Source organism: Halomonas koreensis (assembly GCF_031451675.1).
In the GTDB taxonomy this organism is placed as follows: domain Bacteria; phylum Pseudomonadota; class Gammaproteobacteria; order Pseudomonadales; family Halomonadaceae; genus Halomonas; species Halomonas koreensis.
Genome location: NZ_JARWAK010000001.1, coordinates 221776 through 447491, shown reverse-complemented (window position 1 = coordinate 447491; position 225716 = coordinate 221776). Strand labels below are relative to the sequence as shown.

Here is a 225716-nt window from a genome sequence, read left to right as displayed (position 1 = left end):
AGGCCCTCTCGGGGTCGCGCTGCAGCGCTTCCAGGTGGCGCCCCTGCTCGTCGCGGTCGATGTCCAGCCACAGCTTGACCAGGGCCACCCCCTCGGCGGCGAGCTCGGCCTCGAAGGCGCGGATCTCGGCCAGCCGGTCGCGAAAGGCCCCCTCGCCCATTCGCCGCTCGGCCCGGGCGAAGAGCGCATCGCCGTACCAGCCGTGGATGAAGACCCCGACCCGGCCCCTCGCCGGCAGGCGGCGCCAGTAGCGCCACCAGTAGGGACGAGCGCGCTCCTCGCTGCTCGGCGCCAGGGCATGGACCTCGGTGAGGCGGTTCTCGAGGCGATGGTTGAGCTCGTTGACCAGCGCCGACTTGCCGGTGGCGGCCTGGCCGGTGACCACCAGTACCACCGAGCGCGAGGCCTCCCGGGCCAGGGCCAGTTGGGCCTCGAGCAGGCGAAAGCGCAGCGATTCCTTCATGCGTCCTCTCCGATGCGGGTCCGTGATCGTGTTCGCGGGCTCAGGTCTCGCCCAGCAGCGCCAGGCTCTCCGCCGGCGCCCGGCGCCGCAGCCCCCGGGACAGCCACAGGCCGATGCCGCCCACCAGCACGGCCCCGGCCGCCGGCAGGCCCAGCCACAGCTCGGGGTGCCAGCGCGGCGTCAGCTCCAGCCAGCCGCCATAGAGGCCGGCCGCGGCGAGCTCCGCCAGCCCCGCGGCGAGCAGGCCGCTGGCCAGGCCCAGGAGGGCGTACTCGGCGCCCTGCACCCGGGCCAGCAGCCGGTTGCCGGCGCCGAAGACCCGCAGCAGCCCGGCCTCGTGGGCACGCACCGGCAGACTGGCGGTCAGCGCCGCGTGCAGCACGCTGACCCCGGCCAGCAGCACGAAGGCCAGCACCAGCTCCACGGCCCGGGTGACCCGGGCGAGCACCTCGCGGACCCGCTCGAGGATCGCCTCGACGTCGAGCAGGGTCACCCCCGGGAAGTCGCGCACCAGCCCCCGCAGGGCCTCGCGGTCGGCGCCGTCGAGGTGGAAGGCGGTGATATAGCTATGGCCGAAGCGCTCCAGCACCCCGGGCGGGAAGATCACGTAGAAGTTGGGCCGGAAGCTGTCCCAGTCCAGCTCGCGCAGGCTTTCGATCTCGCCGGTGATGGCGGCGCTGCCGATGGTGAAGGTCAGGGTGTCGCCGAGGGCCAGCCCCAGCCGCTCGGCCAGGCCGCTCTCCACCGAGATCGGCACCCGGGCGGCGCCCGGTCCGGCCTCGGCGGCCTCGACCCAGCCGCCGGCCGCGCCGCCCGCGCGGGGGGCGAACCACTCGCCGGCCACCAGGCGGTTGCCCTCGGGCAGGCTCGCCCGCCAGGTCAGGTTGAGCTCGCGGCGCAGGGCGTTGTCGCCGCGGGCCTCCTCGGGCACCGCCTGGCGGGGCGGCCGGCCGTCGATGGCGGTCAGCCGCCCGCGGACCATGGGATAGAGGGCGCTGCGCGAGGCGGCGGCCTCGCCCAGGGCCGCCTCGAAGGCGTCGCGCTCGCCGGGCTGGATGTTGATGGCGAAGTGGTTGGGGGTGTCCGCGGGCAACTGATCCCGCCAGGCGTCGACCAGGTCGCCGCGCACCAGGGCGATCATCGCCATGGCGAACAGCGCCACCGAGAAGGCCAGCAGCTGGCCCAGGCTGGTGGCGCGGCGCCGGGCCAGCTGGCGGCCGCCCAGGCGCAGGGCCTGCAGCGGGCCGGCGTCGTCGCGACGGGGCAGCCGCGCGCAGAGCGCCAGCAGGCCGGCGAGCAGTACTCCGCCCAGCCCCCACAGCAGCCCTCCCGCCAGGGCGCCACCGACCAGCAATACCAGCGACAGGCCGGGATCCCCGGAGTACAGCCACAGCAGGGCGCCGAACACCAGGCCGGCCACGCCCACCACCAGCCAGGCGGAGGCCGGCAGCGGGTCCAGCTCCCGGCGCAGCACCTTCAGGGCGCTGACCCGCCGCAGGCGCAGCAGGGTCGGGCCCGCGAAGCCGGCCAGCACGGCCAGGGCGGTGAGCACGCCCAGCACCAGCGGCGCCGGCCCCGGCGGCGGCAGCTCCACCGCCACCAGGGCGCCGAGCAGCGCCAGCAGCGCGGCCTGGCCGGCCAGCCCCAGCAGCGCGCCCAGCGCCGAGGCCGCCAGCGCCAGCCACAGCAGCTGCAGGGCGAACAGCCGCACCAGCTCCGCCTGGCGGGCGCCGAAGCAGCGCAGCAGGGCCGCGGTGTCCAGGTGGCGCTCCACGTAGCGCCGGGTGGCCATGGCCACCGCCACCCCGGCCAGCAGCACCGCGGCCAGCCCCGCCAGGCTCAGGTAGCGGTCGGCGCGCGCCAGGGCGCTGCCCAGTCGGGGGCGGTCGCGGCGCACGTCGCGGACCTCCACGCCCGCCGCGCGCAGCCGTTCGAGCCGGGGCATGACGCGCTCCACGGCCGCGGCGGGCCCGGCGGCGAGCAGCTCGTACTCGATGCGCGAGCCGGGCTGCACCAGGCCGGTGGCGGCGAGGTCGTCGAGGTGTATCATCAGCCGCGGATTGAAGCTGCCGAAGCCCGCCGAGGGGTCGGCCTCGCGCTCGATCACCCCGCCCACCTCGAGCTCCGCCCGGCCCAGGCGCAGGGTGTCGCCGGTCTCCAGGTTGAGCAGCAGCGCCAGCCGCGGGGCGATCCATGCCGTGCCCCGGGCGGGGCCGCTGGCCAGGGCCTCGCGGCCCGCGCCGCGATCGACCAGCGACTCGCCGTAGTGGGGATAGGCGTCGTCCACCGCCTTGACGCTGACCGGCTGGAAGGCCTCGCCGTGGCGGACCATGGAGACCATGTCCACCTGGTCGGAGAGCGCCAGCCCGGCCTCCTCCAGCGCGGCGCGCAGCTCGGCCTCGAAGGGCCGCGACTGCTCCAGGACGACGTCGCCGCCCAGCAGCTGCCCGGCCTGGCGAGTCAGGCCGCGCTCCAGGCGATCGAGGAAGAAGCCGATCATGGTGGCGGCGGCCACCGCCAGGGTCAGCGCCAGGAAGAGCGCGCGCACGTCCCCGGCCCTCAGGTCGCGCCGCAGGCCCCGCCAGGACAGCCGCAGCGCGTGCAGATGGCGGCCCCTCATGCCCCGAGCTCCTCGGGCTCGGCCTCCCGCATCCTCCCCTCGACGAGTTCCAGGCAGCGGTCGCAGCGGCGGGCCAGGGCCCGGTCGTGGGTGACCAGCACCAGGGTGGTGCCGGCCTCGCGGTTCAGCGCGAAGAGGGTATCGATGACCCGCTCGCCGGTGGCCGGATCCAGGTTGCCGGTGGGCTCGTCGGCGAACACCAGCTCGGCGCCGGTGACGAAGGCTCGGGCCAGGGCGACGCGCTGCTGCTCGCCGCCGGAGAGCTGCTTGGGCAGGTGGTCGAGGCGTTCGCCGAGCCCCACCCGGGCCAGCCAGTCGCGGGCCCGGGCCTCGGCATCGGCCCCCGGGGCGAGCTCGAGGGGCAGCAGGACGTTCTCCAGGGCGGTCAGGGTGGGCAGCAGCTGGAAGTTCTGGAACACGAAGCCGACGCGGCCGGCGCGCAGGGCGGCGCGGCCGTCCTCGTCCAGCGCGCCCAGCGGCTCGCCGAACAGCGCCAGCTCGCCGGAGGTCGGGGCGTCCAGGCCGGCCAGCAGGCCCAGCAGGGTCGACTTGCCCGCCCCGCTCTGGCCGAGGATGGCCAGGGATTCGCCGGGGAACACCTCGAGGTCGAGTGCGTTCAGAATGGTCAGCGAGCGGTCGCCGCTCTCCACCCGCTTGGTCAGGTGGGCGGCGCGCAGCAACGGTCTACGAGAGCTTGGCAAGGAGTCGGACATGAGAAAGCGCATCCCTGTTGGTCGCGGCGGCGTCGCCGTCATCCTCTGCTGGGCGCTGCTGTGGCTGCTGGCGGCGGCCCCGGCGGGGGCGGCCGAACGCCCGGTGGTGCTGGTGATGGGAGACAGCCTGAGCGCCGCCTACGGCATCGAGCGCGAGGCCGGCTGGGTGCACCTGCTGGCCGAGCGCCTGGACGGCGCGGCTCGGGTGGTCAATGCCAGCATCAGCGGCGAGACCAGCGGCGGCGGCGCGGCGCGACTCCCCGCGCTGCTCCGACAGCATGCCCCGGATATCGTTCTGTTGGAACTGGGCGGCAACGATGGCCTGCGCGGCCTGCCGCCGGGGCAGCTGCACGCCAACCTGGCGGCGATGATCGAGGCCAGCCGGGGCGCCGGTGCCGAGGTGCTGCTGCTGGGTATCGACATCCCCCCCAACTACGGCCCGGCCTATCGCGACGCCTTCACCGGCGTGTTCCGCGAGCTCGCCGAGCGCCATGCGGTGCCGCTGGTGCCCTTCCTGCTGGAGGGGGTGGCCCTGAACGACGCCCTGATGCAGGCCGACGGCATCCACCCCAAGGCCGCGGCCCAGCCGGCCCTGCTCGACAACGTCTGGCCGGCGCTGGCGCCCCTGCTGGAGGCGGAAGGCGTGGCGCTCGCCGCCCGTGGGGAATGACGCCAGCCCCGGGGAAACGCGCGCTCAGGCGTCGGCGGGGGCCGCCGGGGCCTTCTGCCACTGCTGCAGGCCCAGCCCGCCGAGGATCAGCACCAGCCCCACCAGGGTCGAGGGCAGGATCGGCTCGCCGACGACGAAGTGGAGCAGCAGCAGCGAGACCGGCGGCGACAGGAAGATCAGGTTGGAGACCTTGGCGGTGCGCGACACCGAGCTCACCGCCAGCTGCCAGAGCACGAAGGCGATGCCCATCTCGAACAGGCCCACGTAGACGCCCGCGGCCAGCCCGGTGGCGCCGTGCCACTGCAGGCCCGGGCCGGCCAGCAGCAGGACCGTGAGCACCGGGACCCCGACCGAGAAGTTCTGCCACTGGGCGACCAGCGGCGAGCGGCGATCGCGCACGTTGAGCAGCCAGTACAGCGCCCAGATCAGCGTCGAGACCAGCGCCAGGCCCACGCCCAGCGGATCGGCGAAGGCCACGTCGAACACCGCGCCGCGGGTGGCGATCACCCAGACGCCGGCATAGGCGACCAGGCCGGCCACCACGTCCATCGGCGTGAGCCGCTGACCGAGGATCGGCACCGCCAGGAAGGCCATGGCCAGCGCCCAGGTGTAGTTGAGCGCCATGGCCTCCTGGCCGGGCAGGCGGTCGTAGGCGGCGAACAGCACCAGGTAGTAGGCCACCGGGTTCATCAGCCCGGCCCAGGCGGCGGTGCGCCAGCCCCGGCCCAGCGCCTCCGCGACCTGCCCGCGCCGGACCACCAGCACACCGATCACCGCCCAGGACACCAGCGAGGCGATCCACATCAGCTCCAGCGGGGTCATATGGGCGAGCGCCACCTTGAAGGCGGTGGCTACCGTGGACCAGAGCCCGACGGCGCCCAGGCCGTAGAGCATGGCGCGACGATCCGCTGTCATGACAACTCCCTGTAGATTGTTGGCTTCGGGCTTCGGGCTTCGGGCTTCGGGCTTCGGGCTTCGGGCTTCGGCTTCGGGCTTCGGGCTGCGGGCTGCGGGCTGCGGGCCGCGAGCCTCACACCTCACACCTCACACCTCACACCTCACACCTCACACCTCACACCTCACACCTCGCCCCTCGCCCCTCGCCCCTCGAGCCTCGACCCTCGACCCTCGACCCTCGAGTCCGAATTATCGATCGATATGGCCGAGATCGCGGCCGGGATCCAGCCGGTCGCGCACCCGCTGCTTGAGCGCCTTGACGTCGGGGAAGCCGCCGTCGCGCTTGCGCTCCCAGAGGCTCTCGTCGTCGCAGAAGATCTCGAAGTAACCGCCGTGGGAGGGCACCAGGGCGACCTCCTCCAGGTCCTCGCCGAAGGTGGAGAGCAGCTCCTGGGCGTACCAGGCGCTGCGCAGCAGCCAGTGGCACTGGGTACAGTAGTGGATGCGAATACGTGACACGGCGTCCTTCCTGTCGCAACAATTAGGCCCTCATCCTACCAGCGAGGAGCGACCATGGCCGCCCCCGAGATCAGCCAGACCCGCCTCTACGAGTGGCTGACCGGCGACGAGGACAGCCGGATGTGCCGCGACATCCCCGACGCGGCCTGCCGGGAGCAGCCGCGCAACTTCTTCCTGCACCTGGCGGCGTCGCTGGGCAACAAGCTCGCCGACGAGCTGGCAAGCGCCCGCCTGGTGCTGCCCTGGCTGCTGGGGGCGATCGGCGCCCCGGTATGGATGGTCGGCCTGCTGGTGCCGATCCGCGAGGCCGGCGCCCTGCTGCCCCAGCTGTTCGTCGCCGGGCTGATCCGCCGGCGCCCCGAGCGCAAGGGCGTATGGGTGGTGGGCGGCGCGATCCAGGCCCTGGCCGCGGCGGCCCTGGCCCTGCTGGCGCTGTTCGGCGCCGGCGGGGTCGGCGGTGGCCTGGTGCTCGCCGCGCTGGTGGCGCTGTCGCTGGCCCGGGGGCTGTCGTCGATCGCCACCAAGGACGTGCTGGGCAAGACCATCGCCAAGCGGCGCCGCGGCACCCTGATGGGCTGGAGCGGCAGCCTGGCCGGCGCCGCGACCCTGGCCGCCGGGGTGGTGCTGGTGCTCGTCGACGACCGCCCGGGCGAGCTCGCCCTGGCCGCCCTGCTGGGGATCGCCGCCCTGGGCTGGGCGCTCAACGCCGCCTGCGCCGCACGCCTCGCCGAGGCGCCCGGCGCCGTGGAGGGCGGCGACAGCGTCCTGTCGGCCCTGCGCACCGGCCTGCGCCTGCTGCGCGACGACCGCGCCTTCCGCGACTTCAGCCTGACGCGGGCCCTGCTGCTGTCCAGCGCCCTGGCCCTGCCCTACCTGGCCCTGCTCGGCCAGCGCCAGGCCGGCGACCAGCTGGGCGGCCTGGGCGTGCTGGTGATCGTCTCCGGCGTCGCCGGCATGCTGGCCAGCCCCGCCTGGGGCAAGCGCGCCGATGCCTCCAGCCGCCGCGTGATGGGCCATGCCGCCCTGGGCACCGCGGCCTGCTGCCTGCTGGGCGCGCTGGTCGCCTGGTGGCCGGGGGACGCCGCGATGGGCGTCTGGCCCCATGCCCTGCTCTACGGCCTGCTGGTGATCGTGCATGCCGGGGCCCGCCTGGGCCGCAAGACCTATGTCGTCGACCTCGCCGGCGCCGAGGACCGGGCCCTCTACGTGGCCCTCTCCAACACCCTGACCGGGGTGCTGATGCTGCTGGTCGGGGGCCTGGCCGGCGCCCTGGCCCAGTGGTTCGGGCCCGGGGCGCTGCTGCTGGCGCTGGCCGGCACGGCGCTCGCCGCGGCGGCCAGCGCCCGACGCCTGCCCGAGGTCGAGTGAGACACCGGGCGTTGAAATCCTGCGCCCGGCTGGCCATGATATTTCGCAATGGGTACCGACGAGGGAGCGGCACCCGCAAAGCCTTCGCGACAGGAACGCCTCGATGAAACGTCCCCCCCTGATCAGTCCCGACCTCCTCGAACGCATGGTCGATGCCTCCGAGGACGGCATCGTCGTCGCCGAGCAGGAGGGCGACGAGAACATCCTGATCTACGTCAACCAGGGTTTCGAGCGCCTGACCGGCTACAGCGCCGACGAGATCCTGTATCGCGACTGTCGCTTCCTGCAGAACGAGGACCGCGACCAGCCGGGCCTGGCGACGATCCGCAAGGCGCTCGCCGAGGGCCGCCCCTGCCGCGAGGTGCTGCGCAACTACAAGAAGGACGGCACCCTCTTCTACAACGAGCTGTCGATCACCCCGGTCTACGACGAGCACGACAACCTCACCTACTACATCGGCGTGCAGAAGGATGTCACCGAGCGGGTCGAGGCCCAGCAGGAGCTGGCCCGCCTGAAGGCCGAGCACGGCCTGTCCTGAGCCTGGGCCGACGCTCCCGCGCCCTCGCCGCCCGGCACGGGCGGCGCCCGGTCGGACGGGGGCCGGCCCGCCCCTGGATGCCGCCCGGCCCTGGCCTTTCCCCCTCCCGGCCTCTATCATCGTGGCCCATCGATTCCTCCGATTCCGAACCTCCAACCTCTGGTGAGATTCCATGGCGCAATACGTCTACACCATGAATCGGGTGGGCAAGGTCGTGCCCCCCAAGAAACAGATTCTCAATGACATCTCGCTGTCGTTCTTCCCCGGCGCCAAGATCGGCGTGCTGGGCCTGAACGGCGCGGGCAAGTCGACGCTGCTGCGCATCATGGCCGGCGTCGACACCGAGTTCGAGGGCGAGGCCCGCCCGATGCCGGGCATCAACGTCGGCTACCTGCCCCAGGAGCCCGAGCTCGACGACGACAAGAACGTCCGCGAGACCGTCGAGGAGGCGCTGGGCGCCATCAAGGAGGCCCAGGAGAAGCTCGACGGCGTCTACGCCGCCTATGCCGAGCCGGACGCCGACTTCGACGCCCTGGCCGCCGAGCAGGCGCGGCTGGAGAACATCATCGAGGCCGCCGACGCCCACAACCTGGAGCGCAAGCTCGAGGTGGCCGCCGAGGCCCTGCGCCTGCCGCCCTGGGAGGCCCAGGTGGGCAACCTCTCCGGGGGCGAGCGCCGGCGCGTGGCGCTGTGCCGCCTGCTACTCTCCAGCCCCGACATGCTGCTGCTGGACGAGCCCACCAACCACCTGGACGCCGAGTCCGTGGCCTGGCTGGAGCGCTTCCTGCACGACTACAGCGGCACCGTGGTGGCGATCACCCACGACCGCTACTTCCTCGACAACGTGGCCGGCTGGATCCTCGAGCTGGACCGCGGCGAGGGCATCCCCTTCGAGGGCAACTACTCCCAGTGGCTCGAGGCCAAGGAGAAGCGCCTGGAGCAGGAGGCCAAGCAGGAGGCCTCGCGCCAGAAGGCCATCAAGCACGAGCTCGAGTGGGTGCGCTCCAACGCCAAGGGCCGCCAGGCCAAGAGCAAGGCGCGCCTCAACCGCTTCGAGGAGATGCAGTCCGGCGACTTCCAGAAGCGCAACGAGACCAACGAGATCTACATTCCGCCCGGCCCGCGCCTAGGCGACAAGGTCATCGAATTCCACGGCGTGTCCAAGGCCTTCGAGGGCAATCTGCTCTACGAGAACCTGGACTTCGCGATCCCGCCCGGGGCCATCGTCGGCATCGTCGGCGGCAACGGCGCCGGCAAGTCGACCCTGTTCAAGCTGATCGCCGGCCGCGAGCAGCCGGACAGCGGCGAGGTGGTGGTCGGCGAGACCGTGGACATCGCCTACGTCGAGCAGCTGCGCGACGCCCTGGACAACAAGCAGACGGTCTGGGAGGCGGTCTCCGACGGCCAGGACATCCTCAACATCAACGGCTACGAGGTGTCTTCGCGGGCCTATGTGGGCCGCTTCAACTTCAAGGGCAACGACCAGCAGAAGCGCCTGTCGGACCTGTCCGGCGGCGAGCGGGGCCGCCTGCAGCTGGCCCAGACCCTCAAGCAGGGCGCCAACGTGCTGCTGCTCGACGAGCCTTCCAACGACCTGGACATCGAGACCCTGCGCGCCCTGGAGGAAGCCCTGCTGGCCTTCCCCGGCTGCGCCCTGGTGATCTCCCACGACCGCTGGTTCCTGGACCGCATCGCCACGCACATCCTGGCCTTCGAGGGGGATTCCCACGTGGAGTTCTTCGAGGGCAACTACACCGAGTACGAGGCGGACCACAAGAAGCGCGTGGGCGACGATACCCCGCACCGCATGAAGTACAAGCGCATCGATGCCTGAGGCGCTGCGCACCAGCTGTAAGCCATAAGCTTTAAGCGGTAAGTGAAAACCCCACGAACCTCGCGGTCGTGGGGTTTTCTTATGGCTTACGGCTGACAGCTCCCGGCAACGCCGGGGTCTTCCAGGCGCGGAGCGCCGCTCTTCCAGCTTCGCACTCCCAAGCTCTACTTGACGCTTTGCTTCAGTAGAGCTTGGGCTCGCCCTCGGGCCGGGTCTTGAAGCGCCGGTGCAACCACAGGTACTGCTCCGGGTGGCGGCGGATGGCGGCCTCGATGACGGCGTTGACCCGGGTGGCGTCGGCCACCTCGTCGTCGGAGGGGAAATCCTCCAGGGGCGGCAGGTACTCCAGGGTGTAGGTGCGGTCGTCGGGGTTGCGATGGAAGATCAGCGGCACCACCGGCGCCCCTGTCATGCGCGCGATGCGTGCGGTCATGCGCACCGTCGCCGCCTCGACGCCGAAGAAGGGGGCGAAGACGCTGGCATCGCGACCGAAATCCTGGTCCGGCGAGTACCAGACCGCATGGCCGGCCTTGATCCGGCGCACCACGCCGCGCAGGTCGTGGCGGTCTAGGATCGCATCGAAATAGGGGGCCCGGGAGCGTGCCATGAAGCGGTCGAAGAGCGGGTTGTCGTGGGGGCGTTGCACGGCATCGGCGCGAAAGTAGAGCGCATGCAGGGCGGCGCCCAGGTCGAGGGTCGAGAAGTGCACCCCCAGGATCAGGGCGCCCCGGCCCTGCGCCTGCAGCCGCGCCATGTGCTGCTGCCCGCGGAAGACCACTCGGTGGCGCAGGTGCTCGTGATCCCGGCACCAGCCGGTGGCCGTCTCGACCAGGCCGATGCCGTTGGCGATGAAACTCTCCCGAACGAGGGCGGCCTGTTGCTCGGCATCGCGCTCCGGAAAGCACAGCCGGATATTGGTCTCGGTGATGTGCCGCCGGCGCCTGGCCAGGCGCCAGGCGGCGAGGCCGATGGCCTTGCCCACCCACAGTTTCGGTCGCCAGGGCAACCAGGCCACGGCGTACATGGCCCCGATACCCAGCCAGGTGGGCCAGTAGCGCGGATGAGCGAAGGAGGTCTTGGTTGTGTCGTCCGTGGACATGCGGCTTCCCGTGGTGCGGCGATCAGTCGGCCCCATGATACCGCCTGGGCACCCGGGGCAGCACCCCGGTCAGCAGGGTATAGCTGATGGTGTCGCAGTGGCGGGCCACCTCGTCCACCGAGAGCGCCTCGCCGTTGGCCGCCCGGCCCCACAGCACCACCTCGCTGCCGATGTCCGCGTCCGGGAGATCGGTGAGATCCACGGTGAGCATGTCCATGGAGACCTTGCCGGCGAGGCAGGCGCGCCGCCCCTCGACCAGCACCGGGGTGCCGTCCGCGGCGTGCCGGTCATAGCCGTCGCCATAGCCGCAGGCCACCACGCCGATGCGCGAGGGGCGCGCCGCGGTCCAGCGACCGCCGTAGCCCACCGGCTCGCCGACGGCCAGCTCGCGCACGGCGATGACCTCGGAGCGCAGGGTCATCACCGGGGCCAGCCGGCGGCTGACCGGGTTGGCCGCCTCCAGGGGGTCGCTGCCGTAGAGCATGACCCCGGGGCGGTTCCAGGCGCCGTGACTCTCCGGCCGGGCCAGGGTGGCCGGGGAGTTGGCCAGGCACAGCGGGGCGCCGAGGCGCTCGGCCAGCGCCTTCATGCGGGCCGTCTGGCGTGCGAAGTAGGCGTCGTCCTCGGCATCGGCGGTGGCGAAGTGGCTCATCAGGTGGAGGTCGCAGGCCTGGGCGGGCGCGGCGGCCAGGCGATGCCAGACCGCCTCGGCCCGCTCCGGCGCGAAGCCCAGGCGGTGCATCCCGGAGTCGACCTTGATCCACACCGGCACCGGGCGTGCCGGGCGGTAGGTCAGCAGGGCCTCGAGCTGCCAGTCGCTGTGCACCGCCATCCACAGCCCCAGGGCCTCCACCCGCTCGAGCTCGGCGGCCTCGAAGATGCCTTCCAGCAGCATGATGGGCGCGGCGATTCCCCCTTCGCGAAGGGTCTCGGCCTCTTCCAGGCAGGCCACGGCGAAGGCCGGTGCCAGGTCTTCCAGGGCCCGGGCGCAGGCCACCAGGCCATGACCGTAGGCATCGGCCTTGAGCACCGCCACCGCCCGGCTCTCCGGGGCTTGGTCGCGGGCGAGACAATAGTTGTGGCGCAGGGCGTCCAGGTCGATGTCGGCACGCAGGGGTCGGGCCATGGGTCGGATCTCCGCGAAAAAGCCCTATTATTTTTCAGGATGCCGGCTTTTTCATGGATTCAAAAACCAAATTCATGAAGAAATCCAGCAGCAAAAACTCAAAAACAAGATTCGGCCAGCATTTTCATCGACACATAACGCGAAGAGCCAGGACGGGCGTCCTGGCTCTTCGGCACGGCGGAGAGGCTCACTCGAAGATGGCGTCCAGGTCGAGTCCCTGCTTGTCGAGCATCCGCCTGAGCTTCTTGAGCGCCTCCACCTGGATCTGGCGGACCCGCTCCCGGGTCAGCCCGATCTCCTCGCCGACCTGCTCCAGGGTGGAGGCCTCGTGGCCGCGCAGCCCGAAGCGGCGCACCACCACCTCGCACTGCTTCTCGGTGAGCTCGGCCAGCCAGTCGTCGACGTGCTGCTTGACGTCGCCGTCCACCAGGGTCGACTCCGGCCCCAGGTCGTTGTCGTCGGCCAGCGTCTCGATCAGCGGCTTGTCGCTCTCGGTGCCCACCGGATAGTCCACCGAGGAGACCCGCTCGTTGAGCCCCATCATCTTCTTGACGGTCTCCACCGGCTTGTCGAGGTAGTCGGCGATCTCCTCGGCGGTGGCCTCGTGGTCGAGCTTCTGGGTCAGCTCGCGGGCCGCCCGAAGGTAGATGTTGAGCTCCTTGACCACGTGGATGGGCAGGCGGATGGTGCGGGTCTGGTTCATCAGCGCCCGCTCGATGGTCTGGCGGATCCACCAGGTGGCGTAGGTGGAGAAGCGGAAGCCGCGCTCGGGGTCGAACTTCTCCACGGCGCGGATCAGGCCCAGGTTGCCTTCCTCGATCAGGTCGAGCAGGGTCAGGCCGCGGTTGAGGTAACGCCGGGCGATCTTGACCACCAGGCGCAGGTTGGACTCGATCATCCGGGCCCGGCCGGCCGGGTCCCCCTGCCGCGCCAGGCGGCCGTAGTGGACCTCCTCCTCCGGCGTCAGCAGCGGCGAGAAGCCGATCTCGTTGAGGTAGATCTGGGTCGCGTCCAGGCTGTGATGGTAGTGACGATCCTCCCGGCTCAGGGCCTTCTCGAAGGCCTCGTCGCTGGACTCGGCGGCCTCGCCGCTGTCGAGCTCGACCTCGCGCTCGGCGTTGTCGGCCGTTTCCAGGTCCACATCCTGAAGATCCCGTTCAAGCATGCTCATCGATTGCTACCCCATGGTTGCGACTGGGCATCGTGTCATGCCCGGAACGATCGATGTCAGACGTTGTAATTGTATGACGTTGCCTGGCCGAAACGAGCGGCGCAGGGTCCCGATCCTTCAACGCTCGGGCAGGTAGGTCAGCGGATCCTGGGGCTGCCCGTCCTTGCGCACCTCGAAGTGCAGTCGCACGTCCTGGGCATCGCTGTCGCCCATGGTGGCGATCACCTCGCCGGCCTCGACCACGTCGTTCTCCTCCACGCTCAGGGCCTCGTTGTGGGCGTAGGCGCTCAGGAACTGGTCGTTGTGCTTGATCAGGATCAGGTTGCCGTAGCCGCGGACGCCGCTGCCCGCATACACCACGATGCCCGGGCCGGCCGCCTTGACAGATTGCCCCTTTCGACCGCCGATATCAATGCCGGCGGTGATGCTGCCGCCCTCGCCGAAGGCCCCGATGACCTCGCCGTCGACGGGCCACTGCCAGGGCACCTCATCCACCGGGGTGTAGCGGCGCGGCTCGTCCGCCTCGGCCTCGGGCTCGCCGGCGACCCGGGTGCCGGCATCGGCCTCGGGGGCGGCCCGGGACCCGGCCGGCTCGTCGTCGGCCGCATCGGTCTTCTGCGCCGTCGCCGCCGGCTCGGCGGCATCGTCCGCCTCACCATCGCCCTCGGCCGCCTCGCGCTGGCGACGCTCGGCCAGGTCGCGTTCGCCCAGCTCGCCGTCGGCACCGGGGCTGTCGTAGTCGTAGACCGGCCCCGGCGCCTCGTCCCCGTTCGTCGCCGCCCCCTCGTCGGCGGCCGTCCGCGACTCGGTGCTGCCGTCGGGCAGCAGCCAGTCCAGGGAGCCGTCATCCGTATCCGCGCTCCCCAGGCCCGTGGCCACCACGCCACCGCCGTCCGCAGTCCCCGCGGCGCCGGCGGCCGCGCGTCCGGCGTCGCCGCCGAGCGTCAGCTGCTGGCCCGGCTGGATGCGATAGGGGGGAGCGATGTCGTTGAGGCGCGCCAGGTCCCGGTAGTCCATGTCGTGTCGCCAGGCGATGCCGTAGAGGGTATCGCCCCCCTTGACGGTATAGCGGGCCGGCGTGTCCGCGGCCCGGCTGGCCGACAGGTCCTGGACCCGGATCGGCTGCGACGCCTCCTGGGTGGCGGCGCAGCCGGCCAGGGTCAGGGCCAGCCCCGAGATCAGCAATACCTTGTGCATCCTAACCTTCCTCCTTGTGTTCCTGTCGCGTCTCGCGCCGGTCCTCGACCGGGCCGCGATGGGCGCGCCCGACGCCCCAGACCAGGGCGGCGCCGATCAGCATCAGCGCCACCACGGAGGCCAGCTGGGCGGGCTCGCCGGTCACCTGGGTAAACGCCGATGGCGTCAAATAGCGGAAATCGAGCGGGATCATCTGCCCGTCCGGGCCGAGCTGGTAGCGAACCAGCTCGCGCCAGGGCCAGAGCACCGGCAGGGAGCCGAGGATGAAGCCCACCAGCAATTGCAGGGTGGCGGTGTGGAAGCGGTCCAGCAACCAGCACAGCAACCGTGAGAAGACGAAGAGCCCGACCAGGCAGCCGCCGCCGAACAGCGCCAGCACGTCCAGATCGAAGCCGCGAATGGCCTCCATGACGCGGCTGTAGAGCCCCATGGTCAGCAGCAGGAAGCTGCCCGAGACCCCCGGCAGCAGCAGGGCGCTGATGGCGATGGCGCCGCCCACGACCAGCACCAGCTCCGGGCTGCCCAGGGCCGTGACCCAGGGCATCAGCGCCGGCAGCGCCTGGGCCATCAGCAACCCGGCGGCCAGCGGCAGCAGGTGCCAGGCCCGCCAGTCGGCCGGATGCCGGCCGACCACCAGCGCCGAGGCGGCCACCAGGCCGAAGAAGAAGCCGTCGAGGCGCAGCGGGTGCGCCTCCATCAGCCACACCACCAGGTGCGCCACGCTGATCAGGCTGACGGCGATGCCGGCCAGCAGCGGCAGCAGGAAGGCGAGGTTCAGGTGGCCGGCCAGCCCCGCCAGGCCACCCCGTCGCCAGGCCCCCAGGGCCTCGGGGCCGAATCGCCGGATGCTGTGCAGCAGCTCCTCGTAGATGCCGGTGACGAAGGCGATGGTGCCGCCGGACACCCCGGGCACCGCATCGGCGGCGCCCATGCCGGCACCCCGCAGCACGAGGCCGATTTCACGTTTCAAGCACGACTCCTTTCAACGAATGACGCCTTCCAGCAGCGGCACGAAGCGCACCGGCTCGAGCCGCTGGATATCGAACGAGCCCCCCTCGCGGCGCACCCGCGTCAGCCATTGGGTGCCGTCGGACTGCGCCACCGGGGCGATCATCACGCCGCCGTCGGCGAGCTGGGCGAGCAGCGGCTCGGGCAGGGCCCCGGCGCAGGCGGTGAGCAGGATGACCTCGAAGGGGGCCGCCTCGGACCAGCCGTGGCCGCCGTCGGCCAGGCGCAGGCGCGCGTTGCGGGCCGCCAGCCGGCGCAGCCGCTCGCCGGCGCGGCGATGCAGGGCATTGATCCGCTCCACCGACCAGAGTTCCGTCACCAGCCGCGCCAGGATCAGGGTCTGGTAGCCGGAGCCGGTGCCCACCTCCAGCACGCGGCCGGGCGTCTCCTCCAGCACCAGCTCGGTCATGCGCGCCACGATCCAGGGCTGGGACAGCGTCTGGCCGTGGCCGATGGGCAGGGAGGTGTCCTCGTAGGCGCGATGGGCCAGGGCCTCGTCGAGGAAGAGATGACGCGGCTCGGCGGCCATCACCTCGAGCACGCGCCGGTCGCGGATCCCCTGGCGCGCCAGGCGATCCACCATGCGGTCGCGGGTCCGCTGGGAGGTCATGCCGACCCCGAGAAGGTCAGGTGAGCGCATCCAGCCAGTCCTGCACGTCGTCGCGGGCCGCATGCCGGGTCAGGTCGGTCTGCAGCGGCGTGATGGAGACGAAGCCGGCCTCCACGGCGGCGAAGTCGGTATCCGGGCCGTCGTCGGCGTTCTCGCCCACCGGGGCGATCCAGTAGCGCTTGCGGCCCCGGGGGTCGCGGACCTCCAGCGGCTCGGCCGCCGGCCCCCGGTAGCCCAGGCGGGTGACCCGGAAGCCCTGCAGCGCCTCCCAGGGCAGGTCCGGGACATTGACGTTGAGCAGGCTGCGCGGCGGCAGCGACAACCGATCGGCGGCGCCGACCAGGGTCGCCGCCACGCGGCCCGCGGTCTCGAAATGGTGGCGGCCCACCAGCGACATGGCGATGGCGGTCATGCCCAGGTTGCGCCCCTCCATGGCGGCGGCCACGGTGCCCGAATAGAGGACGTCGTCGCCCAGGTTGCCGCCGTGGTTGATCCCCGAGATCACCAGGTCCGGGCGCTCCTCCCAGACCCCGTTGACCCCCAGGTAGACGCAGTCCGCCGGCGTGCCGTCGACGCTGTAGAAGCCGTTGTCCAGGGTCGACAGCGCCAGCGGCCGGGTCAGGGTCAGGGAGTTGCTGGCCCCGCTCTTGTCGCGATCGGGAGCCACCACGCGCAGCCGCGCATGGGAAACCAGGGCGTCGTGCAGGGCGCGCAGGCCCGGGGCATGGACGCCATCGTCATTGGACAGCAGTAGTCGACGCATCCGCGCCTCCTCGCTCGGGCCCCGCCGGGGGCGTTTGGAAACTCAGGGTCGGATGATCCATCAGCTCGCGCAGCACCGCCGTGGCGAAGGCGCCCCGGGGCAGGGTGAAGGCCAGCCAGGCCTCCTGCTCGCCGCGCTCCAGGCGGGCGGCACCCAGCCGTACCCGCAGCGGACGACGCGCCGTGCGCACCCCGGCGCGCTCCAGGCCGGCGCACAGGGCCGGGTAGCGCTCGGCCAGCCGCGCCTCGTGCGCCCCGGCCTCGCCCCCGGCCAGCGAGGCGCCCTGCCCCCAGAGCACCCCGCTGGGGTGCAGGTCCAGGCGCTCGGCACGCTCGCGCAGGGAGGCGTCCACGCTCTCGGCCACGAACTGGCTCGCCGAGCCGTCGAGGATCACCGCCTCGCCCGGCAGCGGCGCCGCCCAGCAGCCCTCGGCGATGCGCGCGGCCAGCAGCTCGTTGAACAGGAAGCTGCGCGCCGCCGAGAGCAGCATGCCATCCCGGTCGTCCCGCTTGCGCCAGCCCCGGGCCAGCAGCGCGGCGGCGCGCTGCAGGTTGCGCCCCTCGGGGCCGAAGCGCTGGGGGCCGAAGAGGTTGGGCACCCCATGGTCGCAGAGCCAGGCCCAGCGCGCCTCGAGTTCCGGGTCGGCGGCGGCCTCGCCGGTGATCCGCAGGCGGAAGCGGTTGGCGGCATGCACGCCGCGCTTGAGCTTGCGCGGGTGGCGGGTGATCTCGAGGGGCGTCAGGGCGTCGTCGGCCAGGCGCGCGTCCAGGTCGTCCGGGGCCTCGCGCCCGGGCAGGTGCACCGAGAACCACTGGCGGGTCACCGCCAGGCGGTCCTTCATGCCCGCATAGCCCACGGCGCGGGGCGCCACCTCGCAGGCCCGGGCCAGGCGACGCGCCACCTGGGCGGTGGTCAGGGCGCGCTTCTCCAGCCACAGCCAGAGGTGCTCGCCCTGCCCTTCCGGCGCGAAGCCCAGGCACTCCTCGACCCGAAAGTCCTCGGGGGCGGCACGGTAGCCGCCGGGCTGGGGGGCGCCGAAGCGGGCATCGAGCACCCGCGGCCAGGTCGGTGGCCAGTCGATGGCGTCAAGCATCGGCGGCCTCCCGGACCAGCAGCGCCACCGCCTCGGCGGCGATACCCTCGCCGCGGCCGGTGAAGCCCAGCCGTTCGGTGGTGGTGGCCTTGACGTTGACCGCATCCCGGGCCACGCCGAGGTCGGCGGCGAGGTGCCCGGCCATCGCTTCCACATGGGGCGCGAGCTTCGGCGCCTGGGCCATCACCGTGGCGTCCAGGTTGCCGACCCGGTAGCCGGCCTCCCGCACCCGCTCCATCACCCCGCGCAGCAGCACGCGGCTGTCGGCGCCGGCCCAGGCCGGGTCGGTATCGGGGAAGTGGCGGCCGATATCGCCCAGGGCGCAGGCGCCAAGCAGGGCGTCACAGACGGCATGCAGCAGCACGTCGCCGTCGGAGTGGGCGACGAAGCCGTGGTCGAAGGGGATGGCGACGCCACCGATCATCAGGTGGTCGCCCTCGCCGAAGCGGTGGACATCGAAGCCGTGGCCGATTCGCATCATGCGCGATCCTTGCTGTGGGGCGGCACCCGCAGGCCCTGAGCGGCGAGGATCGCCTCGGCCAGCGCCAGGTCCTCCGGATGGGTGATCTTGAGATTGTCGCGGCGGCCCTCGACCAGGCGCGGCGCCAGGCCCAGCGCCTCGACCGCCGAGGCCTCGTCGGTGACGGCGGCGCCGCCGGCCTCCAGGGCCCGGCGCAGCAGGCCGAAGGCGAACCCCTGGGGCGTCAGCGCATGCCAGAGGCCCGCCCGGGGCTCGGTGCCGCGGACCCCGCCGGCGCCGTCGTCGCGCTTCATGGTGTCGGCCACCGGCGCCGCCAGCAGCCCACCCGCCGGGGCCTCGGCCACCGCGGCGGCCAGCCGGCGCAGGTCGTCGACGGTCACGCAGGGCCGCGCCACATCATGCACCAGCACCGGGTCGGCCGCCTCGGCCTCGTCGGCGATGGCCGCCAGGGCGTGGCGCACCGAGTCGGCGCGCTCGGCGCCGCCGGGCACCCGGCGCCAGTCGGCGAAGGGCACCTCGGCGGGATCGAAGCGGGCGTCCTCCGGGTCCAGGCACAGGCACAGCCGCGCCCCGGGGAAGGCCGCATGCAGCCGCGCCAGGGTCAGCGCCAGCACGGTGCGGCCCGCCAGGGGCAGGTACTGCTTGGGCCGGTCGGCGCCCATGCGCCGGCCGCGTCCCGCGGCGGGCACCACCAGCCAGAGTCGATCACTCACGGGGCCTTCCCTCCCGCGACCGGGCCGGCATCGGGAATCCAGTAGAACTGCTCGTCGCGGCGCACCATGCCGATGTCGCTGCGCGCCCGCTCCTCGATGGCATCCAGGCCGTTCTTGAGGTCGACCACCTCGGCGGCGAGCCGCGCGTTGCGGGCGCGCAGCGGCGCGTTCTCGGCCTCCAGCCGCGCCACCCGCTGGCGCACCTCGGCGAGTTCGCGCACGCCGCCCTCGCCGAACCACAGGCGATACTGCAGCAGCGCCTGGAGGGCGATGAGCACGATGGCCAGCCACTTGAGCATGGAGGGAGTTCCGTCACCAGAGCATTGGGGGCGTAGTATGCCATCTTCCCCGGAACGCCTCATCCATCGAAGGTCATGGCGTCCCGTCCGGCCGGCGAAACGGCAGGGCCTGCTCGGCGGCCTCGATATAGGCCTCGACGTGGGCCGCCTCCTCGGCGCAGAAGCGCGCCACCCCGGCGCGCAGGCGCGGATCGGCGATATGGTGCAGCGAGGTCAGCCGCCGCGGCGCGAAGCCGCGGGTGACCTTGTGCTCGCCCTGAGTGCCGGGATCGAAGCGGCTCAGGCCGCGAGCCAGGCAATGCTCGATGCCCTGGTAGTAGCAGGTCTCGAAGTGCAGGGCGTCGGCCTCGATCTCGCTGCCCCAGTAGCGCCCATAGAGGGTACGCCGCCCCTGCAGGCACAGCGCCGCCGCCACCGGGGTGCCCTCCAGGCGGGCCTGGACCAGCACCAGTGACTCCGGCAGGGCCCGGCGCAGCCGGGCGAAGAAGGCCTCGTCGAGATAGCCCTGGCGACCGCGCTCCAGGTAGGTGATCTGGTAGCAGCGATGGAAATGCGCCAGATCGGCCTCGCCGATCGCCGCGCCTTCCAGGCGATGCAGGGTCAGGCCCTGCTCGGCGACCCGGCGCCGCTCCCGGCGGATGGCCTTGCGCCGCTTGGAAGTCAGCGCGGCGAGGAAGCCGGCGAAGTCGCCGTAGCCGGCGTCGCGCCACTGGAATTGCACGCCCCGGCGCGGGATCAACTCGGGACAGGCCGCCCGCCAGGCCTCGACCTCGGCGTCCTCGGCGAACAGCAGGTGCCAGCTCGACAGCTCGCTCCCCTCCCAGGCCTCGGCCAGCCGGCGGCGGGCCGCGAGCGGGTCGACGTCGTCCGCCAGGGCCAGCCGCGGCCCCGGCGCCGGGGTGAAGGGGATGGCGCTGAGCCCCTTGGGGTAGTAGCGCCCGCCGGCCCGCTCCCAGGCCTCGGCCCAGGCCCAGTCGAAGACGTATTCGCCGAAGGAGTGTCGCTTGTGATAGAGCGGCAGCACGCCCACCAGGGCGTCGCCGCGCCAAAGCGTCTGGTGACGCGGCGTCCAGCCGCTGGCGTCGCTCACGGCGCCGCTGGCCTCCAGGGCGTTGAGGAACTCGTGGCGCAAAAAGGGATGATCGTCGCCCACCAGGGCGTTCCAGGCCGCGGCGGGAACCGCCGCCACGGCGGACTGCTCGGCGAGATGCAGGCGGCTCATGGCTTCTCCGGGGCGCCGGCTGACAGGGGGCCGGCAGGATGCCTACAGTGTGCAGGTCCCCCGACGTCCCGCCAAGCCGCTGGCTCGCCCGCAACCATGGTAAAATAATTACAACTATAGCCGCATGAGCCGACAAAACCCGAGCATCCGGATATTTTTTTGTTAAACTTACTAGATATACCATTTCTCCCTGTCGAGGTGTTCCATGGCTCAAGCTAGCACGCCCCTCAACGCCACCGTCCAGCAGGTCACCCAGCGCATCCGTGAGCGCAGCGCCGAACGCCGCGCGCTCTACGAGGCGCGCATGGCCGACCAGCACCGCCGCGGCGTGCACCGCGCCGAGCTGTCCTGCGGCAACCTGGCCCACGGCTTCGCCGCCTGCGGCGCCGGGGACAAGGACTCGCTGAAGCTGATGAACGCCGCCAACCTGGGGATCATCTCGGCCTACAACGACATGCTTTCGGCCCACCAGCCGCTGGAGACCTTCCCCGCCGTCATCAAGGAGGCGGCCCGCGCCATGGGCTCCACCGCCCAGTTCGCCGGCGGCGTTCCCGCCATGTGCGACGGCGTGACCCAGGGCCAACCGGGCATGGAGCTGTCGCTGTTCTCCCGGGACGTGATCGCCATGGCCACCGCCGTGGGCCTGTCCCACAACATGTTCGATGCCGCCCTCTATCTGGGCGTGTGCGACAAGATCGTGCCGGGGCTGTTCATCGCCGCGGCACGCTTCGGCCACCTGCCGGCGATGTTCGTGCCCGCCGGCCCCATGCCCAGCGGCCTGCCCAACAAGGAGAAGGCCCGCATCCGCCAGCTGTTCGCCGAGGGCAAGGCCAGCCGCGAGGACCTGCTGGAGGCGGAGTCCGAGTCCTACCACAGCCCGGGCACCTGCACCTTCTATGGCACCGCCAACTCCAACCAGCTGATGATGGAGATGATGGGCCTGCACCTGCCGGGCACCTCCTTCGTCAATCCGGGCACCGAGATGCGCGAGGCCCTGACCCGCTTCGCCACCGAGCAGGCGGTCCGCAACACCGAGCCCGGCGGCGACTACCGCCCCTTCTACCGGCAGATCGACGAGCGCGCCATCGTCAACGCCGTGGTCGGCCTGCTGGCCTCCGGCGGCTCCACCAACCACACCATGCATCTGGTGGCCATGGCCGCGGCGGCGGGGCTCACCCTGACCTGGGAGGACTTCACCGAGCTCTCCGCGGTGACGCCCAGCCTGATGAAGGTCTATCCCAACGGCCAGGCGGACATCAATCACTTTCAGGCCGCCGGCGGCATGGCCTACCTGTTCCGCGAGCTGCTCGGCGCCGGCCTGATCCACGGCGACATCCCCACGGTGTTCGGCACCGACATGAGCGCCTATACCCGGGAGCCCTTCCTCGAGGACGGCAAGCTGGTGTGGCGCGAGGGCCCCGAGGCCAGCCTCGACCCCGAGGTGCTGCGCGGCGTGGCGGATCCCTTCGCTCCCACCGGCGGGCTCAGCGTGCTCGACGGCAACCTGGGCCGCGGGGTGATCAAGGTCTCGGCGGTGGAGGAGGAGCACCGCGTGGTGGAGGCCCCGGCGCGGATCTTCGAGGACCAGAACGAGATGAAGGCGGCCTTCGACGCCGGCGAGCTGGACCGCGACGTGATCGCCGTGGTGCGCTTCCAGGGGCCCAAGGCCAACGGCATGCCCGAGCTGCACAAGCTGACCCCCTACCTGGGCGTGCTCCAGGACCGCGGCTACCAGGTGGCGCTGGTCACCGACGGGCGCATGTCCGGCGCCTCCGGCAAGGTCCCGGCGGCCATCCATATGAGCCCCGAGGCGCTGGACGGCGGGCCGCTGGCGAAGCTCCGCGACGGCGACGTCGTGCGCCTGGACGCCGACGCCGGCACCCTGGAGGCCAGGGTGGACGCCCGCGTCTGGGCCGACCGCGAGCAGCACGTGGCCGAGCTGGACCATTACCACGTCGGCCTGGGCCGCGAGCTGTTCGGCGGCTTCCGCCACCTGGCCATGCGCGGCGAGGAGGGCGCGGGCGTGTTCGGCGGCTTCGAGGCCGACGACCTGGCCCGCCAGGCCGGCCAGATCCATGACGAGGACGCCTGAGGCCACGCCGCCGTGACAGGTCCCGCCCTGATCGGTGGGAACATCGAGAGGGGTGGCACCATGGTGGTCATTCCGGCGCCCCTCAAGGGTAGCTCCCCTGAACCAACACTCGAGACGAAGCCATGACACGACCCGCCCTGATCGGTGGGAACATCGAGAGGGGTGGCACCATGGCGGTCATTCCGGCGCCCCTCAAGGGTAGCTCCCCTGAACCAACACTCGAGACGAAGCCATGACACAACCTGCCCTGATCGGTGGGAACATCGAGAGGGGTGGCACCATGGCGGTCATTCCGACGACCCTCAAGAGCCCCCTGGACGAACACTCGAGACGAAGCCATGACACGACCCGCCCTGATCGGTGATATCGGTGGCACCAATGCCCGCTTCGCGCTGGTGGCCCCCGGCGCCGTCGCGCCCCACGACATCCAGAGCCTGCCCTGCGCCGACTACGCCGGCCCGGTCGCCGCCGCCCGGGACTACCTGGCCCGGGTCGGTGCCGTGGGCGATGCCGCCCCGCGCGAGGCCTGCCTGGCCTTCGCCTGCCCGGTGCACGGCGAGCGGGTGACCATGACCAACAACCACTGGGACTTCACCAAGACCGAGGTGCACGAGGCGCTGGACCTCTCGCTGTTCAAGGTGATCAACGACTTCATGGCCCAGGCGCTGGGCGTGCCCCATGTCGCCGAGCAGGAACTGGTGACCCTGCAGGCCGGCGAGGCCGCGCCCCATACCGCCCGGCTGGTGATCGGCCCCGGCACCGGGCTCGGCATGGCCGGCGTCTTCCCCGGCCGCCATGCCTGGATCCCCCTGCCCACCGAGGGCGGCCACGTGACCTTCGCCCCCACCGACGAGCGCGAGCAGAACCTGCTGCGCCACTTCCGCAACCGCTACGGCCGCATCTCGGTGGAGCGGCTGCTGTGCGGCCAGGGGCTGCTCGACCTCTACGTCGCCCACTGCTCGCTGAAGGGCGCGCCGCCACGCTACGCGACCCCCGCCGAGGTGACCGCGGCGGCCGACAGCGGCGACGGGGTGGCTCGTGATACCCTGCTGCGTTTCCTGAAGATCCTCGGCGACGTCAGCGGCGATGCCGCGCTTACCCTGGGCGCCCGCGGCGGGGTCTACCTGTGCGGCGGCATCCTGCCGCGGCTGCTCGACTGGCTGCCGCAGAGCCGCTTCCGCGAGGCCTTCGCCGACAAGGGGCGCATGCGCGCCTACACCGCCGACATCCCGATCAAGGTGGTGACCGCCCCCTGGACGGGCCTGCTGGGCGCCGCCGAGGCCCTGCACAACGAGGAGGTCGAATGATTCCCGCATCCCTGCGCGCCCTGCTGGACGCCACCGACGGCCAGCGCCGCGCCGACTGGGCCGGCCGCGAGATCTGGCTGGCCCGCGAACCCTGGGGCGAGCTCGCCGTCTCGCTCCAGGGCGCCCAGGTCCTCCACTATCGTCCGGCCGGCGATCCGGCGGCCGGCGATCCGGCGGCCGGCGATCCGGCGGCCGGCGACCCGGCTGACGATCCGGCCGGCCATGACGCCCCGTCGGACATGTCACCCGGCGGCTGGCTATGGGTCACCCCAACGCCCCAGACGCTGCCCGGCGCCATCCGCGGCGGCATCCCGCTGTGCTGGCCCTGGTTCGCCGACGAGCGCACCGCCGACGAGTCCCCGGACCGCTCCGGCCCCATGCACGGCCCGGCCCGCAAGGCCGACTGGCGCCTGGACGCCGTGGACGAGCACGAGGAAGGCGTCGAGCTGCACCTCTCTCCCCTGGAGCGGCTGCATTCCCAGCTGGCGCCCCGGGCGGTGATCCAGGCCAACGCCAACCGCCTGCACGTGGAGCTGATCACCGAGCACGTCGGCGAGACGCCGGTGAAGATCACCGGCGCCCTGCACAGCTATCTCGCCGTGGCCGACGCCCGGGCCTGCCGCATCGAGGGCCTGGCCGGCGCCCGCTACCTGGACAAGCTCGCCGACTTCGCCGAGCGCGAGCAGCAGGGCGAGCTGGGCATTCGCCACGGCCTGGACCGCATCTATCACAGCAACGCCGAGCTGGTCCTCGATGACGGCCGCCGCCGGCTGCGCGTCGCCCGCCAGGGCAGCGACTCGGCGGTGGTCTGGCACCCCGGCGACGAGCTGCCGGCGGACACCCCTACCGAGGCGGGCCGCCACTTCCTGTGCATCGAATCCGCCAACACCCGGCTCGACCCGGTATGGCTGGTGCCCGGCGCCCAGCACCTGCTGGGCACCACCCTCTCACTGACGAGTACCCCATGACCGATTCCGCCTCCACCTTCGACGTCCCCTTCGCCCTGGGCATGATGGCCCTGCACGAGACGCCGCACCTGCACGCCCCCGACGCCCTGGCCGACTGGCTCGAGGCGCGCCTCGACCAGGGCCTGCACTGGTTCGACCACGCCGACATCTACGGCAACCGGGCCGCCGAGACGCTGTTCGGCGACGCCCTGCGCGCCCGCCCCGGCCTGGCGAAGCGGGTCCGGATCGTGACCAAGACCAGCATCGTCACCCCCGAGCGCGACGCCTCGCCCCATGCCGTCAAGCATTACGACAGCTCGGCGGCCTACGTGACCGCGGCCATCGATGCCTCCCTCGAGCGCCTGGGCGTGGAGCACCTGGATCACTTCCTGCTTCACCGCCCCGACCCGCTGATGGACGCCGAGGCCACCGCCCGCGCCCTGGACGACGCCATCGCCGCCGGCAAGGTCGGCGCCGCCGGCGTCTCGAACTTCCTGCCCGAGGCCTGGCGCCGGCTGCAGGCCGCCATGGACCACCGCCTGGTGGCCCACCAGCTCGAGCTCTCCCTGGCCCATCCGCAGCCGCTGTTCGACGGCCTCTTCGATGCCCTGGTCGGCGACGGCCAGGCTCCCATGGCCTGGTCGCCGCTGGGCGGCGGCCGGGTGCTGACCGGCCCGGCACGAGCCGAGCTGCTGGCCCAGGCCGAGGCGTTCGGCGTGAGCCCCGCCGGCCTGGCCCTGGCCTGGCTGCGCGCCCTGCCCGGGCGCCCACTGCCGGTGATCGGCAGCCTCAAGACGGAACGCATCCAGGCCCTGCAACAGGACGCCACCCTGACGCTGCCCCGGCCAACCTGGTTCGCGCTGCTGGAAGCCGCCCGGGGCCATGAGGTGGCCTGACCCATCCCTCTTCCACCCTGAAGATCCACGCCCATGCTGCCCATCATCACCTTCGGTGAAGCCCTCGTCGACATGCTCTCCAGCCGCCTGGGAGACGCCCCGGCCGGCACCACCGAGACCTTCACCCCCTATGCCGGCGGGGCGCCGGCCAACGTGGCCGTGGCCTGCGCCCGGCTCGGGATCCCCAGCCGCTTCCTCGGCATGCTCGGCGAGGATCACTTCGGCGACTTCCTCGCCGAGGAGCTGGCCGCCCAGGGCGTCGACCTCTCCGGGGTGGTACGGACCCGCGAGGCGCGCACGGCGCTGGCCTTCGTCTCGCGGGACGCCGACGGCGAGCGCACCTTCGACTTCTACCGCCCGCCCGCCGCCGACCTGCTCTACCGCCTGGAGCACCTGCCGGCCGGCGTCTTCGCCGAGCCCGCCCTCCTCCACCTGTGCAGCAACAGCCTGACCGAGCCGGCGATCGCCGAGACCACCCTGGCCATGGCCGAGATGGCCGCCCGGGCCGGCTGCCTGGTCAGCGTGGACGCCAACCTGCGCCACAACCTGTGGCCCGGCGACCGGGTGGACGCGGCCCTGGTGACCCGGCTGCTCGACACCGCCGACCTGCTGAAACTGTCCCGGGAGGAGGTCGAGGCCCTGCGCGGCGACCACCCCGAGGACGCCTGGCTGGCCGAGCGCCTGGCGGCCGGCGTCAGGCTCATCGTCATCACCGACGGCGGCGGGGCCGTGCGCGCCGAAGGCACGGGGCTCTCGCTCGCCGTCACCCCACCCCCGGTCGAGCCGGTGGACACCACGGCGGGGGGTGATGCCTTCATCGGCGGACTGCTGGCCCGGCTCGCCGAGGACGGTGTCGAGGAAGGCTGGCACCGCGACACCGAACGCCTCGAGGCGGCGCTGGCCTTCGCCTGCCGCTGCGGCGCCCACGCCGTCACCCGTCCCGGCGCCTACGTCGCCCTGCCCACCCGGGACGACCTGGACGGCCCCGCCTCCTGAGTGATCACATCTAGACGACCAGGCCGTGGTAGCGCCACTCGGTTCGGCGCTTCAGAGCCCCTCAAGGCCGGGCGGGCAACATAGCATCTCCCGCGAAGCGCCCTATCAGCGGGACAGAGCCATCGCGCAGGTCATCGTGGGAGCCCAATTCATTGGGCGATAGGCGCCCGGGGGAGATCCTACCGCGGTGCCGCTATCGCCGCCGCTGCGCGGCGGATCGCGATCTGAAGATCGCTCCCACGAAGAGCACACCCACCATGCCAAGCTGAGCCGTGCAGCGACTTCACGCTGATCTGCGAAGAACCGAAAAAAAGCCCCGGGCAGGGTTGCCGGGGCGAAAAAGGACAGCGACTGGCTGTCGAGAGAGAACACGGGAAATCAGTGGTGGAAGCGCTCGGCGGCTTCCCGGGCCAGCTGGCGAATGCCGTTCCAGTCCTCGGCCTCGACCAGGGACTTGGGCGTGAGCCAGGAGCCGCCCACGCACATGACGTTGGGCAGGGCCAGGTAGTCCGCGGCGTTGTCGAGATTGATGCCGCCGGTGGGACAGAAACGCGCCTCGCCGATCGGGCCGGCGAACGCCTTGAGCGCCTTGACCCCGCCACTGGCCTCGGCGGGGAAGAGCTTGAAGCGGCGATAGCCGAACTGCCATCCGATCATCACCTCGGAGACCGTGGCCACGCCGGGCAGCATCGGCACCGGGCTCTCCACGCCGTAGCGGTAGAGGGCCTCGGTGGTGCCGGGGGTGACGACGAAATCGGCGCCCACCTGCTCGGCCTGGCGATACTGGGCCGGGGTCAGCACGGTGCCGATGCCGACGCTGGCCTGGGGCAGCGCCGCCTTGATGCGGCGGGTGGCCTCGAGGGCGCAGTCGGTGCGCAGGGTCACCTCGAGCACGCTGAGCCCGCCCTCGACCAGGGCGCTGGCCAGGGGCACGGCGTCCTCGACGCGCTGGATGGCCAGCACCGGGATCACCTCGGCCTTGAGGCAGATGCTGTCGAGCTCGGTGGTGCGGGTGGACGGCAGCTGTTTGTCGATGGTCATGTCGTGACTCCTGAAAGGGGATCCATGGCGACTCAGGGCGCCCAGTAGATGCCGAGCGGGCTGGCCAGGAAGGCGCGGACGGGCAGCGCCCGGGTATCGTCGCCGGCCAGTGCCCGCCCCAGCACGACGCGCTTCTCCTCGCCGGTGATGTGCAGGAAATGGCGAGGGCATTGGTGCAGGCGGTCGGCGCTGAGGGTGATGCGCGGCTGGGGCTGACTCGGGGTACGCACCGCCACCACCGGCTCGGCGGTGGACAGCGCCAGGGCCAGCTCCGGGCTGTCGGGGAACAGGGAGGCGGTATGCCCGTCGCCGCCCATGCCGAGCGCCACCGCACTGGCCGGCCAGGGCAGCGCAGCGACACGCGCGGCGACCTCGGCCGCGCCCTCCTCGGGGGTTTGCGCGTCGCTGGTCAAGGGGGTGAAGCTCGCCTCGGCGGCCTTGCCCTGCAGCAGCTCGCGGCGCACCAGGCGGGCATTGCTGTCGGCGGCCGATTCGGCCACCCAGCGCTCGTCGGCCAGCGTCACGTCGATGCGCGACCAGGGCAGGTCCATGGCCGCCAGCGCCCGGAAGAAGGGCACCGGGGTCGAGCCGCCGGAGACCACCAGCAGCACCCGCTCACGCGCTTCCAGGTCGTGCCTCAGGGCCTCGGCCACCGCCTCGGCGAGCTGGCGGGCCAGGCATTCTCGAGCATTGGGGGTATCGTCGTGCATCTCAGTAGTCCTCGTACCAGCTGCGGCCGTCCTGGGTGGTCATGGCGGTATTGAGTGAGCCGCGACCGGCCCTGGGGCCAATCGTCATGTCTCAGTAGTCCTCATACCAGCTGCGGCCGTCCTGGGTAGTCATGGCGGTATTGAGTGAGCCGCGACCGGCCCTGGGGCCAAGCGACATGCCTCAGTAGTCCTCATACCAGCTGCGGCCGTCCTGGGTGATCATGGCGATGGAGGCAACCGGCCCCCAGGAGCCGGCGGGATAGCGTCGCGGCACCTCGTCGTCCTCCCAGGCGGCGATCAGGCTGTCGCACCAGTGCCAGGCATGCTCGACCTCGTCGCGCCGCACGAAGAGGTACTGCTGCCCCTTCATTACCTCCAGCAGCAGGCGCTCGTAGGCATCCGGGATCCGCGTCTTGGGAAAGGCGCTGCTGAAGTCCAGGTGCAGGGGCCCACGGCGCAGGCGCATGCCCTTGTCCAGGCCGCTGTCCTTGGTGAGCACCTCCAGGGCGATGCCCTCCTCCGGCTGCAGGCGGATCACCAGCTTGTTGGCGGCCAGCTCGCGCTGGTCGGGGTCGAAGATGTAGTGGGGCTGCTGACGGAAGTGGATGACGATCTGGGAGAGCTTCTCGGGCATCCGCTTGCCGGTGCGCAGGTAGAAGGGCACGCCCGCCCAGCGCCAGTTGGCCACCCCGGTCTTCATCGCCACGAAGGTCTCGGTGTGGCTGGCCTGGTTGGCGCCTTCCTCCTCGAGGTAGCCCGGCACGGAGCGGCCATCGATGGTGCCGGCGATGTACTGGCCGCGCACCACGTCGCGCCCCAGCATGTCGTCGGTGAAGGGCTGCAGTGCCTTGAGCACCTTGACCTTCTCGTCGCGGATGGCGTCGGCGTCGAGGTTGGCCGGCGGGTCCATGGCGATCAGGCAGACCAGCTGCAGCAGATGGTTCTGTACCATGTCGCGCAGCTGGCCGGCATCGTCGAAGTAGCCCCAGCGGCCCTCGATGCCGACCTTTTCGGCCACGGTGATCTCCACGTGGGAGATATGGTTCTGGTTCCACTGGGTACCGAACAGCGGGTTGGCGAAGCGCAGGGCGATCAGGTTCTGGACGGTTTCCTTGCCCAGGTAGTGATCGATGCGGTAGATGCGCGACTCGGGGAAGACCGCGCCGATGGCGTCGTTGATCTCGGCGGAGGAGGCGAGGTCGTAGCCGATCGGCTTCTCCACCACGACCCGCGACTCGTCGTCGAGGCTGCCGCTGGCCTCCAGGTGGCGACAGATGTCGCCGTAGATCTTCGCCGCCACGGACAGATAGACCACCATGGGGCGAGCGGCCTCCTGGCGCCATTCACGGATGGCGACGTACCCCTCGGGCTTGGTGAAGTCGAGGGGCAGGAAGTCGAGACGCGCCAGGAAGCGGGCCAGCGCCTCGCGATCCAGCTCTTCGGCCTTGACGTAGGTCTTCAGGGACTTCTCGATCCGGGACCTGAAGGCGTCGACGTCCAGTTCCTGGCGGGCCAGGCCGAGCAGCCGCGTGTCGGGGGCCAGCAGCCCCTCCCGTTCCAGGTGGAAGAGCGCGGGGAACAGCTTGCGCTGGGCCAGATCGCCGAGCGCCCCGAACAGGGCAAGATCGATTTCGGTGTCGATGTCACCTGAGGATCGGGCCTCACCGGGCCGCTTGAACTGGCTCATCTCCGCCCCCATCTGGTTAACTTAACAAAATCCTAGCGCAGCGGACGCCGTCAGACCAAATAATTTTGTAAATTTACTACTAATTATCGAGACCTCCAGCCCGGCCCTCTGGCTGACCGCCGCCGAATCGCGCTAGGATGCCCCCTATAATGTAGTTAAATCACCACATAGAGAGGCGGCGCGCCGCCGCCACCGTCATGGAGACTCCGTCGCGCATGGTCAGTCACGATCTGCTGGTCCGCATTCGCACCCGACTCGATGAGCTCAACCGCTCGGAGCGCAAGGTCGCCGACGTCATCCTCGCCGACCCGGCCGCCGCCACCAGCATGAGCATCGCCAGTCTGGCGCATGCGGCCTCGGTCAGCGAGCCCACGGTCAACCGTTTCTGCCGCAGCTTCGATGCCAAGGGCTATCCGGACTTCAAGATCAAGCTCGCCCAGAGCCTGGCCGGCGGCACCCCCTACGTCAGCCAGGCCGTGGAGCCCGAAGACACCGCCGGCGAGTACACCGGCAAGATCTTCGGCGCGACCATCGCCGCCCTCGACCTGGCGCGGCGCGAGGTGGATACCGCCCGGGTCGAGCGGGTCGTCGACTACCTGACCCAGGCCAAGCAGCTGCACTTCTTCGGGCTCGGCGCCTCGGGGGCGGTGGCTCAGGATGCCCTGCACAAGTTCTTCCGCTTCAACATGCCGGTCTCGGCCTACATCGACGTGCTGATGCAGCGCATGGTGGCCTCGGCCTGCCACACCGGCGACGTGGTGGTGATCCTCTCCTACACGGGGCGCACCCGGGAACTGGTCGACATCGCCCGCCTGGCTCGGGAGAACGGCGCCGTGGTGCTGGGCATCACCGCCCCGGACTCGCCGCTGGCCGACGAATGCACCGAGACCCTGGCGGTGACCGCGCCGGAGGACACCGACCATTACATGCCGATGACCTCGCGGATGATCCAGCTGGCGCTGATCGACGTGCTGGCCACCGGGGTCACCCTGCGCCGCGGCGAGGACTTCCTGCCGCATCTCAAGAAGATCAAGGACAGCCTGCGCGAGACGCGCTACCCCTCGGGCGAGTGCCGCTGAGGGCCCCGCCGGTCGACGACGCGGGCTTGCCAGGCGGAGGCCGAGCCACAACAATACCCCCCTTCACTTCTCCAGGAGACCATCCATGCGCTGGATCGCCGCATCCACCGTGGCCCTCGCCCTGTTCGCCCAGGGCGCGGCCGCCGACACCTTCCGCTTCACCGCCATCCCCGACGAGGACCAGTCGCGCCTGGTCGAGCGCTTCTCGAAGGTCGCGGACTATCTCGAGGCGCAGCTGGGCGTCGAGGTGGAATACGTGCCGGTGAAGTCCTATGGGGCGGCGGTCTCCGCCTTCCGCAACGACCAGGTCCAGCTGGCCTGGTTCGGCGGCCTGTCCGGCGTCCAGGCCCGCCGCCTGGTGCCCGGCTCCCGAGCCCTGGCCCAGGGCGCCGAGGACGCCGAGTTCCAGACCTACTTCATCGCCCACCAGTCGACGGGGCTCGAGCCGGCAGACGAACTGCCCGAGGCCGTCGCGGACCTGAGCTTCACCTTCGGCGCCAAGACCTCCACCTCGGGGCGGCTGATGCCGGAGCACTTCCTGCGCCAGCGCTTCGACGCCGCCCCGGAAGAGATCTTCTCGCGGGTCGGTTTCTCCGGCGACCACTCGCGGACCATCGCGCTGGTCGAGGCCGGCACCTACCAGCTCGGTGCGGTCAACTACTCGGTCTGGGAGGCCGCCGTCGAGGACGGCCGGGTCGAGACCGACCAGGTGGAGGTGATCTGGGCCACGCCCAGCTATCCCGACTACCAGTGGACCCTGCGCGGCGACGCCGACGAGCGCTTCGGCGACGGCTTCGGCGATGACGTACGCCGGGCGCTGCTCGACATGGACGACCCCGAGCTGCTGGCGAGCTTCCCCCGTTCGGCCTTCATCCCCGCCGACAACGCCATGTACGCCCCCATCGAGGACGTGGCGGAAGGCCTCGGCCTGCTGCGCTGATGAGCGAGCCGCGCGCGCCCCTGGTGGCCCTGGACGACGTCGACCTGGGCCACGGCGAGCAACGGGTGCTGACGGGCCTGCGCCTGCGCCTGTATCGCGGCGAGCGCGTCGCCCTGCTGGGCCCCAGCGGCGCCGGCAAGTCCACGCTGCTGGCGGCCCTGCGCGCCCGGCTCGGCGAGGCCGCCGCCTGGTGCCCCCAGCACCACGGCCTGGTGCCCGGGCTCGCCGTCTACCACAACGTCTACATGGGGCGGCTGGCCGAGCGCTCGGCGCTGGCCAACCTGTGGAACCTGGTGCGGCCGCTGAGGCGCCCCTGGGACGAGGTGGCCGAGCTCTGCGAGCGGCTCGGCCTGGCGGGCCTGATGCGCCGTCCGGTGGGCTCGCTCTCCGGCGGCCAGCGCCAGCGCACCGCCATCGCTCGAGCGCTCTACCAGGAGCGTGAGATCTTCCTCGGCGACGAGCCGGTGGCCAGCGTCGACCCCCACCAGGCGCTGCGCCTGCTGGCGCTGATCGAGGCACGCCATGCCACCGGCGTGGTCGCCCTGCACCAGCGCGAGCTGGCCCTGTCCCGCTTCGACCGGGTCTGGGGCCTGCGCGACGGCCGACTGGTGATCGACGCCCCGGCCGAGGCGCTGAGCCTGGCCGACCTGGATGCCCTCTATCCCGATGCCGAGACGGCGTCGCCGGACACCGCCCCTCGCGACGCCGAGCCGGCCGAGCCCTCCCCGGCGACCCTGCCCTGCTCCCGGGGGCGGGCATGAGCCAGGCCGCCCGGCCCCGCCGACCGGCCTGGCTGAGCGGCGCGACCCCGGGGCCACGACTGGCCCGGCACAGCCTGCTGCTGGTCGCCCTGGCGGTGCTGCTCGCGCCCCTGGCCGATCTCTCGGTGGTCACCCGGGATCCCTGGACGGAGCTGGGGCGCCTGCTCTCCGGCCTGGCCTGGCCGGACTTCGCCGGGGTGGAATCACCCTTCCATGCCCTGGGCCTCACCGTGGCGGTGGCCCTGTGGGGCACCCTGGCCGGGGTGGTGCTGGGCTTTCCCCTGGCCCTGGCGTTCACCCGCTCGCGGCTGGTGCGCGCCGGCTGCGCCTTCGTGCGCGCCATCCACGAGCTGTTCTGGGCGCTGCTGTTCCTGCAGGTCTTCGGGCTCTCGGCCTTCACCGCCCTGGCGGCGCTGGCCATCCCCTATGCCGGCATCTTCGCCAAGGTCTACGCCGAGATCCTCGAACAGACGCCCCGCGCCCCGGTGGAGGCCCTGCCCCCCGGGGTCGGCCGGCTGTCGCGTTTCGTCTATGCCGAGCTGCCGCTGGCCTGGGAGCGGCTCGCCGCCTACACCCGCTACCGCTTCGAGTGCGGCCTGCGCGCCAGCGTGCTGCTGGGCTTCGTCGGCCTGCCGACCCTGGGCTTCCAGCTGGAGAGCGCCTTCCGCGAGGGCCGCTACCCGGAGGCCGGCGCCCTGCTGTGGTGCTTCTACCTGCTGATCGCCACCCTGCCGTGGTGGGGCCACAAGCGGCTGGTGCCGCTGCTGCTGGTCGGCGGCGCCTTCCTGCTCGGCCCCTGGCCGGCGGTGGACGCCGGCCTGCTGTGGCGCTTCGTCGGCCAGGACCTGTGGCCGGCGCCGCTGCTGGCCGGCGACTGGGCGGGGCTGGTCGACTGGCTCGCCGGCATCCCGACCCTCGCCCCGGCCGTCGGCCACACCCTGCTGCTGGGCCTGCTCGGCACCGTGGGCGCGCTGCTGGTGGCGCTGCTGCTGTGGCCCCTGGCCAGCCGGCACTTCGGCACGCCGGCCACGCGCCTGGCCGGCCGCGGCCTGCTGATCTTCCTGCGCTCCACGCCGGAGCTGATGCTGGCCTTCGTCTTCCTGCTGTTGCTGGGCCCCTCGCTGCTGCCGGCCTGGCTGGCCCTGGCGCTGCACAACGGCGCCCTGATCGCCTTCCTCGCCGCCCGCCATGCCGACGGCCTGACCCCGGGCATGCCGGGCCTGCCGGCCTCGGGGCGGCTGGCCTACGAGCTGCTGCCGAGGGTCTACCCCGGCCTGCTGGCGCTGCTCTACTACCGCGCCGAGGTGATCCTGCGCGAGACGGCGATCCTCGGCATGCTGGGCATCGCCACCCTGGGCTACTACATCGACGAGCACTTCCAGTACCTGATGTTCGACGTGGCCTTCTTCCTGCTGCTGGTCACCGCCGGGCTCAACATCGCCGTGGACGCCCTGTCCCGACGCCTCCGCCCCCGGGAGGCCCCGCTCGAGGATCCCTGCCTGCGCTGAGCCCGCGCGCATGCAAAAGGCCGGCGCCCGGGCGCCGGCCTTTCGCGTCGACGGTGGGCCTCGCCGGCCTCAGGCGTCCTTGATCAGGGCGGTGACCGTGATCTCCACCTTGAGCTCGTCGGCGGGCATCGGCGCGCAGACGCAGGTTCGCGCCGGGGCATGCCCCTCGGGTACCCAGGCGTCCCAGACGGCGTTCATGGCCGCGAAATCGCCGCCGTCCTTCAGGTAGATCGTCGCGGTGAGCAGGTGCTCGCGATCGGAGCCGATCTCGGCGAGCAGGGCGTCGACCCGGGCCAGCATGCTCTCGGTCTGCTCGGTGATGTCGCCGTGACGCGCCTCGGGGCCGGCCACCTGGCCGCACAGGTAGGCCGTGCCGTTGTGGATCACGGCCCGGCTCATGCGGGCCTTGGTGTCATGGCGCTGGATGGTCATGGGGTTCGCTCCTGAGCAAGGGGATGAAATAGCGCGGGAAATACTACCCCAGGCGTCCGGCAAGGAAACCCCTGGAACCACCAAATTCACTCCATAAACCACAAAAACCAGCCATAAAGCTCACATAACATAGAAAAAAACACCACTCTATAACGACAACCCGACGGTTCTCGCTCCTCCGCCTGCCATCGCCCCTCGCCATCGCTGTAAGCCCCCGGCGCCGGCGACGACACAGCAGGGCGTATCGACGCCACGCGCCGATGCGTCCCCCCCCAACCGAAGGAGACCCGTCCATGAACCGATCCACCATGATGGCCGCCGTGCTCACCACCGCCATGGCCCAGGCCGGCGCCATGGCCACCGCCCAGGCCGACGACGGCGAGGCCATGGAGAAGTGCTACGGCGTGGCCCTGGCCGGCCAGAACGACTGCAAGGCGGGCCCCGGCACCACCTGCGCCGGCACCTCCACCGTGGACTATCAGGGCAATGCCTGGAAGCTGGTCCCGGAAGGCACCTGCACCAGCATCGAGACGCCCCACGGCAACGGCAGCCTGACCGAAGTCGACCGTCCCTGAGCCCGTCGCGGCCCGCCGCCTGGCGGGCCGCCTCTTCGAGGAGACCGCCATGCCCCTTTCCCTCGCCCCCGACGCGGTGGGCATCGGCCTCAAGCACCAGCACACCGAGGCCCTGCTCGCCGCCCCCCGGCCGGTGGACTTCCTGGAGCTGCACGCCGAGAACTACATGGGCGCCGGCGGCCCGGTGCGCGAGACGCTGGCCGCCCTCGCCGAACGCTACCCGCTCTCGGTCCATGGCGTGGGCATGTCGCTGGGCGGCGCCGAGCGCCCCGACCCCGACCACCTGGCCCGGCTGACGAGTCTGGTGGCGGGCCTGTCGCCGGCCCTGGTCTCGGAGCACCTGGCCTGGAGCCGGCTCGACGGCGACTGCTACAACGACCTGCTGCCGGTGCCGCTCACCGAGGAGAGCCTGGCGCTGGTCGCCCGCAACATCGACATCGCCCAGCAGGCCCTGGGCCGCCGCCTGCTGATCGAGAACCCCAGCCTCTACGTGCGCCTGGAGATGAACACCCTCGACGAGGCCGACTTCCTGGCCGAGCTGGTGGCCCGCACTGGCTGCGGGCTGCTGCTGGACCTCAACAACGCCGGCATCAGCGCCCACAACCTGGGCCGCGATCTCGACGCCTACCTGGCGGCCCTGCCCCTGGAGGCGGTGGGCGAATTCCACCTGGCCGGTTACAGCCTGGACACCGCCGTGGACCCGCCGCTGCGCATCGACGACCACGGCAGCCCGGTGGACGAGGCCCTGTGGACGCTCTACGCGCGGATGACCCGGGCGATGCCGGCGGTGCCCACCCTGATCGAGTGGGACACCCGGGTGCCGTCGCTGGCGCGCTGGCTCGAGGAGGTCGAGCGTGCCCGGGCCCGGCGGCCGGCGCCCGCTCGGAACCGGACGAGGAGCCCGGCATGAGTCCACTCGCCGACTGGCAGCGGCGCTTCATCGCCGCCATGCACGAACCGGGGATCGAGACGGACGCCGACCTGGGACAGCCCGCGGGACTCGATGTCTACCGCAACAATATCCGCCAGGGCCTGATCGAGGCCCTGGCCACGGCCTTTCCCCACACCCGGACGCTGCTCGGCCCGCGCTACTTCGCCGCCGCCGCCGGCGACTACGCCCGGGCGCATCCCCCCGCGGACCCGCGGCTGATGCACTACGGCCACGGCTTCGCCGACTTCCTCGACACCCTGCCGCCCCTCGAGGCCCACCGCTACGTGAGCGATGTCTGTCGCCTCGAGCGGGCGCGGCTGGACGTCAGCCACGCCGCCGAGGCGCCCGCCCTGACCGCCCCGCAGCTGGCCGGGCATCCGGCGCCGGAGGCGCTGGTGCCGGCGCCCCGGCCGGCGACCCGACTGGTGGCCTGCCGCCATGACGTGGCCGCGCTGTGGCGTCGCCTCGAGGCCGGCGGCGCCGCCCTGCCCCCCGGCGAGGCCGGCGACCGGCCCTGGCTGGCGGTGCGCCGTGACGGCCGGGCGCGGCTGACGCCGGTCGCACCGGGCGTCCGCCATCTCTACGGCCTGCTGGACGGGGCCACCACGCTCGGCGAGGCGCTGGCGATCGCCGCCGAGGCCGGCGACGAGGCGGCCGCCGGCGAGGCCCTGGGCACCCTGCTCGGCCTGGGCGCGCTGGGCGTCCCGGGCAAGCCCAGCACGGAGGACATCCCATGAAGGTTCTGCTACGCCCCCTGGAACTCTACTATCACCGCCTGGTGCCGGGCCTGGACCGGGTCCCCCTAGATCCGGTGGCCCTGCTGATGCGGGTCGTGCTGGGCAGCGTCTTCTTCGGCTCGGCGCTGACCAAGGTCGAGGGCCTGGCGATCAGCCAGAGCACCTTCTTCCTGTTCGAGCACGAGTACGCCCTGCCGCTGCTGCCGCCGGCGCTGGCGGCCTACCTGGCCACCGCCGCCGAGTTCAGCCTGTCGCTGCTGCTGTGGGCGGGGCTGGCCACGCGGCTCGCCGCCACCGGCCTGCTGATCATGACCCTGGTGATCCAGGTGTTCGTCTACCCGGACGCCTGGGTGACCCACGGCCTCTGGGCGGCCAGCCTGCTGACCCTGATGCTGCGCGGCCCCGGCGCCCTGTCGCTGGATCGCCTGCTGGCCGGCTGGCTCGGCCATCATGCCCCGGACGCCGGCTCGACCCGACCCCGTCCTAGGGGCTGACGCCCCGCGCCGCGGGGCTGGCCAGCACCCCCTGGGCCAGCCACCAGCCGCCGACCAGCAGCGCCAGCATGCCCCACAGCACCAGGGCGAAGGGCGCCCCCAGGTCCAGGGCCAGGCCCAGCGCCGCCGGGGCGATGCCGGTGGAGAAGACCATGGCCGCGCTGAGGGTGGCCCGCACCCGGCCCAGGTGCTCGACGCCCCAGAGGCGCACCAGCAGGCTGGTGGCGATGGACTCCTGGGCGCCCATGGCCAGCCCGCCGCCGACCATCAGCGCCCAGATCGCCAGGTGCCCACCCAGGGTGAGCGCCAGCACCAGCCCCAGGGCGAAGGGCAGCAGGTAGAGCCGGGCCAGGCGCACCGGGCCCAGCCGATCCACCCAATGCCCGCCGAGCAGGGCACCGGGCAACTTGGCCAGGCCCATGCCGGTCAGCGCCAGCGCATACACCGCCAGCGAGCTGTCCATGGCCGAAGTCAGCCGTGCCTGATAGATGAACAGCCCGGTCATGGCGACCGGCAGGGTCATCAGCAGCGGCAGCAGCCGCCAGAAACGCGCCTCGCGGAAGGGTCGGGGCCCGGCGCCCTGCCCGTCCCGCCGCCGGCGAGCCGGCGGTGCCGGCGGCCAGGGCGCGGCGACCAGCGACAGGCCCCAGAACACGGCCAGACCCGCGCCCAGCGCCCACCACAGCTCGCGCCAGCCCAGCCACACCAGCAGCGCCGCCACCGCCGGCGGCAGCAGGGTCTCGCCGAGCATCAACCCCATGCCGGCGAGGCTCAGGGCCCGGCCGCGCAGGGCGGTGAACTCGCGACCGGCCAGGGTATTACCGAGATGGCTCATCATGCCCTGGCCGCAGAAGCGCACCAGCCCCAGGCCCAGCACCCCCAGCGGCCACCAGGACGATCCGGTCAGCAGCGCCACGCCGGCGAAGAGCGCGAGCAGCACAATCAGCGCGAAGCGACGCGGCGCCACCCAGTCGAGGCTGGGCCCCAGCCGCAGCACGGCGAAGCCGGCGGCCAGGGTGACCAGCGAGTAGGCGCTGCCGAACTGGCCGGCGGTGAGCCCGAGGCGCTCGGCGATGGGCACCTGGAAGAGGCCGATGAAGAAGCTCTGGCCCAGGCTCGACGAGAACATCGCCAGGAAGGCGATGCCCAGCAGGCCCCGATGGTCCCTCAGCAGGATGCGATAGCTCATGTCGTGCTCCGGGAGATGAAACGCAAGGGGCCCCGCCGATGGCGGGGCCCCGAGTCGATCGGCCCGATGGCCGCGGTTCAGCGCAGCAGCAGGACCGGCACGCTGGCCCGGCGCAGCATGGCGGTGGTGGTGCTGCCCACCAGCAGGTGGCGGATCCGCGAGTGCCCGTAGGCGCCCATCACCACCAGGTCGATGTCGAATTCCTCCTTGTAGGCCCTCAGGGTCTCCTCCACCTCGCCGGCGCGGATGGCGCCCTCAGCCTCGTGGCCCGCCTCGCGCAGGGTGGCCAGCGCCCAGTCGAGCTGGGAGCGATGGTCGCCGGTCTCGGCGCCGACGATCACCACATGCACCGGGACGCCCCGGAACAGCGGGCTGCTGGCCAGCATCTCCACGCCCTTGCGCGTGGTGCGGCTGCCGTCGAAGGCGATCATGACGCGTTCCGGGCGCTTGAAGGCCTCCGGCACCATCAGGATGGGCCGATGCAGGCCGCGCACCACGCGCTCGAGATTGGAGCCCAGGTGCTCGCTGTCCTGGTGCGCGGTGGCGCCGCGCTTGCCCATCACCAGCAGCCGGGTCTCCTCCTCCAGGTCCTCCAGGGTCTCGACCAGGGTGCCATTGCGCTGGCGGCTGCCGGGATCGGCGACGCCATCCTCGACGGCACGCTCCTTGGCCGCCTTGAGCATCAGCCGTCCCTGCTCCTGGGCCACCTTGGCGCGCTGCTCGTCCAGGTGCGAGAGCTCCTCGAGCAGGTGCTCCCGGGAGCCCAGGCCGATGTTGCCGGAGAGGTCCGCCTCGGCGGTCTGGGGATGATTGTCGACCACGTGCAGGAAGGTCAGGGGCGCCTCCAGCGCCAGGCTGGCCCAGGCCGCGTAGTCGCAGACGCCCTCGGAGAAAGTCGAGCCGTCGATGGCGGCCATCACCTGTTCTGTCATCACTCTATCCTGAAGCTGGCGTGTGTTGTCTCGGTACCCGTTCTACACCATCGCGGCCGCCCCGTCACAGGGGCGGCCGACACGGCCTCAGTGGCCGCCCATCAGCTTCTCGACCGCCTCCGGGTCGTCGTGGATGGCATAGCGATCGACGATGGTAGCGCTGGCCTCGTTGAGCCCGATCAGCTCCACCTCGGTGCCCTCGCGGCGGAACTTGATCACCGCCCGGTCCAGGGCCTGGACGGCGGTGATGTCCCAGAAGTGGGCCCGGGACAGGTCGATGGTGACCTTCTCCACGGCTTCCTTGAAGTCGAAGGCGGCGGCGAAGCGCTCCGAGGAGGCGAAGAACACCTGGCCCACCACCCGGTAGATCCGATGGCCCTCCTCGGGCTCCTCGGCGCCGACATAGAGGATATTGCCCACCTTGTTGGCGAAGAACAGCGCCGCCAGCAGCACGCCGACGAAGACGCCGATGGCCAGGTTATGGGTGCCGACCGTGACCACCACGGTGGCCAGCATCACCAGGTTGGTGGACATCGGGTGCTTCTTGAGATCCCGGATCGAGGTCCAGCTGAAGGTGCCGATGGAGACCATGATCATCACCGCCACCAGCGCCGCCATGGGGATCCGCGACACCCAGTCGGCCAGGAAGACCACCATCAGCAGCAGCATCACGCCGGCGATCAGGGTCGACAGGCGGCTGCGGCCCCCGGACTTGATGTTGATCACCGACTGCCCGATCATCGCGCAGCCCGCCATGCCGCCGAGCAGCCCGGTGCCCAGGTTGGCCAGGCCCTGACCCTTGCACTCGCGATTCTTGTCGCTGCCGGTATCGGTGAGGTCGTCGACGATGGTGGCGGTCATCATCGACTCCAGCAGGCCCACCACGGTGAGCATCACCGCGTAGGGGAAGATGATCGCCAGGGTCTCGAGATTCAGCGGCACGTCCGGCCACAGGAACACCGGCAGGGTGTCCGGCAGCTCGCCCATGTCGCCCACGGTGCGGATATCGATGCCGGAAGCCAGGTAGACGCCGGTGAGCACCAGGATGCACACCAGCGGCGAGGGCAGGGCCTTGCCGATCACCGGCACCAGCGGGAAGAGGTAGATGATGCCGAGCCCCGCCGCGGTCATGGCATACACATGCCAGGTGACGCCCGTCAGCTCGGGCAGCTGGGCCATGAAGATCAGGATCGCCAGGGCGTTGACGAAGCCCGTCACCACCGAGCGCGAGACGAAGCGCATCAGGTCGGCCAGGCGCAGGTAGCCGGCGACGATCTGCAGCACCCCGGTGAGCAGGGTCGCGGCCAGCAGGTACTCCAGGCCGTGCTCCTTGACCAGCGTCACCATCAGCAGCGCCATGGCGCCGGTGGCCGCCGAGATCATCCCCGGCCGGCCACCGGCGAAGGCGATGATCACCGCCATGGAGAAGGAGGCGTAGAGGCCGACCTTGGGGTCGACCCCGGCGATGATGGAGAAGGCGATGGCCTCGGGGATCAGGGCCAGGGCCACGACGATGCCCGCCAGGGTGTCGCCTTTCAGGTTCGAGAACCAGTCGTGCTTGATGGATCGGATCATGCTGCGGTCCAGTCGAGGGTGATTGTCATGCCCCAGGGGCGCCAGGGTCGCGCACCGGACGCCCGCAGGGGCATCGGTGCTGATCGAGCGTCTTGGCATTCAGGGAGAGGTGCCGCGGGGGCACCGGGCATCACGATGATGCCGGGCGATGACGCGCCGGTGACGGCGCTCGCCGGGTCGCTTGGGCGGGAAGGCGTCTAGGGCGGCGTGGCCGGCCCGGCAGATGACGGTACCATGGTCGAATCCCTGTGCTCGCGACGCGTCCCGGACAGGGGCCGGGACGACGAAGGGGCGGGATTCTAGCAGGAATGGCGGCGACCTGCATATCGCGCCGCCGGCGAGGCGGACGGCGGCGCCGTCCGCGGCTGGGCGGCCGTCAGTCGCCGCCGCGCCTGGCCATGTGGCGGAAGGCTTCCATCAGGTCGATGGGCAGCGGCACCACGATGGTCGCGGCGTTCTTGTTGCTCATGTCGTTCATGGTCTGCAGGTAGCGCAGCTGCAGGGCCGCGGGGTTCTCCGACATGACGTTGGCGGCCTCGACGAGCTTCTTCGAGGCCTGCAGCTCGCCCTCGGCGTGGATCACCTTGGCGCGACGCTCGCGCTCGGCCTCGGCCTGGCGGGCGATGGCGCGGATCATGCTCTCGTCCAGGTCGACGTGCTTGATCTCCACGTTGGCCACCTTGATGCCCCAGCCCTCCGCCGAGGCATCGATGATCTCCTGGATGTCGTCGTTGAGCTTGTCGCGCTCGGAGAGCATCTCGTCCAGGTCGTGCTTGCCGAGCACCGAGCGCAGGGTGGTCTGGGCCAGCTGGCTGGTGGCGCTGACGAAGTGCTCGACCTGGATGATCGCCTTCTCGGGGTCCACCACCCGGAAGTAGAGCACGGCATTGACCTTGACCGTGACGTTGTCCTGGGAGATGACGTCCTGCTCCGGTACGTCCATGGTGATCACCCGCAGGTCCACCACCTGCATCTTCTGGATCCCCGGGATGATGATGATCAGGCCGGGCCCCTTCACCGACTGGAAGCGCCCCAGGAAGAACACCACGCCGCGCTTGTACTCCGGCAGGATGCGGATCGAGGCCGCCAGCAGCATCAGCAGCAGGACGATCGGCACGAGATAGGAAATCATCATGGTTGGCTCTCCTCGAGATGGGCGGCCGGCCCGGGGCCGGCCGGCTTCAGGTCCCGGCGTCCAGCGGCTCGACCTCGACGGTGAGGCCGTCGATGCCGACCACCCGCACCGCCTGGCCGCGGCGCAGCGCCGCGGCACTGCGGGCGTTCCAGCGCTCGCCGTGGAGTCGCACATGGCCCTCGCCCTGGAAGTCCTCCAGGGCCCGGGCCTCGTTGCCCAGCAGCTCCTCCTGGCCGGTGCGCGCCGGCCGGCGACGCAGCCCCAGGAAGCGGGTCATGGCCCACAGCATCAGGCCCGCCGCCACCAGGGCGATGCCGCCGATCAGGGGCAGCGAAATGTTCAGGGTGTCCGCGTCCATCAGCATCACCGATCCGATCACGAAGGCCACGATGCCGCCGATCCCGAGGATCCCGAAGCTGGGCATCAGGGCCTCGCCCACGATCAGCCCCAGGCCCACCAGGATCAGCGCCAGGCCGGCATAGTTAACGGGTAGCACCTGGAAGGCGAACAACGCCAGCAGCAGGCAGATCACGCCGATGGTGCCCGGCACCAGGCTGCCGGGGTTGGAGAGCTCGAAGATCAGCCCGTAGAAGCCGATGATCATCAGGAAGTAGGCCACGTTGGGGTCGGTGATCACCTCCAGCAGCCGGGTGCGCCAGTCCGGGTCGAAACGCTCGAGGGCCAGGTCCGCGGTGGCCAGGGTCAGGGTGCCGTCGGCCATCATCACCTCGCGGCCGTCGATCTGGGTCAGCAGGTCGTCGAGATCGCCGGCGACGACGTCGATGACGCCCCGCTCCAGCGCCTCCCGGGCGGTGAGGTTGACCGCCTCGCGCACCGCCGCCTCGGCCCAGTCGGCGTTGCGGCCATGGCGCTCCGCCAGGGAACGGATGTAGGCCACGGCGTCCTCCAGCACCTTGCGCTCCATGGCGGTCTCGCCGCGACGCTTGTCGGGCTCGGCGGCCGACGACTCCGCCTCCGCCGCGTCGTCGGCGGGGGCCCGCTCGGCCTCGGGGGCCTTGCGCTTGTCCGCGTCCTCGCCCTCCCCGGAGGGAGCCTCGGGCTCCCCGAGGCCGGGCAGCCCCCCACCGCCGCCGATCTGCACCGGGGTCGCCGAGCCCAGGTGGGTGGCCGGGGCCATGGCGGCCACGTGACTGGCGTAGAGCAGGTAGGTGCCCGCGCTGGCCGCCCGGGCCCCGCCCGGCGAGACGTAGAAGGTCACCGGCACCGGGGAGGCCAGCATGGCGGTGATCATGTCGCGCATGGCGGCGTCGAGGCCCCCGGGGGTGTCCATCTCCACCACCACCAGCCGCGCCTGGCGCTCGGCGGCGAGCTCCAGGCCGCGCTGAAAGTAATCGCTGGTGGCCGGGCCGATGGCGCCGTCGAGGGTCATCACCAGGGCGGTGTCGCGGGCGGCAGGCGACTGGGCCGGGGCCTGCCAGGCGGCCAGGGCGCCCGCCAACAGGCAGGCCAGGCTCAGCCAGAGGAGGATGGGACGCGACGGGGACGATCGGGGAATCATGGGCGCCTCGCCTCGGCATGCGGATGTTGGCTGAGATGCCGGGCGAGGCGATTGGTTCAGGCGCCGGGCCGTGTCTGGGGGTTGGTCGCCAGGACGTCGGCGCGAATCACCTGCTGCTCGGCGATCAGCTCGTTGACCACGGCCCGGCTGGCCTTGTAGTGCGGCGTTTCCTTGTGGGCTGCCAGGGCCTGCTGATCAGTGTAGATCTCGTAGAGATGGAAGAGGTCCGGGGTGTCGCGATCCTCGATGACGTCGAAGGCGTGGCAGCCCGGCTCGTCGCGCACCGAGGCCTCGGCGTTGGGCAGCATGGCCTCCAGGAAGCGCTCGCGGGTGCCGGGCTTGAGGCGGGTCTGGACGATGATGCAGTACATGATGGCTCTCCATGGGTTGTGAACGGGAGCTTTTTATGGAAACATTTTCCAATAATTAACTGAAGTCCCACCGCGTCGAGGAGGTCCCATGCAACGCCCCGCCCCGTTCAACGGCATGCGTCATATCGCCCTGCAGGTCCAGGACCTGGAGGCCTGCGAGCGTTTCTACGTCGACGTGCTGGGCATGTCGGTGCTGCGCCGCGCCCACCAGGACCTGGTCTACCTGACGCTGGGCAACGACAACTTCTCGCTGGCCCGGGCCAAGGCCGACACCGGCGGCGATCCCCAGCGCCTCGACCACTTCGGGTTCGTGGTCGACGAGCGCGACGACGTGGACGCCTGGAACGACTACCTGGTCGCCCAGGGGGTCGAGGTGGTGCGCGGGCCCCACGACCACGCCGACGGCGGCCGCAGCCTCTACTGCAAGGACCCGGACGGCAACACCGTCCAGCCGCTCTACCACCCCAGCGTGTCCGGCCAGCGCCTGCGCTGACCCGGCCCGCCCCGCTTCTCTCTCGTGGCGGCTACGGCCGCCTCATCCCGACGGCATGTCCGACATGCTGACTCGTTTGGCGCCATCCCACACGATGGCGCCCTTTTTCTTTCTGTGCCGGCGGTTATCATCGAGGCGGGCGCCGTGGAAAGGCGTCCGCATCGAGCGACTACGCTGGAAACGAGGCGCCGTAAGGAACGCCGACGCCTCGCGACACAGCCCTGCAAGCCGTCATCGAGGAACTCCGATGCCCGACACGACGCCTCCGGCCGACATGGAGAGCCACGCCCCGGCGACGCTGGTCGAGCGCCTCGCTCGCGCCCTGGCGAGGGCCGGCGAGCCCGCCGACGGAGACGCGCTCGAGCCGATGGCCGACACCGGCCTGGCCCATCGCCACATCTGGATCCGCCACGCCGGCGGCGACCGGGTGGCGCGCATCCCCAAGCAGAGCCAGATGCGCCTCGCCCCGCGGGACAACCTGGCCTACCAGGCGGCCTGCTTCGATCGGGCCGCGGCGGGGGGGCACACGCCACGGCTGCACGGCGTGCTGCCGCCGGACGAGGACCTGCCCCGGGGCGCCCTGCTGGTCGAGGCCATCGTCGGCCGCCCGGCCCGGCTGCCCGACGACCTGCCGGCCATCGCCCGGACCCTGGCCAGCCTGCATCGGCTGCCGACGCCGGGGCGCGCCGAGCGCGCCCCGCTGCTCGCCCCCGCCGACCCCTGGCGGGCCATGCGCGAGGAGATCCTCGACCAGGCCCGCGCCCTGCCCGAGGCGGGGCTGTCGCCGGAGGCCCGGTGGCTGATCGAGGCCCAGCTCCGTGCCCTGCCCGAGCGCCTGCCGGACGTCGCGGCCATGACCACGCTGATCAGCTTCGACGCCCATCCCGGCAACTTCCTGATCGACGCCTCGGGTCGCGCCGTGCTGGTCGACCTGGAGAAGTGCCGCTACGGCCTGCCGGGCTTCGACCTGGCCCACGCCAGCCTCTACACCTCCACCACCTGGGATCCCGCCAGCCGGGCGGTGCTGGACATCGAGCGGGTCGCCGCCTTCCAGGCCGAGTGGCGCCGCGCCCTGGGGCCGGCCGCGGCCGCGCACCCCGATGCCGCCCTGCTCGCCTGCCGCCGCGCCATGTGGCTATGGTCGCTGACCTGGTGCGCCAAGTGGCGCGGCGCCCACCGGCACGACACGGATCCCGGGCGTCGCGGCGAGGACTGGTCCGCCGAGCTCAGCGACTCGGCGCTGATCGAGCACGTCCGCGACCGGGTGGATCACTACCTCTCGCCGCCCACCCTGCGACGGGTGATGGCGGAGCTCGACGCCATTCCGACCCACTGCACAGGATGATCGCCATGCCCCGTCCCCCGCTCGCCCGCCGCCTCGGCGCCGCCCTGCTGGTCCCGCTGCTCGCCCTGGCGGCCCTGCCCTCCCTCGCCGACGAGGCGCCGCTGCCGGAAGACTGGTCCGAGATTCGGGCCGAGGCCCGCGGCCAGACCGTCTACTGGAACGCCTGGGGCGGCGACGCCACCACCAACCGCTATATCGGCTGGGTCGCCGAGCGGATGGCCCAGCGCCACGGGGTGGAGGTGATCCACGTCAAGCTCGACGACACCGCCGCGGCGGTGTCCCGGGTGATCGCCGAGAAGTCGGCCGGCAACGTCGACGAGGGCGCCATCGACCTGGTGTGGATCAACGGCGAGAACTTCGCCGCCATGAAGCGTCACGGGCTGCTGTTCGGCCCCTTCGCCTGGCGCCTGCCGAACTTCTCGCTGACCGCGCCCGAGGACAACCCCGAGGTGCTCACCGACTTCACCCTGCCCACCGAGGGCTACGAGTCCCCCTGGGGCAAGGCGCAGCTGACCTTCTACTACGACGCCGCGCGGGTCGACACCCCGCCCGGCGACATCCGCGCCCTGCTGGACTGGGCCCGGGCGCACCCGGGCCGCTTCACCTACCCGCTGGTGCCGGACTTCCTGGGCAGCACCTTCCTCAAGCAGGCACTGATCGAGCTGGTCGAGGATCCCGCGGTGCTCGCCGAGCCGGCGGACGCCCATGACGTGGCGGCGATCACGGCGCCGCTGTGGGACTACCTGGACGCCCTGCACCCGCACCTGTGGCGCCAGGGCCGGCACTTCCCGGCCAGCGGCCCCGAGCTCAAGCAGCTGATGGGCGACGGCGAGCTGGACCTGGCCTTCACCTTCAACCCCGCCGAGCCCGCCGCCGCCGTGGCCGATCACCGGCTGCCTCCCAGCACCCGAAGCTACGTCCTGGACGACGGCACCCTGGGCAACGTCCACTTCGTGGCGATTCCCTTCAACGCCCGCCACAAGGCCGGCGCCATGGTGCTGGCCAACTTCCTGCTGTCGCCCGAGGCCCAGGCCCGCAAGCAGGACATCGCCGTCTGGGGGGATCCCACCGTGCTCGACATGGACCGGCTGTCGGCCGAGCAGCGCGCGGCCTTCTCCACCGACGACGGCCATCCGGCTCGCCTGCCGCCCCGCGCCCTGGAGCGGCTGCGGCCCGAGCCCCATCCCAGCTGGATGGAGGCCCTGGAGGAAGCCTGGCGGGCGCGCTATGCCCGCGGCTGATCCGGCGACATGAGGCCCGCTCGCCCCTCGTGGCTAGGCCTGATCCCCCGCCTCACCGTCCTGCTGCTGGTGCTGCCGGTGGCGGCCGGGCTGGTCGGCGTGCTGGCGCCGTCCTTCGGCTGGCTGCCGGCGCTGGGCGGCGACGCCTGGAGCCTGACCCCCTGGCGGGCCCTGTGGCAGGCGCCGGGCCTCGCCGACATGCTGCGCCTGAGCCTGGTCACCGGGCTCGCCAGCACCCTGGCGGCCTTCGCCGTGGTCATGCTGTTCCTCGGCGCCTTCCTCGAGACGTCGCTGTTCCGGGTCGTGCGGCGGCTGCTGTCGCCGCTGCTGGCGGTGCCCCATGCCGCCGCCGCCATCGGCCTGGCCTTCCTGCTGGCGCCGTCGGGGCTGGCCAGCCGGCTGGGCTCGCCCTGGCTGACCGGCTGGGAGCGCCCCCCGGACTACCTCTTCCCCGGCGATCCCGGGGGCCTGGCGCTGATCGCCGGCCTGGTGCTCAAGGAGATCCCCTTCCTGCTGCTGATGAGCCTGGCGGCCCTGCCCCAGTGCCGCGCCCACGAGCGCCTGATGGTGGCCCGCTCCCTGGGCTACGGGCGCCTGCATGCCTTCGCCAAGGCGGTGCTGCCCGGCCTCTACCCGCTGGTTCGCCTGCCGATCTTCGCGGTCATCGCCTTCGCCACCTCCACCGTGGAGGTGGCGATCATCCTCGGCCCCTCGACGCCGCCGACGCTGGCCGTGGCGGTGGTGCGCTGGCTGAACGATCCCGACCTGTCGCTGCGCTTCCTGGCCTCCGCCGGAGCCCTGCTGCAGCTCGGCGTGACCGTCCTGGCGCTGCTGGCCTGGTGGCTCGCCGAGCGCCTGGTGCGCCGGCTGGCCGCCGGCTGGCTGGTGGGCGGCGGCCGCCGGCGCGGCGAGGCCATGGGGCGCGGCCTGGGGGCCGGGCTCACCGGGCTGTCGATCCTGCTGCTCGGCGCCAGCCTGGCGGGACTGGCGCTCTGGTCGCTGGCCGCCTGGTGGCCCTTCCCCGCCGCCTGGCCCGCGCCGATGACGCTGGCCACCTGGCGGGAGGCCGCCGACACGGCCGCGACCCCGCTGCGCCACACCGCCAGCATCGGCCTGGCGGCGACGGCGCTGTCGGTGGTGCTGGTGGTCGGCTGCCTGGAGGCCGAGACCCGGCGGCGTCGCCCGCTGCGCCCCGGCGCCCAGCTGATCCTCTACCTGCCGCTGCTGGTGCCGCCGGTGGCCTTCCTCTATGGCCTGGTGCAGCTCCAGGCGCAGCTCGGCCTGGCCGCTGGCTGGCTGGCGGTGACCCTGGGCCATGCGCTGTTCGTGCTGCCCTATGTCTTCCTGTCCCTGGCCGAGAGCTACCGCCGCCTGGACCCGCGCTGGAGCCAGGTGGCCGCCGCCCTGGGCGCCTCGCGGGCGCGGACCTTCTGGCGGGTGCGGCTGCCCATGCTGACGACGCCCATCGCCGTGGCCGCCGCCGTGGGCTTCGCGGTGAGCGTCGGCCAGTACCTGCCGACCCTGCTGCTCGGCGCCGGCCGGCTGGCCACCCTGACCACCGAGGCGGTGAGCCTGGCCAGCGGCGGCGACCGACGGCTGACCGCGGTCTACGCCCTGGGCCAGCTGGCCCTGCCGGCGCTGGGCTTCGTGCTGGCCACCGGCCTGCCGCGCCTGCTGTTCCGCCACCGACGCCACCTGCTGACATGAGGCCGACGATGCCCGAGACATCCCCGCTATGGCTGGACGAGGTCGCCATCTACCAGGGCGACCGCCCGCTGGTACGGGTGGACGCCCGCATCGCCCCGGGCGAGGTGCTGACCCTGATGGGGCCCTCCGGGGTCGGCAAGTCGACCCTGCTGGCCCAGGTCGCCGGCTTCCTGGCGCCCGCCTTCACCGCCACCGGGCGCGTCCGGCTGGGCGACGAGGACCTGACGACGCGCCCGCCGGAGCGACGCCGGCTGGGCCTGCTGTTCCAGGACCCGCTGCTCTTCCCCCACCTCAGCGTGGGCGGCAACCTGGCCTTCGGCCTGCCGCCGGGAGGCGGGCGCCGGGCCCGGCGCCGCCGTGTCGAGGCGGCGCTGGCCGACATCGGCCTGGCCGGCTTCGCCGACCGCGACCCGGCGACCCTGTCCGGCGGCCAGCAGGCCCGGGTGGCGCTGATGCGGGTGCTGCTGGCCGAGCCGCGCGCCATGCTCCTCGACGAGCCCTTCTCCAAGCTCGACGCCGCGCTGCGCGACGAGATGCGCCGGCTGGTCTTCGCGCGGGTCCACGACCGGGGGCTGCCGACCCTGATGGTGACCCACGATCGCCAGGACGCCGAGGCCGCCGGCGGCCGGATCATCGAGCTGGCGCCGTGACGCCGGCGGCCGCGTCCAGCGCCGGCCCCTCCTCCCAGCGCAGGGCGCGATGGCGGAAGTCGCGCAGCTGGGGCTTGACGATGCGGAAGAAGGGCGAGAGGTCGAAGTCCCGCGGGGTGAAGAGGCTGGCGTGACGGCGGCGGAACCGCCCCGGCCGGCCGGAGACCGGGATCGGCAGGATCGGATAGCGTACCGACTGGAAGGCCTCGGCGATCAGCGTCGAGCAGATCGCCCGGGTCGGATCCCCGCTGCAGACCCCCAGCAGGCTACGACGCCAGCGGGCCGGCACGGGCGGCAGGGGCAGCAGGTAGCGCGCCAGGTCGAGCAGGTTGTGCAGATCGTAGCGATGGCCGAGCCGGGCATGGGCATAGTCGATGAGCCGTTCGATCTCCGCAGTCGTCAGGCCCACCGGCCGACAGATCCGCAGCGCATGCCCCCGGTAGGCCTCGAACCCGGTCATGCGCACGCCCTCCACCAGGTCGGCCTCGATGAACCACTGGCCGGGATGGGCCCCGAGGCGTCGCCCCTGGACCTCCCCCACGAAGAGCGCCGCATGGGACCAGGACGACTGGGTCAGGTACTGGATCACCGTGCTGATACGCGAGGAACCCTCGACCAGCAGGACATCCCCCGGCCGCAGGCAGCCGCGCACGTCCTCGTCGTAGGCCGGCGTCGACCGATGCCCGGGACGAGGACAGGATAGCCATCCCCCCAGGGCCTGGCCGCCGATATCGAGCCAGGCGGTCATTCGGCACCGCCTTCGCCGCGCCCCGGCGCTTGCCGGACGGCCAGCCGCCACAGCCCCAGCGCCAGGGCCGCGTAGGCGAGGGGCACCAGCCAGGGCGCCAGCACGGCGAGGCCGCCGGCGAGAGGCAGCCCCAGCCATATCGCCAGCAGGGGCGCACAGCAGGCGCCGCCGGCCAGCAGGGCGGAAAGCCCGGCCAGCAGCCCGCCGGTCGGCGCCGTGACCGGGCACTGTCGTGCCACCCGGCGCAGCCGCCGGGCCGCGGCCAGGTCGAGGCCCAGCAGCGTGCCGAGCCCCAGGGCGATCAGCGTGTTCAGGGGGCTGAAGGTCCAGATCCAGGGACCCAGCTCGAGGATCCCCACCGGCTCGAAGCGCCACGCGCCGCGAAGCTCGAAGGCCCGCTCCCAGGCCGGAAAGGCCAGCCGGAAGCCACTCCCGCCGCCGGCGATATCGCCGACCAGCCACAGGTAGAGCAGGCCGTAGCCCAGGCCGACGCCCAGGATCAGCGCCAGGCTGGCGGGCCGGGACAACAGCGCCCCCAGCAGGCGAGCCACGGCGTTCACGGTCGCCGTCCCTCCCGGACCAGCCGGGTATCAGGATGGAAGGCGACCCAGGCGAACCACATCACCTGGAAGGCCGGGACGGGCTCGAGGGCGTCGACGCCCGGGCCGCTCACTCCGCCGGGGCCGAAACGCAGCGAGGCGGGGTCGATGCGCGTCCCCTCGGGGGCCAGGAAGACCCAGCCGGTATCCAGTCCGGGGTCGTGGATGATCCGGTAGTCGCGCTCCCCCAGGGACAGGCGCATCACCCCCGCCTCGCGCAACGCCGGCAGGCCGACCGCGGCGGCCCTGCGGGCGTCGCGGAAGGCCAGCACCATGGCCTTGGGCGGCAGGCGGACGTCCTCGGCCATCACCGGGAAGAGGCGACGACTCTCGGGACGGTAGTAGCCGCGTAGCGGGGTATAGTCGCCGTAGGGATCGCGCCGGTAGTTGCGCACATAGCCGGTCTCGCGGCTCAGGACCCGAGTCTGCGGATGGCGGGCCTTCCACGCCTCCCAGGTGGTCCACACCAGCCGGCGCGGCTGCAGGCCGCGTCCCGTCAGGGGGCCCTGGATGGCCAGGCCCAGCAGCTGGGGCCACCGACTGTCGGTGGCGCGGTCGTACATCACCAGGTTGCTGTTGAGCAGCCGCCCGGAGACGCCAAACTCGCTGTCGCCGCGACGAAACCCCAGGGCCGAGCCGGTCAGCGGACAGTAGGTGATGCTCAGCGCCTCGCCGGCCACCTCGTCGTTGACGATCTCGTGCCAGACCAGGATCCGCTGGGGATAGGCCCGTGCCTCGCCGTCCCGGTAGTAGCCGATGACGCGGTCGTCCGGCGCCAGCCAGGCGTCCGCCTCGGCGGCCGGGACGAAACGCGGCCGGTCGATGGCGGGAATGCCATCCTTGCCGGGGCCGCCGGAGCGCACCGCCGCCCGCAGGGCCTCGAGGGAGTGCGCCAGGGGCACGGCGGGGTCGCTCATCGTGGGGGGCGCCGCCGGCAGCCGCGCGACCAGGCAACACAGCAGGAAGAGCCCGAGGGCCCATGCTCGCATCTTCATCGCCTCCGCCTCCATCATACGCTCGGGGGGATCCGCCGGCCTCGGGGTTTGGTCGGCGCCGCCCCGGGAGGGCTTACAGGGCGTCGGGATCGCGCTAAGGTAACGGGGAAGAGGCCGGTCGCCCCGGCGGCACCGGGCGATACCGGAGGACGCCCCGCCCGCGGACGATGACGACTCGACCGGAGGCGCGCTTGAGCCCCGCACACGACGCCACCCGACCGTCCCTGGCCATCATCGTGCCGGCCCTGAACGAGGCCGCCGGGATTGCCGCCTGCCTGGAGGCCCTGCAGCCGCTGCGCCGGCGGGGGGTGGAGCTGATCGTGGTCGACGGCGGCAGCCGCGACGCCACGCCTCGCCTCGCGGCGCCGCTGGCCAGCCGGGTGATCTCCTCGCCGGCCGGGCGGGCCCGACAGATGAACGCCGGCGCCGAGCGCGCCACCGCCGCCCGGCTGGTGTTCCTGCATGCCGATACCCGCCTGCCCGACGACGCCGACCGCCGCATCGCCGCCGCGCTCGACGGCGGTCGCGCCTGGGGACGCTTCGATATCCGCCTGAGCGGACGCCACCCCATGCTGGCGATCATCGCCGCGGCCATGAACCGGCGCTCCCGGCTCACCGGCATCGCCACCGGCGACCAGGCGCTGTTCATGACCCGCGGCGCCTTCGACGCCGTGGGCGGCTTTCCCGATCAGCCGCTGATGGAGGACATCGAGATGAGTCGCCGCCTGAAGCGACGCTCGCCGCCCGCCTGCCTCCGGGCATCGGTCACGAGCTCGGGGCGCCGCTGGGTGCGCCACGGCGTGTGGCGCACCATCCTGCTGATGTGGCGCCTGCGCTGGCACTACTGGCGCGGCGCGTCACCGGCGCGGCTGGCGGAGGCCTACCGCGATGTCCGCTGAGGCCCGCCCCCGGATCGCCGTGCTGGCCAAGGCACCGCTGCCCGGCCGGGTCAAGACGCGGCTGATCCCGGCCCTGGGTGCGGAGGCCGCCGCCCGGCTGCACGCTCGCCTGCTGCGTCGCACCCTGGCGGTCGCGGCCGCCGCCACCGACCCGGGGCGCATCACCCTGTGGACCGCCCTGGCCCACGACCACCCGCTGTTCGGCGAACTGGCCGAGCGCCACGGCATTCGCCTGGCCGCCCAGCCCTCGGGCGACCTGGGGCGACGCATGCATCGCGCCCTGGCGGCCGAGCCCGGCCCCGGCCTGGTGATCGGCAGCGACTGCCCGGTGCTCGTCCCGGCGCTGCTCCTCGACTGCTGGGCGGCGCTGGCCTCGGCCGAGGCCGTCTGCCTGCCGGCCGAGGATGGCGGCTACGCCCTGATCGGCGCCCGACACGGCGACCCGCGGCTGTTCGCCGGGATCGACTGGGGCAGCGAGCGGGTCATGGCCCAGACCCGCCGGCGCGTCGCAGCGTTGGGATGGCGGCTGGCGAGCCCGGCCGAGGTATGGGATCTTGATCGTCCGGAAGACCTGCGACGACTCGACGCCATGGAGGAAGCACGCATGCAAGGGAGGCCACGTGACCGAGACCGATGATCGCCGACGGCGCCTCGAGGCCGTCCGCCCGCGGCTGGTGTCCTTCGCCCTGCTGCACCTTCGCGACCGCAGCCAGGCGGAGGATGCCGTCCAGGAGACCCTGGTGTCCGCCATCGAGAAGGACGACAGCTTCGCCGGTCGCTCCGGCTACGAGACCTGGGTCTTCGGCATCCTCAAGTACAAGATCCTCGACACCATGCGGGTCCAGAAGCGGCAGGGCAAGTGGGAACCGCTGGACGAGACGCTCGACGACGACGCCATCGACCGCCAGTTCCAGCAGAGCGGCCGCTGGCAGCCCAACGCCCGCCCCTCCCACTGGGGCGAGCCGGAGGCGACCTTCGAGAACGAGCATTTCTGGCAGGTGTTCGACGCCTGCATGATCGGCCTGCCGGACAACCTCGCCCGGGTCTTCTCGCTGCGCGAGCTGATGGGCCTGTCCACCGGCGACATCTGCCAGGAGGTCGGCATCAAGGAGAACAACTGCTGGGTGATGCTGCACCGGGCGCGCCTGCGGCTGCGCGCCTGCATCGAACGCGGCTGGCTGACGGAGGAATCGCCATGATGATGTGCAAGCAGGCGACCCGCCTGATGTCGCTGAAACGGGACCGCCCGTTGACCTTCCGGGAGCGCCTGTCGCTGCGCCTGCATCTGGCGATGTGCGATGGCTGCCGCGAGTGCGACCGCCAGTTCGGGTTGCTGCACCGGGCGGGCGAGCGCTATGCCCCACCCGAGGAGGGCGAGCCCCGCCACTGACCCCGCCTCCCGGGAGACGCTCATGAGTCGCGCCCCGCGTTATCGTCACTGGTTCGCCACCTGCCTGCTGGCCATCGCCGCCGGTCCGTCGGCGGCGGACACGACCTTCCCGCCGCGGGCCATCCTCGACTGGCCGGTCCGGGAATTCGCCGGCCGCACCGACTATCGGCTGGTCTCGCGAGACGGCGAGACCGTGCTCCAGGCCCGGGCCCGAGGCCGCGCCTCGGCGCGCTACCTGGAGCGCCGCTTCGACCTCTCGACCACGCCCTACCTGAAGTGGTGCTGGCGGGTCTCGACGATCTATCCGGGGCTCGACGAGCGCACCCGGGGCGGCGACGACTACCCGGCCCGGGTCTATGTGGCGCGCAGGACCGGCCCGCTCCCCTGGCAGGTCCAGTCGGTGAACTATGTCTGGTCCTCGACCCAGCCGGCCGGCGCCGCCTGGCCCAACGCCTTCACCGATCGCGCCCGCCTGCTGGCCCTGCAGGGCGGAGAGGCGAGGGTCGGCGAATGGGTCGCCGAGGTACGCGACCTGCGCGCCGACTATCGCCGCCTGTTCGGCGAGACGCCGGGCCACATCGACGGCCTGGCGCTGATGAGCGACGGCGACAACGCCGGCGGCGATGCCACCGCCTGGTTCGGCGGCCTGATCCTGTCCGGCGATGCCGCCCCGCCGCGCTGCCCGGAGTGAGGTCACGCCAGGGCGTCGACCAGCGCCTCCAGGTCGGCCACGGTGAGGTCGGGGTCGAGGCCCCAGGGGTCGAAGGGCGCCTCGGGGCTGCGCCGTACCCAGGCCGCGTGCAGGCCGGCATGTCGCGCCCCGAGCACGTCGAAGGGGTTGCTGGAGATCAACCAGGTGTCGGCGGGCTCGACGTCCAGGCGCCGCCGGAGGTGGAAGTAGACCGCCGGATCGGGCTTGAAGCGCTTGATCTCGTCGACGCTGACGATGTCCTCGAAGCGATCGCGGATCGCCGCCCCGGCCAGCAGGCGGGTGACGGCCTCCTGGCTGCCGTTGGAGAAGGCCACGCAGCTGTGCCCGGCATCGGCCAGGCGTGACACGGCCGATGCCACCTCGGGGAAGGCCGGCAGCCGGGCATAGGCGCCCATCAGCTGGTCCTTGGCCACCTCGGAGAGGCCGGCCTGAAGGGCTCGATCGGTGTACTCCAGGGCCTCCCGGGTGCAGCGGGCGAAATCCACGTAGTCCCCCATCAACCCGCGACGGAAGCTGTACTCCAGCTGCTTGTCCCGCCAGCGCCGCGAGAACTCCGCGGCCTCCAGCGGCGGCGCCAGGTGTTCATCGAGCGCCGCCACCACGCCGTGGGTGTCGATCAGGGTGCCGTAGACATCGAAGGCCAGCAGCATCGCCATGAGATCCCCTCCTCGGAATGGTCGACAGGCCAAGCGTGGGCCAGCCGGCCCGGCGGCACAAGCCCGTTCAGCCGCCGGCCAGTCGCGACAGGGCGAAGCCGGCGATGGCAGTGTCCTGCACCCCGGTGCCGGTCAGGTCGCAGACCGTGAGGGTGGCGTCCGACAGCCGCAGCCTGTCACCCTCGGCGATCACCCGCCCCAGCTCGTGGACCTTGAAGGGGGCCTCGCCGCCGGCGAAGGCCTTGAGTTCGCCGTTGGCTTCGCTCTGGGCCCGGGTGTCGACCACCACGGCATCGGCCCGGGTCAGCACCGAGGCCTCCAGCTCGCGCTTGTCGGGACCGTCCGACCCCATGGCGGTGACATGCACGCCCTCGGGCAGGTCGCGAGCCCGCAGCAGCGGCTCGCGGGACGGGGTGGCGGTGACGATGATATCGGCCCGGGCGCAGGCCGCGTGGACCGAGTCATGCACCTCGACGTCCAGCCCGCGGGCGCGCATGCGCGCCGCACAGGCCTCGGCGGCCTCGGGCCGGCGCGCCCAGACATCGACCGCGCGAATGTCGCGCACCAGGCCCAGCGCCTCGACCTGGCGCTCGGCCTGCTCGCCGGCCCCCAGCACGGTCACCCGCCGGCTGTCCTCCCGGGCCAGGTGCCTGGCGGCGATGGCCCCGGCCAGGGCGGTGCGCACCATGGTCAGGTAACCCTCGTCGAAGAGCACCGCCTCGACCCGGCCGGTGCGCGCCGAGAACACCATCATCAGGCCGTTGAGGCTCGGCAGGCCGAGCCGGGGATTGTCGAAGAAGCCCGGGCTGACCTTGATGGCGAAACGCTCGGCGCCGCGGATATGGGCGGTCTTGACGTCCACCTCGCCGTTGGCCTCCTCGATGGCCATGGACAGGATCGGCGGCTGCACCACCTCGCCGCGGCCCAGGGCGGCGAAGCCCGCCTCCACCGCCGCCAGGGCCTCGCGGTCGAGGCCGACGGCACGCTCGATGGCGTCGCGATCGTAGAGTTGCATAGGGACCTCCTGAAGAATGGGGTAAGGGGTAAGGGGTAAGGGGTAAGGGGTAAGGGGTAAGGGGTAAGGGGATGGCAGTCTCTCGCTCCTCACTCCTCACACCTCACTCTTAACTCCTCACACCTCACCGCCCCTCAGCGTCCGATCAGCGCCCGGGCCCGGTCGAGGGTCTCGAGCGAGACCGCGTTGCCGGAGAGGATCAGCGCCACCCTCCGGCCGCGCACCTCGAGGCCGTGCTCGGCCAGGGCGGCCAGGCCCACCGCGGCGGCGCCCTCCACCAGGCATTTCTCGTGCGCGAGGAGGTCGACCATGGCCGCGGCGATGGCCGCCTCCGAGACCCGATGGTGATCGTCCATGACCTGACGCACCAGGGCGAAGGTGCAGCGGTTGTCCAGGCCGATGCCGCCGCCCAGGGAGTCGGCCAGGCTTTCCACCTCCTCCACGGCCACCGGGCGCCCCGCGGCCAGGCTCTCGGCCATGGCCGCGCCCCGGGACAGGCTGACGCCGGTGACGGCGACCGCGGGGCGGATCGCCTTCACCGCGGCGCCGATGCCGCCCAGCAGGCCGCCGCCGGACAGCCCGACGATCACCCGATCCAGGTCCGGGGCGTCCTCCATCAGTTCCAGGCCGATGGTGCCCTGTCCGGCCACGATCAGCGGATCGTCGAAGGGCGGGATCGGCGTCATGCCCCGCTCGGCCACCCGCCGCTCGACCTCGGCGAAGGCCTCGTCCTGGCTGTCGCCCACGCGCACCACCTCGGCGCCCCGCTCGGCGATGGCCGCGGCCTTGTGCTCGGGCACCAGCCGCGACAGGCAGACCACGGCGGGAATCCCCAGCGCGGCGGCGGCGTGGGCCACGGCCCGGCCGTGGTTGCCGGTGGAGGCGGTCACCACCCCGGCCGCCAGGGCCTCGCGCCCCTGGCGCTCGAGCAACGCCGAGAGCATGTTGGTGGCGCCGCGCAGCTTGAAGGCGCCGGTGGGCTGACGGGTCTCCCACTTGAGCAGGATCTCGGCGTCGAAGCGCCGCGACAGGGCCGCGGAGCGCGTCAAGGGCGTGCGCGTCACCCGGCCGGCGAGGCGCCGTCGGGCGGCGTAGAGCTCGGCCAGGGTGACGCCATGGGCGGTGTCGTGCATGGTCCTCTCCTCGCTGGCGGCGGGCCGCCATGGCCCACCCACGCGAACGCCGCGGGGCATGCCCGCGGCGATGTCGTGACCCAAAGGCCGATCAGGCGGTCTGCAGGACGCCCTCGCGGGCCAGCTCGTCGGTGACCTTGTTCACCGCGCGCTCGGTGCGGGCGACGATCTCGTCGACCTCGGCGCGGGTGGCGGTCAGCGGCGGCGCGAAGCCGAGGATGTCCCCCTGCGGCATGGCCCGGGCGATCAGGCTCTCCTCCAGGGCGGCGGCGGCGATGCGCGGCCCGACCTTGAGGCTCGGGTCGAAGTGGGCGCGACGGGCCGGGTCGGCGGCGAACTCCAGCGCCGCCAGCATGCCCACGCCGCGGGTCTGGCCGACGATGGGGTGGTCGCCGAAGGTGGCGGCCATGCGCTCCTGCAGGTAGGCGCCGGTCTCGGTGGCATTAGCGGTCAGGCCCTCGCGCTCGATGATCGCCAGGTTGGCCAGGCCGGCGGCGCAGCCCAGGGCGTGGCCGGAATAGGTCCAGCCGTGGCCGATGGGGCCGTACTCGCCGGTGCCCTGCTCCAGCACCCGCCAGACGCGGTCGCCGACGATCACCGCGGATAGCGGCTGATAGGCGCTGGTCAGGCCCTTGGCGGTGGTCATCAGGTCGGGCTTGATGCCGTAGTGATGGCTGCCGAAGTCGGCGCCGATGCGCCCGAAGCCGCACACCACCTCGTCGGCGATCAGCAGCACGTCATACTTGGCGAGCACCGCCTGGATCGCCTCCCAGTAGCCTTCCGGCGGCGGCACGATGCCGCCGGTGCCGAGCACCGGCTCGCCGATGAAGGCCGCCACGGTGTCCGGGCCCTCGGCCAGGATCATCGCCTCGAGCCGCTCCGCGCAGTGGCGGGAGAACTCGCGCTCGGTCATGCCCTCCTGCTCCGCGGCGCGGTGATAGTAGTACGGCGCCTCGGTGTGGCGAATGGTGTCGATGGGCAGGTCGAAGTGGTCGTGGAAGGCCTTGAGCCCGGTCAGCGAGCCCGAGGCGATGCCGGAGCCATGGTAGCCGCGCCTCCGCGAGATGACCTTCTTCTTCTGCGGGCGGCCCAGCACGTTGTTGTAGTAGCGCACGATCTTGAGCTGGGTCTCGTTGGCGTCGGAGCCGGACATGCCGTAGTAGACCTTGGACATGCCGGGGCCGGCCAGCTCGAGGATCTTCTCGGACAGGGCGATCTGCGGCTCGTTGGAGTGCCCCACATAGGTGTGGTAGTAGGCCATCTCCAGGGCCTGCTGGTAGATGGCCTCGGCCACCTCGGTGCGGCCGTAGCCGATGTTGACGCAGTACAGGCCGGCGAAGCCGTCGATGAACTCGCGGCCGTCCTTGTCGATGATATGGATGCCCTTGCCGCCGGTGATCACGCGCCCCGGCGCGTCGCCCTGGGCGAAGTCGCGCAGGTGGGTGGAGGCGTGGAAGGTCACCTTGCGGTCGCGGTCGATCAGATCCTTGTGGGTGGTCATGCGCTTCTCCCGTCGTGCTCCCCGGCTCCGCCGGGGAGGATGTTCGTCGTTCGTTCTTGAACCGGCGCGGTGGCCGATCATCAGCTTGCCTGTCGGATTCGCTCGCGAGCGTCGAGCCTCGGGCGACGAGCGGCCGGGGGCGTGGCCCGAAGCCCGCAGCCCGCAGCCCGCAGCCCGCAGCCCGCAGCCCGCAGCCCGCAGCCAGGATCCTAACTCCCGGATACGGAGCCCAGCGCCCCCAGGCAGTAGTACTTGGTCTCCAGATACTCGTCGATGCCGGTCACGCCGCCCTCGCGGCCCAGGCCCGACTGCTTGACGCCGCCGAAGGGCACCGGCGGGCCGGTCATCTTCACCGAGTTGACCGCGACCATGCCGTACTCCAGCGCCCGCAGCAGCTTCCAGATGCGGCGGATATCGTGGGTGTAGACATAGGCCGCCAGCCCGTACTCGGTGTCGTTGGCCATCTCGATGACCTGGTCGTCGTCGGCGTAGGCGGTGATGCCGGCCACCGGGGCGAAGTTCTCCTCCCGCCACACCTGCATCTCCGGGGTCACGCCGGTCAGCAGGGTGGGCATGAAGAAGTTCTCGCCCGGGGCCTGGCCCTGGTCACCGGCCACCAGGGTGGCGCCCCGGGACACCGCGTCGTCGACGATGGCCGCCGCCTTCTCCACCGCCTGGCGGTGGATCAGCGGGCCGAGGTCGACCTCGCTGTCCAGGCCGTTGCCCACGGTCAGCGCCGCCATGCGCTCGGCGAAGTGCTCGACGAAGGCGTCGTGGATCGACTCGTGGACCAGGATGCGGTTGGCCGCCAGGCAGTCCTGGCCGGCGGTCTGGAACTTGGCCGCCACCGCCGCGAAGGCCGCCTCCCGGGGATCCATGTCCGGGCCGACGATGAAGGGCGCATTGCCCCCCAGCTCGAGCGAGAGACGCTTCACGGTGTGCGCGCTCTGCTCGATCAGCAGCCGGCCGACCCGGGTCGAGCCGGTGAACGACAGCGCCTTGATGCGGGGCTCGTCGCACAGCAGCTTCGAGACCTGGGCGGCCTCGCCGAGTACCACGTTGAAGATGCCCGCCGGGATGCCGGCGCGCTCGGCCAGCTCGGCCAGGGCCAGCGCCGAGAAGGGCGTCTCGTGGGCCGGCTTGACGATCACCGGGCAGCCGGCGGCCATGGCCGCGGCGGCCTTGCGGGTGATCATCGCCAGCGGGAAGTTCCAGGGCGTGATCAGCGCGGCGATGCCCACCGGCTCCTTGAGGGTGCCGAGCGCCGCGTTGGGGATGTGGCTGGGGATGGTCTCGCCGTAGGCGCGCTTGCCTTCCTCGGCGAACCAGCGCACGAAGCTGGCGCCGTACTCCACCTCGCCCCGGGCGTCCGGCAGCGGCTTGCCCTGCTCGCGGGTCATCAGGGTCGCCAGGTCCTCGCGATGGGCCTGCAGCAGGTCGTACCAGGCCAGCAGACGCTCGCAGCGCTCGTCGGCGCGCAGCGCCCGCCAGTGCACGAAGGCGGCCTCGGCGGCATCCACCGCCGCGGCGATCTGGGCCGGCTCCAGCAGCGGGATATGCCCCAGGACCTCGCCGGTGGCGGGATCGACGACGGCCTCCTCGCGGCCCTCGTCGCCGTGGGTCCACTTGCCGTCGATATAGGCGTACTGACGAAACAGCCGCGGATCGTCGAGCATGTTGGACAGCGTCATAAGCACCTCCCCTGTCACGCCGGCGCGGGACGGCGCCGGCGATGAAATGGCATCCGCGGCGGGGCCGCGCGATGGTGTCAGGGTAAGGCAGGCCGGCGGGGAGGAGTTTTCGAAGCGCGGCCCGCGAGCGGCGAGGATTTTTGTTCCGCCGCCCGGGACTTGCGATTTTTTCTGCGGCCTCAGCCGAGCAGGTCGTCGACGCCGACCCCGGCCTCGGGACGCTTGACCGTCTTGGTGACGATATAGGTGAAGTAGCGCTCGATGCCGGCGTCGGACATCAGCCAGGCATCGATCAGCCGCTGATAGGCGTCGATGGAGACGGCCTCGAACTTGACCAGGTAGTCCACGCCGCCGCCCACGGCCACGCACTCGGTGACCTCGGGCGTATCGCGCACCAGCGCCTCGAAGCGGGCGAAGCTCTCGGCGTTGTGGGTCTTGAGCTCGATCTGCACCCACACCGGGGTACGCGGCCGGAGCACGGCCGGGTTGAGCCGCGCCCCGTAGCCCTCGATGATGCCGGCCTTCTCCAGGCGGCGGACGCGCTCCCAGCAGGGGCTGACCGAGAGGTTGATGGCCTCGGCCAGCTTCGACTTGGTGATGCGTCCGTCCCGGGACAGGATCTCGAGGATCTTGAGGTCGTAACGATCGAGCTTCATGTCAGACCACCATCCCCGCTGATTGCGCTCGGCCATGCCGCGTTGAACAGCTTCTCAAGATGCTCATTTACCCCTCGCAAACTCCGCGCTTTCGGCGCTGTTCGCCTTGCCTGGCCGTCGCTCATTGGCGCTGGGGCTGGGTCTGATCGGCGTCGAGCGAGTCGACGACCTCGGCGATGACCGCGATGGTATCGCCCATGTTGACGTTGGCCGGGAAGCGGCGCGCCGCCAGCACCCCGTCGCGGCCGGCCCGGTACTCGACGGGCGCGGCCCCGCTGCGGGTCATGTCGTAGACCCGGGCGATCACCTGCCCCTTCTCCACCTCGCCGCCCAGCGACACGGTCAGCTCCAGCAGGCCGGTGTGTTCGCTCTGCACGTAGCAGCTGGCATCGGGCATGTCGAGATAGACCTGGGGCGCCTCGGGGGCCTCGAGCTCGCCGGCGATCAGGCCCTCGTGAACCAGGAAGTTGCGGACGCCGCGCTCGGTGATCGCCAGGCTCTCCGGCGTCGAGGTGCCGCCGCCGCCCAGCTCGGTGGCCACGAAGACCTTGCCCTGGCGCTCCACGGCGGTGTCGAACAGCGCCTCGGCGTCGAGCTCGAACATCATCATGGCATAGGGCGCGCCGAAGGCCTTGGCGGCGGCCAGGGCCCGGCGCTGCTGGTCGGCGTCATCGAGCACGTGGGAGGCGGCGAAGGGCAGGATGTCCAGGGTCCGGCCGCCGGAGTGCAGATCCAGCACGCTGTCGCACATCGGCACCAGCACCCGGCTGAAGTAGTCGGCGATCTTCTCGGTGACGCTGCCGTCCGGATCGCCGGGGAAGCTGCGGTTGAGGTTGCCGCCATCCATGGGCGAGGTGCGCCGGCCGGCCTGGGCCGCCGGGGTGTTCATCATCGGCACGATGATCACCCGGCCCGAGACGTCCTCGGCGGACAGCGAGCTCGACAGCTTCTGCAGGGCGGTGATGCCCTCGTACTCGTCGCCGTGGTTGCCGCCGGTCAGCAGGGCGGTGGGGCCCTCGCCGTGCTTGATCACGGTGATCGGAATCATCACCGCCCCCCAGGCCGACTCGTCGTCGGAGATCGGCAGCTTGAGGAAGCCGTGCTGCACGCCGTCGGCCTCGAAATCGACGGTGGCGGAGAGGGGGCTGGGTCGCTTGCTCATGGGCGTCTCCTTACTTGACGAACAGCTGGCGGGGGAAGTCGGCCAGCGTCTCGCAGCCGGTCTCGGTGATCAGGATGCTCTCGGTGATCTCCAGGCCCCAGTCGTCCACCCACAGGCCCGGCATGAAGTGGAAGGTCATGCCCGGCTCGAGGATGGTCTCGTCCGAGGGGCGCAGGCTCATGGTGCGCTCGCCCCAGTCCGGCGGATAGCTGATGCCGATGGGGTAGCCGCAGCGGGCGCCGCCGCGGTCGAAGCCGTACTTGTCCATGGCCGCGCCCAGGGCCATGGCGATATCGGCGGTGCGATTGCCGGGCCGGGCCACCTCCAGGCCGTGCTCGATGCCCTCGAGCAGCGCCGACTCGGCGCGGATGAACTCCGCCGGTGGGCGCCCCAGGTAGACGGTGCGCGACATCGGCGCGTGATAGCGCTTGTAGACCCCGGCGATCTCGAAGAAGGTGCCCTCGCCCTCGCGGAAGGGGGAGTCGTCCCAGGTCAGGTGCGGGGCGGCGGCGTCCTTGCCGGTGGGCAGCATGGGCACGATGGCCGGATAGTCGCCGCCGAAGACCCGGCCGGCCTCGTCCTTCCAGCCCTCGATGCCGACCCGGTAGATCTCCGAGACCAGCTTGCTCTTGGGCAGCCCCGGCTCGATCACCTCGAGGATCCGCGAGTGCATGCCCTCGACGATCCTGGCCGCGATGCGCATGTACTCGACCTCCTGAGCCGACTTGATGGCGCGGCACCAGTTGACCAGGGCGTTGGCGTCCATGAAGCGGGCGTGGGGCAGCTCGCGCAGCAGCGACTGGTAGGCCTTGGCGGAGAAGTAGTAGTTGTCCATCTCCATGCCCACCACGCCCCGGTGCCAGCCGCGATCGGGCATGATCGACTGGGCCAGGTAGTCCATGGGGTGCATGTCCGGATTCTGCACGTAGTAATCCGGGTAGTAGGTGATGTTGTCCGGATCCATCCAGCAGGTGCGCAGCGCCCCATTGGCGTCCATGCGCCGCCCGTACCACACCGGCTCGCCCTCGAGGCCGAGCAGCACGCACTGGTGCACGTAGAAGGACCAGCCGTCGTAGCCGGTCAGCCAGGCCATGTTGGAGGGGTCGCTGATGATCAGCACGTCGATGCCCCGGCTCGCCATCTCGGCGCGGACCTTCCAGAGCCGGCCGACGTATTCCTCGCGAGTGAAAGGCAGAGAAACCTGAATCATGAAATCGCTCGTCCCACGATCACATCACCGAGTCCGGCCGCGCTCTGTCCAGGAGGCGGCCGGGGCGCTAGGGCGGACTTGGCGGCCACTTCGGGAGGGCCGTTTGAATTGTCATGAGACCTGCTGACATAATTCATGACAATTTCAATCAATGTCTCATCGCCGATACTAGCACCCCCGCTCGGCCGACGGTCAAAGGCTTTATTGCATCATGACAATTGATCTGACGCCCTTCATGCCGGACACCGGTCCCAAGTACCTGGCCATCGCCCGCGCCCTGTCCGAGGCCATTCGCCAGGGCGCGCTCGTGCCCGGATCCCGGCTGCCGCCCCACCGGCGGCTGGCCGAGGCCCTGGGCGTCAGCGTGCAGACCGTGTCGCGAGCCTATGCCCAGGCCGAGAAGATGGGCCTGGTGCAGTCCCGGGTAGGCAGCGGCACCTGGATCAACGCCCTGGACGACGCCCGGGAGTCCGCCTACCTGCGCGGCCAGGAGCCGCGCCATGAGAGCGCGCTGATCGACCTGTCCATCGCCCACCCGGTGTGCCCGCCGAGCCATCACCTGGCCTTCCGCGAGGCCCTGGCCGGCCTCGCCGAACAGGCCCGCCCGGAGGTGATCAACGCCAACCGGCCGATCGCCGGCCTGGCCCACCAGCGCGAACAGGCCAGCGAGTGGCTGGCCGGCCGGCTCGGCGTGCCCGGCGGCCCCGAGGACCGGGTGCTGTGCAACGGCGCCGCCCACGGCCTGATGCTGGCGATCTCCACGGTGGTCCAGCACGGCGACCTGGTGCTCACCGAGGCCCTCACCGATCACGGCCTGATCGCCCTGTCGCGGACCCTGGGCTTCCAGCTCCGAGGGGTGGCCATCGACGACCGGGGCGTCATTCCCGAGGCCCTGGACCTGGCCTGCCGGCGCCTGCGCCCCCGGGCGGTGTGCCTGACCCCGACCCAGCTCAACCCCACCGGGGCCACCATGGACAAGGCGCGCCGGGACGCCGTGGCCGAGGTGCTCGACCATCACGGCGTCTGGCTGATCGAGGACGACGTCCACGCCCTGCTGGAGCCGCCGGGGCTGACGCCGCTCACCGCCCGCCTGCCGCACCAGAGCTTTCACGTCACCAGCCTGACCAAGGCCGTCCTGCCGGGCCTGCGCGCCGGCTACCTCAGCGTGCCCCGGGGCCAGCTGCACCACACCCTGCCGCGCATGCGCGCCACCACCTGGATGGCCACGCCGCTGGTCTTCGAGATCGCCGACGCCTGGCTCGCCGACGGCACCCTGGAGGCCCTGGCCGCCGAGCAACGCGAGCTGCTGGCCAGCCGCCAGCGGCTGGCCGCGCGACGGCTGGCCGGCCACCAGATGGCTTCGCGGCCCACCGGCCTGCACCTGTGGCTGTCGCTGCCCGCCGCCTGGCGCGCCGAGGAGCTCCAGCAGCAGGCCGAACAGGAAGGGGTGGCGATCACCACCGCGGTGCCCTTCATGGTGGAGCAGACCCCGGCGCCGCCGCGCATCCGGCTCAGCCTCGGCGCCGAGCCCGACATCGCCCGCCTGGAGAGCGGCCTGGACCGGCTGGCCAGCCTGCTCGACGAGGCGCCGCCGCCGATGATGCAGCTGGCCTACTGACGGGACGATCACGATTCAAGGCGGCGGTCCGTCATGCCGATAAGGAAGGCCCCATCCCCCATCCAAGGTCCCCGCCCCATGCTGCAACGCTTCTCCATCGGCGCCCGACTCGCCATGGCCTTCACCCTCATCGTCCTGCTGCTGCTGGCCGCCGTCGGCGTCGGCACCCGGGGCCTGTCGCAGGTCCGGCACACCGCCGTCGACACCCTCTCGGTCGATGCCGCCGTCGCCCTCAATGCCGCCCGGGTCCAGCAGCTGGCCCTGCAGCTGCGGCGCTACGAGAAGGACGCCTTCATCAACCTGCGCGAGGCCGACCGGGTCGCCGCGTATCGCGACAAGTGGCGCGGGGCGCGCGAACGCCTCGCCGAGACCCTCGATACCGGCGCCGGCCTGGCCCCCTCCGCCGCGCTCCGCGAGCACTATCGGGAGGCCGGCGACGCACTGGACGACTATGCCGCGGGCTTCGACGCGACCTACCGCCGGCTGCGCGACGGCGACTTCACCACCACCGCCGGTGCCAACCGCGCCTTCTCGGCCCACAAGGCCGCGGTCTACCGCCTGGCGGACGCCGCCGATGCCATCGGCGAGCGGGCCGAGGCGCGGATGGACACCGCCGCGGCCGGCATCGAGGCTCGCCATGCCGGCGCCCTCACCGGCCTGCTGACCTTCGCCGGCCTGGCCCTGGCGGTGGCCGCCGGCCTGTCGTGGCTGATCACCCGCAGCATCGTCGGCCCGCTGGGTCAGGCGCTGGCGATCACCGAGCGCGTGGCCGAGGGCGACCTGCGCCAGGCCATCGAGGTCCGCGGTCGCGACGAGACCGCACGCCTGCTCGGCGCCCTGCGCCAGATGACCGACTCACTCTCGAGCCTGGTCGCCTCGATCCGCCACACCGGCGTCGCGGTCCATCGCGGCGCCGAGGCGATCGCCCAGGGCGGCCACGACCTGGCCTCGCGCACCGAGCAGCAGGCCAGCGCCCTGCAGCAGAGCGCCGCCAGCATGGAGGAGATCACCAGCTCGGTGTCGCAGAACGCGGAGAGCACGCGCCAGGCGGACGGCCTGGCGGAGGACGCCACCGTCCAGGCACGGGTCAGCCATGACAGCGTGACCCGCAGCGTGTCGCTGATCCAGGCCGTGGTCGCCGACGCCGCGCGCATGGACTCGATCATCGAGACCATCGACACCATCGCCTTCCAGACCAACATCCTGGCCCTCAACGCCTCGGTGGAGGCCGCCCGGGCCGGCGAGAGGGGCCGCGGCTTCGCGGTGGTGGCCACCGAGGTCCGGGCGCTGGCCGGGCGAAGCGCCGAGGCCGCCGACGAGATCCGCCAGCTGCTGGAAGGCACCCGCCGCCAGCTCGGCGAATGCGCCCGCCAGGTGGAGCAGAGCGGCGTCAGCATGACCGAGACCACCCACAGCATCGAGCGCCTCGGCGAGGAGGTGCTGCGCATCGGGGCCGCCACCCGCGAGCAGTCCGACGGCCTGGCGCAGATCGGCACCGCGGTGGCCGAGCTGGACGCGGCGACCCAGCAGAACGCCGGGCTGGTGCAGGCCACCAATGCCTCGGCGGCGACCCTCGAGACCCAGGCCGCGGAGCTGCGTGAGCGGGTCAGCCGTTTCCGCATCGCCGCCCAGGACGCGCCCCGTCCGCCGCGCTCCCTCGCCGCGCCCCCGGCCCCCGAGCCCAGCGCGACCCCGGCCTGAGCGGGGCTTTTCCCGGGCCGCCGAAACCGGGAAGATGGGCGTCGACGCCCATCTTTCCCGGAGGCCCGATGCGAGTCCTGGTCCATATCGAGGAGGCCGACGCCTGGCGCGACGCCCTGGCCGAACGCCTGCCCGGCGCCGAGGTGATCACCAGCGCGGCGCCCGCCGAGGCGCGGCGTCGCGCCGACTACCTGGCGGCCTGGAAGCCGCCCGCCGCGCTGCTGGGCGAGCTCGAACGCCTGAAGGGGATCGTCAACCTGGGCGCCGGCGTGGACGCCCTGCTGAACAACCCGGCGCTGCCCCGCGGGATCCCCATCGTCAAGCTCCGCGATGCCGGCATGGCCGGGCCCATCGCCGACTATGTGCGCTACGGGGTGCTGCACTTCCAGCGCGACTTCGACCGCTACGCCCGCCAGCAGGGGCGGGCCGAGTGGCGCGAGCACCGCCCGGTGGACAAGGCCGACTGGCCGGTGGGGGTGCTGGGCCTGGGGGCCATCGGCGCCCGGGTGGCCGGGGCCCTGGCCGAGGACGGCTTCCCGGTGCATGGCTGGAGCCGCTCGGCCAAGGCGCTGCCCGGCGTGACCTGCCACCACGGCGACGCCGGCCTCCCGGCGCTGCTCGGCCGGGTCATGTCGCTGGTGCTGCTGCTGCCGGACACCCCCGCCACCCGCCATGTCATCGACACCGACGCCCTGGCGGCATTGCCCGAAGGCGCCACCCTGATCAACCCGGGTCGCGGCAGCCTGATCGACGAGGCCGCCCTGCTCGAGGCCCTGGGCGACGGCGAGGCCGAGGGCCGGCTGCGCGGCGCCCTGCTCGACGCCTTCCCTCGCGAGCCGCTGCCCGCCGACAGCCCGCTGTGGCACCACCCGCGGGTGCGCGTCACGCCGCACATGGCCGGCCCCACGCCGCTCGGCGAGGCGGTCGAGCAAACCGCCACGGCGCTGCGCGCCATGGCGGCCGGCGAGCCGGTGGAGGCCATCGATCCCGAGGCCGGCTACTAGCCGGCTCGCCTACACGAACGCGGCCTCAGGGCGTAGGCTGGGGGATGACATCCCCGACCTCGAAGGAGGTGCGCGATGCAAGACGCTCCGCTGGACTATGGCCCCGCCGACGCGCTGCTGGTGGTGGACATGCAGAACGACTTCTGCGAGGGCGGCGCCCTGGCCGTGGAGGGCGGCAAGGCCCTGGTGCCAGGCATCAACGCCGAGATCGCCGCCGCCCGGGCGGCCGGCGCCCTGGTCGTCGCCTCACGGGACTGGCATCCGCTCGACCACGTCAGCTTCGCCCACCGCGGCGGCCCCTGGCCGGTGCACTGCGTCCAGGACACCGAGGGGGCCGCCTACCATCCCGACCTCGCCCTCGACGCCTCGACCCTGCGTCTCAGCAAGGCCACCGCCCTGGACGCCGACGCCTACTCCGCCTTCGACGGCACCGGCCTGGCCGGCTACCTGGAGGAGCGCGGCGTCGCCCGGGTGATCGTCTGCGGACTGGCCCTCGACGTCTGCGTCAGGGCCACAGTGCTCGACGCCAGGAAGCACGGCTTCACGACCCTGCTGCTGGCCTCGCTCAGCGCGGCGGTGGACCCCGCCGCCGAGGCCGACTGCCGGGCGGCCTTCGCCGCGGCCGGCGCCGAGGTGCGGCCATGACCCCGCTGGCCGTGCGCGACGACGAACTGGCCCTGCTCACCGACCTCTACCAGCTGACCATGACCCAGGCCTACTGGAAGGAGGCGATGCGGGAGACGGCCACCTTCAGCCTGTTCTTCCGCCGGCTGCCGCCCGGGCGGCGCTTCATGCTCGCCTGCGGCCAGCAGCATGCCGCCGAGCGGGTCAGCCGGCTGCGCTTCACCGACGAGGCCCTGGCCCGGCTCGCCGGGGCGGGCGGCTTCGAGACCGGCTTCCTCGACTGGCTGGCCGACTGGCGTTTCGAGGGCGATATCTGGACCCTGCCGGAGGGCACGCCGGTGTTCGCCGACGAGCCGCTGCTGGAGGTCGACGCCCCCATCGCCCAGGCTCAGCTGCTGGAGAGCCTGCTGATGAACCTGATCCAGCTGGAGACGGTGCTGGCCTCCAAGGCGGTGCGCATCGTCATGGCCGCCCGGGGCCGGCCGGTGGTGGACTTCGGCATGCGCCGCATGCACGGCGTGGACGCCGCGGTGCGCGGGGTCCGCGCCTACCGCACGGCGGGGCTGGCGGGCACCAGCAATGTGCTGGGCGGGCTGCGCCACGACCTGGCCCTCAACGGCACCATGGCCCACAGCTACGTGCTGGCCCACGACAGCGAGCGCGAGGCCTTCCGCGCCTTCGCCCGCCACTATCCGGGCACCACCCTGCTGGTGGATACCCAGGACACCCTCGAGGGCGTGACGAAAGTGATCGAGTTGATGCGCGACGAGCCCGAGATCCGGGTCGGCGCCATCCGCCTGGACTCCGGCGACCTCGGGACCCTGGCCCGGGAGGCCCGCGCGCGGCTCGACGCGGCCGGCCACGACGCGGTGAAGATCGTCGCCAGCAGCGGCCTCGACGAGCACGCCATCGAGGCCCTGCTGGACGCCGGGGCGCCGATCGACACCTTCGGGGTGGGGACGCACATGGGGGTGGCCGACGACGCCCCGGTCATCGACCTGTCCTACAAGCTGGTGGCCTATGCCGGCACGCCGCGGATCAAGCATTCCGCGGGCAAGGTCAACCTGCCCGGGCCCAAGCAGGTGTTCCGGCGCCTCGACGCCGACGGGCGCCCGGCCGGCGACGTGATCGCCGGCCGCGACGAAACGCTGGAGGCCGGCCGGCCCCTGCTGGTGCCCAGCGTGGTGCAGGGCCTGCCGGTGCCCGAGGCCATGGCCCGGGCCGGGGCCGCCCGGGAGCGGGTCGCCGAGACCCTGGCGCGGCTGCCGGCCGGGCTGCGCCGCCTGGCCCCCGGGGAGAGCGGTTATCCGGTCGACCTGTCGCCCGGGCTCGCCCGCGCGGTGGCGGCCGACGCCCGGCGCTCATAGCAGCTCATGGAAGCGCGCCAGCCAGGCCGGGTGGGCCGGCCAGGCCGGCGCGGTGACCAGCCGGCCGCTGACGATGGCCTGGTCGAGGTCGAGCTCGGCGTAGTCGCCGCCGGCCAGGAAGACCTCCGGGGCGCAGGCCGGGTAGGCGGAGACCCGGTGGCCCTCCAGGGACACCGCCGCGGCCAGCAGCTGGGCGCCGTGGCAGATCGCCGCCACCGGCTTGTCGTGGTCGAAGAAATGGCGCACCAGCTCGAGCACGCGCTCGTCCAGGCGCAGGTACTCCGGGGCCCGCCCCCCCGGCACCACCAGGCCGTCGTAGTCGCCGGGCGCGACCTCGGCGAAGGTGGCGTTGAGGGTGAAGTCGTGGCCCGGCTTCTCGGTGTAGGTCTGGTCGCCCTCGAAGTCGTGGATGGCGGTCCGCACCCGGTCGCCCTCGCGCCGGTCCGGGCACACCGCCTCCACCTCGTGTCCCATGGCCTGGAGGGCCTGGAAGGGCACCATGATCTCGTAGTCCTCGACGAAGTCGCCGGCGATCAGCAGCAGTCTGGCCATGGGGTCACCTCGCGAACGGGAAATGGTAAAGCGGCTTCCTGCCAGGGCAGCCTAGACGGCCGACCGGCGGTCGGCCATGTCGGGAACCCCGGGGCCCGCCCGAGCTCTCAATCACTGTCGCCGTCTCGAGGTCCGTCCGATGCCCCGCCGACTCGCCCGCCTCGCCTGGCTGGCACTGCTGCCCTGGCTGGCCGCGCCCGCCCCGGCCGACACGCCGCCTCGCCCCTTCGAGGCCCGCTACCACCTGGAGGTGGCCGGCTGGCCGGACGCCGAGATCCGCCATCGGCTGAGCGAGCGCGCCGGCCACTGGCAGAGCGAGATGCGCGCCTCGCTGCCCGGCGCCAGTGGCCACGAGTGGGGCCGCTTCCGCCTCGAGGACGACCGCCTGCGGGCCCTGCACTACGCCGCCGGCTACTCGCTGCTGGGCATCCGCCGCGCCTATGCCCTGGACCGGGAGGCGCTGGCGCCGCTGCCCGACCGCCAGAGCGCCCTGGTCGCCCTGGCCCGGCGGGCCATCGACGGCGCCTGCCGCCGGGACTGCCGGTTGCGCTATCGGGATCACCGCGGCCGGGAGGAGACCCTGAGCTATCGCCTGCTGGCCCGGGAACCGCTGCGCCTGCCGGTCGGCCGCTTCGAGGCGGTGCGGGTGGCGCTGTCCGAGCCCGGCGAGGACGACCGGCGCCTGGAGCTGGCCTTCGATGCCGGGCATCCGGGGCTGCTGCTGGGCCTGGAGTACCACCGCGACGGCGAGCGCCGCAGCCGGCTGACCCTGACCGGCCTGTCCACGCCCCCTCCCCTTCCGCCGCGCCGCCAAACGCCCTAGAGTATCCGGTTTTTGGCCGCCCACCGGGCGGCCCCGAACGGGAAGGGACTCTCGCATGCTGAGCGGACTGCTGATCGTCCTGCTGCCGCTGATCCTGGGCTACCTGATCCGGGTCCGTCACGACGGCCTGATGGCGCTGATCAATCGCGGCGTGAACGCCTCCATCTACGTCATCCTGCTGCTGATGGGGATCGGCCTGGCCGGCCTCGAGGACCTCGGCGGCCAGCTCACGCGTCTGGGCGCCCAGGCGCTGACGCTGCTCGCCGTGACCTCGGCCTGCAACCTGGCGGCCCTGGGCTGGCTGTCGCGGCGCCTGCGCCTGGCCGTGGACCCGACCCGGGCCGTGGCCGACGCGCCCACCAGCAAGCTGGCCGCCATGGCCGGCTCCCTGGCCCTGGTGGGCGTGGTGCTGGCCGGCGTGGCGCTCGGCCTGCTCGGTCGCGACGCGCTCGGAGAGGGGCTGTTCGCCGGGGCCGAGCGACTCTCCGAGTGGGTGCTCTACGTGCTGCTCGCGCTGATCGGCTGCCAGCTGCGCAACTCCGGCATGCCGCTCAGGCAGATCCTGCTCAACCGCTTCGGCCTGGCCATCGCCGCCGCCCTGGCGGCCAGCTCGCTGGTCGGCGGGCTGCTCGCCGCGCCGCTGCTTGACCTGCGCTGGAACGAGGGCCTGGCCATGGCCGCCGGCTTCGGCTGGTACTCGCTGTCCGGGATCCTGATCGGCGACGCCCTCGGCCCGCTGCTCGGCGGGGTCGCCTTCTTCAACGACCTGGGCCGCGAGCTGCTGGCCTTCGTGCTGATCCCGCTGGTGATCCACCGCCGGGCGGCCCTGGCCATCGGCTACGGCGGCGCCACCTCCATGGACTTCACCCTGCCGGTGATCCAACAACACGGCGGGGTGAGTTGCGTGCCGGTGGCGGTGGTCAGCGGGTTCATCCTCTCGTTGCTCTCGCCGCCGCTGATCCTGTTCCTGGTGTCGCTGTGACCCGACTTCACCCTGCCGCCTCACCAGGGCCCAGCCAGCAACACGGCGGGGTGAGTTGCGTGCCGGTGGCGGTGATCAGCGGGTTCATCCTCTCGTTGCTCTCGCCGCCGCTGATCCTGTTCCTGGTGTCGCTGTGACCCGACTTCACCCTGCCGCCTCTCCATGGTCCACCCAACAACACGGCGGGGTGAGTTGCGTGCCGGTGGCGGTGGTCAGCGGGTTCATCCTCTCGTTGCTCTCGCCGCCGCCGATCCTGTTCCTGGTGTCGCTGTGACCCGACTTCACCCTGCCGCCTCACCAGAGCCCAGCCAGCAGCACGGTGGCGTGGCCTGCGTGCCAGGAGTAGTAAAAACACTCCCTTCCTCGACCAAATCCGACAGGCTCGAAGAAACATCGTTAAAAAAACAACAACACGCCCTTCTCCTCGAAGCGTCTTCCGGCAGGCGATGCGACGAAAGTCGCGGTTGATGCGCCTGCGAGCCAGGACTAACTTCACACCAGGTTAATCTTAATCGATTAAGATCAGCCATCCTGTAACACGCCACCTCTGCCCTCTTCGAGTGGGTCGGCTCCTACAACAACAAGCCATACGAGGACTCCCATGAAAACGCAATGGATCCCCGCCATCGTCCTGGCCGGTGCCGCCGTCCAGCAGGCCTCTGCCGCCGAGTTGACCATCTCCTGCGGCGCCGTGGGCGCCGAGCTCACCCTCTGCGAGCAGGGTGTCGCCGAGTGGGAAGAGCAAACCGGCCACGAGGTCGAGATCGTCTCCACCCCCAACTCCTCCACCGAGCGCCTGTCCCTCTACCAGCAGATCCTCTCGGCCCGCTCCAGCGACATCGACGTCATGCAGATCGACGTGGTCTGGCCTGGCCTGCTGGCCAACCACCTGCTCGACCTCAATGAGGCGCTGGGCGAAGCGGCCACCGCCGATCACTTCGAGGCCATCGTGGCCAACAACACCGTCGACGGCCGCCTGGTGGCGATGCCCTGGTTCACCGATGCCGGCGTGCTCTACTACCGCAAGGACCTGCTCGAGGAGCACGGCCATGCCCCGCCCCAGACCTGGGAGCAGCTGACCGCCATCGCCCGGGAGATCCAGGCGGCCGAGCGCGAGGCGGGCAACGACAAGATGTGGGGCTATGTCTTCCAGGGACGCGCCTACGAGGGCCTGACCTGCAACGCCCTGGAGTGGGTGGCGAGCCACGGCGGCGGCACCCTCGTCGACGCCGAGGGCGAGATCACCATCGACAACCCCCAGGCCGCCTCGGCCCTCGACCTGGCGGCCACCTGGCCCGGCGAGATCTCTCCGAACGGGGTGCTCAACTACACCGAGGAGGAGGCCCGGGGGATCTTCCAGTCCGGCAATGCGGTCTTCATGCGCAACTGGCCCTACGCCTGGTCCCTGGCCCAGAGCGAGGACAGCCAGGTACGCGACAAGGTCGGCGTGATCAAGCTGCCCCACGGGGCCGAGGGCGAGAGCGCCGCGACCCTGGGCGGCTGGAATCTGGCCGTCTCCCAGTACAGCGAGAATCCCGAGCTCGCCGCCGACCTGGTGGCCTTCCTGACCTCGGAGCAGGAGCAGAAGCGCCGCGCCATCGCGGGCGCCTACAACCCGACCATCACCTCACTCTATGCAGACGAGGAGGTGCTCGAGGCCGTGCCCTTCTTCGGCACCCTGCTCCCGACCTTCACCAACGCCGTGGCCCGCCCCTCGGCCCCCACCGGCGACAAGTACGGCCGGGTCAGCAACGCCTTCTTCAACGCCGTGCACAACGTGCTGTCCGGCAATCAGAGCGGCGCCGATGCCGTAGCCCAACTTGACAGCGAGCTGTCGCGCCTCAAGCGCCGTCGCTGGTAACCGAAGGAGGTCGTCATGACGACACAGGCAACCGACAGCGCGCCCCAGGTGGCGCGCACCACTCCCGCCGGGTACCGCGGCACCAAGGTCCGCCGCCAACGGGTCCGCGCAGCCTGGTTCTTCCTGACGCCGATGCTGGTGGCCCTGACCATGGTGGCCGGCTGGCCCCTGCTGCGCACCGTCTACTTCAGCCTCACCGACGCCTCGCTGTCGGACACCGCCGGCGCGGCCTTCATCGGCCTGGAGAACTACCTGGTCTATGACGACGGCGCCTGGTACGGCCTGCTCACCGATCCCGTGTGGTGGACCTCGGTGTGGAACACGATCTTCTTCAGCGTGGTATCGGTATCGCTGGAGGTGGTGTTCGGCATCGTCGTCGCCCTGCTGCTCAACGCCGAGTTCAAGGGACGCATGCTGGTGCGCGCCGCCGTGCTGATCCCCTGGGCCATCCCCACCATCGTCTCGGCCAAGATGTGGGCCTGGATGCTCAATGACCAGTTCGGGATCATCAATCACCTGCTGATGGCGCTGGGCATCATCGATGCGCCCCTGGCCTGGACCGCCAACGCCTCGCTCTCCATGTGGGCGGTGATCATGGTCGATGTCTGGAAGACCATCCCCTTCGTCGCCCTGCTGGTGCTGGCCGCCCTGCAGATGCTGCCCAAGGACTGCTACGAGGCCGCCGAGGTCGACGGCATCCACCCGATCAAGGTCTTCTTCCGCGTCACCCTGCCGCTGATCACTCCGGCCCTGATGGTGGCGGTGATCTTCCGCCTGCTCGATGCGTTGCGCGTGTTCGACGTCATCTACGTGCTGACCTCCAACTCCACCAGCACCATGACCATGTCGATCTACGCCCGCCAGCAACTGGTGGAGTTCCAGGACGTGGGCTACGGCAGCGCCGCCTCGACCCTGCTGTTCCTGATCATCGCCCTGGCCACCGTGATCTACCTCTACCTTGGCCGCCGCCAACTGGGAGTCGACCAATGAACCAGTATCAGCTGATCAAGCTCGCCAAGCGCGTCGGACTCTACGCCCTGATCACCGTGGTGATGGTCTATGCCATCTTCCCCTTCTACTACGCCGTGATCACCTCGCTGAAACCCTCCAGCGAGCTGTTCCGCGTCGACTTCTGGCTGTCGTCGCTGGACTTCACCAACTACGTGCAGATCTTCACCCAGAAGAGCTTCGTGCGGGCCATCTTCAACTCCGTCATCGTCTCGCTCTCGGTGGTGTTCATCGCCCTGCTGCTGGGCATCACCGCCTCCTATGCCCTGGGCCGGGTGCGCTTCCGCGGCCGCACCACGGTGATGCTGACGATCCTGGGCGTGTCGATGTTCCCCCAGGTGGCGGTGCTCTCCGGGCTCTTCGAGGTGATCCGCGCGCTCAACCTCTACAACAACCCCGGCGGGCTGATACTGAGCTACACCATCTTCACCCTGCCCTTCACCGTCTGGGTGCTGACCACCTTCATGCGCCAGCTGCCCATGGAACTCGAAGAGGCGGCGATCATGGACGGTGCCACCCCTTGGGTGACCATCACCAAGGTGTTCCTGCCGCTGATGTGGCCGGCCATGGCGACCACCGGCCTGCTGGCCTTCATCGCCGCCTGGAACGAGTTCCTCTTCGCCCTGACCTTCACCCTCACCGACGACCAGCGCACGGTGCCGGTGGCCATCGCCCTGATCTCCGGCGGCAGCCAGCACGAGCTGCCCTGGGGGCCGATCATGGCGGCCTCGGTCACCGTCACCGTGCCCCTGGTCGTCCTGGTGATGATCTTCCAGCGGCGCATCGTGTCGGGGCTGACCGCCGGCGCCGTCAAGGGCTGATCCGCATGACTTCAAGGACTCTCTCGATGCAAGACAACCTGAACTGGTGGCGTGGCGGCGTCATCTACCAGATCTATCCACGCAGCTTCATGGATCGCAACGGCGATGGCATCGGCGACCTGCCGGGCATCACCGAGAAACTGGACTATGTGGCCAGCCTCGGCGTGGACGGCATCTGGGTGTCGCCCTTCTTCACCTCGCCGATGAAGGACTTCGGCTACGACGTCAGCGACTACCGGGACGTCGACCCCATGTTCGGCACCCTGGACGACTTCAAGGCGCTGCTCGCCCGAGCCCACGCGCTGGGGCTCAGGGTCATCATCGACCAGGTGATCAGCCATACCTCGGATGCGCACCCCTGGTTCGAGGAAAGCCGCCAGAGTCGCGACAACCCCAAGGCCGACTGGTTCGTCTGGGCCGATCCCCGGCCCGACGGCACCCCACCCAACAACTGGCTGTCGATCTTCGGCGGCTCCGCCTGGACCTTCGACTCCCGGCGCCGGCAGTACTACCTGCACAACTTCCTGACCAGCCAACCGGACCTCAACTTCCACCACCCGGAGGTGAGGGCCGCCCAGCTGGACAATCTGCGCTTCTGGCTGGACCTGGGCGTCGACGGCTTCCGCCTGGACACGGTGAACTTCTACTTCCATGACCGCGAGCTGCGCGACAACCCGCCGGTCCCGGCGGATGCGGCCAAGACCCTGGGGGCCCCGGACAGCAACCCCTACACCTGGCAGCGGCACCTCTACGACATCAGCCGCCCGGAGAACCTCGACTTCCTGCGCGAGCTGCGCGCGCTGATGGACGAGTATCCCGGCACCACCACCGTGGGGGAGATCGGCGACGACAACCCGCTGGAGCGCATGGCCGAGTACACCGCCGGCGGCGACAAGCTGCACATGGCCTACACCTTCGACCTGCTCAACCAGCCCCGCTCCCCCGCCTACCTGCGCGAGGTGATCGGGCGCTTCCAGCGACTGGCCGCGGACGCCTGGCCCTGCTGGGCGCTGTCCAACCACGACGTGGTGCGCAGCGCGACCCGCTGGGGCGAGGACGAGGCCTCCCTCGACTACCCCAAGGTGGCGCTGGCCATGCTGTTCTCGCTGCGCGGCAGCGTCTGCCTCTACCAGGGCGAGGAGCTGGGGCTGCCCGAGGCCGAGGTGCCCTACGAGCGTATCCAGGATCCCTACGGCAAGGTGCTGTGGCCCGAGTTCAAGGGCCGCGACGGCTGCCGCACGCCCATGCCCTGGACCGACGGCCCCGACGCCGGCTTCTCCCGCGTGGAACCCTGGCTGCCGGTGTCGGAACAGCATGTGCCCCTGGCGGTGAGCCGTCAGCAGGACGACGGCACTTCCCTGCTCAACGCCACCCGCCGCCTGCTGGCCTTCCGCCGGGCCCATCCGGCGCTGGTCGACGGCGACATCGACCTGGTCGACGTGGGCGAGGGCCTGCTCGGCTTCGTCCGCCGCCACCGGGACGAGGCCCTGCTGTGCGTCTTCAACCTCGGTGGCGAGGCCCGCAGCACCCGGCTCACGATGCCCGCCATCCCCCTGGGGGGCCATGGCTTCGTGGCCTCGCTCGAGGGCAACCACCTGCAGCTACCGCCCTACCAGGCCGCCTATCTCCAGCTCGACCGCTAACACCACACAATAACGCCGGCCCCGGGGCCGGCGAGGAGTCGCAAGATGGCAAGCGTGACCCTGAACAAGCTCAACAAGATCTTCGGCAGCACCCATATCATCAAGGACGTCGATCTGCAGATCGGCGACGGCGAGTTCGTGGTCTTCGTCGGGCCCTCGGGCTGCGGCAAGTCGACCCTGCTGCGCCTGATCGCCGGCCTGGAATCGATCACCGATGGCGAACTGAGTATCGCCGATGGCGTGGTCAACGACCTGCCGCCCCGGGAGCGCGGCGTGGGCATGGTGTTCCAGTCCTACGCCCTCTACCCGCACATGACGGTCTACGAGAACATGGCCTTCGGCCTCAAGCTGGCCAAGACCGCCCGGGAGACCATCGAGCAGCGAGTGATGGCCACCGCGCAGATCCTGCAGCTCGAGGAACTGCTGCACCGCAAGCCCAAGGAGCTCTCCGGCGGCCAGCGCCAGCGCGTCGCCATGGGGCGGGCCATGGCCCGTGAGCCGCGCATCCTGCTCTTCGACGAGCCGCTCTCCAACCTGGACGCCTCGCTGCGCGTGCAGATGCGCAACGAGATCGCTCGCCTGCACCATCGCCTGGGCTCGACCATGGTCTACGTCACCCACGACCAGGTCGAGGCCATGACGCTGGCCGACAAGATCGTGGTGTTGCGCGCCGGCCGGGTCGAGCAGGTGGGCAGCCCCCAGACTCTCTACCAGCAGCCGGCGACCAAGTTCGTGGCGGGGTTCATCGGCTCGCCGACCATGAACTTCATGCCCGCCGAGCTGGTGCGCAGCACCGCCGACGGCTGCCGGGTCGCGGCACCGGGGCTCGGCGAGCTCTCCCTGCCCCAGGACGCCGGCGGCCGGCCGAACGGCAGCGGCCTGACCCTGGGGGTGCGCCCTGAGCACCTACGCCTGGCCGAGGCCGAGGGCGACAACGCCTTCGAGATCGTCAACGTCGAGTACCTGGGCAACGAGGTCTACGTCTACCTCGAGCCCAAGGCCGGCGAGACCCTGCTGATCCACCGCAGCGAGGCGCCCAGCCGCTGGGATATCGGTCAGCGGGTGGCACTGGTCCCCGAGCTCGAGCACGTCCACCTGTTCGATGAGCACGACCGGGCCCTCGAGGTCGGCGCCGCCCGGCGGGTCGCCTGAACCGGCGCCCTGCAAGAACCACAACAAGGGAGTCCCCCATGCCTGACAAGAACGCCTTCCGACATCAGCCTCTGCTCAAGGGCGCCACCGGCGCCCTGCTGCTGGCCGGCACCGCCCTGGGCGCCCCTGCCGTGCTGGCCGAGGAGATCGCCATCGCCTGCGGCACCGGCGACGCCGCCGACTACTGCCCCACCGCCGCCCGGGAGTGGGCCGAGCAGACCGGCCACAGCGTCAAGGTCGTCTCCACGCCCAACAGCGCCACCGAGCGCCTGTCGCTCTACCAGCAACTGCTGGGCAGCGAGTCCAGCGACATCGACGTGATGATGGTGGACGTCGTCTGGCCCGGCCTGCTCGGCAATCACCTGGTCGATCTCAACGATTACCTGCCGGAGGAGACCACCGACGGCTTCTTCCCGGCGCTGATCGACAACAACACCGTCGACGGCCGGCTGGTGGCCCTGCCCTGGTTCACCGATGCCGGCCTGCTGTACTACCGCAAGGACCTGCTCGAGAAGCACGGCCACTCGGTGCCCGAGACCTGGCAGGAGCTGACCGAGACCGCCGAGGCGATCCAGGCCGCCGAGCGCGAGGCCGGCAACGACGACTTCTGGGGCTACAGCTTCCAGGGCCGCGCCTACGAGGGCCTGACCTGCAACGCCCTGGAGTGGGTGGCGAGCCATGGCGGCGGCACCCTGGTCGACGCCGAGGGCGAGGTCACCATCGACAACCCCCGGGCCGCCGCCGCCCTCGACCTGGCCGCCTCCTGGATCGGCAACATCACCCCCGAGGGCGCGCTCAACCATACCGAGGAGGAGACCCGCGGGATCTTCCAGTCCGGCAATGCGCTCTTCCTGCGCAACTGGCCCTACGTCTGGTCCCTGGCCAACGGTGAGGGCAGCGAGGTGGCCGGCAAGGTCGGCATGGCGCCGCTGCCCCACGGCCCCGAGGGCGAGTCCCGGGCCACCCTGGGCGGCTGGAACTTCGCCGTGCCACGCTACTCCGAGCATCCCGAACTGGCCGCCGAGCTGGCCGCCTTCATCACCTCCCGGGAGCAGCAGAAGGCGCATGCCATCCAGATGGGCATGAACCCGACCATCGAGTCGCTCTACCGGGACGAGGAGGTGCTGGCCGGCAACCCCTCCATGAGCGATCTCTACGAGACCCTGGTAGGCGGCGTACCGCGCCCCGCCACGGTCACCGGCGAGGCCTATGCCCGGGTCTCCAATGCCTTCTTCAACCGTACCCATCAGGTGCTCTCCGGCGACCTCGATGGGGCCAGTGCGGTCCAGCAGCTGGGCCGGGAGCTCGAGCGCCTCGGCCGTCGCGGCTGGTAATCCGCCCCATCCCGTGAAGGGCCCGCCCGGGCCCTTCTCCCTGCCACTCACAGGAAGCCTCGGATGACGCTTTCTCAATTGCGACGAGACGCCCGCCACGACTGGTGGCGCGGCGCCACTCTCTATCAGATCTACCCGCGCAGCTTCATGGATGCCAACGGCGACGGCATCGGCGACCTGCCCGGCATCACCTCCCGGCTCGATCACGTCGCGAGCCTCGGCGTCGATGCCATCTGGGTGTCGCCCTTCTTCACCTCGCCGATGGACGACTTCGGCTACGACGTCAGCGACTATCGCGGCGTCGACCCCATGTTCGGCAACCTCGAGGATTTCAAGGCGCTGGTGGCCCGAGCCCACGAACTGGGCCTGAGGGTGATCATCGATCAGGTGCTCTCGCACACCTCCGACCGTCACGCCTGGTTCCAGGAAAGCCGCCGGGATCGCACCAATCCCAAGGCCGACTGGTACGTCTGGGCCGATCCTCGACCCGACGGCACGCCGCCCAACAACTGGATGGCGTCCTTCGGCGGTCGCGCCTGGACCTTCGATGCCCGGCGCCGGCAGTACTACCTGCACAACTTCCTGTCCAGTCAGCCGGACCTCAACTTCCACCATCCCGAGGTCCAGCAGGCCCAGCTGGACAACCTGCGCTTCTGGCTGGACCTGGGGGTCGATGGCTTCCGCCTCGACGTGGTCAACTTCTACTTCCACGAGGCGGCGTTGACCGACAACCCTCCCACGCCCCCCGACCAGGTCCGCCCCGGCCATCCCCAGAGCTACCAGCGCCAGCGCTACAACATCTCGCAGCCGGAGAACCTGGCGTTCCTCGAACGCATTCGCGCCCTGCTGGACGAGTACCCGGGCGCCACCAGCGTGGGCGAGATCGCCGGCCCGGACCAGTTGCCGACCATGGTCGCCTACACCGAGGGCGAGTCCCGGCTGCACATGGCCTATACCTTCGACCTGCTGGAGACGGGCGGCGACGCGCGCCAGCTGCGGGCCATCCTCGAACGCTTCGCCGAACTCGACCAGGGCGCCTGGCCCTGCTGGGCGCTGTCCAATCACGACGTGATGCGCAGCGCCACCCGCTGGGGCGAGGAGCGCGCCGTGCTGGCGCTGAACCTGCTCTGTTCGCTGCGCGGCAGCCTCTGTCTCTATCAGGGGGAGGAGCTGGGCCTGCCCGAGGCCGAGCTGGCCTTCGAGGACCTCCAGGATCCCTTCGGCATCAACCTCTGGCCCGACGTCAAGGGACGCGATGGCTGCCGCACCCCCATGCCCTGGCGAGCGGGGGCGTCCCATGCCGGCTTCTCCACCGCGACGCCCTGGCTGCCGGTCCCCCCGGCCCACCTGGGCCTGACGGTGGAGGAACAGGAAGGCGACCCGAACTCGGTGCTGCATGCCCTGCGCCGCCTGATCGCCTTCCGCCGTCGCCATGCGGTGCTGCGTGACGGCCACCTCACCCTGCTGGAGGTGGGCGAAGGCCTGCTCGGTTTCATCCGCGAGAACGCCAGCGAGCGGCTGCTGTGCGTGTTCAACCCCACCGACGAGACTCGCAGCGTCACGCCGCCGGGTCCCGGTACCCTGCTCGGAGGCTACGGCTCCACCGCCTCGATGCAGGAGGACCGCCTGATCCTGCCGCCCTACCAGGCCGCCTATCTGCGGCTCGCCACGGCGCCCCGACATGCCGGCGAGCATCCCCGGAACGGCGGTGTCGCCTGATGGATGCCATGGCGCGACGCCTGCCCCCTGCCCCGACGCCGGTCGGGGCTCCTATTCGCCACCACGCCAGGCCGCCGCGGCGGCCTGGCCCCGAACATCGGAGACGCCCATGGGACGCCTGACACTCGAAGGCATCGGCAAGGACTATGACGGCACCGAGATCTCCCGGGACATCGACCTGACCATCGAGGACGGCGAGTTCGTGGTCTTCGTCGGCCCGTCCGGCTGCGGCAAGTCCACCCTGCTGCGCATGATCGCCGGGCTCGAGGACATCACCCGCGGCCAGATGTGCCTGGACGGCGAGCGGATCAACGAGATCCCGCCCCAGGAACGCGACATCGGCATGGTCTTCCAGTCCTATGCCCTCTATCCCCACATGACGGTGGCGGAGAACATGGCCTTCGGCCTCAAGCTGGCCCGTACCGACAAGGCCGAGATCCGCCGCCGGGTCCACCATGCCGCCGGGATCCTGCAGCTAACCGAGCTGCTCGAGCGCCGGCCCAAGGACCTCTCCGGCGGCCAGCGCCAGCGGGTGGCCATCGGCCGGACCCTGGTCAAGCAGCCGCGGGTCTTCCTGTTCGACGAGCCGCTCTCCAACCTCGACGCCTCGCTGCGGGTGGAGATGCGGGTGCAGATCGCCGAGCTGCACAGGCGCCTGGGCGCCACCATGGTCTATGTCACCCACGACCAGGTCGAGGCCATGACGCTGGCCGACCGCATCGTGCTGCTCTCCGCCGGACGCATCGCCCAGGTGGGCCCGCCGCTGTCGCTCTACCACTTCCCCGAGAGCCTGGAGGTGGCCGAGTTCATCGGCTCGCCGCGCATCAACACCCTGCCGGTGAGCGTCGTCGACCCGGGCCGGCAGCGCACCGCGGTGCGCCTGCCCAATGGCGAGACCCTGGCGGTGGCGGTGGACGGCTCGGGGCTCGCCGCCGGCGACGCGGCCACCCTGGGCGTGCGCGCCGAGGACTTCGTCGCCCCGGAGACGGCCGATACGGTGCTCGCCGCCCGGCTCACCGTCGCCGAGCAGCTCGGCTACGAGACGCTCGCCCACCTGGAGGTCGCCGGCGTCGACGGGGGCATCACCCAGCGCCTCGACCGCCTGGCCCGTCTCGAGACCCAGCAGGCGCTGACCCTGGGCCTGTCCGGCGAGCACTGCCACCTCTTCGCCGCCGACGGCCGGGCCTGCCCGCGCCGGGTGAGCCTGCCCGGCATCGCCGCCTGACCCCCGCCCCTCACCACGAGGCCCCGGGGCATCCCCGGGGCCTCGCCCCCGCACCGTCACTCTAGAAGCCAGTCGGATTCGACCGATCTTCGCGAGGCTCACGGATTTCGAGTGGGACTAATCGAGCGTGGGAAACACCGATTTATTGCTGCGCTCGACGACCCACAGGGACGTGGGAAGTGCGTGGGTTCGTCGGGAACGAACCTAGCGATCCTGGGCGCCGGCGATACTGGTGCGCCAGCCCGGTCAACATCCTCATTTATTGTCTTGTAAACTCCGGCGTTGACTCGAAACCTAAGGTTTCTCGCCCCTTCGGGGCCGTCATTCGGACGTTCTCTCCACTTCGCTGAGAATGCCGCTCCGGCGGCGATCAGTCTCTTATCGCTCGCGACATAAATCAGCGCCTCCCTAGTGAAGCGATGATCGTGAAATGCAACGAAATCGATCGGGGAGTTTCGCCGAAACCCGGGGGCTCACAGTAGATGAGCTGTTCCTTACCAGCCAGTCCATCAAGGGAGAACAGTCGACCCGATCCAGGACTTCCAATCACGCTGTCATGACGTGGATCATCAGCGCACATATCTCCCCATCCTTTCACCCAGAAACTCCATAAAGCACCGAGTCTTGGCCGGCAACAGGCGCGTCTCCGTAATGGCATACACAGGAACGGAATCGCCTTTCCAGGAGGGAAGTATTCGCTGTAGCCGTCCAGCCGACACATCCTCAGCCACTAGCTGATCGGGCATCATGATGACCCCCATATCCAGGGTCGCCAGTTGTCGAATCATGCCCATGCTATTGATCGAGAACCGACCGCCCCCTAGCGGAACGACCCTGGTGTCCTCCTGATTGTGCAAGGTCCAGGTGGCCGCTCTCAGGATCCCCAAGCATGCATGGTGCTCAAGGTCGGAAGGAGTCGATGGTTTACCGGAGCGCTCCAGGTAGCGAGGCGATGCATAGAGATGGGTTGGAAGCTTTGCGATACGACGCGCAATTAATTGAGAATCCTTTGGCGGTCCGATTCGTATCGCGATATCGAAAGGATCGCTCACCAGATCAACGGGCCTGGGGCTAAGGTCGAAGTCAAAGGTAATGCCGGGATAGAGGCTCGCGAATTCGACTACCAGTGGGGCAAGGTAGGAAATTGCGAAGTCGACAGGAAACGATGCCCGCAATACTCCGCTAGGCTGCTCGAGCATCTCCTCTAGTTGCTCATGTGCCAGGCGAGCCTCATCGATAATTCTCCTGCAGCGCTCAAAGTAGATCTTTCCTGCTTCGGTGAGTTCTACTTTACGGGTGGTTCTGTGCAGCAGACGCAAGCCGATGGCTTCTTCCAGCTGGCTGACCCGACGAGAGATGGTTGGATTAGACACCCCCGTTTCTTCAGATGCGCGACGAAAACTCTTGGCCTTGGCCACTTCCACGAACAACGCCATGTCATTGAGGTTCGGGCCCATTGATTCACCTGTGAAACAGTGATATCCAATAATCGATATTTATTTCATACACGGAGTAATTCAGGATTGCAACTGGCACTGGTTGGGAGGCCGTGTCGAACGCCATACGCCTATGCGATCGAGCTCGCCTCACGGTGGGCTCGGTAAACTCGGCGCGAGATGTTGGCGGTAGCTCAAACGAGAAGGTTCCCTGGTTATGCAGAAAGATCATGGCCGATGAGAGTTACGCCCACCTACAAGCAACTGCTCCACCTGGGGAGCCGGCAATCAATCCGGCATGCATGCATGCCGGGTTAATCGCGGCACAAGGAAGTGCCGCCGCCGGCCGTCAGGCCGGCGCGAGCCCACGCCACACCAGCGGATTCACGCATGTGCGCCAGGGTGGCGCGGGCGACAATCGAAGAAATCAGGATGATCGCTTTGATTGCCAGGTTAATAGAATGTACGCATCGCGCACGGGGCCTGCATCGATGCGACTCGCCGGGTGTCAGCGACTATGTGATTTTCTTCCCGGGCCGCATGGAAAGCGCAGGTCGGAAGTACAAAGTACACTGCACATCAACCGCGACTGCGACGAGCGCTTTAGCCAAATATCAACAGGAGTAAAATCATGTCGAAGACCATACTAATCATTGGCGCCACAAGTGATATTTCTTCAGCCATCATTGAGCATCTAAAGGATACTGAACATCGCGTATTGGCGCTGGTACGTAATCCCGATAAAGCTCAAGACCTGAAGCGTAGGGACGTGGAGCTCCGTACTGGCGACCTGGAAAAGCCATGGACCCTTGGGGCTGCCTTTGAAGGCGCCGATACCGTCTGGATTCTGACGCCGCCCGGCCCGCGTGCGCCCGAGCAATCTTCGAATGCACTCTGGGCAGCAAGGAATGCAGGCGTCAGTCACGTGGTTCGCTTGTCGGCTTTCGGTGCCGCACACACCGCGCCCACCATTAACGGCCGGTTGCATGCATTGTCCGATGCCGAGCTGATTGCATCGGGTATTCCATACACGATTGTGAAACCACACTTCTTCATGCAGAACCTGCTGATGGCCGCGCGAGAGATAGCCGAGCAGGGACAGATACATCTACCGCTTGCAAACGGCCGGATGGGACTCATTGATTCCCGCGACATCGCGGAGTTCGCCGCCCAGGTGTTGACGACCTCTGGTCATGAGGGAAAGACCTATACGCTAACCGGGCCAGCATCCCTCACGATGCACCAGATTTCGCAGGCGATTGGTGCCGCCATCGAAAAGGACGTGCAGTATGAGCCTGTCACACTGGAAGACGCATGGCAGTCAATGCTGGACGCCGGCATGGATGAGTGGAGCATCAATCTACTCTGCGATTACTTCGCCGCGTACAGCACGGACTGGGGCAACAGGATCACCGAAGACTTCTCGCGCGTGACAGGAAAGGCTCCAAGATCCATTGCCGACTTCGCTGGCGATTTCGCCAACTATTTCACGAAATGATGAGCTTGGCGAGGCCCAAGGCAATGGAAGACGATCTGCACTTCCCCTGGCAGCCCCCTGATCCTGTCACCAGTGAAGTCGAGGATGAATTCATACGGCTTGGCAGACGTGATGTGTCTTATGATGATCTTCCCCTCCTCATTGGGGGAACCATCGGGAGACGCTGAGGCCGCCTCCGATCCGGCGAAGGCGACCTCGCCTCCTCAGCGCGCCTCCAGCTGCTCCGCCAGCCAGCGCCGGGTCCCCGTCTCGCCGGCGCGCTCGGCGTGCTCGGCCAGCGACATCGCCAGCTCCAGGTCGCCGGCCGCCAGGGCGGCGCGGATGGTGCGTCGCCAGTCCAGCGGCGCCGTGGGGGAGGCCTCGGCCGGCGCGGCATCCGTCGCCTCCGGCATCGTGCCGTCCACGGGGGACGCTACCGGCATCGGCTCGCCGGTCCCGCCGTCCACCAGCGGGGCCAGCAGGCCGGCCGTCTCGCCGAGGGGGCGGACCCGCAGCGTCACCTCGCCCTCGGGCCGGTGCCTCGCCACCGGGTCGCTCACCGCCGGTTCGGCCAGGTGGCGGGCCCGGGCCAGGGCTCGTGCCGGATGCAGCAAGCGGGTCTCGGCGGCCAGCGCCGCCTCGCTGGTCAGCACCACCAGGCGATCGGCCTCGGCGGAGGGCGTCACCCCGAGACTCAGGGTCAGGCGGTCGCCGGCCAGCCCCTGGGCGGGGCGATAGGCGAAGTCCTGCCAGTCGAGGCGACGCCGGATGCGTCCCCCTTCATCGAGGATCAGCAGGCTGGGAGCGAACAGCGAGCGGTGCCCTGCGTCGTCACGCTGCACGGGACTGGTCAGCTCGAGGCGCAGTGGCCCGGCCTCCCGGGGCAGGCGCAGGGCCCGGAAGGGGCTCGCGCCGCTGTCGAAGCGGTGCACCGGGGCCTCGGGGCCGAAGCTCAGGGTACGGGTCTCCCGCGGCGACAGCGGGGTCACGGGCAGGCCGGCGAGCCCCGCACAGCAGTCCTCGGCCCGCTCGAGCCAGGCGGTCTCGGGGACATCGGCCGGCGGGGTCGGCGCGGTGGCGCAACCGCTCAGCCAGAGGACGGCCAGGGGCACCAGGGTGCTGAGACGTTTCATGGGAACCTCCTCCATCAGGGGGGCCGACGAAAAAGGCCGGCACCGCGAGGCGGGGCCGGCCAAGGGATCGTCAAGCCGTCATGTCAAGGATTTCGCGTCGCTTACCACCAGGCTTCGGCCTGCAGGCCGAAGGTGAGGCCGTCGTCCTCGCCCGTTTCGATGGACTCGCTGGCGGCATTGTAGTCCTGGCCGTCCCAGTCGGCGTAGGTGACGAAGGCACGCAGCACCGGCCGGGCGAAGGCCCCGCGACCCGCCGACCACTGCTGGGCCAGGGTCAGCTTGGCCAGGTCGGAGGTCTCCTTGCCGCTCCGCTGGGGGTCGACGCGGTCATAGCCCAGCTCCAGCGCCGTGCTCTGGGTATCGGACCAGTAGTAGGTGGGGCGGATGCCGGCGGACATCCAGGTCTGGCCCTCGCCGTTGTCCAGGTCGCGTTCCTCGTAGATGGCGGCGTAGAGCATGTCGATGTTGGGCGAGAGATTGACCAGGCCGTGGTCGAGGACACGCAGCATGTCCCCCTCGGGCGTGGATGAGGCGGTGCTGGGGCGTCCGGAGCTACCGATGAGGCCGTCGGTGGCGTACTGCACGGCGAACTTGTTGAAGCCGCCGAACCAGTCGCCCTGGGTATGCTCCAGGGTCACCATATGGCCTTCCTGAGGGTCGACGTCGGCGCGCTCCTGGGCCTCGGTGAGGGTCGCGCTACCGTAATCGTAGCCGATCTCCAGGCTGCCCCCGGGATTGGTGGCAAGCCCGGCCAGGCGCACGTCGAAGGTGTCGTTGGCCAGGTTCTGGCCGCCCTCGGGAAAGGCGTCGTCCTCGCTGGTGTTGCGCATCCAGGCCAGGCTCAGCTTGCCGAAGCCCAGATCGATGTTCTCGATGCCCCCACCGGGGCCGGAGAGGTCCCAGTAGAAGAAATCGTTCATGTGGATATCGTGGCGCTGGTAGAAGCGCTTGCCGGCCCAGACGGTGGCCTCGGGGAAGGCCTCGACGACGCCCTTGGCCTGGACGTTGAGCTGGCGCAGGGCGATGGTGTTGCCGTCGTCGTCGGCGGCGTCGAGGGCCTCGAAGTCGGTACCCTGCTCGTTGACGTAGGCCACCAGGCTGTCGAAGTAGAAGGACTTGTCGCCCTCTTCGTAGAGGGTCGCGCCCAGGCCGATCTCGGCGTAGGTCTCGCACTCGTTGCCGAGGCGATACTTGGCCGGGGCGCCTTCGGCCTTGAAGCAGGCCTGGTCGCCGCCGCCTTCGGTGGAGCCGATGCCGGAGCGGCCATAGCCATGGAAGTCGGCGTCGACCGCCTGGGCGGTGCCGGACAGGCCGAGGGCCACGGCCGCGGCCAGGGTCGAGAGAGCAAAGCGAGGGGTCGTGGAATCGATCATCAGGACCTCGTTGTTGTTGTGCAGGGTGCGCGGGTGGGGATGTCGGCCTTGCCGGCGGGCGTTGCCGCCCGGGCCGAGACCGTACTCTGGCGAATTCCGGGCCCCTTGTAGTCCTCCCCCGGGGCAAGGCCCGGGGGAGGGGGCGGGGGGCGTAGCTCGGTGCGGGAGGAGGAGAGGCGTCAGCCCTTGACCCCGCCGGCAGTGAGGCCGCCGACGATCCAGCGCTGGCAGAGCAGGAAGACCAGGGTGATGGGCAGGCCGGAGAGCACGGCGGCGGCGGCGAAGTCGCCCCAGCGCTGGTTGTGGTCGGCCAGGTACTGCTGGGCGCCCACCGCCAGGGTCAGCTTGTCCTCGTCCAGCAGCAGCACCGAGGCCATGGGGTACTCCATGATCGACATGATGAAGGCCAGGATGAACACCACCATCAGGATGGGCACCGACAGCGGCAGCAGGATGTGCCGGAAGGCCTGCCAGGTGCTGGCGCCGTCGACCATGGCCGCCTCCTCCAGGGAGCCGTCGATGGACTCGAAGTAGCCCTTGATGGTCCAGATGTGCAGCGCCACCCCGCCCAGGGAGGCCAGGATCAGGGCTCCGTGGGTGTTGATGCCCAGCCCGTCGACGAAGTCGCCGAGCCGGTCGAAGAGTGCATAGAGCGCCACCAGCGACAGCACCGGCGGGAACATCTGGAAGATCAGCATGCCCTTGAGGATGGGGCCCTTGCCCTGGAAGCGCATGCGGGCGAAGGCGTAGGCGCTGGTGGTGGAGAGCAGCAGGATCAGCAGCGAGGACGCCACCGCCACCTTGACCGAGTTCCACAGCCACAGCATCACCGGGAAGGGCGGCTGGACCACGCTACCATCGACGCGCTCCCAGGGGATCCCCAGGGCCAGCGACCAGTGCTCCAGGGAGAAGCGCTCGGGGATCAGGCTGCCGCTGGCGAAATTGCCCTCTCGGAAGGAGATCGAGATCACCAGCAGCAGCGGAAAGACCACCAGGGCGACGAAACCGAGCAGCGCCAGGTGAGCGCCCAGCTGACGGGCGCGGATCGAACGGGGTTGGACCATGGCCATGGGGTGATTCCTCCTAGACCTCGACCTTGGACAGGCGCAGGTTGAGCCAGGACAGCGCCGCCACCAGCAGGAAGATCAGGGTGGCGATGGCCGCCGCCAGGCCGAAGTTCTGGCCGGCGTCCTGGAAGGCGATGCGATAGGTGTAGCTGACCAGCAGGTCGGTGGTGCCCGCCGGGGTGCTGGCGCCGATGATGTCGGGGCTGCCGCCGGTGAGCAGGGTGATCAGCACGAAGTTGTTGAAGTTGAAGGCGAAGGCCGCGATCAACAGGGGCGTCAGGGGCCTGAGGATCAGCGGCAGGGTGATCTTCGCCATGTTGGTCAGCGGGCCGCCGCCATCCACCGCCGAGGCCTCGAAGAGGTCCCGGGGGATCGACTGGATCAGGCCCATGCACAGCAGCAGCATGTAGGGGTAGCCCAGCCAGGTGTTGACGATCAGCAGCATGGTCCGGGCCAGCCAGGGGTCGGTGAACCACTCGGGACGGATGCCGAACAGGCCCTCCAGGATCAGGTTGATCTCGCCATAGTGCTGGTTGAACATCCCCTTGAAGATCAGGATCGAGATGAAGGCCGGCACCGCATAGGGCAGGATCAGCAGGGTGCGGTAGAGCCCCTTGCCGCGCAGCTGGTCCCACTGCAGCAGCACCGCCAGGACGAAGCCCACCGCCAGGGTGAAGACCACCGTCAGGCCGGCGAAGGCGAAGGTCCAGACGAAGATCTGCAGGAAGGGACCGCGCACGTCCTCGTCGAACAGCACCCGCGCGTAGTTGTCGCTGCCCACCGCCACCGGCCAGCCCGGGGTGAGGCGCTCGCCGGCCTCGGTGACGAAGAAGCCGGTGTCCCGGTCCGGGATCAGGGAATGGCCGTCGCGCAGGTCGGTCAGGCTGCCGTCGGGGTTCTCCCGATAACGGGGCACGAGGGGCGCGAAGCTGCGCAACCCGGCCATGCGCAGCTCGACGCCGTCCGGGGTGGTGAGCACCAGGTCCTGGAGCCGGTCGCGCCTGGCGATCACCTCGCGCATGCCCAGGGGCTCGCCGGCCGGTGGCGCGGCGGCGGGGTCGAGGGCGAGCGGCTCGCCGGCCTCGGCCGTGGCGAGCGGCGCCGAGATCAGGGCGCGCCCGTCCTCGGCCTCCAGGAAGAGCCGCACCGTCTCGCCGCGACGGAAGGGGCGGAAGTCGAAGGCCTGCCCCTCGGCCTGGTAGGTGCGCGCCAGGAACTGGGCGCGTACCCGCTCCTCGCCGAGCAGGTTGGTGGAGCTGTAGTTGCTGAAGCTGATGCCCACCGTGTAGAGCAGCGGGAAGATGACGAAGACGCCCATGCCGGCCAGGGCGGGGAAGACGTAGCGGTGACTCATCAGCCGGCGCCGGGTGAAGGTCACCGCCAGTCCGGCGGCCAGCACCAGGAACAGCAGGGCGAACATCCACTGGCCGCGCAGGTGGAAGGCCACCACCAGCCACAGCAGCGCCACCACCAGACCGCCCACCAGGCCACGCATGGCCCAGCGGGTATAGCGCTCGGCGGGATACCGGGAACGATGGCGCGGCAGGCCGCGCGAGGCATTGGTTGCGAACATCGTGACTACCTGAGGTGGGCCGCCGGCCCCGTGATGTCACGACGGCCGGCGGCGAGGGGCAAGGGAAGCAGGCTTACTGGATGGAGGTGCGCATGCGCTCGGCGGCGTCCTCCAGGGCCTCCTCGGGGGACTGGCGGCCGCTGCCGATGTTCTGCAGCGCCGGCTCCATGGCGGACCAGAACGCGCCCATCTCGGGGATGTTGGGCATCGGCTCGCCGATGGCGGCGTTCTGCAGGGTGGCGGCGATCCTCGGATCCTGCTCCAGCTCCGCCTGGTAGCGCTCGTGGGCGACGGCGCCCAGGGAGCCGTCGCCGTTGAAGGTGCGCAGCCCCTCCTCGCTGAGCAGGTAGTTCTCGATGAACTCGGTGGCCAGGAAGTCGTTGGGCGAGGCGGCGTTGATCATGGCCGCGGTCACCCCGAACAGCGGCTTGGCCCGCTCGTGGCCGACCCGCGGCAGGGGCGCCACGCCGAAGTCGATGCCGCTGCGCTCCAGGTTGCCCCAGGCCCAGGGGCCGCTGATCATGGCGGCCACCTCGCCCTGGTTGAAGCGGGTGTCCATGGCGCTGTAGTCGGTGCCCTCGGGGATGACGCCGCTCTCGATCAGCTCGCGCAGGACCCGAGCCCCCTCCACCGCGCCGGGGTTGGCGACGCCGATGTCGGCGACGTCGTAGCCGTCCTGGGTGCGTTTGAAGGGATAGCCGCCGTTGGCCGCCAGCAGGGTCCAGCCGTAGTAGGGCTCGCCGTAGTCGAAGAGGATCGCCTTCTTGCCCTCGGTGGCCAGCTCGGCGTCGAGCTCGGCCAGCTCGGCGAAGCTGTCCGGCGGCGTCTCCACCAGGGCCTTGTTGTAGATCAGTCCCAGCGACTCCACGGAGATGGGATAGCCGTAGTCCTGACCGTTCCAGGTCACGGCCTCCCAGGTGAAGTCGAAGTAGCGATCCCGATAGGCCGCGGAGGGGGCGACCGGATCGAGCAGGCCGCTCTTGGCCCATTCGCCGATGCGGTCATGGGCCCAGATGACGATGTCCGGCCCCTGGCCGCTGCCGGCCGCCTGCTGGAAGCGATCGGTCAGGTTGTCGGGGTTGACGATCTCCACCGCGATGCCGGTGTCCTCGGTGAAGCGTTCGGCCACCGCGCGGACGCCCTCCGGCCCCTTGTTGTCCCCCATCCACAGCGTCAGGGTGTCGTCCTCGAAGGCGACCGCCTGGGTGGCGGCGAGCCCCAGCGAGGCCAGCAGCAGGCAGGAGAACGGCGTGAAGCGTCGAATCATGGCAGGAACCCTCGATTGTTGTTGTGGCTCGGCGGCGGCCCGGGGCCGACCGCCCCATCGCCGCCAGACACGGCAGGCTGCCGCTCAGGGTCGGCCACCCCCTCCTCGTCGTGCTCCTCCCGCCCCGGGAGTGCCACGGCGTAGCCGGGGGGCGTACCCCCCGGCCGATGCCCTGGCATGGGATCCTCCGAGTTCATGGGCTACAACCTTGGTCGCATGAGGCTCCCGAAATGCCGAATCGGGTCCATAATGTGCCAGACTTAAACGATTAAGCTGGCGCCTCGGGTGACACCATGACGTTGATCCAGGACAAGCTACTCCCCCCGCCCCTGCCCCCCATCACGGTGGCTCGTGAGCGACTCAATGCCCACTTCACGCTCGACGACCATGTCCGGCTGACGTTGGTGCAGGCCCCGTCCGGTTACGGCAAGAGCACGCTCCTCGCCGAACGCCTGCCGGCGCTGGAGCAGCCCGCCATCTGGCTGCGCCTCGAGCCCCAGGACGACGCCCCGGAACGCTTCGCCCGCTACTTCGCGGCGGCCCTGGGACGCCTGTGCCGCGAGCATCTGGGCTTCTCGCTGGTGCCCGACGACCCGTCGGCCTCCTTCGTCTCGCGGCTGGAGGGCTGGCTGACCACCCTGCCCGAGCAGGCCCCTCCCTGCCGCCTGGTGCTCGACGAATTCGAGCATCTGCGCGACCCGGCCCTGATCGAGGGCCTACGCTACTGGCTGCGCCACCAGCCCCGCTGGCTGACTCTCACGGTGATCTCCCGCAGCCATCCCGACCTGGGCCTGGCCGGCCTGCGCCTGCGGGGCGAACTGGAGGAGATCGGTGTCGATGCCCTGGCCTTCGATCTCGAGGAGTCGCGGACCCTGTGCGCCGAGCAGCTCAGCTTTCCGCCCTCCCGGGTCAGTCTGGAACGAGCCCTGCGACGGACCGGGGGGTGGGCCATGGCCCTCAATTGGCTCGTCGAACGCACCACGACTACCGCGAGCTTCGATGCCCTCATGGAGCGTCTCGAGGGAAGCCACCCCGACTTCGTGGCCTGGTTCGACGAGCTGATGCACGAGGCCCTGGACGACGCGGGCCGTCACCTGATCCGCCAACTGGGCGTCCTGGAGCGCTTTTCGCCGCACCTGGCGGCTCGCCTGCTCGAGGGGGAAGGCGCCAGACGATGCTTGGAAGCGCTGGAACACGCCGGCCTGTTCATTCAACGCGACGATGCCCACTCACCGTGGCGCCACTTCCATCCGCTGTTCGCCCAATACCTGCGTTACTGCCGGAACGAGCTGCCCCGAGCCGAGCAGTACCGGCTTCATCGGCGAGCCAGCCAGGCCTGGCTGGCGCTGGGTGACCCGGCCATGGCGGTCGCCCAGATGATCGAGGGAGGCGATCCCGAAGCCCTGGCCGGACTGGTCGAGCAGGAGGGGCCGGCTCTACTCGGCGGGGGGCAGTACACCCTGCTGGCCAGCGCGCTGGAGGCGCTGGGCGATGCCCGTCTCGCCGCCACGCCCCGGCTGACCCTGTTGTATGGCTGGGTCAGTCACGCTCAATACCAATTCGCCCGGACCGAGCGGGCGATCGGCTGGATCGAGGAGCAGCTGACGCGGCCGGATTGGCAGCCCCTGGCCCCCGAGTTCGCCGCCCTCAGGGCCCAGCTCGCCATCAACCAGGGACATGCCGATCTCGCCGCCCCCCTGGCCGAGCAGGCCCTGACTCAAGCGGCTCAGTATCTCGACGCGACCCCTCTCACCGCCGCAGCCATCCTGTGTGAGTCCCGCTTCGTCCAGGGACAACTGGACGACTCCCTGCACCGGGTGCGGGAGGTCGCCCGGGAAGCCCGGGAGGCCGGCGACGACCAGCGCCTGCTGTGGGCCCATTGCCACGAGTCGGAGACCCTGGTCGCCCAGGGACACCTGCAGGCCGCCCATGACGTCCAGGAGCGCGCCTTCGAGCTCATGCGTGAGCGAAACCTCCAGGCACTGCCGATCGCCGAGTTCGCCTACCGGATCCGCAGTCAACTGCTCTGGGAATGGCAACGCCTGGACGAGGCCGAGCAGGCCGCGCTCGACGGCATCGCCGTCCTCGATCGTCAGGGGGAGCACTGGACCCTGCAGTGCCATGTCTGCCTGGCCAAGGTGGCCTTGTCGCGAGGCGATCGAGCCCAGTGCGCCGATCATGTTCGGCGTATCCGCAAGATCCTGGCCCAGGGCGATTACCATATCGACTGGCGGGCCAACGCCCACGCCACCCTGCTGACCTGGTGGATTGGCCAGGGCGACCGGGACGCCATCGCTCAGTGGCTCCGGGAGGCGCCGCCCGCCGCCCCGGACTCGGCCAGCAACCATTTCGCCCAGTGCAACGTACGCAACCATGTCCGGGCGTTGATGGCCCTGGACGACACCGAGGCCGCCCGCGACCTGCTGAAGCGACTGGAGCGCCAGACCCGACGCCTCGGCCTGGTCACCGACGCCAACCGCAACCGGCTGTGCCTCGCTCGACTGGCCTGGCAGGAAGGAGACGGGGCCGAGGCCCGCCAGCACCTGCACCAGGCCCTGTCACTGGCCGCGCACACCACCCTGGTCGGCAGCTTCCTGAGGCTCGGCGAGCCCCTCGAAGCCCTGCTCGACGAGTTGCTGGCCGGCGAGGCGGCGCTGTCATCCCTGGCCCGGCAACGTGCTTGCCACCTGCTCGAGCTCGCGCGTCGGCACCATGACCGCGGGCGAGCCCTGCGGATCCTGGTCGACGACGAGGCCATCGCCGAGATCGTCTCCCGGCCGGACGTGCCGGAACTGATCCGCACCTCGCCGCTGACCCGACGGGAATGGCAGATCCTCGCCCTGATCCACGCCGGTCTCTCCAACGAGCAGATCGCCGAGCGACTGGACGTGGCGCCCACCACCATCAAGACCCATATCCGCAGCCTCTATCAGAAGCAGCATATCCGCCGCCGCGACGAGGCGGTCGCCCTGGCCGATCGGCTCCTGGCCCACATCCACGGGGAGATCGCCGCACCTCCTCCCCCCGCCTACGCCTGAGGGAGGCGGCCTGGGAGGATGTCCCACTGTGCCGAAAGCGCCAGCCTGTCCTTCCCGTGGGAGCGAGTGCAAGGCGCCCCGACAACCGGAGGGAGGACACAGGACATGCGCGACAGGATGCCGATGACGAGACAAGGACAGGACTGGTGGCGGGGCGCGGTGATCTACCAGATCTATCCGCGCAGCTTCATGGATGCCAATGGCGACGGCATCGGCGATCTTCAGGGCGTCATCGAGCGGCTCGATCACGTCGCCTCGCTGAACGTCGATGCCATCTGGGTCTCGCCCTTCTTCACCTCGCCCATGAAGGACTTCGGCTATGACGTCAGCGACTACCGCGACGTCGACCCCATGTTCGGCACCCTCGAGGACTTCGACCGGCTGGTGGAGGCGGCCCATGCCCGGGGCCTGAAGGTCACCATCGACCAGGTGCTGTCTCACACCTCGGACCAGCACCCCTGGTTCGAGGAGAGCCGTCAGAGCCGCGACAACCCCAAGGCCGACTGGTACGTCTGGGCCGACCCAAAGCCCGACGGCTCGCCGCCCACCAACTGGCAATCGATCTTCGGCGGCAGCGCCTGGCAGTGGGACACCCGGCGCTGCCAGTACTACCTGCACAACTTCCTGGTCGAGCAGCCCGACCTCAACTTCCGCAACCCCGCGGTGGTCGAGGCCATCCTCGGCGAGGTGCGCTTCTGGCTGGATCGAGGCGTCGATGGCTTCCGCCTGGACGCCGTGAACTTCTGCACCCATGGCGAGCTCAAGGATAATCCTCCCAGAGAAGAGGTCGTGGAGGGCTTTATCGGCGTGCGTCCGGACAACCCCTACGGCTTCCAGCAGCACCTCCACGACAAGACCCAGCCGGAGAACCTGGCCTTCCTGGAGAAGCTGCGGGCCCTGCTCGACGAATACCCCGGCGCCACCGCGGTGGGCGAGGTCGGCGACGACGACGCCCTGGGGGTGATGGCCGAGTACACCCAGGGCGGCAAGCGGCTGCACATGTGCTACTCGTTCAACCTGCTCACCGACCGCTCGGACCCGGCCTACCTGCAGGACACCCTGGTTGAGATGGAGGAGCGCCTCGGCGACGGCTGGGCCTGCTGGGCCCTGGGCAACCATGACGTGACGCGCCTGGCCACCCGCTGGGGAGCGGAGGACGCCCCGGCCGCGCTGCGCCTCTACATGGCCTTCCTGCTGACCCAGCGCGGCAGCATCTGCCTCTACCAGGGCGAGGAGCTGGGCCTGACCGAGGCCTCCCTGACCTTCGACCAGTTGGTGGATCCGGCCGGGATCACCTTCTGGCCGGCCTACAAGGGGCGCGACGGTTGTCGCACGCCGCTGCCCTGGCAGGCCGAGGCGCCCCAGGGCGGCTTCTCCACCGCCGAGCCCTGGCTGCCGGTGCCGGACCACCATCTGGCCCTGGCGGTGGATCGCCAGGATGCCGACCCGGACTCGCTGCTCAACGCCTACCGCGCCTTCCTGGCCTTCCGCCGCGCCCATCCGGCTCTGGTCAAGGGCGACGTCCGCTACCGGCCGGTGCGCGACGAGGTGATGCGCTTCGAGCGCCGGCAGGGGGGCGAGCGCCTGCTGGTGGCCCTGAACTTCGCCGCCGAGGTGCGCCGTCTCGCCGCCCCGGCGGGGGCCGAGCCCCTGAACGACGCTCCCGGCTGCATCAACGGCCACTGGGAGGGCGAAGTCCTGAGACTACCCGCCCATGGCATCGCCGTCGCGCGCCTGGCCGCCGACGCCCCCGGCTGGCCGGATGACTGAGGACCACTGCCCGCCCGGGGGACTGTGAAGCCACGGGGTGAGACAGTATCCTTGGGCACACCTCCTTGAGCAGGAAGAAAGCCTTGGCATCTCCTCCGCGCCGCATGACCCTGAAGGACCTGGCTCAACACCTTGGCGTCTCGACGGCCAGCGTCTCCAACGCCTTCAATCGGCCGGACCAGCTCTCGCCGAAGCTTCGCGAGCATATCCTCAGCGAGGCGCAACGGCTGGGTTACCAGGGACCCGATGCCAAGGCGCGCAGCCTGCGCACCGGCCGCTCGCGGATCGTCGCGGTGATCCTGGCCGAGAGCCTCACCTACAGCCTCAACGACGCCGTGGCCAGCGAGCTGTTGTCCGGCATCGCCGAGGTGCTGGACGCCCAGGGCCATACCCTGCTGCTGCTGTCGGGCCGACAGACGCCCGCCGGGGTGCCGGGCTCGGCGAGCATCGCCGACGGCTTCATCGTCTACGGCCTGATGCCGAGCCTGAGGCTGATCGCCGACCTGCCGCCCCAGCGCCCCCTGGTGGCGGTGGACTTCGACATCGAGGAGCACGCCAGCGTCCACGTGGACAACGAGCCGGCGGCCTACGCCATCGCCCGACACGCCATGGGCACGCGCCCCAGGCGGCCCGCGGTGATCACCCTACGCCTCACCGAGCAGCCCTGTAACGGCCGCATCAGCCCGGAGCACACCCTCTTGCCGGCGCGCCGAACCATCACCCGCGCCCGCCTCGACGGTTACCTCCGGGCCCTGGCCGAGCATGGCTTCACCCGGGAGGACGTGCCGATGTGGAACATCGAGGAGAACACCTTTGATGTCTGCGCCCCGGTGATCGCCGAGATCCTCGACCTGCCCGACGAGGAGCGCCCCGACCTGCTGCTGTGCCTGTCCGACCGCATCGCCCTGACCGCCCTGACCCTGGCCGAGGCCCGCGGCCTGCGGGTGCCCGAGGACCTGCGCCTGACCGGCTTCGACGGCATCGCCGAGGGCCAGTACCGGGCGCCGCGTCTGACCACGGTCCGCCAGGACAGCGTCGAGAAGGGCCGCGTGGCGGCGCGCATGATCCTCGGCCTGGCACCGCCCTCGTCCTGCCTGCTGAACACCGAGCTGCTGATCGGCGAGACCTGTCCCTGAAGCCGGCGCGGCTTGCACCGGAATTGCAACCTCCCCGGGGGCAACTGCGCTACGCTGACCCTTTCGCCGACCGTCGAGAGTGCCGCATGTCCCTCCGTCGCGCCCTGCCCCCGGCCGTGTCCCGGCTCGGCATCAAGCTCTTCGGGATCATCCTGGTGGTCAACGTGGCCATCTCGGGGCTGGTGTTCGTCGCCGTGTCGCGCAGCCTCGACCAGGGCTTCATCGAGTACCTGGACCGCACCCAGACCCGCCGCGCCGAGACCCTGGCCACCGGGCTCGCCGACGAGTGGGCCCGGCGCGGCGACTGGCAGTGGCTGCGCCAGTCGCCGCGGGCCTGGCGCCACCTGGTGCGCCGCCAGCTGTGGCCCGGCGACGCCCCGCCGCCGGAGGGCATCGAGCGCCGGCTGGGCGATCCGCGGGACTTCGTGCTCCACGATGCCGAGGGGCTGCCGGTCATCGGCCTGCCCCCGGACAACGACCTGGAGGCCGCGGAGCTGCGCTGGCTTCCGATCGTCAGCGAGGGACGCCGCGTCGGCACCCTGGGTTACCGGCCACCCCAGCAGCTGATGGCGCGCATGGATCGCATCTTCCTGGCCCAGCAGCGGCGCAACCTGGCGATCATCGTCGGCGCCCTGGTGCTGGCCTCGCTGCTGCTCGCCGGCGGCCTCTCCTGGTGGCTGGGGCGCCGGGCCCGGGGCATGACCCTGGCCACCCGCCGGCTCACCGAGGGCGACTACAGCACCCGGCTGCCGGAGCGTGGCCGCGACGAGCTCTCCCGCCTGGCGCAGGACTTCAATGTCCTGGCCGCCACCCTGGAGGCCAGCCGCGAGGCCCGCAGTCGCTGGGTCTCGGACATCGCCCACGAGCTGCGCACCCCGCTGGCGGTGCTGCGCGGCGAGATCGAGGCCATGCAGGACGGCGTGCGCCGCCTGGATCAGGACAGCCTGGGCTCCCTGGCCCAGGAGGTCGGCCAGCTGGAGCGCCTGGTGGCCGACCTGCGACTGCTCTCCCAGAGCGATGCCGGCGCCCTGGAGGTCCAGCTGGCGCCGCTGGACCTGGCCGCCAGCCTCACCGCCCGCCTGGAGGAGGCCGGCCCCTGGCTCGCCGACCAGGGTCTCGCGCTCGAGGTCGAGGCTCCCGGCCCGGCGTGGATTCGCGGCGACGCCCAGCGGCTGCGCCAGCTATGGACCAACCTGCTGGACAACACCCATGCCTACACCCGGCCGCCGGGACGCCTGCGGGTCGGCCTGACCCCGGCCGGGGACCGCTATCGACTGCGCTGGGAGGACAGCGCCCCGGGCGTGCCCGAGGCCGAGCTGCCGCGGCTCACCGAGCGCCTCTATCGGGTCGAGGGCTCGCGCAGCCGGGCCAGCGGCGGCAGCGGCCTGGGGCTGTCCATCGCCATGGCCCTGGCCCGGGCTCACGGCGCCGAGATGACCGCCAGCTCCTCGCCGCTCGGCGGGCTATGCTGGACCCTGACCTTTCCCGCCATCGCCGAGCACTCGCTCAGGGAGGAAGACGCATGAGCACACCGGCCCTCGCCACGGACAGCGTCCTGATCGTCGAGGATGAACCCAAGATCGCCCGCCTGATCGCCGACTATCTGGAAGGCAGCGGCTTCGCCCCGCACCACCTGGATCACGGCGATGCCGTGCTGCCGTGGCTGGACGCCTGCGAGGCGCGTCCCGAGCTGATCCTGCTGGACCTGATGCTGCCCGGCACCGACGGCCTGACCCTGTGCCGGGAGATCCGCCAGCGCTGGCCGAGCATCGCCATCATCATGCTCACCGCCCGGGTCGAGGAGGTCGATCGCCTGCTGGGCCTGGAGCTGGGCGCCGACGACTACATCTGCAAGCCCTTCAGCCCCCGGGAGGTGGTGGCCCGGGCCCGGGCCGTGCTGCGTCGCAGCCGGGCCGCGGAGGCCACCGAGGCCCCCGTCCCGGACACCCTCAGCCTCGACGAAGAGGGCTGGCGGGCCCTGGCCGACGGCCAGGACCTGGGGCTGACCGCGGTGGAGTTCCAGCTGCTGCGGGTGATGATGCACTCCCCCGGACGGATCTTCTCCCGGGAGCAGCTGATGGATCACATGTACCGGGACCATCGCATCGTCTCCGAGCGCACCGTGGACAGCCACATCAAGAAGCTGCGCAAGAAGATCGCCGAGGTCTGGCCCGAGCGCGAGGTGATCCGCTCGGTCTACGGCGTGGGCTACAAGTACCAGCCCGAGGAGTGAGGTGACAGCCCACCCGAAGCGGGCTAGGCTGACCGCCAGGCCCGCCATGGAGGCAGGACATGTCCCCCCGACGCTCTGCTCAGCGGTTCTGGCGCGATCCGGCGCTGCCCTTCCTCGAGGCACGCCGGGTCACGGACGGCCGCCGCGTCTGCTACGCCAGGCACAGCCACGAGACCTTCTCGATCGGCGCCATCACCGGAGGCGTCAGCACCTACTGGAACCAGGGCCATGAGGAGACGGTCGCCCCGGGAAGCGTGGTCGTCATGAACCCCGGGGAGGTGCATGCCTGCAACCCCATCGACGACCGCCCCTGGTCGTACGACATGCTCTACCTCGACGCCGCCTGGCTCGCCGCCCTCCAGCACGAGCTCGGCACCCCCGCCCACCTCGACTTCGCGATGTTCGCCACCCGCTCGTGTGGCCTACCGGCGCTTTACCGTGGGCTGACGGCCCTGTGCGACACCCTCCTCGACCCCGACGCCACCCGCCTGGCCCGGGAGACCGAGGCCACCGCCTTCGGCGTCGAGATGCAGCGCCGGCTGTCTCCCCGGACACGGCTGGCCGGCGACGATCCCCGCGGGCTGCGCCGGGCCGCGGACTTCATCGACGCCCACTGCACCGAGGCCATCGGCCTGGACGACATCTGCCGGGCCGCCGACCTGTCGCGCTCCTACCTGGTGCGGCGCTTCAAGGCCCACTATGGCCTGACACCGCATGCCTTCCTCACCGACCGGCGCATCCGGCTCGGCCGCGACGCGCTGCGCCGCGGCCAGCCCATCGCCGAGGTCGCCATGGACTGCGGCTTCGCCGACCAGGCCCACTTCCAGCGCACCTTCAAGCGACTGCTGGCCGCCACGCCGGGCCAGTACGCTCAGAGCCTCGCGACCACCAGATAACCCGCGCTGGCCACCAGCAGCGCCGCCAGGCTCCGGTTGATGGCGCGGACTTGGCCCGGATGCCGGAGGAAACGCCGCAGGAAGGCCCCGGCATAGGCCCAGCAGCCGATCGACAGGTAGCAGATCACGAAGTACAGCGCCGCGAACCACCCGACCAGGTCGAGATCGCCACTGGCGGCGTAGGCCCCCATGCCCGCCAGCGAGGCCAGCCAGGCCTTGGGGTTGAGCCATTGCATGGTGGCGCCGACCAGCATCGAGGGCCCCCCGCCCTTGCCCACACCCTCCAGCCGCCCGTCATCGGCGGCCAGCTTGAAGGCCATGTACAGCAGGAAGGCGACCCCGGCCCAGCGCACCGCGCCGAGGATCGCCGGCCAGCGGGCGAGCATCTCGTGCAGGCCCAGGCCGATCACCACCAGCAGCAGGGTGAAGCCCAGGGTCGCGCCGGTGACGTGGCGCAGGCTCGCCCGGAAGCCGTGACGCGTCCCGGAGGCCAGGGCCACTAGGTTCACCGGGCCGGGCGAGATCGATGCCGCCAGGGCGAAGGCCGCCATGGAGAGCGACAAGGTCAAAGTCATGAGGTGCCTCCTGTCTCGGGTTGGATCTCCCCAGGCTAGGCGGCCGCGGAGGCGGCGTATTGAACGAGATTGCCCTGATGCCGCCTTACATACGGATGCTCGGCATCGACCGCCGACGGGGCCAGCGGCCGGGAAGCTGGCCGACCCGTCTGCCGGGGATTGCGCCGTCTTTGCACCCTGGGTCCACGGCTCCTGCACGACGCCGGGCGAGACTACGGCCCTCCTCCCAAGGCGCAAGGAGCATGACCATGATCCCGATCCTCGCACGCAAGCGGTTCGTGACCCTCCTGCTGGCCGGCCTGGCCACTCCACTGTCGCTGGTCGCCGGCGCCTCCCCGTCCGACGGCCCTGATCGAGGCCCGCAGGCTGGCCCGCGCCTCCAGGCGCTCTACGACCGGGCCGGCCTGGATGCCGAGACCCGCGAGGCGCTACACGAGGCCAGGACCGAGCACCGCCGGACGCTGCGCGAGCTCCAGGCCGAGCATCGCCAGCGGCTCGCCGAGCTCCTCGACGACGACCAGCGAGCGGCCCTGGAGCGGGCCCGCCGCGAGTGGCAAGCGGAGCGGCGGGCCGAACTTAGCGCGGCCCGGCAGGCACGCCTGGACGCACTGTACGACGAATGGGACCTCGATACGTCGACTCGCGAAGCGCTCGGCGACGCCCAGGCCGACTTCCACGAGCGGGCCCGCGCCCTCCGCGAGCGACGGTTCGACGACAGAGGGGCGCGCCGCGACGCCTGGCGTACGCTTCGCGATGACTTTCGCGACACCCTCGCCACGCGTCTGGACGAGCGCCAGCTCGACCAGCTTCACGCGGCCCTGCGTCCCCCCCGGCACACGCCTGGCCCACAGCATCGGGGCGCACCGCCCCCGGCGCCCGACGCCGGCTGACCGCCTCCCCTTCCCGCCTCGAGACGCCCGGCCCTGGCCGGGCGTCGTCGCGTCCGATGTCTCACTTTACTTCGTGATATCCCCCGCAGGCGGGTCTCCGGGTTGCAGGCTCCCGAGGATGTGCGTATTTTATTTGAACGTTCATTCAAAAAAAGAGTCGCCACGGCGACAGGAGACTTGCGAATGTCGGATCATCCCCCCCTTCCCGAACGACGAGATCGAATCAACCGGACGGTCTTCCACGGCAGCGTGGCAGGCATCCTGGTATTCCTGGTGCTGACCATGACGTTCACCGAGGAGGCCGGCGCCTTCTTCGACGCCGGCCTGGCCTGGGTGAACGATACCTTCGGCTGGTACTACATGCTGGCCGCCGTCATCTACCTGGTCTTCGTGGTCGTCATCGGCTGCTCCCGGGTCGGCAGCATCCGCCTCGGCCCGGATCATGCCCGGCCGGAGTTCTCGCTGGTGTCCTGGGCGTCGATGCTGTTCGCCGCCGGCATCGGCATCGACCTGCTGTTCTTCTGCGTGGCCGAGCCGCTGTCGCACTTCCTGACGCCCCCCGACCTGGCCCCGGAAAGCGCCGCGGCCATGCGCGCCGCCGTGCCCCAGACCTTCCTCCACTGGGGGCTGTCCGGTTGGGGCATGTACGTGCTGATGGGCATGGCCCTGGCCTACTTCAGCTATCGCCACCGCCTGCCGCTGGCCATCCGCAGCGCCCTCTACCCGCTGCTCGGCAAGCGCATCCACGGCCCCATCGGCAACGCCGTGGACATCACCGCGGTGATCTCCACCGTGTTCGGCATCGCCACCAGCCTGGGCATCGGCGTGATGCAGCTGAACTACGGCCTGACCTTCATGTTCGGCGTGCCCGAGAGCCTCGCCACCCAGGTGGTGCTGATCGTGCTGGTGGTGATCCTGGCCACCATCTCGGTGGTGACCGGCGTGGAGAAGGGCATCCGCCGGCTGTCCGAGTTCAACATGGGGCTGGCCGCGGCGCTGCTGCTGTTCGTGCTCTTCCAGGGCGACACCCTGCACCTGCTCGACGCCCTGGTGCTCAACGCCGGCGACTACCTGAGCAACTTCGTCGGCTCGAGCTTCGACACCTACGCCTTCGCCGGCGAGGACGCCCAGCAGTGGAAGGGCTGGTGGACCATCTTCTTCTGGGGCTGGTGGATCGCCTGGACGCCCTTCGTGGGCCTGTTCCTGGCGCGCATCTCCCGCGGCCGGACCATCCGCGAGTTCGTCATCGGCGCGCTGCTGATCCCGCTCGGCTTCATGATGGCCTGGATGTCGATCTTCGGTAACAGCGGCATCGAACTGGTCGCCGACCAGGGCCTGGCGGCGCTGGGCGAGCAGGCCCTGAACACGCCCCAGACCACCATCTACACCTTCCTGGAGCAGTATCCCTACATCGGCATCACCGCCTCGGTGGTGACCATCCTGGGCATCGTCTTCTTCATCACCTCCGCCGACTCCGGCGCCCTGGTGCTGGCCAACTTCACCTCCATCCTCTCGGACGTGAACCATGACGCCCCGATCCGCCTGCGGATCTTCTGGTCGGTGACCATCGGCCTGGTGACCGTGGCCCTGCTGATGGCCGGGGGCCTGTCGGCCCTGCAGAGCGCGGTGGTGATCACCGCCCTGCCGTTCTCGCTGGTGATCTTCGCCATCATGGCGGGCATGAGTCGGGCCCTGAAGATGGAGCGTCAGAAGGCCGACGCCCGGCGCCTGGTCAGCGGCACCGCCCCGGGCGGCGACTGGCGCGAGCGCCTGGACCGCGCTCTGGACACCTCCACCCGCGCCGGTGCCGCCGCCACCATCGAGCACGCCATCCGGCCGGCCATGCGCCAGTTCGCCCAGGAGCTGGAGAGCCGCGGCCAGGAGGCCAACGTGGCCGAGGAGCACCTGGACGGCGAGCCTCTGCCGCAGCTGACTCTGCAGGTGGACTTCGAGGAGGCCGCCAGCTTCGTCTACCAGGTGCGGGCGCACCGTCTGAGCACCCCGAGCTTCCTGCCCGTGGACGACGACTACTATGTGCGCCTCGACGTCTACCTGACCGAGGGTGGCGCGGACAAGGACCTCAACGGCTACACCCGCGGCCAGGTGATCGGTGATCTGGTCTCCGAGTACGAGCGTCACCTGCACTTCCTGGCGCTGTCCCACCAGGGCAGCACCGGCGTCCAGGCCATGCCCGGCTCGGTGGGCGAGCCCCCCGAGGACCTGACCCCGGCCTGATCGCGGCCCGGCGGCACGACACGACGGCGACCCTCGGGTCGCCGTCTTCGTGTACGCGACCCTGCCCTGGCGGGCAGGCCCGCCCCCTGGGGTATGATGGGCCGGTCCCCGACACAGGAGCTCCCGATGGCCACGCCCCACGCCTTCCGCCACGACCCGGCGATCATCCGCTACTACCACGCCCACCTGTACTACGAGGACGCGGCCGGCCTGGCCGAGGCCCGCCGGGTCGCCGCGGCGGCGGCCGAGCGCTTCGCGCTCCGGGTCGGGCGCTTCCACGAGCGGCCGGTCGGCCCCCATCCGCTGTGGAGCTGCCAACTGTCGTTCGCCGCCGAACAGTTCGGCGAGGTGGTGCCCTGGCTGGCCCTCAACCGCGGCGACCTGGATGTCTTCGTCCACGTCGGCACCGACGACGACCGCTTCGACCATACCCAGGGCGTGATCTGGCTGGGCCGCAGCCATGCGCTGGACCTGAGCCTCTTCGACGACGCCCGCTGACAGGATGCCCGCCATGCGCTTCCCCTTCCGTACCGGCGCCCGGCGCCGGCTGTTCCCGCTCCTGTTCCTGGCGGGGCTCGCCGGCTGCGGCGACGGCAACGAGGTCGGCGATGTCTCCCTGGGCCTGTTCACCACCAAGGACATCAAGATCGAGGCCCTGGTCGATCCCAAGATCCCGGGAGTGACCTGCCACCTGAGCAATATCGACGCCGACCTGGACCTGGCCGACCCGTCCGACACCAGCCTGGCCTGTCGCCAGACCGGGCCGATCACGCCGGACATGCTCGCCGACATCGACACCTCGCCGGACGGCGAACTGCTCTACCGGCGCTCCCAGAGCGTGCTGTTCAAGAGCCTCAAGCTGCGACGCATCTACGATGCCGAGCGCCAGACCCTGCTCTACCTGGCCTACAGCACCAAGGAGACCAGCGGCAGCTTCAAGCACGCCCTGAGCAGCGTGCCGCTGTGGGGCAGCGAGGCCTGGCGGACGCCCGCCTCGCCCTGACACGCCCACCAAAAAGGGGCGCGACCGAGGTCGCGCCCCGTCCGGGCCCGGGCCTACTGCATGTCGAGCACGACCCGGCCCTCGATCCTGCCGTCGATCATCCGCTGGAAGACGTCGTTGATGTTCTCCAGCCGGTCGCCGTGGACGGTGGCCTTGACCTTGCCCTCGCCGGCGAAGTCCAGGGCCTCCTGGAGGTCCTGGCGGGTGCCGACGATGGAGCCGCGCACGGTGATGCCGTTGAGCACGGTGTCGAAGATCGGCAGCGGGAAGTCGCCGGGCGGCAGGCCGTTGAGCGAGATGGTGCCGCCGCGGCGCACCATGCCCTGGGCCTGCTCGAAGGCCTTGGGCGACACCGCGGTGACCAGCACGCCATGGGCGCCGCCGATCTCGCGCCTGAGGTAGGCGACCGGGTCGGTGGTCAGGGCGTTGACGGTGACGCTGGCGCCGAGGCGCCGCGCCAGCGCCAGCTTGGCGTCGTCGATGTCCACCGCGGCGACGTTGAGGCCCATGGCCTTCGCGTACTGGACCGCCATGTGGCCGAGCCCGCCGATCCCGGAGATCACCACCCACTGGCCGGGACGGGTGTCGGTCATCTTGAGGCCCTTGTAGACGGTCACCCCGGCGCACAGCACCGGCGCGATCTCCAGGAAGTCCACGTCGTCCGGCAGGCGCCCGACGTAGCCGGCATCGGCCAGGGTATAGTCGGCGAAGCCGCCGTTCACCGAGTAGCCGGTGTTCTGCTGGGACTCGCACAGGGTCTCCCAGCCGCCCAGGCAGTGCTCGCAGTGGCCGCAGGCGGAGTACAGCCAGGGCACCCCGACCCGGTCGCCCTCCTTGAGGTGGGTCACCCCCTCGCCCACGGCGGCCACCTGCCCCACGCCCTCGTGGCCGGGGATGAAGGGCGGCTCGGGCTTGACCGGCCAGTCGCCGTGCGCCGCGTGCAGGTCGGTATGGCAGACGCCGGAGGCGGCGACCCTCACCAGGATCTCGCCGCGTCCGGGGCGCGGCACCTCGACCTCTTCCAGGCTCAGCGGCTCGCCGAAGGACCGCACCACGGCGGCTTGCATCGTCTTGTCCATCTCTCTGCTCCTGATCTTGCGTTCGCGGATCCCGGTGCCGCCCTGCCGGCGGCACCGGTCGTCGATTCGTCAGGGGAGGCGCCCCGGGATGGCCCCGAGGCGGTGGCGCTTCAGAAGAAGCCGAGGGGATTGGTGTCGTAGCTGACCAGCAGGTTCTTGGTCTGCTGGTAGTGCTCGAGGGCCACCCTGTGGGTCTCGCGGCCGACCCCGGACTTCTTGTAGCCGCCGAAGGCGGCGTGAGCCGGGTACTGGTGGTAGCAGTTGGTCCACACCCGGCCGGCCTGGATGCCGCGGCCCATGCGGAAGGCCACGTTGATGTCGCGGCTCCACACCCCCGCGCCCAGGCCGAACTCGGTGTCGTTGGCGATGGCCAGCGCCTCGGCCTCGTCCTTGAAGGTGGTCACCGCCACCACCGGGCCGAAGATCTCCTCCTGGAAGACCCGCATCCGGTTGTGGCCCTTGAGCAGGGTCGGCTGGATGTAGAAGCCGTTGTCGTAGGCCGGGGCGACGCTTTCCCGGTCGCCGCCGGTGAGGAACTCGGCGCCCTCGGCCCGGGCCACCTCCATGTAGGACATGATCTTGTCGAACTGCTCCTGGCTGGCCTGGGCGCCGACCTGGACCTCGGTATCCAGCGGGTTGCCGCGGGTGATGCTCGCGACCTTCTCCATCACCTTGGCCATGAAGGGCTCATAGATGTCCTCCTGGATCAGCGCCCGGCTCGGGCAGGTGCACACCTCGCCCTGGTTGAAGAAGGCCAGCACCATCCCCTCGGCGGCCTTGTCGATGAACTCGGGCTCGGCGTCCATGATGTCGGCGAAGTAGATGTTCGGCGACTTGCCGCCGAGTTCCACGGTGGAGGGGATGATGTTGTCGGCGGCGCACTTGAGGATGTGCGCGCCCACCGGGGTCGAGCCGGTGAAGGCGATCTTGGCGATCCGGGTGCTCTCGGCCAGCGCCTGGCCGGCCTCGGCGCCGTAGCCGTTGACCACGTTGACCACCCCCGGCGGCAGCAGGTCGCCGATCAGCTCCATCAGCTTGAGGATCGAGGCCGGGGTCTGCTCGGCCGGCTTGAGCACCACGCAGTTGCCGGCGGCCAGGGCCGGCGCCAGCTTCCAGGTGGCCATCAGCAGCGGGAAGTTCCAGGGGATGATCTGGCCGACCACCCCCAGCGGCTCGTGGAAGTGATAGGCCACGGTGTGGGCGTCGATGTCCGCGGCGGTGCCCTCCTGGGCGCGGATGCAGCCGGCGAAGTAGCGGAAGTGATCCACCGCCAGGGGCAGGTCGGCGTTGAGGGTCTCGCGCACCGCCTTGCCGTTGTCCCAGGTCTCGGCCACGGCCAGCATCTCCAGGTTGGCCTCGATGCGCTCGGCGATCTTCAGCAGCAGGTTGCCGCGCTCGGCGGCCGAGGTCCGTCCCCAGGCCGGCGCGGCGGCGTGGGCGGCGTCCAGGGCCTTGTCGATGTCCTCGGCGGTGGAGCGGGGGATCTCGCAGAACGCCTCGCCATTGACCGGGCTGACGTTGTCGAAGTAGCGGCCCTGTACCGGCGGCACGAACTCGCCGCCGATGTAGTTGCCGTAGCGGGGCGCGAAGCGCACCACGGCCTCGGGACGGCCGGGATTGGCGTAGATCATGGCGTGGCTCCTGAAGGTTGTCATTATGGATGGAACACGCCTCAGTCTTGGCCAGGCGGCGCGGCTGGGACATACTGCGGAGGCAGGAGAGCGCCTCCTCCTTCGGTAGGAGGGCGAGGCGCCGCGAGCTAAGGAGTCCAGCATGCACACCCTGATGGTGGCCGACGACCATCCGCTGTTTCGCGAGGCCATCGCCGCGGCGATCCGCGCCGGGCTGCCCGGCTGCCGCCTGCTGGAGGCCGCCAGCCTGGGCGATGCCCTGGCCCGGGCCGACGACGAGGAGGCCCTCGACCTGGTGCTGCTCGACCTGGGCCTGCCCGACGCCGAGGGCCTGGCGGGGCTGTCCCGGCTGCGCGAGGCCTGTCCGACGCTGCCGGTGGTGGTGGTGTCCGCCGAGCAGGAGCGCACCACCATCCTGGACGCCATCGCCCTGGGCGCGGTGGGCTACATCCCCAAGTCCACGCCACGCCCCGACCTGATCGCGGCCCTGGACCAGGTGCTGGGCGGCCAGGTCTACCTGCCGCCGTCGATCATGCGCCGCGCCCCCGGCCCCCATGCCGCCGAGCCGCCGAACGGCCGCGCTTCCGTCGACTCGCGGCTGGAGACCCTCACCGACAAGCAGCTGCAGGTGCTGGCCCGGATGGTGCGCGGCGATGCCAACAAGGTGATCGCCCGGGAGCTGGACATCGCCGAGACCACCGTCAAGACCCACGTCTCGGCGATCCTGCGCAAGCTCGAGGTGAGCAGCCGGGTCCAGGCCATCCTCGCCGCCGACCAGGCCGACCTGGCCGCCCAGCTGTCCCGGCGTCAGCTGCGCGCCTGAGCGTCGCGCCGATTGGCCAGCAGCATCCGCAGTCGCAGCGGCTTCACCGGCTTGAGCAGGCAGTCGTAGCCCCGCTCCCGGGCCCGGCGCTTGAGCTCGGCCTGGTGGTTGGCGGTGATCATCACCACCCCCAGACCGGGCTGGCGACGCCGCAGGCGCTCCGCCACCGCCAGGCCGTCGGGATCCTCCGGCGCCAGGTGGTAGTCCACCAGCAGCACGTCGGCGCGCTCCTGGCGACTGGCCGCCTCCAGGGCCGCCGGCGTGGCCGCGCAGCGCACCCGACACCCCCAGCCCTCCAGCAGGGCCGCCGTGCCCTCGAGGATCGCCGGGTCGTCGTCGAGCACCCAGACCCGCAGGCCGGCCAGGCCCTCCGCCGCCGGCAGCGGCTCCGCGGCAGCGGCCTCGCCCGGGCTGCCGTAGGGCACCCGGATCGCGAACAGCGAGCCGTGGCCCGGCCGCGACGCCAGGCGCAGCGGGTGCTCGAGCATGCCGGCGATGCGATCGACGATCGCCAGCCCCAGGCCCAGGCCGCGATCCGCGCCGGCCGCCCCGGCGCGCCGGAACTCCTGGAAAATGGCCGCGCGCTGGGCCTCGTCGATGCCCGGCCCGGTGTCGCCCACCAGGATCTCCAGCCCCTCGGGCCGACGCCGGCAGCCCAGCAGCAGCCGGCCATGCTCGGTATAGCGCACGGCATTGGTCAGGAAGTTGCGCACCACCCGGGCGAGCAGCGACAGGTCGGTGCGCACCAGCGCCGAGGACGGCACGTAGCGGAATTCCAGCCCCCGGGCGCCGGCCTGCTGCCGATACTCCTCGGCGAGCACGTCGAGCAGCTCGGCCACCGGGAAGCTGGCCACGTCCGGGGTCAGCACCCCGGCATCCAGGCGCGAGATGTCCACCAGGGTGCCGAGCAGCGCCTCGACGTCCTTGAGCGAGCGCCCGATGTGGCCGACCAGGCGCCCCGAGGCCTCGGGCAGGGCCTGGTCCTCCAGGGCGCTGGCGAACAGCCGCGCGGCGTTGAGGGGTTGCAGCAGGTCGTGGCTGACCGCGGCCAGGAAGCGGGTCTTGGAGCGGTTGGCCGCCTCGGCCTCGGCCCGGGCCTCTTCCAGGCGGGCATTGGCCTCGCCCAGGGCCTCCAGGGTGCGGTGCAGGCTGTCGGTGCGCTCGCGGACCTGCTCGGCGAGCAACACGGCGTGCTCGAAGGCGCCGTAGGGCGCCCCGGCCATGCCCGCGGATTCCACCCGCTCGATCAGCGCCGCGCAGATGCGGTGCAGCCGCGCGTTCTCCTCGGCCAGGGCCCGCTCCCGCTCGGTGGCGGGCGCCACGGGCGCCGGCTCAGTCCCCGGTTGCAATGGCCACTCCGGTGAAGGTCTGGTTGATGTGCATGCCCTGATGCTGCTCGCCGTAGGTGTTGAAGCCGACCACCCGGGCCCTGGCCAGCAGCCGCGAGGCGTCCGCCAGCCGGCCGTCGGCCTCCAGCTCGAGGCGGCGCAGGAAGCAGTCGCAGCCGAGCACCAGCGAGGCCGGCCCCAGGCGTCGCGCCAGGTCTGCCAGGACGTCGTCGAGTTCCTCGAGCATCGGGGCCGGTCGCATGGCGGTGAGCACGATGCCCTTCTCCACCGCGCAGTAGAAGCGCAGGCCGCCGTCGTCGTCGACGCCCTGGATGGAGCGCACGTAATGGCCCTCACCGATGCGCACCGCCAGGGGGTGGCGGGCGAAGACGCCGGCATCCAGGGCCGTCACCGGCCGGCCCACCAGGCGGGCATACTCCTCGGCGGCGGGGGCGGCGTTGAGCTCCAGCACCCGACGGCGCGCCCGGTCGACCGCGGTGACCACCAGCTTCTCCCGCCGGGGCCGCAGGTGATGGGTGGTGAAGACCTCGAAGGGACGGCGGCTGGTGACCATCACCACCACCGCCGAGGCGCTGTGGAAGGCGCCGTCGGCATAGACGTGGGTGTGGTGCAGGCGATTGTCGTCGCCGGCGGAGCCGCCGAAGCTGGCGATGCCGCCCAGCGCCGCCTCCAGGGTGGCCAGCACCTGCTCCTCGCTGCTCGACAGGCCATCCAGCAGGGTCAACACGAAGGGACGGGCGCCCTCGGGGGGCGCCTGGCGGCGGCAGTCGGCGAGCAGGCCGTCGACCAGCCGCTGGGCCCGGGGCAACGCGAACCCCTCGAGGTCCTCGACCCGGGCGCAGGCGATGGCGAAGTCGGGCCGGTCGAAGCCGATGGCCACGATGCAGCCGCGGCCATAGCCCTCGGGGGTGATCTCGCCGGCGGTGGTGCAACCGGCCAGCGGCACGGGGGCGAAGGCCGCCTCCAGGGCCTCGCCCAGGGCGGCCAGGGGGTAGTCGGCGCTGCAGAAGAACAGCACGAAGCCCAGGGCCGGGCTCTCCAGGGCCTCGGCCAGCTCGCGGGCGGCCCGCGCCGGATCGGCGCTGGCGCTGAAGGCGGTGCGGATCGCCTCGGCGGGGGCGTCTGGCATGGCGGGCCTCGCATCACGGGATGGCCCCAGTGTAGGCGGCGCGGCGGGCCGCGGACAACGGCCGCGTCAGGGGGGCGCCGTCTCTCCCGACAGCGCGACCAGGGTCGCCTCGAGGGCCCGATGCAGCCGTTCCGGGGTGACCGCCTCGGCGTCCAGGCGGCCATCCCGCGCCGCGCGCTCCAGCCGAGCCGCCAGCGCCGCCACCTCGACCGCCCCCAGGGTGGACGACTCGCCCTTGAGCTGGTGGGCCAGGCGCTGGACGCTGACGGCCTCACCGGCCCGGAAGGCCTCGGTCAGGGCCGCCAGCCGCTGACGGGCCTCCTGGCGGTAGCGCTCGACCAGGGCCGCCACGCCCTCGGCCCCCAGGCTGTCGTGCAGCCCCGCCAGGATCTCGGCATCGACCCGTCGTCCGCTGCCGGCCGCCGGTCCGGCGCGGCGCGGCGGGTCGGCCGGCGCGGCGCGACGGGCGACCCGCGGCAGGTGGCGCTGCAACACCTTGAGCAGCGAGGCCTGCAGCAGCGGCTTGCCCAGGTAGCCGGTCATCCCCGCGGCCAGGCAGCGCGCCTGGTCGCCGGAGGGGCCGCCGGCGGTCATCGCCACGATCGGCACCTCGGCCAGCCAGCCGCCGCGGGCCCGGATCCGGCGGGTCACCTCCAGGCCGTCCAGGTCCGGCATCTGCACGTCCATGAAGATCAGGTCGAAGCGCTCCCGGGCCACGCTGGCCAGCGCCTCGCTCCCGGACCCGGCCAGGCTGACACGACAACCCAGCCGGGTCAGCATCGCCAGGGCCACCTGCTGGTTGACCGCGTTGTCCTCGACCACCAGCAGGTGGGCATCGCTCAACGCCGGGAGCCGGTCGGCCGCGTCCCCGGCCGCCTCTGCCTCTTCCTCGGCACCGGCCGGCACCAGCGGCAGCCGCAGCCAGCAGCGGCTGCCCAGCCCGGGCTCGCTGACGATGCCGATCTCGCCGCCCAGGGCCTCGATCAGCCGCTTGCTGATCGCCAGGCCCAGGCCGGTGCCGCCGTAGCGGCGCGCCGTGGCCGCGTCGCCCTGGTGGAAGGGCTCGAACAGGCGCGCCTGCTGGTCCGAGGGGATCCCGCAGCCGGTGTCGATCACCCGCAGGATCAGGCCGCGCTCGCCGTCCCGCCGCGCCTCGATGCGCACCTCACCGGTCTCGGTGAACTTGATGGCGTTGGAGACCAGGTTCAGCAGCACCTGGCGCAGCCGCCCCGGATCGCTGATCACCCGCTCGGGCAACGCCGGGTCCAGGTCGGTCACCAGCCGCAGCTCCCGGGCCTCGGCCTGGGGGCGGAACAGCGACACCGCGCCCTCGAGCAGCTCGTGCAGCGACAGCGCGCGGTGCTCCAGCTCCAGGCGCCCGGCCTCGATCTTGGAGAAGTCGAGGATGTCGTTGATCAGCTCCATCAGGCGCCGCGCGCTGTCGTGGATGGTGTCGGCGTAGTGGCGGGCGCGGTCGGGCAGCGACTGCTCCACCAGCAGGTCGCTCATGCCGATCACCCCGTTGAGCGGGGTACGGATCTCGTGGCTGACGGTGGCCAGGAACTCCGACTTGGCCCGGCTGGCCGATTCGGCGCGCCGCGCGGTGGCCTCCAGCTCGCCGCTCAGGGACTCCAGGGCCCGCCGCGCCGCGGCATTGTCCCGCGCCTCGCGCACCAGGAAGGCCACCACCAGCAGTGCCGCCAGGCTCATGCCCAGGATCAGCGCCATCAGCAAGCCGTAGAGCCACTGCAGGCGCTCGCGCTCCCGGGTGGCGGATTCGGCGAGGTGGCCGTTGACGGTGATGATCAGCCGCTCGGCGGGGCCGGCGAGCTCGCCGAGGCGCTGGATGAGCGCCTTGCGCGCGCCCTCTTCCAGGGACTCCAGGCGGCTCAGCCGGCCATCCAGGGCCTGGAGGTGACGCTCGATCTGGTCCACCAGGCGGTCGGTGCCGGGGATGGTGCCGATCAACTCGGCGACCTCGCCGCCGCGCAGCAGGGTCAGACGGCTGTAGAGCAGCTCGAAGCGCAGCCTCGCCTCCTCCAGGGCCTCGGGACCCAGCTCGCTGAGGGCCAGGTAGCTGCGCAGCTCGACGGCATCGCGATCGAGCTTGTAGGCATGCCAGACGGTGTCCTCGCCGACCCGCCAGACCAGGCTGTCCTGGCGCCAGGCGACGAGCCCCACCACCAGCAGCGCCGCGGCGAACAGCAGCAGGGCGGCGACGGCGCCGAACTTCAGCCGCAGGGGATAGTGCCGCACGGGGGTCTCCTCGGAACTCACTGGACCCGGATGCGGGTCACCTGCCAGACCGAGCGGAAGCGGATCGCCTCGGTGAGCAGTTCGGGATGGGCGTCGAAGGGGTAGAGCACGAACAGCGGCCCGAAGCGTCGGATCGGCATGAACTCGCCGTTGCGGCGCATCGCCAGGATGACGTCGTAGCGGGCGAAGTCGCGGCGCGGAATCTCCGCCTCGAAGCCGTTCAGGGCGACCACCCGCACCCGGTCGCCCCGAGCCTCGACCGCCCGCATCAGGGCTTCGGCCAGCGGCCCCTCGAAGCGGCCGACCCCCTGGTGCCAGGGCGTGCGGGTCTCGATGACCCGCGACGGCAGGGCCTCGAGCATGGCCCGGTCGAAGCGCGCCACCCCCTCACCGTTGGTGCGCCCGATGTCGCCGCTGATGGTCAGCAGCACCGGCCCCTCGGGCTCGGGCAGTGCCGCCGCCGCGACGGTGCCGGTCAGCAGGCAGGACAGCAGCAGGCCGCAGGCCATGGGCAGGAAGCGTCGGACGCGCATGCTCGAGCTCCGGGTGATCGTTCTCGCCGGACAAGGGTACCGGAATCCCGTGTCCCGGTCAGCGGGCCCGACGGCGACAGGGGGCGACGCGCGCCCCCTGTCGCCAGCCCCGCCGCCGCCGTTCAGCCCTGCTCGCCCTCGACGGTGTCGATGCGCACCAGGTCCTCGTAGGCATGCCAGCTGGCGTGGCCGAGGACCGGCAGGATCAGGGCCAGGCCGATGTAGAAGGTCGCCACGCCGACCAGCACGCAGCCGGTGAGGATCACCGCCCACAGCAGCATCGGCCGGAAGTTCTTGGCCACCGAGCGCACGCTGGCCTCGATGCCCTCCATGAAGGTCAGGTCCTGATCCATCAGGGTGGGAATCGCCACCACGCTGATGGCGAAGGCGCCGAACGCCAGCACCGCGCCGATGCCGGTGCCCACCGCCAGCATGCCGAGGCCCTCCACGGTGGTCAGCAGGGCCACGTAGACCGTGGCGGGATCCGGGGCGCCGAGGCCGAAGAACAGCGCGAACAGCAGGGTGGCGATGCGGATCCAGGCGAGGAAGAAGATCATCATCATCACGCCCATCATCGCCAGCGAGCCGACATGGCCGGTCCAGGCGCCGAAGGCATCGCCCAGGGTCGGGTTGCGCCCGGCCTCCAGGGCGCGGCTGATGCCGTAGGAGCCCACCGCCACCAGGGGGCCGAGGAACATGAAACCGGCGATCAGCGGCAGCAGCCAGTGCCAGAGCCCCAGGGTGAAGGCGCCGGCGGTGATCGCGATGCTCAGGCCCACCCAGAACAGGCCGTAGGCCAGGCTGATCGCCGTGGCGCGGCGGAAGTCCTCGAAGCCCGCCGCCAGCCAGGCGCGAGGCTTGTCCATGCCGATCGGCCGGATGCTGATGCGCACGTGGGACGCCGGCTTGTCGTGGCTCTTGGTGGCTGCTGCGCTCATGGTGTCACCCCCTTGCCGCCGATGGAGTCCCGGCATGCCGGGCCGGGTCAGTGAGCGCCCCGGCGGGGCCGGCGCGCGTTCGTCCTTAACACCTGGTCAATGTAGTCCCTCGCCGTCCATCCCGCCGGGACGCGCTTCACGCTCGCCTCAACGCTGGCCGGCACCGAACCGACAGCGCCCCCGACGGGCGGGGGCGCGAGGGAAGGAATGCGGAACGCGGCCGCGTCAGCGCACGATCATCACCGACATCTTGCTGTGGTGGACCACGTGCTCGGCATTGGGACCCAGCACGTAGTCGGCGAACTTGCGCTTGTTGTGGGACGCCATGACGATCAGGTCGACCTCGAGCTTCTTGGCCGCCTTGATGATCGCCTCCCAGGGGGAGCCGTCGACGATCACGCTCTGCACCTGGACGTCGTCCGGCACGTGCTGCTGGATGAACTCGTGCTGCGCCCGGGTCACCGCCTCGTGGGCCTTGGCGGCGAAGTCCTCGGGGAAGTAGCCGCCCACCAGCGGCATGCGGTAGTCGGGCAGCACCGTCACCACATGCAGCGAGGCGTCGAAGCTCTTGCACAGGGCCAGCGCCGTGGGCAGCGCCTTGGCCCACGAGGCCTCCTCGTTGAGGTCCACCGGCAACAGGATCTTGCTATACATGAGTCACCTCCTTCAGGCCGAAACGGCGTCGCCGCCCTGCTCGCGGCGCCGGCGCTGCAGCAACACCACCAGGCCGAACACCAGGAAGGCCGGAATCCACATCCACTCCTTGGTCCAGCGATCCACCGGCGCCTGCACCTGGATGATCTCCTGGTCGAAGTCGAAGCCGAGCTCCGCGGCCTGACTGCCGTAGGTCACCATATCGACCACGGCCCTGCCCTCTTCGACGAACAGCTCCAGCCCCAGGTTCGCCAGGCGCTCCTCGCCGGTCTCGCCCTCCGGCACCGGCAGCGTCATGTAGGTGGTCATCGGATCGCCGTAGGCGTCCAGGCCGCTGATCTGGATGCGCAGGGTGGTCTCCTCGTCCACACTGCCCAGCGCCTCGACGAACTGCGCCGGCGGCACCTCCCGGTAGGGGTCGTGGATCATGTCCATCCAGAAGCCGGGCCGGAACAGGGTGAAGGCCACCAGCAGCAGCAACAGGGACTCGTACCAGCGGCTGCGGGTGATCAAAAAGCCCTGGGTCGCCGCGGCGAAGATCAGCATCGCCACCGTGGCCACCACGAAGATCAGCACGCCCTGGAACAGCGAGACGTCGATCAGCAGCAGGTCGGTGTTGAAGATGAACAGGAAGGGCAGCGCCGCGGTGCGCAGGCTGTAGTAGAAGGCCTGGAAGCCGGTGCGGATCGGATCGCCCCCGGACACCGCCGCGGCGGCGAAGGAGGCCAGGCCCACCGGCGGCGTGACGTCGGCCATGATGCCGAAGTAGAACACGAACAGGTGCACCGCGATCAGCGGCACCAGCAGGCCGTTCTGCTCGCCCAGCTGGACGATCACCGGTGCCAGCAACGCCGAGACCACGATGTAGTTGGCCGTGGTGGGCAGGCCCATGCCGAGGATCAGGCTGAGCACCGCGGTGAACAGCAGGATCAGCAGCAGGTTGCCCATGGAGAGGATCTCCACCACGTCGGCCAGCACCAGGCCCACCCCGGTCTGGGAGACGGCGCCGACGATGATGCCCGCGGTGGCGGTGGCGATGCCGATGCCGATCATGTTGCGAGCACCGGTGACCAGACCCTCCCAGAGGTCGTGCAGGCCCTCGCGGATGTCCGCGCCGAGATCGCTGCGGTGGCGGAAGATCGCGGTGATCGGCCGCTGAGTGATCATGATGAAGATCATGAAGACGGTGGCCCAGAAGGCCGACAGCCCCGGCGAGAGGCGCTCGACCATCAGGCACCAGATCAGCACGATCACCGGCAGCAGGTACTGCAGGCCGACCATCACCGTGGGCTTGGTCCGGGGGAGCTTGTAGACCGGCTCGTCGGGGTCGTCGAGCTCGAGCTCCGGGTAGCCGGCGGCCACCTTGAGCAGGCCGACATAGACCGCGGCCAGCACCACGGCCACCACCCAGGGGGTGGCGTCGCCGAGCAGCGGCTTGAGCCAGCCCAGGCCGTAGTAGACGGCGAGCGCGGTGATCATCATCAGCAGCAGCCCGGCCAGGAAGCCGACCACCTTGCGCACCAGGGGCTTGGCCGGATTGCTGCTCTCCAGGCCCTGCATGTTCGCCTTGAGGGCCTCCAGGTGCACGATGTAGACCAGCGCGATATAGGAGATCAGCGCCGGCAGGAAGGCGTGCTTGATCACCTCCACGTAGGAGATGCCGACGTACTCGACCATCAGGAAGGCCGCCGCGCCCATCACCGGGGGCATGATCTGACCGTTCACCGAGGAGGCCACCTCCACGGCGCCGGCTTTCTCGGCGGGGAAGCCGACGCGCTTCATCATCGGCACGGTGAAGGTGCCGGTGGTCACCACGTTGGCGATGGAGGAGCCGGAGATCAGGCCGGTCATGCCGGAGGCCACCACGGCGGCCTTGGCCGGCCCGCCGCGATAGTGGCCGAGCAGCGAGAAGGCGACCTTGATGAAGTAGTTGCCGGCGCCGGCCTTGTCGAGCAGGGCGCCGAACAGCACGAACAGGAACACGAAGCTGGTCGACACGCCCAGGGCGATGCCGAACACCCCCTGGGTGGTCAGCCACTGGTGGTTGATCAGCCCCTGCAGGCTGACCCCGCCATGGGCCAGGATGCCGGGCATCCAGGGGCCGGCCAGGCTGTAGACCAGGAACACCAGGGCCACGATCATCAGCGGTGGCCCCAGCGCCCGGCGCGTCGCCTCGAGCAGCAGCAGGATGCCCACCACGCCGACGATCACGTCCTGGAGGATGGGTGCGCCGGGGCGCTCGGCCAGCTGCTCGTAGAAGATGAACATGTAGGCGCCGCAGAAGGCCGCCAGGGCGGCGAGCCCCCAGTCCTGCAGCGGAATGCGGTCGCGCGGGGAACGCTTGAGCGCCGGATAGGCCATGTAGGCCAGGAAGAGCGCGAAGGCCAGGTGAATGGAGCGGGCCTCGGTGGCGTTGAACACCCCGAAGCCCAGGGTGAAGGGAATCGGCGAGGAGATCCACAGCTGGAAGAGCGACCAGGCCGCGGCGATGCCGACCAGCAGCCTGCCCGGCGTCCCGGCCGGCTTGCGGGCGCCGGAATCGCTGGACGCGACCATGTCCTCCAGGTCGACCTCGGCGCCCGGCGCCCTCTGTTTGTCCTCAGTCATAAGCGAGCCCTGCTGTCCATGGGTGATACGAAGCGAGCGCGAAGATACCATCCGGTGCCGCAAACGCAATGCGCGGCCCTCGGCGAGGGCCGCGCATCAGGCTGCGGGTGGGCGGGACCTCAGATCACTCGATCCAGCCCTGCTCGCGGTAGTAGCGCGCGGCGCCCTCGTGCAGCGGGGCGGACAGGCCCTGGGTGACCATTTCCTGCGGATCCAGGTTGGCGAAGGCCGGGTGCAGCCGCTTGAAGCGATCGAAGTTGTCGAAGATCGCCTTGACGGTATGGTAGACCACCTCCTCGCTAGTGTCGGAGTCGGTCACGAAGGTGGCCGCCACGCCGAAGGTCTGGACGTCGTCCGGGTTGCCCTTGTAGAGGCCGCCGGCGATGGTCGACATGGAGTAGTAGGGATACTCCTCGACGATGCCCTGGATCGCCTCGTCGTTGAGGGGGATCAGCCGGGCGTCGACGGTGGTGGTGGCCTCCTGGATGGAGCCGTTGGGGTGGCCCACCACGTAGACCATGGCGTCGATGTTGTTGTCGGCCAGGGCGGAGGCCTGCTCGGCGGCGTCCAGCTGGGAGGCCAGCGAGAAGGTGTCCTCGGTCCAGCCCTTGGCGTCCATCACCACTTCCATGGTGTTGCGCTGGCCGGAGCCCGGGTTGCCGATGTTCACCCGCTTGCCTTCCAGGTCGTCGAGGGTCTCGATGCCGGCATCGGCACGCGCCAGCAGGGTCAGCGGCTCGCCGTGGACGCGGAAGACGGCGCGCAGGTCATCGTAGGCCTCATCCTCGAAGTTGCCGGTGCCGTTGTAGGCCTGGTACTGGACGTCGGACTGCACCACGCCCATGTCCAGCTCGCCGGACTTGATGCCGTTGATGTTGGCCACGGAGCCGCCGGTGGAAGGCGCGTTGCACTTGATGTTCGCGTCATCGAGCCGGTTGACCAGGCGGCACACCGACTGACCGACCACGTAGTAGACGCCGGTCTGGCCGCCGGTGCCGATGGTGATGAACTGCTCGTCTTCCTGGGCCATGGCCGGCGAGGCGAACATGGCGGCTCCCAGCAGCGCGCCGGAGACGGCGGCGGTGGAGAAAGCATGACGTTTCATTGACGCACCTCTTTGACGTTGTAGGCAAAGCTTGGAGTCGGCGGCCTCTCGACCGGGCCGCCCGCGGCCTAGCCGCGCCCCACTACTTTAGCGAAAAAACGACCGTTCTATGAGGATTTTTTCCTTCCGTGTCAGTGTAGTGCCGATTGTCGTTTGGGTGGCGTTGATTGCCGCCCGGCGAACGCGAGCGGGCCCGGCACATCGGCCGGGCCCGCGGCCCGAGAGACGGCGCGGCCGTCACGACGCCCTGGCGATCATCGCCTGCTTGGCGTCCTTCATGGCGGCGAAGTCGGCCTCGAAGAAGAATTCGCGCTCACCCAGCGCCGGTTCCAGGTGGTTGAGCCAGGTGGCGGCCTCGTCGTACTTGGCGAAGAAGGGCCGCTGCACCCAGTCGGCCTCGCGGCCCTGGATAAAGCGCAATACGAACACGCGCTCTCCCTTGATTTCCGTCACGCCCTGAATTTCCACCTTGCCCGGGTCGGCGGACATGGAGGGCCCCCGGGCGGTGCGGGCCAGGCCCGGCACGGCCTTCATGGCCTCGCGGTAGATCTCCCAGGCGCGCACCAGGGGCACCTCGAAGTAGTGGCGGGCGCCGGTGTCGCGTTCCACGAACATGTAGTAGGGGATCATCCCCAGGCGCACCTGGTCGGTCCACATGCGCGCCCATTGCTCGGCGTCGTCGTTGATGTGCGCCAGCAGCGGCGCCTGGGTGCGGATCTCGGCACCGGTGGCGCGGATGCGGCGGATCGCCTCGCGACAGATCGGCGTGTCCATCTCGCGCCAGTGGTTGAAGTGCGCCATGAAGGCCACGTGCTTGCCCGCGGCCGTCAGCTCGCGGAACAGCGCCAGGATGTCCTCGGCGTCCGGGTCGGTGACGAAGCGATAGGGCCAGAAGGTCAGGCTCTTCGAGCCGATGCGGATGTCCTGGACGTGATCCAGCTCGGGGGCCGTCAGGCCTTCCAGGTACATGCGCAGGTGCTTGGCCTTCATCACCATGGGATCGCCGCCGGTCATCAGCAGGTCCCGCACCTCGGTGTGCTCGGCCAGGTAGCGATGCAGGGACTCGGCCTCGCTGGAGGCGAACTTGAGGTCCTTGTCGCCGACGAACTGCGCCCAGCGGAAGCAGAAGGTGCAGTAGCTGTGGCAGACCTGGCCCTGGCTGGGGAAGAACAGCACCGTCTCCCGGTACTTGTGCTGCATGCCGGGCAACGGCTCGCCGTCGAGCAGCGGCAGGTTGAGATCCATCTGCCCCGCCGGGTGGGGGTTGAGCTCGCCGCGGATGCGCTCGATCACCGGCTTCATCTCGGCGGCGGAGGCCTCGCGCCGCATCAGCTCGGCGACCTCGTCGAAGTGCTCGGGGCGCAGCATGCCGCGCTGGGGGAAGGTGAGCTGGAAGACGGGATCGTCGGGCACCCGGCTCCAGTCGATCAGCTCGTCGATGACGTACTCGTTGACCCGGAACGGCAGCACCTGGCTGACCACCCGCATGTCGAAGCGCAGGTCCTCGGGCAGTTGCTCGAGCGCCTCGATCTTGTCGAGCTGGCGATGGGTATAGACCTTGAACTGGCGGGCCTCGAAGGCCTCGGTGCCGGGCTCCAGCGTCACGCGCTGATTCATGCCGTCTCCTCCTTTCCATTGTTATGGGTGGCCGGGCCGCGGGCGGAGCCCGCCGGCAATCGGCACGCAGGCGCGTGCCGCGGCCTGGGCAAAAGGGACGGCCATAGGTACGCCTGAAGGAGGTGACTTGCAAGTTTTCGCGAATATTCGCAACAAATGTCTCGAAAAGACGGCAATTTCGCTGCCGATCGTTCTCATGGCGACGCCGATGGCTGGACCGAGGCGGGACGCGAGGCCCCAGGCCCTTGCCGGCCCGTCACCCCGGCCACCAGACTGATAGGGGATATCCCAGCATGCCGCGAGGAGGCCCGCCATGAACATCGCCGCGTCCCGCATCGAGTGCCGCCAGGGCGACATCGCCCGCCAGGACGACCTCCAGGCCGTGGTCAACGCCGCCAACGCCCAGCTGCGCAGCGGCGGCGGCGTGGCCGGCGCCCTGCACCGGGCCGCCGGCCCCGAGCTGGCCGAGGCCTGCCGCCCGCTGGCCCCGATCCAACCCGGCCAGGCCGTGATCACCCCGGCCTTCGGCCTGCCCAACCGCCACGTCATCCACTGCCTGGGGCCGGTCTACGGCATCGACGAGCCCTCCGACGAACTGCTCGCCGACTGCTACCGTCATGCCCTGCAGCTGGCGGAACGCCACGGCCTCGAGAGCCTCGGCTTCCCCGCCCTGTCCACCGGCGCCTTCGGCTACCCGGCCACCGAGGCGGCGCGCATCGCGCTGTCCACCGTGCTGGCCACCCTCCCCGGCTGCCCCACCGTGCGCCGGGTACGCTTCGTGCTGTTCGATGCCGCCGCCGCCGAGCTGCACCGGCGCACCCTGGCCGCCTTGCGCGACGCCTGACGCCGGGCGTCGACGGGCCGCCTACGGCCCGACACCTCGCCATCGCCCGGGGCCGTCCCGGCGCTCCCGACACTGCGCACGGCCCACCCCGGGGCTCTCCCCGACCCGCCTTCCTTCCCGGGTCAGCGTCCCGAGCGCACGGCCCGAGACGCCCTCGCAGCACGCCGATCACGCCCACCGCCGCCCCGCGGCCGGCGCAGGCGAGGGGTCGATCCGGCAAATTCGTATACAAAAGCCATTGAACAAGTAGACATTGGAAATTATAACTGTATCCAAGCACTGTCGATCAAAGCTCCCCATCTCGCACCACAAGCAAGGGATACAACAACAAGCGCCGATGTCGTCCCTCCCACCGGGACCGTCCCGCCTCGACAGTGCCGGGAGCCGCCACGCGGCCGGACGCTCGCGCACAGGCCCACTCCAACGACAACAGCCAACAACGGAGCACCAGGATGCACACCAAGACCAAGCTTACGCTCGCCACCGCCGCCGCCTCGCTGCTCGTCGCCCAGGGCGCCAGCGCCGCCCTGTACAGCACCACCCAGGTCGAGGCCCTCTACGGCTGGGGCTACGAGGACACCGCCGGCGCCGGCTTCAACATCGACAACGAGGACCACGCCATCCTCACCGTCGTCAACGCCACCGGCTGGACCTACGGCGACAGCTTCTTCTTCGCCGACTTCACCAACCTGGACCAGGGCACCCAGGACGAGCAGGACCACGGCAGCACCCATGCCGAGTGGGGCCTGCGCGGCAACATCGGCAAGACCACCGGCCTGGACCTGTCCGCCGGCCCCCTCGAGAACCTCTACGTGATCGGCCAGCTGGACCTGGACCGCAATTCCTCCACCCGCAAGACCACCCACCTCGCGGGGCTGTCCGCCGACTTCGACGTGCCCGGCTTCGCCTTCGTCAAGCTGCACGCCATGTACCGCAACGACGACAGCGACGCGGCCGAGGGCAGCTCCGAGCAGTACACCCTGGTCTGGAACGCGCCCTTCACCATCGGCGGCGCCGACTTCACCTTCGAGGGCTTTCTGGATTACATCACCGAGGAAGGCGACCTCGAGCAGCAGCTGCTGACCCAGCCCCAGCTGGTCTGGCATGCCACCGAGCATCTGGGCATCGGCATCGAGTACCAGCACTGGGAGAACAAGTTCGGCCTCGAGGACACCGACGAGTCGCTGCCCCAGGCCATGGTGCGCTGGACCTTCTGATATCCCCTCCCGGGGCGGCGCCTGCCGCCCCGGCCCGCCCCCTCCGACCGGGTCTTCTGCTAAGCTGCGGCTGCATTCCGTGACCGATCAAGGATGAGCCGTGCCACTCAAGGACCTGGCCCTGGGCCTGGGCGTCGTCGCCATCTGGGCCCTCAACATCATCGTCATCAAGCTGGGCGTGGCCGCGCTGCCGCCGCTGCTGCTGACCACCCTGCGCTTCGCCCTGGTGGCCGCCCTGCTGGTGCCCTTCCACCCCGTGGCCCGCCACCAGCTGCCCTTCCTGGCGCTGCTCTCGGTGACCTTCGGGACCCTGCACTTCGCCATGCTGTTCATCGGCCTGGGACAGGCCGAGGCGGGCACCGGGGCGATCCTGGTGCAGATGGGGACCCCCTTCGCCACCCTGCTGGCGGTGCTGTTCCTCAAGGAGAAGCTGGGGCCGCGGCGCCTGGCCGGGCTGCTGCTGTCGTTCGCCGGCGTGGTGGTGCTGGCCGGCGGCCCGACGCTGCCCGCCCCGCTGCCCACCGCCCTGCTGTTGCTCAGCGCCCTGGGCTGGGCGGTCTCCCAGTTGCTGATCAAGCAGGGGCCGAACGTCTCGCCCATGGCGCTGGCCGGCTGGGTGGCGCTGTTCGCCACGCCCCAGGTCGCCCTGGGCTCATGGTGGTTCGAGCGGGGTCAATGGGCCGCCCTGGCCAGCGCCGGCTGGCAGGCCTGGGGAGCGGTCTTCTACACGGCGGTGATGTCGTCGATCCTCGCCTACGGGATCTGGTACGGCCTGCTGCGGCGCCATCCGGTCAACCGGGTGGTGCCGATGGTGCTGCTGGTGCCGGTGCTGGCGGTGGGGCTGGGCATGCTGCTGCTCGGCGACCCCCTGGGGCCGCACAAGCTGGTGGGCGGCAGCCTGGTGGTGGCGGGCATCGCGCTGATCGTGCTGCGCCTGGGCGCCCGGAAGCCGCGGGCGGGGCGAACCTGAGGCTCAGCGAGCGCCGCACTCGGCGCCGTCGCCGGGCCAGCTGACGCAGTCGCCGATGGCGATGTCGTGCGCGGCGAAGTAGCCGGCGTTGACCTCCAGCGCCGCTCGATAGGGCGCATCGGGCCGGGTCACCGGGCAATCGGCGGCGCGCTCGGCGCGGCAGGGCGTCATCCGCCGGATGTCGACGATGCGTCCCTCGGCGTCGATGAAGGCGATGTCCAGCGGTATCCGGGTGCGATACATCCAGAAGCCATTGCGGGCCGGCTGGCGTGCGGGATAGAGGAACAGCATACCGGCGCCCTCGGCCAGCCGGTCGCGCCCCATCAGCCCGCGGCCGCGCTCGGCCCGGCTGCGGGCCACCTCGGCGTCGAGCCGCCGGGGGCCGGCCGCGCCGTGCAGGGTCACGGCCAGCCGCGGTGGCGAGGCCGGCGCGGGCAAGGGCCTGCCCAGCCAGGCGACGGCCGGCAGCAGCGACAGGGCCCGGAGCAGCCGCCGGCGCCCCGGGGAGGCCGGCGCCTCGGAGCACGCGCGCACGGGCCCGCTCCTCAGGCCCGTTCGGGGGCGCGGCCCAGGATCGACATCAGGTCGATACGGGCCTCCCGGGGGCTCAGGTCCAGCATCGCCTCGAGCCCGTTGAGGTGGTCGTGCACGGCGCCGCGGGCGGCCTCGGCGTCGCCCGCCGCCAGGTGCTCGAGCAAGCGGTCGTGCTGGCCTTCCTGGTAGCAGGAGGCCAGGCCGGCGCGCTTGTAGAGCGCCACCACGATGGAGGTGCGCAGCACCAGGTCGGTGAGCATGCCGCCCAGCACGCGATTGGGCGCGTATTCGGCCAGCCGGTGGTGCAGGGTCAGGGAGCGCTCGATGCGCGCCGGCTCGTCGCCCCGCCGGTAGTCCTCGACCTCGGCCCGGGCCTGCTCGGTCAGCGCCTCCAGCGCCTCCGGCGAGAGCCGCCCGGCCAGCTGGGCCGCCACCTCACCCTCCACCAGGCGACGCGCCTCGAAGGTCTCGCGGGTCTCCTCGATGCTCGGCGCCCGCACCCGGGCCACCTGGTTGGGCCGCTGGTCGATGACATGCTCGGAGGCCAGCCGCGTCAGGGCCTTGCGCACCACCGAACGGCTCACGCCGAAGACCTCGCCCAGGGTGATCTCGGGCAGCTTGGTGCCCGGCGGCAGCCGCTGCATCAGCACCGCGTGGCGCACCTTGTCGGCGATGTCGCGGTCGCTGACGCGGGCGCCGGCCTTGATTTCGGCCTGCATTTCCTCGTGCCAGGCATGGCTCATGAGATGGGTCTCCACGGTTTTCTCCCTGAACTGTCGCATGTTTGGGGTCGGCTGGCCACATCGCCCCGACAACATTGTATACAACAATACCAAAAGAAAGACCCGGCCGTCGGGAACGGCCGGGTCAGGCGAGCAAGGAACTTGGATCGGGGCTAGTCGGTGCGATGACGGGCGTTGACGTCGAGGATCTTGAGGGTGTTGGTGCCGCCGTGGGCGTTCATGTGATCGCCGCGGGTGAGGATGACGTGATCCCCGGGCTCGGCGAGGCCCTGAGCCACCACCCGCTCCAGGGCCCGGTCGTTGAGCTCGGTGGCGGCCATCTCGCTGGTGTCGAAGGGCAGCGAGATCACCCCGCGATACAGCGCCATGCGCCGCTGGGCGATCGGGTTGTGGGCCAGCCCGACGATCGGCAGCCCCGAGCGGATCCGCGAGGCGATCAGCGGCGTGTAGCCGGTGGCGGTCATGCAGGCGATGGCCGCCACTCCGGTGAGGTGGTTGGCGGCGTACATCGCCGACAGGGCGATGGTCTCGTCGATCCGCGAGAAGCCCTCGTGGATGCGGTGGCCGGATTCCTGGGCGATGCGCTCGCGCTCGGCGCCCAGGCAGACCCGCGCCATGGCCTCCACCGTCTCCACAGGGAAGCCGCCGGCGGCGGTCTCGGCGGACAGCATCACCGCGTCGGTGGCGTCGAGCACGGCGTTGGCCACGTCGAACACCTCGGCCCGGGTGGGCAGCGGCGCCTCGATCATCGACTCCATCATCTGGGTGGCGGTGATCACCGCCCGGTTGAGCTGGCGGGCGCGCTTGATGATGCGCTTCTGGGTGCCGATCAGCTTCTCGTCGCCGATCTCCACGCCCAGGTCGCCGCGGGCCACCATCACCGCCTCGCTGGCCTCGATGATGGCGTCCAGGGTGGCGTCACTGGCCACCGCCTCGGCACGCTCGAGCTTGGCCACCAGGCCGATTTCCTGGCCGGCTTCTCCCAGGAGCTCGCGGGCCTCGGCCATGTCGGCGGCGCTGCGCGGGAAGGACACCGCCAGGTAGTCGACGCCGATGTCGATGGCGGTGGCCAGGTCGGCGCGGTCCTTGTCGGTCAGCGCCGGGGCCGAGAGGCCGCCGCCCTGCTTGTTGATGCCCTTGTTGTTGGACAGCTCGCCGCCCACCGCCACGGTGGTGTGGATGGCGCTGCCGTCGACCCGCTCGACGTCGAGCACCAGCCGGCCGTCGTCGAGCAGCAGGCGATCGCCGGCGGCCACGTCGTCGGCCAGGGCGGCGTAGTCGCAGCCCACCCGCTCGGCATCGCCGGCCTCGCCGTCCAGCGCCACGTCGATGACGAAGGGCGCGCCCTCGGCGAGGGTGACCCTGCCGTCGCGGAAGCGGGCGATGCGGATCTTGGGGCCCTGGAGGTCGCCCAGGGCGGCGACGCTGCGGCCCTGGCGGGCGGCGATCTCGCGCACCGCGGCCAGCCGGCGGCGGTGGTCGTCGGCCGAGCCGTGGGAGAAGTTGAGGCGCACCACGTCGACGCCGGCGGCGATCATCCTCTCCAGTACGCCCTCGCGGTCGCTGGCGGGGCCCAGGGTGGCGACGATCTTGGTGCGACGGATCGGCTCGTGGATCGGGGCATGGGGCGGCAGTGTCGTCATGAGCTCCTCGGCAGTACCAGGATGGCACGAAAGTCGTTGACGTTGGTGCGCGTCGGCCCGGTCATGATCAGGTCGTCCAGCGCCTCGAAGAAAGTATAAGCGTCATTGCGTGACAGATAATCGTCGGGCTCGAGACCCAGCGAGCGCATGCGCGTCCAGCAGTCGGGGCCGAAGATGGCGCCGGCGTTGTCCTCGGAGCCGTCGATGCCGTCGGTATCGATGGCCAGGGCATGGATGCCCTCGGCGCCCTCGAGGGTGGCGAACAGCCCCAGCAGGTACTCGACGTTGCGCCCGCCGCGGCCGTCGCCGGTGACCGTCACGCTGGTCTCGCCGCCGGACAGGATCACCAGCGGCCTATCCAGGCCGTCCTGGGCCGACAGCGCCATGCGCCCCTGGGCCCGGCCCAGCTCCCGGGCCTCGCCTTCCAGGTCGTCGCCCAGCAGGCGCACCTCGATACCCTCGTCCTCGGCGGCCAGGCGGGCCGCGGCCAGGGCATCCCGGGCGCGGGCCAGGATCTCGCTGTCGTCCCGGGCGAAGCCCGGATCCTCGGGACGCGGGGCCTCGGTGTTGCCCGCCAGCTGCTCGCGCACCGCCGCGGAGATCTCGATGCCGTGACGCTCGAGGATCGCCAGGGCCTCGGCCGGGGTGCTGGCGTCGGGCAGGGTCGGCCCGGAGGCGATCAGCGAGGCCTCGTCGCCGGGCACGTCGGAGATCAACCAGGTCAGCACCCGGGCCGGATGGGCGGCGGCGGCCAGGCGGCCGCCCTTGATCGCCGACAGGTGGCGACGCACGGTGTTGATCTCGCGAATCGGCGCGCCGCTGCGCAGCAGCGCCTTGTTGATCGCCTGCTTCTCGGACAGCGCGATGCCCGGGGCCGGCAGCGTCATCAGCGCCGAGCCGCCACCGGAGATCAGGGCGATGACCAGGTCGTCCTCGCCCAGGTCCTCGACGGCCTCGAGCATGCGGCGGGCGGCCCGCTCGCTGAGGTCGTCGGGCATGGGATGGGAGGCCTCGAGGACCTCGATGTGGCGACACTCGGCGCCATGGCCGTAGCGGGTCACCACCAGGCCGGACAGCGGCGCCTCGGGATGGCGCGCCTGCCAGGCACGTTCCAGGGCGGCCGCCATGGCGGCCGCCGCCTTGCCGGCCCCTACCACCAGGGTGCGGCCGGCCGGGGGGTCGGGCAGCCGGTCGGGCAGCAACGTATCGGGATGCACGGCCGAGACGGCGGTCTCGCCGAGCCGCCTCAGCCAGGCACGCGCCGCCTCGGGCCGCTCGCGGGAAAGCAGGGGGGAAAGGGCATTCATTCGGGGGTCTCCTTCGAAAAAAGGGCCCGGTGACGAGCCTGGGGTCTAAAGGGGAAGACTCGACACCGGGCAAAAGGCCGTCAAGCGACGGCCCAGGCAGACGACGACCCGACGCCTGCCATCAGGGAGCAGTCACCTCCCCTGTCCTCCGCCGGCCGTCGCCCGACGACCGGCGGCACGGACTCAGCGGTTGCCGATCTCGTGATCGGCGAGCTGCTCCAGGGCGCGGGCGATGCCGGCGTGGTCCCAGTCGCCGCCGCCGTGGGCGACGCAGGCCTGGAACAGCTGCTGGGCATTGGCGGTGCCGGGCAGCGCGAGGTTGAGGCTGCGCGCGCCTTCCAATGCCAGGTTGAGGTCCTTCTGGTGGAGCTTGATCTTGAAGCCCGGATCGAAGGTGCGGTTGATCATGCGCTCGCCGTGGACGTCGAGGATCTTCGACTGGGCCAGGCCGCCGAGCAGGGACTCGCGGACCTTGGCCACGTCGGCGCCCGCCTTGGAGGCGAACAGCAGGCCCTCGGAGACGGCCTCGATGGTCAGGGCGACGACGATCTGGTTGGCCACCTTGCAGGTCTGGCCGGCACCCTGCTCACCGATGTGGGTGATGGTCTTGCCCATGACCTCGAGCAGCGGATTGGCGCGCTCGAAGCCTTCCTGGGACGCGCCGACCATGATGGTCAGGGCGGCGTTGATAGCACCGCCCTCGCCGCCGGAGACCGGGGCGTCGACGTATTCGCCGCCGGCGTCCTGGATGCGCTTGGCGAACTCCTGGGTGGCCAGCGGGGCGATCGAGCTCATGTCGATCACCAGGGTGCCGGGCTTGAGGCCCTCGATCACGCCGCCCTCGCCGAACAGCACCTCTTCGACGTCGGGGGTGTCCGGCACCATGGTGATGACGACCTCGGAGGCCTCGGCGACCGCCTTGGGATTATCGAGCTCCTTCATGCCCTTGGAGGCCAGGGTCTCGTCCAGGGTGCCGCGCTTGACGGTGGTCAGCTCGTGGCCGGCGTCCAGCAGGTGGCCCGCCATGGGGCGGCCCATGATGCCCAGTCCGATGAAACCGATCTTGCTCATGATGATTCTCCTGTCACTTGCGTGAGTCGCGTCGTCTCTCGATCATTCCTGGGGTGAAACGCTTTCAGCGTGCGGCGTCCAGCCAGCCCAGCCCTTCCCTGGTGCCCGCCTGGGGCTTGTACTCGCAGCCGATCCAGCCCTGGTAGCCCAGGCGATCGAGGTGCGCGAACAGGAAGGGATAGTTGATCTCGCCGGTGCCCGGCTCGTGGCGCCCCGGGTTGTCGGCCAGCTGCACGTGGGCGATGCGATCGAAGTGCTTCTCGATGGTCGGGGCCAGGTCCCCTTCCATGATCTGCATGTGATAGATGTCGTACTGCAGCTTCAGGTTGCTCGAGCCCACCTCGTCGAAGAGCGCCAGGGCCTGCTCGGTGCGATTGAGGAAGAAGCCCGGGATGTCGCGGGTGTTGATCGGCTCGGCGATCAGCAGGATGCCGGCGGCCTCGAGCTTGTCGGCGGCGAAGCGCAGGTTGTCGACCAGGGTCTGGCGCGCCTGGTCGTCGCTGACGCCCTCCGGCTGGATGCCGGCCAGGCAGTTGACCTGGGTGTTGCCGAGCACCTTGGCATACTCGATGGCGCGGTCGACCCCGGCGCGGAACTCCTCGACGCGGTCCGGGTGGCAGGCGATGCCGCGCTCGCCGGCGCCCCAGTCACCGGCCGGCAGGTTGAACAGCACCTGGCTCAGGCCGTTGTCGTCGAGGCGCTGCTTGATCTCGGCGGCCTCGAAGTCGTAGGGGAAGAGGTACTCCACGCCCTTGAAGCCGGCCTCGGCGGCGGCCTGGAAGCGGTCGAGGAAGTCGACCTCGGTGAACAGCATGCTGAGATTGGCGGCGAACTTGGCCATGTGAATCTCCCTGTGTCTTCTCGTGTATGTCAGCGTACGTCTCGGGCCGCCCGACCGCCGGTCCCCACCGGCGGCCGGGCGACGGCCGTGCTCAGCGCAGGGCGGCGATGGAGCTCGGTGCGTCTGCTTCGTTCTCGGCCAGCGCCTCGAACTCGTTGACAGTGCTCAAGTCCTTGCCGCTCATCGAGATGTTGGTCACCCGCTCGAGAATCACCTCCACCACGACCGGCACCTTGTGCTGATCCTTGAGCTGCTTGGCTTGCTCCAGCGCCGGAGCGATTTCCTCGGGGTCGGTCACGCGGATCGCCTTGCACCCCAGGCCCTCGACCACGGAGACATGGTCGACGCCGTAACCGTTGATGTCCGGGCAGTTGATGTTCTCGAAGGACAGCTGCACCTGATAGTCCATGTCGAAGCCGCGCTGCGCCTGACGGATCAGCCCCAGGTAGGAGTTGTTCACCAGCACGTGGATGTAGGGCAGGTTGAACTGCGCGCCCACCGCCAGCTCTTCGATCATGAACTGGAAGTCATAGTCGCCGGACAGCGCCACGATGTCCGCCTCCGGATCGGCGCGGCGCACGCCGAGCGCGGCCGGAATGGTCCAGCCCAGCGGGCCCGCCTGGCCGCAGTTGATCCAGTGGCGCGGCTTGTAGACGTGCAGGAACTGGGCGCCGGCGATCTGCGACAGGCCGATGGCCGTCACGTAGCGGGTGTTCTTGCCGAACGCCTTGTTCATTTCCTGATAGACGCGCTGGGGCTTGACCGGCGTTTCCTTGAAATCGGTCTTGCGCAGCATGGTGCGCTTGCGCTCCTGGCACTCCTCGGCCCACTGGCTGCGATCCTTCAGCTTGCCCGCGGCCTTCCATTCCTTGGCCACTTCGACGAACAGCTCCAGGGCCGCCTTGGCGTCGGAGACGATGCCGAGGTCCGGGCCGAAGATACGACCGATCTGGAACGGCTCGATGTCGACGTGAACGAACTTGCGACCCTCGGTGTAGGTGGCCAGATCGCCGGTGTGGCGGTTGGCCCAGCGGTTGCCGATGCCCATCACGAAGTCGGCTTCGAGCATGGTGGCGTTACCGTAGCGGTGCGAGGTCTGCAGCCCCACCATGCCGGCCATCAGCTGGTGATCGTCCGGGATGGTGCCCCAGCCCATCAGGGTCGGGATGACCGGCACCCCGGTGATCTCGGCGAACTCGGTGAGCAGGTCGCTGGCATCGGCATTGATGATGCCGCCCCCGGCCACCAGCAGCGGCTTGTCGGCCTCGTCGAGCATGCCCAGCGCCTTCTCGATCTGGGCACGGGTCGCGGCGGGCTTGTAGCCCTGCAGCGGCTCGTAGGTGTCCGGATCGAACTCGATCTCGGTCATCTGCACGTCGATCGGCAGGTCGAGCAGCACCGGGCCCGGGCGCGAGCTGCGCATGATCTGGAAGGCCTGCTGGAAGGCACGCGGCACCTGGGCCGGCTCGCGCACCGTGATGGCCCACTTGGTGACCGGGCCGGCGATGGCCTGGATGTCGACCGCCTGGAAGTCCTCCTTGTGCAGCTTGCTGGCCGGCGCCTGGCCGGTGATGCACAGGATCGGGATGGAATCGGCGGAGGCCGAATACAGGCCGGTGATCATGTCGGTGCCGGCCGGGCCCGAGGTGCCGATGCACACGCCGATGTTGCCCGGCTGGGTGCGGGTGTAGCCCTCGGCCATGTGCGAGGCCCCCTCGACGTGGCGCGCCAGGACGTGATCCACGCCGCCGACCTTGCGCATGGCGGCGTAGAAGGGGTTGATGGCGGCGCCGGGTAGGCCGAAGGCGACATCGACGCCTTCCTTCCGGAGCACGTGAACGGCAGCTTCCGCGGCAGTCATGCGAGCCATGACGATTCCTCCAGTGGCGGGTTCTGATTATTGGAAAATATTTCTGTATACAGAGACTAGACCCGCCACGGGAGGGTCGTCAATATTTTTTGGAAAACCTTTCCAGACATATCGATGCCGACTAATCTCCCGCCATTTCATAAGCTTGCGCAAATGGAAAAAATTTCCGCCAATTCAACGAGAAAGCGCCGACTCCGGTACCGATCCAGACCGAAGCCGACGCCATGAAGGGAGTTGAATGTATGCAGGATCAGCGGTCGAGGTGCATCACCTCCTCCCCCCCGCGACCGAATGCCGCCCCTGCCCATGAACGACGACACCCGCCGAAGGGCGGGTGTCGTCATACCGTTGCGTGCCGTGGCCGATCGCGGCGATCAGCGACGCTTGCTGTAGGGCAGCGCCATGTGCCGGTTGACGTCCTTGTACAGCAGGTAGCGGAACGGGCCCGGGCCGCCCGCGTAGCAGGCCTGGGGGCAGAAGGCGCGCAGCCACATGTAGTCGCCGGCCTCGACTTCCACCCACTCCTGGTTGAGGTGGTAGACCGCCTTGCCCTCGAGCACGTAGAGGCCGTGCTCCATGACATGGGTCTCGTCGAAGGGAATCACCCCGCCGGGCTGGAAGGTGACGATGTTGACGTGCATGTCGTGACGCAGGTCGTCCTGGTCGACGAAGCGGGTGGTGGCCCAGACCTCGTTGCAGTCCGGCATCACCGACGGCTCGATGTCGTTCTCGTTGGTGACGAAGGGCTCGGGCACCTCGATGCCGTCGACGAACTCGTAGGCCTTGCGGATCCAGTGGAAACGCACCGGGGCGTCGGCCTCGTTGCGCAGCTGCCAGTCGGTGCCCGGCGGGATGAAGGCATAGCCGCCCGGCACCATCCGGTGCTGCTCGCCGGCCAGGGTCAGCGTCATCTCGCCCTCGACCACGAAGAGCACGCCCTCGGCGCCCGGATCGGTCTCGGGGCGCTCGCTGCCGCCGCCGGGCGAGACTTCCATGATGTACTGGGAGAAGGTCTCGGCGAAGCCGGACAGCGGCCGCGACAGCACCCACAGCCGGGTGTTCTCCCAGTGCGGCAGCTTGCTGGCGACGATGTCGCGATAGACGCCCTTGGGAATGACCGCGAAGGCCTCGGTGAACATGGCGCGGTCGGTGGTCATCACCTTCTGGCTCGGGTGACCGCCGTGGGGCGCATAGTACTGACGCTGGCTCATGGGGTTTCCTCTTGTTCGCGTTGGGGCGTGACGCCCTGGCCGTGCGGCAGGGTCACGCGGATATCGATGGGGTGCTCGTCGCAGTTGTTGCCCTCGCCGCCGCGGTCGACCACCAGGAACTCGCCCTCGCGCTCCAGCACCGACTGGATGGCATGCCAGGTGCCGGCGCGATAGTTGACGCCCTGACGGCCGTCGGTGACGAAGGCGCGCACCTCGGCGGGGTCGATGGCATCGCCGGGAGGCGCCACCACCACGATGAAGCGCTCCTCGTGCATGGGCACGAAGGCCTGGCTGCCCTGGGGATGACGCTCGAGGAAGCTCAGGTCCAGCGGCACCGTGACGGGCTGGCTGACGAAGATGCTGATCAACGCCCGGGCCTGCTCGCCCAGGGTCTCGACCCGGGCCAGGTCATGGTAGCGCCGGGTGCGGCCGGCGTTGATATGGAAGTAGTCGGACGTCCGGGTGTCGATCACGTCGCCGAAGGGGGCGAAGGCCTCCGGCGTCAGGGGATGGGCTTCGAGCTGGAGCATGTGGCCTCCTGGGGTAACGCATGACGGGGCGGGCGGCGCGCCGCCCGCCCCGGGCTGTCGGCATGGCGGCATCAGGATGCCGGGTGGTGCTCGGCCCAGTGACGGGCGATGTCCACGCGGCGGGTCACCCAGACGCGGTCATGGGCCTCGATGTGGTCGAGGAAGCGCTGCAGGGCGCGGAAGCGGCCCGGACGGCCCAGCAGCCGGCAGTGCATGCCCACGGACAGCATCTTCGGGGTGTCCTCGCCTTCCGCGTAGAGCACGTCGAAGGCGTCGCGCAGGTAGGTGAAGAAGTGATCCGCGGTGTTGAAGCCCTGGGGCGCGGCGAAGCGCATGTCGTTGGTGTCCAGGGTATAGGGCACCACCAGGTGGCTGTGCTCGCGGCCCTGGCTGTCCGCCTCGCGGGTCCAGAACGGCAGGTCGTCGCCGTAGTAGTCGCTGTCGTAGAGGAAGTTGCCCTCGTCGAGCACCAGGCGCCGGGTGTTGGGGCTGTCGCGGCCGGTGTACCAGCCGAGCGGCTTCTCGCCGTAGAGCGACTGGAAGATCTCAATGGCGCGGCGCATATGCTCGCGCTCGACGCTTTCCGGCACCTTCTGGTAGTGGATCCAGCGATAGCCGTGACAGGCGATCTCGTGGCCCAGCTCCTTGAACGCCTGGGCCACCTCGGGGTTGCGCTCCAGCGCCATGGCCACGCCGAACACCGTCAGCGGCAGGCCGCGACGCTCGAACTCGCGCAGGATGCGCCACACGCCGGCCCGGGAGCCGTACTCGTAGATCGACTCCATGCTCAGGTGGCGATCGGGGTAGGACTCGGCGCCGATGATCTCGGAGAGGAACTGCTCGGAGCCCTCGTCGCCGTGCAGCACGCAGTTCTCGCCGCCTTCCTCGTAGTTGAGCACGAACTGGACGGCGATGCGCGCCTTGCCGGGCCACTTGGCCTCGGGCGGGGTGCGGCCGTAGCCGATCAGATCGCGGGGATAGTCAGGGCCTGTCGTTGAGGTCATGGCGAAGCCTCCTTGTTGTTCTGCGGACGCTCGACGGCGAAGGCTCGCCATTCTGAGCGACAATAAATGTATACAATTACATAATAGGGTGTACCCACTTTGCTTTCAAGCGACGCCCCCGTGCCGCCGAGGGCGTCAGCCGGCGAGCCGCATCAGGGCCAGGCTCTGGGCCAGGGCGGCGTCCAGCGAATCCACCAGCCGCAGGCCCGTCGGCGCCGCCAGCTCTCGCGCCAGCCCGGCCAGGGCGGCACCGCCGACGATGATCACATCCGGCGCCAGGGACGCCGCCTGCTCGTCCACGGCCGCCTGGGCCCGTCGCCGGGCCGCATCGCGCTGCGCCGGCAGCGCCAGGTCCTCGATCGCCACCGAGGTGATGCCCAGGCAACGGCGACTCGCCCCCAGCTCGTGCAGGACGTCCTCGATCATCCTCGGCCAACGCCGGCCCGGCGTGACGATCGAGAAGCGCGCGCCCAGCTGCAGGGCGCACAGCACCGAGGCCTCCAGCATGCCGGTGACCGGCACCGGGCTGACCTCGCGGACCGCCGCCAGCCCGGGCTCGCCGAAGCAGGCCAGGAGGAGACCGTCATGGTCGTCCGCCGGCCGGGCCTCGAGGCGGGCCACCAGGGCGCCGCCGGCCAGCGCACAGTCGCGGCGTGAGGCGATGTAGGGCACGCCCCGGGGCGCGGTGTCCGCGCATACCTCGACCGCATCGCCATAGAAGGCCCGGGCTCGCGCGGCCATCCAGTCGGTCATGGCGGCATTGGTATTGCCGTTGAGCATCAGCAGGCGCATGGGCTCTCCCCCTCGAGACCTTCAGACTCGTACCTTGTATACAAAAAATCAATCCCCCGCTCCGGATCTCCCCGGCGTCGCCCGGGACATTCGCCCCATCGTACCGCCGCATCCCCCGAGTAACGGCGGTCCATGCGCCGGGAACCCCAAAAATGTATACACTTTAATCTAATCAATGTCTCCAATTAAGGCCGCGGAATAGCCAATAAATATTGTATACATAAAATGTCGCCAATAAATTTTCCTTAGTATTTTCTTAACACACTGATTTAAAAGGCAATACAATCATGACGCCGGGGAGGATCCGCCTTGATTTCCGGCGAGGATCGCGACTACTTTGTGTACAAAGAGGTTTTTCTTTGTTCACAAAAACAACCCCGCCGGGAGCGCCCCATGCAAATCCACGTCATCAACCCCAACACCACCCGCGGCATGACCGACACCATCGCCACGGCCGCCCAGGGCATCGCCGCCCCCGACACCCGCATCAGCGCGACCCAGCCGGCCCACGGCCCGGTCTCCATCGAGAGCCACTTCGACGAGGCGATCAGCGCCGTGGGCGTGCTCGAGGAGGTCATGGCCGGCGAGCGCCAGGGGGTGGATGCCTATATCATCGCCTGCTTCGGCGATCCCGGCCTGCTGGCCGCCCGGGAACTGACCCGGGCCCCGGTGATCGGCATCGCCGAGGCCGCCTTCCACATGGCGGCGCTGATCAGCACCCGCTTCTCGGTGGTCACCACCCTGGGCCGCACCGGCATCATCGCCGAGCACCTGCTGGACCAGTACGGCTTCCGCCACCATTGCCGCCGGGTGCGCGCCGCCGAGATCCCGGTGCTCGACCTGGAGGCCGACGGCGACGCCGCCCTCGACCGGATCATCGGCGAGGGCCGCCGGGCCCGGGACGAGGACGGCATCGGCGCCATCGTGCTGGGCTGCGGTGGCATGGCCGACCTCACCGACGAGATCGCCGAGGCCGTGGGCCTGCCGGTGGTGGAGGGCGTGACCGCCGCGGTCAAGCTGGCCGAGGCCCTGGCCGGCCTGGGGCTCGGCACCAGCAAGGTCGGCGACCTGGCCTTCCCGCGCCCCAAAGCCTTCACCGGCCGCTTCGAACACCTGTCCCACGGCGCCGGTCTGCGCTGATTCCCGTTTCCCGAGGCGCTCGTCGAGCAGAGCGCACCGCAAGCGTCCCCGTCGCCTGAAGGCGCCGGACTACAACCACAACCAATGCACCACCTTGCGAGGACGGCATCATGACCCTCTCGACTTCCCGCACCGCTCCCGGTGAAGATACCGGGGTGATCCACGACAGCCCCCACGACACCAAGGCCGCCGGCAACGAGTCGCTGGCGCCGCAGAAGACGCGCATCATGGGGCGCACCTCCTACCTGCTCGCCTGGTTCGGCGGCTGCGTCTCCATCGGCACCTTCACCATGGGCTCCAGCGTGGTGGGCACGCTGAACCTGGTCCAGGCCACCCTGGCCATCGCCATCGGCTGCTTCGTGATCGGCATCGCCCTGGCGCTGAACGGGGCTGCCGGCTACAAGTACGGCATTCCCTTCATGGTCCAGGCGCGCAGCGCCTTCGGCTTCTCCGGCACCCGCCTGCCGGGGCTGGTGCGGGCCGTGCCGGCGATCGTCTGGTACGGCTTCCAGAGCTGGATCGGCGCCGGCGCCCTGAACATGGTCTCGGCGACCCTGTTCGGCTTCGACAACCTGATCTTCTACTTCATCACCTTCCAGCTGCTGCAGATCGCCCTCTCGGTGCTGGGCTTCCAGGGCATCAAGTGGCTCGAGAACGTGGGCAGCGCCTTCATCCTGGGCTCGCTGGTCTACATGTTCTACAGCACCATCCAGCGCTACGGCGACGAGCTCTCCGCCAGCATGCTGACCATGGATGGCTCCTGGGGCCTGCCCTTCTGGGGCGCCACCATGCTGTTCCTGGGCATCTACAGCACCATGATGCTCAACGTCAGCGACTACGCCCGCGAGCACAAGGAGGGCACCGGCCCGGGCCTGCTGACCACCATCTACGCCATGTCCATCCTGCCCTGCACCCTGTTCATGGGCCTGATCGGTTACATGGTCTCCGAGGCCACCGGCGTGGCCGATCCCATCAAGGTGTTCTCCAACGCCGTGGACAACACCCCGCTGCTGATGACCACCCTGCTGTTCATCGCCTTCGCCCAGGTCACCACCAACGTGCTCAACAACGTGGTGCCGCCCACCTACGTGCTGATGGACGCCTTCAAGCTGAAGTTCCGCACCGCCACCGTGATCGTCGGCCTGCTGGCCTTCGCCACCTTCCCCTGGGAACTGGTCAAGGACGAGTCCGCCGCCGGCCTGCAGCTGTTCGTGCAGACCTACTCCGCCTTCCTGGGCCCGATCTTCGCCATCCTGGTGGTCGACTACTACCTGATCCGCCGCCGCACCCTGGACCTCGGCAAGCTCTACGACGAGAACGGCCCCTATCGCGGCGTGAACATGGCGGCGCTGATCGCCACCGCCGCCGGCGCCGTGGTCGCCCTGACCTTCTCCTCGGTGTCCTGGTACGCCAGCCTGATCCCGGCCGGCCTCACCTACTACCTGCTGATGAAGCACTGGGCCCCCTGCCAGCGGTTCCGCAGCTGAGACCCTAGACTGAGGGTGAATGCCCTCTCCCCGGCCCTGGGCCCTCCCTCGACGGGAGGGCCTTTCCCACAACGACAAGACGGGCAAACGCCATGATGGAAAACGAGCTGGAGATCCAGCACCGCGACCCGACCCTCTACAACGAGGACCTGGCCCCGATCAAGCATCGCGACCGCAACTGGGGCTGGTTCGAGATCTTCAACGTCTGGTCCAACGACATCCAGAGCCTGTTCGGCTACACCCTGGCGGCCTCGCTGTTCATCTCCTACGGCCTCAACGGCTGGGCGGTGATGGCGGCGATCATCCTCGCCGGCTTCGTGGTGATGTGGCTGGTCAACCTGACCGGCAAGCCGAGCGTCAAGTACGGCGTGCCCTTCCCGGTGATGATCCGCGCCAGCATGGGCGTGCGCGGCGCCAACTTCCCGGCCATGCTGCGCGCCATCATCGGCATCTTCTGGTACGGGGTGCAGACCTACTTCGCCTCCACGGCGGTGGCACTGCTGATCACCGCGCTCATCGGCGACCCCGGCGGATCCTGGCTGGGCATGTCCGCCGTAGGCTGGCTGTCCTTCGTGATCGTCTGGGTCTTCCAGATGGCGCTGTTCTGGCAGGGCATCGACCGCATCAAGCACTTCCTCAACTGGGCCGGTCCCATGGTCTACGTGGTGATGGTGGCGCTGATGGTCATCGTCTGGTTCCAGGCCGGCAGCGACCTGCTGCCCGCGGTGAGCACCATCTTCAGCGGCAGCAGCGAGTATGAAGGCAGCCCCCTGACCGCCTTCCTGGCGATCACCGGCACCATGATCGCCTACTTCGCCGCCGTGGTGATCAACTTCGGCGACTTCACCCGCTTCGTGAAGAGCGAGAAGCAGATGAAGCTCGGCAACCTGCTGGGCCTGCCGCTCAACGTGGCCTTCTTCTCCTTCATCGCCCTGATCATCACCGCCGGCACCCTGGCGCTGTTCGGTGAGACGCTGACCAACCCCTCGGACATCATCGAGCGGGTCGACGCCCTGCCGCTGACCATCATCGCCGCGATCACCTTCTTCGCCGCCACCGTGGGCATCAACCTGGTCGCCAACTTCATCCCGCCGGCCTACGACCTGGCCAACCTCTTCCCGGGCAAGATCAGCTTCCGCATCGGCGGGCTGATCACCGCCGTGGTGGCCTTCTTCGTCGGCGCGCTGTGGGTCTCGGTGATCAGCCAGATCGGCATCGCCGGCTTCGTCAATGCCCTGGGCGCCGTCGTGGCCCCCTTCTACGGCATCATCGTGGTCGACTACTACCTGGTGAAACGCCAGCACCTGAACATCCAGGACATGTTCTCCGCCGACCCCGACGGGGCCTACCACTACCTCAAGGGCTGGAACAAGCGGGCCATCGGCGCCTTCGCCCTGGCCGCCCTGTTCTCGATCTCCTCGGTGTGGGTGCCGGCGCTGGAGGCCCTGGGCGGCTACGCCTGGCTGATCGGCGCCGCCCTGGGCGGACTCTTCTACTACCTGCTGATGCGGGCCCGCCGCGAGCCGGTCGCCGCCCGGCCCTGACCCCCGCCCCGAACGACGCCGCCCCGGACCATGGTCCGGGGCGGCGTCGTTACGGCAGGTCCGAGGCGATCAGTCGGCGAAGATCTCGTAGAGGTCCGGCGTCTCCTCCTCTTCCTCATGGATCGACAGCGAGGCCTCGATGGCCTTGAGATGGCGGCTCATGAAGGCCCGCGCCCGCTCCCCGTCGCCGCCCTCCAGGAAGCCGAGCAGGTCGTCGTGATCGTGGGACTCGCAGCCCAGGTGGCCGGCATTGCCGTAGACGGCCAGGATCAGCGAGGAGCGCGAGCACAGCTGCTCGACGAAGGCCGCCAGGGTGGCATTGCCGGAGATGTGGGCCAGGCGCCCGTGGAAGGCCGCCGACAGCTTGATCGCCGCGCTCTGCTCGCCGGCCTTCAGGGCCTGGCGCTCGCGGCCGGCCATGTCACGCAGGGCCTCGAGATCGGCGGCGGTGATCCGCCGGGCGACCTCGGGCATCAGGCCGCACTCGACCATCTGGCGAGCGTCGAAGACATCCTTGGCCTCCTCGGCGGTAGGGCGGGTCACACTGGCGCCGCGCCGCGGGGTCAGGGTGACCAGCTGCTCCAGGGCCAGGCGCTGCAGGATCTTGCGGATTCCGGTGCGGCTGATGCCGAAGACCTCGGACAGGGCATCCTCGCGCAGGCGGGCGCCGGGCTTGAGGCGATGCTCGATGATGGCATCGCTGATCGAGCGATGAATCGCCTCATGGCGCTCGGCGCCGTCCCCGTTCTTGCCGGGGCGGCCCGAGCCCTTGCGCTCGGAAACGACCTGACGCTGGTTCATGGATTGCTCACCTCCTGAAAGCCCGTCGACGGAATTATTGTATACGCTTTTCCCCCGGAAACACGAACGCCGCCCGCCGGGGACGGCGGGCGGCGTTGGTCGCGGCGGGCGCGGCCGGGGTCAGGGATTCCAGCCGGCGACCGTCGCGCGCTCCTCGTCGGTCATCTGGGTGATGTTGCCCAGCGGCATGTAGCCGCTCGCGATCACCTGCTTGACCTGGTCGGCCTGGCGCAGCAGCTGGTCCTCGGTCTCGAGGATCACGCCCGCCGGCGCGGCCGCGAAGCCCTCGTGCTCGGGGTTCTGGGCATGGCAGGACACGCAGCGCTGCTCGATGATGGCATGCACCTCGCCGGCCGGGGAAGCCGCGGCCAGGGGCTGGTCGGCACTCTCCTCGACGCTCGCCGCGGACTCGGTGCTGGCGGTGGCCCCCCCGTTGTTGCCGGCGGGCGCGCCGATCCAGATCGCCACCAGGATCAGGGCGACGCCGGCGGCCGGATAGGCCGGCTTGGTCTGCCCGGCGTGCATCAGCACGAAGAACTGGCGGATCAGGGCGCCGGCGAAGATGAACAGCACCATGATCACCCAGGACAGCTCGTGGGTGTAGGTGAAGGAGTAGTGGTTGCTGAGCATCAGCAGCACCACCGGCAGCGTGAAGTAGGTGTTGTGCACCGAACGCTGCTTGCCGCGCTTGCCGTCGATGGGGTTCGGCGTCTCGCCGGCCTTCATGGCCTTCACCATGCGGCGCTGGCCGGGGATGATCCAGAAGAAGACGTTGGCGGACATGGCGGTGGCCATCACCGCGCCGGTGAGCAGGAAGGCCGCGCGGCCGGCGAAGATCTGGGTGCTCAGGTAGGCGACCACCACCATCATCACGGCCACGCCGAGACTCAGGATGCCGTCACGCTCCATGTTGGGGCTGATGCGCTTGCACATCTCGTTGTAGACGACCCAGCCCCCCAGCAGGAACACCAGGGCCACGACGTTGGCCTGCCAGCCGGTCAGGTTGGCGGCCCACTCCCAGCTGCTGCCCGGATTGACCAGGTAGAAACTCGGGTTGGCCATGTACAGCAGCACGAACAGGCCGAAGCCCGACAGCCAGGTGGTGTAGGCCTTCCAGAACGACCAGTGCAGGTCCTCGGGCAGCTTTTCGGGGGCGCTGGCGTACTTCTGGTTGTGGTAGAAGCCGCCGCCGTGCACGGCCCACATCTCGCCGAACACGCCCTTCTGCTTGTCCTCGGCCGCCTTGGGCGGACGCAGGCTGTTGTCGAGCATCACGAAGTAGATCGATTCGCCGATCCAGGCCACGGCGGCGATCACGTGCAACCACCTCAGCAGGAGGTTGGCGAAGTCCAGAAAATAGGCTTCCATCGGTCAGGCCTCGTTGGAATTATGCGGTTGTCATGTCGATTTGGGCGAGAAGGGAACGACTGATTTATGTCGCGAGCGATGAGAGGCTGGCCGCCGCCGGAACGGGCTCGAAGCGAAGCGGAGAGAACGTCCGAAGGACGGCCCCGCAGGGGCGAGAAACCGCAGGTTTCGAGTCAACACCGGAGTTTACAGGGCGGTACATGAGGATGTTGACCGGGCTCGCGTACGAGTACCGCCGGCGGCCAGGATATCGAGCGCAGCAATAAATCGGTGTTCCCTTCAGCTGCCGCGGTAGGTGGAATAGCTGTACGGCGACAGCAGCAGCGGCACGTGGTAGTGCTGGCCGGCATCGGCGACGCCGAAGCGCAGCGGGATCACGTCGAGGAAGCGCGGCTTGTCGCCGGCCACGTTGTGGCGATCGAGGTATTCGCCGGCATGGAAGACCAGCTCGTACTCGCCGACGGTGAAGGCCTCACCCTCCAGGATGGGGGCATCGCAGCGACCGTCATCGTTGGTGACCACCTCGGCGATCCGCTGGCGCTCGCCGCCCTCCAGGCGATAGACCTCGATGCGGATGCCCTCGCCCGGCAGGCCGAGGGCGGTATCCAGCACGTGAGTGGTGAGATAGCCCATCATCTTCTCCTCTTGTCATCGATGCCGGGCGCGTCGCCGGCGGGAGTGTCATGCTTCGAGTACGCTCGCGGGTCAGGGGACGAGCGCGTCCGTTAAAGAACAGTTGTAGCTCTAAAGAGAGTACATTTCAAAGACTTTATTGTATACAGTTTTATCGCTACCCTGACAACTCCGATGTCACTCGCTCATCCGCACCACAAGGAGATCCCCATGAGCCACAAGACGCTTTCCCCCCGGCCCAGCCAGCTGGACCAGGCCGCCTTCGTCGAACAGTTCGGCGACATCTACGAGCACTCGCCCTGGGTGGCCGAACTCGCCTGGCAGCGGGGCCTGGGCCCGGAGCAGGACACCCCGGATGGCCTGGCCACGGCCATGGGCCGCGTGCTGAGCGAGGCCGACCCCGAGCGCCAGCTTGAGGTGATCCGCGCCCACCCGGACCTGGCCGGCAAGGCCGCCGTGGCCGGCGAGCTGACCGACGACTCCACCCGCGAGCAGGCCGGCGCCGGGCTCGATCAGTGCACCCCCGAGGAGATGGCCCGCTTCGAGCGCCTCAACGCCGCCTACAAGGAGCGCTTCGGCTTCCCCTTCGTGATGGCGGTCAAGGGCAGCGATCGCCACGTCATCCTGGCGGCCTTCGAGGAGCGCCTGAAGAACGACCCGGCCGAGGAGCGCCGCACCGCCATCGCCCAGATCAACCGCATCGCCGCCTTCCGCCTGGAGGACCGCGCCGCCTGATCCCGGTCCCCCCACGCGAAAGCGCTGCCGGGCGAGCCCGGCAGCGCTTTTTTTCGGTTCGCGGGACGGGCCTTTCGCCCCGCCGACTTACTTCTCGGCCTTGAGGCCGGTGTCGCCGGCGGTTTCCTCGGCATCCGCCTCAGCGATCTCCTCGCGCTCGCGGGCCTCGTCCGCCAGGGACTTGCGCGGCAGCACCAGGTTGAGCACGAAGGCGGTAATGGCCGCGACCACGATCGGCGCCCCGCCGATCACGTTCTGCAGGGTCTCGGGGAACTGCGCGATGGCCGACGGCACCGCCGAGATCCCCAGGCTCAGCGCCAGGGCCAGGCCGACGATGGTCATGTTGCGCGCCGACATCTCGTCCTTGGTGAGCAGCTGGATGCCGGTCATGGTGATCATGCCGAACACCGTGATGGTCGCCCCGCCCAGCACCGGATAGGGAATGGTGGTCATGATGGCGCCGAACTTCGGACTCAGGCCGGCCAGCAGCATGAAGATCCCGGCGATCGCCAGCACGTAGCGGCTGATCACCTTGGTCATGGCCACGATGCCCACGTTCTGGCTGAAGGTGGAGGTCGGCAGGGCGCCGAAGAAGGAGCTCGCCGCGGTGGTCAGGCCGTTGCCGAGCAGCCCGCCGGTCAGCTCCTTGGTTTTCAGCTCGCGGTTCATGCCGGCCACGCTGGTCGCCGACAGGTCGCCGATGGTCTGCACCGAGTTGATCACGCAGATCACCACCATCGAGACGATGGCCGCGGAGTGGAACTCCATCTCGAACGGCATCACCCGGGGCACGGCGATCCACTGGGCGCTGGCCACGCTGCTGAAGTCGACCATGCCCAGCGGCAGCGCGATCAGGTAGCCGACCAGGATGCCGACGATGATCGCCGACAGCTTGACCACGCCGCGGCCGAACTGGGAGGCCAGCAGCACGGTGACCAGGGTCACCAGGCCCACGCCCCAGTTCTGCAGCTCGCCGAAGTTGGGCGCGTTGACGTTGCCGCTGCCGGCGATGTAGCGGATGGCGATGTCATACAGCGACAGGCCGATGACCAGCACCACGGTGCCGGCCACCACCGGCGGGAAGAGGTGGCGGATGTACTGGATGAAGTAGCCCACCACCATCATGGTGATGCCGCCGATCAGCTGGGCGCCGAGGATGCCCTCGATGCCGAACTGGCCGCCCACGGCGATCAGGGTCGGCACATAGGCGAAGCCCACGCCGAAGATCGCCGGCAACCGGGCGCCGAACTTCCAGACCCCGTAGAGGTGGAAGAGCGTGCAGATGCCCGAGGCGAGCACCGCGATCTGGATCAGCAGCAGCTTCTCCTGAGGCGTGGCGCCCACCACCCCGGCGATGATGATCGGCGGGGTGATGACCCCGGCGATCATCGCCAGCACGTGCTGCAGGGAGATGGGGAGCGCCTTGGCAAGGGGAGGCTTGCCATGGAAGTCGAATATCGAGGTGTTATTGACGTTGGTCTGCATGGTATCGGCCATTGGGTGTGGTGTTGTTGTGGCGTCATGCTGCCGGCGGGGCCGGGCAGCCGGGATCCGCCGAGGCACCCCTCTCGGGCGGCGGCCTGCTGCGGGCGGGCGGGGAATGAAGGGGCATGCCGTGTTGTCGTTGTCTTCCCTGTCCGCCAAATGGATACAGTTAGACCGGGATCCTTGTCGAACAATAATGGAGCTTACTGTATACAATCAAGGCGGCGACGGAATTCACGCCCCCCACCGCCTAGACTGGTAGTCAGAGCACGCGACCCGGGAGGCTTGCCATGTTTCGCGACCGGCTGGATGCCGCCGAGCGCCTGGCGCGGCGGCTGGAGGCACTGCACGGGCAGCACCCGCTGGTCCTGGCCATCCCACGGGGCGGGGTTCCCATGGGGCGGCTGCTCGCCGACGAGCTGGAGGGCGACCTGGACGTGGTGCTGGTGCGCAAGATCGGCGCGCCGGGCAACCCGGAGTACGCCATCGGCGCGGTCGGCGAGGAGGGCCAGGTGCAGCTCGAGGAGACGGCGCGACATGCAGGGGAGGCGGCGCTGTCCCGGGAGATCGAGACCCAGCGGGCGCTGATCGCCGAGCGCCGCCGGCGCTACACGCCGGTGCGGGCGCCCCTCGATCCCCGGGGCCGCGTGGTGGTGGTGGTGGACGACGGCAGCGCCACCGGCGCCACCATGGCCATGGCGCTGGCCTGCCTGCGGCCGCGGGGCCCTGCACGGCTGATCGCCGCCATCGGCGCGGCGCCGCCGGACACCCTGGCCCGGCTCGAGGCGCTGGCCGACGAGGTGGTGTGCCTGACCTGCTCGCCGACCTTCGCCGCGGTGGGCCAGTTCTTCGCCGACTTCGGCCAGGTCGACGACGACGAGGTCATGCGCCTGCTGGGCACCGAGCACGGTTGAGGCGACGAACGCCCGGCGCCCGCGGCGGCGCCGTCAGCGGTAGGCGCCGGCGATATCGGTGATCCTCGGCGCCTCGCGCCCCAGCCCGCCGTGCTGGTCGAGCATCCGCTCGCGCCAGGCATGGACGGGGTCGGCATTGGACACCAGGTCGGCGCTGGACACGCAGCGGGCCCACATGAAGAAGCCGAACACCAGGTAGTCGGCGCCCCCGGGGGCCGCGCCGTCCAGGAACTCCGCCTCGTCCAGGTGGCCGCGCAGCGGCGCCAGGGCCGCATCGAGCTGGGCGAGCCCCTTGGCCGGGGAGTGGAACTCCTCCAGGGTCCGGCCGAAGCGCCGCTCGCGGCTCTCACGGAAGTAGGGCCGGTCATCCGGATGGATGGCGTTGAACAGGTCCATGATGATGGTGCGCATCATCGCCGGCGCCAGGGCGCGCTCGGCATAGTGCTTGAAGAAGCGCGCCCGGGCCTCCGCCGCGCCTTCGCCGAGCAGCGGCGCCCGGGGATAGGTCGCGTCCAGGTAGCGCAGGATCGCATAGCTGTCGGTCACCACCTCGTCGCCGTCGACCAGCACCGGCACCCGGTCGTGATCGGCGAAGGCCAGCGCCGCCTTGTCGGTAAACCGCCAGGGCCGCGTCTCCACGTCGAGCCCCTTGTGGGCCAGGGCGAGGCGCACCCGCCAGCAATAGGGGGAAAAGCGCAGCCGCTCGTCGATGCCGCAGAGGTCGTAGAGAATCCGGGCCATGTCGCCTCCTGGGTCGTCGGGAAAGCCCCGATGGTGGCAGGCCGGCGCCGGCCCTGCCATGACCGAGCCGTCCCTCGCCCCTGTCCATTGGTCTAATTCGTTCCCCCCGACGGCCGGCGGGGCCCCTGCCCCGAGCTCCTGCAGCCCCTTGAATTACCGGGCCCTGCCGGTTCGCCGGCCGGGACGGGCGCCGCGCCGGCATTGGCCAGACCAATTTCCCAGTGATGACCGAACGGCGGGCCACGACCTAAGGTAAACGCAGCCCGAAGCCTCGGCCGGGACGTCGCGGCGTATTGTCGCAGCGTCGGGCGCCACAGGCCCGCCAGCCGGCCGATCCGGGCTGGCGCAGCAAGAAGGCCGCTGCGCCGCCGAAAAAACGGAAATTTTTTCCATAGATTTATGGAAAACACTTCCATAACATCGAACCAACGGATGCCTTCCCGTTCCCGGAGCCGCCATGAACATCCACTACGACGCGCGACTCGACGGCGAGCTGCCCCGCCAGGACAAGGCGGCGGTGCTCGACGACCTGCAGCAATCCGCGCCCGGGTTGACGCTGCTGCACCGCGAGGAAGACCTGCGCCCCTTCGAGTGCGACGGTCTCTCCGCCTATCGCATCCTGCCCATGCTGGTCGCCCTGCCCGACGACCTGGACCAGGTGAAGATCCTGCTCGAGCGCTGTCGGGCGCTCGGCGTGCCGGTGGTCACCCGGGGCGCCGGCACCGGCCTCTCCGGCGGCGCCCTGCCACTGGAGCAGGGCGTGCTGCTGGTCATGTCCCGCTTCGACCGCATCCTCGCGCTGGACCCCGAGGCCCGCACCGCCCGGGTCCAGCCCGGCGTGCGCAACCTGGCCATCTCCGAGGCCGCCGCGCCCTTCGGGCTCTACTATGCCCCGGACCCCTCCTCCCAGATCGCCTGCTCGATCGGCGGCAACGTGGCCGAGAACGCCGGCGGCGTGCACTGCCTCAAGTACGGCCTCACCGTGCACAACGTGCTCCGCGTCGAGCTGCTGACCCTGGAGGGCGAGCGCCTGGTCCTCGGCGGCGAGGCCCTGGACGCCCCGGGCTTCGACCTGCTGGCGCTGATCAACGGCTCCGAGGGCATGCTCGGGGTGGTCACCGAGATCACCGTCAAGCTGCTGCCCCAGCCGGAGACCGCCAAGGTGCTGATGGCGAGCTTCGACGACGTGGAGCAGGCCGGTCGCGCGGTGGGCGACATCATCGCCGCCGGCATCGTGCCCGGCGGGCTGGAGATGATGGACAACCTCGCCATCCGCGCCGCCGAGGACTTCATCCACGCCGGCTACCCGGTGGAGGCGGCGGCCATCCTGCTCTGCGAGCTGGACGGGGTGGAGGCCGACGTCGACGAGGACTGCGCACGCGCCCGGCGGGTGATGGAAGCCGCCGGCGCCACCGAGGTCCGCCAGGCCCGTGACGAGGCCGAGCGCGCGCTGTTCTGGGCCGGACGCAAGAACGCCTTCCCCGCGGTGGGCCGCATGTCGCCGGACTACTACTGCATGGACGGCACCATCCCGCGGCGGGCCCTGCCGGCCGTGCTGTCGACCATCGCCGCGCTCGCCGAGGAGTACGGCCTCCAGGTGGCCAACGTCTTCCACGCCGGGGACGGCAACATGCATCCGCTGATCCTCTTCGACGCCAACCGCGAGGGCGAGCTGGAGCGCGCCGAGGCCCTGGGGGGGCGCATCCTCGAGGCCTGCGTGGAGGCCGGCGGCTCGATCACCGGCGAGCACGGGGTCGGCCGCGAGAAGATCAACCAGATGTGCGTGCAGTTCCGGCCCGACGAGCTGGCGACCTTCCATGCGGTCAAGGCCGCCTTCGACCCCGAGGGCCTGCTCAACCCGGGCAAGAACATCCCCACCCTGGCGCGCTGCGCCGAGTTCGGCGCCATGCACGTGCATGGCGGCAAGCTGCCGCATCCCGACCTGCCCCGTTTCTGAGGAGTGATCATGGCCAAGCAGATCCAGACGCTCCCGGATCGGGACGTCACCCAGGCCCTCGGCGAACGCCTGCGCCAGGCCGACGCCGACGGCACGCCGCTGCGCATCGTCGGCGGCGACACCAAGGCCTTCTACGGCCGCCCCGTCGAGGGCGACACGCTCTCCACCCGCGAGCATCGCGGCATCACCCGCTACGACCCGGTGGAGCTGATCGTCTCGGCGCGCGCCGGCACCCCCCTGGCCGAGCTCGAGGCGACGCTGGCCGAACAGGGCCAGATGCTGCCCTTCGAGCCGCCGCACTTCGGCGAGGACGCCACGGTGGGCGGCATGGTCGCCGCCGGCCTGTCCGGGCCCCGGCGCCCCTGGGCCGGCGCGGTGCGCGACTTCGTGCTCGGCGTCCGCCTGATCGACCGCCACGGCGAATCCCTGCGCTTCGGCGGCGAGGTGATGAAGAACGTGGCCGGCTACGACCTGTCGCGGCTGATGGTCGGCGCCCAGGGCGCCCTGGGCCTGATCGCCGAGGTCTCGCTCAAGGTCCTGCCCCGGCCCGCCGCCCGCCAGAGCCTGCGCCTGGCCCTGCCCCTGGACGAGGCGCGCCGCCGGCTGGCCGAGTGGGGACGCCGTCCCTGGCCGATCACCGCCGCCGCCTGGCAGGACGGCGCCCTCCACCTGCGCCTGGAGGGCGGCCGCGGCTCGGTCGCCGACACCCGGGCGGCCCTGGGCGGCGAAGCCCTGGACGACGGCTACTGGGACGCCCTGCGCGAGCTGCGCCTGCCGCACCTCGACGCCGCGGACGCGCGCCCGCTGTGGCGCCTCTCCGTGCCGCCGCGGGCCACCCTGGCGCTGCCCGGGATCGACGAGGAGGCGATGCTCCACGACTGGGGCGGCGCCCAGCGCTGGCTGCGCTGCGACCTCGACGCCGCGACCCTGCGCGACGCCGTCGCCCGGGCCGACGGCCACGCCAGCTGCCTGACGCCCGGCGCCGCCGAGCCCTTCACGCCGCTGGCACCGGGGCTGGCCGAGGTCCATCGCCGCCTCAAGGCCCAGCTGGACCCGAACGGGATCTTCAACCCCGGACGACTCTACGGGGGGCTATAACATGCAGACGCACTTCACCGACGAGGACCTCCAGCAACCGCATCTCCGCGAGGCGGACCGGGTGCTGCGCACCTGCGTGCACTGCGGCTTCTGCAACGCCACCTGCCCCACCTACCGGCTGCTGGGCGACGAGCGGGACGGCCCCCGCGGGCGCATCTACCTGATGAAGGCGCTGCTCGAGGATCGCGAAGAGCGCGCCGACATCACCAGTGAGACCCGGCTGCACCTGGATCGCTGCCTGAGCTGCCGCAACTGCGAGACCACCTGCCCCTCCGGGGTCGAGTATCACAAGCTGCTCGACATCGGCCGCGCCGAGCTCGAGCGCCGCCTGCCGCGCAAGGCTCCCGAAAGGGCCTTCCGCTTCGCCCTGCGCAAGGCCCTGGTGGAGCCCGCGCGCTTCAAGGCGCTGCTCAAGATCGGCCTGACCTTCCGGCCGCTGGTGCCGGGTCCGCTCAAGGCCAAGATGCCGCCCGCCCCGGTGGATGCCGGCGCCCGCCCCGAGGGACGCCGGCATGCCCGGCAGATGCTGATCCTCGAGGGCTGCGTGCAGCCCGGGCTCTCGCCCAACACCAACGCCGCCACCGCCCGGGTGCTGGACCGGCTGGGCATCGGCCTGACCCCGGCCCCGGAGGCCGGCTGCTGCGGCGCCGTGGACTTCCACCTGGACGCCCAGGACGCCGGAAGGGCCCGGGCGCGGGCCAATATCGACGCCTGGTGGCCGCACATCGAGGCCGGCTGCGAGGCCATCGTCCAGACCGCCAGCGGCTGCGGCGCCTTCGTCAAGGAATACGCCGACATCCTGGCCGACGATCCGGCCTACGCCGACAAGGCCGCCCGGGTCAGCGAGCTGGCCCGCGACCTGGTGGAGGTGCTGCGCGACGAGGACCTCGGGGCACTGGACGCGCGGCCCGAGCGGCGCCTGGCGTTCCACTGTCCCTGCACCCTGCAGCACGCCCAGAAGCTCGGCGGCGCGGTGGAGGGCGTGCTCACCCGGCTCGGCTTCGCGCTGACGCCGGTCCAGAACCCGCATCTGTGCTGCGGCTCGGCGGGCACCTACTCGGTGACCCAGCCGGAGCTGGCGACCCGGCTGCGCGACGACAAGCTCGACGCCCTGGAAGCCGGCGAGCCGGAGGTGATCGCCACGGCCAACATCGGGTGCCAGACCCATCTGGGCAGCGCCGGGCGGACCGAGGTGCGCCACTGGATCGAGATCGTCGACGAGGCCCTGTCATGAGGCTCGCAAGCGATCGCCACCGCGCTCATGCATTCAGCTGCCAGCCCCATCCCGGGCAGCGCCGGGCGGACCGAGGTGCGCCACTGGATCGAGATCGTCGACGCGGCCCTGTCATGAGGCTCGCAAGCGATCGCCACCGCGCTCATGCATTCAGCTGCCAGCCCCATCCTGGGCGGCGCCGGGCGGACCGAGGTGCGCCACTGGATCGAGATCGTCGACGCGGCCCTGGAGTGATCGAGACACGATGATGCCATCGAGTTCGACGGGGGCCTGGTCGCCAAGGAATCGCTTCTCCCCCCGGGCTGCCGGCCCGGGGACTCCCTGCTCTATCCCAAATCCAAACCAAGGAGCATGCCATGCAGACCAAAGCCATCCTCGGACTCGCGGAAGTCAACGCCATCCTCGACGCCGCCCAGCGTGAGGCCGAAACCCACCACTGGAACGTCGCCATCTCGGTCACCGACGACAGCGGTGAGCTGCTGGGGCTGCGCCGCCTCGACGGCGCGGCGCCCATGACCGCCATGATCAGCGCCCAGAAGGCCCGCAGCGCCGCGCTGAGCCACAAGGAGACCCAGGTCTTCGAGGAGATGATCAACGGCGGGCGCAACGCCTTCCTCTCCGCGCCCCTGCAGGGGCTGATGGAAGGCGGCGTGCCGGTCGTCGTCGACGGTCGGGTGATCGGCGCCGTGGGGGTCTCCGGCGTCAAGGCCGACCAGGACGCCCAGGTGGCCCACGCCAGCATCGCCGCGGTGCTCTGACCCGAGAGCGCACGCGCCCCCTCCCGACCCCGGCTCCGGCCGGGGTCTCGCGTTTCGGGGTATGGCGTCCCGTGCCCCGATCTGCCAGGCTGAGCCGAGCGACACGCATCGGGGGCCCTTCCCATGGCCGGCGGCTGGTCGAAAGACGGCGACGTACAGCAGCAGATCGACGACAGCATCCGCGACGAGCTCGAGCGCGCCCGCCGCGCCCTGCCCCGCGGCGAGAGCGCCCATGAATGCGACGAATGCGGCGAGCCGATCCCCGAGGCGCGGCGACGGGCCGTGCCCGGCGTGCGGCTGTGCCTGGCCTGCCAGGCCGAGCGCGACCGGCGCCGGGGCCCGGCCGGCGGCGTCAACCGCCGGGGCAGCAAGGACAGCCAGCTTCGGTAGCACATCCGAACGCGAACTCGCGAGACGGGGACGGATCGCCGAGGGAGAAAGCCTGTCGGCGCCGAGGCGGCGGGCTGCTAGACTGCGGCTTTCGTGACCGGATGGAGAGCCGCGGCATGTCCCTCGACGATCTGCACCTCAACCTGCGCAACCTGACGCCGGACGACTACCCGCAGCTCAAGACGCTGATGGACGCCGTCTACCACGACATCGGCGGCGCCTGGCCCGAGCACACCATCGACACGCTGATCGAGGCGTTCCCCGACGGCCAGATCGCCATCGAGGACGACGGCCGCCTGGTGGGCGTGGCACTGACCGTGCAGGTGGATTACGACGAGTTCTCCAACCCCCACCAGTACGACGACCTGATCGGCAGCCGCGAGATCATCCTCAATGATCCGGACGGCGACGCCATGTACGGCCTCGACGTGCTGATCCACCCGGACTATCGCGGCTACCGCCTGGGACGGCGCCTCTACGAGGCCCGCAAGGAGCTGTGCCGCTCGAGGAACCTGCGGGCGATCCTGGCCGGCGGGCGCATCCCCCAATACCACCACTACGCCGAGGAGCTCTCGCCCACGGAGTACATCGACAAGGTGGCGCGCAAGGAGATCCACGACCCCATCCTCTCCTTCCAGCTGGCCAACGACTTCCAGGTCAAGCGCCTGCTGCGCAAGTACCTGCCCGAGGACGAGAAGTCCCAGGGCTACGCGACCCTGCTGGAGTGGAACAACATCCTCTTCGAGCCCGCCGAACGGGTGCTGGAGAGCCGCCGCACCCAGGTGCGGGTGGGCGCCGTGCAGTGGCAGATGCGCGAGTTCGACTCGGTGGAGGCGGTGCTGCAGCAGGTCGAGTACTTCGTCGACGCCCTGGCCGACTACCAGAGCGACTTCGCGGTCTTCCCGGAGCTGTTCAATGCGCCGCTGATGGGCCTGCAGGACCGCGCCGCCCAGCAGGACCAGCTGGCCGCCATCCGCTTCCTGGCCGGTTTCACCGAACGCTTCAAGACCGAGCTGTCGCGCATGGCGGTGGCTTACAACATCAACATCGTGGCCGGCTCGATGATCGAGGTCGGCGAGGAGGACCGGCTCTACAACGTCGCCTACCTGTGCCACCGGGACGGCTCCGTGGAGCGCCAGGCCAAGCTGCACATCACCCCCCAGGAGCGCCGCGACTGGGTGATCGAGGGCGGCGACGAGCTGCAGGTGTTCGAGACCGACGCCGGCCGGGTGGGCATCCAGATCTGCTACGACGTGGAGTTTCCCGAGCTGTCCCGGCTGCTCGCCGAACAGGACATGGACATCCTGTTCGTGCCCTTCTGGACCGACACCAAGAACGGCTACCTGCGGGTGCGCCACTGCGCCCAGGCCCGAGCCATCGAGAACGAGTGCTACGTGGTGCTGTGCGGCAGCGTCGGCAACGTGCCCTCCATCGAGAACCTGGATATCCAGTACGCCCAGTCCTCGGTATTCTCGCCCTCGGACTTCTCCTTCCCCCACGACGCCGTGCTCGCCGAGACCACGCCCAACACCGAGATGATCATGTTCTCGGACCTGGACCTGACCCGGCTCACCGTGGTGCGCAACGAGGGCTCGGTGACCAACCTCAAGGATCGCCGCCAGGACCTCTTCGACCTGCGCCTGCGCGACTGGTCCTGGAAGTCCGGGGGCCGGCCATCCGGGGGCCGCGACGTGGAGGAAGGCTGAGGCCGTGCTGGAGCGACTGCGCCGCTGGCGGGAGGCCCGCTTCGCCGCCCGCTATCCCTTCCCCGCGGAGGCCTGGGCCGAGGCCCGGGCACGCTTGCCGCTGCTCGCCGCGGTGCCCGAGGCCGACGCCGAGCGCCTCGGCCATCGGGCCTGGCGCTTCGCCCACGCCAAGCGGCTGAGCCGCCACCCCGACCTGGACCCCGCCATCGACTTCGACGTGCCGGCACGGCTGGCCATCGCCGCCCAGGCCTGCCTGCTGACCCTGGGCTGGGAGGCGCGCACCCACCGCGAGGCCCTGGCCGGGGTCCACGAGATCCTGATCGTGCCCGACGCCTTCCATCGCCGGGTCGAGGAACTCGACGAGTTCGGGGTGATGCACGAGTACGACGACGAACGCGCCGGCGAGACCTCCCACCAGGGGCCGGTGGTGGTGGCCTACCCGGACCTGATGGCAAGCGGCGACCGGGACGGCTTCAACGTGGTGATCCACGAGCTGGCCCACAAGCTCGACATGGCCAACTCCCTGGACGCCGACGGCTTCCCGCCGCTGCCCGGCGACCTGGACCCGCGGGACTGGCACCGGGTGTTCACGGCGGTGTGGGACGACCTCCAGGCGCACCTCGAGCGCGGCGAGGCCACGCCCATCGACGACTACGCCGCCAGCCACCCCGGCGAGTGCTTCGCGGTGGCCTGCGAGTATTTCTTCGCCGCCCCGCAGGCGCTGCACGACGCCTACCCCGAGCTCTACGCCCTGCTGACCCGCTACTTCCGCCAGGATCCGCGGCGCTGGCCCTCGACCTAGGCGCTTAGGCTAGTCCCCCGCCTCGCCCACCAGCCATCGCCAGACCCGCGCCGCCTCCTCCCGGGGCGCCCGTCGCGCGGGGCGCACCAGCCAGAAGCCCTCGGCGCTGGCCACCGGCAGGTCCAGCGGCGCCACCAGGTCGTCGCGGCCCTCGACCAGCCGCCGGTGGGTGAGCGCCACGCCCGCGCCCCGGGCCGCCAGCGCCAGGGTCATCACCTGGCTGTCGCAGGTCAGGCTCGCGCAGCGCGAGGCCAGGCCCGCCAGGCCGACGTCCTCCAGCCAGGTCGGCCAGCCCACGGCGAAGCCCACCGCATGCAGCAGGGTGTGATCCGCCAGGTCGTCCGGAGTCCGGATGCGCTCGGCCAGCGACGGGGCGCAGACCGGCAGCATCGCCTCCTCGCCCAGCGACACCGCCTCCAGCCCCGACCAGTCGCCCTGGCCGTAGCGGATCTCCAGGTCCGCTCCCTCGGGCCCGAAGTCGTCCGGCCAGATGGCGCTGACCAGGCGCAGCGCGATCCCGGGATGCGCCTGGCGGAAGGCCGCCAGCCGCGGCGCCAACCAGCTCTGCTGCACCACCGGGGTGGTGCGCAGGGTCACCGGCGACTCGCCTCCGCCGCCGAACACCTCCCGGGTGCCCTCGGCCAGGCGGGCGAAGGCGTCCTGCAGGCTCGGCAGCCAGGCCTGGCCGGCGGGGGTCAGGCTCAGGCTGCGCGGGTGGCGGATGAACAGCTTCTGGCCGAGGCGATCCTCGAGCAGGCGCACGCGTTGGCTGATCGCCGCCTGGGTCACGCCCAGCTCCTGGCCGGCGGCGGTGAAGCTCAGGGTGCGGGCAGCGGCCTCGAAGGCCTGCAACCAGGTCAGCGGGGGCAGGGCACTCATGCAAAAGCCTGTCATAAGTTATCTGGGGTCAATGAGGCCAGATTAATCGTTTGTCAGCCAAGCGGCCAGCCGCCACCCTCTCGGCATCCCGAACCGAGGAGGCGAGCATGACCGAGACCCCGACCGTCAACATCCGACCCCACCTGCCCATGGGGGAATTGGCCGACCACGCCCGGGGCCCCGCCCTGAGCCAGGCCACGGCCAGTCGCGCCCGCCTGACCCTGAGCTGGGAGGACGGCACCCTGGCCGACTTCCCGCTGGCCTGGCTGCGCGACCACTGTGCCTGCCCCGAGTGCCGCCACCCCCTGACCCGGGAGCGTCTCATCCTGCCCCTCGAAGCGCCTACCGAGGCCCCCGAGACCCGGGTGGTCGAGGGCAACCTGGCACTGGTCTGGGCCGATGGCCACGTCAGCCGCTTCGATGCCGTCTGGCTGCATCAGCGCCGCCCGGGCCAGGGACGGGAGGATGCCGTGCCGACTCGCCGCCCCTGGGCCCGGGACTACCGCCCGACACGCGTCGACCATGCCGACTTCGTGGCCGGCGCCGAGGGCGAGCGCACCTGGCTCACCGCCCTGCTGCGTGACGGCCTGGTGCTGCTCGAGAACGGCCCCCTGGCCGACGAGGAAGTGAGTCGCTTGGCGAGCCGCATCGGGCCGCTGCGCGCCACCAACTTCGGGGCTCGCTTCGACGTCAAGTCCAAGCCCAACCCCAACAACGCCGCCTACACCGCCATCGGCCTGGCCCTGCACACCGACCTGCCCAACTGGCGTCATCCGCCGGACATCCAGCTGCTCTACTGCCTGGAGAACGACGCCGAGGGGGGCGAGTCCACCTTCTTCGACGGCTTCGCCGCGGCCGAGGCGCTGCGCGTCGAGTCTCCCGAGGCCTTTCGGCGGCTCGCCGAGACGCCGATCGACTTCCGCTTCCAGGACGAGAACCACGACATCGTCTGGCGCGCCCCGGTGATCGACCTGGACGAGGCCGGCCGCGTCGTCGAGGTCCGGCTCAACAACTGGATCCGCGACACCCTGCGCCTGCCCCTCGAGGAGATCGATGCCTGGTACGACGCCTACCGCGCGTTCTGGACGCTGGCCCAGGATCCCGAGAACCGGCTCGAGTTCTCCCTGGCCCCGGGCGAGATGGTCGCCTTCGACAACCGCCGGGTGATGCACGGACGCAACGCCTTCGACCCCAGCACCGGCCGGCGCCACCTGCAGGGCACCTACCTCGACCTCGACATGTGCGAGTCCCGTCTGCGGGTGCTGGCCCGACGGGCCTGACCTTCCGGCCGCCGGGAGGGGCGGAGCTCGCGCTCCGGGAAGGATGTCGCTTTGGCCAGCGTCGCCGCTGCCTTATGCTGTGGCGGTCACTCGCCAGGAAGCCCGTCATGCCCCGCCGCCTCGGAGTCGTCGCCCTCATCCTGATCGCCCTGCTCGCCCTGGGCGGGCTCTGGCAGTGGCTGGCCATGCGGGACCTGCTCACCGTCGAGACCCTGTCGAGCCTGGCCCGGGGGTCGGTGGCCTGGCGCGACGCCCCCTGGGCGGTGCTGGTGATCATGGCGGTCTACGCCGGCGCCTCGCTGGTGATGTTTCCGTTGAGCCTGTTGGTGGCGCTGACCGGCCTGATGTTCGGCCCCTGGTGGGGCTTCGGCTATGCCCTGGCGGGCACCCTGGCCGCCTCGATGCTGACCTGGTGGGTGGGCCGCCGGCTGGGCCGCGACGCCCTGCTGCGCCACGGCGGCAAGCACCTCAAGGGCCTGTCGCGCTATCTCTCGGGGCGCGGCATCCGCACCATGACCCTGGTGAACCTGCTGCCGCTGGCGCCCTTCACCCTGACCAACATGATGGCGGGCGCCTTCCGGCTGCGCTTCCGCGACTACATGATCGGCTCGACGCTGGGCATCGTCCCGGGACTCGCCGGGGTGACCCTGCTGGGCAGCCAGCTCGGCGAGCTGGCCACCGCGGACAGCCGCCAGGAGGTGGTGATCTCGCTGCTGGGCCTGCTGGCGGGGGTGGGACTGCTCGTCGGCCTCAAGCGCTGGGCCGAGCGCCGGCGGCGGCGCTGAGGCGGACGAGGGTCACTTCGACGGCAACTCGGGCTCGTCGGAGCGCCCGCCGGGCCACCAGGACGGGCGCTCCTGCTCCCATTCCTCCTGGACCAGGTGGCGCAGCAGCCGGCCGCGATAGCGCAGCATCTGCCATTCCGCGCCCAGGCGGCCGCGTACCCGGTCCCAGCCGCCGTCGTCGGCGTGGGTGAAGGGACCGCCCCGGGCGATGGCGCGCCGGTAGACCGCCAGGCAGCGTTCGGCGCAGAGCCGCTCGTCGTAGTCCGCGGCGGTGACCCGGGCCCCGTGGTGCAGCGGCCGGCGACGCGCCTCGTCGCCGAGGGCGACCAGCGCCGCGGCCATGGCCGCGGCGTCGTCCTCGGCCAGCAGCCGGCCGTTCTCGCCGTCGACCACCACCTCGACCACGCCGGGCGCGCTGACCGCCACCACCGGCAGGCCGGCGGCCATGGCCTCGGCCACCACCATGCCCTGGGTCTCGCTATGGGAGGCGAAGGCGAAGACGTCCATGGCGTGATAGGCGTCGATCAGCGCCTGCCCCTGCAGCCGGCCGGCGAAGTGCACCCGCTCGTCGACGCCGGCGACCTCGGCGCAGGCCGCCATGGCCTCGGCGGCGTCGCCGTCGCCGACCACCAGGAAGTGCGCCGCGGGCCGCTCGGCCAGGGCCCGGCACACCGCCTCGGCCAGGAAGGCCAGGTTCTTCTCGCGGGCCAGCCGCCCCAGGTGGCCGATCACATAGGCGTCCCCGGGAATCCCCAGCCGCCGCCGGCAGGCCGCCCCGTCGCCCTCGGCGAAGCGCGCCGTGTCCACGCCGCTGGGCACCACCCGGATCTCGGGGTTGCCCTCGCGCTCGAGCAGCAGGTCGCGGATGCTCTCGCTGGGCGCGATCACGGCATCGCACAGCCAGGTGTACTGGGTGGCCAGGGCCACGGCGAAGCGCTGCATGCGCGGCGAGTCGCCGGGCACGTAGTGGGTGTAGTGCTCGTAGAGGGTGTGATGGGTGAACACCAGCGGCAGGCCGTAGGTCTCGGCGGCGCGGGCCGCGGTGTCGCCGAGCAGGAAGGGATGGTGGGCGTGCACCAGGTCGGGCTCGAAGGCCTCGATGGCGTCGAAGAGCTGGCCCGGGATCGGCACCGGCAGGGAGAAGTCGCTGCCGTTGAAGTGCTGGACCGCCGCCACCCGCACCACGTCCGCCTCGAAGTCGGGTTGCCCCTCCAGGCGCGGCGCCACCACCAGCACCTGGTGCCCGGCGGCCTGGAGCTGGCGCTTGAGGCGCTGCACCGATTCGCTGACCCCGCCGACGATGGGCAGATAGGTGTTGGTGAACATCAGCACATTCACGGTGACGACTCTCCTTGCCGGGCTTCCTGGGGCACGTCGCCTGCCGGCACGCGACCCGGCATCTCCTGCTCAAGATAGGCGATGAAGGCGCGAACCCGCAGCGGAACGTGGCGGCGCCGATCATACACGGCATGAAAGTCCGCGCGCACGCCCCGCCACGCCGGCAGCAGCTCCACCAGCCGCCCCGCCGCCAGGTCCTCGTGGACGTCCCACCAGGAGCGCAGGGCGATGCCGTGGCCGTCGCGTGCCAGCCCGCGGATCACCTCGCCGTCGTTGCTGGCCATCGGCCCGGCCACCTTCACCGCGCATTCCTCGCCCGGGGCGTCGCGGCGCTGGAAGCGCCACACCGCATAGTCGCTTTCGATCTCGCGCAGCACCAGGCAGGCGTGGCGCGCCAGGTCGGCCGGCTCGTCCAGCGGCGGCATGTCGGCCAGGTAACGCGGCGCCGCGCACAGCACGCGCCGGCTGGCCAGGATCCGCCGCGCCACCAGCCGCGAGTCCGGCGGCTCGCCGACCCGGATGCCGATATCGATGCCCCGGTCGGCCAGGCCGAGCGGGAAGTTGGTCAGCTCCAGGCTCGCCTCGAGGCGCGGGTGCCGGGCCAGGAAGGCCGACAGCAGCGGCGCCACGTGCCGGCGCCCGAAGCCGAAGGTGGCGTTGATGCGCAACGGGCCGGAGAGCTCGGCGCGATGATCGCCGAGGGTCTCCTCGAGCTCCGTCAGGTCGTCGAGGATCGCCGTGCCGCGCGCCAGGTAGCGCTCGCCCTCGTCGGTCAGCGTCAGCCGCCGGGTGGTGCGCGCCGCCAGCGAGACGCCCAGGCGCGCCTCGAGCCGCTGCAGGCGCTTGCTCACCGCCGACAGCGACAGGCCCAGCTCCCGGGCGGTGGCGGTCAGGCTGCCGGCCCGGGCGAGCCGCTGGAAGAAGGCCAGGTCGTCGAGGGGCGTCACCGCATTCTCCACTCGAATTCAACAATGACTTGAATATTACCCCGATTATCTTCGCCTTGTCCGCCGCTAGACTGGGCGGACTCTCGTGCCGCGACAGGAGCTCCCATGACCCAGCGCATCGCCGTGCTCGCCGGTGACGGCATCGGCAAGGAAGTCATGCCCGAGGGGCTGCGCGCCCTGGAAGCCGCCGCCCGCCGCTTCGGCCTCGACCTGGCCTTCGAGGCCTTCGACTTCGCCAGCTGCGACTACTACCTCGAACACGGCCGGATGCTGCCCGACGACTGGCACCCGACCCTGGCCGCCTTCGACGCCCTCTACTACGGCGCCATCGGCTGGCCGGACAAGGTCCCGGACCACGTCTCGCTGTGGGGCTCGCTGCTCAGGTTCCGCCGCGAATTCGACCAGTACGTCAACCTGCGCCCCTGCCGCCTGCTGCCGGGCATCGAGAGCCCGCTGGCCGGGCGCGCGCCGGGCGACATCGACTTCTACGTGGTGCGCGAGAACACCGAGGGCGAATACTCCAGCGTCGGCGGCACCATGTTCGAGGGCACCGAGCGGGAGGTGGTGATCCAGGAGACGGTGATGACCCGCACCGGCGTCGACCGGGTGCTGAAATACGCCTTCGACCTGGCGCAGAGCCGCCCGCGGAAGAAGCTCACCTCGGCGACCAAGTCCAACGGCATCGCCATCACCATGCCCTGGTGGGACACCCGCGTCGCCGCCATGGGCGAGCGCTACCCGGAGGTCGAGGTCGACCGGTTCCACATCGACATCCTCGCCGCCCACTTCGTGCTGCACCCGGACTGGTTCGACGTGGTGGTGGCCAGCAACCTGTTCGGCGATATCCTCTCCGACCTGGGCCCGGCCTGCACCGGCACCATCGGCGTGGCGCCCTCGGCCAACATCAACCCGGAGGGCCGCTTCCCGAGCCTGTTCGAGCCGGTTCACGGCAGCGCCCCGGACATCGCCGGGCGCGGCATCGCCAACCCCATCGGCCAGATCTGGTCCGGCGCCATGATGCTCGAGCACCTGGGCCACCCGGCGGCGGGCGCGGCCATCCTCGCCGCCATCGAGGCGGTGCTCGCCGAGGGCGACGCCGGAGTGCTGACCCCGGACCTCAAGGGCCGCGGCACCACCGAGGCCCTGGGCCGCGCCATCGCCGAGCGCATCGCCTCCCAGACCTGAAAAAGAGAGCCTGAACGACGACGCCCCGCACGGGGCGGGGCGCCGGGGCAAAGGGGCCAGGTCCGGCTAGCCGGCCAGCTTCGCCGCCACACCGGCCACGTGCTCGCCCTGGAAGCGCGCCAGGTCGAGCTCGGTGTCGCTGGGCCGGCGCGAACCGTCGCCGCCGGCGATGGTCGCCGCGCCATAGGGCGAGCCGCCCTTGACCTCGGAGATGTCGAACTGCGCCTCGAGGCCGTAGCCGATCGGCACGATCACCATGCCGTGGTGGGCCAGGGTGGTCCAGGCGGTGAGGATGGTGGACTCGTTGCCGCCGCCGGTGCCGGTGGAGGTGAAGACGCTGGCCACCTTGCCGCGCAGCGCGCCCTTGGCCCAGAGGCCGCCGGTCTGGTCGAGGAAGGTGCGCATCTGGCCGGACATGTTGCCGAAGCGGGTCGGGGTGCCGAGGATCACCGCGTCGTAGTCGGCCAGCGCCTGGGGGCTCGTCTCGGGGGTGTCGAAGGCCTGGCCGCCGGCCTTGGCGAAGGCCTCGGCGTCCATGGTCTCGGGGACCCGCCTGACATCGACCGCCACGCCCGGCACCCGGGCGGCGCCCTCGGCCACGGCGCCGGCGAGGGTGTGAATGTGGCCGTACATGGAATGGTAGAGCACCAGCACCTTGGTCATGAGCCTGCCTCCCGTCGATGAACGATGACGTCACGCCCGTTCAGTCTAGCCCGGCTCGGTGCGCGTGCCGCCGGCGGGGCTCAGCGGCGAACCCAGGCGCCCTCGAGGATCCGCACGCGGTCGTCCGCCAGGTTGTCGCCCAGGTTGCGCCCCATGACGGCGAAGTCGTCGCCGAAGATCAACGCCGGGCCGGGCAGCGGCGCCGCCGCGTTCGCGGTCTCCCGCGGGGCGGCCGCCCGCCGGCCCTGCTTGCGCCGCCAGGCCAGGGCGGCCTCGGTGACATCCGTCAGGCTCGAGACGGCGAAGCCCGCCGCATCAAGCAGCGCCTCCAGGGCCCGGCCGCTCACCAGGTGGCTGGTGGCCGCGCTGCGCGCCCAGGGCACCGGCAGGGCCAGCGGCGCCGGGTTGTCGCCGGCCACCACCTCGTGCAGCAGCAAGCGGCCGCCGGGCACCAGCAGGCGGTGCCACTCGGCGAGCGCCCGGGTCGGCTCGGGCATGTTCATCAGCGCGTGCTGGCACCAGATCACCTCGACGCTGGCCGACGGCAGGGGCAGCCGGGCGGCGTCGGCGCACAGGAAGCGGGTGCGATCCGCGAGCCCGGTGGCTCGGCTCAGCCACTCGGCCACGTCGACGAAGGCCGGGGTGATGTCGACGCCCAGCGCCTCGGCGCCGAACTCGTCGGCCAGCAGCCGACTGGCGCCGCCGGTGCCGCAGCCGACGTCCAGGACCCGCTGCCCGGCGGCGATCGCCCCCCGGCGCGCCAGGGCCCGGCTGGCCGCGCGCCCGCCCTGATGCAGCTGATCGATGCCGGCGGTGGCATCCGGATCGAGGCACTCCGGGTCGCGGCCGGCCGCCCGGAAGGCGTCCCGCAGCCGGCGCAGCAGGGGCTCGCCCCGGGCCCGGGCGAGGGCATCGTAGTGGGCGTCGAGCCGGCGGGCATGGTCGGTCATGGGGCCTCCTGGCGGGGGAAAGGCCACAGGCTAGCGCCTTCGCCGCCGGGTCCCTATCCTGCCATGGTCGCCCTCGACAAGGAGTTACCGGTGTTGCGCCCCCTGCGTCCCCTGATCCCGACCCTGCTGCTGCCGGCCCTGGCCGCCTGCACCGGCCTGCCCGACGGCACCCGGGCGGTCACCGGCTTCGAGCTCGACCGCTACCTGGGCCGCTGGTACGAGATCGCCCGCCTCGACCATGCCTTCGAGGAGGGGCTGGACTGCGTCACCGCCGACTACGCCCGCCGCGAGGACGGCGGGGTGCGCGTCATCAACCGCGGCGTCGACCTGGCGGCCGGCGAGGTCGATGTCGCCGAGGGCAAGGCCTATCCCGTCGGCGCCCCCGGCGAGGGCCGACTCAAGGTCAGCTTCTTCGGCCCCTTCTATGCCGGCTACAACGTCCTGGCGCTGGCCGACGACTACGCCTGGGCGCTGGTCGCCGGCCCCGACCGGGACTACCTGTGGCTGCTGTCCCGCACCCCCGAGCTCCCGGCCGCGACCTACCGCGACCTGGTCGAGCGCGCCGCGGCGCTGGACTTCCCGGTGGAGACGCTGATCGAGGTGGCACAGGGCGAGGCCTGCGCGCCATGGCGCTGAGCCGGCCCGCGGCGCCGCCGAGTTACAGCTTCGCACCCGCCGCTTTCATCCTGCCGACAGCCCCCCTTGAGCCCCGCCCGGGCAGGGCCGAAGGTAGGCCGCAGCCCGAGAAAAGCGACAAGACAAGGAGCGACATGATCCCTGCATTCCGTCACCACCGCCGCGAGGGGCCGAGGCATGCTGGCTGAGTGGCTCGATGCCAGCCTCGAGGGGCGCGCCCCCGAGCGAGGCGAGGGCCACCTGCCCGGGGGGCGCTTCCGGATCGCCGGCCCCGGCCTGCTCGAGCTGACGCCGACCTCGCCGTCCGCCGATGCCCCGGCACTGGTGCTGTCCGCCGGCGTGCACGGCAACGAGACCGCGCCCATCGAGCTGCTCGGCGAATGCCTGGCCCGGCTCGAGTCCGGCGGCCTGACCCTGGGCAGCCCGGTGCTGGTGATCCTCGGCAACCTGACGGCCATCCGCGCCGGCACCCGCTTCGTCGAGACCAACCTCAACCGGCTGTTCCGGCGCGGCCTGGACGCCGAGGGCGAGGAAGCCGACCGCGCCCGGGCGCTGATGGGCGCCGTGGATGCCTTCTTCGCGCGTCACCCGGGCCGGCGCCGGCTGCACTACGACCTGCACACGGCGATCCGCGACAGCCAGTACCCGCGCTTCGCCGTCGAGCCTCACGCCGAGGCCGTGACCCCGGCCGACCAGTGGTCCTGGCTGGCCGGCGCCGATATCCAGGCCGTGCTGCACCAGGAAGGCCACAGCTGGACCTTCTCCCACTATTCGAAGCACTACCACGGCGCGGCGGCCTTCACCCTGGAGCTGGGACGCGTCCGTCCGTTCGGCGAGAACGACCTGGCGCCGCTGGCGCCCATGGCCCGGTTGCTCGAGGCGCTGCTCGAGGATCGCCCGCCGGCCGCCCGGCCGCCCGAGGCCATGGCCTTCTTCCGGGTCGCGCACGAGCTGTTCCGCCGGGCCGAGGCCTTTCGGCTGTGCTTCGCCGACGACACCCCGAACTTCACCGAATTCGCGCCCGGCACCCGCCTGGCCGAGGACGCCGAGGCCGGCCCCTTCACCGTGGGCGACACCCCGCTGCGCGTGGTCTTCCCCAATGCCCGGGTGGAGATCGGCGCCCGCGCCGCCCTGCTGGTGACCGCGGCCCCGCCGCCGGCCGGCGCGCCCTGAGCGGGCGCCAGGCCCGCCATCCGATGCCCACAACAACAACACGGAAGCCACTCATGACAACGTCACCGCATCACCTCGACCAAGGTCGCATGAGCGAACCGGCGCCCCGGCCTGCCGACGCCCCGCAGGGCTGGTAGAATCGCCCCCTTTTTCGCGTCCGGTCTCACGGGTCCTGTCCGAAGCGCCGCCATCGGCCGGCTTCCGACAGGGCCCCGGTGATCCCCCTGAACTGGAGCCCTTTCCATGGCCGACACCCCGATCCCGCTGGAAGTGCGCAACATCAAGAAGCGCTTCGGCGACACCGAAGTCCTCAAGGGCCTGTCCCTGCAGGCCCACAAGGGTGACGTCATCACCCTGATCGGAGCCTCCGGCTCCGGCAAGAGCACCTTCCTGCGCTGCATGAACCTGCTCGAGCAGCCCAACGAGGGCGAGCTGATCGTCCACGGCGAGTCGATCCGCTTCAAGGAGACCAAGCACGGCCGCGAGCCGGCGGACTGGAAGCAGGTCGTCGGCATGCGCGCCAAGCTGTCCATGGTCTTCCAGAGCTTCAACCTCTGGGCGCACATGACCCTGCTCGAGAACGTCATCGAGGCGCCGGTCCACGTGCTCGGCAAGTCCAAGCAGGAGGCCACCGCCCATGCCCGCGAGCTGCTGGAGCGGGTCGGCCTGGCCGATCGCGCCGACTACTATCCGGCCCAGATGTCCGGCGGCCAGCAGCAGCGCGGCGCCATCGCCCGGGCACTGGCCATGGACCCGGAGGTGATGCTGTTCGACGAGCCCACCTCGGCGCTGGACCCGGAGCTGGTCGGCGACGTGCTCAAGGTGATGCGCGACCTGGCTGAGGAAGGCCGCACCATGATCGTGGTGACCCACGAGATGGCCTTCGCCCGGGACGTCTCCTCCCAGGTCATCTACCTGCATCAGGGCCAGGTGGAAGAGGCCGGCCCGCCCGAGGAGGTGCTGGGCAACCCGCGCTCCGAGCGCCTCAAGCAGTTCCTGGCCCCCAAGCACTGAGGCGTCCCGCACGAGGAGATCACCCATGATCGATCTGCACGGCTACGGCCCGCGCCTGCTGGAAGGCGCCCTGATCACCATCGAGCTGGCGGTGCTGTCGCTGATACTCGCCATCGTGCTGGGCCTGCTCACGGCCAGCGCCAAGATGTCGCGCAGCTGGCTGCTGCACCGCATCGGCACCCTCTACACCACCATCATCCGCGGCGTGCCGGACCTGGTGCTGATGATGCTGCTGTTCTTCGGCGGCCAGATCGGCATCAACATGGTCACCGACTGGCTCTACTACCAGTTCGACGTGGATATCTTCATCAACGTCAACGAGTTCGTCGCCGGGGTAATCACCATCGGCCTGATCTTCGGCGCCTACATGGGCGAGACCTTCCGCGGCGCCTTCATGGCGGTGGACAACGGCCAGATCGAGGCCGGCCGCGCCTACGGCATGAGCCACTGGCTGGTGTTCCGGCGCGTCCGCTTCCCGCAGATGATGCGCCATGCCCTGCCGGGGCTGTCCAACAACTGGATGGTGCTGCTCAAGACCACCGCCCTGGTCTCGGTGATCGGCCTGTCGGACATGGTCCGGGTGGCCGCCGAGGCCTCCAAGGCCACCCGCGAACCCTTCACCTTCATGATCATCGTCGCGATCATCTACCTGCTGATCGCCAGCGTCTCCGAGTGGGGCTTCGCCCGCCTGCAGAAGCGCTATGACATCGGCTTTGGGGAGACGAAATGATGGACGCCCTGATGACCTGGCTCGAGGCCCGGCTGGCCGACAACAGCATCTTCACCCTGCAGACCCTCTCCTACTATGGCGAGGGGCTGACCACCACCGTCCAGCTGGTGTTCCTGTCGCTGATCATCGGCCTGGTGCTGGCGGTGCCGCTGGCCATCGGCCGCGGCTCGAAGCACGCCTGGCTGCGCCTGCCGATCTTCTTCTACTGCTACGTGTTCCGCGGTACCCCGCTGCTGGTGCAGCTCTACCTGATCTACTACGGGGTGGTGTTCGTCGACGGCATCCAGGAGACCTGGCTGTGGGTGATCCTCGAGAAGCCCTTCGTGCCGGCGCTGATCGCCTTCACCCTGAACACCGCGGCCTACACCACCGAGATCTTCCGCGGCGCGATCAAGTCCACGCCCCGCGGCGAGATCGAGGCGGCCCGGGCCTACGGCATGTCCTGGGGCCTGATGATGCGGCGCATCGTGCTGCCCAGCGCCTTCCGCCGCGCCCTGCCGGCCTACGGCAACGAGGTGATCTTCATGCTCCACGCCAGCGCCATCGCCAGCGTGGTGACCATCATGGACCTCACCGGGGCGGCGCGCTTCGTCTATGCCCGCTTCTACGCGCCCTTCGACGCCTTCCTGTTCGTGGCGGCGATCTACCTGTGCCTGACCTTCGCCATCCTCTACCTGTTCCGCTACCTGGAGAAACGCCTGCTCGCCCACCTCAAGCCCGCCAGCGGCTGAGGCGAGCGTAAAACAAGCGTTGGGAACCGTCGTTCGATCCCGACCTTTCGACCCGTTCCGGCTTCGGCTATCGTGGACGGGTCATCACCCACAAGGTGACCACCAACAACAAGGGGAAGCACCCATGAAGTTCCAGAAGATCCTGAGCCTCGGCGTGCTGGGCGCCGCCATGATCGCCGGCAGCGCCAATGCCGAGGTCCGCGATATCCGCATCGGCGTCGACGTGCCCTACGAGCCGATGGAATTCCGCACGCCGGACGGCGAGCTGACCGGCTTCGACATCGAGCTGGGCGACGCCCTGTGCGCCGAGATCGGCATCCAGTGCGAGTGGGTGGTCCAGGGCTGGGACGGCATCATCCCCGGCCTGCAGGCGCGCAAGTACGACGCCATCATGTCGTCCATGACCATCAACGATCAGCGTCGCGAGCAGGTGCTGTTCTCCGATCCCTACTTCACCCCGCCGTCCGCCTGGTTCGCCCCGATGGACGCCGAGATCGGCACGCCCAGCGACGAGAGCCTGGACGGCACCACCATCGGCGTGCAGCGCGGCACCCTGCAGGACAACTACGTCACCGACATGTACGGCGACGTGGCGGACGTGAGCCGCTACGCCACCGCCGACGACATGGTCCTCGACATGGACGCCGGGCGCCTGGACATCGTCTTCCTCGATTTCCCGGTGGGCAAGTCCACCCTGCTCGACAGCCAGGCCGGCGAGTACAAGGTGGTGGGCGAGATGATCACCGAGCCGAAGGAGTACTTCGGCGACGGCTTCGGCATCGCCTTCCGCCAGCGCGACGAGGAACTGGCCGCCGCCTTCAACGAGGCGCTCGCCGCCCTCAAGGACAACGGCACCTACGACGAGATCTACGCCGAGTACTTCGGCGAGTGATCGCCGCCGCCCCGGGCTCGCCCGGGGCGGCCTGCCCCCGCAGGTCCCCCATGCATCGACCGCCGACCGACCTGACCGTCGTCCCCGTCCCCCGCCGGAGCGCCGCGCCGCGCTTCTACCTCAGCGAGTGGTTCGACGAGTAAGCCTTCCCGATGGCCGCCTTGGCCATCACGGCACGCCCGTGCCCGACTCCCAGGCGCCCTGCGCCGACCGCGGCGATCCCGCCGCCCTCGCCACCGCGGCGAGCCCCTGAATCCAGCACCTCATCCATGCCCTCACGGGAGGAGATCCCCATGCGTCACGCCAAGCTGCTGCTGGCCGCCACCCTCGGCGCCAGCCTGTTCGCCACGTCCGTCCAGGCCGAGGACCCCATTCGCCTGGCCGTGGACGTGCCCTACGAGCCCTTCGAGTACAAGCTGCCCGACGGCACCCTGACCGGCTTCGAGGTCGAGCTGGGCAACGCCGTCTGCGCGTACCTGGAGCGCGAATGCACCTGGGTCGAGCAGCCCTGGGACGGCATGATCCCGGCCCTGCAGGCACGCAAGTTCGATGCCATCATGTCCTCGATGGCCATCACCGAGGAGCGCGCCCGGCAGGTGCTGTTCTCCGAGCCCTACTACACCACGCCGAGCGCCTGGATCACCGCCAAGGGCGAGGACATCGACATCTCGGATCGCGAGAGCCTCGAGGGCCTGAGCGTGGGCGTCCAGCGCGCCACCCTGCAGGACAACTACGTCACCGACCTCTACGGCGATGTCCTGGACGTGCGCCGCTACGGCAGCGCCGACGACGTCATCGCCGACATGCGCACCGGGCGCCTGGACCTGACCTTCATGGACTACCCGATCGCCGAGGCGATGATCGATATCGACACCCCGGAGAGCGAGTTTCAGCGCATCAGCGACTTCATCAAGGAACCGGAGAAGTACTTCGGCCAGGGCGTCGGCGTGGCCTTCCGCCAGCGCGACCGCGAGCTCGCCGAGCAGTTCAACGAGGCCCTCCAGGCGCTGAAGACCAACGGCACCTACGACGAGATCATGGCCAGGTACTTCAGCTACGACGTCAAGCTGTAAGCGCCGAGCCCCAAGGCAACCACAGTCGGGCATGACGAGGTGCGCCGGAGACAGGTCGAAGAGGGGGGCCTACGCCAGGGGTGAGGAGCACGGCTCCGAACGGGCTGGCCAGGGATGGCCAGCACCGGTCCTGCAAGCGTAGCGGGACGCGAGAGCGCCGCAGGGCGTCGGTAGCGCCCATGGAGGGGGTCACAGCGCCCCCTCGTCGGTCCGGCGCCCCGGGACCTGTAGACGGATGAGCACCGAGAGACACCTGCTGTTGTGCCCACTTGCCACGACGCCGGCGCAAGCCGGCGTCTTCATTTCGAGAGGAGCGACGATGCTGACCCTGCTCAAGAACGCCCGCCTGCACGCCCCCGAGCCGCGGGGCCTGTGCCACCTGCTGATCAGCGACGGCCGCATCGCCGCCATCGCCGCGGCGGACGACGCCGGCGAGCCGCCTGCCCGGGGCCCGGCGGTCGCGGTCGTGGACCTCGAGGGCCGCCGTGTCATCCCCGGCCTGGTCGATCCCCTGGTGCACTTCATCGGCGGCGGCGGCGAAGGCGGCTTCGGCACCCGCACCCCCGAGCTCGGCCTGGACGAGGCTTTGGCCTCCGGGGTCACCACCCTGGTCGGCGCCCTGGGCACCGACGCCCTGACCCGCACTCCCGCCAACCTGCTGGGCAAGGCCCGGGAGCTGGCCGCCGGCGGGCTGACCACCTACTGCTACACCGGCTCCTACCAGCTGCCGCCGGTGACCCTGACCGGCTCGGTGGCCGGCGACATCACCTTCCTTCCCGAATGCATCGGCCTGGGCGAGGTGGCCATCAGCGACCACCGGGGCTCCCAGCCGAGCCGCGAGGAACTCACCCGGCTGGCCGCCGAGGCCCGCACCGCCGGCATGCTCGCCGGCAAGGCCGGCATCGTCTTCATCCACACCGGCGACGCCACCGGCGGCCTCGAGCCGCTGCGCGAGGTGGCACGGCACAGCGCCATCCCGCTGGCGCAGTTCCTGCCCACCCACGTCAACCGCACCGCCGCGCTGTTCGAGGACGGGCTGCGCTTCGGCCGCGAAGGCGGACGCATCGACTTCACCACCAGCACCACCCCCGAGCTGCTGGCCGACGGCGAGGTGCCCGCCGCCCGCGCCGTGGCCCGAGCCCTGGAGGCCCGGGTCGAGCCCTCGCGGATCACCCTGTCCTCGGACGCCAACGCCTCGCTGCCGCGCTTCGACGCCGAGGGCCGCTTCGCCGGCCTCCAGCCCGGCCGCCTGAGCAGCCTGTTCGAGACCCTGGGCGAATGCGTCGAGGATCACGGCGTGGCGCTCGACAAGGCCATCGGCACGGCCAGCACCCATGCCGCCGATGCCCTGGGCCTGCCCCGCAAGGGCCGGCTGTGCGTCGGCGCCGACGCCGACCTGCTGGTGCTGGCCGACGGCGCCTGGGCCATCGACGAGGTCTGGGCGCTGGGGCGGCGGGTGCATCGCCGTCGACACTAGTCATCACAACTGAAAACAAGCCGGCATCGCGGTATCATCGAAGGGTATAGCTGACAATTTCAGCATTTCTTACTGACCCACCCGATTTCGCGAGACTTCCCATGCGTCAATCCATCCGACTGCTGGCCGCGGTGCTGGGCGCCGGGCTGCTGGCCACCTCCGCCCAGGCCGAGGAGCCCCTGCGCCTGGCCGCCGACGTGCCCTACAAGCCCTTCGAGTACAGCCGTCCCGACGGCAGCCTGGCCGGCTTCGATATCGAGCTGGGCAACGCCATCTGCGACTACCTGGAGCGCGAGTGCGAATGGGTCGTGCAGAGCTGGGACGGGCTGATTCCCGGGCTGCGGGCGCGCAAGTTCGACGCCATCATGTCGGCCATGACCATCTCCGAGGTGCGGCGGCGCCAGGTGCTGTTCTCGGACAGCTATTTCCGGATGCCCAGCGTCTGGGTGGCCCGGGACGGCAGCGACATCGACGTCGCGGATCCGGCCAGCCTGGCGGGCAAGGTCGTCGGGGTCCAGACCGCGACCCTCCAGGACGAGTACGTCACCGACCTCCATGGCGACAGCGTCGAGGTCCGGCGCTACGCCAGCTGGGCCGACGTGGTGACCGACATGCGCGCCGGGCGACTCGACCTGGCCTTCATGGAATACCCCACCGCCCAGTCCTTCGTGCAGATCGATCAGGCCGACAGCGACTTCCAGCGCCTGGGCGAGCTGGTCCGCGAGCCGGATCGCTACTTCGCCCAGGGCGTGGGCGTGGCCTTCCGCCGGCGCGACCGCGACCTGGCCGAGCGCTTCAACGAGGCCCTGGCGGCCCTCAAGGCGGACGGCACCTACGACGCCCTGGTGGCGAAGCACTTCGACGCCCCCGACGCCTGAGCCTCCCCCTCAGACCCGGGGATGCACCCCGGGCACGTGGTCGTCGTCGGCCGCCGAGGGGGTGGCCCCCTCCGCCGGCGGCTGTGCCAGGGCATCCAGGATGCCGCACTCGGCGGCCGTGCGGGGCTCCCGGCAGCGGGCGCGCAGCGCCTCCAGGTCCCGCTTGAGGGACTCGAGCTGAGCGATGCGCGCCGCCACGTGCTCCAGGTGGGCGTCGATCAGGTCGTTGACGTCCCGGCAGGGACTCTCGGGATGGTCGTGAGCCTCCAGCAGGGCGCGGATCTCGTCCAGCGTCATGTCCAGCGCCCGGCAATGGCGGATGAAGGCCAGGCGCTCGACGTGCCGGTCGCCGTAGAGGCGGTAGTTGGCCGCACTGCGGGCGGGGGCCGGCAACAGCCCCTCGCGCTCGTAGTAGCGAATGGTAACCACGCGGCAGCCGGTGCGCCGCGCCAGTTCGCCGATCTGCATGGCAGGCTCCTTCTGGCGGCTTGACCCTATAGTGCCTATAGGTTGTGTCATCGGACACGTCATCCCCGACGGAGTTTCCCGATGGCCGATACCTCCCAGACCTGCAGCGGCGGTTGCGGCGACGCCTCGCCGGCGCGCGAGGCGGTCGCCGCCCCGCCCGGCACCGAGACCTTGCGGCGGCGCATCACCGAGATGGACTGCCCCACCGAGGAGGCTTTGCTGCGCAAGGCCCTGGACCGGGTGCCCGGGGTCGCCGCCCTGGACTTCGACCTGATGGGCCGGGTGCTCAGCGTCCATCACCGCGACGCCGATCCGGCGGCCGTGGACCGCGCCATTCGCGATGCCGGCATGACGCCCCGGCCGCTGGACGCCGACGCGCCTCGGGAGGCGCCCGCGCCCCGTCCCTGGGGCCGGCTGGCGGTGGCCGCCCTGCTGGCGCTGGGGGCCGAGCTGGTCGGCTGGACCGCCACGCCCGCCGCCGGCGTCATGGCGCCGCTGCTGGCGCTGGCCGCCATCGCCCTGGTGGGCCTGCCCACCTGGCGCAAGGGCTGGGTGGCGTTGCGCCATCGCAGCCTCAACATCAACGCCCTGATGAGCGTGGCGGTGACCGGCGCGCTGCTGATCGGCCACTGGGCCGAGGCGGCCATGGTCATGGTGCTGTTCACCCTGGCCGAGCACCTCGAGGCCCGCTCCCTGGAACGGGCCCGGGGCGCCATCCGCGCGCTGCTCGACAAGGCCCCGGCGCAGGCGCGTCGCCAGGGCCCGGACGGCGGCTGGGTCCGCGTGCCCGCCGGCGAGGTGGCGGTGGGCGAGACGGTGCGCGTGCTGCCCGGCGAGCGCCTGCCGCTGGACGGCGAGGTCGTCCGCGGCACCCCGACCCTGGACGAGTCGCCGATCACCGGCGAGAGCCGGCCCCGGGACAAGGCCCCCGGCGAGGCCGTCTTCGCCGGCACCGTCAACCGCCACGGCGACTTCGACCTGCGCGTCACCCGACCCGCGGACGATTCCACCCTGGCGCGCATCATCCAGGCGGTGGAGGCCGCCCAGGCCGCTCGCGCCCCCACCCAGCGCTTCATCGACCGCTTCTCGGCGGTCTACACGCCGGCGGTGCTGGGCCTGGCCCTGCTCACCGCCCTGGCCTGGCCGCTGCTGTTCCCCGGCGCCTGGCTGGACGGCGTCTACCGGGCGCTGGTGCTGCTGGTGATCGCCTGCCCCTGCGCGCTGGTGATCTCGACGCCGGTGAGCATCGTCAGCGGCCTCTCGGCCGCCGCCCGGGCCGGCATCCTGATCAAGGGCGGCCGCTTCCTGGAGCAGGGCCACCGGCTGACCTGGCTGGCCCTGGACAAGACCGGCACCCTGACCCGGGGCGAGCCGCGCCTGGCCGACTGGCAGCCACTCGGCGTCGCCGGGAGCGAGCCGGCGCGGATCGCCGCCGGCCTGGCGGCGCGCTCCACCCATCCGGTGTCCCGCGCCCTGCACGCGGCCCTGGGCGAGGACGGCGCGGCCGCCGAGGTGAGCGAGCTGCGCGAGCGGCCCGGCCTGGGCGTGGAGGGCGAGGTCGACGGCCGGCGCTGGTGGCTGGGCAACCGCCGCCTGATGGCGGCCCGGGGGCTCGTCGACCCGACGCTGGAGCCGCGCCTGGACGCGCTGGCCGAGCGCGGCGACAGCGTGGTCCTGCTCGGCGACGCCGAGGCGCCCCGGGCGCTGTTCGTGGTCCGCGACATGCTCAGGCCCGGCGCCCGCGAGGCGGTGACGGCGCTGCACGAGCTCGGCGTGCGGACCTGCATGCTGTCCGGAGACAGCCAGCGCAGCGTGGCCGCCATCGCCGCCGAGGCGGGCATCGACGAGGCCCGCGGGGAACTGCTGCCGGAAGACAAGCTGGCCGCCATCGAGCGCCTCGGCGGGCGCGGCGTGATCGGCATGGTCGGCGACGGCATCAACGACGCCCCGGCCCTGGCCCGCGCGGACATCGGCTTCGCCATGGGCGCGGCGGGCAGCGATGCGGCCATCGAGACCGCCGACGTGGCCCTGATGGACGACGACCCCGGCAAGCTGCCGACCTTCCTGCGCCTGTCCCGGGCCACCCGCCGGGTGCTGATCCAGAACATCGTCCTGGCCCTGGGCCTCAAGGCGGTGTTCCTGGCGCTGGCCTTCGCCGGCCAGGCGACCCTGTGGATGGCGGTGTTCGCCGACATGGGGGCAAGCCTGCTGGTGGTGGCCAACGGCCTGCGGCTGCTGGGCGCCCGGCGGCCCTGAGCGCTCAGCGCAGCACGCGGCGCACCAGCATGGGCCCGATGGTCTCGAACACCAGGGTCGAGGTCACCACCGCCGAGAGCAGCGCCGTCCCGTGGGCCGGGAAGTGTTCCGCGGCGAGCAGCGCCATGCCCATGGCGACCCCGGCCTGGGGCGTCAGCGCCAGGCCGATGTCCCGGGGCAGCTCCGCCTGGCGCACCCTGGCCAGGCGCACCCCCAGCAGGCCGCCCAGCAGGCGCCCCGCCAGCCGCAGCAGCACATAGGCCAGGATCAGGCCCAGCGACTCGTCGAGGTGCAGCAGGTCGACGCTGGCCCCGGAGAGCACGAAGAAGAACACCAGGAAGGGCCACTCGATGTGCTCGATCTCGTTGAACGAGCGGGTATGGTGGCGCGACAGGTTGGCCACCAGGGCGCCGGTGACCATCGCCGCCAGCAGCGACGAGACGCCCAGCCAGGACGATAGCCCGGCGAGCAGCAGGATCAGGGCGATGGCCTCGACCCGGGTGGGCTCCCCGGGGGCCAGGCGGCCGGTCAGCCAGGCCGCAGGCAGGCCGACGAGCGCCCCCAGCGCCAGGGCGCCGCCCAGTTCCCAGGCGGCCTCGAGCAGCGCCAGCTGGCCATCGCCGGACAGCGCCCACCCCAGCGCCGCCATGGCCAGGCCGAACACCAGGATGCCCCAGCCGTCGTCGATGGCCACGATGCCCAGCAGCACCCGCGCCCGCAGCCGGGTGTCGCCGCCGGCATGGATCGTCTCCTGGACCGCCGCCGGATCGGTGGCCACGGAGATGGCCGCCAGGGACACGGCGACCGCCAGCGGAAAGCCCAGCGCCAGCAGGCCGGCGCCCACCGCCAGCGCGCCCACGACGATCACCGACAGCGAGACGATCAGGATCAGGGGCCCGGTGGTGCGCAAGCGCTCGGCGGTCAGCTCGCCGCCCAGCAGGAAGGCCACCATGACCAGGGCCACCTGGATCAGCGGCTCGCCGAGGCCGTCCAGCGGGCGCGCGTCGGGCTGGGCGAGCCACCACTGCTGGACCACCGCCACGCCCAGGCCCACCAGCACCAGCAGCGAGATCCGCGGCAGCCGGGTGCGGCTGGCCACGGCGTCGGCGAGGATGCTGAGCGAGAGGATCGCGCCCAGCAGGATCAGGCTGGCTGACGCCGGCCCCGGCTCGGTCATCGACGGCACCACGCGTCGGCTCCTCCTTGATCGGCCGGCTCGCGACCCCGCGAACTGCCCTCGGCCATGGCCCTATGGTGAGCCGGCCCTGCGCCCTCGACAAGCCCTTCGCCGCCGGGGCTCGCCCGGATCAAGAACGGGCGCGTGCGTCCAGGGCCCGGCGCATGAAGGCGAGGATCCAGCGCACCATCAGCGCATCGTCCACCGGCGCATGCAGCGAGGCCAGGCCCTCGCGGACCCGCTGGGCGCCGACCTGGTCGCGGCGCAGCGCCATCAGGTCCGCCGAGTAGGGCTTGGCGAATTCCGGATGGCCCTGGACGCCGAGGAAGGTCTCGCCCACCTGCATCAGGTAGACGGGGCAGAAGTCGCTGCCGGCGAGCACCCGACTGCCCTCCGGGGGCGACACCACCTGATCCTGGTGGCTGACCACCAGGTCCAGGCCCTCCTGCCAGGGCGTCATCCACTCGGCCCGGCCGGTCACCCGGTTGAAGGACATGCCCACGCCCCAGCCCCGCTCGCTCTTGACGACCTCGCCGCCCAGGGCCTTGGCGATCAGCTGGTGGCCGAAGCAGATGCCCACCAGCGGCCGGCCGGCGGCCCACACCCGGCGGACGAAGGTCTCCAGGTCGGCCACCCAGGCCAGGCCGTCGTTGACGCCGAACTTGGAGCCGGTGGTCAGCCAGGCATCCACCGCCTCGGGATCGTCGGGGATCTCCCCGTCCAGGCAGCGCCAGACCCGGAACTCGAGGGTCGCGTCCACCGAGGTGAACAAGCGCTCGAACATCGCCGGGTAGTTGCCGTGGCGCTCGCGCAGCTCCGGCGCCACGTCGTCGCATTGCAGCAGTCCGATCCGCATCGGCGGTCTCCCTGTGCAGGTTAGAGGCGCCCCTCGACGGCCTGAACGAAGATGTCCCGGTACTGGCCGGCGGTGAAGGCGATGGGATTGGAGCCGGAGGAAGGATCGGCGACGGCCATCTCCCCCACCCGATCGGCCCGGGCGGTATCGATGTCCAGGGCGGCCAGGGTGTGCGGGATGCCCAGGCGCTCGCGCAGGTCGAGCACCCAGTCGATGACCGAGGCGGTGCCCGGCTGGCGCAGGTCCAGGTAACGCCCCAGGCGCACCATGGGCTCGCCGATGGCCCGCTCGTTGGCACGCAGCACATAGGGCATCAGCACGGCGTTGAGGGTGCCGTGATGGGCATCGTAGAGCGCGCCCAGGGGGTGGGCCAGGGCATGCATGCCGCCGAGCCCCCGCTGGAAGGCGGTGGCGCCCATCATGGAAGCGACCAGCATATTCATGCGCGCTTCCAGATTACGGCCATCGGTATAGGCTTGAGGCAGGAAGTCGCGGATCCGGCGCATGCCCTCCACGGCGATGCCCTCGGCCATGGGGTGGTAGTTGGGCGAGCACCAGGCCTCCATGCAGTGGGACAGCGCGTCCATGCCGGTGGCCGCGGTGATCGCCGGCGGCAGGCCGGTGGTCAGCTCGGGGTCGAGGATCACCGTGGCCGGCACCATGGCCGGATGGAAGATGATGCGCTTGACCTGGGCGCCCTCGTCGGTGATCACCGAGGCCCGGCCCACCTCCGAGCCGGTGCCGGCGGTGGTGGGCACCGCCACAACCGGGGCCACGGCGTCGCCGTCGGCCTGCGTCCAGTTGTCGCCGACGTCCTCCAGGGCCCACAGCGAGAGGTCGTCGCGCTGGCGGGCCATCAGCGCCACCGCCTTGGCGGCGTCCAGGCCGGAGCCCCCGCCGAAGGCGATCACGCCGTCGTGGCCGCCCTCGCGGAAGGCCGCTACCCCGGCGGCGACGTTGGCGCCGGTGGGGTTGCCCTTGATGTCGCTGAACACACCGATGTGCAGCCCGTCCTCGGCGCCGGCATCCACCAGGTCGCGGACCATGGGCAGGCCGGCCAGGCCCGGGTCGGTGATCAGCAGCGGCGCGCGCATGCCCAGCGCCCGGCAGGCCGCCGGCAGCTCCCGGGCCCGCCCCGCGCCGGTGAGGATCTGGGCCGGATAGTTCCAGCCCGTGGTGAATCGGCTCATATCGTCTTGGCTCATGATGACCTCGTACCAGAGATGGAAGACGGAAGATCGCCGCTGCGCGGCTGGAAGACGGAAGAAGCACGAGGTTCTTCCCTCTTCCTTCTGTGCTCTTCCTTCCGTTCAGTGCTTGAGATGAAAGGACTTGGGCCGGGTCAGGGTCTCGTAGCCCAGCCGGGACAGCGAGCAGCCCCGGCCGGACTGCTTGACGCCGGTCCAGGCCAGTTCCGGGTCCAGGTAGTCGCAGCGGTTGGTGAACACCGTGCCCGCCTCCAGGCGACGGGCCAGCGCCTCGCCGGCGGCGATGTCCCGGGTGAACACCGCGGCGGTCAGGCCGAAGTCGCTGTCGTTCATCAGCCGGACGGCCTCCTCATCGTCCTCGACCGGCATGATGCCCACCACCGGCCCGAAGCTCTCCTCGCGCATGACCCGCATGGAGTGATCCACCCCGGTCAGCACCTGGGGCGCCAGGTAGGCGCTGCCCGGCCGCGACAGCGGGTAGTCGCCGGGATCGATCCAGGCCCGGGCCCCGGCGGTCACGGCCTCCTCCACCTGGCCGCGCACGAAATCCGCGGCGGCCGGCTTGACCACCGGGCCCAGGGTCGTCGCCGGATCGGTGGGATTGCCGAGGCGGAGCTCACGGACCCAGGCCACCGCCCGCTCGACGAAGGCGTCGTAGAGGTCGCGGTGCACGTAGATGCGCTCGATGCCGCAGCAGCTCTGCCCCGAGTTGAAGAAGGCCCCGTCCATGACCCCGGGCACGGCCTCGTCCAGGTCGGCGTCGGCGCGCACATAGGCCGGATCCTTGCCGCCCAGCTCGAGCCCGGTGGCGATGAAGCGCCCGGCGGCGTTGCGCTCGACCATCTCGCCGCCGCCCACCGAGCCGGTGAAGGAGACGTGATCGATGCGCGCGTCGCGGATCAGCGCCTCGGTGGCCGCATGGGAGAGGTGCAGGTGCTGGAAGACGCCATCCGGCAGGCCGGCGGCGTCGAAGGCCTCCTGCAGGCGCTCGGCGCACAGCGGGGTCTGCGCCGAGTGCTTGAGGATCACGGCGTTGCCGGCCATCAGCGCCGGCACGATGGCGTTCACCGCGGTCATGAAGGGGAAGTTCCATGGTGCCACGATGAAGGAAACGCCCAGCGGCTCCCGGGTGATGTAGCGGGTGAAGCCCGGCTTGTCGGGCAGCTCGACCGGGGCCAGGGCGGCTTCGGCCAGGCCGATCATTCCCCGGGCGCGCTCCTCGAAGCCGCCGATCTCGCCGCCGCCGGCGGCGATGGGCCGGCCCATCTGCCAGGTCAGCTCCTCGGCCAGGGCATCGCGCCGGGCCACGATGGCGTCGACCATCGCCGAGCAGTAGCGGGCCCGCTGGCCGATCGGGGTCTCGCGCCAGGCCTCCTGGGCCGTCACCGCCCGCGCCAGGGCCGCCTCCACCCGGGCCGGATCGGCCAGCTCGCGCTCGACGTAGATCGAGCCATCCACCGGGGATATCGTCTGTTGTACTGCCATGGTGTCTTGATCCTCTCGTTATCGGCGACGCGTCGCCACGGGCTTCGGGTCTTGAGCTCCGGGCCTCGGGCTTCGGGCTTCGGGCTTCGGGCTTCGGGCTTCGGGCTTCGGGCTTCGGGCTTCGGGCTTCGAGCTGGGAGCTGCGGGCTGCGGGCTGCGGGCTGCGGGCTGCGGGCTGCGAGCCTTTCACCTCACCCCTCACCCTTCACTCCTTACTCCTCGCCCCTCGCCCCTCGAACCTCGAACCTCGCCCCTCAGATAATCTCGAAGTAGCGATCCAGCTCCCAGTCGGTGATATGCCGCCGGAACTCCCGTTCCTCCCATTCCCGGGTGGCGGCGAAATGCTCGACGAAGGCCTCCCCGAACATCTCGCGAGCCGCCTCCGAGGCCTTGAACCGCTGGGCCGCCTCCCAGAGGGTGGCGGGCAGCGCCTGATGGGCGGGGTGGTCCAGCTCGTAGGCGTTGCCCTTGACCGGCTCGTCGGGCTCCAGGCGGTGCTCGATGCCGTAGAGCCCGGCGCCGATGGCGGCGGCCAGCGCCAGGTAGGGGTTGGCGTCGGCGCTGCCCAGGCGGTACTCGACGCGCTGGGACTTGTCGCCGCCGGGGATCACGCGCAGGGCCGTGGTGCGGTTCTCCACGCCCCAGGTGGCCTCGGTGGGCGCCCAGAAGCCGGGGATCAGCCGGGTGTAGCTGTTGATGGTGGGCGCGAACATGGCCAGGAACTCCGGCATCAGCTTCTGCTGGCCGGCCACGAAGTGGCGCTGGACGTCGCTCATCCGGTAGGGCTTGTCGGCGTCGAAGAAGGCCGAGCGGCCCGAGTCGCGCTCGCGCAGCGACAGGTGGATGTGGCCGCTCTGGCCCGGATAGTCCGGGGACCACTTGGCCATGAAGGTGGCCATCAGGCCGCGGCGCTGGGCCCAGACCTTGGTGAAGGTCTTGAACAGCGCGCCCTTGTCGCCGGCGGCCATGGCGTCGTCCACGGCGATGGCCGCCTCCAGCACGCCCGGACCGGTCTCGGTATGCAGCCCCTCGATGGGGAAGTCCATGGTCTCGGCCAGCGCCAGCAGCTCGTGGTAGAGCTCGCTGTGCACCGAGCTCCTGAGCATCGAGTAGCCCATCATGTCGGGGGTCAGGGGCTTGAGGTTGCGAAAGCCCTTCTCGCGCACCGACTCGGGGGTCTCCTGGAACATGAAGAACTCGTACTCCAGGGAGCCGAAGGCGTCGTAGCCCATCTCACGGCCCCGCTCGAGCACCCGGCTCAGCAGGCCGCGCGGGCAGATGTCCCCGGCCGGCCCCTGGAAGTCGGCCAGGAACAGCAGCATGCCGTTGCCCTCGCTGGGCAGCTCGCGGCAGCTCTCGGGGATGACCCGCAACGGGGCATCGGGATAGCCGGTGTGCCAGCCGGTGAAGCGGACGTTGTCGTAGAGCTCGTCCTTGCTGTCCCAGCCCAGCACCACGTCGCAGAAGGCGAAGCCGTCCTCCAGGGCCGAGAAGAACTTCTCGCGCTGCATGTACTTGCCGAGCATCACGCCGTCCATGTCGAACATGCCCACCTTGACGTGACTGAGGCCGCGTTCCTCGACGATGCGCCGGGCGTCTTCCGCGGTCTTGATCTCTCTGGCCTGCATTCCGCTCATCGTGGATTCCTCGTTGGGTCTGTTGTTATCGGAGTCGCCGCCGGGCCCGCGCCCGGCGGCATGTCGGGTCGTAGGAGTTAGACCATGCTCGGGGCCGGTTCTTCGTCCGCCAGTTCCCGCTCGGCCCGGGCGATGGCCTCGAATTCCTCCTCCGGGGCCTGGGCCACCAGGCGGTGCCGGCTGTAGAGGCCGAAGTAGGCGAGCATCACGGCGTAGAAGACCGCCGACCACAGCGCCGCCTCGACGCTGACCACGAAGGTCGAGAGGAAGGCGACGATGGCCAGGACGAAGGCCACACCCGAGGTCAGGGTGCCGCCCGGAGTCCGGTAGGGACGCTCGAGTTCAGGCTCGCGGCGGCGCAGCAGGATGTGCGAGAGGGTCATCATGGCGTAGGAGATGGTGGCGCCGAACACCGCCATGGTGATCATCAGGTCGCCCTTGCCGGTCAGCGACAGCAGGAAGCCGATCACGCCGGGCACGATCAGCGCCAGGTAGGGCACCTTGCGCTCGCCGGTGACCGACAGCCAGCGCGGCAGGTAGCCGGCCCGGGACAGGGCGAAGGTCTGGCGGGAGTAGCCGAAGATGATCGAGAAGAAGGAGGCGATCAGCCCGGCCAGGCCCACCAGGTTGACGAAGCCGGCCGCCCAGGAATCGGGGCCGTAGACCGCCTGCAGGGCGCCGACCAGGGGCGCGGCGTGCTCGCTCATGGCCGCCGCCCCGGCGCCGCCGGGGGCCAGCAGCAGCACGCAGGCGGCGAACACCAGCAGCACCAGCATGGCGGTGATGATGCCCCGCGGCATGTCGCGGCCCGGATCGCCGGCCTCCTCGGCGGCCAGGGGCACGCCTTCGACCGCCAGGAACAGCCAGATGGCGAAGGGCAGCGCGCCCCAGATGCCCATGACGCCCTCGGGCAGGAAGGCCGAGGCCCCCGCGACGCCGGCGCTGGGCGCGATGTCGAACAGGTTGTCGACGCTGAAGTGCGGCAGCATGCCGATCACGAAGACCAGGATGGCCACCACCGCCAGCGCCGTGATGCCCATCATGATCTTCAGCGCCTCGCCGGCGCCCCACAGGTGGATGCCGACGAAGAGCGCATAGAAGGCGGCATAGACCAGCGGCCCGTTGAGGCCGATCAGCTCGTTGACGTAGCCGCCGATGAAGATGGCGATGGCCGCCGGGGCGATGGCGTATTCCAGCAGGATGGCGGTGCCGGTGACATAGCCGCCCCAGGGGCCCAGGGCGCGCCGGGCGAAGCTGTAGCCGCCACCGGCGGTGGGCAGCGAGGAGGACAGCTCGGCGATGGACAGCACCATGGCGGTATACATGATCGCCATCAGCACCGTGGCCACCAGCATGCCGCCGAAGCCGCCGGCGGCCAGGCCGAAGTTCCAGCCGGCGTAGTCGCCGGAGATCACGTAGGACACGCCCAGGCTGGCCAGCAGGATCCAGCCCGCCGCGCCCTTCTTCAGCTTGCGTTTCTCGAGGTAGGTCGTGTCGACGGACTCGTAGTCCACCGAGGAGGGGGGATGGCTCATCGAAATCTCACTCTGGCTTGTTGTCATTGTCGGGCCCGGCCGGATCGCGCCGCCGCCGGGCCAGCATCGCCACTAGCACGAGGCCAGTGTGGTCTCCCCCGCTCGCAGGCGGCAAACAGCATCGGCCCAGCCGACAGCCAGGCCATAGGTAAAACCGATAGTGGCCGCGCGAGACGGCCCGCCCCGGCTCAGAGGCCCTGGAGTTCGGGCTCCACCCAGGGCAGGTGGCGGCGCATCTCCTGCACGAAGTGACGCTCCAGCAGGCGGCGACTGTCCCGGGCCAGCCGGGCGGGCAGGCCGCCGAGCTCGTCGCGCCTGGCCACCAGGGTCAGGTCGCGGCGCAGGGGCTCGGTGGGGAGGGGGACGACGCGCACGGCCAGGTGATCCAGCCCGGCCTGGTAGAGGCAAAGCGGGGTGGTGATGGTCCAGCCGGCGCCGCCGGCGACCAGGCTCAGCACGGCGTAGGTGTTGTCCAGGTGCAGGCGCCCCGGCAGCTCCATCTGGTTGAGGCGCAGGTGGCGTTCGATGGTCTGGCCGATCAGCGCCTGGGAGGTATAGCGGACGAAGTCCAGCCGCCGGGCCAGCCAGCCCAGGTTGTCCACCGGGCCGTCCCAGTCGGCGGGCAGTACCAGCACGAAGGGCTCGCCGAGCACCGGATGGCGCTCCAGGCCGTCGTAGCTCTCCAGGCGATCGTCGGAGAGGATGATGTCCACGTGCCGGGTCAGCAGGGCATGGCCATGCATGTGGGAGAGCCCGGTGGTCAGGGTGTAGTCGGCGGTATGCCGGCGGATCACCTCCAGCAGCGGCTGGCCGACGGCGGTGGCCAGGGAGTCGACCAGCGCCATGCGCACCTGGTGCAGCTGGCCGAAGGCGCCGGCCTGGAGCTCACGCCGGGTGGTGCGGGCCTCCCCGAGCAGCCGCTTGGCCCGATCGTAGAAGAAGCGCCCGGCCGCGGTGGGTTCCAGGGGGCGCGAGTGGCGATCGAGCAGGATCACGCCCAGGGCCTCCTCGAGGTTGGCCAGGCTCTGGGAGATCGACGACTGCTTGACCCCCAGGTGGCGGGCGGCAGCCGTCTGGCTGCCCCTCTCCAGGGTCTCGACGAAGATTTCCATGCTGCGCAGGTCGAAGCCGAAGCCGTGTCGCATCCCGATCCCTCGGTGTCGTGGGTGACGCTCCAGTCTACCCGGCCCGGGGAGCGCTGCCAGCCCGGCGCTCCCGCGGCGGGCGGGCCTCGACCAGGAAGACCTTGAAGGCCTGCCACAGGGGGCTGCGGTAACGGTCGGGATGCCACACCAGGGAGAAGGTCCGGCGCAGCGACAGCGGCGTGTCCAGAGCCACCAGCTCGCCGCGCTCGAGCTCCCCGGCCACGCTGAGTTCCGACAGGCAGCCGAGCCCCAGCCCGGCGCGCACCGCCTGCTTGATGGCCTCGTGCTGGCCGAGCTCCAGCCGGGCCTCGGGCCGCAGGCCCCGAGCCTGCATCGCCTGCTCCAGCACCGCCCGGGTGCCGGACCCCGACTCGCGCAGGATCCAGGGCGCCGCGGCCAGGGCCGCGTCGTCCAGCGCGCCGCCATGCGCCAGGGCATGACCCGGCGCGGCGACCACCACCAGCCGGTCCTCGCACCAGGGCTCGCCGACCAGCGCCGGCTCCCGGCACTCGCCCTCGATCAGCCCCAGATCCGCCTGCAGGCGCAGCACGTCGTGGATCACCTCGACGGTATTGCGCAGCCGCAGGCGCAGGTCCACCGCCGGATGCGCCTCGCTGAAGCGCCCCGCCAGGCCGGGCAGCAGGTAGGTGCCCACGGTGGCGCTGGCCGAGATCCCGAGCACCCCGCTCAGCTCGCCCTCGGGTTCCCGGGCGGCGGCCACGAAGCCCGCCAGGCCGTCGAGCAGCTCCTCGGCCCGGGGCAGCAGGCGCCGGCCCAGGTCGTTGAGGCACAGCCGCCTCCCGGGGCGCTCGAAGAGTGCCACGCCGAGCTGGCGCTCCAGGTCCGAGAGCGCCTGGCTGGTCGCCGACTGGGACAGCGACAGCGCCTCGGCGGCGGCGCTCACCGTACCGAGGCGCGCCACGCTGACGAAGACCTGCAGCTGGCGGAAACTCACCTGGGGCGTCATATCGGTTTTTCCGAAAAGAAGGTTCGTTATTAACTGATAACCATATGAGCTATTAGGGCATAGCATGGCGGCCATCCACAACGCTCGGGAGGATACCGCCATGTGGCAAGGCCTGCTGCTCTGTTCCCTGCTGACCGCCGGCGGCGTCGGCCTCGCCGACCTGCCGCCGCTCGCCCGGGCCGGCATCAGCCCCCTGGTGCTGGCCCTGGCGCTGGGGGTGCTGGCGGGCAATTCCCCCCTGGCCGGGCGGCTGTCCGGCGCCGGGCCGGGGCTGGCCTTCGCCACCCGCCGGCTGCTGCGCGCCGGCATCGTGCTGTTCGGCCTGTCGCTGACCTGGCAGCAGGTCGGCGCCCTGGGCCCGCGGGTGCTGCTGCTGGACGCCCTGGTCATCGGCGCCGTGCTGACCACCGGCTACCTGGTCGGCACGCGGCTGCTGGGCATGGATCGGGAGACCACCCTGCTGACCAGCGCCGGCAGCGCCATCTGCGGCGCCGCCGCGGTGCTGGCCACCGAGTCCACCATCCGCTCGCGCCCCGCCGCCGCCTCCATGGCGGTGGCCACGGTGGTGCTGTTCGGCTCCCTGGCGATGCTGCTCTACCCGCTGCTGTATCCGCTGCTGGGCATGGACGAGGGCCTCTATGGCGTCTACATCGGCGCCACCGTGCACGAGGTCGCCCAGGTGGTGGCCGCCGGCGAGGCGGTGGGCCCCGATGCCCTGACCAACGCGGTGATCGTCAAGCTGGTGCGGGTGATGCTGCTGGTGCCCTTCCTGCTGATCGTCGGCCAGTGGTGGCTGCATCGCCGGGATACCGAGGATGCCGGCGAGGCACCGGCCCGGCTGGCGATTCCCTGGTTCGCCCTGGGCTTCGTGGCGATGGTGGGCGTCAACAGCCTGGTCGCCCTGCCGGCGCCGCTCCACGAGGGCCTGGTGCACGCCGGCCAGCTGGCGCTGACCATGGCCATGGCCGCCCTGGGCTACGAGACGCGCCTGGCGAAGCTGCGCGCCCTGGGCCTGCGCCCCTTCCTGCTGGCGCTGACGCTGTTCGTGCTGCTGCTGGCCGGGGGCGGGCTGGCGAGCCGGGTGTTGATGGGGTGAGGTGTGAGGTGCGAGGTGTGAGGTGCGAGGTGCGAGGTGCGAGGTGCGAGGTGCGAGGTGCGAGGTGCGAGGTGCGAGGTGCGAGGTGCGAGGTGCGAGGTGCGAGGTGCGAGGTGCGAGGTGAATAGGGTGAGGGGGAAGAGCGAAGCACGACAAGGCCGCGCCCGAGAGGCGCGGCCTTGTTGCGTTCGGGGCCGGTCAGTCCGTCACTCGAAGCTGAAACGCGGCGGCGGGGCGTCGGGCACCAGGGCCGCGCAGGCGCGCACCTTCTCCAGCAGCGCCGCATGGGTCGGCGCGACCAGGTTGATGTGGGCCAGCTTGCGGCCCGGGCGCTCGCCCTTGTCGTAGCGATGCAGGTGGGCGTCGCCCATGGCCAGCACGGCGGCGTTGTCGGCCTCGCGGCCGATGACGTTGACCATGCAGGTGGGCGCGCGGGCGGCGGTGTCGCCCAGCGGCAGCCCCTGGATGGCCCGCAGGTGGTTCTCGAACTGGCTGGTGACGGCGCCGTCAAGGGTCCAGTGGCCGGAGTTGTGCACCCGGGGCGCCATCTCGTTGGCCATCAGGCCGCCGTCCCGGGTCTGGAAGAGCTCCAGGGTCAGCACGCCGACATAGTCGAGCTCGTCGAGCAGCGCGCGAATGTAGCCGTCGGCGGTGCGCTGGACGGCATCGTCCAGGTCCGGCACCGGCGCCACCGAATAGCGCAGGATGCCGTCGGCATGGACGTTCTCGGCCATGGGGTAGAAGGCCACCTCGCCGTCGCGGCCGCGCACGGCGATGATCGACACCTCGCGCGCGAAGTCGACGAAGGCCTCGACGATCAGCCGCGGGTGGTTGATCGCCCGCCAGGCTTCCCCGGCCTCGGCCGGGTCCTTGATCACCGCCTGACCCTTGCCGTCGTAGCCCTCGGTGATCGACTTGGCCACCACCGGGGCGCCCAGCTCGCGCACCGCGGCCTCCAGCGCCTCGGCGCTGTCCACCAGGCGATAGGCCGGGGTGGGAATGCCCAGGCGATCGAACAGCGCCTTCTCCTCGGCGCGGTTCTGGCAGACCCGGATCGCCTCGCTTCCGGGATACACGGGCTTGCGTTCCTCGATGGCCCGGACCAGCGACACCGGCAGGTGCTCGAACTCGTAGGTGACCAGGTCGACCTTGTCGAGGAAGCACTCGAGATGCTTGCCGTCGGTGTCGATCATCACCTCGCCGATCCCCGCGCTGGGGTTGCCGGTGGTGTCGAGGAAGGTGAAGCGATTGGCCAGCGGATAGCCCGCCAGGGCCAGCATCCGGCCCAGCTGGCCGGCTCCCAGTACGCCGATGTTCATCGTCTCTGCCTCACTCGCTGTCGGGACGCGGGTCGGGGTTGTCCAGCACCGTCCGGGTCTGCTCGGCGCGGAAGGCCTCCACGGCGGCGCGCACGCTCTCGTCCTGCAGGCCGACGATCTGGGCGGCCAGCAGGCCGGCGTTGGTGGCGCCGGCCTTGCCGATGGCCAGGGTGCCCACGGCGACGCCGCCGGGCATCTGCACGATGGAGAGCAGCGAGTCCAGGCCCTTGAGGGACTTGGACTCCACCGGCACGCCCAGCACCGGCAGCGCGGTCTGGGAAGCCACCATGCCGGGCAGGTGGGCCGCGCCGCCGGCGCCGGCGATGATCGCCTGCAGGCCGCGGCCGGCGGCCTCCTTGGCGTAGTCGAACAGCAGGTCCGGGGTGCGGTGGGCCGAGACCACCCGGGTCTCGCAGGGCACCCCCAGCCGCTCGAGCATGGTCACGGCATGCTCCATGACCGGCCAGTCGGACTTCGACCCCATGATCACGCCGACGCGCGGCGCTTGCTTCGATGATGGCATCCCGGGCTCCTCGAAAAACGGAATGGCGCCGCCTCGCGGCCGATGCCGCGGGCGGTGGGGAAAAATGGAAGCTCCGTATTCTAGCAGAGCCGCGTCCCGGCTACCTCTCCCCCGGCGCCCCGCGTCGCGCAACGACACGTCGCCGCCGGGCGACAAGTGGTTTCACCCTTCCTGCAGATTGCGCTGTTAGGGTGCGTAGTGAAGCGGTCGCAGGGAGGCGACCCTTCCACCCCACAGGGACCCCGTGTTCAAGGAGACCGACCATGAAGCGTCATCTTTTCCTCGCCGCCGCGCTGACCGGCACCCTGGCGCTGGCCGGCTGCGATCAGGCCGACGACGGCGAGCAGAACGCCCCGGCCGACACCGCCACCCAGAGCGAACAGGCCGACAACGCGACGGCGACCCGGAACGACCAGGCCGCCGGAGACGCGCAAGCGCAAGGCCGCACCCTCGAGGGCATGCTGGAGTTCGCCGCCACCGATACCCCGCTGCCCGAGGACGCCCGGGTCACGGTCAGCCTGCGCGACGTGGCCCTGGCCGACGCCCCGGCCACGGTCATCGCCGAGACCCAAGTCGACGCCGGAGGCAACGCGCCGGCGGCCTTTGCCATCGACTACCCGCTGAACCAGGTGGATCCCGGCCACGCCCACGCCCTGCATGCCGAGGTCCGCGATGCCGACGGCCAGCTGCAGTGGATCAGCCCCGCGCGCCACAGCGTCGAGGTGGGGCCGGACGCCGATCAGGGGCCGATCACCCTGGTGCTGGAGCCGGTCGAGGGCGCCTCGGCCCTGGAGACCGCCGATCGGGCCGTGGACGAGGCCATCGAGCGGGGCACCGAGGCGGCCGGCCAGGCCGTCGAGGACGCCGGCGAGACCCTCGCCGAGACCGCCGACGAGGCCGCCGAGTCACTGGAAGCGGCCGGCGAGGACGGCGACCGCTAGCACGCCGCCCTTCCCGCTCACGCCATGGCCCCGCCCGAGTCGCCTCGGGCGGGGCCATGGCGTGTCCGGCGGGATCAGCCGGCCAGCGCCGCCTGTCGCCGGCTGGCCAGCCAGTTGCCGGCCAGGGCCAGGGCCATCACCGCCGCCCCCGCGGCCTCCGCCGCCAGGCTCGGGTAGAAGACCGCGACGATCGCCGGCAGCAGCGCCAGGCGCACCGGCGCCGACATCCGCGTGAACAGGTAGCCCTCCAGGGCCGCCGCGAAGGCGCCCAGGGCCAGGAAGCCGGTCAGCGCCGTCCAGGCCAGCAGCGCCGGGGCGCCGCCCATGATGATCTCCGGGTTGTAGACCATGAACAGCGGGATCAGGTAGAGCCCCTTGGCGAACTTCCAGGCCTGGATCCCCGTGTCCATGGGCCTGGCGCCGGCGATGGCGGCCCCGGCGAAGCCGGCCAGGGCGATCGGCGGGGTGACGTTGGAGTCCTGGGAGTACCAGAACACCACCAGGTGGGCGATCAGCAGCGGCACCCCGAACTCGGCGGTCAGCGCCGGGCCCACCAGCACGATCAGCACGATGTAGCTGGCGGTCACCGGCAGCCCCATGCCCAGCACCAGGCTGGCCAGCAGCACCATCACCAGCGCCAGCAGCAGGTTGCCGCCGGAGAAGGCCATCATCATCGCCGAGAACTTGAGCCCCAGCCCGGTCAGGCCCACCACACCGACGATGATCCCGGCCACGGCGCAGGCCATGGACACCGCCACGGCGTTGCGGGCACCCAGCTCCAGGCCGTCGAGGACCTTGCGCAGGCCGTGCAGCACGGCCTGCCACAGCGCCGCGCCGCTCGCCGGCTCGCCGCGCCTGGGGGCGACGAAGAAGAACCACACCGCGAAACGCAGCGCCGCCACCGCCAGCATGGTCAGGATGGCGTAGTAGCCGACCCGCATCGGCGACATGTTCATCACCAGCAGCCACACCAGCACCGCCAGCGGCAGCAGGAAGTGCCAGCCGGCGCCCATGACGTCGCGCAGCTGCGGCAGCTCGCTCTTGGCCATGCCCTGCATGCCCTGCTTCAGGGCGATGATGTGCACGAACAGGTAGACGGTGCCGAAGTACATGATCGCCGGCAGGATGCTGACCTTGACCACGTCCAGATAGGGCATCCGCGTGTACTCGGCGATCAGGAAGGCGCCGGCGCCCATCAGCGGCGGCATGATCTGGCCGCCGGTGGAGGCCGCCGCCTCGATGCCGCCGGCCTGGTGGGGCTTGTAGCCCAGGCGCTTCATCAGCGGGATGGTGAAGGCGCCGGTGGTCACCACGTTGGCGATGGCGCTGCCGGAGATCGAGCCCATGCCCGCGGAGGCGATGACCGCCGCCTTGGCCGGCCCGCCGCGCTGGCGGCCGGTGGCGGCATAGGCCAGGTCGATGAAGAACTTGCCGGCGCCGGTGATCTCCAGGAAGGCGCCGAACAGCACGAAGATGAAGATGTAGGTGGCCGCCACGCCCATCGGCAGGCCGAAGATGCCCTCCTGGCCCAGGTAGAGCTGGCCCACCAGGCGGTCCAGGTTGTAGCCGCGGTGCTCGAGGATCCCCGGCAGGAACTGGCCGAGCCAGGGCAGCTCGCCCCGGGGACCGGCGAAGGCGTAGAGGATCGCCAGCACGCCGATCACCGTCATGCCCAGCCCCACCGCCCGGCGGCTGGCCTCGAGCACGGTGACCGTGGCGATGATGCCGATCACGATATCGGTCTGGCTCCAGAAGCCGGCGCGGCCGATGATGTCGTCCAGGAACAGCACCATGTAGCCGCCGGTGATCACCGCCCCGGCGAAGAACGCCAGGTCGAGCAGCCCGCCGAGCGCCCCGCGGCGACGGTCGGGCCCGAAGATCGGGAACATCAGGAAGGCCAGCATCATGATCAGCGCCAGGTGGATGCTGCGCTGGTAGAAGAGCCCCAGGGGCTGGATGCCGGCGGAATACAGCTGGAACAGCGACAGCGCCACGGCCACCAGGCCGATCAGCCACAGCACGCCGCGCGGATGCGCGGCCTGGCTGCCGGGAACGATGGGGGAGGTATCCGGTTCGCTCATTGCGTGTCTCTTATGGCTGGATGCCCAGCGGGCGGGTCAGGGGAAGACGGGCTCGAGGGCCAGGGTCACGGCCCGATCGGCGGCGCGGGCGCTCAGGCTGAGCGTGACCGGCGCGGCACCCGGCGGGGGATAGCGGCCGGCCGCGCAGTCCCGAGCCGCGTCCAGCAGGGCCGCGAGGCTCGGCTCGCCGTGGCGCACCAGGCGGTGATCGACCCGCGGCGAGCCGACCCGCAGCCGGTAGCGGTCGCCGGGCACCGGCTCGTCGATGGCCTCGATCCAGTAGCCGCCGCGGCCGTCGGAGACCTGGCGCCCGCGGCCGGGAATATGATCCAGGCCGGCGGCGAAGTCCGGCAGGTGGCTACGCTCCAGCACCATGCGTCCGCCCCGGTTGCGATAGCAGTCGTGGACCGGAAAGCCCTCCACCGAGTGGTTCCAGGCCAGGCACCAGCCGGCGCCCTCCGGCATCGGCAGGCGCGCAAGCGGCCGGCCCTCGGCATCGCGCACCCGCAGCTCGTGGCTCGGGCAGTCGGCCGCCGCCGGCGCGGCCGCAAGGCCCCCCAGCGCCAGGCAAAGCAAGGGGGCGAGCCGTCTGGCCCGCCCCGGGGAGTGTCGTCGAGCGCCGCCCATCAGGGGCGCTGGTGGTCGGCGATCTCGGCGCCCACCTCCTCGTAGTAGCGCAGCGCGCCGGGGTGGAAGCCGATCGGCGTGGAGTCGACGCTGAACTCGACGGTGGTGTCGTTGGCCGCCGGGTGGATGGCGATCAGCTGCTCGGTCTGCTCGAACAGCGTCCTGGTGACCTCGTAGGCCAGTTCCTCGTCCATCTCGCTGCTCACCGCCAGCACGTTGGGGATGCCGATGGTCTGCACCGCCTCCTCCATGCCCTCGTAGAGGTCGGCCTTGAGCTGGTAGGCGGCGAACACCGGCTGGGTCTGCTTGGCGTTGGCCACTTCCTCGTCGGTCAGGCCGATCAGGCGGATGTCGCGGGTGGTGGCCAGGTTGAGGATCGAGCTGGTGGGCGGGCCCACGCTCCAGAAGCCGGCGTCGATGTCGCCGTCGCGGATGGCGTCGGCGGTCTCGTTGAAGTTGAGCCGGCGGGCGTCGATGTCCTCGTAGGTGATGCCGTTGGACTCGAGCACCGCCCGGGCATTGAGCTCGGTGCCGCTGCCCGGCGCGCCCACCGAGACGGTCTTGCCCTCGAGGTCGGAGAGCGAGTCGATGCCGGAGTCCGCCAGGGTGACGATCTGCACGGCGTTGGGATAGATGGACGCCAGGGCGCGGATGTTCTCCAGCTGGCGCCCCTCGAAGTCGCCGGTGCCGTTATAGGCCTGATAGACGGTGTCGGCCAGGGCCAGCGCCAGGTCGGAGTCGCCGCGCCAGACCAGCCCCATGTTCTCCACCGAGGCGCCGGTGACCTCGGCCACGGCGTCATAGCCCTCGACGTGCTCGTTGATCAGCTCGGCGAGGCCGCCGCCGTAGGGGTAGTAGGTACCGCCGGTGCCGCCGGTGGCGATGGACAGCTGCTGCTGGGCCAGGGCCGCGGGCGCCGCCACCAGCAGGGTGGCCGCCAGGGCCGTCTTGAGTGCTCGCATGTGGTTCCTCCGCGATTCGATGGGGCCTTGTCCTTGTTGGCGGCGGCCGCTTCCATGACCGCCTCGCCAAACGCTAGCAGGCCCCCGCGCAGGGGGCCAGGCCATAATGTCGATATTCGCTAATACTTTCGGCAAGCGTCGGGCTCAGCCCTCGACCTGCGCCTTGACCTGCTCGACGATGTGCGCGCCGATGGGAATCGCCGAGGTGGCGGCCGGCGACGGCGCATTGCCGACGTTGACCGTCCGCGGCGTGTTGACGAACAGGAAGTCGTCCACCAGCTTGCCGTCCCGGGACACCGCCTGGGCGCGCACCCCGGCCGGATAGGGGCCCAGGTCGTCCAGGGTCAGGCTCGGGCAGTACTTGCGCACCAGCTCCAGGTAGCCGCGCTTGTGCAGCGAGTTCTTCATCTCGGCCAGCCCCGGGCGCAGGTTGCGGCCCAGCACCTTGAGGATGCCGGGATTGGTGAGCATCTGCGCCAGGTCCCGGGGCGAGACGTCGCGCTTGCGGTAGCCCTCGCGCTTGAGGGCCAGCACGGCGTTGGGGCCGACGGTGACCGAGCCGTCGATCATCCGCGTCAGATGCACGCCGAGAAACGGCATCGACGGGTCCGGGATCGGATAGATCAGGTGGTTGACGATATCGTTGTGCCGCGCCGGCAGCCGGTAGTACTCGCCGCGGAAGGGGCAGATGGTGAAGCCCGGATCCTGACCCAGCATGCGCACCACCCGGTCGGCCATCAGCCCCGAGCAGGTCACCAGGTAGCGCCCCGTGAACTCCCCGGCGGCGGTGGTCACCACCACCTCTCGGCGCCGCTCCTCCAGGGCGGTGACCTCGGCGTGATAGCGGACCTCGCCGCCCATCCGCTCGAACTCGGCGGCCATGGCCCGGGTGACGGCGGCGTAGTCGACGATGCCGCTGGAGGGCACGAAGATGCCGCCGACGCCGGTGATGTTGGGCTCGCGCTCGCGCAGGGCCTCGGGCCCCAGCCACTCGCGCTCCAGGCCGTTGGCCTCGGTGCGCTCCCACAGCGCCTGCATGCGCTGCATCTCCAGGTCGTTGGTGGCCACCAGCAGCTTGCCGCAGCTGTCGTAAGGGATGTCGTGGGCGTCGCAGAAGACCTTGGTGGCGCGATTGCCCTCCAGGCAGAAGCGCGCCTTGAGGCTGCCCGGGGTGTAGTAGACGCCGGCGTGGATCACGCCGCTGTTGTGACCGGTCTGGTGGCGGGCCGCCTCGCCCTCCTTCTCCACCACCAGCATGCGGCGGTCCGGATAGGCCTGCTTGAGCTGCATGGCGGTGGACATGCCCAGGATGCCGCCGCCGATGATGATGAAATCGTACATGCCGTCCTCGTTCTTCTAATGCGACGGCCACGCCGTGATCACGGCGTGGCCTCGTCAGGGTATCGCGTCGGGCCGGCGGCCCGCCTCAGACCTGGCGCGGGTTGCGCAGGGTCTTGGCATGGGTGAAGTAGCCGCGCTGACGCATCAGCTCCCGGCGCAGGTCCGGATGGGACTGGAAGCGATCCCGGCCGTGCAGCCAGAAGTGGTTGTTGATCAGCAGGAAGCTGCCCACCGGGTTGGGCACCGAGAGGATCGCCGGGCTGTTCTCCAGGGACTCGGAGAGGTCGGTCAGCCAGTTGCCCTCCTCGAAGTCCTTGGGCTGCACGAACTGGTCGATGTAGGACATGATCGGCAGACCCGAGGCATCGACGTCGAACACCGCATGATAGATGTCCTTGCCGACGTTCTTGCTGGGCGGTGCGGCCCAGCGCATCTCGCGGCGCGCCAGCGGATGACGGTAGAAGCGCTCCAGCTCCTCCCAGTCGTCCAGGTGCAGCAGCAGGGAGTTGCCGCCCTCCATGTTCTGCTCGTCGATCTTCATCATCAGCACATAGTCGGTGTCCTGCTCGACGAAGGTGCCGTCGTTGTGCAGCTCCATCACCCGGTGCGGCTGACGCAGGTAGCTGTCGGACTTGTCGACGTTCTTGACCACGAAGCGCGCATAGTACTGGCCGCTCATGGCGTCGTAGTTGGAGCGCCCCATCAGGTGCGCCACGGCGGTGGCGAACTTGACCATGTCCTCGGCCTGCTCGACGTCGTCGAGGCCCTCAGCCGTGACCTGCAGGCCGCCGGTGCCGCGATCCACCAGGGTGTTGATCAGCACCGGCTGCAGGGTGTTGTCGCACAGATCGTCGAGGATCTTCGCCACCCGGAAGCGCAGCATGGACTTGTATTCCAGGGCCTGCACCGGCCATTCGGCCACCGCCTCGAGGAAGGCCTCGACCACCTCGCGGGAGAAGGTCATCTCCAACAGGCGCGGCGAATGGGCGGACGGCGCCAGGGTGAAGCCCTGGATGTCGGCGGGCAGCGGCATGGCGGTATCGGGGATCCGGGTCAGCACGGTCATGTCGGGGGTCTCCGTTGTCTCGAGCGTTGATGACTCAAAAATATCTACATTTTTAAAAATCGTCAACGAATAAACGTTATATCTACCACCATGGTCTAGCCGTGCGAACCCCGGACAGGCGCGCGCCCCGGCCGTAACCGGGGCGCGCGGGGCCGGCGCCGGGCCTCAGCGTCCCGGGTAGGGATCCGCGCCGGCCAGCTCGCGGCGCATCATGGCGTCGCTGTAGGCGACCCCGTAGCGGGCGCGCGACCAGGCGTAGAGCGCCAGGCCCAGCAGCATCCAGCCGCCGAACAGGCCCCACTCGAGCGGCGACAGCGCCGAGGGGCTGCCCGGCAGGTACATCCCGGTCAGCACCAGCGACAGGATCACCGACAGCGCGCCCACCGTCTTGCCGCGGCGCACCCGGAAGGGACGCGCCATCTCCGGCTCCCGGCGACGCAGCAGCACGAAGGACAGCGAGACGAACAGGTAGGCGATGACGATGCCCAGGCCCCCGGCGACCACCAGCCAGACCAGCGCCTGGCGGCCCAGGAAGGGTGCGATGCTGGAGATCAGCCCCATCACCAGGATGGCGTTGGTGGGCGTGCGGTACTTGGGATGCAGCCGGGCCAGGAAGGCCGGCAGCATGCCGGAGTGCGCCAGGGCGTAGATGGCCCGGGAGCCGCCCACGTAGAAGGCGTTCCAGCTGGTGATGATGCCGGCGATGCCGGCCAGCACCATCAGGTTGCCCGCCCAGGGCGCCTGGAAGGCCGCCTGCATGGCGTCGGGCACCGCCAGGGAGCTGTCGGCCAGCGCCGCCGGCTCGAGCATCAGCGAGGTGCCGAGGATGATGAAGGCGTACCAGAACACCGCCAGGATCACCGAGATCATCAGCACCCGGCCGATCTCCTTGAACGGCAGGTCGATCTCCTCGGCGGCCTGGGGGATGACGTCGAAGCCGACGAACATGAAGGGCACCATGATGATCACCGTCATGATGCCGCCGACGACTCCTTCCTCGACGTTGAACAGGGGCTCCATGGTGGCGGTGCTGCCCTCGAACAGGGCGCCGGTGATGAACATCACCCCCACCGCCAGGATCAGCAGGGTCACCACCTTCTGGACCAGGGCGGCGGTGCGCACGCCGATGTAGTTGATCGCCATCATGGCCACCGAACCGGCCACGCCGACCGCCACCCAGGTGGCCTTGACGTCCCAGCCGGCGATGGTCCATAGCTGGCCCACCGCATAGTCCGGGAAGAGGTGCTCGACCACGGTGGGCAGCGCCACGGCCTCGAAGGCCACCACGCTGATGTAGCCCAGGGTGATGGCCCAGGTGCACAGGAAGGAAGCGAAGTGCCCCATGGCGCGATAGCTGTAGACGTGCTCGCCTCCCACCTGGGGCATCGCCGAGGCCAGCTCGGCATAGGTCAGCCCCACCAGGACGATGACCACGCCGCCGATCAGGAAGGCGGTGATGGCGCCCAGGCTGCCGGCGGACTGGATCCAGCTGCCGGTCAGCACGATCCAGCCCCAGCCGATCATGGCGCCGAAGGCCAGGGCCAGCACGTCCTTGCGTGCCAGGACGCGCGTCAGGTGTGTGTCGTTGTTCATGGGGATCCTCATCTCGTGGATGATTTTTCGAGTAAATGAATACTTTTTTTAAAATTTTCGACAAAATACGCATCCCGGAGCGCCACGGCAATCCGCCGGCGCCCCGGGAGGCTTAGCCTTTAGTCGCAGCGCCCGCCCCGCGGCGGGCCGCGAGGCCCGTCGTGGCGGGGCCGAGGCGGCGCCCCGAACGCCCCGGCTCACGGGGGCTCGCGGGGGACTGGCGAAAGCGGCCAAAAGGCTGCATGCTGTAGCGGTCGATTCTGTCCTCAGGAGCATCATGAGCACGGCAAGCCCCCGCAACGGCGCGGAGCAACTCGAACCTCCGCCTCGGTGCCCTGACCTCGATGTCAGGGATCTCGAACAACGCACGCGCCTGATGCGCATCATCACCCGGCTGATCGCCGTATCGGATCTCGGCAACCGAGAGATCGCCCGCCGCGCGGGCCTGCCGATGCAGAAGATCAGCGACCTGCTCGCCGGACGCCTGGAACAGCTCTCCATCGACGAGCTCCAGTCGCTGCGCCGGACCATCGACCATGAACTCACGCCACCCTAGTCCCGCGGCGCCATGACGCCCGGAACGGGGAAGGGGCCGGCCCCGAGGGCCGGCCTTCCCGCCTCAAGGATTCGAGACACCAGGGAGACCCCTATGCGACGCCTCGTCACCGGCCTGTTGATGGCCGCATCCCTTCCCGCCCTGGCGGACGGCCAGGCCACCCTGGAGAGCCGTTCCGACCAGGGCAGCGCCACCATGCAGGTTCGCTGGGCGGGCGACGACCTGCGCATGGACTTTCCGCAGCAGGCCCAGGCGGGTTTCATGCTGCTCAAGGACGGCAAGGGCTACATGGTCAGCCAGATGCAGGGCCAGACCATGGTCATGGACATGGCGCGGCTGCGCGACATGGCGGAAGGCATGGGCGGCGACAAGGCCGCCGCCGGCCTGACCAGCCAGCAGGCCGAGGCCATCGATGCCCTCGAGGCCACCGGCGAGCGGGAGACCATCGCCGGCCTGGAGGGCGAGCGCTATCGGCTGCAGTGGACCGACAAGGCCGGCAACGCCCACGACGACGAGCTGGTGCTGAGCGACGACCCCCGGGTGCGCGAGCTGATGGCCGCCTTCCACGCCTACCAGCAGACCATGACCGGCGAGCCCGACCCCATCGCGACGACCCTCGAGGAGCGGGGCCTCGGCATGCTGCGCTTCGGCGAGCGCTTCCGCATCGCCGAGCTGAGCGGCGAGACGCCGGCGGCCTCGCTCTTCGTCCTGCCCGAGGACGCCATGACCTTCGAGGACATGCTGCGCTCGACGATCAGCGAGTAGCCGTCCCCGCCGCCCTCCTCTCGCGCCGCGCCCCTCGGGGCGCGGCGCCGTCGTTGGTGGGGGGCCTCGTGAACGCGGCCTCGAACAGGAAGGGCTCATCGAAGTGTCGGCGCCCCACGAACACCGTGGCATGGGTGCCCCACTGGCGCATGGCCCCCGGGCTGCGGATACCCGCCGGCCACAGCAGGAAGCGTTCGAGGCGCTCGGTGTCCGGGACCAGGCCGTCGGGGCCGAAGAGGCTACGCCGGCCGCCGTCCGGCAGCGCCAGGGAGCGACGCCCGTAGCGCGGCGGCTCGGCCACCGGGCGCAGCGCATAGGCGCGCCCCCCTGCCCCCTCGGCGGGCACCGTCTCCAGGCCGACCAGGTAATGGCTGGACGCGGCCAGGCGCAACGCCAGCCGCTCGCCGGGCCCCGGCCGGGGGGCGGGGCCCGGCGTCAGCGGCGCCTCGCGCAGGTCGCGATCCGCGGGCACCGTCACCCGGCGCAGCGGCGGCACCGGGAAGAACAGGTGGTAGCAGCCACAGGCATGGATGCTGTCATGGATCAGCGGCCGGCCGTCCTCGCCCAGGGTCACCCGCCACACCACGCCGTCCAGGCGACCGCCGAGGATATCCAGGGGCCCGGTGCGGGTGCGCGCCGGGAACCACAGCGTGTAGACGAGCTGCGGCAGCACCGCGCCCCGGAAACGGGTGTGGGCGAGGCGCACGTCGGCCTCCGGGCGACGGGTGTCCACCGCCGGGAGGGGCCCATCCGGGCCGCGCCGCCATACCGGGGCACCCGGGCGGTCGTCGTGGCCCCGGGTCTCGATGACGAAGACCGGCGCATGGTGGGCCGCCAGGCGCCGGAAGGCCTCGTCCTCGAGGGTCAGCAGGCCCAGCGGGCTGCGCGGCGCCTCGCGCACCAGCCGGGCGGCGGCCTCGGTATCGAGCGCCTCCCCCGGCGGGGCCCCGGGCACGTAGCGACGCACCTCGGCCGCCGCCGGGAAGGGCTCGCCGAAGGCCGCGAGGTAGCCGTCCCGCCAGCGCTCGTAGCCCAGGGCGATGCCCAGGCGCGTCAGCGGATAGAGCCCCAGCACCCGCCAGGCGTCGAGGTAGTGGTCGGGCGCCTCGACCGCCTCCCCCAGCGCCGTACGCGCCGGGCCATCCCCCGGCCCCGACAGCTCCTCGGCCAGCAGGCGCTCGCCGCAGGCATTGGCCGCCGCGGCCGGGTCGTCGCCGGGCAGGCGGTGGACCAGGCGTGCCCGCAGGGAGGCAGGCAGGTTGGCGGCCTCGATGCGGCGCGCCACGGCATCGCGCTCGCGCAGCCGGGCCAGCCAGTCGACATGGCGCGGGGCGTCGGCATCGACGGGAAGCTCGGGGGCAAAGCTCGCCAGCAGCCGGTCGATGCGCAGGTAGGGAAAGCCGGGGACCGGGGCGGCGCCGGCGTCGGCGACGCCGGCCTCGGCCACCGCGGCATCGAAGGCGGCCAGGCGTTCGCGGCACCGCCGCTGTTCGCTCCCCGGCTCGGCCCGCCAGGCCGGGGCCGCGGCGCAGCCCGCCAGCAGCGCGGCGCCGAGCAGCGCGGCCAACCCCCGGGCGGCCATGACGCTACTCCGGCCGGTCGGTCACCGCCCCGGTCGAGGCGGAGCTGACCGTGCGGGCGTACTTGGCCAGCACCCCGCGGGCATAGCGCGGCGCCGGCGGTTGCCAGGCGGCCCGGCGACGCGCGAGTTCGGCCTCGTCGAGGGCCACCTCGAGGGTATCGGCCTCGGCGTCGATGGTGATGGTGTCGCCGTCCTCGACCAGCGCCAGGGGCCCGCCGTCGAAGGCCTCGGGGGTGACATGGCCGACCACGAAGCCATGGCTGCCGCCGGAGAAGCGGCCGTCGGTGATCAGCGCCACCTCGCTGCCCAGGCCGCGGCCCATGATCGCCGAGGTGGGGGTGAGCATCTCGCGCATGCCGGGCCCGCCGCGGGGGCCCTCGTAGCGGATCACCACCACGTCGCCGGCCACCACGCTGCCATCGTTGATGCGCGCCTGAGCCTCCTCCTCGGAGCCGAACACCCGAGCCGTGCCCGAGAAGCGGGTGCCCTCCTTGCCGGTGATCTTGGCCACCGCCCCCTCCGGCGCCAGGTTGCCATGCAGCACGCGCAGGTGACTCTGGGGCTTCAGCGGCGCCTCGAGGGGGGCGATGATGTCCTGGTCCGCCGGATAGGGGGCGACGTCGGCAAGGTTCTCGGCCAGGGTCGCGCCGGTCACCGTCAGGCAATCGCCGTGCAGCAGGCCGGCCTCGAGCAGGGTCTTCATCAGCGGCAGGATGCCGCCGATCGCCACCAGCTCGCTCATCATGTAGCGGCCGCTGGGGCGCAGATCGGCCAGCACCGGCACCCGGCGGCCGATCTCGGTGAAGTCGTCAAGCGTCAGCGGCACGCCCACGGCGTCGGCCATGGCGATCAGGTGCAGCACCGCGTTGGTGGAGCCGCCCAGCGCGATGACCAGGGTGATGGCGTTCTCGAAGGCCTCGCGGGTCATGATGTCCGAGGGCTTGATGTCGCGATCGAGCAGGGTCAGCACCGCCTCGCCGGCGCGACGGCAGTCGTCGCGCTTGTCCGCCGACACGGCGTTCTGCGCCGAGCTCCCCGGCAGGCTCATGCCCAGCGCCTCGATGGCCGAGGCCATGGTGTTGGCGGTGTACATGCCGCCGCAGGCGCCGGGGCCGGGAATGGCGGTCTCCTCGATCCGCTTGACCGCGATGAGGTCCAGGTCGCCGCGGCTATGGGCGCCCATGGCCTCGAACACCGAGACGATGTCGGTGTGGCCCTCGCCGGGCAGGATGGTGCCGCCGTAGACGAAGACGGCGGGCCGGTCGAGCCTCGCCAGGCCGATCAGGCAGCCCGGCATGTTCTTGTCGCAGCCGCCCAGGGCCACCAGGCCGTCGAAGCCCTCGCAGCCCGCCACCGTCTCGATGGAGTCGGCGATCACCTCCCGCGACACCAGCGAGTACTTCATGCCCTCGGTGCCATTGGCGATGCCGTCGGAGATGGTGATGGTGTTGAAGATCACCCCCTTGCCGCCGGCGGCATCGGCCCCGTCCCGGGCCCGCTCGGCCAGCTCGCCGATATGGCTGTTGCAGGGGGTGACCCGGCTCCAGGTGGAGGCGATGCCCACCTGGGGCCGGGCGAAGTCGGCGTCCTCGAAGCCCACCGCCCTCAGCATGGCGCGGCTGGCCGACTTGCCGACGCCATCCACCACCGGGGCGGAGTGGCGACGGCGCGGGTCCCGGGGCGTCTCGCTCATGGCACGACCTCCTCTTTCGGTTCGGGGAACCTTCAGAGGGTGGTCGCCAATGCCCGGGCTGGCAACCGCTCAGGCGGCGCGACGCACCGCGGCGGGCCGCCACCAGGCCACCAGCAGGGCCACCAGGCTGGAGGCCGCCAGCGCGCCGAGGAAGGGCGGCAGGGTCGGCACCCCGCCCGGGAAGCTCGCCGCCAGCAGGCCCGCGGCGAGGCTGCCCGAGGCGATCCAGCCCGGCAGCACGGCGCCGGCCAGGCCCGCCACCCCACCGGCCAGGGCCGCGGCGGCGCTCATCCGCGGCCACAGCCCGAGCAGCACCGGCACCACGATGGCGGCGCACAGCAGGTCGGCGATCAGGAACAGCCGCAGCACGGAGAGCCCCTGCAGGGCGATGGCCACCACCGGCACCATCAGCGCCACGGTCACCCAGCGCGCCGCGCCCAGCGAGCGGCCGCGCGCCGCGCCGCCGGCCACCACCAGGGAGGCGATGCCGTTCTGCAGGGTATCCACACTGGAGGCCACCAGGGTCACCGCCAGCACCAGGGCCGGCAGGGCCAGCCAGGCCGGCGCCTCGCCGAGCAGCGCGAAGAAGGGGATCGGCGGCTCGCCCAGCGAGACGCCCGCCATGGCGGCCAGCATCCCCAGGCCGCCGACCACCGCCACCACCAGCACGGTCACCGCGCCGCCCAGCCAGGCGCCCCGACCCAGCGCCCGGGCGTCCCGGGCCGCCCAGACCCGCTGCCAGTAGCCCTGGTGGAAGAGGTTGGCCGCGGTCACGGCGATCACCAGGGTCAGGGCCACGGCCAGGGCATCGCCGGTGGGAATGGCAGGCATGGCGGCGTCCGCCGGCAACGCCGGCAGCCGCGTCAGGGCCACGCCGCCGACCAGTCCCAGCAGCGCCAGCAGCAGCCAGGCCTGCCAGCGGTCGGTGGCCAGGCTGGCCCGCAGGCCGCCCAGGGCCGTGTAGACCAGGGTGGCCAGCGCCACCCCGACCACCACCAGGTTGGCGGGCACGTCGGAGAGCAGCCCGGTGATGGCGCCGATGGCGGTGAGCTCGGCGGCCAGGAAGCAGGCCATGTAGAGGATGGAGACCAGCGCCACCCAGCGTCGCACGCCGGAGCCGAAGCAGGCGCCGGCATACTCGCCGATGCTGCGCCCCTCGGGCAGGCGGCGGCGGATGGCGGGCCCGAAGGCGCCGAGCACGATGAACGGCAGCGCCGAGCCCAGGGCGTAGCCGGCCAGGGCGACCGGGCCGGCGAAGGCGCCGATCTCCGGCGGGGCGAAGAGGATCCAGGCGCCCATCCCGGAGGCCAGGAAGGACAGCCCCAGGGTCGGGGCGGACTGGGAGTTGCGGGCGGTGACATAGTCGTCGAGGGGGCCATCGGCCCGGCGGGCCCGCAGGCCCAGGACGGTAAAGCAGAGCAGCGCCGCGCCGAGCACGGCTGACGTCAGGTAAGGCATGTCGCACTTCCTCCGCCGGCATGAACCGGATCAGGTTCCAGGGTCAGCGTCGAACGCTCTCTCAGCCCCGCGTGGCGGGACTCCCCTGGCGACAGTGGATGAATTGTCGTTGACGAACCTCAAGATTTTCGACGCTAAGTCGATATAGGCTCGTGACACCATGATGCCACAATGACGCCAGCCTTCGCACGATCACCCCGAGAGCCCGCCATGCCGTTTACCGAAGCCAAGGAACACGCGCCCGGTCGCCTGCACCGGATCTTCGCCGACCCCTACACCGCCTTCGACAACCTGGTCGGGGAACGCCTGCTGCACCTGCGCGTCGCGCTGGATACCCTGCTCGGCGAGCCGATGCGCGACGGCCGGCTGACGCTTCGGGTGATCCACGGTTGGGAGAACGGCGGCTGCGAGCCCGCGGACCTGCACCACAGCGAGCGCCGCCTCGGCGGCTTCGAGGACTTCCGGGCCCTGGCTCGCCACTACCATGAAGCCGCCGAGGCCCTGGCGCCGCTGCCCCGGGACGACACCTCGCTGCTGGCCGCGCCCCTGGCCGAGGCCATCGCCGACGCCGAGGCGGCGGGCCAGGCCGTCGACGCCGAGACCCGCGAGCTGCCGGCCCGCTGGCCGGCCTTTCCCCGGGGGCTGTCCCTCTACACCTTCTTCAAGGTCTATCACCGCCTGACCTACGGCGAGGACGACGCCTACCGCTCGATTCGCTGCGAGACCCCCGCGGGCCAGCGCGAGATCCACGAGTTCCATCTCGAGGAAGGCGAATTCGCCATCGTCGTGCCCGCCGAGGGCGAGACCGGCGAGAGCGTGCTGATCCTGCACGAGAGCCAGCTGGAGCCGGTGCAGGCGCTGCTGGAGGAAAGCCTGGCCGCCGCCTGAGGCGCCGGCCGGCACGCCGTCAGTCGAAGGCGATCACCTGGCGGATGGCCCGGCCCGCGGCCAGCGCCTCGAAGCCCGCATTGATCTCGTCCAGCGACAGCACCCGGGACAGCAGCCTATCCACCGGCAGCCGCCCCTGGCGGAACAGCCCCGCATAGCGCGCCACGTCGCGCACCGGTACGCAGCTGCCCACGTAGCTGCCGCGCAGGGTGCGCTCCTCGGCCACCAGGCTGACCTGCGGAATGGCCAGCTTGCGCTCGGGATGGGCCAGGCCGCCGGTCACGGTCAGCCCGCCCCGCCGGGTGATGGCGTAGGCGAAGGCCAGGGCCTGCTCGGAACCGGCCATCTCGATGGCCACATCGACCCCGCCGCCGGTGGCCGTACGGACCCGCTCCTCGGCATCCGGCGCCGCGCTGTTGACCGCCAGGGTCGCGCCCAGGGACTCGGCCAGCGTCAGCTTGTCGTCGTCCAGGTCCAGGGCCACGACCTCCCCCGCGCCGGCCACCAGGGCGCCGAGCACGGCATTGAGCCCCACCCCGCCGAGCCCCACCACGGCCACCGACTGCCCGGGACGGATGCCCGCCGAGTTGACCGCCGCCCCCACCCCGGTGAGCACGGCGCAGCCGAACAGCGCCGCGTGCGCGAAGGGCAGGCGCGGATCGATGGGCACCAGGGAGTGCCGGGAGACCACCGCATGATCGGCGAAGGCCGAGACCCCGAGGTGATGGTGCACCGGCGTGCCATCGACGCGGCGCAGGCGACGCTCGCCGCTCGCCAGGGTCCCGGCGGCATTGGCCGCGTTGCCCGGCTCGCACAGCGCCGGGCGTCCCTCGGCGCAGGGGCGGCAGTGGCCGCAGCTGGGCACGAAGACGGCGACCACGTGATCGCCCACCGCCAGGTCGGTCACCCCGCGCCCCACCGCCGCCACCACCCCGGCGGCCTCGTGGCCGAGCGCCATGGGCACCGGGCGCGGCCGGTTGCCGTCGATCACCGAGAGATCCGAGTGGCACAGCCCCGCCGCCCGGATCCGCACCAGCACCTCGCCGTCCCCCGGCGGGTCCAGCTCGAGTTCCTCGATCGCCAGCGGCTGACTCTCGTCGTAGGGGCGCTCGGCCCCGATGGCCTGGAGAACGGCGGCGCGGATCTTCATGGCAGTGACTCCTTTCGCGGGTAACCCGGGCGGGATGGCGTGGGCGAGGGCCGGCTCAGCCCTCGCGGGGCACTCGGCCCATCAGGTAGAACTCGTCGTTGGGAGACGTGGCGGTGAGCGTCACCAGCCGGTTGGAGAGGCCGAAGAAGGCGGCGATGGCGCCGATGTCCCAGATGTCGTCCCGGGTGAAGCCGACCGCCGTCAGCCGCGCCTCCCAGTCGTCGGTGAGCTCGCCGACCTCCAGGCCACAGTGCAGCGCGAAGTCGAGCATCACCCGGTGGCGCTCGCCGAGCGGCGCGGTGCGGTGATTGACCGCCACCTGATCGGCCAGCAGCGGATCCTTGCTGTAGATCCGCACCAGGGCGCCGTGGGCCACCACGCAATACAGGCAGCGGTTGCGCGCGCTGGTGGCCACCACGATCATTTCCTTCTCGGCCTTGGTCAGGGTGTCGGACTCGCGCTCCATCAGGGCATCGTGGTAGGCGAAGAAGGCCCGGAACTCCGCCGGCCGGTGGGCCAGCATCAAAAAGACGTTGGGCACGAAGCCGGCCTTCTCCTGCACCGCCAGGATGGCGTCGCGGATGTCCGCGGGCAGCTCGTCGAGGGACTCGGGCACGGGGAAGCGGCTGAGGGGCGTGGTCATGGCGGCTCCTGAGTTGTGGTTGTCGTGGCGCGCTACACACCCCAGTTAACGTCAACGTCAAGAGCATTGCCACCCGCCTTTCGTGGCCCCCGACGACGACGGCCCCGCCTCTGGCGAGGCGGGGCCGCGTTCGGCGCCGGGCGGCTATCAGCTCAGCGAGATGGTGCTGTTGATGCCGCTGGAGACGTTCTCGGGCTCGAACCAGCGGGCGGTGACCGTCTTGGTCTGGGTCCAGAAGGCGATCGCCTGCTTGCCGTTGGGGCCCAGGTCGCCCAGCTTGGAGGCTCGGGAGCCGGTGAAGCTGAAGTAGGCCACCGGCACCGGGATCGGCACGTTAATGCCCACCTGGCCGACGTCGATCTCGGTCTCGAAGCGGCGCGCCACCCAGCCGGAGTTGGTGAAGATGGAGGTGCCGTTGCCGTTGGGATTGGCGTTGATGAAGTCGATGGCCTCGTCCAGGGTGTCGACGCTCGCCACGCACAGCACCGGCCCGAAGATCTCTTCCTGATAGATGGTCATCTCGGGGGTCACGTCACTGAACAGGGTCGGGCCGACGAAGTTGCCGTCCGGATAGCCCTCGACCTGGCAGCCGCGGCCGTCGACCAGCAGCTTGGCGCCCTCCTGCTCGCCGGTGGCGATCAGCCCCTCGACCCTCTCCCTGGCGGCCGGCGAGACCAGCGGCCCCAGGTCGGCGTCGCGCTGGGTGCCGGGGCCGACGGTCATGTTGCGGGCCCCCTCGGCGATGTCGTCGAGCCACTCGCGGGCCTCGCCCACCAGCACCACCACGGAGTTGGCCATGCAGCGCTGGCCGGCGGCGCCGAAGGCCGAGCCCAGCAGGTTGTTGATGGCCTGGCTGCGGTTGGCGTCGGGCATCACCACGCAGTGGTTCTTGGCGCCCATCATCGCCTGGGCCCGCTTGCCGGCCTCGGAGGCGCGGCGATAGAGCTGGGTGCCGACCTGGGTGGAGCCGATGAAGGACATCGCCTTGATGTCGGGATGCTCGCAGAGGCGGTTGGCCACGTCCGGGCCGCCGTGCACCACGTTGAGCACCCCGGCCGGCACGCCGGCCTCGTGGGCCAGCTCGACCAGGCGCATGGTGGCGCTCGGATCCTGCTCGGAGGGCTTGAGCACGAAGGTGTTGCCGGTGGCGATGGCCAGCGGGAACATGAAGCAGGGCAGCATGATCGGGAAGTTGAAGGCGGTGATGCCGGCGCCCACCCCCAGCGGCTGGTTGAGGGTATAGACGTCCACCTCGCTGGCGGCGTTCTCGGCCAGCTCGCCGAGCTGCAGCGAGGTGATCGAGCAGGCATGCTCCACCACCTCCAGGCCGCGGCCCACCTCGCCGGCGGCGTCGGGCAGGGTCTTGCCGTGCTCCTCGGTGATCAGCGCGGCGAGCTCCTCGGTATGCTCGCGGATCAGCGCCTGCAGCTTGAGCATGATGCGCATGCGTTTGGCCAGCGGCACCTTGCGCCAGGACTTGAAGGCCGCCTGGGCGCTGGCCACGGCCCGGTCGACCTCCTCGAGCCCACAGAAGGGCACCCGCGCGACCACCTCCTGGGTCGCCGGATTGACCACGTCGCGCCATTCCTGGCTCTGGGACGGGACGGCCTGGCCGTCGATGAACAGCGGGATCTCTCGGACAGACATAGCGGCAGCTCCTCTCGGGCCTAAGCGGACGGTGCTCTCCTGTAGACCCGGGCATTGTGATTGTTATCCGGCGCTCGGCTCATGTGCATCTCGGCAAGGCCGGCGCGCCAAAACGGCATGCCCCCGAGTGTAGGAAGGGGGCGAATTGACAGACAACCGCCAGGCGCGCACATTTCTTGTGCAAATTTGCACAACCAAACGGATCGGGACATCGCCCATGCTCGACTGGCAGGACATCCAGCTGTTCCTCGAGGTCGCCCACACCGAGCGCCTCACCGAGGCCGCCCGCCGCCTGGGGATCGACCATTCCACCCTGTCGCGGCGCACCCGCCGCTTCGAACAGCGGCTCAACACCCAGCTCTTCGAGCGCAGCACCCACGGCTACCGGCTGACCGAGGCCGGCCAGCGGCTGCTGGCCCACGCCGAGGAGATGGCCCGCCACGCCACCGAGGCCCTGGAGGTGCTCAGCGACCAGAACCGCCAGCTCAGCGGCCAGATCCGCCTGGGCGTCACCGAGGGCTTCGGCAGCTGGGTGATCACGCCGCTGCTGGCCGGCTTCGGCGAGCGCCATCCGGGCCTGACCCTGGACCTGCTGGCGCTGCCCCGGGTGGTCAACCTGAGCCGCCACGAGGCCGACCTGGCGATCACCGTGGAGCGGCCCAGCAGCGGCGGCCTGGTGACCTCGCGGCTGTGCGACTATCGGCTGCGCCTGTACGCCAGCCGCGACTACCTGGCCCGCCACGGCACCCCGCGGCGCCTCGCCGACCTGGGACGGCACCGGCTGATCGGCTACGTCGACGACCTGATCTTCAGCGACCAGCTGCACTACCTGGACCCGCTGCTCGCCCCCGAGGTGGTCGGCGAGCCGCCCCACTTCAGCATCCGCAGCACCAGCGTCACCGCCCAGTACCGCGCCGCCCTGGCCGGCGCCGGCCTGGCGATCCTGCCCTGCTTCATGGCGGAGCCCCGGGACGAGCTGGTCGCGGTGCTCGACGACGAGGTGGAGGTGGTGCGCCAGTTCTGGATCACCTCCCGCCAGGAGCAGCGCCGGCTGGCCCGGGTGCGGCTGCTGTGGGACTTCCTGCGCGAGGCCGTCGAGGCCAACCGCGGCCTGCTGATGGGCGATCGGCGAGACGGGCCGATACTGCCCGCCCCTGCGAGCCGGCCTGAGCGCCGCCGGCGGGGCGATAACGCCTGACTATCGAGGCCTTCGCCAAAGAAAAATGGCGGCCTGCCCGGCGCGGACTTAGCTTATAGGGAAGAGAGAACGACGGCGTCGCCCGGCCGGATGCCGGGCGAGACATCGACCCTGCCGGTGGGCGCCCCCACCCCGGCGACGCGCCACCGGCGAGATCAGGACAGGAGGAACGGATGAGCGATCAACACGGCAAGGGCGCCGGTCAGTGCCCGGTGATGCACGGCGGCCACACCGCCACCGGTCATTCGAACATGGACTGGTGGCCGGAAGCGCTGAATCTGGACATCCTTCATCAGCACGACCGCAAGACCGACCCCATGGGCGAGGACTTCGACTACCGCCACGAGGTCCGCAAGCTCGACTTCGAGGCCCTCAAGCGGGACATGCACGCCCTGATGACCGACAGCCAGTCCTGGTGGCCCGCCGACTGGGGGCACTACGGCGGGCTGATGATCCGCATGGCGTGGCATGCCGCGGGCTCCTATCGCATCGCCGACGGCCGGGGCGGCGGCGGCACCGGCAACCAGCGCTTCGCCCCGCTCAACAGCTGGCCGGACAACGCCAGCCTGGACAAGGCCCGGCGCCTGCTGTGGCCGATCAAGAAGAAGTACGGCAACAAGATCAGCTGGGCCGACCTGATCATCCTGGCCGGCAACGCGGCCTACGAGTCCATGGGCCTGAAGACCTTCGGCTTCTCCTTCGGCCGCGAGGACATCTGGCACCCCGAGAAGGACACCTACTGGGGCGCCGAGAAGGAATGGCTGGCGCCCTCCGACGAGCGCTACGGCGACGTCGACAAGCCCGACACCATGGAGAATCCCCTGGCCGCGGTGCAGATGGGCCTGATCTACGTGAACCCGGAAGGCGTGAACGGCCAGCCCGACCCGCTCAAGACCGCCGAGCAGGTCCGCGAGACCTTCGCCCGGATGGCGATGAACGATGAGGAGACCGCGGCCCTGACGGTGGGCGGCCACACCGTCGGCAAGTGCCACGGCAACGGCGACGCCGAGGCCCTGGGTCCGGAGCCCGAGGCGGCGGACGTCGAGGAGCAGGGCTTCGGCTGGCGCAACCCCGGCATGCAGGGCAAGGCCGCCAACGCGGTGACCTCCGGCATCGAGGGCGCCTGGACCACCCACCCGACGCAGTTCGACATGGGCTACTTCGACATGCTGCTCGACCACGAGTGGGAGCTGAAGAAGAGCCCCGCCGGCGCCAACCAATGGGAGCCGGTCGACATCAAGGAGGAGGACAGGCCGGTCGACGCCACCGACCCCGCCAAGCGCCACAACCCGATCATGACCGACGCCGACATGGCGATGAAGCTGGACCCCAGCTACCGGGAGTACCTGGAGCGCTTCCGCCGGGATCCGGCGTACTTCCAGGACACCTTCGCGCGGGCCTGGTTCAAGCTGACCCACCGCGACATGGGCCCCAAGGATCGCTACATCGGCCCGGAGGTCCCCCAGGAGGACCTGATCTGGCAGGACCCGGTCCCGGCCGGCAGCACCCGCTACTCGGTGGAGGACGCCAAGCGGCGGATCGCCGAGAGCGACCTCGGCATCGCCGAGATGGTGGCCACCGCCTGGGACAGCGCCCGCACCTTCCGCGGCTCCGACATGCGCGGCGGCGCCAACGGCGCGCGCATCCGCCTGCCCCCCCAGAAGGACTGGGAAGGCAACGAGCCGAGCCGCCTGGCGCGAGTCCTGAAGGTCTACGAGGGCATCGCCGCCGACACCGGCGCCAGCCTGGCCGACCTCATCGTGCTGGGCGGCAGCGTGGGCATCGAGCGCGCCGCCCGGGCCGCCGGTCACGACATCCTGGTGCCCTTCGCCCCGGGGCGCGGCGACGCCAGCGAGGAGATGACCGACGGCGACTCCTTCGCGCCGCTGGAGCCCCTGGCCGACGGCTTCCGCAACTGGCAGAAGAAGGCGTACGTGGTCAAGCCCGAGGAGATGCTGCTCGACCGCGCCCAGCTGTTGGGCCTCACCGCCCCGGAGATGACGGTACTGATCGGCGGCATGCGGGTGCTCGGCACCAACCACGGCGGCAGCCGGCACGGCGTGTTCACCGACCGCGAGGGTCAGCTGACCAACGACTTCTTCGTCAACCTGACCGACATGGGCAATCGCTGGCAGCCCGCCGACGAAGGGAGCTACGAGATCCGCGACCGCGAGAGCGACCGGGTGAAGTGGACCGCCAGCCGCATCGACCTGGTGTTCGGCTCCAACTCCATCCTGCGCGCCTACGCCGAGGTCTACGCCCAGGACGACAACGAGGCGAAGTTCGTGCGGGACTTCGTGGCCGCCTGGACCAAGGTGATGAACGCCGACCGCTTCGACCTGGCCTGAGGCCGGGCGGCGCCCGGCGCCGATGCCGGGAGCTGCCCTCCCTCCAGCGAATACCGCTCGGGCCCGGCCGGGCCCGCGCGGTGCCGTGCGTCTGCGCTGCCTGTGCGCTCGACAGCTTGCCACAGGGCCGACGCCCCCTCATGGCGACCACCCGGGGCCTGCCCTTCTTGACCCCCCGACAGGCGCGGACTAAGCCGGAAGAGAGGCGGCAGGCGGCTGCCGCCCCGATCCACGCACCGAGCAGGGGCGCGGGAAGCGGCCGTCCGGCCCCGCGGGATCGGGCGGGTCCTCTCCTGCCGCGGGCGCGGCTCGCACATCCACCTCAGCCTACCGCCCACCTGGCGGTGGGAGGCCGACATGAACCTACGCATCACAACCGCCTGGGCGACCACGGCGCTCGTCGTCGCGCTGGGCACGCCCATGCTCGCCACCGGGGACTCCACCCCGTTGATAAAGACGCAACTGGAGGACGTCGAGGGCATGGAAGTCAATATCGTGAACTTCGAGGTCGGTCCCGACTGGGCCACCGTCCGCCATATCCACCCGGGACACCTGTTCGTCTACGTGACCGAGGGCCGTCTCGAGGTAACCGTCGAAGGCGAGGCGCCACAGACGGTCTCGGCGGGGGAGGTCTTCCATGAGGCGCCCAACCGGCCGATGGTCGGGCGCACCCTCAGCGCCGAGGGCGCCAAGTTCACGGTGTTCCAGATCGGCCCCGCCGGCGAGCCCCTGATGATCTCCCGGCCCGAGTGACGTCCGCTGCGCGCGACTCGCTCGCCGGGCAACGGCCGACCCGATCGGCCGTCGCCCGGTCCGGAAGCGCGCCTCAGGTGCCGCAGAAGGTCCGCAGCACCTTCTCGCGCTCGGCCGGCGGGCGGGTGTAGTCGACCTCGCCGGCCGGCGCCTCGAAGGGCCTCGTCACCGCCGCCAGCAGCGCCTCGAAGGGACCGAAGTCGTCGTCCTCGGCGGCCGCCGCGATGGCCTGCTCGACGCGGTGGTTGCGCGGGATGACCGCGGGGTTGGCGGCGCGCAGGCGGCGCGCCAGCTCGGCATCGTCGACCGCCTCCCGGGCGAGCCGCTCGCGCCAGCGGGGCAGCCAGGCATCCAGCGCCCGGCGCTCGGCGAACAGCTCGGCCAGGCTCGCCTCGCCCTCCGGCCCCTCCAGGGCCTCGGCCAGGCGCCGGAAGGTCAGGGTGAAGTCGGCGCGGCCGGCCTGCATGGCCTCGAGCAGCGCCTCGGCGAGCTCGCCGTCGTCCGGCTGCTCGGTGGCCAGCCCCAGCTTGCCGCGCATCACCGTCTCCCAGCTCGCCCGGTGGCGCTCGCCGAAGGCCTCGATCCCCGCGGTGGCGCGCTCGATGGCGCGATCGATGTCGTCGTCGAGCAGCGGCAGCAGGGTCTCGGCGAAGCGCGCCAGGTTCCACTGGGCGATGAGCGGCTGGTTGGCGTAGGCGTAGCGGCCGCCCTCGTCGATGGAGCTGAACACGGTGCGCGGGTCATAGGCGTCCATGAAGGCGCAGGGGCCGTAGTCGATGGTCTCGCCGGAGATGGCGGTGTTGTCGGTGTTCATCACGCCATGGATGAAGCCCACGCCCAGCCAGCGGGCCACCAGCTCGGCCTGGCGCCCCACCACCGCCTCGAGCAGCCCCAGGTAGCGCTCGCCGCCCGCGTGCTCGGCGAGCTCGGGATAGTGACGCTCGATGGCCTCCTCGGCGAGCAGCCGGACGCCCTCGGTGTCGCGGCGCGCCGCGGCGTACTGGAAGGTGCCCACCCGCAGGTGGCTGGCGGCCACCCGGGTCAGCACGGCGCCGGGCTCGGGGATCCGTCGGAAGACCCGCTCGCCGGTGGTGACCGCGGCCAGGGCCCGGGTGGTGGGGATGCCCAGCGCCTGCATGGCCTCGCTCACCAGGTACTCGCGCAGCACCGGCCCCAGGGGCGCGCGGCCGTCGCCGCCCCGGGAGAAGGGGGTGCGGCCGCTGCCCTTGAGCTGGAGGTCGTGCACCCGGCCCCGGGGATCGGTCACCTCGCCGAGCAGCAGGGCCCGGCCGTCGCCGAGCTGGGGCACGAAGTTGCCGAACTGGTGCCCGGCATAGGCCATGGCCACCGGCTCGGCGCCCTCGGGGACGACGTTGCCGGCGAACGCCTCGGCGGCGACCCGGGCATCGAAGGCCTCCAGGTCGAAGCCCAGCTCGGCGGCCAGCCGCCGATTGAAGGCCACCAGCCGCGGCCGCTCGACCGGCGTGGGCCGACAGTCGGCGCGCAGCCGGTCCGGGAAACGGGCATAACGCAGGGTGAAAGGGGGGAACATGGCGCCTCCTGTGGTCGGGCAGGCCGTCGCGCTCGCGCCGGACGGGCCGCTCACCCTACAGGGACAGCCGCCGGCGGCCAACATTCCCGCGGCGCCGCCTAGGCGGGCACCGCATAGAACAGGCAATCGCTGCGCGCGATCTCGCTGTTGGTGGTGGCCATGAACAGCCGCAGCGTCCGGCGGGCATGCAGCCGGCCGTCACGCGCCTCGAACAGCTCGGCGATGCGCTCGCGGCCCTCGCCGTCGATAGCCTGCAGGCAGCCCAGCCCCGCCGGGCCCAGCCAGCCGAGGCAGGCCTGCGGCGAGGTCACGCCGCGGTTGTGCTCGTCGATGCGCGCCCAGAGCGTCAGGTCCGCATCGGGATTCGGCCCCCGGTCGTAGACGACGACGGCACCGGGCCGCAACTCCACCCGCAGCGGATGCACCAGGACCTCCAGGTCCGGGGGGCACGGCAGGGCCGAGAGGTCCTGACAGTCGGCGAGCAGCCGGAAGAGGCCGCCGGCCACCTCCCGGGCCTCGAGCTGCAGGGCGCCGCCGCACTCCAGGGTGAAGACCGGGCAGTCGGCCAGCGCCGGCTCCCGGTGCGGCAGCTCCATCAGGCTGCCCAGCCGCAGGTCGGTGACGATCAGCCGCTCGCAGAAGCGCCCGGCCAGGGCCTCGATGACCGGATGCCGGCGTGTGGCGACGGCGAAGGCCGGGCCGTTGCCGGAGGTGTTGTGCAGGTCGACCACCAGCTCCGGCGCCATGGCCACGAGGTCGGCGATGATCGCCCGGGCCAGCTCGCCGGAAGGCCCGGCGAAGGGCGCCCGGAAGCAGCGGTTGAGGTCGCGGTCGTCCGGGGCATGACGACGGGTGAAGACCGGATGGGCGAGCGCCCCGACGACGTTGGCCAGCAGCACCCACAGCGGCCTTCGCGGCCGCGGCCCCTCCAGCAGCCAGCGATGCAGCGCCAGCGCCCCCGAGGGCTCGTTGCCGTGCAGCAGGGTGACGACCACCCAGCGGGGACCGGCCTCGGGATCGCCCAGCACGATCCAGGCCGGCCCGCCCAGGGACTGCAGCCAGGGCACCGCCTGGTCGTGCAGCCGGGAGGGAGCGACGATCACGGGCAGCGAGAGGGCGGCCATCTCAGGCCTCCTCCGGCCAGCGGGCCAGCGGTCGGCCGTCCATCGCCGCGATGCGATAGGCGGCCAGCATCCGCCGGCAGGCCATCCAGCGCGAGGCGCCGCCGGCCTCCAGCGCCGCCAGGGTCCGGCACTGCCAGCGGGCGCCGCTGGTGCGCGCGTTCAGCCGCTCGGCCAGCACCTCGAGGTAGGGGCCGCTGTCGGCGTCGCCCACCCCCAGGGCGCGCAGGCCGCGCCGGACCTGGGGCCACAGGCGCTCGAGCAGGGCCACCACCGGCACCTCCTCCAGCCGATGGTGGCGCGGGTGCGGCCACAGCAGCCGGGCCTCGAGCCCGGACTGGGCGGCCCGGTAGAAGTTGTGCTCGGCCTGGCGGAACGGCAGCGCGCTGAGGCAGGGGGCGATGTCGTCGCGCAGGGCGGCCACCAGCCCCAGCAGCAGAGCGGCGTTGGCGACCATGTCCACCGCCGTGGGGCCCGCCGGCAGGGCGCGCATCTCGATGCGCAGGTGGCCGCCGTCGGCGGGATCGTAGACGGCCCGATTCCAGGGCCAGATCGTGCCCATGTGCAGGCGCAGCTCGGCCAGGCCCGGCGCCGTGCCTCCCGGCGGCGGCGCCTCCGGGGGCGCCTCGGCGCACAGCGGCAGCAGGGGCGGATGCAGGGCCACCGCCTCGGCGAACAGCTCCCAGGCGCCCTCGCGCACCCAGCCCTGGCCGAAGCCGACCCGAGCCGGCTGGTGGCGGCGCTCGTCGCCCCGGGGCCGGCACTCCACCGCCTGCTTGAACAGCGCGATGCGGGTCTCGTCCCACAGCCGCCGCTGCAGGAACAGCGGCGAATTGGCGGCCAGCGCCAGCACCAGGGGCGTGGCCAGCTGGGCGGCGTTGTAGGTATCGGCGAAGCGGGCCGGCGGCACCCGCAGGTGCAGCTGGAAGGAGGTGTTGGCGCCCTCCATGACCACGTGATCGCTGGCCACCCGGACTCGCTCGCGGCCGTGGATCTCGACGTCGAAGGGCTCGCCGCGCAGGCGCCGGATGCCCTGCTCCAGGGCCCGGTAGCGCGGCAGGTCGGTCATGGCATGGCCCCCCAGGTCGCCGCGGCGCAGGGTCGGCAGGATGCCGATCGGCACCACATGGCCGCGGTGCGCCGCGGCCGCCTGCTCCAGGCGCGCCAAGGCCTGGACCAACTGGTCTTCCAGGGCGTGCAGGGGCCGCCCCGAGAGCGGCAGCGGCGCCAGGTTGTACTCGATGTTGAAGCGATTGAGCTCCAGCTGCAGCTGGGGATCCTGCAGCCGCTCGACCAGGGCCTGGTTGAGCGGGCTCACCCGCCCCCCGGCATCGACGAGGTAGACCTCCAGCTCGGCGCCGATGCTGGGCGGGCCGACGCCGAAGCCCGGCGTCTCGAGGCGCTCGCGCAACAGGTCCAAGCCACGGCGCAGGCGCTTGCCGAAGCGCTGATAGTCCGACGCCGAGAAGGCATCGCGGTCGATGATCGCCCCCATCGCCCGTCCTCCGGGGTACGGCCGCTGATGCTGTCAGTCTAGGCGCCCGCCGGGCGTCGCGCCGGCCCGCTCGACGGCGCGACCGGCCTCAGCCGTCCCGGGCCTCGACGAAGGTGCGGTGATCCTGGGCCACGCAGTCGGCATAGCTCAGCGCCAGGGTGGCGACCATGGCCACGAAGTGGTCCTGGCGCCCCTCGCTCCGGGCGCATACCGCGCGGGCGAAGCGGCCGGGCTCGTCGGCGTGCAGCGCCCGGGCGCCGCGCAGGTGCTCCCGGGCGAGGATCCGCCCCCACTGGCGGGCCAGCTTGCGGTAGGGTTTGGCGCCGTCCAGCTTGTGGGTCGGGAAGTCCTCCTTGAAGGGCGAGCGCTCGCGCACCGAGAACACCGTCTCGCCCAGGTGCAGCCAGCCCAGGTAGATATCCGGGTGCTCGGCGATGGCGGCGAAGGCGGCGGCGTGCCGGGCCCCCTCGTGGGCGAAGGCGCGCCGCCAGTCGCGCTTCTCGGCGGCGTTCATCAACCGCCAGGCCTCCGGCGGAGTCTGCTGCTTGACGTCGAGGATGACGTCGTCGTGCTCGTGGTCGCGGCCGCCCTCGATCAGCACGTAGAAGCGGTCGAGCCCCAGCGAGCCGGTGCCGGCGTCCAGGCGCCGGGCCAGGTCCTTGACCCGGAAGTGGTCCTCCTCGGCCTCGGCCCGCGCGCCGCGCAGGGTGCCGCGATACTCCTCCTCCACGGCCTTGCGCAGCTGGCTGGCCAGGTGGGCCGGCAGCCGCGCCAGCTTCTCGGGGCGCGCCTCCACGGCGAAGCCCCGGCCGTCCTCGTCCAGCGCGGTCCACTTGGCGAGCATCTTCGCCCGGCTCTCCTTGCGCGCCACCTTCTCGAGGAAGGGCGCCAGCGGGCCCTTGGCGGTCTCGAGGGTCACCGCCTCGGGCGGCTCGCCCTCGCCGTGGGCGGCCAGCTCGTCCAGGTAGGCCTCGAGCAGCGCGGCCAGCGCCTTGTCGAGGCCCTTGCGCGACAGCCCGGCGTTCTCGCGGGCATCCAGCACCAGGCTGATGGCCAGCCGCCAGAGGTCGTACTGGTAGTCGCCGACCAGGGCGTCGTCGAAGTCGTCCATGCCGTAGCGCACGGCATCGTCGTGATGCCCGTAGGCGCCGAAGTTGTAGACGTGGGCGTCGCCCTGCAGCCAGGTCTGGGTCTCCGGCAGGCCGCCGAACAGGGCGACCCGCCAGTCGTGCCAGACGTCGTCCCAGTAGAGGTGGTTGGTGCCGCGGAAGAAGCGGTACGGCGACTCGGCCAGCTTGGCGTACTTGGCCCGGCGATCGCCCTCGTCCAGGGCGGCGTTGGCGGCCTCGATGGCGTCGAGGACCTGGCGGGGACGGTTGTGGCGGGTCAGGGGTGGCGACATCCGGAGACTCCCTATGCAAGACGAGGGCCGCGGTTGCGCGACCCTCGTCAGTCAAGCAGGCAGTGAGCCCCCGGACAAGCCGAGGGGAAGGCTGATTTATGTCGCGAGCGAAGGCAGGCTGGCCGCCGCCGGAACGGAAATACCGGAGTTTACACGCCAGTAAATGAGGATATTGAGTACCGCCGGCGGCCAGAGTGGCGAGCGCAGCAATCAATCAGGCTTTCCCTACAGGCTGTTGACCAGCACCACCAAGGGCAGCACCGGGCAGACGAAGCGGATGTACCAGGGCCACAGCTTCCAGAACAGGGTGTCCTCGATCTCCGGCGAGCCCCGGCGCAGCTCCTGCAGCTTGGCGTTGCGGGACAGCAGCCAGCCCACGTAGAGGCAGACCAGGGCACCGATCAGCGGCATGTTGTAGGTGATGGTGACGGTGATCGCCCAGCCGAACAGCACCTCGAAGTGCATCAGGATCAGCGTGGAGATCGCGAAGATCACCGCCCCCATCAGCAGGGTCGCCCGCCCCCGCGAGACCCGGCCGGTCTCGACGATGGTCGCCACCGGCACCTCCAGCACCGGGAACATGGAGGTCAGGGCGGCGATCGCCAGCAGGGCGAAGAACAGGATCTCCAGGCCGGCCCCCAGGCCGCCCAGCTGGGCGAACATCGCCGGCATCACGTCGAACAGCAGCGTCGAGGAGCTCTGCAGCTGGCCGCCGGCGTCGAAGATGTCCACGCCCAGCTCGTCGGCCACGAACATCGAGGGCACGATCAGCAGGCCGGCGATGAAGGCCACGCCCATGTCGATGAACATCACCTGGGCGCCGGTCCTCGGCAGGCTGGCCTCGCGGCTCAGGTAGGAGCCGTAGATCACCATGGCGCCGACGCCGATGGACAGCGAGAAGAAGGCCTGCCCCATGGCGTCCACCACCAGCTGGCCGGACACCCGGGAGACGTCCGGCACCAGGTAGGCGGCGAGCCCGGCGGTGGCGCCGGGCAGGGTCATGACCACCCCGATCAGCGCCAGCATCAGCACGATCAGCAGCGGCATCAGGCGCTTGGACCAGCGCTCGATGCCCTTGTTGACGCCGGCCAGCACCACGCCGACGGTCACCAGCATGGCCAGACTGGCCAGCCCCCAGTCCTTCCAGAAGCCGGCCCCGTCGAGGCGCGTCGCCCAGGCCTCCAGGCCCAGCAGGTCGAGCAGCGGGATCAGGGTGTCGCCGATCAGCCAGCCGGTGACGATGGCGTAGAAGGCCTGGCCCAGGCAGGCGGTGAGGATGGCCAGCCCGCCGATGGCCGCGCCCAGGCGACCGGCCCCGCCGGGCCCGCCGACCCGGCTCATGGCGGCGATGATGCCGCTCTGGGCGTAGCGCCCCAGGGTCAGTTCGGCCATCAGCGCCGGATAGGCGAGGATGAAGGCCATCACCAGGTACAGCAGCAGGAAGGCGCCGCCGCCGTTGTTGGCGGCCATGGAGGGAAAGCTCCAGACGTTGCCCAGGCCCACGGCGGCGCCGGCCGCCGCCATCAGGAAGCCGAAGCGGGAAGAGAACTGCGCTCTTGTCTTGGTCATGACGATGAGATCCCGAGGAGTCGCGTCGCGACTCCGCTGTCGTTGTTGTGGTGTGCCGCCTGGCGGCGGCCTAGAGATGGTCGAGGACGTCGAAGTGATCGCAGCCCGGCCGGTCCTCGAGCGTCGAGGCGCCGCCCGCGGCCCGCACCGCGGCATGGTAGTCGCGGCCCTGGCGCCGGAAGGCGGGCGGATCCCGCTCGGCGATCACCACCCGCCGGGGCGGCAGCCGCGACAGGTCGTCGAACAGCGGGCTCAGCGAGCGGGCCCGGGCCGGATCGAGGCCCAGCGGCGCGTTGACGTAGGTGTCGACCAGCGGCCGCAGGTCATAGACGCCGCTGACCAGCAGCAGCTCGTCGATGACCCGCCCCTGCGGGGAAGCCGCCTCGTCGGCGGCTACCCGACAGGCCAGCTGGGCGCCGGCGCTGTGGCCCCCCAGGGTCACCCGGCCGGCGCCGCCGCGCTCCGCCAGCGCCGCCAGGGCGAGCGCCAGGCCACGCCGGCATTGCGTCGCCATGGCCTCGATCGAGGTCGCCGGCGCCAGCCCGTAGCCCAGCGAGGCGAAGGCCATGCCCCGGCTCAGGTAGCGCTCGGCCAGGAAGTCGGTGGCGGTATGGTCGAGCTCCTGCCAGTAGCCGCCGTGGATGAACGCCATCAGCGGCCAGGGCCCCGCCCCTTCGGGCACGAAGAGATCCAGGCGAGCCGCCGGTTCGTCGTCGTCGACCAGCGTCAGCGGCCGCCGACGGGCCGCCAGCGCTCGCCCCTCGGCGGCCTGGCGGGCCAGGGTGGCCTCGGCGTCACGGGCGAACAGGCTGGGGGAATAGTCGCGATCCAGGCCCTGCGGGGTCATGGCGTGCGCTCCTGCTCAGGTCACCGCGGAGCGGACGTGGAAGCGCGGCTCGCGGTACTCGCCGCTTTCCAGCACCTCGCGGAAGTGACGGGCCGCCTGCCAGACGTCCTCGAAGCTCAGGTAGAGCGGCGTGAAGCCGAAGCGCATCAGGCCGGGCTCCCGATAGTCGCCGATCACCCCCCGACCGATCAGCGCCTGGACGATGGCGAAGCCGTTCTCGGTATCCACCAGCGACACCTGGCTGCCCCGCTCCCCCGCCGCCGGAGTGATGTCCTCGATGCCGTGGGCGGGCAGCAGGTCGGCCAGGCAGTCGCGGAACAGCTCGGTCATCGCCAGGCTCTTCTCGCGCAGGGCCGCCATGTCGACGTCGGCCCACATCGTCAGCGAGGCCTCCAGCGCGCTGTAGATCAGCGCCGAGTGGGTGCCGGTACGGAAGCGGGTGATGTCGCCGGCCGGCGCATAGTCGTCCTCGAAGGCGAAGGGCGCGGCATGGCCGTGCCAGCCGGAGAGCGGCTGCCAGCCGCCGCCCTGATGGTCGCGATGGACGTACAGGAAGGCCGGCGCGCCGGGGCCGCCGTTGAGGTACTTGTAGGTGCAGCCCACGGCATAGCGGGCGCCGCAGGCGTTGAGGTCCACCGGCAGGGCCCCGGCGGAGTGGGCCAGGTCCCAGATGACCTCCGCGCCGCGCTCGTGCACCTGGCGGGTGATCGCCGCCATGTCGCGCAGCCGGCCGGTGCGGTAGTTGACCTGGCTCAGCACCACCACGGCCACGCCGTCCAGGTGGTCGGCCAGCTCGGCCCCCTCGGGCAGGAAACGGTGCTCGAAGTCGCCGAAGCGGCAGAAGCCCTGGGCGATGTAGCCGTCGGTGGGGAAGTTGCCGCCCTCGCTGAGCACCACCCGCCGGCCATCCGTGCGCTGGCCGGTGATATAGCCCAGCAGCTTGAAGATGTTGAGGGTGATGTTGTCGGTGACGACCACCTCGCCCTGGCCGGCGCCGATCACCGGCGCCAGCAGGTCGCCGAGCCGCTCGGGGGCGTCGAACCAGCCCTGGTTCCAGCCCTTGATCAGCTCGTCCCGCCACTGGTCCATGGTGCCGGCGACCGCCTCGCGGGCGCTCACGGGCTGGGCGCCCAGGGAATTGCCGTCGAGGTAGAGCACGCCCTCGGGGAGGGCGAAGTGCGGCTTGAAGCCGGCCAGGGGATCCTGGCGATCGAGTTCGCGTGCGTGGTCGAGGGATACGCCCATCTGAAGCCTCCGGGGCCATGCCGATATTGGGTTGAATACCGGCATTCTAGAGGCAGAGGCGCGCGGCGGGGTTGCGTTTTGCGCTCCTGGCGGCCAGGGTATGCGCAAATATCTTGCATGAACCATGCAGAGAACGAAAAATGCTCTCCCTCGATCGCTTCGACCTGAAGATCCTGCACGCCCTGCAGCAGGATGCGCGCCTCACCCTGGGCACCCTGTCCGAGACGGTGGCCCTCTCGGCCAGCCAGTGCTCGCGGCGGATCGCCCGCCTCGAGCGGGAGGGCGTCATCCAGGGCTACTCGCTGCGGCTGGCCCCGGCGTCCCTGGGCCTGTCGGTGACCGCCTTCATCTTCGTCTCCGTGGACAAGCACCGCATGAACACGCCCCAGCAGGCCGTGGCCGCCCTGCTGGCCCGGGACGAGGTCATCGAGTGCCATGCCATCACCGGCAACCACGACTTCATCCTCAAGGTGGTGATCGAGGACCTCGGCGCGCTGTCGCGCTTCCTCTCCGAGGCCGTGAGCTCCCTCGACGGGCTGCGCGACGTCGCCACCCAGGTCGCCATGGACACCCTCAAGACCAATGGCCCGCTGAAGGTGGCGAACGACTCGTCCAAGGCCTGACGCCGCGCGGCCGAGCGACTAGCGCACCGGGTGGCCTCCATCGGTTCGAGGCATCGCCCCCGCCGCATCGAAGCACTCCGCGACCAGTTGTCGTACCGCGGTCAACACCGCATCGTTCGCATCGGCCGTTCGCCACCCCAGCTCGATCGGAAACTGGGGCAAGGGTAGCGGACAAGGCACGACTCGCAGCCCCGTCATGTTCGCGATGGAGGCGGCAGCGTGCTCGGGGATCGTCGCAATGGCCAGGGTCCCCTTCAGCAAGTGGGGCAGCGCCGCGAAGTGCGTCGTGGCGGCCAGCACGCGACGCGATACCCCCCGTTCGGCCAATGCGTCGTCGACAAGACCGACGAAGCCGCCCGAAGACACCAGGATGTGCGCCGCCGAAACGAAGCGCTCGATATCCAGCTCGGCCGAGGTCCAGTGCTCAGGGTCCAAGACGCAGGCGTAGCCCGCCTTGCCGAGCAGGAGCCGGCTCAATCCGCTTCTTGCCAGGCCCCCGGAACTGATCGCCAGATCGAGACTGCGCCCTGCCAGGGCATCGGCGACCACCTGGCTGTGGGTCTGCCGAAAGATGAGCCGCAACCCCGGCAGCCTCTCGGCCGCAAGCGCCATCAGGCGCGACCCGAGGGCGATCTCGAAGTCGTCGGAAAGTCCTATCGTCACCGAGCGCCCCTCGAAGCTGCGCGTCGTCGTCGACACCAGGGCCAGGCTCTGGCGCATCTTGTTCAGGGCGTCGGAGACGATCGGCTGCAGCTGCTGGGCAAGCAGCGTCGGTGCGAGGCCGCGTCCCGTGCGCTGGAACAGGGCGTCGCCATACAGCGTTCTCAGCCGCCCGAGGGCCGCACTCACCGCCGACTGCGTCACCCCGAGCCGCATCGCGGCGCGGCTTGCACTGCCTTCGTCATAGAGCGCTTCGAAGACCTTGAGCAGGTTCAGGTCGGCCCTAGAGACATCAATATCATTCATATCAAATAGAAAGGAATCTACCTTAATTTATGCCCTGTCAGCCTATAGCATCCTGGCATCACTTACCTGCTCAAGGTCTCGCACCATGTCGCGAACGACGGTCGCCGCCCTCCAGCTCGGCTCACTCCCCTCCGGAAAGGCCGACACCCTGGACCTGATCCTTTCCTACGAAGCCCCGATCATCGAAGCCGGCGCCACGCTGGTGGTGCTGCCGGAGGCCGTTCTCGGCGGCTATCCCAAGGGGGAAATCTTCGGCACGCGGCTTGGCTTCCGGCTCCCCGAGGGCCGAGAGGCGTTCGCCGCCTACTTCGACAATGCCATCGATGTGCCCGGCGCGGAGACCGAAGCGCTGGCGAGCTTGTCGGCCCGTACCGGCGCAACGCTCGTGGTGGGCGTCATCGAACGTGCAGGCAGTTCGCTTTACTGTTCCGCCTTGTTCTTCGACCCCGCCCGGGGCCTGATTGGCAAGCACCGAAAGCTGATGCCCACGGGGACCGAGCGCCTGATCTGGGGCCAGGGGGATGGTTCGACCCTGACCACCATCGACACCCAGGCGGGGACCGTCGGGGCGGCAATCTGCTGGGAAAACCACATGCCGCTGCTGCGCACCGCGATGTATGCCAAGGGCATTGACGTCTGGTGCGCGCCCACGGTGGATGAACGCGATGTCTGGCAGGCGTCGATGCGTCATATCGCACACGAAGGACGCTGCTTCGTCGTCAGCGCCTGCCAGGTCCAGCCATCACCCGCCGCCCTTGGCATCGATGTCCCCGACTGGGAGGACGATCGTCCCCTCATTCGTGGCGGCAGCCTGATCGTCGGCCCCCTGGGTGACGTGCTGGCCGGGCCCCTGCACGATCAGGCGGGCCTACTGACGGCGGAGGTGGATACCTCCCAGCTCGTTCCGGCTCGCTACGACTTCGATGTCGTCGGGCATTACGCCCGCCCGGACGTGTTCGAACTGTCCGTCGACGAGCGGCCGAAGCCGGGCACCCGCTTTGTCACAGGGGATCCCGGGAAAGAGACCTGAATCCCCTCGCCCGGGAACGGCGACGGCAGGCGCCGCCGCTGCCGGCCCCGCGCCGCGTGCACAGGGGGGCGATGCCGTCCGCTTGTGGAGAGGGGAATAAAGGCACAGAGCCTCGCCGACACTTGCCTGGCCAGGGGCACCCCGCCTCGGGGTACGGGCCGATCACGAGGCGCCCACGGCTGTCGCGCAAGCTCAGTAGCGACCCGGCGCCTCCTCGGTGGGCAAGCGTGAGAGAAAGGCTTGAAAGTCCGAGTCCGCCTGCAGGCGCCGATGTAGCTCGTTCAGCGCCGTCACCGCCTCGCTCGAGTGATCGATGCGCAGATCGAGGGGCAGGCCGCCAGGCGCGCGTACCTTGAGCGCCGCCGAGACCAGCCCCCGCCGGTCGCCGCCGGCCTGCTGGCCCGCCACCAGGGCGGCCAGCAAGGCCTCGGCCAGCGCCTCGCCCGAGGCATTCGCCTGGCGATAGGCCTCGATCATGGCGGGCACCACCTCGTCGCTTCCCAGCATGTTGCCCGCCACCGCCAGCCCGGGCTCGAGATGCAGGTCGCAGACCGGCACGTTGTGCGCCCCGGTCCAGCCCGCCACCTCGCCGCGACTGTCCATCAGTGCCAGCTGGCGCCAGGCCTCGCCCCGGTCGGCGCGGCGCAGCTCGGCCACCGCCGGGGTCACCGCCTCGCCGGCGGCGAGACGCCCCAGGCCGCGCTCGGCGGCCATCACGCTGGTGCTGTAGCCCTGGGTGACGGCAGCCCCGACGCCGGCCTGCAGATGTGGCACGAAGCCCCCCAGGGCGGGGCCGCCCGTGGCACAGGCGACACCCAGGGTGCGCCGGTCAGGCGCCAGGGCGATCAGGCTGAAGGTCATGGGCGACTCCCGTGGCGGCCGCCTCGGTGCTACCGAGGACTGGCAAGGACATTTATCATGACAAATATCACGCCCGCGGGGTGGGCGACAATCGGCCCACCTGGACAGCGCGGTGGAGAACCCGGATCATCGGCCCCGTCGACGGCGGCCCGTCCGCACCGGTCGGTCACGCGTCGCCGGCCGCCCCACCCGAAAGGAGAGTGATGAGCCAGTCACCACGACACACCGCGCGCCGGGCTCGCCCCGAGGTCATCGGCGAGGCGATCAAGGAATACATCGCGCGCCACGCCCTGGGCCCGGGGGATCGCCTGCCCCAGGAATCCCACCTGGTCGAGGCGCTCGACGCCTCCAAGGGCACCATCCGCGAGGCGCTGCGCGGCCTGGCGGCCCAGGGCCTGATCCAGACCCGCACCGGTCCCGGCGGCGGCGCCTTCATCTGCGAGGTGAGCGACGACCGGGCCATGGAGCTGCTGGGCAACTACTTCTTCTTCCGCCCGCCGACCATCCACGACATCTACGAGGTCCGCAAGCAGCTCCAGCCCGCCATGGTGGCCAGCCTCGAAGGGGTGCTGGACGACGACGCCTTCCGGCGCCTGGAAGCGGTGATGGCCTACTACACCCATCCGCCCGCCTCGCTGGAGGAGGAGCGCACCCAGCGCATCAAGGAGCTGGAGTTCCACCTGGTGCTGGTGGACTACTGCCCCAACCCCCTGCTGGCGCTGATGTGCCGCTTCATGATCCGCCTGCTGATGAGCCTGACGACCTGCCAGCGCATCTACGAGCAGCCCTACCCGGAGTTGCGCCAGCGCGGCTACGACTTCCAGCGCCGCCTGCTCGACGCCCTGCGCGACGACGACATGGACCAGGCGCGCCGCATCATGGCCGAGCACATGCAGGCCGCTCAGGCGCTGATGGAGGCACGGGCAGCCACCCTCGACAAGGCCTTCTTCCGGGCCGACGACACCGCCGACGAGGCCCCGAGCCGCGAGTACCTGGCACTGCGCGACCTCTCGGCCGGCGACCCCGCCGACTCCTCCCGCTAGCCACACGCCCCTCGATCACCGACAGACCCGGTCCGCCTGTGACGGCATCGCCGTGCCCCTGTGGCCGGCCGGTCCCCCCTGCTCCTGCGCCTCGCCCGGGCCGGGCGACTAGACCATCGTCGTAGCCCGCATGGCGACGACCGCCGAGAATTCATCATAACAAATTGTTTTACCCCGATTTCCCCCGGCCATCGGGCGATATGGCGCGCCTGGCAACCAGGGGGCGGCGATTGACAGCGTTCGTCGGGCCCGACTAGCCTCGATTTATCATGATAAATTAACGACGCCAGGGTGGCGCCCGCCGCGACCGCCCGGCAAGGGGAGTCCATGAGTCATTCGTACACGCCGGCGGCCCGACAAGCCTGGCAGTGGCTGGAAACGGCGGCCCGCTTCAGTGAAACCCGCCACCCGGACCGCGAAGGCGTCACGCGCCGCTGCGCCACGCCGGAGCACCGCGCCACCCTGGAGGCCCTGGGCGGCTGGATGCGGGAACTGGGCATGGCGGTGCGGATGGACAACGGCGCCAACCTGATCGGCCGTCACGCCAGCGCGACTCCGGGTGCCCACACGCTGCTGCTCGGCTCGCACCAGGACACCGTGCCCCACGGCGGGAAATACGACGGCATCCTGGGGGTGATCCTGCCGCTGGCGCTGGTCAAGACCCTCAAGGACAACGCCA

206 protein-coding genes and 1 riboswitch (2 of these 207 only partly in view) are annotated in these 225716 nt (G+C 70.7%); of the genes, 96 read left to right on the top strand and 110 right to left on the bottom strand.

What is annotated here, in order from left to right; all coding sequences use genetic code 11:
* The 3 genes in view from QC818_RS02100 to QC818_RS02090 are tightly spaced (at most 40 nt apart) and all read right to left on the bottom strand, a layout consistent with a single transcriptional unit that may run on beyond the window.
* A protein-coding gene (locus QC818_RS02100; protein WP_309651173.1) for a polyphosphate kinase crosses the window boundary here: on the bottom strand, positions 1–463 show its beginning. It extends 956 nt beyond the left edge of the window; the window shows 463 of its 1419 coding nt (coding positions 1–463); the start codon lies at positions 461–463; its stop codon lies beyond the left edge, outside the window.
* 40 nt (positions 464–503) lie between these two features.
* Positions 504–3083 (bottom strand): ABC transporter permease, encoded by a 2580-nt coding sequence (locus QC818_RS02095; RefSeq protein ID WP_309651172.1) that lies wholly within the window; start codon positions 3081–3083, stop codon positions 504–506.
* Positions 3080–3796: an ABC transporter ATP-binding protein gene (locus tag QC818_RS02090; RefSeq protein ID WP_309651171.1), complete on the bottom strand. Its 717-nt coding sequence runs from the start codon at positions 3794–3796 to the stop codon at positions 3080–3082. The genes QC818_RS02095 and QC818_RS02090 overlap by 4 nt, the downstream gene beginning before the upstream one ends.
* Here QC818_RS02090 and QC818_RS02085 point away from each other — a divergent pair.
* Positions 3795–4466, top strand: a complete 672-nt coding sequence (locus QC818_RS02085; RefSeq protein WP_309651170.1) for an arylesterase — start codon at positions 3795–3797, stop codon at positions 4464–4466. The genes QC818_RS02090 and QC818_RS02085 overlap by 2 nt on opposite strands.
* A gap of 24 nt (positions 4467–4490) precedes the next feature.
* Here QC818_RS02085 and QC818_RS02080 read toward each other — a convergent pair whose 3' ends face one another.
* Together QC818_RS02080 and QC818_RS02075 are read right to left on the bottom strand one after the other, a co-directional pair.
* Complete coding sequence (locus QC818_RS02080) at positions 4491–5381, bottom strand: DMT family transporter (protein WP_309651169.1); 891 nt, start codon at positions 5379–5381, stop codon at positions 4491–4493.
* Positions 5382–5612: 231 nt separating this feature from the next.
* Positions 5613–5882, bottom strand: a complete 270-nt coding sequence (locus QC818_RS02075) for an Rdx family protein (protein WP_309651168.1) — start codon at positions 5880–5882, stop codon at positions 5613–5615.
* Between the two features lie 54 nt (positions 5883–5936).
* On the opposite strand from QC818_RS02075, the gene QC818_RS02070 reads away from it, so the two are divergent.
* The 3 genes from QC818_RS02070 (at position 5937) to ettA (ending at position 9622) form a co-directional block, all read left to right on the top strand.
* On the top strand, positions 5937–7250 hold the full coding sequence (locus QC818_RS02070; RefSeq protein WP_309651167.1) for an MFS transporter: 1314 nt from the start codon (positions 5937–5939) through the stop codon (positions 7248–7250).
* Between the two features lie 103 nt (positions 7251–7353).
* Positions 7354–7788, top strand: coding sequence for a PAS domain-containing protein (locus tag QC818_RS02065; protein WP_309651166.1), 435 nt, complete (start codon positions 7354–7356; stop codon positions 7786–7788).
* Between the two features lie 172 nt (positions 7789–7960).
* Positions 7961–9622: an energy-dependent translational throttle protein EttA gene (gene ettA, locus QC818_RS02060; protein WP_309651165.1), complete on the top strand. Its 1662-nt coding sequence runs from the start codon at positions 7961–7963 to the stop codon at positions 9620–9622.
* Between the two features lie 181 nt (positions 9623–9803).
* Here ettA and lpxL read toward each other — a convergent pair whose 3' ends face one another.
* The 12 genes from lpxL to QC818_RS02000 all read right to left on the bottom strand — a co-directional run bounded on the left by lpxL (position 9804) and on the right by QC818_RS02000 (position 20404).
* Complete coding sequence (lpxL, locus tag QC818_RS02055; RefSeq protein WP_309651164.1) at positions 9804–10721, bottom strand: LpxL/LpxP family Kdo(2)-lipid IV(A) lauroyl/palmitoleoyl acyltransferase; 918 nt, start codon at positions 10719–10721, stop codon at positions 9804–9806.
* Between the two features lie 22 nt (positions 10722–10743).
* Entirely contained in the window at positions 10744–11847 is a 1104-nt protein-coding gene (gene alr / locus QC818_RS02050) for an alanine racemase (protein ID WP_309651163.1), read from the bottom strand.
* Positions 11848–12034: 187 nt separating this feature from the next.
* Positions 12035–13018: an RNA polymerase sigma factor RpoS gene (gene rpoS / locus QC818_RS02045; RefSeq protein ID WP_309651162.1), complete on the bottom strand. Its 984-nt coding sequence runs from the start codon at positions 13016–13018 to the stop codon at positions 12035–12037.
* Between the two features lie 117 nt (positions 13019–13135).
* A complete protein-coding gene (locus QC818_RS02040; RefSeq protein ID WP_309651161.1) occupies positions 13136–14215 on the bottom strand; it encodes a peptidoglycan DD-metalloendopeptidase family protein in 1080 nt (359 codons plus the stop codon).
* 1 nt (position 14216) lies between these two features.
* Positions 14217–15185, bottom strand: a complete 969-nt coding sequence (locus QC818_RS02035) for a DUF368 domain-containing protein (protein ID WP_309651160.1) — start codon at positions 15183–15185, stop codon at positions 14217–14219.
* Between the two features lie 12 nt (positions 15186–15197).
* Positions 15198–15863 carry a protein-L-isoaspartate(D-aspartate) O-methyltransferase gene (locus QC818_RS02030; RefSeq protein WP_309651159.1) on the bottom strand — a complete coding sequence of 222 codons (666 nt, stop codon included), beginning with the start codon at positions 15861–15863 and terminating at the stop codon, positions 15198–15200.
* The gene (gene surE, locus QC818_RS02025; RefSeq protein WP_309651158.1) at positions 15850–16596 is read right to left on the bottom strand and encodes a 5'/3'-nucleotidase SurE; all 747 of its coding nucleotides are present in this window, start codon (positions 16594–16596) and stop codon (positions 15850–15852) included. Before surE ends, QC818_RS02030 begins: the two co-directional genes overlap by 14 nt.
* The gene (gene truD, locus QC818_RS02020) at positions 16571–17689 is read right to left on the bottom strand and encodes a tRNA pseudouridine(13) synthase TruD (RefSeq protein ID WP_309651157.1); all 1119 of its coding nucleotides are present in this window, start codon (positions 17687–17689) and stop codon (positions 16571–16573) included. Before truD ends, surE begins: the two co-directional genes overlap by 26 nt.
* Positions 17682–18167: a 2-C-methyl-D-erythritol 2,4-cyclodiphosphate synthase gene (gene ispF / locus QC818_RS02015; protein WP_309651193.1), complete on the bottom strand. Its 486-nt coding sequence runs from the start codon at positions 18165–18167 to the stop codon at positions 17682–17684. Before ispF ends, truD begins: the two co-directional genes overlap by 8 nt.
* On the bottom strand, positions 18167–18883 hold the full coding sequence (ispD, locus tag QC818_RS02010; RefSeq protein ID WP_309651156.1) for a 2-C-methyl-D-erythritol 4-phosphate cytidylyltransferase: 717 nt from the start codon (positions 18881–18883) through the stop codon (positions 18167–18169). Before ispD ends, ispF begins: the two co-directional genes overlap by 1 nt.
* The gene (gene ftsB, locus QC818_RS02005; RefSeq protein ID WP_309651155.1) at positions 18880–19182 is read right to left on the bottom strand and encodes a cell division protein FtsB; all 303 of its coding nucleotides are present in this window, start codon (positions 19180–19182) and stop codon (positions 18880–18882) included. The genes ispD and ftsB overlap by 4 nt, the downstream gene beginning before the upstream one ends.
* A gap of 73 nt (positions 19183–19255) precedes the next feature.
* On the bottom strand, positions 19256–20404 hold the full coding sequence (locus QC818_RS02000; RefSeq protein ID WP_309651154.1) for a GNAT family N-acetyltransferase: 1149 nt from the start codon (positions 20402–20404) through the stop codon (positions 19256–19258).
* A gap of 205 nt (positions 20405–20609) precedes the next feature.
* Between QC818_RS02000 and edd the strand changes: the two genes are divergently transcribed.
* The 5 genes from edd to QC818_RS01975 all read left to right on the top strand — a co-directional run bounded on the left by edd (position 20610) and on the right by QC818_RS01975 (position 26642).
* Positions 20610–22496, top strand: a complete 1887-nt coding sequence (edd, locus tag QC818_RS01995; protein WP_309651153.1) for a phosphogluconate dehydratase — start codon at positions 20610–20612, stop codon at positions 22494–22496.
* A 338-nt stretch (positions 22497–22834) separates the two neighbouring features.
* Positions 22835–23803 (top strand): glucokinase, encoded by a 969-nt coding sequence (gene glk / locus QC818_RS01990; RefSeq protein WP_309651152.1) that lies wholly within the window; start codon positions 22835–22837, stop codon positions 23801–23803.
* A complete protein-coding gene (locus QC818_RS01985; protein ID WP_309651151.1) occupies positions 23800–24771 on the top strand; it encodes a D-hexose-6-phosphate mutarotase in 972 nt (323 codons plus the stop codon). Before glk ends, QC818_RS01985 begins: the two co-directional genes overlap by 4 nt.
* The gene (locus QC818_RS01980; RefSeq protein ID WP_309651150.1) at positions 24768–25646 is read left to right on the top strand and encodes an aldo/keto reductase; all 879 of its coding nucleotides are present in this window, start codon (positions 24768–24770) and stop codon (positions 25644–25646) included. Before QC818_RS01985 ends, QC818_RS01980 begins: the two co-directional genes overlap by 4 nt.
* A 33-nt stretch (positions 25647–25679) precedes the next feature.
* Complete coding sequence (locus QC818_RS01975) at positions 25680–26642, top strand: carbohydrate kinase family protein (protein ID WP_309651149.1); 963 nt, start codon at positions 25680–25682, stop codon at positions 26640–26642.
* Between the two features lie 378 nt (positions 26643–27020).
* Here QC818_RS01975 and QC818_RS01970 read toward each other — a convergent pair whose 3' ends face one another.
* The 3 genes from QC818_RS01970 to zwf all read right to left on the bottom strand — a co-directional run bounded on the left by QC818_RS01970 (position 27021) and on the right by zwf (position 30080).
* Positions 27021–27683: a bifunctional 4-hydroxy-2-oxoglutarate aldolase/2-dehydro-3-deoxy-phosphogluconate aldolase gene (locus tag QC818_RS01970; protein ID WP_309651148.1), complete on the bottom strand. Its 663-nt coding sequence runs from the start codon at positions 27681–27683 to the stop codon at positions 27021–27023.
* Positions 27684–27715: 32 nt separating this feature from the next.
* Positions 27716–28393 (bottom strand): 6-phosphogluconolactonase, encoded by a 678-nt coding sequence (gene pgl, locus QC818_RS01965; protein WP_309651147.1) that lies wholly within the window; start codon positions 28391–28393, stop codon positions 27716–27718.
* A gap of 181 nt (positions 28394–28574) precedes the next feature.
* The gene (gene zwf, locus QC818_RS01960) at positions 28575–30080 is read right to left on the bottom strand and encodes a glucose-6-phosphate dehydrogenase (RefSeq protein WP_309651146.1); all 1506 of its coding nucleotides are present in this window, start codon (positions 30078–30080) and stop codon (positions 28575–28577) included.
* Positions 30081–30295: 215 nt separating this feature from the next.
* Here zwf and QC818_RS01955 point away from each other — a divergent pair, with 215 nt between their 5' ends.
* The 4 genes from QC818_RS01955 to QC818_RS01940 all read left to right on the top strand — a co-directional run bounded on the left by QC818_RS01955 (position 30296) and on the right by QC818_RS01940 (position 34368).
* Positions 30296–31159 (top strand): MurR/RpiR family transcriptional regulator, encoded by an 864-nt coding sequence (locus QC818_RS01955; RefSeq protein ID WP_309651145.1) that lies wholly within the window; start codon positions 30296–30298, stop codon positions 31157–31159.
* Positions 31160–31244: 85 nt separating this feature from the next.
* Entirely contained in the window at positions 31245–32099 is an 855-nt protein-coding gene (locus QC818_RS01950; protein WP_309651144.1) for a putative selenate ABC transporter substrate-binding protein, read from the top strand.
* Positions 32099–32860, top strand: a complete 762-nt coding sequence (locus tag QC818_RS01945; protein WP_309651143.1) for an ATP-binding cassette domain-containing protein — start codon at positions 32099–32101, stop codon at positions 32858–32860. Before QC818_RS01950 ends, QC818_RS01945 begins: the two co-directional genes overlap by 1 nt.
* Positions 32857–34368, top strand: a complete 1512-nt coding sequence (locus tag QC818_RS01940; protein WP_309651142.1) for a PhnE/PtxC family ABC transporter permease — start codon at positions 32857–32859, stop codon at positions 34366–34368. Before QC818_RS01945 ends, QC818_RS01940 begins: the two co-directional genes overlap by 4 nt.
* Positions 34369–34437: 69 nt before the next feature.
* Here QC818_RS01940 and QC818_RS01935 read toward each other — a convergent pair whose 3' ends face one another.
* Positions 34438–34800 carry a RidA family protein gene (locus tag QC818_RS01935; protein ID WP_309651141.1) on the bottom strand — a complete coding sequence of 121 codons (363 nt, stop codon included), beginning with the start codon at positions 34798–34800 and terminating at the stop codon, positions 34438–34440.
* Positions 34801–35093: 293 nt separating this feature from the next.
* Between QC818_RS01935 and QC818_RS01930 the strand changes: the two genes are divergently transcribed.
* From QC818_RS01930 to QC818_RS01915, 4 genes are read left to right on the top strand one after another with little or no spacing between them, the layout of a single operon-like run.
* Positions 35094–35375 carry a BufA1 family periplasmic bufferin-type metallophore gene (locus tag QC818_RS01930; protein ID WP_309651140.1) on the top strand — a complete coding sequence of 94 codons (282 nt, stop codon included), beginning with the start codon at positions 35094–35096 and terminating at the stop codon, positions 35373–35375.
* Positions 35376–35424: 49 nt separating this feature from the next.
* The gene (gene bufB / locus QC818_RS01925; protein ID WP_309651139.1) at positions 35425–36285 is read left to right on the top strand and encodes an MNIO family bufferin maturase; all 861 of its coding nucleotides are present in this window, start codon (positions 35425–35427) and stop codon (positions 36283–36285) included.
* Positions 36282–37043: a DNA-binding domain-containing protein gene (locus QC818_RS01920; RefSeq protein WP_309651138.1), complete on the top strand. Its 762-nt coding sequence runs from the start codon at positions 36282–36284 to the stop codon at positions 37041–37043. Before bufB ends, QC818_RS01920 begins: the two co-directional genes overlap by 4 nt.
* Positions 37040–37537 (top strand): DoxX family protein, encoded by a 498-nt coding sequence (locus tag QC818_RS01915; protein WP_309651137.1) that lies wholly within the window; start codon positions 37040–37042, stop codon positions 37535–37537. Before QC818_RS01920 ends, QC818_RS01915 begins: the two co-directional genes overlap by 4 nt.
* On the opposite strand, the gene QC818_RS01910 is transcribed toward QC818_RS01915, so the two are convergent.
* From QC818_RS01910 to QC818_RS01885, 6 genes are all read right to left on the bottom strand, one after another.
* On the bottom strand, positions 37527–38726 hold the full coding sequence (locus tag QC818_RS01910) for an MFS transporter (protein WP_309651136.1): 1200 nt from the start codon (positions 38724–38726) through the stop codon (positions 37527–37529). The two genes, QC818_RS01915 and QC818_RS01910, sit on opposite strands and share 11 nt — an antisense overlap.
* Positions 38727–38803: 77 nt before the next feature.
* Positions 38804–39658: a universal stress protein gene (locus QC818_RS01905; protein ID WP_309651135.1), complete on the bottom strand. Its 855-nt coding sequence runs from the start codon at positions 39656–39658 to the stop codon at positions 38804–38806.
* An 87-nt stretch (positions 39659–39745) separates the two neighbouring features.
* The gene (locus QC818_RS01900) at positions 39746–41233 is read right to left on the bottom strand and encodes a SulP family inorganic anion transporter (protein ID WP_309651134.1); all 1488 of its coding nucleotides are present in this window, start codon (positions 41231–41233) and stop codon (positions 39746–39748) included.
* A 376-nt stretch (positions 41234–41609) separates the two neighbouring features.
* Positions 41610–42368, bottom strand: coding sequence for a slipin family protein (locus tag QC818_RS01895; protein ID WP_309651133.1), 759 nt, complete (start codon positions 42366–42368; stop codon positions 41610–41612).
* Positions 42369–42414: 46 nt separating this feature from the next.
* Complete coding sequence (locus QC818_RS01890) at positions 42415–43887, bottom strand: NfeD family protein (RefSeq protein ID WP_309651132.1); 1473 nt, start codon at positions 43885–43887, stop codon at positions 42415–42417.
* A 56-nt stretch (positions 43888–43943) separates the two neighbouring features.
* A complete protein-coding gene (locus tag QC818_RS01885) occupies positions 43944–44258 on the bottom strand; it encodes a putative quinol monooxygenase (protein ID WP_309651131.1) in 315 nt (104 codons plus the stop codon).
* An 88-nt stretch (positions 44259–44346) separates the two neighbouring features.
* Between QC818_RS01885 and QC818_RS01880 the strand changes: the two genes are divergently transcribed.
* From QC818_RS01880 to QC818_RS01860, 5 genes are all read left to right on the top strand, one after another.
* The gene (locus QC818_RS01880; protein ID WP_309651130.1) at positions 44347–44751 is read left to right on the top strand and encodes a VOC family protein; all 405 of its coding nucleotides are present in this window, start codon (positions 44347–44349) and stop codon (positions 44749–44751) included.
* A gap of 247 nt (positions 44752–44998) precedes the next feature.
* A complete protein-coding gene (locus QC818_RS01875) occupies positions 44999–46096 on the top strand; it encodes an aminoglycoside phosphotransferase family protein (protein WP_309651129.1) in 1098 nt (365 codons plus the stop codon).
* Between the two features lie 5 nt (positions 46097–46101).
* Positions 46102–47337, top strand: coding sequence for an ABC transporter substrate-binding protein (locus QC818_RS01870; RefSeq protein ID WP_309651128.1), 1236 nt, complete (start codon positions 46102–46104; stop codon positions 47335–47337).
* A 9-nt stretch (positions 47338–47346) separates the two neighbouring features.
* On the top strand, positions 47347–49044 hold the full coding sequence (locus tag QC818_RS01865; protein ID WP_309651127.1) for an ABC transporter permease: 1698 nt from the start codon (positions 47347–47349) through the stop codon (positions 49042–49044).
* A gap of 8 nt (positions 49045–49052) precedes the next feature.
* Positions 49053–49694, top strand: a complete 642-nt coding sequence (locus tag QC818_RS01860; protein ID WP_309651126.1) for an ATP-binding cassette domain-containing protein — start codon at positions 49053–49055, stop codon at positions 49692–49694.
* Here QC818_RS01860 and QC818_RS01855 read toward each other — a convergent pair.
* From QC818_RS01855 to QC818_RS01845, 3 genes are read right to left on the bottom strand one after another with little or no spacing between them, the layout of a single operon-like run.
* On the bottom strand, positions 49675–50442 hold the full coding sequence (locus QC818_RS01855) for a YiiX/YebB-like N1pC/P60 family cysteine hydrolase (RefSeq protein ID WP_309651125.1): 768 nt from the start codon (positions 50440–50442) through the stop codon (positions 49675–49677). The genes QC818_RS01860 and QC818_RS01855 overlap by 20 nt on opposite strands.
* Entirely contained in the window at positions 50439–51002 is a 564-nt protein-coding gene (locus QC818_RS01850) for a hypothetical protein (RefSeq protein ID WP_309651124.1), read from the bottom strand. Before QC818_RS01850 ends, QC818_RS01855 begins: the two co-directional genes overlap by 4 nt.
* A complete protein-coding gene (locus QC818_RS01845) occupies positions 50999–52036 on the bottom strand; it encodes a DUF3179 domain-containing protein (RefSeq protein WP_309651123.1) in 1038 nt (345 codons plus the stop codon). The genes QC818_RS01850 and QC818_RS01845 overlap by 4 nt, the downstream gene beginning before the upstream one ends.
* Before the next feature lie 191 nt (positions 52037–52227).
* On the opposite strand from QC818_RS01845, the gene QC818_RS01840 reads away from it, so the two are divergent.
* From QC818_RS01840 to QC818_RS01820, 5 genes are read left to right on the top strand one after another with little or no spacing between them, the layout of a single operon-like run.
* On the top strand, positions 52228–52935 hold the full coding sequence (locus tag QC818_RS01840; RefSeq protein WP_309651122.1) for a TIGR04283 family arsenosugar biosynthesis glycosyltransferase: 708 nt from the start codon (positions 52228–52230) through the stop codon (positions 52933–52935).
* A complete protein-coding gene (locus QC818_RS01835) occupies positions 52925–53572 on the top strand; it encodes a TIGR04282 family arsenosugar biosynthesis glycosyltransferase (protein ID WP_309651121.1) in 648 nt (215 codons plus the stop codon). The genes QC818_RS01840 and QC818_RS01835 overlap by 11 nt, the downstream gene beginning before the upstream one ends.
* A complete protein-coding gene (locus QC818_RS01830) occupies positions 53556–54134 on the top strand; it encodes a sigma-70 family RNA polymerase sigma factor (RefSeq protein ID WP_309651120.1) in 579 nt (192 codons plus the stop codon). Before QC818_RS01835 ends, QC818_RS01830 begins: the two co-directional genes overlap by 17 nt.
* The gene (locus QC818_RS01825; protein WP_309651119.1) at positions 54131–54325 is read left to right on the top strand and encodes a zf-HC2 domain-containing protein; all 195 of its coding nucleotides are present in this window, start codon (positions 54131–54133) and stop codon (positions 54323–54325) included. The genes QC818_RS01830 and QC818_RS01825 overlap by 4 nt, the downstream gene beginning before the upstream one ends.
* Before the next feature lie 22 nt (positions 54326–54347).
* Positions 54348–55016, top strand: a complete 669-nt coding sequence (locus tag QC818_RS01820) for a DUF3047 domain-containing protein (RefSeq protein ID WP_309651118.1) — start codon at positions 54348–54350, stop codon at positions 55014–55016.
* Positions 55017–55018: 2 nt separating this feature from the next.
* Here the strand turns inward: QC818_RS01820 and QC818_RS01815 are convergent, their stop codons facing one another.
* The 8 genes from QC818_RS01815 to doeA all read right to left on the bottom strand — a co-directional run bounded on the left by QC818_RS01815 (position 55019) and on the right by doeA (position 64061).
* Entirely contained in the window at positions 55019–55693 is a 675-nt protein-coding gene (locus QC818_RS01815; protein WP_309651117.1) for a haloacid dehalogenase type II, read from the bottom strand.
* Positions 55694–55760: 67 nt separating this feature from the next.
* A complete protein-coding gene (locus tag QC818_RS01810; RefSeq protein ID WP_309651116.1) occupies positions 55761–56708 on the bottom strand; it encodes a cyclodeaminase in 948 nt (315 codons plus the stop codon).
* Between the two features lie 134 nt (positions 56709–56842).
* Positions 56843–57841, bottom strand: a complete 999-nt coding sequence (gene eutB / locus QC818_RS01805) for a hydroxyectoine utilization dehydratase EutB (protein ID WP_309651115.1) — start codon at positions 57839–57841, stop codon at positions 56843–56845.
* 91 nt (positions 57842–57932) lie between these two features.
* On the bottom strand, positions 57933–59342 hold the full coding sequence (locus QC818_RS01800; RefSeq protein ID WP_309651114.1) for an aminotransferase: 1410 nt from the start codon (positions 59340–59342) through the stop codon (positions 57933–57935).
* Positions 59343–59551: 209 nt separating this feature from the next.
* On the bottom strand, positions 59552–61033 hold the full coding sequence (locus tag QC818_RS01795) for an NAD-dependent succinate-semialdehyde dehydrogenase (protein WP_309651113.1): 1482 nt from the start codon (positions 61031–61033) through the stop codon (positions 59552–59554).
* Positions 61034–61212: 179 nt separating this feature from the next.
* Positions 61213–61689, bottom strand: a complete 477-nt coding sequence (locus QC818_RS01790; RefSeq protein ID WP_309651112.1) for an Lrp/AsnC family transcriptional regulator — start codon at positions 61687–61689, stop codon at positions 61213–61215.
* 121 nt (positions 61690–61810) lie between these two features.
* Positions 61811–62851 carry a N(2)-acetyl-L-2,4-diaminobutanoate deacetylase DoeB gene (gene doeB / locus QC818_RS01785; RefSeq protein ID WP_309651111.1) on the bottom strand — a complete coding sequence of 347 codons (1041 nt, stop codon included), beginning with the start codon at positions 62849–62851 and terminating at the stop codon, positions 61811–61813.
* Positions 62852–62861: 10 nt separating this feature from the next.
* Positions 62862–64061 (bottom strand): ectoine hydrolase DoeA, encoded by a 1200-nt coding sequence (doeA, locus tag QC818_RS01780; RefSeq protein WP_309651110.1) that lies wholly within the window; start codon positions 64059–64061, stop codon positions 62862–62864.
* A 211-nt stretch (positions 64062–64272) separates the two neighbouring features.
* Between doeA and ehuR the strand changes: the two genes are divergently transcribed.
* The 5 genes from ehuR (at position 64273) to QC818_RS01755 (ending at position 70375) form a co-directional block, all read left to right on the top strand.
* Complete coding sequence (gene ehuR, locus QC818_RS01775) at positions 64273–65679, top strand: MocR-like ectoine utilization transcription factor EhuR (protein ID WP_309651109.1); 1407 nt, start codon at positions 64273–64275, stop codon at positions 65677–65679.
* A gap of 78 nt (positions 65680–65757) precedes the next feature.
* Entirely contained in the window at positions 65758–67380 is a 1623-nt protein-coding gene (locus QC818_RS18410; protein ID WP_309651108.1) for a methyl-accepting chemotaxis protein, read from the top strand.
* Positions 67381–67448: 68 nt separating this feature from the next.
* Complete coding sequence (locus QC818_RS01765; RefSeq protein WP_309651107.1) at positions 67449–68384, top strand: 2-hydroxyacid dehydrogenase; 936 nt, start codon at positions 67449–67451, stop codon at positions 68382–68384.
* Between the two features lie 75 nt (positions 68385–68459).
* Positions 68460–69029 carry an isochorismatase family protein gene (locus QC818_RS01760; protein WP_309651106.1) on the top strand — a complete coding sequence of 190 codons (570 nt, stop codon included), beginning with the start codon at positions 68460–68462 and terminating at the stop codon, positions 69027–69029.
* Positions 69026–70375 (top strand): nicotinate phosphoribosyltransferase, encoded by a 1350-nt coding sequence (locus tag QC818_RS01755; protein WP_309651105.1) that lies wholly within the window; start codon positions 69026–69028, stop codon positions 70373–70375. Before QC818_RS01760 ends, QC818_RS01755 begins: the two co-directional genes overlap by 4 nt.
* Here the strand turns inward: QC818_RS01755 and QC818_RS01750 are convergent.
* A complete protein-coding gene (locus tag QC818_RS01750; RefSeq protein ID WP_309651104.1) occupies positions 70370–70927 on the bottom strand; it encodes a DJ-1/PfpI family protein in 558 nt (185 codons plus the stop codon). The two genes, QC818_RS01755 and QC818_RS01750, sit on opposite strands and share 6 nt — an antisense overlap.
* A 139-nt stretch (positions 70928–71066) precedes the next feature.
* Between QC818_RS01750 and QC818_RS01745 the strand changes: the two genes are divergently transcribed.
* The 12 genes from QC818_RS01745 (at position 71067) to ugpC (ending at position 83495) form a co-directional block, all read left to right on the top strand.
* Positions 71067–71750 carry a hypothetical protein gene (locus tag QC818_RS01745; protein ID WP_309651103.1) on the top strand — a complete coding sequence of 228 codons (684 nt, stop codon included), beginning with the start codon at positions 71067–71069 and terminating at the stop codon, positions 71748–71750.
* A 55-nt stretch (positions 71751–71805) separates the two neighbouring features.
* Entirely contained in the window at positions 71806–72732 is a 927-nt protein-coding gene (locus QC818_RS01740) for a LysO family transporter (RefSeq protein WP_309651102.1), read from the top strand.
* Positions 72729–72869, top strand: coding sequence for a hypothetical protein (locus QC818_RS01735; RefSeq protein ID WP_309651195.1), 141 nt, complete (start codon positions 72729–72731; stop codon positions 72867–72869). The genes QC818_RS01740 and QC818_RS01735 overlap by 4 nt, the downstream gene beginning before the upstream one ends.
* Positions 72866–73006, top strand: a complete 141-nt coding sequence (locus tag QC818_RS01730; RefSeq protein WP_309651194.1) for a hypothetical protein — start codon at positions 72866–72868, stop codon at positions 73004–73006. Before QC818_RS01735 ends, QC818_RS01730 begins: the two co-directional genes overlap by 4 nt.
* A gap of 327 nt (positions 73007–73333) precedes the next feature.
* The gene (locus QC818_RS01725; RefSeq protein WP_309651101.1) at positions 73334–74593 is read left to right on the top strand and encodes an ABC transporter substrate-binding protein; all 1260 of its coding nucleotides are present in this window, start codon (positions 73334–73336) and stop codon (positions 74591–74593) included.
* Positions 74594–74608: 15 nt separating this feature from the next.
* The gene (locus tag QC818_RS01720; RefSeq protein ID WP_309651100.1) at positions 74609–75583 is read left to right on the top strand and encodes a carbohydrate ABC transporter permease; all 975 of its coding nucleotides are present in this window, start codon (positions 74609–74611) and stop codon (positions 75581–75583) included.
* Positions 75580–76422: a carbohydrate ABC transporter permease gene (locus tag QC818_RS01715; protein WP_309651099.1), complete on the top strand. Its 843-nt coding sequence runs from the start codon at positions 75580–75582 to the stop codon at positions 76420–76422. Before QC818_RS01720 ends, QC818_RS01715 begins: the two co-directional genes overlap by 4 nt.
* A gap of 26 nt (positions 76423–76448) precedes the next feature.
* On the top strand, positions 76449–78065 hold the full coding sequence (locus QC818_RS01710) for an alpha-glucosidase (RefSeq protein ID WP_309651098.1): 1617 nt from the start codon (positions 76449–76451) through the stop codon (positions 78063–78065).
* Positions 78066–78110: 45 nt separating this feature from the next.
* Complete coding sequence (locus tag QC818_RS01705; protein ID WP_309651097.1) at positions 78111–79217, top strand: ABC transporter ATP-binding protein; 1107 nt, start codon at positions 78111–78113, stop codon at positions 79215–79217.
* Between the two features lie 38 nt (positions 79218–79255).
* A complete protein-coding gene (locus tag QC818_RS01700; RefSeq protein WP_309651096.1) occupies positions 79256–80551 on the top strand; it encodes an ABC transporter substrate-binding protein in 1296 nt (431 codons plus the stop codon).
* Positions 80552–80614: 63 nt separating this feature from the next.
* Positions 80615–82270 carry an alpha-glucosidase gene (locus QC818_RS01695; protein ID WP_309651095.1) on the top strand — a complete coding sequence of 552 codons (1656 nt, stop codon included), beginning with the start codon at positions 80615–80617 and terminating at the stop codon, positions 82268–82270.
* 109 nt (positions 82271–82379) lie between these two features.
* The gene (gene ugpC / locus QC818_RS01690) at positions 82380–83495 is read left to right on the top strand and encodes a sn-glycerol-3-phosphate ABC transporter ATP-binding protein UgpC (RefSeq protein ID WP_309651094.1); all 1116 of its coding nucleotides are present in this window, start codon (positions 82380–82382) and stop codon (positions 83493–83495) included.
* Between the two features lie 569 nt (positions 83496–84064).
* Here ugpC and QC818_RS01685 read toward each other — a convergent pair.
* A complete protein-coding gene (locus QC818_RS01685; RefSeq protein WP_309651093.1) occupies positions 84065–84952 on the bottom strand; it encodes a LysR family transcriptional regulator in 888 nt (295 codons plus the stop codon).
* 610 nt (positions 84953–85562) lie between these two features.
* Between QC818_RS01685 and QC818_RS01680 the strand changes: the two genes are divergently transcribed.
* Positions 85563–86429 carry an SDR family oxidoreductase gene (locus tag QC818_RS01680; RefSeq protein WP_309651092.1) on the top strand — a complete coding sequence of 289 codons (867 nt, stop codon included), beginning with the start codon at positions 85563–85565 and terminating at the stop codon, positions 86427–86429.
* A 203-nt stretch (positions 86430–86632) separates the two neighbouring features.
* Here QC818_RS01680 and QC818_RS01675 read toward each other — a convergent pair whose 3' ends face one another.
* The 5 genes from QC818_RS01675 to malE all read right to left on the bottom strand — a co-directional run bounded on the left by QC818_RS01675 (position 86633) and on the right by malE (position 92821).
* Positions 86633–87541: a MalM family protein gene (locus QC818_RS01675; protein WP_309651091.1), complete on the bottom strand. Its 909-nt coding sequence runs from the start codon at positions 87539–87541 to the stop codon at positions 86633–86635.
* Between the two features lie 101 nt (positions 87542–87642).
* Entirely contained in the window at positions 87643–88914 is a 1272-nt protein-coding gene (locus QC818_RS01670; RefSeq protein WP_309651090.1) for a maltoporin, read from the bottom strand.
* Between the two features lie 179 nt (positions 88915–89093).
* Positions 89094–89984, bottom strand: a complete 891-nt coding sequence (gene malG, locus QC818_RS01665) for a maltose ABC transporter permease MalG (RefSeq protein ID WP_309651089.1) — start codon at positions 89982–89984, stop codon at positions 89094–89096.
* 13 nt (positions 89985–89997) lie between these two features.
* On the bottom strand, positions 89998–91554 hold the full coding sequence (malF, locus tag QC818_RS01660) for a maltose ABC transporter permease MalF (protein WP_309651088.1): 1557 nt from the start codon (positions 91552–91554) through the stop codon (positions 89998–90000).
* 73 nt (positions 91555–91627) lie between these two features.
* Positions 91628–92821 carry a maltose/maltodextrin ABC transporter substrate-binding protein MalE gene (gene malE / locus QC818_RS01655; RefSeq protein WP_309651087.1) on the bottom strand — a complete coding sequence of 398 codons (1194 nt, stop codon included), beginning with the start codon at positions 92819–92821 and terminating at the stop codon, positions 91628–91630.
* A gap of 293 nt (positions 92822–93114) precedes the next feature.
* Here malE and malT point away from each other — a divergent pair, with 293 nt between their 5' ends.
* The 6 genes from malT (at position 93115) to QC818_RS01625 (ending at position 101894) form a co-directional block, all read left to right on the top strand.
* Positions 93115–95859: an HTH-type transcriptional regulator MalT gene (malT, locus tag QC818_RS01650; protein ID WP_309651086.1), complete on the top strand. Its 2745-nt coding sequence runs from the start codon at positions 93115–93117 to the stop codon at positions 95857–95859.
* 123 nt (positions 95860–95982) lie between these two features.
* Positions 95983–97629 carry an alpha-amylase family glycosyl hydrolase gene (locus QC818_RS01645; protein WP_309651085.1) on the top strand — a complete coding sequence of 549 codons (1647 nt, stop codon included), beginning with the start codon at positions 95983–95985 and terminating at the stop codon, positions 97627–97629.
* Positions 97630–97733: 104 nt separating this feature from the next.
* Positions 97734–98765, top strand: coding sequence for a LacI family DNA-binding transcriptional regulator (locus QC818_RS01640; protein ID WP_309651192.1), 1032 nt, complete (start codon positions 97734–97736; stop codon positions 98763–98765).
* Between the two features lie 86 nt (positions 98766–98851).
* Positions 98852–100291 (top strand): ATP-binding protein, encoded by a 1440-nt coding sequence (locus QC818_RS01635; protein WP_309651084.1) that lies wholly within the window; start codon positions 98852–98854, stop codon positions 100289–100291.
* Complete coding sequence (locus QC818_RS01630; RefSeq protein WP_309651083.1) at positions 100288–100998, top strand: response regulator; 711 nt, start codon at positions 100288–100290, stop codon at positions 100996–100998. Before QC818_RS01635 ends, QC818_RS01630 begins: the two co-directional genes overlap by 4 nt.
* Before the next feature lie 59 nt (positions 100999–101057).
* Positions 101058–101894 (top strand): AraC family transcriptional regulator, encoded by an 837-nt coding sequence (locus tag QC818_RS01625; RefSeq protein ID WP_309651082.1) that lies wholly within the window; start codon positions 101058–101060, stop codon positions 101892–101894.
* Here QC818_RS01625 and QC818_RS01620 read toward each other — a convergent pair.
* Positions 101870–102469: a LysE family translocator gene (locus tag QC818_RS01620; RefSeq protein WP_309651081.1), complete on the bottom strand. Its 600-nt coding sequence runs from the start codon at positions 102467–102469 to the stop codon at positions 101870–101872. The genes QC818_RS01625 and QC818_RS01620 overlap by 25 nt on opposite strands.
* Positions 102470–102717: 248 nt before the next feature.
* Between QC818_RS01620 and QC818_RS01615 the strand changes: the two genes are divergently transcribed.
* The 4 genes from QC818_RS01615 to QC818_RS01600 all read left to right on the top strand — a co-directional run bounded on the left by QC818_RS01615 (position 102718) and on the right by QC818_RS01600 (position 106597).
* Positions 102718–103359 (top strand): hypothetical protein, encoded by a 642-nt coding sequence (locus tag QC818_RS01615; protein ID WP_309651080.1) that lies wholly within the window; start codon positions 102718–102720, stop codon positions 103357–103359.
* Positions 103360–103542: 183 nt separating this feature from the next.
* Positions 103543–105594: a choline BCCT transporter BetT gene (gene betT / locus QC818_RS01610; protein WP_309651079.1), complete on the top strand. Its 2052-nt coding sequence runs from the start codon at positions 103543–103545 to the stop codon at positions 105592–105594.
* 126 nt (positions 105595–105720) lie between these two features.
* Entirely contained in the window at positions 105721–106092 is a 372-nt protein-coding gene (locus QC818_RS01605; protein ID WP_309651078.1) for a DOPA 4,5-dioxygenase family protein, read from the top strand.
* 13 nt (positions 106093–106105) lie between these two features.
* Positions 106106–106597 carry a CreA family protein gene (locus QC818_RS01600; RefSeq protein WP_309651077.1) on the top strand — a complete coding sequence of 164 codons (492 nt, stop codon included), beginning with the start codon at positions 106106–106108 and terminating at the stop codon, positions 106595–106597.
* A gap of 53 nt (positions 106598–106650) precedes the next feature.
* On the opposite strand, the gene adhP is transcribed toward QC818_RS01600, so the two are convergent.
* Both adhP and exaC read right to left on the bottom strand, forming a co-directional pair.
* Complete coding sequence (gene adhP / locus QC818_RS01595) at positions 106651–107676, bottom strand: alcohol dehydrogenase AdhP (protein ID WP_309651076.1); 1026 nt, start codon at positions 107674–107676, stop codon at positions 106651–106653.
* A 110-nt stretch (positions 107677–107786) separates the two neighbouring features.
* Positions 107787–109307 carry an acetaldehyde dehydrogenase ExaC gene (exaC, locus tag QC818_RS01590; RefSeq protein ID WP_309651075.1) on the bottom strand — a complete coding sequence of 507 codons (1521 nt, stop codon included), beginning with the start codon at positions 109305–109307 and terminating at the stop codon, positions 107787–107789.
* A 142-nt stretch (positions 109308–109449) separates the two neighbouring features.
* Here exaC and QC818_RS01585 point away from each other — a divergent pair, with 142 nt between their 5' ends.
* A complete protein-coding gene (locus QC818_RS01585; protein ID WP_309651074.1) occupies positions 109450–110130 on the top strand; it encodes a response regulator transcription factor in 681 nt (226 codons plus the stop codon).
* Here QC818_RS01585 and QC818_RS01580 read toward each other — a convergent pair.
* The 9 genes from QC818_RS01580 to QC818_RS01540 form a co-directional block, all read right to left on the bottom strand.
* Positions 110115–111479, bottom strand: a complete 1365-nt coding sequence (locus tag QC818_RS01580) for an ATP-binding response regulator (protein WP_309651073.1) — start codon at positions 111477–111479, stop codon at positions 110115–110117. The genes QC818_RS01585 and QC818_RS01580 overlap by 16 nt on opposite strands.
* A complete protein-coding gene (gene nosP / locus QC818_RS01575; RefSeq protein ID WP_309651072.1) occupies positions 111463–112608 on the bottom strand; it encodes a nitric oxide-sensing protein NosP in 1146 nt (381 codons plus the stop codon). The genes QC818_RS01580 and nosP overlap by 17 nt, the downstream gene beginning before the upstream one ends.
* Before the next feature lie 66 nt (positions 112609–112674).
* Complete coding sequence (locus QC818_RS01570; protein ID WP_309651071.1) at positions 112675–114864, bottom strand: ATP-binding protein; 2190 nt, start codon at positions 114862–114864, stop codon at positions 112675–112677.
* Positions 114865–114881: 17 nt separating this feature from the next.
* On the bottom strand, positions 114882–115397 hold the full coding sequence (locus QC818_RS01565) for a putative pterin-binding protein (protein WP_309651070.1): 516 nt from the start codon (positions 115395–115397) through the stop codon (positions 114882–114884).
* Between the two features lie 122 nt (positions 115398–115519).
* A complete protein-coding gene (locus QC818_RS01560; RefSeq protein WP_309651069.1) occupies positions 115520–116335 on the bottom strand; it encodes a DUF2189 domain-containing protein in 816 nt (271 codons plus the stop codon).
* Between the two features lie 225 nt (positions 116336–116560).
* Positions 116561–116989 carry a universal stress protein gene (locus tag QC818_RS01555; RefSeq protein WP_309651068.1) on the bottom strand — a complete coding sequence of 143 codons (429 nt, stop codon included), beginning with the start codon at positions 116987–116989 and terminating at the stop codon, positions 116561–116563.
* 12 nt (positions 116990–117001) lie between these two features.
* The gene (locus QC818_RS01550; protein ID WP_309651067.1) at positions 117002–119596 is read right to left on the bottom strand and encodes a TRAP transporter permease; all 2595 of its coding nucleotides are present in this window, start codon (positions 119594–119596) and stop codon (positions 117002–117004) included.
* A 124-nt stretch (positions 119597–119720) separates the two neighbouring features.
* Positions 119721–120701: a TAXI family TRAP transporter solute-binding subunit gene (locus QC818_RS01545; RefSeq protein ID WP_309651066.1), complete on the bottom strand. Its 981-nt coding sequence runs from the start codon at positions 120699–120701 to the stop codon at positions 119721–119723.
* A gap of 237 nt (positions 120702–120938) precedes the next feature.
* The gene (locus QC818_RS01540) at positions 120939–122318 is read right to left on the bottom strand and encodes a KamA family radical SAM protein (protein ID WP_309651065.1); all 1380 of its coding nucleotides are present in this window, start codon (positions 122316–122318) and stop codon (positions 120939–120941) included.
* A 313-nt stretch (positions 122319–122631) separates the two neighbouring features.
* On the opposite strand from QC818_RS01540, the gene QC818_RS01535 reads away from it, so the two are divergent.
* The 3 genes from QC818_RS01535 (at position 122632) to QC818_RS01525 (ending at position 125349) form a co-directional block, all read left to right on the top strand.
* Complete coding sequence (locus tag QC818_RS01535) at positions 122632–123162, top strand: macro domain-containing protein (RefSeq protein WP_309651064.1); 531 nt, start codon at positions 122632–122634, stop codon at positions 123160–123162.
* A 452-nt stretch (positions 123163–123614) separates the two neighbouring features.
* Positions 123615–124379, top strand: coding sequence for an outer membrane protein OmpK (locus QC818_RS01530; protein ID WP_309651063.1), 765 nt, complete (start codon positions 123615–123617; stop codon positions 124377–124379).
* Positions 124380–124479: 100 nt separating this feature from the next.
* Positions 124480–125349 carry a DMT family transporter gene (locus QC818_RS01525; RefSeq protein WP_309651062.1) on the top strand — a complete coding sequence of 290 codons (870 nt, stop codon included), beginning with the start codon at positions 124480–124482 and terminating at the stop codon, positions 125347–125349.
* A 3-nt stretch (positions 125350–125352) separates the two neighbouring features.
* On the opposite strand, the gene QC818_RS01520 is transcribed toward QC818_RS01525, so the two are convergent.
* From QC818_RS01520 to QC818_RS01470, 11 genes are all read right to left on the bottom strand, one after another.
* On the bottom strand, positions 125353–125883 hold the full coding sequence (locus tag QC818_RS01520) for a DUF192 domain-containing protein (RefSeq protein WP_309651061.1): 531 nt from the start codon (positions 125881–125883) through the stop codon (positions 125353–125355).
* An 11-nt stretch (positions 125884–125894) separates the two neighbouring features.
* The gene (locus QC818_RS01515; protein WP_309651191.1) at positions 125895–126626 is read right to left on the bottom strand and encodes a GntR family transcriptional regulator; all 732 of its coding nucleotides are present in this window, start codon (positions 126624–126626) and stop codon (positions 125895–125897) included.
* Between the two features lie 152 nt (positions 126627–126778).
* Positions 126779–128269 (bottom strand): pyruvate kinase, encoded by a 1491-nt coding sequence (gene pyk / locus QC818_RS01510; protein WP_309651060.1) that lies wholly within the window; start codon positions 128267–128269, stop codon positions 126779–126781.
* Positions 128266–129576 carry a glycerate kinase type-2 family protein gene (locus QC818_RS01505; protein ID WP_309651059.1) on the bottom strand — a complete coding sequence of 437 codons (1311 nt, stop codon included), beginning with the start codon at positions 129574–129576 and terminating at the stop codon, positions 128266–128268. Before QC818_RS01505 ends, pyk begins: the two co-directional genes overlap by 4 nt.
* A 183-nt stretch (positions 129577–129759) precedes the next feature.
* The gene (locus QC818_RS01500; RefSeq protein WP_309651058.1) at positions 129760–130647 is read right to left on the bottom strand and encodes a 2-hydroxy-3-oxopropionate reductase; all 888 of its coding nucleotides are present in this window, start codon (positions 130645–130647) and stop codon (positions 129760–129762) included.
* A gap of 64 nt (positions 130648–130711) precedes the next feature.
* Positions 130712–131488 carry a hydroxypyruvate isomerase gene (gene hyi, locus QC818_RS01495; RefSeq protein ID WP_309651057.1) on the bottom strand — a complete coding sequence of 259 codons (777 nt, stop codon included), beginning with the start codon at positions 131486–131488 and terminating at the stop codon, positions 130712–130714.
* Positions 131489–131579: 91 nt separating this feature from the next.
* A complete protein-coding gene (gene gcl / locus QC818_RS01490; RefSeq protein ID WP_309651056.1) occupies positions 131580–133358 on the bottom strand; it encodes a glyoxylate carboligase in 1779 nt (592 codons plus the stop codon).
* Between the two features lie 374 nt (positions 133359–133732).
* Positions 133733–134569: a bifunctional allantoicase/(S)-ureidoglycine aminohydrolase gene (locus QC818_RS01485; RefSeq protein WP_309651055.1), complete on the bottom strand. Its 837-nt coding sequence runs from the start codon at positions 134567–134569 to the stop codon at positions 133733–133735.
* The gene (locus tag QC818_RS01480; protein WP_309651054.1) at positions 134566–135099 is read right to left on the bottom strand and encodes an ureidoglycolate lyase; all 534 of its coding nucleotides are present in this window, start codon (positions 135097–135099) and stop codon (positions 134566–134568) included. The genes QC818_RS01485 and QC818_RS01480 overlap by 4 nt, the downstream gene beginning before the upstream one ends.
* A 71-nt stretch (positions 135100–135170) precedes the next feature.
* On the bottom strand, positions 135171–136103 hold the full coding sequence (gene puuE / locus QC818_RS01475; RefSeq protein ID WP_309651053.1) for an allantoinase PuuE: 933 nt from the start codon (positions 136101–136103) through the stop codon (positions 135171–135173).
* Between the two features lie 135 nt (positions 136104–136238).
* A complete protein-coding gene (locus QC818_RS01470; protein WP_309651052.1) occupies positions 136239–136895 on the bottom strand; it encodes an aspartate/glutamate racemase family protein in 657 nt (218 codons plus the stop codon).
* A gap of 393 nt (positions 136896–137288) precedes the next feature.
* Between QC818_RS01470 and QC818_RS01465 the strand changes: the two genes are divergently transcribed.
* The 3 genes from QC818_RS01465 (at position 137289) to QC818_RS01455 (ending at position 141066) form a co-directional block, all read left to right on the top strand.
* The gene (locus QC818_RS01465) at positions 137289–138035 is read left to right on the top strand and encodes an aspartate/glutamate racemase family protein (protein WP_309651051.1); all 747 of its coding nucleotides are present in this window, start codon (positions 137289–137291) and stop codon (positions 138033–138035) included.
* 110 nt (positions 138036–138145) lie between these two features.
* Positions 138146–139522: an NCS1 family transporter gene (locus tag QC818_RS01460; RefSeq protein ID WP_309651050.1), complete on the top strand. Its 1377-nt coding sequence runs from the start codon at positions 138146–138148 to the stop codon at positions 139520–139522.
* Positions 139523–139614: 92 nt separating this feature from the next.
* On the top strand, positions 139615–141066 hold the full coding sequence (locus tag QC818_RS01455; protein WP_309651049.1) for an NCS1 family nucleobase:cation symporter-1: 1452 nt from the start codon (positions 139615–139617) through the stop codon (positions 141064–141066).
* Between the two features lie 69 nt (positions 141067–141135).
* On the opposite strand, the gene QC818_RS01450 is transcribed toward QC818_RS01455, so the two are convergent.
* From QC818_RS01450 to uraH, 3 genes are all read right to left on the bottom strand, one after another.
* Positions 141136–141867, bottom strand: coding sequence for a GntR family transcriptional regulator (locus tag QC818_RS01450; RefSeq protein WP_309651048.1), 732 nt, complete (start codon positions 141865–141867; stop codon positions 141136–141138).
* Positions 141868–141987: 120 nt separating this feature from the next.
* Complete coding sequence (locus QC818_RS01445) at positions 141988–143235, bottom strand: urate hydroxylase PuuD (protein WP_309651047.1); 1248 nt, start codon at positions 143233–143235, stop codon at positions 141988–141990.
* A 279-nt stretch (positions 143236–143514) separates the two neighbouring features.
* A complete protein-coding gene (gene uraH / locus QC818_RS01440) occupies positions 143515–143868 on the bottom strand; it encodes a hydroxyisourate hydrolase (RefSeq protein WP_309651190.1) in 354 nt (117 codons plus the stop codon).
* A gap of 210 nt (positions 143869–144078) precedes the next feature.
* Between uraH and uraD the strand changes: the two genes are divergently transcribed.
* The gene (uraD, locus tag QC818_RS01435; RefSeq protein ID WP_309651046.1) at positions 144079–144603 is read left to right on the top strand and encodes a 2-oxo-4-hydroxy-4-carboxy-5-ureidoimidazoline decarboxylase; all 525 of its coding nucleotides are present in this window, start codon (positions 144079–144081) and stop codon (positions 144601–144603) included.
* An 87-nt stretch (positions 144604–144690) separates the two neighbouring features.
* Here uraD and QC818_RS01430 read toward each other — a convergent pair whose 3' ends face one another.
* On the bottom strand, positions 144691–146100 hold the full coding sequence (locus QC818_RS01430) for a uracil-xanthine permease family protein (RefSeq protein ID WP_309651045.1): 1410 nt from the start codon (positions 146098–146100) through the stop codon (positions 144691–144693).
* Between the two features lie 278 nt (positions 146101–146378).
* Here QC818_RS01430 and QC818_RS01425 point away from each other — a divergent pair, with 278 nt between their 5' ends.
* Positions 146379–147002: a phosphoribosyltransferase gene (locus QC818_RS01425; protein ID WP_309651044.1), complete on the top strand. Its 624-nt coding sequence runs from the start codon at positions 146379–146381 to the stop codon at positions 147000–147002.
* A gap of 33 nt (positions 147003–147035) precedes the next feature.
* On the opposite strand, the gene QC818_RS01420 is transcribed toward QC818_RS01425, so the two are convergent.
* On the bottom strand, positions 147036–147743 hold the full coding sequence (locus tag QC818_RS01420; protein WP_309651043.1) for a glutathione S-transferase family protein: 708 nt from the start codon (positions 147741–147743) through the stop codon (positions 147036–147038).
* Between the two features lie 457 nt (positions 147744–148200).
* Here QC818_RS01420 and glcD point away from each other — a divergent pair, with 457 nt between their 5' ends.
* The 7 genes from glcD to QC818_RS01385 all read left to right on the top strand — a co-directional run bounded on the left by glcD (position 148201) and on the right by QC818_RS01385 (position 155688).
* Positions 148201–149700, top strand: a complete 1500-nt coding sequence (glcD, locus tag QC818_RS01415) for a glycolate oxidase subunit GlcD (protein WP_309651042.1) — start codon at positions 148201–148203, stop codon at positions 149698–149700.
* A 9-nt stretch (positions 149701–149709) separates the two neighbouring features.
* Positions 149710–150798, top strand: coding sequence for a glycolate oxidase subunit GlcE (gene glcE / locus QC818_RS01410; protein ID WP_309651041.1), 1089 nt, complete (start codon positions 149710–149712; stop codon positions 150796–150798).
* A 1-nt stretch (position 150799) separates the two neighbouring features.
* Positions 150800–152032, top strand: a complete 1233-nt coding sequence (gene glcF / locus QC818_RS01405) for a glycolate oxidase subunit GlcF (RefSeq protein ID WP_309651040.1) — start codon at positions 150800–150802, stop codon at positions 152030–152032.
* Positions 152033–152388: 356 nt separating this feature from the next.
* Complete coding sequence (locus QC818_RS01400; protein WP_309651039.1) at positions 152389–152790, top strand: heme-binding protein; 402 nt, start codon at positions 152389–152391, stop codon at positions 152788–152790.
* A 123-nt stretch (positions 152791–152913) separates the two neighbouring features.
* Positions 152914–153180 carry a DksA/TraR family C4-type zinc finger protein gene (locus QC818_RS01395; RefSeq protein WP_309651038.1) on the top strand — a complete coding sequence of 89 codons (267 nt, stop codon included), beginning with the start codon at positions 152914–152916 and terminating at the stop codon, positions 153178–153180.
* A gap of 116 nt (positions 153181–153296) precedes the next feature.
* Positions 153297–154886: a bifunctional GNAT family N-acetyltransferase/carbon-nitrogen hydrolase family protein gene (locus QC818_RS01390; protein WP_309651037.1), complete on the top strand. Its 1590-nt coding sequence runs from the start codon at positions 153297–153299 to the stop codon at positions 154884–154886.
* 4 nt (positions 154887–154890) lie between these two features.
* Entirely contained in the window at positions 154891–155688 is a 798-nt protein-coding gene (locus QC818_RS01385) for a M90 family metallopeptidase (RefSeq protein WP_309651036.1), read from the top strand.
* 9 nt (positions 155689–155697) lie between these two features.
* Here the strand turns inward: QC818_RS01385 and QC818_RS01380 are convergent, their stop codons facing one another.
* Positions 155698–156567, bottom strand: a complete 870-nt coding sequence (locus QC818_RS01380; RefSeq protein ID WP_309651035.1) for a LysR substrate-binding domain-containing protein — start codon at positions 156565–156567, stop codon at positions 155698–155700.
* A gap of 107 nt (positions 156568–156674) precedes the next feature.
* Between QC818_RS01380 and QC818_RS01375 the strand changes: the two genes are divergently transcribed.
* Entirely contained in the window at positions 156675–157847 is a 1173-nt protein-coding gene (locus QC818_RS01375; protein WP_309651034.1) for a TauD/TfdA family dioxygenase, read from the top strand.
* A 107-nt stretch (positions 157848–157954) separates the two neighbouring features.
* Positions 157955–158632: a TVP38/TMEM64 family protein gene (locus tag QC818_RS01370; RefSeq protein WP_309651033.1), complete on the top strand. Its 678-nt coding sequence runs from the start codon at positions 157955–157957 to the stop codon at positions 158630–158632.
* A gap of 12 nt (positions 158633–158644) precedes the next feature.
* Here the strand turns inward: QC818_RS01370 and QC818_RS01365 are convergent, their stop codons facing one another.
* The gene (locus QC818_RS01365) at positions 158645–159970 is read right to left on the bottom strand and encodes a glycosyltransferase (protein ID WP_309651032.1); all 1326 of its coding nucleotides are present in this window, start codon (positions 159968–159970) and stop codon (positions 158645–158647) included.
* Entirely contained in the window at positions 159967–160917 is a 951-nt protein-coding gene (locus QC818_RS01360; protein WP_309651031.1) for a LysR family transcriptional regulator, read from the bottom strand. The genes QC818_RS01365 and QC818_RS01360 overlap by 4 nt, the downstream gene beginning before the upstream one ends.
* A gap of 105 nt (positions 160918–161022) precedes the next feature.
* On the opposite strand from QC818_RS01360, the gene QC818_RS01355 reads away from it, so the two are divergent.
* Complete coding sequence (locus tag QC818_RS01355; RefSeq protein WP_309651030.1) at positions 161023–162102, top strand: tartrate dehydrogenase; 1080 nt, start codon at positions 161023–161025, stop codon at positions 162100–162102.
* A gap of 66 nt (positions 162103–162168) precedes the next feature.
* Here the strand turns inward: QC818_RS01355 and wrbA are convergent, their stop codons facing one another.
* Both wrbA and QC818_RS01345 read right to left on the bottom strand, forming a co-directional pair.
* Positions 162169–162765 (bottom strand): NAD(P)H:quinone oxidoreductase, encoded by a 597-nt coding sequence (gene wrbA / locus QC818_RS01350; protein ID WP_309651029.1) that lies wholly within the window; start codon positions 162763–162765, stop codon positions 162169–162171.
* An 80-nt stretch (positions 162766–162845) separates the two neighbouring features.
* Positions 162846–163715 carry a class I SAM-dependent methyltransferase gene (locus tag QC818_RS01345; protein ID WP_309651028.1) on the bottom strand — a complete coding sequence of 290 codons (870 nt, stop codon included), beginning with the start codon at positions 163713–163715 and terminating at the stop codon, positions 162846–162848.
* 90 nt (positions 163716–163805) lie between these two features.
* On the opposite strand from QC818_RS01345, the gene QC818_RS01340 reads away from it, so the two are divergent.
* The 9 genes from QC818_RS01340 to QC818_RS01300 all read left to right on the top strand — a co-directional run bounded on the left by QC818_RS01340 (position 163806) and on the right by QC818_RS01300 (position 172319).
* Positions 163806–164351 carry a lipocalin family protein gene (locus tag QC818_RS01340; RefSeq protein ID WP_445351946.1) on the top strand — a complete coding sequence of 182 codons (546 nt, stop codon included), beginning with the start codon at positions 163806–163808 and terminating at the stop codon, positions 164349–164351.
* 177 nt (positions 164352–164528) lie between these two features.
* Positions 164529–165524, top strand: a complete 996-nt coding sequence (locus tag QC818_RS01335; protein ID WP_309651027.1) for a succinylglutamate desuccinylase — start codon at positions 164529–164531, stop codon at positions 165522–165524.
* Between the two features lie 243 nt (positions 165525–165767).
* Positions 165768–166538 (top strand): ABC transporter ATP-binding protein, encoded by a 771-nt coding sequence (locus QC818_RS01330; protein ID WP_309651026.1) that lies wholly within the window; start codon positions 165768–165770, stop codon positions 166536–166538.
* A gap of 25 nt (positions 166539–166563) precedes the next feature.
* A complete protein-coding gene (locus tag QC818_RS01325; protein ID WP_309651025.1) occupies positions 166564–167268 on the top strand; it encodes an ABC transporter permease in 705 nt (234 codons plus the stop codon).
* Entirely contained in the window at positions 167268–167999 is a 732-nt protein-coding gene (locus tag QC818_RS01320) for an ABC transporter permease (RefSeq protein ID WP_309651188.1), read from the top strand. Before QC818_RS01325 ends, QC818_RS01320 begins: the two co-directional genes overlap by 1 nt.
* A gap of 124 nt (positions 168000–168123) precedes the next feature.
* The gene (locus tag QC818_RS01315; protein ID WP_309651024.1) at positions 168124–168891 is read left to right on the top strand and encodes a transporter substrate-binding domain-containing protein; all 768 of its coding nucleotides are present in this window, start codon (positions 168124–168126) and stop codon (positions 168889–168891) included.
* 293 nt (positions 168892–169184) lie between these two features.
* Positions 169185–169964 carry a transporter substrate-binding domain-containing protein gene (locus QC818_RS01310; protein ID WP_309651023.1) on the top strand — a complete coding sequence of 260 codons (780 nt, stop codon included), beginning with the start codon at positions 169185–169187 and terminating at the stop codon, positions 169962–169964.
* A gap of 319 nt (positions 169965–170283) precedes the next feature.
* Positions 170284–171441, top strand: coding sequence for a beta-aspartyl-peptidase (iadA, locus tag QC818_RS01305; RefSeq protein ID WP_309651022.1), 1158 nt, complete (start codon positions 170284–170286; stop codon positions 171439–171441).
* Between the two features lie 101 nt (positions 171442–171542).
* Complete coding sequence (locus QC818_RS01300) at positions 171543–172319, top strand: transporter substrate-binding domain-containing protein (RefSeq protein ID WP_309651021.1); 777 nt, start codon at positions 171543–171545, stop codon at positions 172317–172319.
* A gap of 9 nt (positions 172320–172328) precedes the next feature.
* Here QC818_RS01300 and cadR read toward each other — a convergent pair whose 3' ends face one another.
* Positions 172329–172787 carry a Cd(II)/Pb(II)-responsive transcriptional regulator gene (cadR, locus tag QC818_RS01295; protein ID WP_309651020.1) on the bottom strand — a complete coding sequence of 153 codons (459 nt, stop codon included), beginning with the start codon at positions 172785–172787 and terminating at the stop codon, positions 172329–172331.
* Between the two features lie 81 nt (positions 172788–172868).
* Here cadR and QC818_RS01290 point away from each other — a divergent pair, with 81 nt between their 5' ends.
* A complete protein-coding gene (locus QC818_RS01290; RefSeq protein ID WP_309651019.1) occupies positions 172869–175043 on the top strand; it encodes a heavy metal translocating P-type ATPase in 2175 nt (724 codons plus the stop codon).
* A gap of 4 nt (positions 175044–175047) precedes the next feature.
* Here QC818_RS01290 and QC818_RS01285 read toward each other — a convergent pair whose 3' ends face one another.
* The 8 genes from QC818_RS01285 to QC818_RS01250 form a co-directional block, all read right to left on the bottom strand.
* The gene (locus QC818_RS01285; RefSeq protein ID WP_309651018.1) at positions 175048–176232 is read right to left on the bottom strand and encodes a cation:proton antiporter; all 1185 of its coding nucleotides are present in this window, start codon (positions 176230–176232) and stop codon (positions 175048–175050) included.
* Between the two features lie 118 nt (positions 176233–176350).
* A complete protein-coding gene (locus QC818_RS01280) occupies positions 176351–177076 on the bottom strand; it encodes a glutamine amidotransferase-related protein (RefSeq protein WP_309651017.1) in 726 nt (241 codons plus the stop codon).
* A 20-nt stretch (positions 177077–177096) separates the two neighbouring features.
* Entirely contained in the window at positions 177097–178281 is a 1185-nt protein-coding gene (locus tag QC818_RS01275) for an iron-containing alcohol dehydrogenase (RefSeq protein WP_309651016.1), read from the bottom strand.
* A 105-nt stretch (positions 178282–178386) separates the two neighbouring features.
* Entirely contained in the window at positions 178387–179769 is a 1383-nt protein-coding gene (locus tag QC818_RS01270; protein ID WP_309651015.1) for an aldehyde dehydrogenase family protein, read from the bottom strand.
* Between the two features lie 254 nt (positions 179770–180023).
* Positions 180024–181406, bottom strand: a complete 1383-nt coding sequence (locus tag QC818_RS01265; RefSeq protein ID WP_309651014.1) for a glutamine synthetase family protein — start codon at positions 181404–181406, stop codon at positions 180024–180026.
* Positions 181407–181483: 77 nt separating this feature from the next.
* Positions 181484–182941 carry an ethanolamine permease gene (eat, locus tag QC818_RS01260; RefSeq protein WP_309651013.1) on the bottom strand — a complete coding sequence of 486 codons (1458 nt, stop codon included), beginning with the start codon at positions 182939–182941 and terminating at the stop codon, positions 181484–181486.
* 188 nt (positions 182942–183129) lie between these two features.
* Complete coding sequence (locus QC818_RS01255; protein WP_309651012.1) at positions 183130–184086, bottom strand: LysR family transcriptional regulator; 957 nt, start codon at positions 184084–184086, stop codon at positions 183130–183132.
* A gap of 34 nt (positions 184087–184120) precedes the next feature.
* On the bottom strand, positions 184121–185053 hold the full coding sequence (locus tag QC818_RS01250; protein ID WP_309651011.1) for a LysR substrate-binding domain-containing protein: 933 nt from the start codon (positions 185051–185053) through the stop codon (positions 184121–184123).
* Positions 185054–185153: 100 nt separating this feature from the next.
* Here QC818_RS01250 and QC818_RS01245 point away from each other — a divergent pair, with 100 nt between their 5' ends.
* Entirely contained in the window at positions 185154–186149 is a 996-nt protein-coding gene (locus QC818_RS01245) for a YeiH family protein (protein ID WP_309651010.1), read from the top strand.
* Between the two features lie 206 nt (positions 186150–186355).
* Here the strand turns inward: QC818_RS01245 and QC818_RS01240 are convergent, their stop codons facing one another.
* Both QC818_RS01240 and purE read right to left on the bottom strand, forming a co-directional pair.
* Positions 186356–187468, bottom strand: coding sequence for a 5-(carboxyamino)imidazole ribonucleotide synthase (locus QC818_RS01240; RefSeq protein ID WP_309651009.1), 1113 nt, complete (start codon positions 187466–187468; stop codon positions 186356–186358).
* A 10-nt stretch (positions 187469–187478) separates the two neighbouring features.
* Positions 187479–187991, bottom strand: coding sequence for a 5-(carboxyamino)imidazole ribonucleotide mutase (gene purE, locus QC818_RS01235; RefSeq protein WP_309651008.1), 513 nt, complete (start codon positions 187989–187991; stop codon positions 187479–187481).
* A gap of 263 nt (positions 187992–188254) precedes the next feature.
* Here purE and QC818_RS01230 point away from each other — a divergent pair, with 263 nt between their 5' ends.
* Positions 188255–188932 carry a YbaY family lipoprotein gene (locus QC818_RS01230; protein WP_309651007.1) on the top strand — a complete coding sequence of 226 codons (678 nt, stop codon included), beginning with the start codon at positions 188255–188257 and terminating at the stop codon, positions 188930–188932.
* A gap of 74 nt (positions 188933–189006) precedes the next feature.
* Here the strand turns inward: QC818_RS01230 and QC818_RS01225 are convergent, their stop codons facing one another.
* From QC818_RS01225 to QC818_RS01200, 6 genes are all read right to left on the bottom strand, one after another.
* The gene (locus QC818_RS01225) at positions 189007–191013 is read right to left on the bottom strand and encodes a TRAP transporter permease (RefSeq protein ID WP_309651006.1); all 2007 of its coding nucleotides are present in this window, start codon (positions 191011–191013) and stop codon (positions 189007–189009) included.
* 36 nt (positions 191014–191049) lie between these two features.
* Positions 191050–191478: a DUF1850 domain-containing protein gene (locus tag QC818_RS01220; protein WP_374710044.1), complete on the bottom strand. Its 429-nt coding sequence runs from the start codon at positions 191476–191478 to the stop codon at positions 191050–191052.
* Between the two features lie 161 nt (positions 191479–191639).
* A complete protein-coding gene (locus QC818_RS01215) occupies positions 191640–192602 on the bottom strand; it encodes a TAXI family TRAP transporter solute-binding subunit (protein WP_309651004.1) in 963 nt (320 codons plus the stop codon).
* A gap of 144 nt (positions 192603–192746) precedes the next feature.
* Positions 192747–193943 (bottom strand): L-2-hydroxyglutarate oxidase, encoded by a 1197-nt coding sequence (lhgO, locus tag QC818_RS01210; protein WP_309651003.1) that lies wholly within the window; start codon positions 193941–193943, stop codon positions 192747–192749.
* 85 nt (positions 193944–194028) lie between these two features.
* Entirely contained in the window at positions 194029–195009 is a 981-nt protein-coding gene (gene glaH, locus QC818_RS01205) for a glutarate dioxygenase GlaH (protein WP_309651002.1), read from the bottom strand.
* Positions 195010–195174: 165 nt separating this feature from the next.
* Complete coding sequence (locus QC818_RS01200; protein WP_309651001.1) at positions 195175–196602, bottom strand: APC family permease; 1428 nt, start codon at positions 196600–196602, stop codon at positions 195175–195177.
* A gap of 277 nt (positions 196603–196879) precedes the next feature.
* On the opposite strand from QC818_RS01200, the gene QC818_RS01195 reads away from it, so the two are divergent.
* Positions 196880–197158: an XRE family transcriptional regulator gene (locus tag QC818_RS01195; protein WP_309651000.1), complete on the top strand. Its 279-nt coding sequence runs from the start codon at positions 196880–196882 to the stop codon at positions 197156–197158.
* Between the two features lie 93 nt (positions 197159–197251).
* On the top strand, positions 197252–197923 hold the full coding sequence (locus QC818_RS01190; RefSeq protein WP_309650999.1) for a hypothetical protein: 672 nt from the start codon (positions 197252–197254) through the stop codon (positions 197921–197923).
* On the opposite strand, the gene QC818_RS01185 is transcribed toward QC818_RS01190, so the two are convergent.
* From QC818_RS01185 to QC818_RS01175, 3 genes are all read right to left on the bottom strand, one after another.
* Complete coding sequence (locus tag QC818_RS01185) at positions 197913–199505, bottom strand: hypothetical protein (protein ID WP_309650998.1); 1593 nt, start codon at positions 199503–199505, stop codon at positions 197913–197915. The two genes, QC818_RS01190 and QC818_RS01185, sit on opposite strands and share 11 nt — an antisense overlap.
* Before the next feature lie 4 nt (positions 199506–199509).
* The gene (ilvD, locus tag QC818_RS01180) at positions 199510–201198 is read right to left on the bottom strand and encodes a dihydroxy-acid dehydratase (RefSeq protein ID WP_309650997.1); all 1689 of its coding nucleotides are present in this window, start codon (positions 201196–201198) and stop codon (positions 199510–199512) included.
* Positions 201199–201267: 69 nt separating this feature from the next.
* Positions 201268–202656 (bottom strand): SLC5/6 family protein, encoded by a 1389-nt coding sequence (locus QC818_RS01175; protein ID WP_309650996.1) that lies wholly within the window; start codon positions 202654–202656, stop codon positions 201268–201270.
* A riboswitch (TPP riboswitch) is annotated at positions 202646–202753 on the bottom strand. (Overlaps the previous gene by 11 nt.)
* Before the next feature lie 113 nt (positions 202754–202866).
* Here QC818_RS01175 and QC818_RS01170 point away from each other — a divergent pair.
* Positions 202867–203544, top strand: a complete 678-nt coding sequence (locus QC818_RS01170) for a hypothetical protein (protein ID WP_309650995.1) — start codon at positions 202867–202869, stop codon at positions 203542–203544.
* A gap of 19 nt (positions 203545–203563) precedes the next feature.
* On the opposite strand, the gene QC818_RS01165 is transcribed toward QC818_RS01170, so the two are convergent.
* The 3 genes from QC818_RS01165 to QC818_RS01155 form a co-directional block, all read right to left on the bottom strand.
* Complete coding sequence (locus QC818_RS01165; protein ID WP_309650994.1) at positions 203564–204694, bottom strand: zinc-dependent alcohol dehydrogenase family protein; 1131 nt, start codon at positions 204692–204694, stop codon at positions 203564–203566.
* 55 nt (positions 204695–204749) lie between these two features.
* A complete protein-coding gene (locus tag QC818_RS01160; protein WP_309650993.1) occupies positions 204750–205337 on the bottom strand; it encodes a peroxidase-related enzyme in 588 nt (195 codons plus the stop codon).
* A gap of 147 nt (positions 205338–205484) precedes the next feature.
* Positions 205485–206984: a CoA-acylating methylmalonate-semialdehyde dehydrogenase gene (locus QC818_RS01155; RefSeq protein WP_309650992.1), complete on the bottom strand. Its 1500-nt coding sequence runs from the start codon at positions 206982–206984 to the stop codon at positions 205485–205487.
* A 217-nt stretch (positions 206985–207201) separates the two neighbouring features.
* Between QC818_RS01155 and QC818_RS01150 the strand changes: the two genes are divergently transcribed.
* The 3 genes from QC818_RS01150 to QC818_RS01140 all read left to right on the top strand — a co-directional run bounded on the left by QC818_RS01150 (position 207202) and on the right by QC818_RS01140 (position 211283).
* Complete coding sequence (locus QC818_RS01150) at positions 207202–208182, top strand: LysR family transcriptional regulator (protein WP_309650991.1); 981 nt, start codon at positions 207202–207204, stop codon at positions 208180–208182.
* A gap of 173 nt (positions 208183–208355) precedes the next feature.
* Positions 208356–210530: a catalase/peroxidase HPI gene (gene katG, locus QC818_RS01145; protein ID WP_309650990.1), complete on the top strand. Its 2175-nt coding sequence runs from the start codon at positions 208356–208358 to the stop codon at positions 210528–210530.
* A 357-nt stretch (positions 210531–210887) separates the two neighbouring features.
* Positions 210888–211283 carry a cupin domain-containing protein gene (locus QC818_RS01140; protein WP_309650989.1) on the top strand — a complete coding sequence of 132 codons (396 nt, stop codon included), beginning with the start codon at positions 210888–210890 and terminating at the stop codon, positions 211281–211283.
* A gap of 73 nt (positions 211284–211356) precedes the next feature.
* Here the strand turns inward: QC818_RS01140 and QC818_RS01135 are convergent, their stop codons facing one another.
* From QC818_RS01135 to kynU, 7 genes are all read right to left on the bottom strand, one after another.
* Positions 211357–212835, bottom strand: a complete 1479-nt coding sequence (locus tag QC818_RS01135) for a protein adenylyltransferase SelO (protein ID WP_309650988.1) — start codon at positions 212833–212835, stop codon at positions 211357–211359.
* A 98-nt stretch (positions 212836–212933) separates the two neighbouring features.
* Positions 212934–213959: a M14 family metallopeptidase gene (locus tag QC818_RS01130; RefSeq protein ID WP_309650987.1), complete on the bottom strand. Its 1026-nt coding sequence runs from the start codon at positions 213957–213959 to the stop codon at positions 212934–212936.
* 1 nt (position 213960) lies between these two features.
* Positions 213961–215451 (bottom strand): glutamate--cysteine ligase, encoded by a 1491-nt coding sequence (locus QC818_RS01125; protein ID WP_309650986.1) that lies wholly within the window; start codon positions 215449–215451, stop codon positions 213961–213963.
* Between the two features lie 88 nt (positions 215452–215539).
* A complete protein-coding gene (locus tag QC818_RS01120; RefSeq protein WP_309650985.1) occupies positions 215540–216853 on the bottom strand; it encodes a DUF2252 family protein in 1314 nt (437 codons plus the stop codon).
* Between the two features lie 225 nt (positions 216854–217078).
* Positions 217079–218422 carry a sodium-dependent transporter gene (locus QC818_RS01115; protein WP_309650984.1) on the bottom strand — a complete coding sequence of 448 codons (1344 nt, stop codon included), beginning with the start codon at positions 218420–218422 and terminating at the stop codon, positions 217079–217081.
* A gap of 70 nt (positions 218423–218492) precedes the next feature.
* On the bottom strand, positions 218493–219269 hold the full coding sequence (locus tag QC818_RS01110) for an alpha/beta hydrolase (protein WP_309650983.1): 777 nt from the start codon (positions 219267–219269) through the stop codon (positions 218493–218495).
* Positions 219270–219284: 15 nt separating this feature from the next.
* Complete coding sequence (kynU, locus tag QC818_RS01105) at positions 219285–220514, bottom strand: kynureninase (RefSeq protein WP_309650982.1); 1230 nt, start codon at positions 220512–220514, stop codon at positions 219285–219287.
* Between the two features lie 140 nt (positions 220515–220654).
* On the opposite strand from kynU, the gene QC818_RS01100 reads away from it, so the two are divergent.
* Complete coding sequence (locus QC818_RS01100; RefSeq protein WP_309650981.1) at positions 220655–221137, top strand: Lrp/AsnC family transcriptional regulator; 483 nt, start codon at positions 220655–220657, stop codon at positions 221135–221137.
* 18 nt (positions 221138–221155) lie between these two features.
* Here QC818_RS01100 and QC818_RS01095 read toward each other — a convergent pair whose 3' ends face one another.
* Positions 221156–222103, bottom strand: a complete 948-nt coding sequence (locus QC818_RS01095; RefSeq protein WP_309650980.1) for a LysR family transcriptional regulator — start codon at positions 222101–222103, stop codon at positions 221156–221158.
* An 85-nt stretch (positions 222104–222188) separates the two neighbouring features.
* Between QC818_RS01095 and QC818_RS01090 the strand changes: the two genes are divergently transcribed.
* Positions 222189–223133, top strand: coding sequence for a carbon-nitrogen hydrolase family protein (locus QC818_RS01090; protein WP_309650979.1), 945 nt, complete (start codon positions 222189–222191; stop codon positions 223131–223133).
* A gap of 192 nt (positions 223134–223325) precedes the next feature.
* On the opposite strand, the gene QC818_RS01085 is transcribed toward QC818_RS01090, so the two are convergent.
* Positions 223326–223994, bottom strand: coding sequence for a DUF1028 domain-containing protein (locus QC818_RS01085; RefSeq protein ID WP_309650978.1), 669 nt, complete (start codon positions 223992–223994; stop codon positions 223326–223328).
* A 203-nt stretch (positions 223995–224197) separates the two neighbouring features.
* Here QC818_RS01085 and QC818_RS01080 point away from each other — a divergent pair, with 203 nt between their 5' ends.
* Together QC818_RS01080 and QC818_RS01075 are read left to right on the top strand one after the other, a co-directional pair.
* A complete protein-coding gene (locus QC818_RS01080; RefSeq protein WP_309650977.1) occupies positions 224198–225037 on the top strand; it encodes a FadR/GntR family transcriptional regulator in 840 nt (279 codons plus the stop codon).
* A 327-nt stretch (positions 225038–225364) separates the two neighbouring features.
* On the top strand, positions 225365–225716 hold the 5' portion of the coding sequence (locus QC818_RS01075; RefSeq protein WP_309650976.1) for an allantoate amidohydrolase. It continues 911 nt past the right edge of the window; 352 of the gene's 1263 nt are visible here — the first part of the coding sequence; the start codon lies at positions 225365–225367; its stop codon lies off the right edge, out of view.

Excerpts from the sequence above, each read along its gene's own strand:
- QC818_RS02095 (WP_309651172.1), bottom strand. The coding sequence starts at position 3,083 with ATGAGGGGCCGCCATCTGCACGCGCTGCGGCTGTCCTGGCGGGGCCTG.
- QC818_RS02085 (WP_309651170.1), top strand. The coding sequence starts at position 3,795 with ATGAGAAAGCGCATCCCTGTTGGTCGCGGCGGCGTCGCCGTCATCCTC.
- QC818_RS02090 (WP_309651171.1), bottom strand. The coding sequence starts at position 3,796 with ATGTCCGACTCCTTGCCAAGCTCTCGTAGACCGTTGCTGCGCGCCGCC.
- QC818_RS02080 (WP_309651169.1), bottom strand. The coding sequence starts at position 5,381 with ATGACAGCGGATCGTCGCGCCATGCTCTACGGCCTGGGCGCCGTCGGG.
- QC818_RS02070 (WP_309651167.1), top strand. The coding sequence starts at position 5,937 with ATGGCCGCCCCCGAGATCAGCCAGACCCGCCTCTACGAGTGGCTGACC.
- QC818_RS02065 (WP_309651166.1), top strand. The coding sequence starts at position 7,354 with ATGAAACGTCCCCCCCTGATCAGTCCCGACCTCCTCGAACGCATGGTC.
- ettA (WP_309651165.1), top strand. The coding sequence starts at position 7,961 with ATGGCGCAATACGTCTACACCATGAATCGGGTGGGCAAGGTCGTGCCC.
- lpxL (WP_309651164.1), bottom strand. The coding sequence starts at position 10,721 with ATGTCCACGGACGACACAACCAAGACCTCCTTCGCTCATCCGCGCTAC.
- alr (WP_309651163.1), bottom strand. The coding sequence starts at position 11,847 with ATGGCCCGACCCCTGCGTGCCGACATCGACCTGGACGCCCTGCGCCAC.
- rpoS (WP_309651162.1), bottom strand. The coding sequence starts at position 13,018 with ATGAGCATGCTTGAACGGGATCTTCAGGATGTGGACCTGGAAACGGCC.
- QC818_RS02040 (WP_309651161.1), bottom strand. The coding sequence starts at position 14,215 with ATGCACAAGGTATTGCTGATCTCGGGGCTGGCCCTGACCCTGGCCGGC.
- QC818_RS02030 (WP_309651159.1), bottom strand. The coding sequence starts at position 15,863 with ATGCGCTCACCTGACCTTCTCGGGGTCGGCATGACCTCCCAGCGGACC.
- surE (WP_309651158.1), bottom strand. The coding sequence starts at position 16,596 with ATGCGTCGACTACTGCTGTCCAATGACGATGGCGTCCATGCCCCGGGC.
- truD (WP_309651157.1), bottom strand. The coding sequence starts at position 17,689 with ATGCTTGACGCCATCGACTGGCCACCGACCTGGCCGCGGGTGCTCGAT.
- ispF (WP_309651193.1), bottom strand. The coding sequence starts at position 18,167 with ATGCGAATCGGCCACGGCTTCGATGTCCACCGCTTCGGCGAGGGCGAC.
- ftsB (WP_309651155.1), bottom strand. The coding sequence starts at position 19,182 with ATGCTCAAGTGGCTGGCCATCGTGCTCATCGCCCTCCAGGCGCTGCTG.
- QC818_RS02000 (WP_309651154.1), bottom strand. The coding sequence starts at position 20,404 with ATGAGCCGCCTGCATCTCGCCGAGCAGTCCGCCGTGGCGGCGGTTCCC.
- edd (WP_309651153.1), top strand. The coding sequence starts at position 20,610 with ATGGCTCAAGCTAGCACGCCCCTCAACGCCACCGTCCAGCAGGTCACC.
- glk (WP_309651152.1), top strand. The coding sequence starts at position 22,835 with ATGACACGACCCGCCCTGATCGGTGATATCGGTGGCACCAATGCCCGC.
- QC818_RS01985 (WP_309651151.1), top strand. The coding sequence starts at position 23,800 with ATGATTCCCGCATCCCTGCGCGCCCTGCTGGACGCCACCGACGGCCAG.
- QC818_RS01980 (WP_309651150.1), top strand. The coding sequence starts at position 24,768 with ATGACCGATTCCGCCTCCACCTTCGACGTCCCCTTCGCCCTGGGCATG.
- QC818_RS01975 (WP_309651149.1), top strand. The coding sequence starts at position 25,680 with ATGCTGCCCATCATCACCTTCGGTGAAGCCCTCGTCGACATGCTCTCC.
- QC818_RS01970 (WP_309651148.1), bottom strand. The coding sequence starts at position 27,683 with ATGACCATCGACAAACAGCTGCCGTCCACCCGCACCACCGAGCTCGAC.
- pgl (WP_309651147.1), bottom strand. The coding sequence starts at position 28,393 with ATGCACGACGATACCCCCAATGCTCGAGAATGCCTGGCCCGCCAGCTC.
- zwf (WP_309651146.1), bottom strand. The coding sequence starts at position 30,080 with ATGAGCCAGTTCAAGCGGCCCGGTGAGGCCCGATCCTCAGGTGACATC.
- QC818_RS01955 (WP_309651145.1), top strand. The coding sequence starts at position 30,296 with ATGGTCAGTCACGATCTGCTGGTCCGCATTCGCACCCGACTCGATGAG.
- QC818_RS01950 (WP_309651144.1), top strand. The coding sequence starts at position 31,245 with ATGCGCTGGATCGCCGCATCCACCGTGGCCCTCGCCCTGTTCGCCCAG.
- QC818_RS01945 (WP_309651143.1), top strand. The coding sequence starts at position 32,099 with ATGAGCGAGCCGCGCGCGCCCCTGGTGGCCCTGGACGACGTCGACCTG.
- QC818_RS01940 (WP_309651142.1), top strand. The coding sequence starts at position 32,857 with ATGAGCCAGGCCGCCCGGCCCCGCCGACCGGCCTGGCTGAGCGGCGCG.
- QC818_RS01935 (WP_309651141.1), bottom strand. The coding sequence starts at position 34,800 with ATGACCATCCAGCGCCATGACACCAAGGCCCGCATGAGCCGGGCCGTG.
- QC818_RS01930 (WP_309651140.1), top strand. The coding sequence starts at position 35,094 with ATGAACCGATCCACCATGATGGCCGCCGTGCTCACCACCGCCATGGCC.
- bufB (WP_309651139.1), top strand. The coding sequence starts at position 35,425 with ATGCCCCTTTCCCTCGCCCCCGACGCGGTGGGCATCGGCCTCAAGCAC.
- QC818_RS01920 (WP_309651138.1), top strand. The coding sequence starts at position 36,282 with ATGAGTCCACTCGCCGACTGGCAGCGGCGCTTCATCGCCGCCATGCAC.
- QC818_RS01915 (WP_309651137.1), top strand. The coding sequence starts at position 37,040 with ATGAAGGTTCTGCTACGCCCCCTGGAACTCTACTATCACCGCCTGGTG.
- QC818_RS01910 (WP_309651136.1), bottom strand. The coding sequence starts at position 38,726 with ATGAGCTATCGCATCCTGCTGAGGGACCATCGGGGCCTGCTGGGCATC.
- QC818_RS01905 (WP_309651135.1), bottom strand. The coding sequence starts at position 39,658 with ATGACAGAACAGGTGATGGCCGCCATCGACGGCTCGACTTTCTCCGAG.
- QC818_RS01900 (WP_309651134.1), bottom strand. The coding sequence starts at position 41,233 with ATGATCCGATCCATCAAGCACGACTGGTTCTCGAACCTGAAAGGCGAC.
- QC818_RS01895 (WP_309651133.1), bottom strand. The coding sequence starts at position 42,368 with ATGATGATTTCCTATCTCGTGCCGATCGTCCTGCTGCTGATGCTGCTG.
- QC818_RS01890 (WP_309651132.1), bottom strand. The coding sequence starts at position 43,887 with ATGATTCCCCGATCGTCCCCGTCGCGTCCCATCCTCCTCTGGCTGAGC.
- QC818_RS01885 (WP_309651131.1), bottom strand. The coding sequence starts at position 44,258 with ATGTACTGCATCATCGTCCAGACCCGCCTCAAGCCCGGCACCCGCGAG.
- QC818_RS01880 (WP_309651130.1), top strand. The coding sequence starts at position 44,347 with ATGCAACGCCCCGCCCCGTTCAACGGCATGCGTCATATCGCCCTGCAG.
- QC818_RS01875 (WP_309651129.1), top strand. The coding sequence starts at position 44,999 with ATGCCCGACACGACGCCTCCGGCCGACATGGAGAGCCACGCCCCGGCG.
- QC818_RS01870 (WP_309651128.1), top strand. The coding sequence starts at position 46,102 with ATGCCCCGTCCCCCGCTCGCCCGCCGCCTCGGCGCCGCCCTGCTGGTC.
- QC818_RS01865 (WP_309651127.1), top strand. The coding sequence starts at position 47,347 with ATGAGGCCCGCTCGCCCCTCGTGGCTAGGCCTGATCCCCCGCCTCACC.
- QC818_RS01860 (WP_309651126.1), top strand. The coding sequence starts at position 49,053 with ATGCCCGAGACATCCCCGCTATGGCTGGACGAGGTCGCCATCTACCAG.
- QC818_RS01855 (WP_309651125.1), bottom strand. The coding sequence starts at position 50,442 with ATGACCGCCTGGCTCGATATCGGCGGCCAGGCCCTGGGGGGATGGCTA.
- QC818_RS01845 (WP_309651123.1), bottom strand. The coding sequence starts at position 52,036 with ATGAAGATGCGAGCATGGGCCCTCGGGCTCTTCCTGCTGTGTTGCCTG.
- QC818_RS01835 (WP_309651121.1), top strand. The coding sequence starts at position 52,925 with ATGTCCGCTGAGGCCCGCCCCCGGATCGCCGTGCTGGCCAAGGCACCG.
- QC818_RS01825 (WP_309651119.1), top strand. The coding sequence starts at position 54,131 with ATGATGATGTGCAAGCAGGCGACCCGCCTGATGTCGCTGAAACGGGAC.
- QC818_RS01820 (WP_309651118.1), top strand. The coding sequence starts at position 54,348 with ATGAGTCGCGCCCCGCGTTATCGTCACTGGTTCGCCACCTGCCTGCTG.
- QC818_RS01815 (WP_309651117.1), bottom strand. The coding sequence starts at position 55,693 with ATGGCGATGCTGCTGGCCTTCGATGTCTACGGCACCCTGATCGACACC.
- QC818_RS01810 (WP_309651116.1), bottom strand. The coding sequence starts at position 56,708 with ATGCAACTCTACGATCGCGACGCCATCGAGCGTGCCGTCGGCCTCGAC.
- eutB (WP_309651115.1), bottom strand. The coding sequence starts at position 57,841 with ATGCACGACACCGCCCATGGCGTCACCCTGGCCGAGCTCTACGCCGCC.
- QC818_RS01800 (WP_309651114.1), bottom strand. The coding sequence starts at position 59,342 with ATGACCACCCACAAGGATCTGATCGACCGCGACCGCAAGGTGACCTTC.
- QC818_RS01795 (WP_309651113.1), bottom strand. The coding sequence starts at position 61,033 with ATGACGCTGTCCAACATGCTCGACGATCCGCGGCTGTTTCGTCAGTAC.
- QC818_RS01790 (WP_309651112.1), bottom strand. The coding sequence starts at position 61,689 with ATGAAGCTCGATCGTTACGACCTCAAGATCCTCGAGATCCTGTCCCGG.
- doeB (WP_309651111.1), bottom strand. The coding sequence starts at position 62,851 with ATGAGCAAGCGACCCAGCCCCCTCTCCGCCACCGTCGATTTCGAGGCC.
- doeA (WP_309651110.1), bottom strand. The coding sequence starts at position 64,061 with ATGATTCAGGTTTCTCTGCCTTTCACTCGCGAGGAATACGTCGGCCGG.
- ehuR (WP_309651109.1), top strand. The coding sequence starts at position 64,273 with ATGACAATTGATCTGACGCCCTTCATGCCGGACACCGGTCCCAAGTAC.
- QC818_RS18410 (WP_309651108.1), top strand. The coding sequence starts at position 65,758 with ATGCTGCAACGCTTCTCCATCGGCGCCCGACTCGCCATGGCCTTCACC.
- QC818_RS01765 (WP_309651107.1), top strand. The coding sequence starts at position 67,449 with ATGCGAGTCCTGGTCCATATCGAGGAGGCCGACGCCTGGCGCGACGCC.
- QC818_RS01760 (WP_309651106.1), top strand. The coding sequence starts at position 68,460 with ATGCAAGACGCTCCGCTGGACTATGGCCCCGCCGACGCGCTGCTGGTG.
- QC818_RS01755 (WP_309651105.1), top strand. The coding sequence starts at position 69,026 with ATGACCCCGCTGGCCGTGCGCGACGACGAACTGGCCCTGCTCACCGAC.
- QC818_RS01750 (WP_309651104.1), bottom strand. The coding sequence starts at position 70,927 with ATGGCCAGACTGCTGCTGATCGCCGGCGACTTCGTCGAGGACTACGAG.
- QC818_RS01745 (WP_309651103.1), top strand. The coding sequence starts at position 71,067 with ATGCCCCGCCGACTCGCCCGCCTCGCCTGGCTGGCACTGCTGCCCTGG.
- QC818_RS01740 (WP_309651102.1), top strand. The coding sequence starts at position 71,806 with ATGCTGAGCGGACTGCTGATCGTCCTGCTGCCGCTGATCCTGGGCTAC.
- QC818_RS01725 (WP_309651101.1), top strand. The coding sequence starts at position 73,334 with ATGAAAACGCAATGGATCCCCGCCATCGTCCTGGCCGGTGCCGCCGTC.
- QC818_RS01720 (WP_309651100.1), top strand. The coding sequence starts at position 74,609 with ATGACGACACAGGCAACCGACAGCGCGCCCCAGGTGGCGCGCACCACT.
- QC818_RS01715 (WP_309651099.1), top strand. The coding sequence starts at position 75,580 with ATGAACCAGTATCAGCTGATCAAGCTCGCCAAGCGCGTCGGACTCTAC.
- QC818_RS01710 (WP_309651098.1), top strand. The coding sequence starts at position 76,449 with ATGCAAGACAACCTGAACTGGTGGCGTGGCGGCGTCATCTACCAGATC.
- QC818_RS01705 (WP_309651097.1), top strand. The coding sequence starts at position 78,111 with ATGGCAAGCGTGACCCTGAACAAGCTCAACAAGATCTTCGGCAGCACC.
- QC818_RS01700 (WP_309651096.1), top strand. The coding sequence starts at position 79,256 with ATGCCTGACAAGAACGCCTTCCGACATCAGCCTCTGCTCAAGGGCGCC.
- QC818_RS01695 (WP_309651095.1), top strand. The coding sequence starts at position 80,615 with ATGACGCTTTCTCAATTGCGACGAGACGCCCGCCACGACTGGTGGCGC.
- ugpC (WP_309651094.1), top strand. The coding sequence starts at position 82,380 with ATGGGACGCCTGACACTCGAAGGCATCGGCAAGGACTATGACGGCACC.
- QC818_RS01685 (WP_309651093.1), bottom strand. The coding sequence starts at position 84,952 with ATGGGCCCGAACCTCAATGACATGGCGTTGTTCGTGGAAGTGGCCAAG.
- QC818_RS01680 (WP_309651092.1), top strand. The coding sequence starts at position 85,563 with ATGTCGAAGACCATACTAATCATTGGCGCCACAAGTGATATTTCTTCA.
- QC818_RS01675 (WP_309651091.1), bottom strand. The coding sequence starts at position 87,541 with ATGAAACGTCTCAGCACCCTGGTGCCCCTGGCCGTCCTCTGGCTGAGC.
- QC818_RS01670 (WP_309651090.1), bottom strand. The coding sequence starts at position 88,914 with ATGATCGATTCCACGACCCCTCGCTTTGCTCTCTCGACCCTGGCCGCG.
- malG (WP_309651089.1), bottom strand. The coding sequence starts at position 89,984 with ATGGCCATGGTCCAACCCCGTTCGATCCGCGCCCGTCAGCTGGGCGCT.
- malF (WP_309651088.1), bottom strand. The coding sequence starts at position 91,554 with ATGTTCGCAACCAATGCCTCGCGCGGCCTGCCGCGCCATCGTTCCCGG.
- malE (WP_309651087.1), bottom strand. The coding sequence starts at position 92,821 with ATGATTCGACGCTTCACGCCGTTCTCCTGCCTGCTGCTGGCCTCGCTG.
- malT (WP_309651086.1), top strand. The coding sequence starts at position 93,115 with ATGACGTTGATCCAGGACAAGCTACTCCCCCCGCCCCTGCCCCCCATC.
- QC818_RS01645 (WP_309651085.1), top strand. The coding sequence starts at position 95,983 with ATGACGAGACAAGGACAGGACTGGTGGCGGGGCGCGGTGATCTACCAG.
- QC818_RS01640 (WP_309651192.1), top strand. The coding sequence starts at position 97,734 with ATGACCCTGAAGGACCTGGCTCAACACCTTGGCGTCTCGACGGCCAGC.
- QC818_RS01635 (WP_309651084.1), top strand. The coding sequence starts at position 98,852 with ATGTCCCTCCGTCGCGCCCTGCCCCCGGCCGTGTCCCGGCTCGGCATC.
- QC818_RS01630 (WP_309651083.1), top strand. The coding sequence starts at position 100,288 with ATGAGCACACCGGCCCTCGCCACGGACAGCGTCCTGATCGTCGAGGAT.
- QC818_RS01625 (WP_309651082.1), top strand. The coding sequence starts at position 101,058 with ATGTCCCCCCGACGCTCTGCTCAGCGGTTCTGGCGCGATCCGGCGCTG.
- QC818_RS01620 (WP_309651081.1), bottom strand. The coding sequence starts at position 102,469 with ATGACTTTGACCTTGTCGCTCTCCATGGCGGCCTTCGCCCTGGCGGCA.
- QC818_RS01615 (WP_309651080.1), top strand. The coding sequence starts at position 102,718 with ATGATCCCGATCCTCGCACGCAAGCGGTTCGTGACCCTCCTGCTGGCC.
- betT (WP_309651079.1), top strand. The coding sequence starts at position 103,543 with ATGTCGGATCATCCCCCCCTTCCCGAACGACGAGATCGAATCAACCGG.
- QC818_RS01605 (WP_309651078.1), top strand. The coding sequence starts at position 105,721 with ATGGCCACGCCCCACGCCTTCCGCCACGACCCGGCGATCATCCGCTAC.
- QC818_RS01600 (WP_309651077.1), top strand. The coding sequence starts at position 106,106 with ATGCGCTTCCCCTTCCGTACCGGCGCCCGGCGCCGGCTGTTCCCGCTC.
- adhP (WP_309651076.1), bottom strand. The coding sequence starts at position 107,676 with ATGGACAAGACGATGCAAGCCGCCGTGGTGCGGTCCTTCGGCGAGCCG.
- exaC (WP_309651075.1), bottom strand. The coding sequence starts at position 109,307 with ATGATCTACGCCAATCCCGGCCGTCCCGAGGCCGTGGTGCGCTTCGCG.
- QC818_RS01585 (WP_309651074.1), top strand. The coding sequence starts at position 109,450 with ATGCACACCCTGATGGTGGCCGACGACCATCCGCTGTTTCGCGAGGCC.
- nosP (WP_309651072.1), bottom strand. The coding sequence starts at position 112,608 with ATGCCAGACGCCCCCGCCGAGGCGATCCGCACCGCCTTCAGCGCCAGC.
- QC818_RS01565 (WP_309651070.1), bottom strand. The coding sequence starts at position 115,397 with ATGCGCGTCCGACGCTTCCTGCCCATGGCCTGCGGCCTGCTGCTGTCC.
- QC818_RS01560 (WP_309651069.1), bottom strand. The coding sequence starts at position 116,335 with ATGAGCGCAGCAGCCACCAAGAGCCACGACAAGCCGGCGTCCCACGTG.
- QC818_RS01555 (WP_309651068.1), bottom strand. The coding sequence starts at position 116,989 with ATGTATAGCAAGATCCTGTTGCCGGTGGACCTCAACGAGGAGGCCTCG.
- QC818_RS01550 (WP_309651067.1), bottom strand. The coding sequence starts at position 119,596 with ATGACTGAGGACAAACAGAGGGCGCCGGGCGCCGAGGTCGACCTGGAG.
- QC818_RS01545 (WP_309651066.1), bottom strand. The coding sequence starts at position 120,701 with ATGAAACGTCATGCTTTCTCCACCGCCGCCGTCTCCGGCGCGCTGCTG.
- QC818_RS01540 (WP_309651065.1), bottom strand. The coding sequence starts at position 122,318 with ATGAATCAGCGCGTGACGCTGGAGCCCGGCACCGAGGCCTTCGAGGCC.
- QC818_RS01535 (WP_309651064.1), top strand. The coding sequence starts at position 122,632 with ATGAACATCGCCGCGTCCCGCATCGAGTGCCGCCAGGGCGACATCGCC.
- QC818_RS01530 (WP_309651063.1), top strand. The coding sequence starts at position 123,615 with ATGCACACCAAGACCAAGCTTACGCTCGCCACCGCCGCCGCCTCGCTG.
- QC818_RS01515 (WP_309651191.1), bottom strand. The coding sequence starts at position 126,626 with ATGAGCCATGCCTGGCACGAGGAAATGCAGGCCGAAATCAAGGCCGGC.
- pyk (WP_309651060.1), bottom strand. The coding sequence starts at position 128,269 with ATGACGACACTGCCGCCCCATGCCCCGATCCACGAGCCGATCCGTCGC.
- QC818_RS01505 (WP_309651059.1), bottom strand. The coding sequence starts at position 129,576 with ATGAATGCCCTTTCCCCCCTGCTTTCCCGCGAGCGGCCCGAGGCGGCG.
- QC818_RS01500 (WP_309651058.1), bottom strand. The coding sequence starts at position 130,647 with ATGAGCAAGATCGGTTTCATCGGACTGGGCATCATGGGCCGCCCCATG.
- hyi (WP_309651057.1), bottom strand. The coding sequence starts at position 131,488 with ATGGCCAAGTTCGCCGCCAATCTCAGCATGCTGTTCACCGAGGTCGAC.
- gcl (WP_309651056.1), bottom strand. The coding sequence starts at position 133,358 with ATGGCTCGCATGACTGCCGCGGAAGCTGCCGTTCACGTGCTCCGGAAG.
- QC818_RS01485 (WP_309651055.1), bottom strand. The coding sequence starts at position 134,569 with ATGAGCCAGCGTCAGTACTATGCGCCCCACGGCGGTCACCCGAGCCAG.
- QC818_RS01480 (WP_309651054.1), bottom strand. The coding sequence starts at position 135,099 with ATGCTCCAGCTCGAAGCCCATCCCCTGACGCCGGAGGCCTTCGCCCCC.
- puuE (WP_309651053.1), bottom strand. The coding sequence starts at position 136,103 with ATGACCTCAACGACAGGCCCTGACTATCCCCGCGATCTGATCGGCTAC.
- QC818_RS01470 (WP_309651052.1), bottom strand. The coding sequence starts at position 136,895 with ATGCGCCTGCTGATGCTCAACGGCAATACCAATGCCGCCATGACCGAC.
- QC818_RS01465 (WP_309651051.1), top strand. The coding sequence starts at position 137,289 with ATGCAAATCCACGTCATCAACCCCAACACCACCCGCGGCATGACCGAC.
- QC818_RS01460 (WP_309651050.1), top strand. The coding sequence starts at position 138,146 with ATGACCCTCTCGACTTCCCGCACCGCTCCCGGTGAAGATACCGGGGTG.
- QC818_RS01455 (WP_309651049.1), top strand. The coding sequence starts at position 139,615 with ATGATGGAAAACGAGCTGGAGATCCAGCACCGCGACCCGACCCTCTAC.
- QC818_RS01450 (WP_309651048.1), bottom strand. The coding sequence starts at position 141,867 with ATGAACCAGCGTCAGGTCGTTTCCGAGCGCAAGGGCTCGGGCCGCCCC.
- QC818_RS01445 (WP_309651047.1), bottom strand. The coding sequence starts at position 143,235 with ATGGAAGCCTATTTTCTGGACTTCGCCAACCTCCTGCTGAGGTGGTTG.
- uraH (WP_309651190.1), bottom strand. The coding sequence starts at position 143,868 with ATGGGCTATCTCACCACTCACGTGCTGGATACCGCCCTCGGCCTGCCG.
- uraD (WP_309651046.1), top strand. The coding sequence starts at position 144,079 with ATGAGCCACAAGACGCTTTCCCCCCGGCCCAGCCAGCTGGACCAGGCC.
- QC818_RS01430 (WP_309651045.1), bottom strand. The coding sequence starts at position 146,100 with ATGGCCGATACCATGCAGACCAACGTCAATAACACCTCGATATTCGAC.
- QC818_RS01425 (WP_309651044.1), top strand. The coding sequence starts at position 146,379 with ATGTTTCGCGACCGGCTGGATGCCGCCGAGCGCCTGGCGCGGCGGCTG.
- QC818_RS01420 (WP_309651043.1), bottom strand. The coding sequence starts at position 147,743 with ATGGCCCGGATTCTCTACGACCTCTGCGGCATCGACGAGCGGCTGCGC.
- glcD (WP_309651042.1), top strand. The coding sequence starts at position 148,201 with ATGAACATCCACTACGACGCGCGACTCGACGGCGAGCTGCCCCGCCAG.
- glcE (WP_309651041.1), top strand. The coding sequence starts at position 149,710 with ATGGCCAAGCAGATCCAGACGCTCCCGGATCGGGACGTCACCCAGGCC.
- glcF (WP_309651040.1), top strand. The coding sequence starts at position 150,800 with ATGCAGACGCACTTCACCGACGAGGACCTCCAGCAACCGCATCTCCGC.
- QC818_RS01400 (WP_309651039.1), top strand. The coding sequence starts at position 152,389 with ATGCAGACCAAAGCCATCCTCGGACTCGCGGAAGTCAACGCCATCCTC.
- QC818_RS01395 (WP_309651038.1), top strand. The coding sequence starts at position 152,914 with ATGGCCGGCGGCTGGTCGAAAGACGGCGACGTACAGCAGCAGATCGAC.
- QC818_RS01390 (WP_309651037.1), top strand. The coding sequence starts at position 153,297 with ATGTCCCTCGACGATCTGCACCTCAACCTGCGCAACCTGACGCCGGAC.
- QC818_RS01380 (WP_309651035.1), bottom strand. The coding sequence starts at position 156,567 with ATGAGTGCCCTGCCCCCGCTGACCTGGTTGCAGGCCTTCGAGGCCGCT.
- QC818_RS01375 (WP_309651034.1), top strand. The coding sequence starts at position 156,675 with ATGACCGAGACCCCGACCGTCAACATCCGACCCCACCTGCCCATGGGG.
- QC818_RS01370 (WP_309651033.1), top strand. The coding sequence starts at position 157,955 with ATGCCCCGCCGCCTCGGAGTCGTCGCCCTCATCCTGATCGCCCTGCTC.
- QC818_RS01355 (WP_309651030.1), top strand. The coding sequence starts at position 161,023 with ATGACCCAGCGCATCGCCGTGCTCGCCGGTGACGGCATCGGCAAGGAA.
- wrbA (WP_309651029.1), bottom strand. The coding sequence starts at position 162,765 with ATGACCAAGGTGCTGGTGCTCTACCATTCCATGTACGGCCACATTCAC.
- QC818_RS01345 (WP_309651028.1), bottom strand. The coding sequence starts at position 163,715 with ATGACCGACCATGCCCGCCGGCTCGACGCCCACTACGATGCCCTCGCC.
- QC818_RS01335 (WP_309651027.1), top strand. The coding sequence starts at position 164,529 with ATGCTGGCTGAGTGGCTCGATGCCAGCCTCGAGGGGCGCGCCCCCGAG.
- QC818_RS01330 (WP_309651026.1), top strand. The coding sequence starts at position 165,768 with ATGGCCGACACCCCGATCCCGCTGGAAGTGCGCAACATCAAGAAGCGC.
- QC818_RS01325 (WP_309651025.1), top strand. The coding sequence starts at position 166,564 with ATGATCGATCTGCACGGCTACGGCCCGCGCCTGCTGGAAGGCGCCCTG.
- QC818_RS01320 (WP_309651188.1), top strand. The coding sequence starts at position 167,268 with ATGGACGCCCTGATGACCTGGCTCGAGGCCCGGCTGGCCGACAACAGC.
- QC818_RS01315 (WP_309651024.1), top strand. The coding sequence starts at position 168,124 with ATGAAGTTCCAGAAGATCCTGAGCCTCGGCGTGCTGGGCGCCGCCATG.
- QC818_RS01310 (WP_309651023.1), top strand. The coding sequence starts at position 169,185 with ATGCGTCACGCCAAGCTGCTGCTGGCCGCCACCCTCGGCGCCAGCCTG.
- iadA (WP_309651022.1), top strand. The coding sequence starts at position 170,284 with ATGCTGACCCTGCTCAAGAACGCCCGCCTGCACGCCCCCGAGCCGCGG.
- QC818_RS01300 (WP_309651021.1), top strand. The coding sequence starts at position 171,543 with ATGCGTCAATCCATCCGACTGCTGGCCGCGGTGCTGGGCGCCGGGCTG.
- cadR (WP_309651020.1), bottom strand. The coding sequence starts at position 172,787 with ATGCAGATCGGCGAACTGGCGCGGCGCACCGGCTGCCGCGTGGTTACC.
- QC818_RS01290 (WP_309651019.1), top strand. The coding sequence starts at position 172,869 with ATGGCCGATACCTCCCAGACCTGCAGCGGCGGTTGCGGCGACGCCTCG.
- QC818_RS01280 (WP_309651017.1), bottom strand. The coding sequence starts at position 177,076 with ATGCGGATCGGACTGCTGCAATGCGACGACGTGGCGCCGGAGCTGCGC.
- QC818_RS01275 (WP_309651016.1), bottom strand. The coding sequence starts at position 178,281 with ATGAGCCAAGACGATATGAGCCGATTCACCACGGGCTGGAACTATCCG.
- QC818_RS01270 (WP_309651015.1), bottom strand. The coding sequence starts at position 179,769 with ATGGCAGTACAACAGACGATATCCCCGGTGGATGGCTCGATCTACGTC.
- QC818_RS01265 (WP_309651014.1), bottom strand. The coding sequence starts at position 181,406 with ATGAGCGGAATGCAGGCCAGAGAGATCAAGACCGCGGAAGACGCCCGG.
- eat (WP_309651013.1), bottom strand. The coding sequence starts at position 182,941 with ATGAGCCATCCCCCCTCCTCGGTGGACTACGAGTCCGTCGACACGACC.
- QC818_RS01255 (WP_309651012.1), bottom strand. The coding sequence starts at position 184,086 with ATGCGACACGGCTTCGGCTTCGACCTGCGCAGCATGGAAATCTTCGTC.
- QC818_RS01250 (WP_309651011.1), bottom strand. The coding sequence starts at position 185,053 with ATGACGCCCCAGGTGAGTTTCCGCCAGCTGCAGGTCTTCGTCAGCGTG.
- QC818_RS01245 (WP_309651010.1), top strand. The coding sequence starts at position 185,154 with ATGTGGCAAGGCCTGCTGCTCTGTTCCCTGCTGACCGCCGGCGGCGTC.
- QC818_RS01240 (WP_309651009.1), bottom strand. The coding sequence starts at position 187,468 with ATGAACATCGGCGTACTGGGAGCCGGCCAGCTGGGCCGGATGCTGGCC.
- purE (WP_309651008.1), bottom strand. The coding sequence starts at position 187,991 with ATGCCATCATCGAAGCAAGCGCCGCGCGTCGGCGTGATCATGGGGTCG.
- QC818_RS01230 (WP_309651007.1), top strand. The coding sequence starts at position 188,255 with ATGAAGCGTCATCTTTTCCTCGCCGCCGCGCTGACCGGCACCCTGGCG.
- QC818_RS01225 (WP_309651006.1), bottom strand. The coding sequence starts at position 191,013 with ATGAGCGAACCGGATACCTCCCCCATCGTTCCCGGCAGCCAGGCCGCG.
- QC818_RS01220 (WP_374710044.1), bottom strand. The coding sequence starts at position 191,478 with ATGCCGGAGGGCGCCGGCTGGTGCCTGGCCTGGAACCACTCGGTGGAG.
- QC818_RS01215 (WP_309651004.1), bottom strand. The coding sequence starts at position 192,602 with ATGCGAGCACTCAAGACGGCCCTGGCGGCCACCCTGCTGGTGGCGGCG.
- lhgO (WP_309651003.1), bottom strand. The coding sequence starts at position 193,943 with ATGTACGATTTCATCATCATCGGCGGCGGCATCCTGGGCATGTCCACC.
- glaH (WP_309651002.1), bottom strand. The coding sequence starts at position 195,009 with ATGACCGTGCTGACCCGGATCCCCGATACCGCCATGCCGCTGCCCGCC.
- QC818_RS01200 (WP_309651001.1), bottom strand. The coding sequence starts at position 196,602 with ATGAACAACGACACACACCTGACGCGCGTCCTGGCACGCAAGGACGTG.
- QC818_RS01195 (WP_309651000.1), top strand. The coding sequence starts at position 196,880 with ATGAGCACGGCAAGCCCCCGCAACGGCGCGGAGCAACTCGAACCTCCG.
- QC818_RS01190 (WP_309650999.1), top strand. The coding sequence starts at position 197,252 with ATGCGACGCCTCGTCACCGGCCTGTTGATGGCCGCATCCCTTCCCGCC.
- QC818_RS01185 (WP_309650998.1), bottom strand. The coding sequence starts at position 199,505 with ATGGCCGCCCGGGGGTTGGCCGCGCTGCTCGGCGCCGCGCTGCTGGCG.
- ilvD (WP_309650997.1), bottom strand. The coding sequence starts at position 201,198 with ATGAGCGAGACGCCCCGGGACCCGCGCCGTCGCCACTCCGCCCCGGTG.
- QC818_RS01175 (WP_309650996.1), bottom strand. The coding sequence starts at position 202,656 with ATGCCTTACCTGACGTCAGCCGTGCTCGGCGCGGCGCTGCTCTGCTTT.
- QC818_RS01170 (WP_309650995.1), top strand. The coding sequence starts at position 202,867 with ATGCCGTTTACCGAAGCCAAGGAACACGCGCCCGGTCGCCTGCACCGG.
- QC818_RS01165 (WP_309650994.1), bottom strand. The coding sequence starts at position 204,694 with ATGAAGATCCGCGCCGCCGTTCTCCAGGCCATCGGGGCCGAGCGCCCC.
- QC818_RS01160 (WP_309650993.1), bottom strand. The coding sequence starts at position 205,337 with ATGACCACGCCCCTCAGCCGCTTCCCCGTGCCCGAGTCCCTCGACGAG.
- QC818_RS01155 (WP_309650992.1), bottom strand. The coding sequence starts at position 206,984 with ATGTCTGTCCGAGAGATCCCGCTGTTCATCGACGGCCAGGCCGTCCCG.
- QC818_RS01150 (WP_309650991.1), top strand. The coding sequence starts at position 207,202 with ATGCTCGACTGGCAGGACATCCAGCTGTTCCTCGAGGTCGCCCACACC.
- katG (WP_309650990.1), top strand. The coding sequence starts at position 208,356 with ATGAGCGATCAACACGGCAAGGGCGCCGGTCAGTGCCCGGTGATGCAC.
- QC818_RS01140 (WP_309650989.1), top strand. The coding sequence starts at position 210,888 with ATGAACCTACGCATCACAACCGCCTGGGCGACCACGGCGCTCGTCGTC.
- QC818_RS01135 (WP_309650988.1), bottom strand. The coding sequence starts at position 212,835 with ATGTTCCCCCCTTTCACCCTGCGTTATGCCCGTTTCCCGGACCGGCTG.
- QC818_RS01130 (WP_309650987.1), bottom strand. The coding sequence starts at position 213,959 with ATGGCCGCCCTCTCGCTGCCCGTGATCGTCGCTCCCTCCCGGCTGCAC.
- QC818_RS01125 (WP_309650986.1), bottom strand. The coding sequence starts at position 215,451 with ATGGGGGCGATCATCGACCGCGATGCCTTCTCGGCGTCGGACTATCAG.
- QC818_RS01120 (WP_309650985.1), bottom strand. The coding sequence starts at position 216,853 with ATGTCGCCACCCCTGACCCGCCACAACCGTCCCCGCCAGGTCCTCGAC.
- QC818_RS01115 (WP_309650984.1), bottom strand. The coding sequence starts at position 218,422 with ATGACCAAGACAAGAGCGCAGTTCTCTTCCCGCTTCGGCTTCCTGATG.
- QC818_RS01110 (WP_309650983.1), bottom strand. The coding sequence starts at position 219,269 with ATGACCCCGCAGGGCCTGGATCGCGACTATTCCCCCAGCCTGTTCGCC.
- kynU (WP_309650982.1), bottom strand. The coding sequence starts at position 220,514 with ATGGGCGTATCCCTCGACCACGCACGCGAACTCGATCGCCAGGATCCC.
- QC818_RS01100 (WP_309650981.1), top strand. The coding sequence starts at position 220,655 with ATGCTCTCCCTCGATCGCTTCGACCTGAAGATCCTGCACGCCCTGCAG.
- QC818_RS01095 (WP_309650980.1), bottom strand. The coding sequence starts at position 222,103 with ATGAATGATATTGATGTCTCTAGGGCCGACCTGAACCTGCTCAAGGTC.
- QC818_RS01090 (WP_309650979.1), top strand. The coding sequence starts at position 222,189 with ATGTCGCGAACGACGGTCGCCGCCCTCCAGCTCGGCTCACTCCCCTCC.
- QC818_RS01085 (WP_309650978.1), bottom strand. The coding sequence starts at position 223,994 with ATGACCTTCAGCCTGATCGCCCTGGCGCCTGACCGGCGCACCCTGGGT.
- QC818_RS01080 (WP_309650977.1), top strand. The coding sequence starts at position 224,198 with ATGAGCCAGTCACCACGACACACCGCGCGCCGGGCTCGCCCCGAGGTC.